Genomic DNA, 225,087 nt, shown 5'->3' on the forward strand with positions numbered 1-225,087 from the left:
GGGCACCATCGGGCCGAGCGCGTAGAGCCCGAACGGGGCGTCGCGGCCGGCGACGGAGTCGAGGTCCGGACGACGGGTGATCGCGCCGCCGAACGCGCGCAGCTCGGCCATGATCAGCGGCGTCTCCACCCCGGGGCCGGCGACCGCGAGCAGGGCCTCCAGGGCCGTGTCGGGCAGGTCGGTCAGCAGCGCCGAGGAGTCCCACACCGGCATCGGGTCGGTAGGGTCGGCGTGCACCGCGTCGATCGCGGCGAACGGCATCTCCCCGACCATGTCGGCGATCGGCTCGACGTCATATCCCCCGTCGCTCCGCTCGCCCCTGCCCAGAGCACGCATCGGTGCGATCAGCGCCTCGCCCTCCTCGGTCGAACCCGTCGTCGTGAAGCGCAGGTGCACGACGAACCGGCCCTGCAGGGGCGGCGGCAGCGACGGGTCCGGGGGCAGCCGGAGCAGCGCGACCGAGCTCGAGGCGTGCTCGGGCAGCGCCGCCACCCAGTCGCGCCAGGCCGGGAGGACCGCGGGCGCGGCCTCGCCGGGCAGGAAGATGCCGCCGCCGTACAGACGGGTCACCGGGTGCAGGTCGACCTCGAGCTCGACGACGATCCCGAACCCGGCCTTGCCGCCGCGCAGGGCGGCGAGGAGGTCGGGGTCGTCGTCGGTGTCGACGAGCTCCCCCGCGCCGGTGACGACGACCGCCCGGCGCAGGTGGTCGGAGCCGACCCCGAACTCCCGCGACAGGGGGCCGTGCCCGCCGCCGAGCAGGAAGCCGGCGACGCCGACGCCCGAGGAGGACCCGCAGATCGGCGCGAGGCCGTGCGGCGTCGCGGCGGCGATGACCTGCGCCCAGGTGGCGCCGCCTCCGACGACGGCGACCCGACGGCCCGCGTCGACGCGGACGTCGTCGAGGTGACGGGTGGAGATCAGCAGCGACCCGGCCAGATCGGAGGCGATGCCGTGGCCGGTCGCCTGCACGGTCACCGCGAGGCCCTCGGCGCGGGCGCGGCGGACGCCGGCGACGACGTCGTCCGGACTGCGGGCCTCCAGGACCAGGTCGGGGCGTGGCCGGTGGGCGGTGTTGAAGGTGGCGACCGCGGCGTCGTAGCCGGGGTCATGCGAACGGATCGCGAGGGAGGCGGTCGAGGTGGCGGGGGCGGCGGTCATGGTTCTTCTCCTTCGACGAGGTGGTGCTGCGGGTACGGACGACGGGAGCTCCCGGGCGGGGCTCCCGCACGAGAGCGGGGGTCACGGGTGCGGTCGGACGGTGCGGCTCAACGGCCGGCGGTGGCGTCGATCTCGACGCACATGCCGGGCACGGCCAGACGGGCGACCTCGAGGAGCGTCGCCGGCGGCGTGGCGTCCAGGGCGGCGAGCCGCTCGACGAGCGCGCCGTAGGACACGAGCGCGGCGTCCATGTCGGTCACGTACACGACGAGGCGGGTGACGTCGCGCAGGTCCATGCCGCCCTCGGCGAGCAGGGACTCCACGTTCGCGACGGCGAGCGCCATCTGGGCGCCCATGTCGTCGGCGTGCAGCAACGCGCCGTGCTCGTCGATGGAGCCCTGCCCGGCGACGGTGAGTAACCGGGCTGGTGCGGGCCGGAGCTGCGCCTGGTCGTAGTGGAAGCCGAGGTTCCAGCTGGTCGGGTTGATCCGGATCGTGGCGTCGAGCTCGGTGTTCGTCATGCCGAGAAGACTGCCGACCCGCCGTCGGGACGCCCATCCCAGCAACCTGGGCTCTGCTGGTCCCAGAATTCTGGGGTACCTCGGATGCCCGAGTCCGAGTTACGGTGCGTCACATGACTGCGGTGAGCCCGGAGCGCGTGCGTGGCCAGATCGACCAGCTCGCCGTCGCCGGCCTGGACTGGCAGACGTTCGGCCGGACGGCGACCGACCTGCTGAACCGCGCGATGCCGTTCGCCGCGAGCTGCTTCGCCTCGGTCGATCCGGCCACCCACATCGTCACGGCCAACGTCAAGAGCGGGTGCCTCGACGACGACCACGACATCGAGTGGTCGTACCACGAGTACGAGGTCGAGGACCTGTACGACTTCCGCTCCCTCTCCTCCGCCGGCGGCGGCGTGGTCACGCTGCACTCCTCGAGCGGCGGCGACCTCGAGCGCTCCCGCCGGCACGCGGAGCTGTTCGCGCCCGTCTGGGACTTCTCCGACGAGCTCCGGGTGACGTTGCGCGTCGACGGCGTGACCTGGGGCGCGCTCGCCCTCTTCCACGGCGACGGCCGCACGTTCACCACCGCCGAGCAGGCGTTCGTCGCCTCGGTCTCCGAAGGCCTCGCGCGGGGCGTGCGCAGCGGCCTGGTCGCCGCGGCCGTCGGCGACGACGGGCGCCCGGCACCGTCCGGTCCGGCGGTGCTCGTCGTGGACGCCTCCGGCGAGGTCGCGCAGGCCAACCTGGGTGCCACCGAGCGTCTCGCCGACCTCGGCTGCGCCGACCTCGAAGCCTCGGAGCTCCCCCAGATCGTCAAGGCGCTGGTGGCCGCGGCTCGCCGCATGAGCACGACGCCGGGCGCCTCGACCCCACGGGCGCGGATGCGGACCGACGGCGGGCACTGGATCGTCGCGCACGCCTCGCCGTTGATCAGCCGTGACGGTGGCCGACCCGACGTCGTGGTCACCATCGACGACGCCCGCCCGCCGGAGATCGTCCCGCTGGTCGTGGCGTCCTACGGGCTCACGGGTCGGGAGCGGGACGTGGTCGCGCTGGTCCTGCAGGGGATCGACACCGGGGACATCGCGCAGCGCCTGCACCTGTCGGCGTACACGGTGCAGGACCACCTGAAGAAGGTCTTCGCCAAGGTCGGGGTCCGCAGCCGCCGTGAGCTGATCGCCCAGGTGTTCAACGACCACTACGTGCCGCAGATGGCGGCCGGGGCCGGTCTCGCGCCGTCGGGGTGGTTCGCGGGGTCCTGACGCCGGGGCGTCCGTGGCCGATCCGTGTCACGGGATGCGTCGGAGGAGCCATCGACGCCCAGCGCCGCGACGGACCGGACCTCGACGCCGGAACCGGGTCACGGTGACTCGGTTCCGGCGTGGTGGTCCGTGCTCAGCGGCGGGGCATGACCTCGGTGCGGGGCTCGCGGTCGTCCTGGCGGACCTGGGGGCCGGTGCGGCGGCCGCGGCCGGCCGCATAGGCGCCGCCACCGGCCAGGACGAGGACCCCGGCGCCGCCGAGGACCCAGGGCAGCACGTCGGAGCCGGCGTCGGGGACCGTGGCGAGGTCGGTGCTGCTGGCGACGGTGTCGGTGTCGGTGCTGGTGGTGTTCTCGGTGCCGGAGTGGTGTCCCGAGGTGTGGGTGCCGGTGGTGCCGGTGCTGCTGTGGTGGGCGGGGACCGGGGGCGGAACGGTGCCGGGAACGGTGAGCTTCGCGGTGACCGTGCCGGCCGAGGAGGACGCGGTGACGGTGTAGCTGCCGGCCTTGAGGTTGGAGGCGATGGTGGCCGAGCCGGAGAACGCCTCGGGGTTGGTGCGCGTGAGCGTGGCCGGGCCGGTGAAGGCGGGTGAGGTGACGGTGATCGGGCCGGTGGCGGTGGAGGCGGCGGGCTCGGCGAAGGTGCCGGAGAAGGTGATCTGGCTGCCGGGCTTGACCGTGCTGGAGGACAGCGTGAGCACTCCCGGCTCCGCGACGGCCGCGGAGACCGTGGAGCTGGTGGCGGTGACGGGGGTGACGGTGTCGGCCAGGGCGATGCCGGTGCCGGCGAAGGTGAGCGAGCCGGCGACGAGGGTGGCGGCGGCGATCCGGGTGAGGCGCATGACGTGCTCCCGAGGGGGTGAGGGAGGTGGTGCGGGGAGCGTCCGGGTGGGGCGATCTCCGTGGCTGATGAGGAGAACTCTGCCGCCGCGGCCAGGCCCGTTCCGTCCCCCGAGCGACCGGTCCCGGGGACGACAGGACCGTCCCCCGACGAGGGGACAGGAGCCCGTGGGCGCCCGTTCGCCGAACAACGCGGCGGGGTCGGCGGGACCCGTCGGATGCGGACCCTGGTGAGAATCACCAGGGTCCGGGCGTCCTGGCGTGCGCAGAGTGGACGAGGGCTGACCGCCGTCACCGAGGCGACCCGGCCCTCCACCGAGGAGCGTCTCCGTGAACCTGTCCAACCCGGCGGCCTGGGGTCCGGCCTTCATCCCCGTCATCGCCCTGATCGGCGCGCTGGTCCACATCGCCCGGTCCTCCGACCGATCCTCGCGCCGACGCCTCGAGATCGCCCTGCTGTGGGGCCTCGTGGTCGCCCTGGGCGTGGGCGAGGTCGTCACGGCCGGCTCGCACTTCTTCGCCCCGGCCGCCACCGCCGCGCAGATCGGCTTCCCCGCCGGCAACCCGTTCCAGTGGGAGGTCGCCTGCGCGAACCTGACCTTCGCCGTCCTCGGGATCGCCTGCTACTGGCAGCGCGGCGCGTTCTGGACGGCGACGGTGGCCGGTTACCTCGTCTACTTCTGGGGCTGCGGGGTCGGGCACATCGTCCAGTACGTGCAGAACGACAACACGGCGCCCTACAACTGGGGCCCGCTCGTGCCCGTGGTCTTCATCGTGCCCGCGGTGCTCGCCGTTCTCCTGGTTGCTCTGCACCGGTCCGAGCGCGCGCCGGCCCATCACCCCGAACACGCCGCCACACCGGCGTGATCACCTCGATCGGCGGTGGCGCGCCGCTGCGCGGGAGGGCCGCAGAGACGATCCGCCACACGGTCGTCAGGAGAACGACCGACCGCGCAGTTGGCGGCGCGAGGTGAGCCCGAGCTTCGCGTAGACGTTGCCGAGGTGGTAGTCGACCGCCTTCGGCGTCACCCACAGCACCTCGGCGGCCTCACGACTCGTCATGCCCCGGGCGACCAGTCCCGCCACCTGTCGCTCCCGGGGCGTGAGGCCGCGGGCGCCGTCATCGTGTGATGGTGCCGGATCGCCGGCGCGCAGTGAGTCGAGCCAGGGGGTCGCGGCGAGTCGTTCGAAGACCAGACGTGCCACCGCGTTCTGCTCGTCCGCGTCGTGGACGTCGGGGAGACCGGCGAGCAGGGCCCGGAGCTCCGCCAGCTCCACCGGGCACACGTCGTCGGCCTCCGCGCCGTGGGCGTCCGCGAGGGCGATCCCGGAGCGGAGCGCGGCCGCGGCGCCCACCGGGTCGCCGCCGCCGAGCGCGATGCGGGCCTGGACCTGGTGGCGGGCCAGCCGGAACCACAGCGGAGCGCCGGCGCGCGGCCAGGAGCGGACGGCGCGGCGGGCCCCGACGAGGTCGCCGGTCGCGACGAGCGCCTCGGCGTGCAGCGGTCGCCACGGGGCGAACGGGGCCGAGGACATGCCGCCGCGGGCGGCGACGGCGGGCACGTCACGCAGCGCCCGCTCCATCCCGGCGCCGTCGCCGAGGGCCCGGGCGAGGATGGCTTCGGCGAGGGCGATCGCGTGGACGCCCTGCGGGTTGAAGGTCCGCGCGAGGGATGCTCGGGCCGCCGCGAGGTGGGCGGTCGCGCGCTCCTGCTGGCAGCGGGCCGCCGGGACCATCGCGGCCACGGCGTGCGCGACCGACTCGGCCCACGGGAGATCGCCGTCGGCGAACCAGTCGAGAGCGACGTCGGCCTCGGCCTCGGCGAGGTCCCACCGCCCGGATCGGTAGAGCACCTCGACGAGATGGCAGTGCGCGCGATGGGTGCTCGTCGATGCAGCGCCCCGACGGACCCGGGACAGACCCTCCTCGAGGCGACGCCGAGCCTCGGGGACGCGACCGGCGGCCAGCAGCAGCGTGCCGGCGGTGATCGCCGGGTCGGCGCCGAGGGCACCGTCGACGTGCCCGTCGAGCCGCTCCAGCCCGGCGTCGGGACCGGCGTGCTGGGCCCGGCCGACCGCCTCCAGGATGTGGGCCTGCTCGGCCCGCAGCGGACGACGGGTGAGGACCGGGACGCGTGCGGCGGCCTCGGTCGCCGCCGCGCCCCGCCCACGGAAGACGTGCTCGAGCGCGAGCCGTACCCCGGCCAGCGCTCTGGTCTCCGGATCCCCGTCGGGGGCGTCGAGAGCGGACTGCAGGAGCAGTGCGGCGTGCGGGTCCTGGCCCTGGCTGGCGAGGAACCCCAGGACGACGTCGCGCCCGGGGCTCGGCTCCGCCTCCCGGATGGACGGGGCGAGCGCCGACAGCCGCTGGGCGTCCTGCCCGTCGACCAGCAGCAGCCCGGCGGCGAGGGTCCGGCGGGCAGCCTCGTCACCGGTGGCGCTGAGGTCGGCCGCCGCGAGCAGGCGCGCGGTGGCGGCACGGACGTCGCCGGGGTCGGCGACGGCCGCGGACTCGAGCTCGTCGGCGAGCTCGGGATCGGGGCGACCCCGGGCGGCCGCGACCCGGTGCATCAGTGCCGCCGCACCACCGACCGCGCGGGCGGCGTCGAGGTGCAGCCGGGCCCGCTCCTTGTCCTCGAGGGCGGCCTCCACGGCGTTGCGGACCAGGGGGTGGTGGATGCGCAGGCGGTCGGCGTCGCCGAGCGACGGGGCGTCGACCAGACCCGCCTCGACGAGCTCCCGCGCGGCGTCCTCCAGGGCGACGTCGGCGAGCGCGTCGACGCGGGCGAGCACCGTCCGGTGCGCGGGCCGGTCGAGGACCGCCAGGCACGCCAGCAGGCGACGGGCACCGTCGGACAGGCGCGATGCCGCGTCCGTGACCTCCTGCGCCAGCTCGCGGGGTGCGGGCAGCGGGGAACCGCCGAGGAGGACCTCGTCGGGCAGCTCGCGCAAGAGCCGGGTGAGGTGCAGCGGGTGACCGCCGGTGTCGCGGTGCAGGAGCGCGATCACGCTCCTGCTCCACCGTCCCGGCCGCAACGCGGCCACCAGGTCGCGCACCCCGTCCTCGTCGAGCCCCTCGAGCGACAAGGTCCCGGCGTCGGGACCGTCGGCGAAGAACCGCGACCAGTGCTGGCCGAGGCCCTCGGGCCGGGCGGTCGCGAGGAGCAGCACGCGGTCGTGGACGAGACGGCGGAAGACCCGCTCGATCGCCCTGCTCGACGGCTCGTCGGCGTCGTGGACGTCGTGGACCACCACGACGACGGGGCCGCGGTCCTGCTGCTCGCCGAGGATGGCGAGCAGGACCGCGGCGGCCTCGTCGGCGCCGAGTGCGCGCGTGCACGGGGCACCGAGCGCGGCGAGGAGATCCCCGAGCAGCGCCCCGGGCGGGGCGGCGGGGACCGCGTGCACCCGCACGACGACGGCGTCCGGGACGAGCGCGACCGCCGCCTCCACCAGGACGGTCTTGCCGATCCCGCCCGGCCCGAGGACGAGCGCCCGGCCCGCCCGCCCCGCCAGCGCGCGCCGGGAGAACCCTGTGATCCAGGCCAGCTCCGCCGCGCGTCCCAGAACCGGCGGGGCCGCCCCCGCAGGCGCGGTCGCGAGTGCCCGCGGACCGATCTCGCGCGCCACGCCGCCGCCCTCCCGGAGCTCCACGAACAGTCGGCCATCCGGAGGGATTGCCTCCCATCCAATTGGAGCAGACCGTACGCGACGGATCACGGGCGCGCGTGGCGAGATCTCGTTGGGCACCCCCGACCCGACCGCGCGGGAGTGAGCCGGCGGCCGGCTGTCAGCCGGCAGCGGATCGCGCCGGCACCACCAGGGTGCTGCCCGGGCTCAACCGCGTGTTGGCCACCGGACGTCCGTCTCGGCTCACCTGCACCACGATCGCGACGGGGGCGAGGTCGAGCACCCGCAGCGCCCGCCTCGTCGTGGGGACGACCCGCAGGGAGAGCCTCCCGCCGGGGCCGGAGGAGACGACCACGGCGTCTCCTGGTGCAGCTGCCACCCGGGCGACCGGCCCGCCGGTGGCCGGGCCGACGGAGACGATGAAGGGGACGGTCAGCGGGCGGGGTGTCGCGGTGGCGGCGCCGGCCGCCAGGAGGAGCAGGACGGCCGACAGGCCGAGGATCCAGCGGGCCCGGCGGGCGGAGGTGATCACCTCGTCAGCACATCGTCTCCGCCCGCCCGGGGCCCTGGGAGTTCTCACCAGGATCCGGCGGCTACGAGCCCAGTGGGATGAGCACGATCCTGCCGTCGCGGCTGTGCGACGAGACTCCGATGCTGGTGTCGGTCGCGCGCGGGTCGAACATCGAGGTGCCGGCGCCACCTCCGCCGCCACCACCGGCCGTGCCCCACCCGCCTCCTTGGCCGCCGTGATGCCCGCCGCCGCCACCACCGCCACCGCCCGAGGCGATGATCGAGTCGACGCTGTCACCCCAGTCGCCCCACTCCGGGTGCTGGGCGTTGTCCCCGGCAGCACCACCCAGGCCACCGCCACCGCCACCGCCATCGCCACCGTTCCCGGCGCCACTGACGTCCCATCCGTAGCCGGCGTTCCCGCCGTGTCCGCCCTTGCTCACCTTCGAGCCGTTCAGGATGGAAACGGAGCCGCCGCCGGGTCCGCCTCCGCCCCCCGCGACCAGCAGGGGTTGTTCGACCGCGCTCTTGATGAACAGGGTCGAGCCGCCGCCCCCGCCTCCTCCGTTGTCCGCGCCGGACGGCGCGGTGCCTCCACCGCCGCTGAGCCCGGCGCCCGGACTCCAGTCGTGGCCGTACCCCTCACAGCCGGGCTCCACGTCGAACACCTCGCCCGGCGAGACGGTGACGGTCCCGACGACGATGGCGCCTGCCCCTGGTCCGTCGGTCTCGTCCGTGTGGGTGGGGAGACCGCCGCTGCCCCCGACGAGCACGGCGACCATCCGGCCGGCGGGAGGCATGAAGTTCTGGTTGGGGTTGGTGCAGAGCACCGTGGTGGCGTTCCCGGCCGGGAAGAAGGTCACCGACCCGTCGCCGTTGCCGTTGCCGTCGCCGGCGTTCGCGGTGCCCTGCGCGAGCTCGGTGCCCTGGGGGAGGACGTAGCTCTGTCCGCCACCACCACCGCCGCCACCGCCGAACAGGATGGGATCCGTCGGATTGGGCACGGCCGAGCCACCGCCGCCGCCACCGAGCGGCCAGCCACCGCCACCACCACCCCCGGGTGCCTGCGAGTCGATCTGACCTCCGGTACCACCGGTGGGTCCCTTGGCGCGATCACCGTGCCCCGGGAAGTCGTCGCACTGCGAACCGTTGGCGCACCCGCCACTGCCGGGGTAGGTGTGCTCCTTGTTGGCGCCGTCGTAGGGGCCTGTGCCCTCCTGACCTGCGAAGGCGGGGTTCCCGGCGTCGCCCCCGGTTCCGCCCCGGGCGGTGCTCTGGTTGAACCTGGTGCTACCACCGGCGCCGCCCCCGCCCCCGGCCACGACCGACGGTGCGAACCCGCCGGCCGTCGGCGTGTTCCCGGCGCCTACCGCGACCGCGCTCGCCCCGCCGCCTCCACCGCTGTCGTCCTGCCCCGTGCTGGACCGTCCCTGTCCGCCGTTGCCCGGACCGTCGAGCCCGAGGCCGGGCGTGGCGCTGTTGCCGGCACTGCCGAGGAACGCCGTCAGTGGCTGGCCGGGCACGGTGGGGATGATCGCGACGACGAAGCCTCCACGGCCTCCGGTGGCGCCCGAGTCCCCGTCGGCGCCCCGCGCCCCACGGACGATGACGCCGACCGACGTCATGCCCGCCGGCACCGTGAGCGGGTAGGTCGCCGGTTGCCCCTTGGGACTGGTCAGGGTGCACCCGACGGTCACGACCGTGGTGGAGCAGGACCCGGCAGTCGGGACGGCGGCCGGGACGGCCGCCGAGGCAGGGGTGGCGAGCGCGACGATGAGCCCGCTCGCGAGCAGGGCGGACACCGCCAGACGGCGCGGCCGGCGCGAAGGAGTTGGCACCCGGCGATCATCGGAGGGTCGGCCCCCGACAAGCCCTGGTAGATCTCACCAGGGTGGACGCTCCGTCCGGGTCCGGGCCCATTGGACACCGCGCCGCCTCCGCGAATCCTGGTGAGAGTCCCTAGGGTCTGTCCGCCCGAGCGACCTCAGGGTGACCGACGTGCGCAACAACGTGGCAGTGGGCTTCGCGCCCTGGATCGTGTTCTGGGTGATCTCGGCGCCGAGCACCTGGAAGTGGGCCTCGCTCGCGGCCCTGATCGTCGCGCTCGGGATCGCCCTGCCCGGGTTCGTCCCGGACCGGGCGGGCCGACGGGCGGGGATCTCCGCGCTCGACGGCGCGAGCCTGGCCTTCTTCGCGGTCGTCTCGGTGCTCGCGCTGGTCCTGCAACGCAACACGCTCGCCGTCCTGGAGCTCTACGCCCAGACACTGTCGATGGCCCTGCTGGCGGTGGTCGCGATCGTCGGAGCCGTCGTCGGCCGACCCTTCACCGCGTTCTACGCCCGCCAGGGGGTTCCCGAGCAGTACTGGGGGACGCCGGAGTTCCTGCGCGTCAACCGGGTGATCAGCCTCGTCTGGGGGGCAGCCTTCGTCGTCATCGCCGTGGCGGGGTTCGTCGCCGTCCGCTACGCGGTGGCGCTCGATCTGCTGCAGTGGGTCGTGCCGGTGGTCGCGCTCGTCGCGGCCGCCCGCTTCACCCAGGCCTACACCGCCGACGACCGCACCGACCGGACCGGACCGACGCCGGAGCGTGCCGCGTGACCTCCCTGCCCGCCGGGCCGCACCCGGTGCCCGTCGACGTCACTCTCGTGCCCGAGCTGAACGGGTTGTTCGCGCCGACCTCGACCGAACACGACCTGGGCGACCTCGAGGTCGTCGGGGAGCTCCCCGCCGAGCTCGACGGCGTGTACCTGCGCAACGGTCCGAACCCGCGGTTCGGCCCGCTCGGCTCCTACTCCTACCCGCTCGACGGGGACGGGATGGTGCACGCCGTCCGGCTCGGCGGTGGACGGGCGCAGTACGCGAACCGCTTCGTCGAGACCCCGGCGCTGCGGGCCGAGGAGCGCGCCGGGCATGCCCTGTGGTCCGGGCTGATGACGATGTACATGCCCGACGCCACCGAGGTCTCCCCCGAGCTCGCCGGCACCAGGAAGGACCTCCCGGACATCAACGTCGTGCGCCACGCGGGACGCACGCTCGCACTGGCCGAGTCCGGGACGCCGTTCGTCCTCTCCGACGACCTCTCGACCATCGGCCGGGAGACCTTCGGCGGCTCCCTGCCGGCGGGCATCACCGCGCACCCCAAGATCGACCCGCGCACCGGCGAGATGCTCGTCTTCTGCTACGGGTTCCGGGAGCCGTTCCTGACGTGGTCGGTCGTCGGACCCGACGGCGCCGTCCGTCGGACGCCCACCCCCGTCGCCGGCGTCGAACGCCCCACCATGATCCACGACATGGCGATCACCGACCGGTTCGTCGTGCTGATCGTCGCGCCCTACTACTTCGACATCGGTGCCGCCATGAGCGGCGGGAGCCTGCTCTCGTGGCGCCCGGACGAGGGGACCCGCATCGCCCTGATCCCCCGGGACGGGTCCGGGCCGCGCTGGTTCACCACCGAGACCTTCTGGTGCTGGCACCTCGCCAATGCCTACGACGACGAGGACGGCTCCGTGGTCGTCGACCACGTCGCCTACGACGCCCCCGACACCCAGGACGGGACAGAGCACGAGGGCGACGACCCGCCCCGGCTCGCCCGGCTGCGGCTCGATCCCCGGACCGGCGCCGTCCGCACCGACCGGTCCTCGGAGTGGCGGGTCGAGTTCCCCCGCATCGACGACCGGGTCCTCGGCCGTCGTCATGACCGCATCGCCACGGTCGCCGCACGGACCGAGGGCGCCGACTGGGCCGACACGCTCGTCGTGACCGACCCGGGCAGTGGCCGCGAGGCGCACTGGAGCGCGCCGGAGCTCGCGATCGGCGAGCCCGTGTTCCTCGGCGACCCCACCGATCCCGACCCCGACCACGGCTGGTGGGGCAGCCTCGCCGTCGACCGCACCGCGGACCTGAGCTGGTTCCTCCTCCTGCCCGCCGCCGATCCGGCCGGCGGACCGGTCGCACGGATCCGGATCCCCGTCCGGGTCCCGCTCGGCCTCCACGGGGCCTGGCTCCCGACCGGACCCTGATCCGGTCCCGGGCCCGCCGGCCCCACCCGGAGCCGGGTCCCGCCCGCTTCCTCGTCGATCGTCGGACCGACCGAAAGGCCTCCGCATGGACATGGCGACCCTGCCCGACCTCGAGGACCCGGAGTTCCTCGTCGGCGACCGGAGCGCGGGCTACCGGGCGTTGCGGGACGACGCGCCCGTGCTCGCCCTCGGCGACACCTGGTTGGTGTCCCGGCACGCCGACGTCCAGGCGGTGCTGCGCACCCCGACCGGACGGATGCAGCCCCCGGGACAGGACGCACCGGCGTGGATGCGCCCCGGTCCCGCGCTGCGGCGCCTGCGGGCGAACATGGTGCAGACCGACCGGCCGGTGCACGACCGGCTCCGCCACGTCGTCGCCCCGCTGTTCACCGCGCACCACGTCGAGGCCTGGCGGGCCGCCGCGTCCGACGAGGTCGCCGCCGACCTCGACGGGATCGGCGCCGAGCCCCTCGACGCGGTCCGTGAACTGGCCGCGAACGTCCCGCGCGGTGTCCTGCGGACGCTCCTCGGGATGCCCGACGAGGACTGGTCGATGCTGGTCGACATCCAGCACGACTTCCTCATGATCTTCTCGCCGTTCCCATTGCCCCCCGAGCAGCAGGACCGGCTCGACGAGGTCGCCGGGTTCTTCCTCGACTACTTCGACGCCCTGCTGGGCCGCACCGCGGAGCCGACGGACCTCGTCCGCCGGCTGCTCGACGCGGAGGGCCGCGGCGACCTGTCGCACGACGAGGTGCTCTCGATCATGCACACCGTCCTCGACGCCGGGTTCGAGACGACGCGGACCTCGATCTCCAACCTGCTCGAGTTCTTTGCGACGGCTCCCGGTCTGTTCGATCGTCTCCGCCGCGACGAGACGCTGATCCCCACGACGGTGGAGGAGTCGCTGCGGCTGCGCGCCCCGTTGCACACCATGCCGCGGATCCTCGGCGAGGACCGGACGATGTCGGACGGGACCGTGGTGCCGGCGGGCGCGACCACGCTGTGCCTGATCGGGGCGGCCAACCTCGACGAGCGGGTGTTCCCCGATCCCGACCGGCTCGACCCGCAGCGGGACGAGGCCGGGCGGCACCAGTCGTTCGGTGGCGGCCTGCACCACTGCCTCGGCGCGCCGCTCGCCCGACTCCAGCTCCACGAGACCGTCCACGGACTCGTCCGCCGGTTCTCCCGGGTCGAACTCGTCGGGGAACCGACGCGCTACGCCTCGCTGATGTTCCCCTCGCTCTCGACGCTCCCGCTGCGGCTCGGTCGCTGAACGGACGCCGTCTCGGGACCCGCGGCCACGACGACGTCAGGTCACGAGCGTCGCCGTGTGCACCGTGTGGGTCGCGACGACCGCCTCGTCGAGCGTCCCGTGCTCCGGTGCGGTCGCGGTGTGGAGATTGCGGCTGCGGCGCGGGAAGGACGAGCCCGCGATCTGCACGCGGAGCCGGTGGCCCGCGCGGAACACGTGTGCGGTGTCGTGCAGCTCCACCGTGACCGCCACCCGCTCGTCCGGCGCCACGAGCCGCCCCAGGGACACCCGCAGCCGCACTGCGCCCTCCGCGACCGGGACCGCGTAGCCGTCCGGCTCGACGTCGACCAGCGTCACGCACACGTCCGCGTCCACCGCCGTCGTCGAGAACTCCAGCTCGAGGCACGGGCGGCCGACCACCGTCATCGGCTCGGGCAGGGGCTCCGTCGCCAGCGCCAGGACGTCGTCGCGCCCGTCGAGCACGCGCTGGTCCTGGATGCCGTCCGGGCCGAGCGGGGGCGCGGACATGGCCCCACCCGTCGTCGGGACCGGGTTGCGGGGATCGGCGCGGAAGGCCGCCGGCTCCCGCAGGAGCTCCACCCGGACGCCGGACGACGGGGGCGGCCAGCTCGCCGCGCTCGCCCACCGGTTCTCGCCACCGACGTAGTAGTGCACGGGGTCGTCGGTGAGGAAGCGGTGGCGGCCCTCGCCACCGCGCAGGTGGCGGTCGAACCAGGCGGCGATCAGCGGACCCCACGCGCCGACGCCGCCGGCGGTGTCCGGCAGCACCCGCGCCCCGGTGTGCCCGGTGTAGACCCCGCCGTGCGCCCACGGGCCGGCGACGAACCGGTGCGGGTCCCCCAGCGCGGAGGCGAGTCGGAACATCGGCGGCGACAGGAAGTCCCGGTAGGCCGCGACCTGCAGCAGCGGGACCTGGACCAGCGACGGGTCGCGGTGGACGTTCGGGTGCCGGTGCCACCAGGGGTCGCCGGGTCCGTGGGCGAGCCGGTCGTGCCAGGCCGGCGCGATCGTCGGGTCCTCGAGCACCGGCACGGCGGTCAGCGGCAGCGTGGACACCGTGCCGAGCGGGTCGGTCGCCGCACGCTGCACGTCCGCGAGCCGGTCGAGCCGACCGGTGCGCCGCAGCGTGTCGACGGTCTGACCGAGCGAATAGAGCGCGAGGAAGCCCAGCTCGAACGTGCCGCCCGGCCACGAGGTGGCCTCCATGTCCGCGCCGCCGATCATCGCGAGCGCCGCCCGCAGGTGCGGAGGCCGGGCCGCGACGGCGTTGAGCGCCGCGATCGCGTGGTACGACGAGCCGTAGATGCCGACGTCGCCCGTGCTCCACGGCTGCGCGGCCGCCCACTCGACGGCGTCGTACCCGTCGTCGACCTCCTGCACCGCGAAGTCGGTCTCGCCGCCGGAGGCGAACCGCCCGCGCACGTCCTGCACCACGACGGCGAAGCCCTGCCGCGCCAGCCACAGCGGGTCGGCGACGATCGCGCTCACGAGCGTGGGGTCGGCGCGGTCGTAGGGCGTGCGGTGCAGCAACGTCGGCCAGGCGCCCTCGGCGTCGGGCCGGTAGACGTCGGCGACGAGCACGACGCCGTCGCGGGTGGTCATCTCGACGCCGCTGTCGATCACGGGGCTCACGGCGCGAGCGTAGGGCCCTCAGGCGCTCGCGCCTGCCTCGACCGGGCCGAGATAGGTACCCGGCCGCGTCGCCCCGTCCTGGCGCAGGACCCCGCCGCCCGGCCAGTCGAGCACCGCCGAGTGCGTCTCGTCCGGCGGGGTGATCACGAGCTTCGTCGGGGTCCAGTCCCCGGGCAGCCAGGTGACCACGGTGTGCGCCTTCTCCCCCGGTGCCAGCCGCACGGTCTGTGGCGCCACCGAGGAGCGGGGCAACGAGTACGTGGGGCCGTAGGTCGGGTTCGGCGGCCCGTCGAGGTCGACCCCGCCGAACCCGAACATCGTGCACGTCGCGCCGGAGACGTTCGTCCAGGTCACCGTGGTGTGCCGTTGCCCGGCCTCCCCGGTGGTGAGCGTGACCTGCGGCCGGACGTCGGTGAGCGCGCACTTTCCCTTCACCGGCGCAGCGCTGCTGGTCGGGCTCTCCGTCACCGGGGCCGCGGCGGTCGCGGACGGCGGCGCCGTCACGGTCACGGTGGCGGGCGGTGTCGCCGGCGGCGTGCCGGTCGAGCAGCCCGCGAGCACCGCGACCGTCAGGGCTACTGGTATGAACCACTGGACGCGCATGGCACCACTGTGGCCCGCTGCTCCGTTCGGCGCATCACGACGCGCGGGACGCCGTCCCGTCGGGCACCAGGACCACGAACCCCGCGCCGCCCGCCCGCGCCGCGAGGTCGAGCGCGCCCGTGGGGTCGTCGAGACCCACGGTGCTGACCGGCAGGGACGCCAGGTCGAGCACGCCCGCCGCGGCCTGCCGCCAGACGCGCAGCAGGGTCTCCCGACGGGACATCCACGAGCCGATCAACCGCAGGCGGCGGCGCATCAGCAGGCCGTACGGGATCACGAGGTCCTCCCGCACGCCGCCGACCAGCACCATCGCGCCGCCCGGGCGCACCGCGTCCAGGCCCGCGAGCGTCGGCTCCGCACTCGGCACCGGGCCGAGCGCGTCGAGGACCACGTCCACCTCGCCGATCGCCGCGGTGGTCCCGGCGCGGTCCACCAGCGGGACCGCCTGCACCCGCGGGTCCACACCGACGAGGCGTTCCAGCAGGTCGACGTTCCGTCCCACTGCCACCACCCGCGAGGCGCCCGCCGCGAGCGCCAGGTGCGCCCCCGCCGTCCCGAGCTGCCCGGTCGCGCCGAGCACCGCCACCTCGTGCCCCGCCCGCAGGTCCGCCCGGTCGAGCGCCTCGGCCGCGATCGCGAACCAGCCGAGCAGCGCCTCGTGCGGCGCCCCGGTCGCCCCCGGCAGCCGGATGAGCGCGGAGGCGCGGGCGAGGGTGCGCTCGGCGAAGGTCCCGTCGCGCCACCGGTCCTGCATCGCCGCGATCGTCGGGGTCCGCTCCCCGCGGCCGCCGATCCCGGTCCAGCCCGTGAGGAACTCCTCCGGCGCGACCACGTCGTCCGAGCCGAGCAGGCCGACGTGCGCCACCACGTCGCCGACCCCGAACCCGAACACGTCCTCCCCGACCGCCAGCACCCGCCCGATCCCGCCGACCCCCATCACCAGCGGGGTCGGCACCCCGCCGCGCGGGCCGGCCTGGGTCACGACGTCGGTGTAGGCCGGGACGTGGACGGCGAGCACCTCGAGCAGCACCCCGTCCGGTCGGAGGTCCGGCTCCGGCACGTCGGCCAGGCGGAGGGCGGCCCCGGGTTCGTCGAGCATCCATGCGCGCATGGCCACGACCCTGCGCTCTGCCTAGCCTGGTATCCATCCGCCGTTCATCCTGGTACCGGAGGTACTCGTGACCACTGTCTCCGACGGTCGAGCTCCGCTGCGCTCCGTCTCCGGGGAGCTGGGCGCCTTCCTGCGGCACCGCCGGGAACACCGCTCCCCCGACGACGTCGGGCTCCCCGCCGGTGGGCGGCGGCGGACGCCGGGCCTGCGGCGGGAGGAGGTCGCCCTGGTCTCCGGGGTGAGCACCAGCTGGTACACCTTCCTCGAGCAGGGGCGGCCGGTCCGCCCGTCCGCGCAGGTGCTGGGGGCGATCTCGGGCACGCTCGGCCTCACCGACGACGAGCGCGACCACCTCTTCCGTCTCGCCGGCCTCGTGCCCGACGCCCCGGCCGCCGGGCCGGAGCGGGTCGACCCGGCCCTCGCCGACGTCGTCGACGCGCTCGACCCGCGCCCGGCCTACGTCACCGCCGCGAGCTTCGACGTGCTCGCCGCCAACGACGCGGCCCGCGCCCTCTTCCGCGGCATCACGCCCAACGTCGCGCTGTGGGTGTTCACCGACCCGACGGCGGGCGAGGTGCTCGTCGACCGCGAGGAGGTCGCCCTCGGCGTCCTCGCCCGCCTGCGGTCGGCCCGGGCGCGCCATCCCGACGACGGGCGGGTCGCCGAGGTCGTGGCGCGGCTGCGGGAGAGCTCCGACGAGGCCGCGCGCTGGTGGGACCGGCAGGACGTGCGCGACGACCGGTCGGGCCGCAAGCGCGTCCGGCGTCCGGACGGCACCGTCGTCACGCTGACCCACACCGCCCTGCACCCCGCGGAGCGGCCCGACCTGACGCTGGTGGTCTACGGCCCGTCGGACGCCGCGTAGGCCGAGCAGGCCGAGTAGGCCGAGTAGGCCGAGTAGGCCGAGTGGTCAGATACCGAGGAGCAGCATCGCCGCCATGGCGACGCCCATCCCGGCCTGACCGACGAGCTGGACCCGGCCGTGCGCGAGGAGCCGGACCGGGCGGGTCGCCACCGCGACGGAGCCGCCGACGATCGGCTCCGGCTCGTGGCACGGCGCCCGCCGCGTGACCACCACGGCCGTCGCGACCGCGTGGCCCACCAGGTAGAGCGCGAGCAGCCCGGCGACGACCTGCAGCGGCGTGAACGCGGCCGCCGGCGCCTCCGGCATGACCATCCCCGGCATCTCCGCCCCGGCCGGCATCGCGTGCGCGTGTCCGCCGCCCGGCGCCATCGCCACGTACATCGCGACCATCGCCGCGTTCACCAGCAGCAGGTGCACCGGGTGTCCCGTGCAGCGGTCGCGCCCGATGATCGAGCCGAGCGGCTCGCCGAGCAGCCGCGAGGTCAGCAGCACGCCCAGCCAGCCGGCCGCGGCGACCCCGAACACCAGCACCCCGACCCCGGGCACCACGAGGTCCGCCGTCGCCGGCGCCGCCATGAGGATCATCCCGACGCCCATGACGACGTGGTTGGCCTCCGCCGCGGCGAGCCGGCGGCTGCGCTGCGCGCCGTGGGCGGCGAGCGAGAGGCCGCACAGGGCCGTCGTCAGGACGAAGAGCGTCGCGATCGCGACGCCCAGGAATCCGTCCACCACGGCGGTCCTCCCAGCGGTTGTCTCCCCATGACCGTACGAGGCGTTCAGCTGTTCTCAGGTTCGCGGCGGTCGGGCCGCGCTGTGCAGCCTAGGCCGCTGGTGGACACTGTGTATTACAGGCTGTCGTACGAGGAGGTCGCCGGTCGTGGCGCGTCGGTTCCTGACGTCGGGCGTGGGGCTCGTCCTCGCCGTCGTCGCGGTGGTGCTCACCGTGCAGGGCGTCGGGGAGACGCCGTTCCGCGCCCTCGGCGTCTCGACGCCGGACGAGGGCCTGCGGATCGCGACCCCGCTGGTGCGGATGGCCGTCGCGCTCGCGGCCGGGTTCACCCTCGGCGGGCTGGTCGCCGCCGTGGGCGTACTGCCCGGCCGGGGCCCCGGCGAGAAGGGTGACGGACGGCTCTCCGCCCACGCCTTCGTCGCGGTCCGGCGGGCCGGGCTGGCCGCCGCGGTGTGGGCGGTCGCCGCATCGGTGCTGGTCCCGCTCACCGTGATCGTGGGCACCGGGGGCAGCTCTCGCGTGCTGTCGATGCCCGACGCCTTCCTCGCCTCGACGGGCGCCCTCGAGGAGCCGGCCGGCTTCCTGGTGAGCGCGGTCGCCGCGGCCGTCGTCGCCGTGATGTGCCGCGCGACGTTCTCCTGGCGCACGGCGGTGGGCGCGCTGCTCCCCGCGGCGCTCGCGGTGGTCGCCCCCGTGGCCACGGGGGTCGTGGCGAGCGTCGGTGCCGGCCACGACATCGCGACCGACTCCGCCGTCCTCGCCGCCCTCGCCCTCGCCGTCTGGCTCGGCGTGACGGCCACGGCGAGCGCGCACCTGGCCGCCGGCCGCCCGTACGCCGAGGTCGTCCGCCGTCGGGCCCGTCGCGTCGGCCTGGTCTGCGGGCCGGTCGCCCTCGCGGGGCTCGCGATCGTCGCGGTCTACCTCGTCCGCGACGGCTGGGCCACCCTCTACGGCGCCCTCGCGGCGGTCCAGCTCGCCCTGGTGCTCGCCGCCCTCGTCCTCCACCTCCGCGGCGCCTTCTTCCCGACGGCCGGTCTGGTCGCCGCGGCGACGGCCGTCACCGGCCTGCTCGCCGCCGGGCTCCCGCCCGGCCTGCTGCGTTCCGCGAGCGCGCAGGAGACGCTGATCGGGTTCGAACTGCCCGGGCCGCCGACCGTGCTGACCCTGCTCGCGCCGGGCCGGTTCAGCGTGCTGCTCGACGTCCTGGCGCTCACGCTGGCCGGGCTCTACGTCGCGGGGGTCGTGCGGCTGCGGCGCCGCGGCGACGCGTGGCCCCCCGGCCGCACCGCGGCGTGGGTCGGCGGCTGCGCGCTGCTGGTGTGGACCACCACGAGCGGCTTCGGCGAGTACGCGATGGCCATGTTCAGCGTGCACATGGGCAGCCACATGCTGCTCTCGATGCTCGTGCCGATCCTGCTGGTGCTCGGCGGGCCGGTGACGCTGTCGCTGCGGGCCCTGCCGTCGGGCGAGGACCCCAGCGGTCCCCGCGACTGGCTGCTCTCGCTCATCGCCTCGCCGGTGTCGCGGTTCCTCACGCACCCCGTGGTGTCGCTCGTGGTGTTCGTCGGCTCGTTCTACGCGCTGTACTTCTCGCCGATCTACGAGGCCGCGCTGCCGTACCACTGGGCCCACCAGCTGATGTACCTGCACTTCATGGCCACCGGCTACCTGTTCTTCTGGCCGATCATCGGGGTCGACCGCTCCCCGCGGCCGCTGCCGCACGTCGCCCGGCTCGCGCTGCTGCTCGCCTCCATGCCGTTCCACGCCTTCTTCGGGGTGGCGCTGCTCGGCGCCGACACCGTCATCGGCGCGCGGTTCTTCGGCGACCTCGCCCTGCCGTGGGTGCCGGACCTGCTGCGCGACCAGTCGCTCGGCGGCGGGATCGCGTGGGCCGCGGGCGAGGTGCCGCTGCTGGTCGTCGTCATCGCGCTGCTGGTCCAGTGGTCACGCCACGACCGCGTCGAGGGCGAGCGGCACGACCGGCGCGCCGACCGCGACGGCGACGCCGAGCTCACCGCCTACAACGCGATGCTCGCCGACCTCGCCCGCAGCCGCCGCTGACCGCAGCGACCCGACCGCGCGTCGGACCCGTCGTCGGGAAGCCTCCGGTGTTCCCGACGACGGGTCGTTGTCGCGCGTATGAGCGAGCGCGCGGGGGTCGAGGAGCGGCGGCGGAGGTCGCGGGTGCCGATGGTGGTCGGGATCGTCGTCGTGGCGGTGCTGGCCGTGGTGATCGGCGGCGTCATGCTGACGCAGCGCTCCGCGTCGACCGGCACGGCCGACCCGACGACGCCGGCCGGCTCGATCCCGATCTCGCGCGCGGGCACGCCGTTCCCCGTCGTGGTGGACGATGGCGTGGTCGTCGCCGGGCGGTCCGCGCCGCACACGCTCGACGTGTACGAGGACGCGCTGTGCCCGGCCTGCCAGTCCTTCGAGGCCCGGGGCGGCGCGCGGATCGCCAAGGTCGTGGCCGAGGGGAAGCTGCGCGTCCGCTACCACCTGGTCAACATGCTCGACCAGCGCTCCGAGCCCGCCGGGTACTCCACGCTCGGCGGCAACGCCATGCTCTGCGGCGCCGAGAACGGGATCTTCCCCGACCTGCACGTCAGCCTCTACACCGCGCAGCCCGAGGAGAACGGCACCGGCTACACCGCCGACCAGCTCGTCGACCTCGGGAAGCGGCTCGGCGCCGGACCGGGCTACGCCGACTGCGTCCGCAGCGGCAAGCACGACCAGGCGATCGCGGCCAACTTCGCGGCGGCCTCGAAGGACCCGGACCTGCACCACCAGCAGACCGGCGCCTTCGGCACCCCCGCCCTGGTCTTCGACGGGAAGATGCTTCAGCCCGGGGACGCGCGCCTGGACGCGGTCGCCCCGCCCTTGTAGGTGCTCCGCAGGTGAGCACTAAGTGGGGCTATAGCCCCACTTAGTGCTCACGAGCGAACCGCCGGAGCCGCAGGCTGTTCCCGACGACGAAGATGCTCGACAGGCCCATCGCCGCTCCGGCGATCATCGGGTTGAGCAGGCCGAACACCGCGAGCGGCAGGGCCGCGACGTTGTAGGCGAAGGCCCAGAAGAGGTTGCCGCGGATCGTCGCGAGCGTGCGGCGGGCCAGGCGCAGGGCGTCGGTGACCGAGCGGAGGTCGTCGCCGACCAGCGTCAGGTCGCCCGCGTCGACGGCGAGCGCGGAGCCCGTGCCCATCGCCAGACCGAGGTCCGCCCGGGCGAGGGCGGCCGCGTCGTTCACCCCGTCGCCGACCATCGCGACCGTGTGCCCCTCGGCGCGCAGCCGGTCCACCACGTCCGCCTTGTCGGTGGGCAGCACCTCGGCGATCACGTCCTCCGGCGCGATGCCGACCTCGTGGGCCACGGCGTGCGCGGCGGCCGGGTTGTCGCCGGTGAGCAGCATCGGGCGGAGCTTCATCGCCCGCATCCGGGCCACGGCCTCGGCCGACGTCTCCCGCACGGTGTCCCCGACGGCGAGGACCGCGCGCGGGACCGGCTCCCCGTCGGGGGTGTCGGCCCACGCGAGGACGACGGCGGTGGCGCCGGTCGCCTCGGCCTCGACGAACGCGGCGTCCAGGTCGGCCGGGAGGTCCCCCACGAGACGTCGGCGGCCGATCACGGCGGGGGCGCCGTCGACGATCCCGCGCACCCCGAGGCCGTCGAGCACCTCGATGACGGTCGCCTCCGTCGACGATGTGGCGTTCCTGCCCCTGGACGACAGCAACGACGCGTCGCTGCCACCGGTGTCGCTGTCACCGGTCGAGAGGGCGGCCTCGACGAGGGCCCGGGCGACGGGGTGGTCGACCTCCGCCTCGAGCGCGGCGACCCGGCGCCGGACGTCGGACTCGGCCACACCCGTCGTCAGGAAGGAGGAGCGGAGCGACATGCGGCCGGTGGTGACGGTGCCGGTCTTGTCGAGGACGACGGTGTCGATCTTCCGTGAGGTCTCGAGGACCTGCGGTCCGCGCAGCAGGATGCCGAGCTGGCGGCCGCGGCCGGAGGCGACGGCGAGGGCGGTCGGGGTGGCGAGGCCGAGCGCGCAGGGGCAGGCCACGACGAGGACGGCCATCGCGGCGGCCACGGCGAAGGCCGGGTCGGCGTCGGCGAACCACCAGAAGCCGAGCGTGTAGAGCGCCAGGACCATGACGACGGGCACGAAGCGGCCGGCGATCGTGTCGGCGAGCCGCTGGACCGACGCCTTGCCGAGCTGCGCGTCCTGCACCCGGCGGGTGAGGCGCGCCCATTGGGTGTCCTCGCCGACGCCGGTGGCGCGCACCGCGACCCGGCCGGTGGTGACGACCGTGCCCGCGAGCACCCGCGTGCCCGGGCCGGCGTCGACCGGCACCGACTCGCCGGTCATCGCAGCGACGTCGAGGGTGGCCGTGCCGTGCTCGACGACGCCGTCGACCGGCACCGTCTCGCCGGGGAGCACCGCGACGTGGTCTCCGGCCGCGACGTTGCCGACCGGTACCCGCAGTGCCCGCTCCCCCACCAGCAGCCGCGCGTCGGGGGTGGCGTGCTCGTCGGCACCCGCACCCCCGTCGGCCAGGGCCTTCCGACGACCGCGCAGCTCGATCCAGCGCCCGACGAGCACGGCGGTGACGATCGCGACCGCGGTCTCCAGGTAGATCGTGCGCGTCCCGCCGAAGGGGTCCGGGCCGGGGATGATCGAGATGCGGTGCCGCACCCCGCCGAGCCCGGCGTCGCCGAGGAAGAGCGTGTAGACCGACCAGCCGAACGCCGCGAGCACACCGACCGACACGAGCGTGTCCATCGTCAGGGACCCGTGGCGCAGGTGCTTCGCGGCCGCCCGGTGGAAGCGCCAGCCGCCCCAGAACACGACCGGCGCGGCCAGGACCAGCGAGAACCACTGCCAGTACCGGAACTGCCAGGCGTAGTTCATGGCGATCGCGATGACCGGCACCGACAGGGCCAGGCACACGAGCGCGCGCTGCTTGAGGTCGGACAGCTCGGGGTCGTCGGCGGGCCGGTCGCCCGTCGGTGCCTGATGTTCCTCCGCGTGAGGGGACCCCTCGAGCGCTTCTAGCGCTCGAATCGTCCCCTCGTGTTCGGTCGCCGGCCCGCTCGACCGTTCGCCAGGGGAGGATTCGAGCGCTCCTGTGGCGTGAGGGTTCCCCTCACGCCGGGGGGCAGGAGGGGCGGCGGCCACCACGGATGCGCCGAACCCCAGCTTCTCCACCGTCCGCACGAGCACGTCGACGTCGCCGGGGTGCGTCACCCGGGCCCGGCCGGTGGCGAGGTTGACCTGCGCGTCGACGCCGGGGAGCTTGCCCAGCCGGCGCTCGATCCGCGCCACACAGGCGCCGCAGGTCATGCCGGTGACGGCGAGCTCGGTGGTGACGGGGGCGTCGGTGACGGTCACGCCGGAAAGCTAGACAGGCCCGTCGTCGGGAGGGCCGGTCCCTGAGTCACCCCCGGGGCGCGGGCCGACCACCGGCGCGGGCCCGACGACGAGCGGTCTCCTGGCTGCTCCGGTCGGACCAGCGACTCTCAGGCGAGGCCCACCATGGCGCCGAAGTAGGCCGGGAAGCTCGCCACGATCGCCACGACGATCACGAGGTACCAGGCCGCGAGACCCCACCCGTGCCGCCGGACGATGGCCGGACCGCCCGGCTCACCGCCGAGGTTCCCCTCGCGCAGGTTGTGCATGGTCGTGAACCAGAAGATCGCGAGCACGGCGACCCAGGCCACCATGCAGTACGGGCACAGCGCGTGGATCACGATCAGCGACTGGGCGATCAGCCAGTGCACGAACGCGACGCCCGCGAACGCCCCGACCTGCAGCGCCTGCCAGTACCAGCGCGGCAGCTCGACCCGCGCCAGCACGAGGGCGCCGGAGACGACCACGAGCGGGAACGTCACGAGCCCGATCACCGGGTTCGGGAAGCCGAGCAGGGACGCCTGCCAGGTCTTCATGATCGTCCCGCACGAGAGGACGGGGTCGATCGAGCAGCTGGGGACGTAGTCGGGGTTCGCGAGCAGGTCGAGCTTCTCGACGAGCAGCACGAGCGACACGACCAGGCCGACCAGCCCACCGACCAGCAGCACCCACCCGACGCCGCGGACCGACCCGGCGCCGTCGTCGACCTCGACGTCCGCCACCGGCTCCGGGGCCGGCGGCATCGCGCTCGCCATCGGCGCGGTCGGGGCCGCTGGACCCGGCTCCGCCGTCGCGACGCTCCCGCGGTGCCTGCCGTGCTCGGCCATGCTCGTCTCCTCCACGTCACACGATGCCGTCGACTCCTCCGGTCGTCCGGCGGGTCGTGCGAGTTCCCATCCTCATCCTGACGTGTCCGACTCCGGTGAACGCGCCCACCTCCCGCCACGACGGTGGCCGTGATCGCGAGGGTGACATCAGGCAGCTCCGAGCGCTCCGGACCGTGCCTGGTGTGCGTTTCGCGGCCGGGAGGCTCGCGCCCTGCCGCGCGAGAGTCACTTCAGGCAGGCCGGACGGCCCGGCGGCCTGCCTGGTGTGCGTCTCGCGGCGGGGTCAGGCGCCGAGCGCTTCGAGCAGGCGCTCCACTGCGTCGTCGAGCTCGCCCCCGACCTCGCTGATCGCCGCGTTCCCGTAGCTGGAGAAGTAGCTGCTCGGCCGGTCGACGACGAGGTGCGTCGCGCCCTGCGGGTCGTCGTGGATCAGCATGCGCAGGGGTGCGTGCAGCATGACCTGGGGGTCGTGGCGCGCCATCCGCTCCGCGGTCACGTGGTTGCCCACCAGGTAGGCCACGGCCCGGCCGGAGAACGCCGACCCGGCCGTCCCCGCGCCCACGTCGACCCGCCAGTAGACGAGGAAGCCCTGCGGCGCCCCGTTCGTGAGGGCCACCGCCTGATCCCACGTCTCCGCGGATTCGAGCGCGGCGACGTCGATCGGCGGCACGAGTCGCTCGAAGGCGGCGACGACGTCGTCGAAGGCCCCGGGGAGGACGACGTCCTGGCGCTCGACCTCGTGGGTGGTGACGGAACGGGACACGGGATGCCTCCGGGAGTCGGGTGGTCAGGCGACGGGGGTGGCCGGGTCGCGGCGGGCCAGCGCGAGGTCGGCCTGCTGGCCCACCGCGACGCGGGCGGCGGACGGCCGGTGCCCGGCAGCGGAGACGAGCACGATCACGTGGTCCGCCACGCCCTCGAGGAGGGCCCGGAAGCGGCCCCCGTCCTCGGTCGCGGCGCGGGCGAGCTGCGCCCCGGAGGCGTCGATGACGGTGATGACGGCTCCGCGCACGGCCCGGCCGTCCGCGTCCCGCACGCTCCCGTGCACGACCGGACCACGCCCGTCGTCGGGACGGGAGGCCTCCGGCGCGGCCACGGTCGCCGGTTCCGGCGACGACACCGATACCGGCGCGGGCGTCCGCTGCCGCGTGACCACCGCGAGGACGAGCCCGCACAGCACCGCCACCCCGGCCGCCGCGACGAGCAGCCACCACCCGGCCCGGACCGAGCCGAACTCCGACGGCCGGCCGGTCGTCTGCACGCCGATCACGGACACGAGCAGCGCGACCCCGAGCACCGACCCGACCTGACGCGCCGTGTTGATCAGCGACGACCCGGAGCCCCATTGCGCGGCGGGCAGCGCGGAGCCGACCACGGAGGACAGCGTCGGCAGGATCAGCCCGACGCCCAGCCCGGTCAGCAGCTGGCCGGGGAGCATCCCGGCGGCGTAGTCGGGGGTCAGGCCGAGGTGCGTGAGCCACCACAGCGGGCCGGCCCCGAAGGCCAGTGCCCCGAGCGTGGCCGTCGCGCCGATCCCGATCCGCGCCGACAGGTGCCCGGCCAGCCGCGAGACCACCACCACGACGGCGGGTCCGGGGCTCAGCGCGATCCCCGCGAGCGGGGCCGACCAGCCCCAGGTCCCGGTCAGGTAGAGGACGTTGACCACGAGCATCCCGGCGAAGGCCGTGGTGAACGCGAACATTGTCAGCGCCGCGAACCCGACGGCGGGGACGCGGACGACGGCGAGGTCGAGCGCGGGGACGGCGTGGCGGCGGGAGCGCACCACGACCGCGACGAGCCCGAGCACGGCGACGACGAACCCGACGACGACGGGCGTCGACGACCAGCCGCTCTCGGGCGCCCGGACCAGGGCATAGGCCAGGGAGCCGACCCCGACGATGAGGGCGAGCGCCCCGAGCAGGTCCGGCGTGCCCGTGCGGGCGCCGTCGGACTCGCGCAGCACCCGCATCCCGGCGACCAGCGCGACCAGTCCCACCGGCACGTTGACGAGGAACACCCAGTGCCACGACGCCTCGACCAGCAGCCCGCCGAGGGGCGGCCCGAGCGCCGCGGCGACCGCGCCGATCGAGGCCCAGGCGCCCACCGCGTGGCTGCGCCGCTCCGCCGGGTACGCGGCGAGCAGCAGCGACAGCGACGTCGGCATGACGAAGGCCGCGCCCACCGCCTGCACCGCCCGGGCGGCGACGATGAACCACACCGTCGGGGCGACGGCGCAGGCGGCCGACGCGACGGTGAACACGGCGAGGCCGACGAGGAAGATCCGCTTGTGCCCGTACCGGTCGGCCAGCCGCCCGGCCAGCGCGAGGAACGCCGCGAACACCACGGTGTAGCCGTTCAGGATCCACGACATCTGGCCGAGGTCCGTGCCGGGGAAGTCGGCGCGGATGTCGGGGAACGCGATGTTCACGATGAACAGGTCGAGGCTGGACAGGAACGCCGCGGCCGAGGCGATGAGCAGGACGAGGCCGGGTCTCGGGGGCATCGCGGACCTCTTCACGGGGTGCTCGACGGGATCCGGACCGATCGGTCCGGAGGGATGTGCGTGCGCGGGGCGGGTCATCGGAACCGAGGCTCCGGCTCAGGCTTCGGCGACGAGCCGGCGGGCGAGCTCGACGGCGGCGACCGCGCCGCGGCGTCGCTCGTCGCGGTCCCGGTAAGCGCCCTGGACGTACAGCCCGTCCACCAGCAGCCAGAGCTGCTCGGCGAGGTCGGCCGGGTCGGCCACCCCCAGCCGGTCGACCAGCCGTTCGATCGTCGCGCGGCTCTCCGCCAGCTGCGCCCGGGCGACCGCCGTGGGCGCCGGCGCCTCGTCGTCGGGGAACTCGGCGAGGAAGTTGCGGAAGGCGCACCCGCGGAAGTCCGGGCGGTCGGCGATCCGGGCGACGTCGGCGACGACCGCGACCAGCTGGTCGCGCGGGTCCTCCCCCGCCTCGTCGAGCGCCCGCCGTGCGGACTCCGCGCGCCAGGTGCGGGTGCGCTCGAGGTAGGCCGCGACGAGGTCGTCCTTGGTGGGGAAGTGCGCGTAGAGCAGGTTCTTGCCGGTCCCGGCCTCGGTGATGATGCGGTTCATCCCGACGCCGCGGACGCCGTGGGCGTAGAAGAGCCGCGAGGCGGTGCCCAGGATGCGTTCCCGGGTGCCCGGCGTGGGCGGACGAGGCATGCCGCCACGTTAGCGGACCGATCGGTCCGCGTCACCCTGCACCTATCGACGGTTCCGATCACGACGTGACCGTGGTCACGATGGGTCACGGTCGACGAGAGGATCCGAGATGACGGAACTGACGGTCCCCGGGTACGCGCGCTGGGCGGCGGTGCGTGAGCGGGCGCGCGCGGCGGCGCCGGAGGCGTTCGCCGACGACGGGCCGGCGAACCTGATCGACGGCGAGTGGCGGGCGGTCGGCACCGCCTCGACGCAGACGACGCCGGTCGACGGCACCACCCTCGGCACGATGCTCAAGGTCGATCCCGGGACCGCGCAGGACGCGGTCCGCCGGTCGGCGCGCGCCCACCGCGAGTGGGGGGCGGTCGACCTCGACGAGCGGCGTCGGCGGGTGAGCGCCGCGATCGACGGGATGGAGGCGGTGCGCGACGACCTCGCGCTGCTGCTGTCGTGGGAGATCGGCAAGCCGTGGAAGGCCGCGGGCGCCGACGTCGACCGGTGCCTGGAGGGCGGGCGCTGGTACGTCGAGCAGATCGAGGGGATGCTCGCCCGCGACGTCGACGGGCGGCCGGCGAGCCGGGTCCCGCTCGAGGGGCCGGTCAGCAACATCGCGAGCTGGAACTACCCGATGAGCGTGCTCGTGCACGCCGAGCTGGTGCAGCTGCTGGCGGGTAACGCCGTCATCGCGAAGACGCCCACCCAGGGCGGCGCGGTCTGCCTGACGGTGGCCCACGCGATCATGGTCCGCGAGGGACTGCCGGTCACCCTGCTCTCCGGCGACGGCTCCTCGCTGTCCGACGCCCTGATCCGCTCACCCGAGATCGGTGCGCTCGCGTTCGTCGGCGGCCGCTCCAACGGCGGCAAGGTGGCGGCCCAGCTGGCCGACACCGGCAAGCGCCACATGCTCGAGCAGGAGGGTCTGAACACCTTCGGCGTCTGGGAGTTCTCCGACTGGGAGACGCTCGGCGGACTGATCAAGAAGGGCTTCGAGTACGCCAAGCAGCGCTGCACCGCCTACCCGCGGTTCGTGGTGCAACGTGAGCTCGTCGACGCCTTCCTCGCCACCTACCTGCCCGTCGTGCAGGGGATCCGGTACGGGCACCCGCTCGCCTCGTCCGACGACGAGCTGCCCGCCCTGGACTTCGGCCCGCTCATCTCCGCCGCGAAGGCCAAGGAGCTCGACGACTCGGTCAACGAGGCCCTGCGCCACGGTGCGATCCCGCTCTACCGGGGCGGCCTCGAGGGCGGGGAGTTCCTGCCCGACCAGGACACCTCCGCCTACCACGGCCCGGTGACCCTGCTGGCCCCGCCGGGCGCCTCCCGCCTCATGCACGAGGAGCCGTTCGGGCCGATCGACTCGATCACCGTGGTCGACACCGAGGCCGAGCTCCTCGCGCAGATGAACGCCTCGAACGGGGCGCTCGTGGCCTCCATCGCCTGCGACGACACCGACGCCGCCGCACGCATGGCGGAGCAGGTGCAGGCGTTCAAGGTCGGGATCAACGCGCTGCGCTCCCGGGGCGACAAGGACGAGCCCTTCGGCGGACGCGGTGCGTCGTGGAAGGGCGCGTTCGTCGGCGGGGAACTGCTCGTCCACGCCGTGACGGTCGGGCCGGAGGGCGAGTCGCTGTACGGCAACTTCCCCGGCTACAACCGCTACCCGGAGGTCTGAGGCGCCGCTGCTCCGGCAGCCGGGCCCGGCTGCCGGGGTCGGTAGGCGTGGCGGCGGGCGACCACGGCCGCGACCGCGGTGAGGAGCCCGGGGGCGTCCCGGTCGGGCAGGACGGCCTGGATCACGCAGGGCCGGTGCGGGTCGTCCCGGGCCTTGTCCAGCGCCGCGACCAGGGCGGGCGCGGTCTCCGCGCGCTCGACCAGCGCGTCGCGGAGTCCCAGCGCGGCGGGCAGTTCCTGCCAGTCCTACGCCGTCACGTCGTGGTAGGCCGCCTCCGGGTGGTGGATGGCGCGCTCGACGGTGTAGCCGCGGTTGTCCATCACGACGATCACGGGGGCGAGCCCCCGGCGGGCGAACGTGCCGACGGACACCCGTGACGTCCGGGGTCTCGACCTGCGGGGCAGAAACAGTCAGGATGGACCGGAAGGACCCGTCGCCAGGAGAGGAAGCGCGCATGCCCGTCACGCTCACCGAGGAGCAGACCGCGTTCGCCGGCGCGATCGCCGAGTTCGCCCGGCGCGAGGTGCCGGACAAGGCCGCGCTGGACCGCCTCACCGTCGAGGGCCCGCACTCCGACGAGGTCTACCGCAAGATCGCCGACCTGGGCTGGCTCGGGATCTCGCTGCCCGAGGAGTACGGCGGCGCGGACGGCTCCATGACCGACCTGCTCGTCTTCCTCGAGGAGACCAGCTACCACCGCCTGCCGATCGGCGGCTTCGGCACCACGATCATCACCGCGGCCGCGATCCAGAAGTTCGGCTCCGAGGAGCAGAAGCGGACGCTGCTCGGCGGCACCTCGCGCGGTGACGTGCTGGCGATCTCGATGTCCGAGCCGGGTGCGGGCTCGGACGTCGGCGGCCTGACCTGCAAGGCCACGAAGACCGAGGACGGCTGGCTGATCGAGGGCCAGAAGACCTGGTGCTCGAACGCGCACATCGCCTCGCACATCCTGCTGGTGGCCCGCACCTCCACCGAGGGCGGCAAGCACGACGGCCTGACGATGTTCGTGGTGCCGACCGACGTCGCCGGCCTCGAGATCCGCGGCATCGAGACGATGGGCGGCAAGGAGGTCAACGACCTCTACTTCACGAACTGCCACCTGCCCGCGGACGCGGTCGTCGGCACCGAGGGCCAGGGCTGGCGCCAGCTCATGGCCGGCCTGAACCTGGAGCGGATGATCCTCGCCGGGCTCATGCTCGGGCTCGCGCGGCGCGCGTTCGACGACACGCTGGCCTACGTCAAGGAGCGACAGCAGTTCGGGCGGCCGGTCGGCAGCTTCCAGGCGATGCGGCACCGGATCGCCGACAACGCCACCGAGCTGGCGGCGACGAAGCTCCTGGTGCACGACACCGCGGCGACGATCGACGCCAACCCGACGGCGCTCTTCCCGCAGGAGGCGTCGATGGCGAAGCTCAAGGCCACCGAGCTCGCCAAGCACCTCTCGCTGGAGGGCATGCAGATGCTCGGCGGTTACGGCTACGCCACCGAGTACGGGATGGAGCGGCTGCTCCGGCTCTCCGTGGTCTCCACCGTGTACGGCGGGACGAGCGAGATCCAGCGCGACATCATCGGGAAGACCCTCGGGCTCTGACCGCCCCGAGGTCGACCACGGCGGCCACGGTGCCGGCCTGCTCGCGCAGGTCCGCGCCGTGGCGCCGCAGGGACGCCACCGCCGCGACGTTGTCCGGCGTCGTGTCCGCCACGAGCCGGGCCGCCCCGGCGGCCGCCGCCCGCTCCACGAGCAGGCCGAGCACGACCGTCCCGATCCCGCGGCCACGGGCCGGACGGGCGAGCCACACCCCGGTCTCGACCCCCGCCGGGTCGTGCCGCAGCCGGGCCACCCCGACCACCGCGGTGCCCTCGACGACCAGGTAGGACGACTCCTCCGCCGGCCGGGCCCGCAGGAACCGGGCGTAGGCGCGCTCCCGGGCGAGGGTCCAGTCGTCGGGGTGCGGGGCGTCGTCGGGCGGCATCACCTCGCGCGGCCGGGCACCGGACACCGCGGCGGCGACGACCGCGGCGGTCTCGGCGCCGTCGGCGGGGTCGAACGCCCGCAGCGTGACGGTGGGGGCCACGACGTCGGTCATCGGTGGAGCGTGCGCCCGCGTCGCCCGCGACCGCCATCCCTTTCCAACCCAGAGGTCCCACTGCCAGTACGGACCGTGACAGTGCATCGCTCTGTGTAGATAACGTGCCGAGGTCGCGCGTGTGATCCAGGACTCACCGAGATGGCGCTCCTGTCCGCCGTGACCTCTCGACTCCGCGTACCGACCGAGGCGACGCCGACCGGCCAGTCGGTTCGTCGCCTCACCCACTTCAGCGTGCCGACTCACGAAGCGTGGCCGGTCGGCGCCGTGTCCTGATCGTGACCTGCACCCTGAGGGGTGGGTCGGTACCGCCGGTCCCCCCTACCCTCCGTCCCCAGAACGTCAGGGAGCCGAACGATGTCGGGGTCGGTCGGTACACCTGGCGGGACCGAGGACGACCAGACCGAGGAGATTCCGCCGTGGACGACCACGCGCCCGACCGCCTCCGCGACTCCGTGTCCACCGTGCAGGACCTCGTGGCCGACGTGCTCGCCGACCAGGAGGCCATCGAGGACCGCCTGGACGCGTGCGACGCCTACGTCGTCATCGTCGCCGACCCGTCGACCGGGGCGCTCGACTCCTACGGCCCCTTCGACGGGCCGGCCGCGATGCTCGACGCCGACCGCCGCCGTCGGGACCTCGACGCCGGCGACCTCGGCGACGTGAACGTCGCCGTCGTGCGGCACCACCTGCCCGATCCGCCCGCCGGACGTCACGCCGTCGTGTCCTGACCGGCGCGATTGCCCCGCCCGCGGCGGGGAACCCGTCCCCGGGGAGGTGGGGGATGTCCCGACGACGGGTCGCGGTGCCGGGGTACCCGCCCCTCGCGGTGCTCGGCGTCGGCGCCGCGGTCCTCACCGAGGTCGTCGCCGAGGTGGTCGCCACCTACGGCCGTCGCCGCGCCCGCCTCGTCGGACTGGTCCTCAACCTGCTGCTGGCGGTGGGCTGGATCGCCTGGTCGCACTGGCACCCCTCCCGGCCCGAGGTGTTCGCGGCCGCCCACGTCGGGGTGCTCGTGGTGGTCTGGATGATGGCCGACGTCGTCAACACCAACCAGCTCGGCGCCGACGGCGAGGAGGTCCAGGCGCTCCTCGACGCCGGCCACGGCGTCGCCCGCATCCTCGCCGTGCGGAACCTGGCGCTGGCGGCGGTGATCGTCCCGGTCGCCCTCGGGGTGACCTTCGCGGCGCAGCTGCTCGCCACCCGCGCGCCCGACCTGGGGCGGGCCTCGCTCGCCGACGTGGGCGCGGTGTTCTGCTGGCTCGGCGTCGGGTCGGTCCTGTCGGTCCTGCTGCCCTACCGGCCGCTGCCGTGGCGCTCGCGGCTCGCCCTGCCGCGCACCTGGCTGCGCTGGACCGCCTGCGTCGCCGCCCCGTGGGTCGCCGTGCTCGGCCTCGAACCGGCGCTGCGTGTCGCCGACCGGGCGATGGGGCTGCTCGGCGGCGCCGGGCCCCTCGTCGTCGGGATGGCGTGCTGGGTGCTCGGGCTCGCCGGGGCCGCGGGGCTCGCCCGCCGCCACGGGCGGACCCTGCGGCACCGCCTGCGCCTGACGGAGTGACCGCCGCTCAGGTCTGCCGGGCCGCGTCCACGGCGTCCGTCATCGCCTCGAGGTAGCGGCGCACGGTCGCCAGCTCGGCGTCGTCGAAGGTGTCCATGACGGCGTCGGACAACCTCCCGATCGGCGCGAAGAACTCGGCCGCGACCGCCCGCGCCTCGGGGGCGTGGAAGAGCAACACCCGGCGCCGGTCGGCCGCGTCCCGCCGGCGCTCCACGTGGCCGGAGGCGACCAGCCGGTCGACGACGCCGGTGACCGAGCCTGACGTCAGGGACAGCGCCTCGCCGAGGGCACCCGCCGTCAGCGGCGTGCCCTCGGTCTCGGCCTGCATCACGTGCAGCAGCGCCTCGAGGTCGGTGGGGTGCAGCCCCTGGCGCGCGGCGAAGGTGTCGGCCAGGTGCTGCGACGAGGCCGTGAGCCGCTGCAGGGCCCGCACGATCGCGGCGCGCTCTTCGGTGGGTGGCACCCCTACATGGTGTCGTGCCCGTACATCCGACCCAGCGGGTCGTGGATGAACTCGATGCGGGCCCCGTCGGGGTCGAAGGTGTAGATCGAGGTGCCCGACTCGAGCATGTACTCGATCCCGCGCTCGTCGAGGCGGCCCTTGATCTCGTGCCAGTGCTCCTCGGAGACCGACAGACACAGGTGGTGCAGCCCGCCCAGGACCTCCTGGTACGGCCCCGGCTCGACGCCGGGCAGGTCGAAGAACGCCAGGTGGTTGCCGTTCCCGACGTCGAAGAAGAAGTGCGTGGAGCCCGCGAGGTCGCGGTTCTCGAAGAGCACGGTCACGGGGAAGCCCGCGACGTTCTGGTACCACTCGGTGGTGGTGCGCACGTCGCGGCAGATCAGCGCGACGTGGTGGACGCCCTGGCCGTAGCTCTTCGGCCGCTTCTCCTTCGAGAAGAGGAACTCGGCGCGGACCCGGTCACGGATCTGCTCGAGCTCGCGGCGCTGCTCCTCGGAGATCAGGGTCGCCTTGTCCTGCCGGTCGTACTCGTCGCGCGTCGGTTCGGGCGTCTGCGACTCGGTCGTGGTCATCGGTCCGGGTCTCCCATCAGGTCGGTCGCCATCGCCCAGGCCAGGACCTCGGCGTCGGTGTGCGTGCGGACTACGGTCGCCGTGGGCCCGGCGAGACGGGCGGTGTCGCCGGGGTGCAGGACGGCCTCCCCGAGGCCGACCTCCCCCCGCGCGACGAAGACGTGCAGGAAGGGCGCGGGCGGCAGCTCCAGGTCGGCGCCCGCGGACGGGCGGGCGACGTGCAGGACGGCGTCGGCGATGCCCAGACCGGCCCCGACGGAGCGATCCGCGGGGCCCGCCACCGGCACCCACCCGCCGTCGTGCAGGGCCGCGGAGACGTCGACGACCTCGTGGACCGGGTCGACGCCGGCCTCGTCGGGGAGCAGCCACATCTGCACGAGGTGCAGCTCGTCGTCGGCGGCGTTGCGCTCGCGGTGCACCACCCCGCTCCCCGCCGAGAGCCGCTGGACCGACCCCGCCGTCACGTGCGCGGTGCGCCCGGCGTCGTCGGCGTGCTCCAGCGTGCCCGCGAGCACCCAGGTCACGATCTCGGTGTCGCGGTGCGGGTGGTCGTCGTACCCGGCGCCGGGCGCGATCCGGTCCTCGTGGTGGGCGAGCAGCACGCCGTGGTGGGTGTTGCCCGGCTCGAGGTGGGCGCCGAAGGAGAACGAGTGGCGGGAGTCGACCCCGGGGACACCGGGCAGCACGCCGCGATCGGCGGCGCGGCGCACCTCGACCGTCCCGACCATGTCACCCCGTTCGTTGAACGGACAACGTAGCGCCTGGGCCGCCGGGCTGCCATGCCTGAGCGGGTCAGACGAAGACGTCGTCGACGTGCACGGTGACGTCGACCGGCTCCAGCCCGGTCGCCTCCCGGACCCCGCGGGCCACCGCCACGCGGATGCGCTCCCCCAGGGCCTGCAGGTCCTGCCCGTAGGCCGCGGCCAGCGTGATCCGCACGGCCGTCGAGCCGCCCGTGACCCCCGCCTCGACGTCGGGGACCAGCTCGCCGGCGTCGCGGTGGCCGTCGGCGACCAGCCCGCCCAGGGCCACCTCCACCCCGGGGACCCCGGCCGCGAGGTGGCGGGCGAGCGCGACCACGACCCGCGCCGCGACGCGGGTGTGCCCCTGCGGGGACTCGATGCGGCCGTACTCCTCCTGGCCGTCGGGCCCCCGGAGGGACCGCAGGGCCGCCTCGACCAGGGACGGCGGCGCCGTGGGGCGGTCGGCCGCGACGGCCGCGACGGGCGCCCAGAGCCGGGTGTACTCCGCGAGCGCCGCGCGGCAGTGGGGGCACGTCCGCTGGTGCTCGTCGAGCACGTCGCCCCGACCCTCCGCCACCTGCTCGACGAGGGCGGCGGTGGGGCGACCGCACGGCAGGGTCGGCGGTGTCCCCGGGATCTCGGTCATGACCAGCTCCTCATCTCGGCGAGCAGGGTGGTGCGGGCACGGGCGAGTCGGCCGCGCACGGTCGCCTCGGAGGTCTTGGTGATCGCGGCCGCCTGCGCGTAGGACAGGCCCTCGATCTGGCAGAGCACGAGCGGCACGCGCTGGTTCTCGGGCAGGCGTGCGATCGCCGCGAGCCCGGCCCGCACCTCCTCGCCCGCGACCACCGACCGTTCGGGGCCGGCGACGGGCGCGAGGTCGGTCTCCCGGGGCTCCGGCCCGGTCCGGTCGCGGCGCCGGTGGTCGAGGCTGCGGTTGACCACGACGCGGTAGAGCCACGTGGTGAACGCCGAGGTCCCGGCGAACCCGGCGAGGGCCGTCCAGAGCTGGATGACGACCTCCTGGGTCACGTCGTCCGCGTCCGCGGGCTCGCCGGTGATGCGCAGGGCGATCCGGTAGATGCGGTCGCGGTGCCGACGGATCAGCTCCTCGTAGGCCGCGGGGTCGCCCTCCCGAGCCTTCCGGACGAGCCACCGGTCGATCTGCGCGCCGCGGTCGCGCTCGTCGTCGGTCGCCATCCCCTGCCACTACCCGCGACGTGCCAGTGGCATCCCCGTCGGCGTCCTGTCACCGTCGGTCGGGTGACCGCCTCCGAGACGCGGCTCGGCTTCCCCCACCGACCGAGCCCGCACCCGACCCCCGCCCCGCAGCGTGCGGAGCTGCTCGCCGACCCGGGGTTCGGCCGGGTGTTCACCGACCACGTGGCGACGGCGACCTGGACGGTGGACCGGGGCTGGCACGACGCCGGGGTGCGCGCGGCGGAGCCGCTGTCGCTGCACCCGGCGGCCGCGGTGCTGCACTACGCCCAGGAGATCTTCGAGGGCCTGAAGGCCTACCGGCAGCCCGACGGCTCGGTGGCGCTGTTCCGGCCCGCGCTCAACGCGGCCCGCTTCGCGCACTCCGCCCGACGGCTGGCCCTGCCGGCGCTGCCCGAGGCCGCGTTCGTCGACGCCGTCACCGCGCTCGTCCGGGCCGACCAGGCGTGGGTGCCCGAACCGCCCGCGTCGCTCTACCTGCGGCCGTTCACCGTCGCCACCGAGGCGTTCCTCGGGGTGCGGGCCGCCGAGGAGGCACGCTTCCTCGTCACGGCGTCCCCGGCGGGCCCGCTGTTCGCCGGCCGCGACGCCGGTCTGACCCTGTGGATCTCCGACGAGCTCTCCCGCGCGGCCCCCGGCGGGACGGGCGACGCGAAGTGCGGCGGCAACTACGCCGCCGGGCTCGCCGCCCAGGCGGTGGCCCGGGCGCACGCGTGCGACCAGGTGCTGTTCCTCGACGCCCGCGAGCACCGGTGGCTCGAGGAGTCCGGGACGATGAACGTCCTGCTCGTCACCGCCGACGGGGAGCTCCTGACGCCGCCGCTGGGGACGATCCTCGACGGCGTCACCCGCCGCAGCGTCCTCGAGCTCGCCACCGACCACGGCCTGGTCCCCGTGGAGCGCCCGGTGTCGGTGGACGAGCTCCGCGCGGGGTGCCTCGACGGCTCGATCACCGAGGTCTTCGCGACGGGGACGGCGGCCGTCATCAGCCCGATCGTCACCTTCCGCTCCGCGGCCGGGGAGTTCGCGGTCGGCGCGGGCACGGCGGGTCCGCGCACGCTCGCCCTGCGCGCAGAGCTGCTCGACATCCAGTTCGGGCGGGTCCCCGACACCCGGGGGTGGATGGTTCCGTTGCGCTGAACAGCCGATCGAGTGACGTCACTTGACGTAACGATCAGCGTCCATTCGGCGACATACGGTCACGATCCCCGAGCAGCGGAGGCCGACCGTGACGATCGCCCCCGACACCGTGTCCGACCGTCCGGGCACCCGTCACCACGCCTGCCTCGAGGCGGGCGGCGCGCACTACCTGACGGGCACGCCGGACGGGCTGCGCGCAGCCGACGTCGACGCCCTGCGTCGCGGTCTGGACGCGGCGGCCGCGCGGGGGCCGCACTCCCCCGTCGTCGTGACCGCCGGTCTGGCCCTGACGATCGCCGTGGCGGCGGGGACCGACCTCTCCGTCCCCGCCGTCGTGGTGGCGCTGTTCGTCACGGCCGTGGCCGCCCTGGGCGCCCGACGTCTCGACCGCGCGCGGCGCACCGTCCTCGCGACCCACGAGGTGCCCGACACCGACCGGCTCGTGCGTCACGAGCAGCTGGTCGCCGTGTGGGACCGGCTGCGCTGCGCCGCGACCTCGTGGGAGCCCGCCGTCTGGGAGGTCGCCGCGCACGGCGGTCACGCCCCGGTGGTCCGACGCTGCGACGGTCCGCGCCACCTGCGCGCCGACCTGCCCGTCCCGACGTTCTCCGGCGCACACCACGAGATCGCCTTCCTGCCCGACCGCGTCGTGCTGCGCGACGGCCGGTTCCACGCGGTCGTCGGCTACGGCGCCCTCGAGGTCGACACGGAGGTGCGGGAGCGCGCCGAGGGCGGTCGGGTCGGCCGGCTCACGGTCCGGGCGGCCGGGATCACGAGCGTCTTCGACCTCGCCTCGGTCGACGCCGCCTGCGCCACGGCGGCGGCGCTGCGCGGCATGACCGACGCGCACCACCGGCGCGCTCCGGAGGCCGACCGGCCGGCGCGGGCCGCGGCCGTCGCCGCGACGCGGGCGCGGTCGGTCGAGAGCGCCCGGGCGCGACTGGGCGCGGACGCGCAGCGCAGCGGCGCCGGACCATCGACGGGCGTCCCCGGTCCGCGTCAGGCCAGCGAGGACACCGGCAGCTCGTGGGCCTCGCCCACGGCGGCGCTGTAGAGCTCCCCCGCGTGGGTCGCGAGACCCGCGGCGAGCCCGGCGTCGTCGGCGACGGCCTGCCGCCAGCCCTGGTCGGCCAGCGCGAGCACGAACGGCGTCGTGGCGTGGGTCAGGGCGTGGGTCGAGGTGTTGGGTACCGCCCCGGGCATGTTCGCCACGCAGTAGAAGAGCGTGTCGTGCACCGCGAACGTCGGGTCGGAGTGCGTGGTGGGGTGCGAGTCCTCGAAGCAGCCGCCCTGGTCGATCGCGATGTCGACGAGGACCGCGCCCGCCTTCATCCGCCGGACCAGGTCGTTGCCGACGAGCTTCGGCGCCTTCGCGCCGGGGACCAGCACCGCGCCGATCACGAGGTCGGCGTCGAGGACCGCGCGCTCGAGGTTGTCGGTGTTGGAGTACAGCGTCTGCACGCGACCCGCGTAGCGGGCGTCGAGGGCCCGCAGCGTGTCCAGGTTCTTGTCGAGCACCGTGACCCGGGCGTGCATGCCCACCGCCATCTGGATCGCGGCGGCACCGGAGACCCCGCCGCCGATCACGACGACATGCGCCGCCGGCGCACCCGGGACCCCGCCGAGCAGCAGGCCGCGGCCGCCGTGCGAGCGCATCAGGTGGTAGGCGCCGGCCTGCGGGGCGAGCCGGCCGGCGACCTCGCTCATCGGGGCGAGCAGCGGCAGCGCGCCGTGCCGGGTGACGGTCTCGTAGGCGATCGCGGTGGTGCCCGCGTCGAGGAGTGCCTGCGTGCACTCGCGGGACGCGGCGAGGTGGAGGTAGGTGAAGAGCGTCAGGTCGTCGCGCAGCCGGTGGTACTCCGAGGCCACGGGCTCCTTGACCTTGACGACCAGCTCGGCCCCGCCCCAGACGGTGTCGGGGTCGGCGACGATGCGGGCGCCGGCCTCCTTGTACTCGTCGTCCCCGAAGGCCGAGCCCGTACCCGCGCCCTCCTGCACGACGACGTCGTGGCCGTGGGCGACCAGTTCCCGGACGCCCCCGGGCGTCAGGGCCACCCGGAACTCGTTGTCCTTGACCTCGGTGGGTACCGCGACCTTCACGCTCGTCCTCCGCTCCTCGTCCGCTCTCACCTCCATTCTGAACGTCCTGCCGTTTCATGGCCAGAATCCTGAAGAAGGTTCTGTATCCTGGCGTCGTGGATGAACTTTCCGACGATCCTCTGGTCCGGTCGGAGCCGTTGCCGAACGATCTGCGGTCGATCGACCCGATCGATCGCGCCCTCCTGGGCCATCTCGTCGCCGACGCCCGCATCACGAACGCCGCGCTGGCCGAGCGGGCGGGCATCGCAGCGTCGACGTGCCTGGCGCGGGTGCGGTCCCTGCGCGAACGCGGCGTGATCCGCGGGTACCACGCCGACGTCGATCCGGACGCCGTCGGCCTGCCCCTGCAGGCGATGATCTCGGTGCGCCTGCAGAGCGACGCCCGTGACCGGCTCGGCGAGTTCACCGCCCTCGTGCGCCGGCTGCCCGCCGTGCGCGACGTGTACTTCGTCGCCGGGGCCGACGACTACCTGCTCCACGTCGCGACGGCGGGGACCGGCGCCCTGCGCGACCTCGTCGCCACGCTCAACGGTCACCGCGACGTCGCGGGCACCGTCACGAGCCTGATCTTCGACCACATCCGCACCGCGCACGGGGTCTGAGCGCTCAGGACAGCACCAGCGACGTCGCCGCGGAGGTCGCCGACCACGCGTCGCTCCCGGCGGCCTGCCCCGGGTCGTCCATCATCTCCGCCACCCGGACCTGGTTCTCCAGGGCGAGCCGCTGGTCGGCCTCCGCCACCGGGCGCATCCGTTCCTCGTAGGCCGCGAAGGCCTCCGCGACCGGCCGGGTGTCCAGCTCCTGCGCCAGGAGGTACGCCCCGACCAGGGCCAGCGTCGTGCCCTGCCCCGAGAGCGGGGTGGTGCACCAGGCGGCGTCACCCAGCAGGACCGTGCGCCCGCTCGACCAGCGCGGCGCGACCACCTGGGTCATCGGCGCGAGGTAGAAGTCGTCGGCGCCGGCGAGGCCCTCGAGCATGCGCGGCACCCACCAGCCGTGGTCCGCGAACACCTCGGTGAGCAGGGCCTTCTGGGCCGCGACGTCCCGGTGGTCGTCATCGGCCGCCCCCTCGAACCCGAGGTTGACGCGCACCTCCCGGTTGTCGCGGGCGGTGTAGAGCCCGACCATTCCGCGCGGCGAGCGGCAGAACACCTGCCAGCGGTCGAGCCCGAACACGTTCGGCATCGTGTAGACCGCGAGGTGGCTGCCGAGCGGACGCAGCGCCCCGTCGTCGACCAGCCCCACGAGCCGGCCGACGCCGGAGTGCAGGCCGTCGGCGCCGACCACGACGTCGGGCTCGAGCACGCGCCCGCTCGCGAGCTCCACGTGGTCGGCCCCGATCGCAACGATCCGGTCGCCGAAGCACCACTCGGCCCCCGTCGCCGCGTCCGCGAGCATCCCGGCGAGGTCGTCGCGCAGGATCTCGACGTCGGGCGAGTCGAGCGGGCCGCCGGTCAGGGTCGTGGTGGTCGACCGCATCAGCTCGGTGCCGTCGGCCGCGACGACCGACATGCCGCGCATGTCGGTCCGGGCGGCACGGAGCCGGTCGCCGAGCCCCATCCGGTCCATCACGTCGAGGGCGGGACCACGGACGTCGACGGCCTGTCCCCCGGGACGCGGCCGCGGGGCGACCTCGACGACGGTGACGCGGTGGCCACGGGCGAGCAGCAGGTGAGCGAGGGCCGAGCCGGCGATCCCGGCTCCGGAGACGAGGACGTGCATGACGAGCTCCTCCTGGACGGTGTACGAACAGCAGGGACCGTGCTCGTCCGACGGCGAGGAGCGCCACCGTGTCGCAGGACAGCGATCTCCCCTCCCGCCGCGTCGCGGACGCGCTGCGGGCCCGGATCGAGGACCTCGCTCCCGGCGACCGGTTGCCGTCGGTGCGCGCGCTCGTCGCCGAGCACGGCGTCGCGTCCGCGACGGCGTCGCGCGCCCTCGCCCTGCTGCGCGAGGAGGGGCTCGTCGAGTCGGTCCCCCGGGTCGGCACGGTGGTCGCGGCCCGCTCGGCGTCCCGACGGCGGGTGCGGCCACGGGGCGCGGGGCCGGACCGGGAGGACGTCGTCGCGCTCGCGGTCGAGCTCGCCGACGCCGACGGCCTGGCCGCCGTGTCGATGCGTCGACTCGCTGCCGAGCTGGGGGTGCCGACGATGACCGTGCACGGCCTCGTCCGCGGCAAGGACGAGCTGGTCATGGCCATGCTCGACGACGTCTTCGCCGCCGAGCCCTGGCCGACGCCGGCCCCGGAGGCGGGGTGGCGGGCGCGCCTGGAGATGTCCGCGCGACGGCAGTGGGCGGTGTACTCGCGCCATCCGTGGGCGGCCCGGGCGATCTCGCTGCACCGCCCCCAGCCGGTGCCCGCGCTGCTCGCGATCGCGGAGTGGGACCTGACGACGCTCGAGGGCGTGGTCGCCGGGTCCGAGCGCCGCTTCGACCTCTACATGGTGCTCGCGGGCTACGTGCGCGGCATGGCGATGACCCTCGCCGCCGAGCGGGACGCGGAGACCGACACCGGGGTCGGCGCCGACCACTGGATCGACCACGACCCGGCGACGGTGCGGGGCATGCAACGCCTGGCGGGTCCCGCGATCCGGCGGGCCGGGCCGTACGCCTTCGACCTCGACCGCGTGTTCCGGACCGGCCTGGACGCCCTGCTCGACGGGATCGTCTGACCTAGGACAGGATCACCGCCCGTGGACGTCCTGACGCGGATCGGTCTGGTCGAGCTGGCCTTCGGGGCGGTGCTCGGCTGGGCGGTGGCCGCCACCATGATCACGCCGCAGCTCGTCGAGCGGGCCGGGGTGCGCAAGCCGCGCCGGATCCTCCAGGCGCACCTGGACTACGTGATCATGGGGATCATCCTGATCGCGGTCGGACTGGCGGTGCCGGGCCTGCCGACGTGGCTCGCCGCCGCCATCGTGGTCGGCACGTGGTTGAACCCGACCCTGTTCCTGCCGCTGGCCTGGTCCCCGCGCGCGGCGACCCGCACGTGGTTCCAGGTGCTCAGCGTCGTCTCGTTCACGCTCACCAGCGGCGGGCTGGTCGGTGCCGCCGTCGTCGGTCTGGTGCGCTGACCTCGCCCTGATCATCGGGTGCCCGGTGCCCGGTGCCCTGGCCCGACTCCGCGCACAGCACCGAGCACCCAGGTCAGAGCGTGACCGGCCCGCCGGGCGTCGTGAGCTCGGCGCGCGACGCCACCGGCCCCGGCGTCACGGTGACGCGGTTCCCCAAGTGGCCCACGAGCCCGGCGTCGACCAGGCGGGAGCGCAGGGCATCGGCCGACGGCGTCGAGAGCACCAGCCGGGACAGGGCGAGCCCGCCGTCGGCGAGCCCCGTCGAGGGGTGCCCGCCGTCCCAGGCGATCAGCGACGGCCACACGCCCGACCCGTCGACCGGGAACGACCCGTCGTCGGGAACCGTCAGCGACCAGGCGAGGTCGTCCCGGGAGAGGCGCAGCACGGGGTCGGACGCCGAGGAGAGCGACGGCAGCCGGAGGACCCAGTGCACGAGGCGCGGCGGCCCGGAGAACCGGTCGAGCGCGAACCAGCGCGGCCGGCCCGGGGCGGGCGCCTCCGGGTCGATCGCGATGAGCTCGAGGTAGGTGCCGTCGTCGAGGTTCCAGAGCGCGTTGTGGGTGCCGAAACGCGCGTGGCGGGCGCGGCCCGCGGGCTCCACCCCGAGCCGGTCGGCCAGCCACTCCGACGCCGGCTCGAGCGACGTGCAGGCGACGACCAGGTGGTCGACGCCCGGCGTCCGCGCCCCCGGAGTCACGACGCGGCGGCCTTCTTCGCCGCCCGCTGCCGGCGCTCCTCGGCCTTCTCCAGCCCGTCCGACCAGCTGGCGCGGTTCAGGATGAGCCGGCGGTACTGCATGACCTCGGCGCGCTTGTCGACGGCGAGCGCACCCACCAACCGGTCGCCGCTGCGGTAGAGCGCGACGAAGGCGCCGTCCTCCTCGGAGCCCATGACGACCTCCGTCTCGACCTCCGGGTGGCCGTCGTCGGCGCGCGAGACGCCGACGAACTGGATGCGGCTCTCGTACCAGTCCGACCAGAAGTACGGCACCGTCTCGTAGGGCTTCGCCGAGGTCGGGTCGACGGCGTTGCGCGCGGCGAGGGCGCCCTGCTCGGAGGCCGACGTCCAGTGCTCGAGGCGCATCGGGGTGCTCAGCACGTCGTCGAAGAGCGCGTTCGGCCAGCGCGCGACGTCGCCCGCGGCGTACACCCCGGGGGCGGCGGCCAGCGTCTCGTCGGCGAGCACCCCGTTGTCGACGGTCAGCGACGAGGACTCCAGCCAAGCGGTGTTCGGCGTCGCGCCGATGCCGACGACGAGCACGTCGGTCCCGATCTCCGTGCCGTCCGCGAGCACGACCGACTCGACGTGCGAGCTCCCGGTGACCTTCTCCACCGAGGCGCCGGTCAGCACGGTCGTGCCGTGCCGCTCGTGGATCGCGGTGAGCGCCCGGCCCATCCGCTCGCCGACGCCGCGCACCAGCGGCACGGGCAGCGCCTCGACGATCGTCACCTCGAGTCCGCGCTTCCGCGCGACCGCGGCGATCTCGGAGCCGATGAACCCGGCGCCCACGACCGTCACCCGCGGGGTGCCGTCGCGCAGCAGATCCCGCAGGTGCAGGGAGTCGTCCAGGGTCCGCAGCGTCACCACGCCCGCGAGGTCCGGCGCGCACACCGAGGCGGGCAGCGGGCGGGCGTCGGCACCGGTCGCGATGACCAGCCCGGAGTAGGCGAGGTCGCGGCCGCCCACGGTCACGGTCCGGTTCTCGACGTCGAGCGCCTCGGCCGGCGCCCCCAGCACCAGCTCGACGTCGAGCTCGTCGAGCTTCTCCCGCTCGCGGTACGTGGGGTCGCGCGGGTCGTCGTCGCCGAGGTGCTCCTTCGACAGCGGCGGGCGGTCGTAGGGCAGGTGCTCCTCGGAGCCGACCAGCGTGATCGACCCCGCGAACCCGTCGTTGCGCACGGCCTCGACCGCCCGCAGTCCCGCCAGCGACGCCCCAACCACCACCAGATCGGCCACACCACGACCCTAGCGACCGTAACCCGCTCTACGGCACCCTCTCTCGGCCCGCTGCGGTCATCCCTTCGGGGTAGTGCGCTAACACGACCGGCCCATCGAAGCGATCCCCCTTGCACAACGGTTCGAGCGAGGTCGGGGGGTCGCGATGCGGATGACCAGGGTCGGGATGGCCGGGTCGGCGGTCGTCGTGCTGGGCGCCATCGGCGTCTCCACGGGGCTGGGGCTGACCGACGTCGGGACCGCGCGCCCCGCGGCCGTCGCCGCGGCGGCCGCTCCGGTCGCCGCCCCGCCGCTCACGGTGTCCCCCGTGACCGCCGGCGTCACCACGCTGCCGTCGACGACCTCGTCGAAGCCGGCCGCCCGCACCACCACCCGGGCCGCCACGGCCCGGACCACGACCACCCGGAGCACCTCCCGCCCGTCGTCGGGAATGCCCTGCTCGATCAGCGGCGACGGCGCCTGCGTGTCGCTCTCGGCGAAGCGGGTGTGGCTGGTGCAGGACGGGGAGGTCGTGCGCAGCGCGCCGATCACGAGCGGCCGCCCCGGAGAGCGCACCCCGACCGGCACCTTCCACGTCACGTGGAAGGACGCGGACCACCGCTCGAGCGAGTTCAACGACGCGCCGATGCCCTGGTCGGTGTTCTTCAACGGCGGGATCGCCTTCCACACCGGGAGCCTGTCGCGGCAGTCGGCGGGCTGCATCCACCTGTCCGACGCCGTGGCCCGGCAGTTCTTCCGCACGCTCGCGGTCGGTGACACCGTCGTCGTCGTGACGTAGTGCGGGCCGAGGTGACCCGGCGCCTCGTGGGGCGAGGCGCCGGGTCTCCTCGTGGGAACCGATCGGGGCGGTTCCCGACGAGTGCGACGCGGGCCAGCTGGGGAACGAAACGCCACGCCGTGCTCGTCAACCTCCGCTTCGGAGGCTGTCCTGCCCAACGGTGGTCGGTGCCGGTCGTGACGCCCTTCGGTCACGATGCACCCGGTGGAGTGGAACCTCCCGGATCAGGTGTGAAGCGACGACGTGCTCCGTCGTTACAGTGCCCCGGGTGAGTCCCCAGCGTCCGCTCGCCCTGGTCACGGGCGCCTCGCGCGGCATCGGTGCGGCCGTCGCGGCGGCCCTGGCCCCCACCCACGACCTCCTCCTCGGCGGGCGGGACGCCGCGGCGCTCGCCGACGTCGCGGCCCGGCTGGGTGATCGTGCGCTCCCGTGGCCGGTCGACCTCACCGACCCCGAGGCCCTCGCGGGCGCCACCGAGCGGATCGACGAGCTGGACGTGCTGGTGCACTCGGCGGGGGTCGGGATGCTCGGGACGGTCGCCGAGCTGGACGTCGCGACCTGGCGCCGGCAGTTCGAGGTGAACGTGGTCGCCGTGGCCGAGCTGACCCGGCTGCTGCTCCCGGCGCTGCGCGCGTCCCGCGGCAGCGTGGTGTGCGTGAACTCGGGGGCGGGCCTCGCCGCGCGGCCCGGCTGGGGCTCGTACGCGGCCTCGAAGTTCGCGCTCAAGGCCTTCGCCGACGCGCTGCGGGGCGAGGAGCCCGCCCTGCGCGTGTGCTCGGTGCACCCCGGCCGTGTCGACACCGACATGCAGCGCGCGGTCGTCGCCCACGAGGGCGGTACCTACGACGGGTCGCGCTACCTGCGCCCGGAGTCCGTCGCGGCGACGGTCCTGGCGGCGGTCACGGCCTCGCGCGACGCGCATCTCACCGATCTGGTCGTGCGGCCGTCGGAGTCGTAGCGCGGCGGAGCTCGAGCACGCGGACCGGCTGACGGCAGGTGAGAATGCCCCGGACACCGTCGTTCCCCAGGAGGCCCCCGCCGTGGACCCGTCCGACTTCGCCGACGTCCTGACCTCCGTCCGCGAGTTCGTCCGCGAACAGGTCGTCCCGCGCGAGGACGAGATCGAGGAGACCGACCAGGTCCCCGCCGAGCTCCGCGAGGCCTGCAAGGCGATGGGGCTCTACGGCTTCGCGATCCCCGAGGAGCACGGTGGCATCGGCCTGTCGATGGCCGAGGAGGTCGAGCTCGCGATGGAGCTCGGCTGGACGACGCCGTCGCTGCGCTCCCTGTTCGGCACCAACAACGGCATCGCCGGCCAGGTCCTGCTCACCGGCGGGTCGCCCGAGCAGCAGGCCGAGTGGCTGCCGCGGCTCGCGTCCGGCGAGGTGGTGGCGAGCTTCGCGCTGACCGAGCCCGACGCCGGGTCCGACCCGTCCTCGCTCACGACGAAGGCGGTGCGCGACGGGGACTCGTGGGTGCTCAGCGGCGCGAAGCGCTGGATCACCAACGCGCCGTTCGCCGACGTGCTCATGGTGTTCGCCCGCACCGACCCCGACGCCGCGCCCGCCCGCGGCATCTCGACCTTCCTCGTCCCGACCTCGTCGGCCGGGGTCTCCTTCTCCGAGCACGACGCGAAGATGGGCCAGCGTGGCTCCTGGACCTGCGAGGTCTACCTCGACGACGTCCGGGTGCCCGCCGAGAACCTCGTCGGCGGCGAGGAGGGCCTGCACCGCGGGTACGTCACCGCGCTCAAGTGCCTCGCGCACGGCCGACTGCACATCGCCGCCCTCTGCATGGGCATGGCCGCCCGCCTGGTCCACGAGACGGTCGAGTTCGCCACCCAGCGCGAGCAGGGCGGGCACGCGATCGCCACCTACCAGCTGGTCCAGGGCCTCGTCGCCGACTCCGTCACCGACTGGCACGCGGGCCGCGCCCTGGTCCGCGAGGCGGCGAAGGCCTACGACGACGGGTCCGACAAGGTCACCGGCCCCTCCACCGCGAAGTACTTCTGCTCGGAGGCCGTCGGGCGGATCGCCGACCGCGCGGTCCAGGTCCACGGCGGCTCGGGCTACATGCGCGGCGTGCCGGTCGAGCGCATCTACCGGGACGTGCGCCTCTTCCGCATCTACGAGGGCACGAGCCAGATCCAGCAGGTGATCATCGCCCGGGGCGCGCTGGGCAAGGCCGCGCGTTCCTGACGGCGGGTGCGCGCACCCGCCGTCGGGAACGTGGCTCTCCTGCCACTGGACGACAGCAACGACGCTCCGCTGCCACGGGTGACCGAGCTCAGCGCAGGGCCAGGCGCTCCCGGAGCGTGCCGCCGACCGGGGCCGAGGGCATGCGGCCACGGCGGCGGAGTTCCGGCACGACGTGGTGGGCGACCTGCTCGAAGCTCCCGGGGACGACGGCGTAGGCCAGGTTGAACCCGTCGGCCCCGGTCTCGTCGACCCAGGTCTCCATCTGGTCGGCCACCTCGGCGCCCGAGCCGACCGCCACCGGCCCTCGGCCGCCGACCGCGAGGTGCCGGGCGACCTCGCCGACGGTCCACTCGCGGTCCGGGTCGTCGGTGGTGAACGAGGCGAGGGCGGAGCGGCCGGCGTCGGACTCGACGTAGCGCAGGGGCTGGTCGGGGTCGATGCCGGTGAGGTCGAGCCCGGTCCAGCCGGCGAACAGGGCCAACGCACCCTCGAGGGAGAACGACTCGAGGTACTCCGCGTAGAGGTCGGCCGCCTCCGACGAGGAGGCCGCGGCCACCGGGGCGAGCTGGCAGAACACGGTCACGGACGCCGGGTCGCGGCCGGCGTCGGACACCGCGGAACGCAACCGGTCGACCTGGCCGGCGAGCACCGTCGTCGAGGGCCCGGAGATGAACACCGCCTCGGCGTGCCGGCCGGCGAACGCGAGCCCGCGCGGGGAGGCGCCCGCCTGGAAGATCACCGGCGAGCGCTGCGGGGAGGGCTCGCACAGGAACGGGCCGGGCACGTCGTACCAGCGGCCGTGGAAGTCGATGTCGTGGACCTTGGCCGGGTCGGTGTACACCCCGTCGGCGGAGCGGACGACCGCGTCGTCCTCCCAGGACTCCCGCCACAGCCGCCGGCACACCTCGAGGTACTCGTCGGCCTGCTCGTACCGCTGGTCGTGCGCCAGCTGCTCCCCCAGCCCGAGGTTCGCGGCCGCGCTCGCCAGGTAGCCGGTCACGACGTTCCAGCCGACCCGACCCTTCGTCAGGTGGTCGAGCGTGGTGAACCGGCGGGCGAGGGCGTACGGGTGCTCGTAGGACGTCGACACCGTGACGCCGAAGCCCAACGACGACGTCGCCGCCGCCATCGCCGAGACCGGCATCATCGGGTCGCCGAGCGGGATCTGGATGCCGGCGCGCACGGCGGCGTCGCGGGAGCCGCCGGCCACGTCGTAGACCCCGAGGACGTCGGCGAGGAACAGCGCGTCGAACCCGGCGTCGTCGAGCAGCCGGGCGTGCGAGGTCCAGTGGTCGAGGTCGGTGTAGCGGAACCCCTGGTCGGCGGGGTGCCGCCACAGCCCGGGCGACTGGTGGCCCGCGCACATCATGGCGAAGGCGTTGAGGTGGATCCGGGGGCGCACGAGAGGCATCAGAAGTACGCGCGCGTGACCCACTCGGCGATGCACGCGGGCTTCTCGGAGCCCTCGATCTCGACGGTGACCTTCGAGACCACCTGCACCCCGTCGCCGGGCAGGTCCTCGGCGTCGGTGATCGTCACGGTCGCCCGCACGCGGCTGCCGACCTTCACCGGGGCGGGGAACCGCACCTTGTTGAGCCCGTAGTTCACGCCCATCGTCACGCCGTCGAGGCGGCGCGCGGAGTTCGCGAGGTGCGGCAGCAGCGAGAGCGTGAGGAAGCCGTGGGCGATGGTGCCGCCGAACGGGCTCGACGCGGCCCTCTCCGGGTCGACGTGGATCCACTGGTGGTCCTCGGTGTCGTCGGCGAAGCCGTCCACCCGCGACTGGTCGACGGTGAACCAGTCCCCCGGGCCCAGCTCGCGACCGACGGCCGCCCGCACGCCGTCCACTCCGGACAGGATCTCCACGTGTGCCTCCTCGGACTCGTGGGGCGACCCTATCGCCGCAGCGCCACCCGGGCGTCCGGCTCGTCGCGCGCCGCCGCCGCGAGCAGGCCCAGCGAGACCATGCTCACGATCACCGAGGTCCCGCCGGCGGAGATGAGCGGCAGGGTGATCCCGGTGACGGGCAGCAGGCCCAGCACGTAGCCGATGTTGATGACGGCCTGCGCCACCAGCCACACCGTCAGGGTCGCGACCACCACGCGGTTCCACGGGTCGACCGTCCGCGCCGCGATCCGCAGCCCGACCCACGCCAGCAGCGCGAACAGCCCGAGCACCGCGCACGCGCCGACGAGACCGAGCTCCTCACCGAGGATCGCGAACACGAAGTCGTTGGAGGCGTTCGGCAGGTAGCTCCACTGCGCGGCGCCCTGCCCGAGCCCGTCACCGAGCAGCCCGCCGTCGGCCAGCGAGTACAGCGCCTGCTGGGACTGGTAGCCCGCGCCGAGGGTGTCGTCGCCGCTGCCCAGGAACGACGTCAGGCGCGCCAGGCGGTAGCTCGCGGTCACCGCGAGCACCGCCACCGCGGCCAGCGCCCCACCGCCGAGCAGCCCGAGCAGCCGTCCCGGCACGCCCGCGAACCACAGCAGGGCGAACAGCACGACGACGATGCCCAGCGCGGAGCCGAGGTCGGGCTCCACGACCACCAGACCCGCCGTCAGGACCCCGACCGGGACCACCGGCAGCAGCCGCCGCACCCCCGTCACGCCGCGCTGCGCCACCAACACATGAGCGCCCCACAGCACGAGCGCGAGCTTCGCCGGCTCGCTCGGCTGCAGGGACAGGCCCCCGACGACGAACCACTTCTGCGCGCCCGCCACCGAGGAGCCCAGGCCCGGGACCATCACCGCGCACAGCGCGAGCAGGCTCGCGCCGAGCAGCCACGGGCTCGCCACGCGCCAGCGCCGGACCGGGACCCGGCCGGTCAGCCAGAAGGCGACCCCGCCGACCGCGCAGTAGACGAGCTGGTGGGCGAAGACGCCGTAGGGGTTGCCGGTGCGCGCGAGCGAGTCGATCGACGACGCCGAGAGCACCATGACCAGCCCGAGCCCGGCGAGCACCACGGTCAGGCCGACCACGAGGTAGTAGGACGCCAGCGGCCGCTGCAGGGTCGCCGCCACCGTGCGCCGGAGCTCGACGACGTGCGGGGCGATCGGGCTGCGCCGGCGGCGGCCGGGGGCGGCGGTCACGCCGGTCAGCCTCACCGACGGCCCGTCCCGACGGCGGGACGTGGCCCGACCTGCGTGCCGCGGCAGCATCCGGACGCGCGGGACGTCCGGGGCGATGTCACCGGCCGGGCTGCTCCCACCACAGGCCCGAGCCGCGCTCCCCCGCCGCCTCCTGCTCGTCGAGCTCGGCGTCGATCCGCCGGGCCTCCCGGGCGTCCGCCGCGGCGAAGCGGGCCGCGATCGCGCCGAGGAAGGGCAGCCCGGCGAGGTCGCCGCCGATCCACCACACCCCCGCGCCGATCGCCTGGTCGTCGCGGGGGCTCGGGCCCCAGGACCGGTCGACCGCCGTGTAGTGCGCGACCGCGAGCAGCGGGCCGAGCCAGAGCACCAGGCCGAGGACGCCGTCGGTGACCACCTCGGCGATCGCGATGCCGAGCGTCAGCCCGTGGTGGGTGGTGCGCGGCACGGGGTCGATCTGCAGGCGGCTGATCGCGTAGAGCAGGCCCGCGGCCAGCAGCCCGACCGAGACGACGCCGCTCACCGTCGCGCTGCGCAGCTCCAGCGGGTAGAGCCCGGTGAGGTAGAGGACGAACGGCGGTGCCACGAGCGCGAGGGTCGCCGCCCCGGGAGCGGTGAGGGCCCGCGCGACCCCGGAGCGCCGCCACCGGCCCAGGGTCACGACGACGGGTCCCGGGAGCGTTCCGCGGGCGAGGGTCAGGGGCGCTCCCGCCGCGAGCAGCATCGGGGCCACGACGAGCAGGACGACGCCCTGGAGGGCGCGGGTCCAGAAGAGGGTGTCGTCGTAGACGGCGATCGCGCTGCACCCGATCACCGCCAGCAGGACGACGCCGGCCCCGAACGCGACCGTGCGGCGCACCGGCCACGGGCCGGCGAGGCGGCGCACCCCGAGGCCGTAGCCGCCCCCGAGCAGCGCCATCCCACCGAGGACCCCCGGGGCGGCGGTCCAGGCGGTGAACAGGCGCGCGGCGGTCAGCGGGGGCAGGCCCGCGCCCGGGACGATCACGGCCGCAGCACACGCCCGCCGGTGTACGTCGGGCGTGAAGCCCGGTCCCCGGGCCCTACGTCGGCCGCCGCAGGTGGCCGTACACGGTGGTGCGGGGGACGTCGAGCTTCTCGGCGATCTCGGTGACCGACCGGCCCTCGTCGTAGAGCCGCTGCGCCTCGGCGGCGGCGTCCGCGCCCAGCCGCGGGGGGCGGCCGCCGCGGCGTCCCCGGGCCCGCGCGGCGTCGAGACCGGCGCGCGTGCTCGCGGAGACGAGGGTGCGCTGCAGCCCGGCCAGCAGTTCGAGGGTGGGCAGCATCCCGGCGCCGGCGTCGGTGGTCGTGTCGAGGCCCTCCTCGAGCGACCGCAGGTCGGCGCCGACCGCGAGCAGACGCTGCCCGACCTGGACGAGGTGCAGGACCGAGGAGGCCAGCCGGTCGAGGCGGGTGACCACGAGGACGTCGCCCCGGACCAGGTCGCCGAGGACTGCCTCCAGCTCCGGGCGCGCACCGCGGGTGCCCAGCGAGGTGTCGACGCGGATCCGGTCCGCGGGCACGCCCTCGGCGCGCAACCGCTCGACCTGGTCCGAGGCGTCGTCGCTCGCCGACGTCACCCGTGCATAGCCCCGCAGCACTCCGGCCCTCCGATCGACGCGATACGGAGGGGGCATCGCCGCAGAGCCACGTTCCGTAACGCCTCGGACGGTCCCCGTGATCACGGTCGCGCCCTCTTGACCACTGCTCCGGGCACCCCGGAACCGCTTCCGGACGGGGCACCCGGGAGCGATCGTCGCAGGTGGCACGCCTCGGACGGGTGACGAAAAGTCGGCACACTCCGTCACCGAATCGCTCGTGCGCGAGGGGATCGCAGTCTCCTGTTCACGATTTCGTGATGCAACCGTGACCTCGTCCGGACCTCCCGGAGGACCCTCGCGCGTCCGAAACGGTGGAGCCTCCCGGGACGATCCGCTCAGCGGAGCGGACGTCGAGGTACCGCCGAACAGAGCAGGGCCTCTCCGGGCCCGTAGGAGGAGTGGGTGCACGTGCGCAAGACCGTCGCCATCGCCGTGGCCGTCGTGGTCGCCGTACTGGCGGTGGTCGCCGCCGGGGCGCTCACCAGCGCCGTGGCCTGGGCGACCGCCGCCGTCCTCGTGGTCGTCGCCGCCGCGGTGATCGCGACGGTCTCCCTGCCCCCGGGCCTGCAGAACGTCGTCGTCGGTCTCGGGGCCCTGCTCGGCCTGGCGGGGATCGCGGTCGCCGTCGCGGAGTTCGGTGTGCGCGGCTTCCGTACCGACTCGACCGCGACCTTGCTCGGCCTCACCGCCGGCCTCGCGGGCCTGCTCGTGGTGGTCGGCGTGGTCGCGGCCCGCTCGCTGCCCGCTCCCGCGCTGTGGGGCGGCGCCGGCCTGCTCGCCGCGATCGCGCTCGTCGCCGGCCTCGTCGTCGCCGCGACCGTGCCGTGGCTGCCGCTCTCGCGGGCCGTCGGCTACACCACCGCGGACGCCGCGACGCAGGTGACGCTCTCGACCCCGGCAGGGGTGGAGGAGGGCGACGTCCTCGTCGCGCAGATCTACCGCTCCGGCGCCGGGACGGTCACCGCGCCGGCCGGCTGGAACACCCTGCGGACGACGGCGCTGCCGAACAACGCGGGCTCGGTCTCGCTGTTCACCGCGACCGCGCAGGCGGAGAACGGCCCCATCACGTTCACCTCCGACGCCCCGGCCACCCTCCTCGGCGGGATCGGCGCCTGGTCGAACATCACCGGGGTCACCGCGCCCGGCGAGAGCACCGGCACCGGCGGGGCCGTCACGGCCTCCCCCGCGCCGGAGGGCAGCTCCACCCAGGTCCTCTACTTCGTCGCCGGCACCGGGGTCGCCGACATCGTCCCGCCGGAGCCGCTGGCCGACGCCTGGACGGTCAAGGCCGACGACGTCGTCAAGGCGACCACCGCGCTCGTCACCCGCCCCGCGCTGTCGACCGACGCCGCCGCCCCCGTCTCCCTCACCTCGTCGGCGCCCCTCGGGGCGTGGGCGGTGCAGACGGTGGTGCTCGCCGCCCGGTAGCGGTCGCGGAGCCCGGCCCGCTCGGGCACCGTGGGAACGGTGCGGGGCGAGCCGGGCGAGACCTACTGGGAGCGGTACGAGTCGCTGATCGACGAGCAGATCCGCCGTGCGACCGCGGAGGGCGCGTTCGACGACCTCCCGGGCGCGGGCAGGCCGCTCGACCTCCCGGCCCGCGACGACGAGAACTGGTGGGTCCGCTCGAAGATGCGGGCGGAGGGCGTGCCCACCGACGCGCTGCTGCCGCCGTCGTTACGGCTGCGCAAGGACATCGAACGACTCGACGACGACGTGCGCGGCCTCGCCGACGAGGCGGCCGTGCGCGCCGTCGTCGCCGACCTCGACCGGCGCATCGTCGCGTTCCTGCGCTTCCCCGACGGCCCCCGGGTGCCGATCCGCCGCCCCTCGGCCGACGCCGTCGTCGAACGGTGGCGGGCCGCCCGCGCGGCCGCCGCCACCCCGGAGCCGCCGCCCACAGCCCCCGCCCGGCGGCGCTGGTGGCGCCGCCGGGACTGAGCTGCGGACCCCACCCCGAACGAGGATCAGCCGAGCAGGGCGTCCCGGGCGCGAGAGTGCGCCCCACACACGGCACCCGCGGCGCGGGAACCGGACGCCGGACCCACACCAGCAGCACAGGGACCACACACGGCACCGCCAGCGCACCACCGCAGGCTGCTGATCATGACCACACCGAACTCCCCCGCCTGGTACGACGGCTCCCCCGCGGCCGACACCGACACCGTCCGCACCCACGCCGTGTACGGCGCCCCCGCCGACGCGGCACCCGCACCCGTCGTCGGGAAGCCCGCCCGGACCGTCTCCGCGCGGGTCGCCGCCGCGATCGGGGTGGTGGCGTTCCTGCTCGGCGCCGGCCTGTCGATGCTGACCGGGCCACTGCTCGGCGGGGGGCCCGGCGGCCCCGGCGACGGCCAGGGCGGCCCGCCCGGGACCAGCCAGCAGTCGACCCAGCAGGGCACGACGGGAACGGGCACGGCCTCGTCGTAGATCACCTCTGGCGCTCGGGGCCCCGGGCGGGCCAGACTCCTGACCCGCCCGGAGACCGGAGACGACGAGGAGCCAGCCGCATGAGCGAGCCCACCCGCATCGACCTGCCGTCCGCGGGCGGTCACACGCTCGCCACCTTCCGGTGGCTCCCGAAGGGCGAGGCGCGCGGTGTCGTGCAGCTCACGCACGGGATGGGCGAGCACGTGCGCCGCTACCAGCACCTCGCCGACCGGCTCACCGCGCTCGGCTTCCTCGTGCAGGGGCAGGACCACCGCGGGCACGGCGCGACGGTGGAGGCCAACGGCACCGAGCCCGGCGTCCTGGGCGAGGGCGGGTGGGCGGAGCTCGTCGCCGACATCGGCCGGCTGCTCGAGCGGGGCCGCGAGGACGCCCCGGGGGTGCCGGTCGTGCTCCTCGGCCACAGCATGGGCTCGTTCGCCGCACAGCAGTGGCTGCTCGACCACTCCGCGGAGGTCGACGCCGCGGTGCTCACCGGGACCTCGCTGCTCGACCAGCTCGAGGCCGCCATCGACACGAGCGGCCCGATCGACCTCTCCGCCTTCAACGCGCCGTTCGCCCCGGCGCGCACCGACTACGACTGGCTCTCGCGCGACGAGGTCCAGGTCGATGCCTACGTGGCCGACCCGTGGTGCGGCTTCGGCCTCGACCCGGCCGGGGGCGCGGGGATGTTCGTCGGGGGCCGCGACGTCGCCGACCCGCAGCGCCTCGACGCCATGCAGAAGGACCTGCCGGTCTACGTCGCGGTCGGCGAGCACGACCCGGTGGGCGGGCCGGTCGTCCTGGCCCAGGCACTCGTCGACCGCTACCGCAACGCGGGGCTGACCGACGTGACGTTCCGGGTCTGGTCGAACGACCGCCACGAGATCCTCAACGAGGTCGACCGCGACGACGTCGAGAACGAGCTCGTCGACTGGATCACGCGCGCGATCAAGCGCTGAGGACCGGGCGGGTCACCAGAGCGGGCGGACCCGGGAGAGCACGACGCCGACCACCGGCGGCACGACGACCGGGGAGAAGGCGGTGCCGATCGCGCCGAGCGTGAGGAGCACCGCCGCCTGCGTCTGGATGCCGACGGTGAGCGGGATGAGCCCGAGCAGCACCGTCGCGACGAACCCGAGTAGCGTCATGATCTGGCCGCTGCGCAGCCGGCGGGGCTCGGACACCCGCCGGGCGAAGCGCGGGTCGGCCGCGCGCAGCGTCCCCACGAGGGCGGCGAAGGCCCGGTCCACCGGGGTGCGCCCACCGTCGGCGTGGGCGGACTCGGGACGCTGATCGTCCTCATCGGACGGTCGGTCAGGCGGCTGCACGCCTCCAGAGTGACCCGGGACCGTCCATGAGCACACCGTGGGGTCGGACACGCGCGGTCATCGACACTGCTCCGAACGTTCCGGCACGCCCAGGCGGGCGAGCGTCGTCCGCCAGTCCCGGCTCAGCGGACTCGACCGCCAGCCGGCGATCGCCCGCAGGTAGATGCCGTCGCCGAGGGCGGCGATGAGATCCGCCGTCAGCTCGTCCCCGGTCTCCTCGGCGAGCACCTCCTGCCAGGCCGCCATCGAGGCGCGGGCCGTGACCGCCGCCGCCTCCTCGGTCGCCGCGACCTTCAGCACGGCGACCATCGCGCGGAAGAAGTCGCTGTCGCGCGCCGGGTCGTCCGCGGACGTGCGCAGGTAGTAGTGCGCCACCGTCTCGGTGCCCGCCGCCGCCCCGGCCCGGGCGGTCGCGATGTCGGCGTCGGTGAGGGCGCGCACCCGCTCGAGCATCCCCTCGAGCAGGGCCTCCTTGGACCCGAAGTGGTAGAGCAGGCCGCCCTTGGACACCCCCGCGCGGGCCGCGACGGCGTCGAGGGTGACGGTCTCGGGTCCCTCGCTCACCACGTGGTCGACGTAGGCGTCGACGATCCGGTCCCGCTGGGACGGTCGGGGCATGCGCGGGACCGTACACCGTCCAGCTGGTACAGTTTCGTAACTGTACCGTCCGGACTGTCGAGAAACAGGAGTCGCGTCCATGTCCAGGCGAGCCCTCGCCCTGGGGGTCCTCACCGCCCCGGTCCTGCTCATCACGCTCGACATGACCGTCCTCGGCGCCGCCCTGCCCGCGATCTCGGAGGACCTGCGGCCCGGCGCGGCGACCCAGCTGTGGATCGTCGACGTCTACTCGTTCGTGCTCGCGGGCCTGCTCGTGGTCGCGGGCTCGCTGGGCGACCGCATCGGGCGCCGTCGCCTGCTGCTGATCGGCACCGCCGCGTTCGGCGTCGCCTCGGTCGTCGCGGCGTTCGCCCCGACCGCCGGCGCCCTGGTCGCCGCGCGCGCCCTGCTCGGGCTCGGGGGCGCGACCCTCATGCCCTCGACGCTGTCGCTGATCAAGACGGTCTTCCCCGAGCCGGACTCCCGTCGTCGGGCGATCGGCGTGTGGGCCGCGATGTTCTCCGGCGGAGCGGCCGCGGGCCCGGTGATCGGCGGCTGGCTGCTCGAGCACTTCTGGTGGGGCTCGGTCTTCCTGGTCAACGTGCCGGTCTGCCTCGCCCTGCTCGCCGTCGGCCCGGTCCTGCTGCCCGAGAGCCGCGACCCGCACCCGGGCCGCTTCGACCTGCTCTCGGCGGGTCTCGCGCTCGCGACGATGCTGCCGGTGGTCTACGCGGTGAAGTCCGTCGCCACCGACGGGATCACGACGACGGGGGCGCTCGCCGCCGTCGTCGGGCTCGCCTCCGGCGCGCTGTTCGTGCACCGGCAGAGGACCCTGCCCGACCCGCTGATCGACCTCACGCTGTTCTCCCACCGGGCCTTCTCGGTGTCGGTCGCGACGAACACCCTGTGCGTGTTCGCCCTGGTCGGCCTGCTCGTGCTGGTGCCCCAGTACCTGCAGCTGGTGGTGGGCATGTCCCCGCTGACCGCCGCGCTGTGGCTGCTGCCCGGCAGCCTCGCGGGCATGGCGGGCGCCCTCGTCGCGGCGCGCCTGGCCCGGCGGTTCGCGGTGCGCCGCCTCGTCGTCGGCGGCCTGACCGTGGCCGCGGTCGGCTGGTCGGCGATCGCCCTGCTGGCCGTCGGGGCCGGACCGGTCGTGGTCGTCGTCGGGATGACGGTGGCGGGCCTCGCCGTCGCGATGGTCGAGACCCTGACCACCGACCTCGTCCTCACCTCCGCACCCACCGACCGCGCCGGCGCCGCCTCGGCCATCTCCGAGACCGGCTTCGAGCTCGGCGGCGCCCTCGGCATCGCCGTGCTCGGCAGCGTGACGGCGGCCGTCTACCGGGCGGGCCTGCCGGACGGTGTGCCGGGCGAGACCCTCGGCGGCTCGCTCGCGGCCGGGGTCGACCCGACGGTGGCCGGCCCGGCGTTCACCGTCGCCCTCGCCGTGGCGGGCGCCGTCGCGGCCGTGGCGATCGCCTACGCCGCGTGGCAGGCCCGTCTGCTGCGGCCGGTCGAGGCCACGGGCGCCCGGGAGTCGGCCGTGGCCCGTTCCTGACGTCGGGGGTGATCACGCCCCGAAGTCCGCCTTGCGGATGAGGGCGTGCACGCCGGTGGTGCGGTCGACGACCTGGGAGACCTGGAAGTCCGCCGCCGCCGAGAGGTAGGCGTAGGCGACCGGGGCCGCCATCCCCCGGTCGCCCACCAGGAAGGCGAGGGCCCGGCGGACCGCGTCGCGCATCGCGAGGTCGAGCGACGTCTGGTTCCCCCCGCCCTCCGGGCCGTCCGGGTCGGACAGGCCGATGGGCACCCAGTGGGTCGGGGTCTCGCCGAACGGGAAGGTGAACGCCGCCCGGGGCGCCGGGCCGCCCGGCGGGATCGAGGTCAGTCGCAGCGTCGCGCGCAGCGATCCCTCCATCGCGGTGAGCGCCACCTCCCCGTCGCCCTGGGCCATGTGCGGGTCGCCGGTGAAGAAGAGGGCGCCGGGCACGCGCACGGGCAGGTAGAGCCGCGAGCCGACGACGAGGTCGTTGACGTCGAGGTTGCCGCCGGCGTCGGTGGGCGGGACCGAGTCGACGAGCGCGTCGGTGTCCCGGGCGACGCCCATGACGCCGAGGAACGGGGCCAGCGGGAACGTGGCCGGGCCGAGGCTGCCCACGAGCCCGGTGGGGCCGGCCGAGGCGGGGGTGAAGACGCTGACCTCGCCGCCGGCGTTGAACCAGCGCGAAAACTCCGGGCGGCCGTCCCACTGTTCTGGGAGCTCCCCGGGCAGCGCGCCCTTGCCGTGGCGGTTCGAGACGACGCCGTAGGGCACGCGCAGGGCGAGGTCGAGCACGTCGACGGCGAGCGTGTGACCGGGTTCGGCACCCCGGACCGCGATCGGGCCGGTGATCACGTGGGGCCCGGGTCCGTCGTGCGGCGTCTGCCGGGCCACGGCGGCGGCATCGGTCAGCACGTCCCCCGCGGCGACCCCCTGCCCCGTGAAGTACGCGACCGGGTCCTTCCCCTGGTCCTCCAGGACGCCCTCGTGGGAGATCGTGTCGACGACGACCGTGGCCCCGTTGTCCACCGTCGTCACCGGACGGCTGCCCCGGGTGGGCAGCCGACCCCAGAGGACGTTCGTCGGGGTGGCGGGCACGTAGTTCGGCGGCGCCGACCCGGCGAGCGGCTGCAGGACGGGGATTCCGGCCGGAGCCGCCACGGGCGCCGCGGTCGAGCAGGCGGCCGTCCCGAGCGCCGCCACCCCCGCCGCCGCGAGGAGGAAGCCGCGGCGCCCGAGGGCCCCCGTCAGCGTGCTCGACCACTGTTCGCCCACCGAGTCCGACATGGCGGACACCTGACCAGCCCGACGTCTCCCCGGTGTTGCGCGCGGATGACGTCGGGCGCGCGTCCGGGGTCAGCCGTGGCCCACCGCTGACACCCGACGTCAGGAACGGGACACGACCGGCGGGACGGCACCGGCGAACCCCGTGGCCGCCTCGTGGGCGAGCGCGACCTCGAGCACGCGGCGGTCGCCGCCGGGCGGGCCGATCAGCTGCACCCCGACCGGCAACCCGCCCGGCGTGAACCCGGCGGGCATGCCCATGACCGGCACCCCGGCCATCGACCACGGCGCCACCGTCTCCATCCAGCGGTGGTAGGTGTCCATCGTCCGGCCGGCGATCTCCCGCGGCCAGGTGACCTCCACCGGGAACGGGTGCACCTGGGTGGCCGGGGCGACGAGCACGTCGAACCGGTCGAACATCCCGACGACCGCGCGGAACCACTCCGCCCGCACCGCCGCGGCCCGGTGGACCCGCAGGGCGGTCAGCGTCAGGCCCTGCTCGATCTCCCACACCAGTTCCGGCTTGAGGTCGGCGCGGTGGTGCTCCAGCAGCGGCGCCATCTCGCAGGCGTTCCACCAGCGCCAGACCAGGAACGCCTCCCACAGGGCGTCCAGGTCGAACGGCGGGACGACCTCCTCGACCGTCGCGCCCAGCCCGGCGAACACGTCCACGGAGCCCCGGCGCGCGAGGTCGAGCAGCCCGTCCTCGCAGGCCAGACGACCGCCCAGGTCGCCGAGCCAGCCCACGCGCAGCGACGTCGGGTCGGCGGCCGTCAGCGACGACAGGTCCAGCGGATCGGAGTGGTCGAGCGGACCGACGGGCCCGCCCGTCGTCATGACCGAGAGCAGAGCCGCGAGGTCGGCGACCGAGCGGGCCATCGGTCCGGCCTCGCCCAGCTGGGCGACGAAGCCCGGCACCCCGGGGACGCGACCGCGCGAGGGGCGCAGGCCGTACGCCGAGGACCAGGCGGCGGGGTTGCGCAGGGAGCCCATGTAGTCGCTGCCGTCGGCGGCGGGCAGCAGCCGGCAGGCGAGCGCGGCGGCCGCGCCCCCGCTGGAGCCGCCGACGGTGCGCGTGAGGTCCCACGGGTTGCGGGTGGCCCCGTACACCGGGTTGTAGGTCTGCGACCCGAACCCCATCTCCGGGGTGTTGGTGCGCCCGACGAACAGCGCCCCGGCCGCCCGCATCCGCGCGACGTGCGGGGCGTCGACGACCCCGACCCGGTCGCGGAACACCGGGGACCCGGCCGCGAACGGCTGTCCCGCCACCTCGGCGAGGTCCTTCACGGCCTGCGGCACCCCGTGGAGCACCCCGCGCCACCGCCCGGCCGCCGCCTCGGCGTCGCGGGCGGCGGCCTCGGCCAGCACGGCGTCGGGATCGCGGCGCGCGACCACCGCGTTCACCGCCGGGTTCAGGTCGTCCAGACGCGCGAGCGTCGCCGTCGCGACCTCGACGCACGAGACGTCGCGACGGCGCAGCGCGGCGGCGAGCTCGACGAGGCCGAGCTCGTGCAGAGCGGTCGACACCGGGCTAGCGGGGCTTCACCTCGCCCATCTCGCCCCAGCCGTCCTGGTCGACGCCCTGCACGCTGACGATCTTCGGCGTCTCGGCGACGTAGTCCGGGGCCTCGGAGACGAACTTCTTGAAGTGGTCGGAGTTGACGTGCGCCTCGGCGGCACCGTCCTGGAAGGCCTCGACCAGCTGGTAGGTGTTCTCCTCCTCGAGGGACTTGCTCCACTCGAAGAAGATGTTGCCCGGCTCCTGGCGGCAGGCCTCGGTGAACTCCCGCGCGAGCTCCGGGAAGCGGTCCGCGTACTCCGGCTTGATCGTCCACTTGACGGCGATGAAGATCATGGGTGGATCCTGCCCGAGAGTGGCGCGCGGCACACCCCCTCGGGGCCACACTCTGCGGATGGACGGGTTCGTCACACGCCACGTGTACGACGTCCGCGACGCCGCGCCCGGCATCCACCGGGCGCTGCCCTCGCCGTTCCTCACGTTCGTCGTCCCCGTCGGCGCGCCGCTGCGGATGGTCCTTCCCGACGGCGGGGGTGCGGACTTCCGCGCCTGCCTCGCCGGTCTGCACGACGTGCCGGGGACGATCGTGCACCCCGGCCGTCAGGCCGGCATCCACGTCACCGTGCACCCGCTCGCGGCGCGCCCCCTGTTCGGCCTGCCCGCCGCCGTGCTCGCCGGGCACTCGCTGGAGGCGGGCGAGGTGGTCGGCCGGGTCGCCGCGGAGCTCTGCGAGCGGGTCGACGCCGGGTCCACGTGGGAGGTCCGCCTCGCCGCGCTCGACGACGTCCTCGCCCGGCTGCTCCGCACGCACGACGACGGGCCGGCGGCCGCCGCCGAGGTCCGCCACGCCTGGGCCCGGATGCAGGCCGGCGGGTCGGTGCGGGACGTGGCGCGCGAGGTCGGCTGGAGCACCGACCACCTGTCCCGGCGGTTCACCGGCGAGTTCGGCGTCCGGCCCTCGGTGGCCGCCCGGATGGGCCGGTTCCACCGGGTGCGACACGCGATCGCCCGACGCGCCGGGAGCGGGACCCTGGACCTCGCGGGCGTCGCGGCCGACCACGGCTACGCCGACCAGGCCCACCTCGCCCGCGAGTTCCGGGCGCTCGCGGGCTGCACCGCGACCCGGTGGGTGACCGAGGAGGTGCACGGCGGGCTGGTCGGATCCGTCCAAGACGCCCAGGACGCCGACCCGCGATCCTCGTCGGCATGAGCACCGCACCGGCACCCCAGGTCTGGCCCACCCTGCGCGCCCGCGACGCGCGCGCCCTCATCGACTTCTACGTCTCGGCCTTCGGCTTCACCGAGAGCGTCGTGTACGCGGGCGACGACGGCGTGATCCACCACGCCGAGCTCGGCTGGCCGCCCGGCGGCGGGATCATGCTCGGCCAGGAGCGCGAGGACACCTCGGGGCGGGCCTGGTCCCTCGCACCGGGCACGTTCGGCGGGTACGCCGTGACCCGCGACGCCGCGCACACCGACGAGGTCTTCGCCCGGGCGGTGGCCGCCGGGGCGACGCCGCTCGCGGAGCCGTACGACACCGAGTACGGCTCGCACGACGCCGCGGTGCTCGACCCCGAGGGCAACCACTGGCAGTTCGGGACCTACCCGGGTCACCCCGTCACAGGCTGAGCCGCGCCGCCGGCGGGAGCGCGGACGGGTCGCCGGTGGGCCAGCGGGCCGGGTCGCCGTGGACGGCGAGCTGGGCGACCTGCTCGACGCACCACGGCGAGAGCTCCGGCCACGACCCCTGCCGGGCCCCGTCGTGCAGCGTCGCCCACGGCACGGCCCGCACGTCGTCGACCTCGGCCGGGTCCGGCTCCGGGGCCCCGGTGGCGGTGGCGACGAAGACCGGGCACATCTCGTGCTCGACGACGCCGTCCTGCTCGGCGCGGTAGCGGAAGCCGGGCAGCACGAGCCGCACCGACCCGACGTCGAGACCGAGCTCCTGGCGACCGCGGCGGACGACGGCCTCGTCGAGCGCCTCCCCCGGCGCGGGGTGCCCGCAGAAGCTGTTGGTCCAGACGCCGGGGAAGGTGCGCTTGTGCGCGGCCCGTCGGGTCATCAGCAGTCGCCCGTCGTCGTCGACGACGTAGCAGGAGAACGCGAGGTGCAGCGGGGTCTCCGCGTGGTGCACCTCGGACTTGGCGGCGGTGCCGATGGCGGAACCGTGGGGGTCCAGCAGGACGACGAGCTCGGTCACGGACCTAGAAGACCTTGTACGGCAGGAACTTGCCACTCCAGACGAGCTTGACCCGGTCCCCCTTCGGGTCCTCCTCCCGGTCGAAGGACAGCTCGAAGTCGATGGCCGACATGATCCCGTCGCCGAACTCCTCGCGGATCAGCTCGTGCAGGGCGCTGCCGTAGACCTGCAGCGCCTCGTGCAGGCGGTAGGTCACCGGCTCGGTGGGGTCGATCGCGGCCTCGCCCCGCACGGGCGGCAGCGACAGCGCGGCGACCGCGTCGTCGTCGAGGCCGAGCAGACCGCCGACCTTCTGCGCCTGCTCGGCGTCGAGGGGCTGCTGTCCGAGCAGCGCGGAGGTCGTCCAGACGAGGGAGCGCTCGAGGGCGTCGGCGAGCTGCTGCCAGCTCAGGCCCTTCGCCTCCTTCGCGAACACGACCTCGCGGCCGGCGGAGAGGCGGTCGTGGATGGGGCTCATGGGGTAGCTCCTCGAGATGGGAGGGATCAGGCCTGTGCCACGGGGCGGGCGGCATCGTCGGACGCCCCGGCGGTCCCCGCGTCGTCGCGGGGAGCGTCGTCGGTGTGCGCGCGGCCGAGGTAGCCGTAGGCCGCGCCGATGACCGCCCCGCCGATGAGGTTACCCAGCCCGACCCACAGCAGGTTCCAGGCGAAGGACGCGACGGTGACGGCCGGGACGCCCGCGAGCAGCCCCAGGGTCATGATCGTCATGTTCGCGACGACGTGGTCGAAACCGGTCGCGATGAACGCGAGGAGCACCCACAGCAGGAGCAGGAGCTTGGCGGCGTCCGAGCGGGTGCGGGCCGCCATCCAGACGCCGAGCGTCACCAGCATGTTGCAGAGGATGCCGCGCAGCAGCATGGTGTCGACGCCCTCGGTGACCTTCTTCGTGGCCACCGACTCCAGCATCGCGGCCCCCGGGGGCGGCGAGCCCGGCGCGGAGACCAGCTCGAGGACGCCGCTGCCGTGGACCAGTAGCGAGAAGACGATCGCGCCGACGAGGTTGCCGACGAAGGACACCGCGATGATCGCGGCGACCCCGCCGATGCCGGGCCCGCGCAGCCGGTCGAACAGGCCCATGACCGACACCATCATGTTGCCGGTGGAGAGCTCGGCGCCGGCGAACACCACGAGGGTCAGCGCGATGCCGAAGAGCAGGCCCTGCGCGAGCTTGCTGAACGGGGACTGGGCGGCCTCGAGCGGCCCGGCCGCGGCGAACATGAGCACCACCGCGACGCCGACGTAGGCGCCGCCGAACAGCGTGTTGATGCCGTAGGCCAGCGGCATCCGCAGCTCGTCGGTCTTCTTCTCGCCCGCGATGGCCTGCTCTCGCACGGCGTCGGGCACGGAGATCGGCATGGCTTCCCCCTCCGGGCCGGGGGCCGGCCGCGTCGGGGATCCAGTGCCTCCCGGCGCATCGTGAAAAACCGATTCCGTGTGAACAGCACGAAACGTCCGATACCGCTCAGAGCAGACAGGGCCCGGCCGTCGTCGTCAGCGTCGCGCTCCACGGCCCCGTCCAGGCGCCCGCGGTCGCCCGCACGCGCAGGTACACCGTGGTGCGCCCGACCGCCCGCACGGTGACCGGGGACGACAGCGCGCTCGTGGTGCCGGCCGCGACCGGCGCGGCGAAGTCGGCGGTGGTGGCGGCCTGGAACTGGTAGGCGCCCGCCGTCGCGACCGCCGTCCACCGCAGCGTCGTGGCGGCCGCGCCCAGGCCGGTCACCACCCCGGAGGTCGACGTCGTCGGCGGGGCGGTGGTCGTCGTCGTGGCGGTGGTCGGGGCGACGACGGTGGTGGTCGCGGCCGTCGTGACCGGCGCCGGTGGCGTCGTCGTGGGGACCACCGTCGTCGTGGGCGCCGCGGTCGTGGTGGTCGCGGCGCGCGGCGAGACGGTGGGCGTGGGCGTCGTCGTGACCACCTGCTCCGGGAAGGACTCCACGCCACCCCCGGAGGCGGTGAACCGGCCGAGCAGCGCGCTGCACGCCCAGGCGTCCGCGGTCGCGGTGGTGGCTCCGAGCGCCCCTGCCCGGGCGGTCGCGTTGCCGGGGCCGCTGCTCGACCACGCGGCGACCGCGACCCCGCACCCGGTCAGCAGCCCGAGCGCGGTCAGCAGGGCGACGACGGCGCGGCTCACGGCGCGCTCACCACCGTCACCGTGACCGGGACCGCGAAGGTGGCGCCCTGGCAGCCGGTCTCCGAGGCGGTCGACATCGCGACGGCGCCGGGCAGCACGAGGGTGGTGCTCGCCGCGGGGACGAGGACGATGCCGGCCGGGTTCTGCGGGACGAAGCCGACCCCGGTGGTGACGCAGGTGCCGATCCCGCCGGCCGCGGTGGCCGCCCCGGCCGCGGCGATGGACGCGACCCGCACCCGGTAGGGGTTGGGGTTGGTCACGGTGAGCGCCGCGGTCCCCGTGGCGCCGGGGGTGAGCAGGCCGGACGTGACGGCGCTGCCCGCCACGGCGGTCGTGGTCGGGGCGAGCGCGGTGCCCCCGGAGAGCGCGGGCGACCCCGATCCGGACGCGAGCCAGGCCGCGACCGCGACCCCGGCCGCCCCCAGCGCCGCCGCGATCAGCACCAGCACGAGGACCACCGTGGTGCGGCGACGTCGCCCACCGAGCCGCCTGCGCCACCCGCGTCGGCCGGCGCGGCCGGGCGTCGGATCCGTCCGCTGCGGCGGGGTGTCGGACACGGGCGCCTCCGGGGCGGCGACGCGACGGACCGGGGAGGGCCGGTCGTCGGGACGGCGGGGTGGGGCCGGGCGGGCGTCGCGCTCCCGCGGCAGGACCGGGCCGATCCCGATGCCGGTGGCCGGGGTCGGTCGCGGCTCCCGCGAGCGGGGCACGGCCGCGCGGCCGCGCCCGTCGTCGGGACCCTCCGGCGTCGGCACCGGGAAGGCGCCGGAGGGCACGGCGAAGGCCGCTCCGGGCCTCGTCGGGACGGCCCGGAACGGCTCGGTGACCGCCTCCGGATCCACCGGGCGGCCGCGCGCGGTGCCCGCGAGGTGACGGGGGCGCCTGCCCGGCAGCGGGATCGGGCCCGTCCGCTCGACCGGGCCGCGCCCCTCCCGCTGGAGCAGCGAGTCGACCTTCACCCCGCCGCGGACGCGAGGTCCGCCCGCAGGGGCATGGAGAACGTCTGGCCCTGGCAGGTGTTGTCGGGGTCGGCGACCATCGTGGCCGTCAGTGTGTAGGTGCCGGAGGCGCCGGGCGCGATGGTCCCGGTCGGGTTCGCCACGGCGGGGCTGGTCACCGTGCCGGCCGGGCAGGTGCCGACCTTGTCCGAGGTGCTCGCACCGATCCCGACCACCTTCACGGGGTACGGGTTCGGGTTGTTGATCGTGACCGTGTACGGGGTCGACGACCCGGGGTAGAGCGGCGTGCCCTTCGAGGCGGAGGCGATCGTCGAGTTCACGGCGACGCTCGAGGTCGTCGCGCCGGAGCCCTCACCGGTGGAGAGGTACGCCGCGAACGCGACGCCCGCGCCCGCGAGGACGAGCAGGACCCCGCCCAGGACGGCGAGACGCTTGCGGTTGTTCGTCATGTCCCGTCGACCCGGCCGACGCCGTCCCGTGACGCAGGGTCACCGCATGGTGTGGTGAACGTTTCAGTCGAGGTAGTCGCCCATCCGGCGGAAGTAGTCCCCGGCGACGTGGTCGACCCCGTCCTCGTCGCGCACCCGCTGCAGCACCAGACCGTGCTGGTCGCCGTGCCAGGCCTCGGGACCGGCCACGACGATCACCCCGGTGCCCTCCCGGGCGAAGACCCGACCGTTCGTCCCACCGCACCGGTTGCGCGACACGCTCGCCTCGAGCACCCGCAGCCGCCGGCCCTCGTGCAGGCACCAGGCGTTGGGATAGGGCCCGGTCTGGGCGCGGACGAGGTTGACCAGGTCCCTGGCCGGCCGGTCCCACGGGATCCGGTTGTCCCGGTCGGCGCGCCGGTGGAAGAAGCTCGCGTGCTCCGGGTCCTGACGCAGCCAGTCGTGCGGGCCGTGCTCGACGCGGTCGAGGGCGTCGAGCGTCAGCGGCCCGAAGAGCTCGACGGTGCGCTGGAACAGGTCCTCGGTGGTGTCGGTGGGGGTCACCGGCACGGTCCGCTGCGTGATGATGTCGCCGCGGTCGAGGTCCGCGTCCATCCAGTGCGCCGTGATCCCCACCTGCGACTCGCCGTTGATCAGCGCCCAGTTCAGCGGCGAGAACCCGGCGTACTTGGGCAGCAGGGCGTCGTGGGTGTTGACGGTGCCGCGGGTGGGGGCCGAGAACACCTTCGGCGAGATCCAGGTGCGCCAGTTGCAGGCGACGCCGATCTCCGCGCCGCTGTCGGTGATCGCGGCGACCAGCTCGTCGTCCACGGCCTTCTGCCGGTAGAGCACCGGGATGTCGTGCTCGCGGGCGAGGTCGGCCACCGGTTCCTGGAAGATCGCCGGCTCGTGCGCCGAGTCCTCCTCGGGGTGGCTCACGAGGAGGACCACCTCGTGGCGGCTCTCGAGCAGGCTCGCGAGCAACCTCGTTCCCCACTTCTGGTAGCCGAACAACACCACGCGCACGGTCGCCTCCTCGCCCCCGTCGGTCAGGTGAGGCTCACCTAAGCAGAGATCGAGACGCCCCGGGTCCGGATGCGACCTTGTTCTCCCACCTCGTTCTCCCGAACCGCCCCCACCGCGCACCGACGTCCGTCATCGTCAGCACGCGTGGCGGGCAGGCGGGAGCTCATCGAGTCCGAGGACTTCCAGCGCCGCCGGGGCGTGGCCGCCCTGGTGCGCGGGGACGACCTCGCGGTGGCCGACGTCGCCCGGCGCCCGAACGCCGCGCTGCTCACCGGCCTCGTCGTCGTGGTGCTCGTGGCCGCGCTGTCCGCCGCCTCGGCGTTCCTCACCGACCGCCCTCCCGACGGCTGGCGCGACGAGGGCACCGTCGTCCTCGACCGCGACACCGGCGCCCGCTACCTCGCCACCGACGGCCTGCTCCGGCCCGCACCCACGCTCACCGCCGCGCTGCTCGCCGGGGGCCGACGCGGCGAGCCGGTGCTCGTCCCGCACGCGCGCGTCCTCACCGTGCCCGTCGGCACCGCCCTTCCCGACGACGGGTCGCCGCAGCTCCCGCCGGCGCTCGCGGCTCCCGTGCCGCTCACCGCGTGCGTCACCGGACCCGACCGCGACGCCCCCGACCAGGTCGCCGTGTACGCCGGGCCCGTCGTCGGACCGTCGACGGCGGCCACCGGGTTCCTCGCGCGCGCCTCGGGGACGGGCGAGGCCGTGCTCGTCGCGGGGGGACGGACCCACCTCGTCGCCCCGCAGGCCCTGCCGCTGCTCGGCTGGTCCCCGGGGCAGGTCCGGGAGGTGCCGGGGCCGTGGCTGGGACTGCTCCCCCGCGGTGGCGAACTCTCCCTGCGGGAGGCGCCCGGGCCGGTCGTGGCCACCACCGACGGGACCCGGTACGTTCTCGACCGGGGCCGGGCGCGGCTCGTCGCCGACGAGACCACGGCACGTCTGCTGCCCGCGCCGGTGCGCACCGTCGTCCCGGACGAGGTCCTGCGGCTCCCGGCCGGACCCGTCGTCGGGATCGCGGACGTCCCGAGCATCCCGCCGACGGTGCCCGACCGGGAGGACGCCGCGGTCCCCTGCGTCGTCCGCGGCGGGGACGGCCCGACGCTGGCGGTGTTCGGCGCCGTCGCGGCGCCGGGGCTGCCGGCCGGCCCGGAACGGCTGCTCGCGGGCGGGGAGCGTGCGGTGCGGGTGACCTGGCACGTGCCCCCGGGCGGCGGGGCCCTGCTCGCGCCGCCGGAGTTCGACGCCGACGCGCGGCCGGCCGGGCGCACCGTCGACGAGGGCATGGTGCTGGTGGACGCCGGGCTCGGGTTCGGGGTGCGCGACGACGAGGCCCTGCGCGCCCTCGGCTACACCCGAGGCCAGGTCCTGCCGATCGGCCGACCGTGGTTCGCGCTGCTCGCCGGGGGCCCGCAGCTCGCCGTGCCGGACTGACTTTCCCGAAACCGCACCCACGGCGACGACGGGTCGGTCACCGTGAGGGTCGACCGCGGAACCCGACCCGGGAGGGGGCCCTGATGGCGGGGCAGTACGACGTCTCGACCGCGACGATGGCGCAGACGCAGTCGCGCATGGTCGCAGGAGTGGCCGACATCCGCTCGGAGCTCACCGCGTTGCGGGGGAAGCTCGAGGCCGTCCAGGGCCAGTGGCAGGGCGACGGCAGCACCGCGTTCGCCGGGGCGGGGGCCCGGTACGAGGCCGCGAACCAGAAGCTCAACCAGGCCCTCGACACGATCTCGACCCTCGTCCGGCGCGCGCAGGCGGGCTACGAGACCAGCGACGCCGACGCGTCGGGCCGGATCGACCGCTCGGGCGCCGGCATGGACGTCGCCGTCCCCGGATTCTGAGGAGGACCACGATGGCCGACCGGATCAAGGTCTCCTTCGGCGCGCTGGACACGGCGGTCGCCGACGTGCAGGGCGGGGCCCAGGCGATGGAGCAGCGCATGCAGCAGCTGCGCTCCGACCTCGCCCCGATGCTCGCGACGTGGGACGGCGCCGCGCGGGAGTCGTACGCGAACGCGCAGGCCCAGTGGGACGCGGGCTGGCAGGAACTGCAGGCGGCGCTCGGCGAGCTCGGCCGCACGACGGCGGGCGCCAACCAGGGCTACGCCGACGCCGAGCGCGCCACGATGCAGTCCTTCCAGGTCTGACGGGCCGGGTCGGGCTGAGCGTCCGGCCCGGCACCCCGTCGGCTGCGCTAGGACGCCGTCGGGAGTTCGAGGGCTCGTGGCGGCCCGGAGAGGGACCGCTTGGCCACCACCGCGAGCCCGTCGAGGATCTCGATCTCGCCCGCCTCGAGTCCGTCGAGGGCGATCCGGACCAGGTCGGCCGGCTCGGTCATGGCCTCGGCGCCGAGGTCGAGCCCGGCATCGCGCGCGAACTCCTTCATCGTCGTGGTGGCGACCAACCCCGGCACGAGCGCGGCGACGAGCGTGCCCTGGCCCGCCAGCTCCACCCGGACCCCGTTGGTCAGTCCCCACTGGGCGGACTTGGCCGCGGCGTAGGCGGTATTGCCGTCGACCGTCTGCCAGGCCACGCCCGAGAGCACGTTGAGCACGGCCCCGCCACCGTTCCGGGCGAGGATCGGCGCGAAGGCCCGGATCATGGCCAGCGTGCCGTAGTAGTTCGAGTCCATCGTGGTCCGGATCGCGTCCAGGTCCCCGGTCACGAGGTTCCCGCCCGCGGTGGACGCGGCGTTGTTGACCAGGAGGTCGACGTCGCCGGCGGCCTCGGCCGCCGCGGCGACCGAGGCCGGATCGGTGATGTCGAGCCGCAGCACGTCGGCCCCGGGGACGTCCACCAGCTCCGGTCGGCGGGCCGTGGCGTAGACCCGTGCTCCGCGGGCGAGCAGCTCGAGGGCGAAGTGCCGGCCGATGCCGCGGTTCGTCCCGGTGACGAGGGCGGTGGCCCCGCGCAGCTCCATCGTGATCTCCTGTCGTCAACATGACCGAGCGGTCATGTTCGTGAAGGGACGCTAGGCCAACCTGACCGCAGGGTCAACTTCGGTAGGGTCGTGCGGGTGACGACCCGGGACCGGCCGCAGCGCGCCGACGCCACACGCAACCGTGCCGCGCTGCTCGCCGCGGCGGAGGCGGAGTTCGCGGAGCGGGGTCTCGACGCGTCCATGGCCGACATCGCTCGGCGGGCGGACGTCGCCAAGGGGACGGTGTTCCGCCACTTCGCGACCAAGGAGGAGCTGATCGCGGCCATCGTCGGCGGGCATTTCCAGGCCCTCACCGAGGTCGCCCGCGCCCTCGGCGACGCCCCCGACGCCGGCGCGGCACTGGTGGAGTTCCTGACCATGGCCGCCGGAGGGCAGGCGCACCACGACCTGTCGTTCCTGCAGACCGTGACCGAGGGCGACTCGACGGTCGCCGCGCTGCGCGACGAGCTCCACGCCGAGGTCGAGCACCTCGTCGCCCGGGCCCGGGACGCCGGCGCCGTGCGCCACGACCTGACCGGGACCGACGTCTGGGTGCTCATCTGCGCGCCCGTCCACGCGACCGGGTTCGTCCGGGATCCGGGACCGGACCTGTGGCGCCGGTACCTCGCGATCATCGTCGACGGGCTGCGCCCGGCGGGGGCGCAGCCGCTGCCCGGGCCGGCGCCGACCTGGCCCTGAGCGGGCCCGCCCTCCCCTCAGTCGGCCTCCGGCACCCACCCGAGCTGCACGAGCTCCGGGTCCGCCCGGCGGGTGACGTACTGCGCCCGCCCCGGTGGCAGGTCCTTCGCGCGCACGCCGTGCAGCAGGGCGCCCTCCTCGCGCGGGCCCGAGAGCAGCAGTCCCGGGGTGCCGAGCTCGCGCAGCCGCCGCAGCACCGGCGCCATCATCGCCGCCGAGGCCCCGGCCGCCGACCGGGCGAGCACCACGTGCAGCCCGACGTCCCGGCCCTGCGGCAGCAGGTCGAGCAGCGCCGTGAGCGGGTCCCCGCCCGGCGTCGCGACCAGGTCGTGGTCGTCGACGACCACGAGCATGTGCGGGCCGTCCCACCAGTCGCGAGCCCGTAGCCGCGCCGGGGTCACCTCCGGCCCCGGCAGCCGGGCCGTCATCCTCTCCGCCGCCGCGGGCAGGGTGCGGGCCGCCGCGGGGGCGGAGCCGAGGTACACCGACAGGTGCTCGGGCGGCACCGCGTCGAGCAGCGTGCGCCGGTAGTCGACCACCACCACCCGCAGGTCCTCCGGCGGGTGCGCGGCGCACAGCGCGGTCACCACCGCCCGCAGCGCGGCCGTCCGACCGGACCCGGCGTCCCCGAGGACCAGCAGGTGCGGGTCGCGACCGCCGAGCAGGTCGAGCGTGAGCGGGCCGAGGTCGCTCTCCCGCCGTCCGACCGCCCCGGGTGGCAGGTCGGCCAGCTCCACCTGCGGGGGCAGCATCCGGATCGGCGGCGCGACCGGTCCCGACCAGGCGGCCGCGACCCGCGCCGCGGTGGTCGCCGCATCTTCGGTGCAGCCCGACCCGTCGGTGATCACCGGAAGCGCGAGCTGCGCCCGGGACCCTGCCCCGACCAGGGCGCGCCCCGGCGTCGGCGGCACCGTCCGCGCGGCGCGGCGGTCGATCAGGGAGTCCGCCGGATCGCCCAGCCGGAGCTCGATGCGGGTCCCGAGGGCGTCGCGCAGCGCCGGCCGCAGGTCCCACCACCGACCGGCCGTCACCACGAGGTGCAGCCCGTGGCCGAGCCCGCGGGTGGCGAGGGCCGTCAGCCGCGGCTCGAGGTCCTCGAACTCCGCACGCAGGACGCCCCAGTCGTCGACCAGGAGCAGCACGTCGGGCTCGGGCTCCGGGACGGCGACCGCGGTCGAGGGGCGCTCCCCCGGCCCGGCTCCCCGCGCGGCGGAGGAGCGCTCGCGATCGGCCACCAGCGTCTCGAGCTGGGCGACCAGCCGCCGCACCACCTCCGGGCGCTGCCGGCCCGCCACCCCGCCGACGTGCGGCCAGCCCGCCAGCGCCGCCAACGACCCGCCGCCGAGGTCGATCGCGTAGACGACGAGCTCGGCCGGGGTGTGGGTGAGCGCGGCGGAGGTGACGAGCGTGCGCAGGGCGGTGCTGCGGCCCGTGCGGGGTGCGCCGACGACGCCGAGGTGTCCGCCGGTGCCGGACAGGTCGACGACCAGGGGCTCCTGGGCCTGCCGGTCGGGCCGGTCGACGACGCCGAGACCGACGGCCAGGAGTCCGGGCCGCGGCGCGAGCAGGCCGCTCCCCGCCGTGAGGGCGGGCCGGGGCAGCACCGCGGTCAGCGGCAGGGCCGCCGGCAACGGCGGGAGCCACACCTGGTGCACCGGGTCGGCGGCCGCCCGCAGGCGGTCGACGACGACGTCGAGGGTGGACCGCTGCTCGGGGTCGGAGAGGGCGGGCCCGAGGGCCGGCAGCACGTCGGCGGCGTCGCCCCGACCGTCGAAGGCCCGGAACACCCGACACCGCGGGTGCCGCACGACCCCGCGCACCGGCTCGACGTACGGCGCGGACACCGTCGAGACGCGCAACCGCCGGTACACGCTGGTGTCGACCTTGAGGTAGGCCGAGCCCGGTACCGGGGGCAGGTCGAACGCGTCGGTGTTGCCGATGACGGTGCGGCTCTCGGCGGCGGAGAACGTGCGCAGGGCCAGCCGGTAGGACAGGTGCGAGTCCAGCCCGCGCAGCCGTCCCTCCTCGAGGCGCTGCGTCGCGAGCAGCAGGTGCACGCCGAGCGAGCGGCCGACGCGGCCGATCTGCACGAACAGGTCGATGAAGTCCGGCTGCGCGGTGAGCAGCTCGGAGAACTCGTCGACGACCACGAGCAGGTGCGGCATCACCGGGACCGCTCCACCGCGCGCGACCCGCAGCCGCCGGTGCTCGCGGATGCCGGTGAGGTGACCCGCGTCCCGGAGCACCTCCTCACGGCGGCGCAGCTCGGAGCGCAGCGCGTCGCCGAATCGCTCGACGGTCTCCGGGTCGTCCTCCAGGTCGGTGATCGACCCCGCGACGTGCGGCAGCGTGGCCATCCCCGCGAACGTCGCCCCGCCCTTGTAGTCGACGAGCACGAGGGCCAGGTCGTCCGGCGGGTGCGTGGCGGCGAGCCCGGTCACGAGGGTGCGGAGCAGTTCCGACTTGCCCGACCCGGTCGCCCCGACGACGAGCCCGTGGGGCCCCATCCCGGACAGCGCCGCCTCCTTGAGGTCGAGCACCACCGGCGCCCCGTCCCCGTCGACGCCGAGCGGCACCCGCAGCAGCTCGGCCTCCGACCGGGGCCGCCACGTGTCGGCGGGGTCGAGCGCGGCGACGTCGTCCACGCCGAGGAGGTCGGCCAGCCCGCCGACCTCGGCCAGGGCCCCGCGCCCGGCCCGCCGGGACAGCCGCATCGGGGCGAGGCGCCGCGCCAGCGTCTCCGCCTCGGCGAGGCCGAGGACGTCCGGGACGAGCTCCGTCACGACGGCGAGCCCGGCCAGCTCCGGCGGCGGGGTCCCGTCCCGCCCGCGGCGGACCTCCAGACCGGGCGGGCCGTCCACGTGCACGGTGACCTCGGCCGCCCCGGGGCGGTCCAGCGGGTCGGCGAGGACGTGCAGCACGCCGACCCCGAGCCCCGGCAGGTCCCCGAGCGGGTCGGGCACCGGCAGCGCGCCGTCGACGAGGACGACGAGCGCGGGCCCGGCAGGCCCCGGCGTCCGGAACGGGGAGAGGGACGGGGACGGACGTGCGGCGCGCCGGCGCTCGAGCTCCGCGCCGAGCAGGAGACGGAGCCCGTCCGCGTCCTCGGCGACGAGCAGGCCGGTGCCGTCGACGCCGCCGCCGGCGGGGTGCCGGGCGTGCGGCAGCCACTTGACCCAGTCCCAGGCCGCGCGGGCGGCCTCCGCGTCCGGGCCGTCCGGGCAGCAGACCGCGACCCGGACGTCGTCGGGCGCGTGCAGGCCCACGAGCTGGGCGAGCACCGCGCGGGCGAGGGCGCGCCCGCGGACGGGGTCGCCGACCACCGCCACGGCACCGTGCAGCGGGACGGCGACCGGGACGTCCGGCACCGGCCCGAGCCGGTCGACGAGACGCCGGGCGGCGGCCTCGGTGCCGGGGTCGCGCGGCCGGGTGGGGTCGGCGTCGGCGAGGACCGGGGCGGCGAGCCCGGGGACCCGGGCCCGACCGACGCGCAGCACGAGGAAGTCGGGATCGTCGGGCCGGCGCTCCCAGAGCCGCTCGGCGCGTTCCGGGAGGCCGACGAGCAGCGGCGGGTCGGGGTGCTGCTCCTCGGCGACGCGGCGCTGGTCGTCCGCGGCGGCCCGCAGCTCGGCCCGGACCGCGGCGAGGTGCGCGACGTAGCGCAGCCGCGCGTCGGTGCCCTCCTCGCGCGACCGACCCCGCGTCGTCAGGATCATCAGCAGGCCCATGCCGAGGGCGCCGAGCACGAAGATGCCGCCGGCGAGGAAGGAGACCGGATTCCGGTTGACGATCGCGAACACCAGGATCCCGCCGCCGCCGAGCAGCGGGAACAGCGCGTACGTCCACGGCGTGGGCGGTCCGCCGCCGCTCGACGCGGGCGGATCGACGAGGCGGACGGGTCCGGGAGTTGGTCGAACCGGCCCACCGCGGGGTGGTCGGTGCACGAGGATGTCGTTCATGGCCATGGCCCGTCAGCCCTCCCCGCCCGCGACCGGCGGCCGGGAGGCCTCCGGGGGCGCCTGGTGCACGGTGCGGGTCCGCGGGCCGGAGGGCGCCGTGGACGCGGCGCTCCCGGCGGACGCGACGGTGGCCGAGGTCGTCGACGAGCTCGCGGCCCGGCTGCTCCCCGGCGCACCGTTGGTCCGGGGCGCGGACGGACGGCCCTGGTACCTGCACCCCACCGGAGCCGGCCCGCTCCCGCCCGGCGTCTCGCTCGAGTCCGCGGGAGTGCGCGACGGCGACGTGCTGCACCTCGGGCCGTGGCCGATGCCGCGCCCCGCGCAGCCGGTCGACGACGGACTCGTCGCCCTCGCCGCGGGCGCGAGCCGGGCGCCGCGCTGGACCGTGCGCCGCGTCGGGGTGCTGGTGACGACGCTGCTGGTCGCGGTGTCGGCGGTCGGGGCGGCCGTGTCGCTCGCGGTCCCGGGCGGGCCGCTCGTGCCGCTGGCGCTCGCGGCGCTGCTGCTCGGGCTGGCGGCGCTGCAGCGCCGCGCCCGCCCGACCACGCCGCTCGACGCGGCACCGGCCGCCGACCTCCCGACGCTCGGGGCCGGGCTGGCCTCGCTGCCGGCGTGGGTCGCGGCCGGGGTGGCCGTGGGTCTCGCGGTGCGTGGCGGCCTGTCACCCGTGCTGACGCTCGCGGGGTCGGCGCTCGCGGTGGGAGCCGGGGCGGCCTGGCTGGTGTTGGGCGAACGCGGGCCCTGGTGGGCCGCCGCGGGGACGCTCGGGGTCGGGGTCTCGCTGCCCTCGGCCCTGGTGGCCGGCGGGGTGCTGCCCGCCCCGCGGGCGATCGCCGTGGCACTCACGCTCTGGTTGGTGCTGCTCGTGGCGCTGCCCTGGCTCGTCACCCGCAGCCGCACCTGGATCGAGCCGCGCGCGGACGCCGAGCATCTCGTCGACCACGCCGCCGCGACCCGGCACACCCTCGACGCGGCGGTGTCGGCGGGCAGCGCGGCGGCGGCCGTGGGGCTGTGGGTGCTGGCGACCTCGTCGGGCGGCGGCATCGTCCTCGGCTTCTGTCTGGCCGTGTCGGCCACGGCGGCCCTGCGGGCCCGGCGGTCGCTGTTCGTGGGCGAGTCGGCGTCGGTGGTCGGGGCCGGGGTGGTCGGGCTCGGGGGCGTCGGGTGGGCCCTGGTGCTGACCGGCGGCCCCGGCGTCCGCGGGGTCGTCGCGGTGGTGGCCGTCGCCGCGGTCGGAGCGCTGGTCGGGCTGGGTGGGGCGCTGCGCACGGCGGAGGTGACCGACGACGGGGTGGCGGCCTGGTGGCGCCGCCCCCGCACGCAGCGCCTCCTGGGGTGGTGCGAGACCGGGGTGGCCGTCGCGGTGCTGCCGCTGCTGGCCGGGGTCCTGGGCATCTACGCCGCCGCCGCGGACGCCGGGGCGCGGTTCTAGCGGCCCGCCGCCGCGTCCGACGTGCCCGCGATCGTCCCGTCGATCGCCGTGCCGGCGCCGCCGTCGACCGTCTCGTAGGTGCCGGCGGCGGTGACCACGTTGCCGGCGGCAGCCGCCGCGGCGTTCGCCAGCTCCTGCGTCCGGCTCTGCAGCTCCGCCCCGAGTGCGGCGAGGGCGCCCGCGAGCCCGCCGCCGTTCACCCCGCCGCCGGCCGAACCCGCCGCCCCCGCGGCCTGCGCACCCGCCGTCGAGAACCCGCCCCCGGCCGTGGTGAGCTCCCCCGCCCCCGCGCGCATCGCGGCGGTGTCGGCGTCGAACGGCTGGGACATGGGTTGCTCCTGACCCCTCGGTGGTGATCGACGTCCTCACGGTAGGAGGGCGTCCCGCGCCGTGGGTGCCGTTTCGCAGAAGTCGACCGAGCAGGAAATCGGTGGGGCGCCGGGCCCGTCCGACCTACCGTCCTGCGACGTGGAACGCATCAACGAACGCCTCGTGAACTGGGCGTCCATCCTCGATGCCGGCACGCGGGAGCAGGCCGAGACCGCGTCGCGGCTGCCCTTCGTCCACCCGCACATCGCCCTGATGCCAGACGCGCACCTCGGCCGCGGCGCTACCGTCGGCTCGGTCATCCCGACCGAGCGCGCCATCGTCCCCGCCGCCGTCGGCGTCGACATCGGCTGCGGGATGGCCGCCGTGCGGACGCAGTTCACCCGCGACCGCTTCGCCGGCGACCTCGCGCCGCTGCGGCGGGCGATCGAGCGGGCGATCCCGCTCAACGCCGGCCAGCAGAACCGGACGGTCGTGGCGACGGCCGAGCCGCGCGTCGAGGAGCTGACGGAGCGGGCCGAGCGGGCCGGCTTCGACCCGGCCCGGGACAAGAAGGACTGGGCGCTGCAGCTCGGCAGCCTCGGCTCCGGCAACCACTTCATCGAGGTGACCGTCGACGAGCGGGACCGCGTCTGGCTGTTCCTGCACTCCGGGTCCCGCGGTGTGGGCAACAAGATCGCGCAGCGGCACATGAAGGTCGCGCAGGACGCCATGACCCGCTGGTGGATCGAGCTGCCGCACCGCGACCTCGCCTACCTCGTGGAGGGCACCCGGGAGTTCTGGGCCTACATCCGCGAGCTGCGGTGGGCCCAGCACTTCGCGCTGCTCAACCGCGAGGAGATGATGGACCGGGTGGTGCGGCAGACCGCGGAATTCGTCGGTGAGCCGGTGATCGAGCAGGAGCGGATCAACTGCCATCACAACTACACCGAGCAGGAGACGCACTTCGGCAAGCAGGTGTGGGTCTCCCGCAAGGGCGCCATCAACGCCGAGCCGGGTCGTCCCGGACTGATCCCGGGCTCGATGGGGACGGCGTCCTACGTGGTGACGGGTCGGGGCGACGCGATGAGCCTGAACAGCTCGCCGCACGGCGCGGGCCGGGCCTACTCGCGGACGAAGGCGCGGAGGACGTTCACCATCGAGCAGCTCCGCGAGGCGATGGCGGGGATCGAGTACCGGGACACCGACGCGTTCCTGGACGAGATCCCGGCGGCGTACAAGGACGTCGACGTCGTGATGGCGGACGCGGCCGACCTCGTGGAGGTCCGCCACACGCTCCGCCAGATCGTCAACGTGAAGGGCCACTAGGTCCGCCCCGACGGCGGGTCGTCCCCGGCCCGCGCGGTCCGCTCGCGAGGTTCACGTCAGGCACCCCGACCGGCCCCGGGACCTGCCTCATGTGAACCTCGCCTGGTTCGTCCGGATCGGTCTCCCCCTCGACACCGGACGCTCGCCCGGACGTCGCAGCGAGGCCATCCGCACGGCCCCACGGCCGGGCGACCATGCAGCGGTGTCCCCCACCACCACACGGCGGGCCGTCCTGCTCGGGGGCGCCGCCGCGCTCGCCGCCGCGGCCACCAGCAGCCTCACCGTCCCGCGCGCGCTCGCCGCCCCGGCGACCGGCGAGGTGTTCACCCTCGGCGTCGCCTCGGGCGACCCGACCCCCGACGGCGTCGTGCTCTGGACCCGACTGGCGCGCGACCCGGAGCGGCCCGACGGCGGGATGACCGAGGGCGCGGTCGAGGTCGACTGGCAGGTCGCCGACGACGAGCGCTTCACCCGCGTCCGGGCGTCCGGCCGCGCCCGGACCGGGCCGCAGGACGGCTACGCGGTGCACGTCGAACCGCAGGGACTCCCGGCCGGCGGGACCTTCTTCTACCGCTTCGGCGCGCAGGGCCGGATCTCGCCGGTCGGCGTCACGCGGACGGCCCCCGTACACGGGCTGCAGCCGCTGACCATCGCGTTCGCCTCCTGCGCGATGTACGAGCACGGGTACTTCACGGCCTACCGGCACCTGGCGCAGGAGCAGCCCGACGTCGTCCTCTTCCTCGGCGACTACATCTACGAGGAGGCGGCCGGGACCTACCGGGCCCCGAGCGGCAACCCCCGCAGCTACGACACCCCGGAGCCGCGCGACCTCGCGGGCTACCGCACCCGGTACGCCTACCACCACGCCGACGCCGACCTGCAGGCCGCGCACGCGGCGGCACCCTGGATCAGCGTGTTCGACGATCACGAGGTCGCGAACAACTGGGCCGGCGACGTCCCCGAGAAGCCCGACCCGGGGTTCCTGCAGCGCCGGGCCGCCGCGTTCCGGGCCTGGTACGAGAACATGCCGGTGCGCGCGGCGCAGCGGCCGCAGGGCTCGTCGATCCGGTGCTACCGCCGCCTGCACTGGGGCGACACCGCCACGTTCCACATGCTCGACACCCGGCAGTACCGCGACGACCAGGCCTGCGGCGACACCTACCCGAGCGACTGCGCGGAGCTGACCGACCCGCGGCGCACGCTGACCGGGGGCGAGCAGGAGCGGTGGCTCGTCGACGGCTTCCGCCGCTCGCGGGCGCGCTGGGACGTCCTCGGCCAGCAGGTGTTCTTCTCCGCGCTCGACCTCGTGCCCGGCCCGCCGCGCGGCTTCAACCCCGACGCCTGGGACGGCTACGCCGTGGAGCGCGACCGGATCGTCGACGCGTGGCAGCGGTCCCGGGTCCGCAACGCGGTCGTGCTCTCCGGCGACATCCACACCCAGTACGTGGCCGACGTGAGGGCGCGGTCCGGGGACGCGAGCTCGCCCGTCGTGGGCACGGAGCTGGTGTCGAGCTCGATCACGTCGGGCGGCGACGGCGCGGACCGGCCGGCGAAGGTCGTCGAGGCGCTCACGGAGAACCCGCACATCCGTTACGGCACCGACCGGCGCGGCTACCTCACGGCGCGGTTCGAGGCGGACGTGATGCGCACGGCCGTCCGGGTCGTCGACCGCGTCTCGACGCCGGGTGCCCCGGTGCGGACGGCGGCGGCGTTCACGGTCGCGGACCGCTCGCCGGGCCTGCGTCCGGGCTGAGGGTTACGATGACGAGGACGGCGCCGGGCTCGTCCCTCGAGCCCGGCGCCCTCCTCTTGCGCAGCCACCTCGGGCGCCACCACAACACCCTCGCGGCCGGTCTGCGGGCGGATCGTCAGTGCTGTCGATCTCGCTGAGGTGAGCCTAGCCTAACTCGGTCGCCGCGCAACACCCCGGGCCGAGGAATCTGCGGCGCGGGCGCAGCGCTCGCCCATCCCCCGTAGCGCGACGCCGAGTTCGGCGGGCTCCTCGACCTCGAACTCCAGCCCCAGGGCGGCCAGCGTGATCGCCACGCCCTGCACGTCGTCGCCGGCGAGACGCACGCGGCAGGTGCCGTCGCCGAGGTCGTCGAGCCCCACCTGGTCGGTCCAGATCCGCGCCCGCACCTCGTCGACCCCGGCGTGCACCCGGGCCCGGCACCGCACCGGTCGGACGTCGCGGACCTTGGAGGCGACGTACTCCGCCGGGTCCCCGCCCGGGACATCGCGCGGGGTGAACCGCGGTCCGGTGGCGAGGCCGTCCGGTGCCACCCGCGGCACGATCCGGTCGAGGCGCAGCGTGCGCCAGTCGTCGCGGCCGAGGTCGTAGGCGAGCAGGTACCAGCGCCGACCCCAGGCGACCAGGTGGTGCGGCTCGACCCGCCGCCTCGACCCCGCGCCGTCGTGGGCGGTGTAGTCGAGCTCGAGCACCCGACGGTCCCGGCAGGCGCCGCCCACCGCGACGAGCGTCGCCGGTTCGACCGACGGCAGTGCCCGCAGCGGCGCGACCGTGGACACCCCGATCGCCGACACCCGCCGTCGCAACCGCTCCGGCAGGATCCGCTCCAGCTTCACGAGGGCCCCGACCGCGGTCTCGGAGAGACCGGCGATCCCGGCCCCGCCCGCCGTCTGCAGGCTCACCGCGACCGCGACGGCCTCCTCGTCGTCGAGCAGCAACGGCGGCAGCGCGGCTCCCGCGCCGAGGCGGTAGCCGCCGGTCGGACCGAGGTCCACCTCGACCGGGTAGTCGAGGGAGCGCAGCTTCTCCACGTCCCGGCGCACGGTGCGCACCGAGATGCCCAGCCGGGCCGCCAGCTCGGGCCCGGACCACTCGGGGCGGGTCTGGAGCAACGAGAGCAGGCGCAGCAGCCGGGCGGAGGTCTCGAGCACGGACGGATCGTGCCGCACGAGGCGGCCAGGTCACGTCCTCCTCACGAGCCCGGGGTGTGGCGGGAGTGACTGCGTGTCGACCGAGGGAGAACCGTCCGTCCCCGTACGATCAGTGCTGATGGCCAGGCCCGTGAAGACCCCGCCCACGCCCCGCTACCGCTTCGAGCGGGAGGCGCGCTACCTCGTCACGGTGATCGCCGAGGACGGCGAGCGGCTCGACCACCGGCTCGACGCCTACCAGGGCTGGCTCGCGGGCCCCGAGGGGATCCGGCACCGCTTCGGGATCGGTCGTCGTACCCGGACCGAGATCGCCGATCACCGCATCGCCGCGATGGTCGGCCCGCTCGCGGGCTGACCGCACGCGGTTCGCGGGAGCACGCCCGAACCCTGCCCGGTCGGGCGTGCCCCTGCGCTCGCGGGCGAGTCCCCGCGACGTCCGTGTCCGCTGCGATCCACGGGGCCCTGCTGCGATGCCGCCGCCTCCGACTCGGCGGTTCGCGGTCCCCGATCGCCCGGACGTCCGGCCGGACTCAGCTGACGAGCCCGCAGCGGAAACCCTGCGCCACGGCCTGCGCCCGGTCCGAGGCGGACAGCTTGCGGAACAGCCGACGCGCGTGCGTCTTCACGGTGTCCTCGGACAGGTACAGCTCGCGCCCGATCTGACCGTTGCTCTTGCCCTGGCTCATCCCGCGGAGCACCTGCATCTCGCGCTCGGTGAGGTTCACGCCCGCACCCGGCTCCGCCGACTGGCGCTGGGCCGGGAAGACGTCACCCATCGTGGTCGACGCGAGGGCGGCGACCAGCTCGGGCCGCGAGGCGTCCCAGCGCAGGTAGCCCCGGGCGCCGCCCGCGATCGCGGAGGCGATGCTGCCGGCGTCGTCGGGCGCACCGAAGACGATGACGTTGGCCTGGTGGTGCGCCGTGACGAGCCGGCGGGTCGCCTCCGCGCCCGCGCTGACCGCACGCTGCGTCCCGATGAACACGACGTCGACCGGCTGCCGGGCGTACCGGGCGAGCAGGTCCTCCGGGGTGGCGACACAGTCGATGCGCTGCACGCCGGGCACCGCCGACATGACGCGGGTCAGGCCCTCACGCACACTGCGCCGGTCGTCGCAGATCAGAACCGTCCTCATACAGACTCCGTCTCGGTGTTCGCCTCATCGCGGCGGACCGCCCTCGGTGGGCGCTTTCCTCATATCGGCGTCCCCGCCCGGGACCTTGACCCTCGAATCACACCGCTGTTGTTATCCCAGCGTGATCGTCTGGAGCGGCCATGTCGCAGAATCGTGAACCACAGCCCCCGCGTCGGGTACTTCTCCTGCACGGGCCCAATCTCAACCTGCTCGGGCGACGCGAGCCGGAGATCTACGGCTCGGAGACCCTGGCCGACGTCGACGACCGGGCCCGCGCGCTCGGCACCGAGCTCGGGCTGACGGTGGACGCCCGCCAGAGCAACCACGAGGGCGTGCTGGTCGACGCGATCCACGAGGCGATGACCGACTTCGCCGCCGTCGTCATCAACCCCGGCGCGTACACGCACACCTCGGTCGCCATCCGGGACGCGCTCGCCGCGATCCCCGGGCCGATCGTCGAGGTGCACATCTCGAACGTGCACACCCGCGAGCCGTTCCGGCACCACTCCTACGTCTCGCCCGTGGCGACCGCGGTGATCGCCGGGGCGGGCACGCTCGGCTACGACCTGGCGCTGCGGTTCGTCGCGACCCGGATCTAGCGGGCGCGCAGGGCGTCCAGCTCCGCCGCGAGCACGTCCGGGAACTGCAGCGGCACGAAGTGCGTGCCGGGCACCCGGACCAGCCGTGCCCCCGGTACGGCGTCGGCGAGGGCGACCATGTCCTCGACCGGCGCCATCGTGTCGAACTCACCGGCCACCACCGTGGTCGGTACGCGCACGGCGTCGACCGGGATCGGCGGTTCCTTCCCGGCCGCGAGCACCATCTGCGAGAACCAGGTCCAGTCGTGGTGCGAGAACTCCCGCGCCACCTCGGCGAGGGTCTGCAGCGGCGGCGGGGCGAGCGCCGCCAGCGCGTTCGCATCCATGCTGCGGGGCAGCAGCGAGATCAGGCCCGCCACCGGCGGCCCGACCAGGCGCAGCGACCAGGCGCTCGCCGTCGAGATCCCGCGGGAGAGGAACTCCGGCGCCCACGAGGGCCCGCTGCGGAAGCCGCCGCCCGCGACCCCGCCGAGCACGAGCAGCGAGGAGATCCGCTCCGGCGCCCGGCGTGCCGCCTCGAACGCGACGGCCACGCCCACCGACCAGCCGATGACCGCCGCCGACTCGATCCCCGCCGCGTCCATCACGGCGAACATGTCGTCGACGTGGTCGCCGATCGTGATCCGCGCCGGGTCGGCGGGCCGCTCCGACCCACCGAGCCCGCGGTGGTGCCACGTCACCGTCCGCGGCGCCGTCGCCGAGGGCTGTCCGTCGCCCCCCAGCCACGGCCACGCCGCCGGCGAGGCGCCGAGGCCGTTCGAGATGACGACATCGGGCCCGGGGCGCCCCACGCACCCGTTGTCCCACCACCGGATCCGGGTGCCGTCGGGGGCGACGACGTCGTCGAGGTGGGGCATCGGACGGGCGTGGGGCCGGCGGTCGCTCAGGACGCCCGCGCGCGGATCTCGTCGCGCGACAGGTAGGACGTGGTGCCCTCGAACTCGTCGACGGTGGCCTTGCGGTCGGCGAGGAACCCGATGCGGATGAAGTCGTCCCCGCCGAACAGGTGGAGGATCCAGTTGGCCACCACCCGGGCCCGCGTCCGCATGAGCGGCAGCGCGAACAGGTGGTAGCCCCGGGTCACGACCTGCGCGGGGGCACCCTTGAGTTCGAGGTTCAGCGGGTGCGCCACGGCCTGCGACCCGCCGAGGTCCACCACGAGGCCGAGGTCGTGGTGCTTGTACTGCGTGAGCGCGTCGCCGCGCAGCGAGGCCACCACGTTGTCCGCCGCCGTCGTCGCCATCCGCGTCGCGTGCTGCGCGGTCGGCGGGCAGATGGCCTCGGGGTCGTCCTGTGTGAGGTCCGGCACGGCGGCCGAGTCGCCCAGCGCGAACACCCCGGGGTGCCCCTCGACCTGGAGGTCGGCGCCCACCTTGAGGCGGCCGCGGACCAGGTCCACGCCGAGGTTCTTCACCAGCGGGCTGGACGTGACGCCCGCGGTCCACACCAGCGTGCGGCACGGGACCACCTCGCCGTCGGAGAACGTCACCGACTCGTCGGTGACCTCCGAGACGCCGGTCTCGAGCTTGATCTCCACCCCCCGCCGCCGCAGGATGTCCAGCGCCTGCTCGCCGAGCCGCTTGCCGAGCTCGGGCATCAGGCGGGGCGCGATGTCGATCAGCGTCCAGCGCACCATGCCGGGGTCGATGCGGGGGAAGCGCTTGAGGGCGGCCTCGCAGAGCAGCTGCAGGCACGCCGCGGTCTCGGTGCCGGCGTAGCCGCCGCCCACCACCACGAAGCGGCAGCGCGCCGCGCGCTCGGCGTCGTCGGTGGCCGCGTTGGCCAGTTCGAGCTGGGCCAGCACGTGGTCCCGCAGGTAGGCGGCCTGGGCCAGGTTCTTCATCCCGAGGGCGTGCTCCTCCAGGCCCGGGATGTCGAACTGGCGGGTGACGCTGCCCGGGGCGAGCACGAGACGGTCGTAGGGCAGGTCGATCTCCTCGCCGGAGATCTTGCGGACGACGCAGCACTTCTGCTCGAGGTCGACCCCGACGACGGTGCCGGGCAGCCGGTGGGCCCGCTTGACCGCGCGCGGCAGCGGCACGGTGACCGACTGCGCGGTGATCACACCGGCCGCCACCTGCGGCAGCAGCGGGAGGTAGAGCATGTAGTCGTTGGGCGCGACCAGGACGACCTCGACCGAGCCGTCCTCCAGCTGCGGGCGCAGCACCTTCTCGAGGCGCTTCACCGTCTCCAGCCCGGCGAACCCCGCTCCCACCACCACGACACGCTCTGCCATCACGAACCTCTCGACGTCGGTCCCACCGCGCGGCCACGCCGGCAGCGGTGCGCGACGTCCCTTCCGCTGCGGAGATGCCCCCCGAGAGCCCGGATGACACCCTGTGCCGTGATTCATCGGTCCGGTACGTGAGGTACCGGGTACCGACCGACGTCCTGGAGGCCCTGCCGTGAGTGCCGTGCTGTTCACCGGGTTCCCCGGCTTCCTCGGATCGGCGCTGCTGCCCCGCACCCTGCGCCGCGACCCGGACGCCCGGGCGGTCGCCCTCGTGCAGGAGCGCTGGCTGGGCCGGGCCCGCGAGGCGCTCGCGGAGATCGAGCGGGCCGAGCCCGCGCTCGCGGGCCGGACCGACCTCGTCGTCGGGGACATCACGACGGCGGGTCTCGGGCTCGACCCGGCGGTGACCGAGCGGCTGCTGGGCGAGCCGCTGGAGATCTTCCACCTCGCGGCGGTGTACGACCTGTCGGTCGCACCGCGGATCGCGTGGACGGTGAACGTCGACGGCACCCGACACGTCGTGGACCTCGCGTGGCGGGCCGCCGCCGGCGCCGGCCTGCGCCGCCTGCAGTACGTGTCGACCTGCTACGTCTCGGGCCGCTACGACGGGCTGTTCTACGAGGACGACCTCGAGCTCGGCCAGCCGTTCGCCAACCACTACGAGCACACCAAGCACGAGGCGGAGCGCGTCGTCGCGAAGGCCCGGGACGCGGGCCTGCCGGTGACGATCTACCGCCCGTCGGTGGTGGTCGGCGACTCCACCACCGGCCACACGCAGAAGTTCGACGGGCCCTACTACGTGCTCCAGCTGCTGCTCCGCCAGGGCTCCACCGCCCTGATGCCGCTGCCGACGGGGGCGGACCGGGTGGCGTTCAACCTCGTGCCGTCGGACTTCGTGGTCGACGGCATCGCCGCGCTCGCGGGGCACGACGCCGCCGTCGGGCGCACGGTCGCCCTGGCGCAGCCGCACCCGCCGTCGGTCACCGAGATGTGCGAGACGTTCGCGGACCGCGGCGGGCGGAAGCTGCGCGTGGTCCCGATGCCGACGTCCCTGGCCGCCTTCTCGATCGACCACGTGCCCGGGGTCGGGCGGCTGTTCAAGGTGCCGTCCTCGACGCTGGACTACCTGACCCACCCCACGTTCTACGACACCGCGGCGACCACCGCGCTGCTCGCCGAGGTCGGCGTCTCGTGCCCGTCCTTCGCCGACCACGTCGGTCCGATGGTCGAATTCTTCCGCTCCCACCCGGAGGTCGGCAGCGCCGCGATGGTCTGAGGACGGGGGCGGTAGCGTGGCTGTGTGGCCGGGTCGAGCTCCCCTCCGCTTCGTCTCCCACCCATGCGCATCGCGCTCATCGACTCAGGTCTCGGCATGCTCCCGACGGCGGGCTGGCTGCGCCACCTGCGTCCGGACGCCCACCTCGACCTGCTGATGGACCCGGCGGGGATGCCGTGGGGCTCCCGGCCGGGCGGGTGGATCGTCGACCGTGTCCTGTCCGCCGCGCGGCTCGCCGTCGAGCGGGGGGCCGACGCGGTGGTGGTGCCGTGCAACACCGCGAGCGTGAACGCCCTGGTCCCGCTGCGCGCCGAGCTGGAGCCGCACCGACCCGTCGTCGGGACCGTGCCCGCGATCAAGCCGGCGGCCGCGACCGGCGAGCCGTTCGGCGTATGGGCCACGGAGGCGACGAGCGCGAGCGACTACCAGGCCGATCTCGTCACGCTGTTCGCCGCGCCCGGCCAGGCGACCGCCGTGCCGTGCCCGGGGCTCGCACGGGCCGTGGAGAGCGCGGACGGCCGGGCGATCGGCGACGCGGTGGCCGCCGGGGCGGCCCGCACCCCGGCCGGGGTGCGGAGCGTGGTGCTGGGCTGCACCCACTACCCGCTCGTGTCGGATGCGATCGCCGCGGCCCTGCCCGGGGTGCGGCTCTTCGACAGCGCGGGGGCCGTCGCCGGCCAGACGCTGCGGCGCCTCGGGCTCGACCCGCGGCCGGACGCGACGCCCGCCGGGGTGTCCGTGCTGCTCTCCGGCGAGGAGGGTCCGCTGCCCGCCGCCGCCCGTGCCTACCCGGTGGGCGCCGCGCTGGCCGCGGGCGGTCCGGTCGACCTCGCCCTGCTCCCGCCGGCGGTCCGCGAGGCCGCCCCTGTGAGCCACGCGTCGATCTCTGGTGCACAACCGGTCCCCGGTCGTTGAATACCGGAATGGTTGAGGCCTCCACCGCCCGGGACGACCACGCGCTGCTCGTCGAGACCGAGGAGCGGCTCGTCGCCCGCTGGGGCGCGGAGGGCATCGCCCCGGACACGGTGCGCGGTGCGGTCGCGGAGGCCGTCGACCGGCTCGCCGGCGCCCGCGTCCGGTCGTTCCTGCCGATCCTGGTGGAGCGCTCGGTGCGACAGCGTCTCGTCGGCGCCTCCTGACGCGACCGGGGCATCACCCGCGCGCCCGTAGGCTGAGATCGTGATCCTCCGCCGGAACCTCGCGTGGCCCGGCGTCGGGATCCTCCTCGCCCTGGCGGTGCTGGCCGGCTGCGCCGGTCCCGCGTCCTCGGGCGGCCGCGGCCCGTCGTCGGGACCGACCGGCGCCGGCGTGGTGTGGCGCTCGGGCACCGGCGCGGACACGGTCCTCGACTCGTACCGCGTGACGCCCTGGAACACCGACGACGCCGACGACCCCCGCGCGGTGTCCTCGCCGGACGCGCCGGGTCGCACCGCCGTCGAGTACACCGTGCCGGGCGGGGGCACCCGTTCCGAGCTCGAGCCCGCGTACCGCAGCTTCCGCCCCGGGGACGACTACTGGTTCGGCTTCGCGGTGTACCTGCCACGGGACTTCCCGGTGGACACCTCCGACTGGCAGGTCATCGCCCAGTGGAAGAACTCGGGTGACGGCAGCCCGCCGCTGTCGATCCAGGTCCGCGGCGGCCGCTTCGTGCTCGACGGCGGGGAGGGCATCGGGGAGCACTGGTCCCGGGACATCGGTCCCGCCCGGGCCGGGGCCCGCACCGACCTGGTGCTGAACGTGCACTTCTCCGACGACCCGGGCGAGGGCCGGGTCGACGTGTTCCAGGACGGCCGCGAGGTGGTCTCGGACTACCGGCCCCGCGGCGGGACCCTCTACCCGGACGAGGTGTCCTACCTCAAGACCGGCCTCTACCGGTCGTCGGACATCGACGACGAGGGCTCGGTGTACTTCGACGACGTCGTCATCGCGACCAGCCGCGAGGCGGCCTCCACGCTCGCCTCGGACTCCTGAGTTCCCGGACTCCGGCGGCAGGTCACCGCGTCAGGAACGCCTCGACGGCGAGCCACACGCCGAAGACGAAGAACAGCACCGCCGCGCCGATCCTGATGGCCTTCTCCGGGAGCTTCTTGCCCAGCATCCGGCCGACCACGATCGCGAGGCCGTCGGCGATCACCATGCCGACCGTCGAGCCCAGCCACACGCCGACCACGCCGCCCCAGCCCTGGTACTGGGTGGCGAGGGTGATGGTGGCGAGCATCGTCTTGTCGCCCAGCTCGGCGAGGAAGAACGCCACCGAGGCGGCGAGCACCGCCGACCCGCTGGACCGGGCCGCCTTGTCCTCCTCGTCGGCGGTGAGCTCGTCGCCGCGCAGGGTCCAGAGGCCGAACCCGACGAAGGCGACCGCGGCCACGAGGTTGATCCAGAACGTGGGCAGGGCGGCGCCGAGCAGGTAGCCGACGCCCACGGAGACGGCGTGCACCACCGCCGTGGCGGCCGTGATGCCGATGAGCACCGGGAGCGCCCGGTAGCGGGTGGCGAAGGTCAGCGCCATCAGCTGGGACTTGTCGCCGAGCTCCGCCACGAAGATGACGGCGAAGCTGACGGCCGTGGCGGCCAGGAAGGTGGCCACGATGGGGTCCACGAGGGTCCTCTCGTCCTGAGCGGATCAGGCCGAGGAACACGTCTCCGGCCCGACCCGTGGATGCAACGGGATCGGAACCGAAGGTCTCGCCCGCCACCGTGGAGCCGGTGGCCGCCGCGACCGGATGCACGTGCCGGGCGACCGGCACGGCGATCAGTGTGTCGACCGCGGTGTTGGGAGCTACTCCCCCTCGTTCGATCCCGACATTAGCAGGTCGACCGGGAGCTACCGGTCGACGCGACGTGTCTCACGGGCGCGAGCCTCTCGTCGGCGGGCGACGGCGTGTCGCCGTGCGGACGCGCCGTCACCCGCTCGGGCGCACGTCATCCGGACGCCGGTCACCGAGCGACCACGATCGGGGCGCCGGTCGCGCTGGAAACCGCGTCACGGGCGGGCCATGATCGACGTCACAGTCCCGGACGGAGCAACGGCGCGGTGTCGACCGCCGAACGGGGCACTCGGCGACATCGCATGGGTGCGGTGAGGAGGCGTGATGACCGTCGACATCGACGTGCGGACCCGGCTGTTCACCTGGTTCACCGACCGCGCCGGGGTCATCGCCATCAGCCGGATGACCGCGGAGGACCTCGCCCGCGCCCGCACCCGGCGGCTCTCGCACAACGTCGTCACGTCGCGGGTGTTCGGCCCGATGCCCGCCGACGTCTCGCTGACCGACCTGCGGGTCGACCTCGCCGTCGCGACCGGGCACGACTCCGGCCCGACCACCCTGCGCGTCTACCGCCCGCACGGCCCGCTGCCGGGCGGCCGGCGGCGCGAGGACGGCCTGCCGATCGTGCTGAACTACCACGGCGGCGGTGGGTCGCTGGGCAACCTCGACCAGTCCGACTGGCTGTGTGCCCAGGTCGCGGCCCGCGTCGGCGCCCTCGTGGTGTCGGTGGACTACCGGCTCGCCCCCGAGTACCCCTACCCCGCCGGTCGCGACGACGGGTACGCGGCGCTGGTCTGGGCCGTGCGCCACGCCGACGCCCTCGGCGGGCGGACCGACCAGGTCGCGGTGATGGGCGACAGCGCGGGCGGCAACCTCGCGGCGGTCGTCGCGATGCTGGCCCGCGAGGCCGGGCCGGCGATCGACGCCCAGATCCTCATCTACCCCGTCGTCGACCTGACGCTGGACGCCCCGTCGACCACGACCTACGAGTGCGGCCCGCTGCTGACGAAGGCGGACATGGACGTGTTCCGGGCCAACTACCTCGGCCCCGACGGCGACCCCACGGACCCGCTCTGCTCCCCGCTGCTCGCCCCCGACCACCGCGGGCTGCCGCGGGCCCTGGTCATCACCGCGCAGGTCGACCCACTGCACGACGACGGGGTCGCGTACGCGGACCGGCTACGCGCGGCCGGGGTGCCGACCCGGCACTCCGACCACGCCCGCGCGATCCACGGCTTCATCACCTTCCCCGGCGTGTGCCGGGCGGCCGCCGCCGCGCTCGACGAGATCTGCGACGAGCTGGCGGCGACCTTCGGGACGGCTCAGGAGGACATGAAGAGCCCGCCGTTGACCGAGTAGACCTGGCCGGTGATGTAGCCCGAGTCGGGGTCGGCGAGGAACTCGACGACGCGCGCCACCTCGTCGGGCTGGCCGAGCCGGCCGACGGGCACCTGGGCCACGATCTTCTCCAGGGCCGACTCCGGGACGCCCGCGACCATGTCGGTCTCGATGTAGCCCGGGGCCACGCAGTTCGCGGTGACGCCCTTCTTCGCGCCCTCCGAGGCCAGCGACATGGTGAGGCCGAACAGGCCCGACTTCGTCGCGGCGTAGTTCGCCTGACCCGCGTTACCCCGCTCGCCGATGACCGACGAGATCGAGACGATCCGGCCGCTCCCGCGCTCGCGCATGTGCTGGAAGGCCAGGTGCGACATGTAGAACGTGCCGGACAGGTTGACCTGCACGACCTTGTCCCAGTCCTCCACGGTCATCTTGTGCAGCATCTTGTCGGCGGTGATGCCCGCGTTGTTGACCAGGATGTCGATGCGCCCGTGCTGGTCGTAGACCTCCTGCACCACGCGCTCGCAGTCCTCGCGGTTGCCGATGTTGCCCTGGTGGATGGTCATGCCGGGGTACTTCTCGGCCAGCTCGGCCGCAGCGTCCCGCCCGTTGGAGTAGCCCACCGCCACCTTGCAGCCGCGGTTCGCGAGCCGTTCCGAGATCGCCTTGCCGATCCCGCGTGCGCCACCGGTCACCACGGCGACCTGTCCGGTCATGTCCGCCATCACGACACCCTTCGCTCGTCGTCGTCCGCATCTGGTGCGGCTCCCACCGAGCGGTGACGTGCCCGCTGGTGTCGGCGGTCACACGTATCTATGCGTTCCGCGACACACCCGTGACGGGGACCCCCCGAACGTCGCAGCGCACGCGTCCGCGTGCCGCCGAGCGAGTGTTTGCGAACTATGCCTAGCGGACTTACGGTCCACCGAGCAGCCCGGTGCCGTCGCCTGTCGCCGGCTGCCCGAGGAGGAATCCCGCCATGACCGTGACCAGTGACCGCCGCGCCGTGACCGACGGCGCCACCGAGGCCCCCGACGCGCCGGCCATCGACCCGGTCGACCCCGCGGCCTACCTGCGGACCTTCCGCGGCGAGACGCTGCGCAAGGCGACCACCGCCCTCGTCGAGGGTGGCGCGTACGTCACCACCCGCGCCCTCGCCCAGGCCGCGACCCCGCACCGGACAGTGTACGACGCCGTCCGCTGGTGGGGCCACGTGCTCGGCCGTCGCCGCCCGTCGTGGTCCACCGAGCACCGGATCGTGTGGGAGACGCCGATCGCCCGGCTGCGTGACTTCACCGACGGCGCGACCGACGACGTGGTCCCGACGCTGGTGCTCCCGCCGCAGGCCGGGCACGACTCGTGCATCGTCGACTTCCAGCCGACCCAGTCGCAGATGCAGGTCATCCGCAAGGCCGGCCTGACCCGCGCGTTCACCCTCGACTGGGTCGGCGCCACGCAGGCCACGAAGAACACGACGATCGAGGACTACGTCGCGGTCGTCGACCGTGCCGTGGACACCGCCCTCGAGGGCACCGGGCACACGACGGTGAACCTCGTCGGCGACTGCCAGGGCGGCTGGCTCTCGACGATCTACGCCTGCGTGCACCCCGAGCGCGTCAACACCCTGACCCTCGCGGGCGCCCCGATCGACTTCCACGCCGGCGACACCGCCATCGGCGCCTCGTCGCGGGTGACGAGCCGGCGCTACGGCACGCTGCCCTACCAGGCGATGGTCGCGATGGGCCGCGGGAACATGCCCGGCCAGTTCGTGCTCAACGGCTTCATCGCGATGAGCCCGGACGCCGAGATCGCCAAGCACGTCGACCTGCTGCGCCACCTCGACGATCCGGCCGCGATCGCGCGCTACCAGGCCTTCGAGGACTGGTTCAAGCACACGCAGGACGTGCCCGGCACGTTCTACCTCTGGCTCGTCGAGCACCTGTTCTCCGGCAACGAGCTGATCGAGGGCCGCCTGGAGGTCGGCGGGAAGCGCCTGTCCATGGCCGACCTGTCCTGCCCGCTGTTCCTGCTCGGCGGGGCGACCGACCACATCACCCCGCCGGTCCAGGTGTTCCGGGCCGCCGACGCGGTGTCCACGCCCGCGGACCAGGTCTGGAAGCGCACCGCCCCGGGCGGCCACCTCGGCCTGTTCATGGGCAACCAGGCGCTGCGCGAGGAGTGGCCGCCCCTCATGACCGAGGTCGCGCGCTACTCGGGAGTCACCTCGTCGGCCAAGCGCAAGGGCGCCAAGAAGAGCTCCGACTGAACCGATTCCCGTGAGCGGTCCTGCACCTTGGACGCATGCCAGGCCCTGGGGTGTGGGCACCGACACGGGTAGGTTCGAGGACTCCGGCGGTCGTCGAGGTCCTCGCCCGACGTCGTGCACGCAGACTTCCCGACTACCTCCAGGAGGACGTCCATGCCCGGCTCCGTCATCGTCTCCGGCGCCCGCACGCCCATCGGCAAGCTCTCCGGGGCCTACGCCGACCTGACCGCGCAGCAGCTCGGCACCACCGCGATCCAGAAGGCCCTCGAGCAGGCCGGCATCTCCGGGGACCAGGTCGAGTACCTCATCATGGGTCAGGTCATCCAGGCCGGCGCGGGCCAGAACCCGGCCCGCAAGGCCGGGACCGACGCCGGCATCCCGATGTCGGTGCCGTCGTTCACCCTGAACAAGGTCTGTCTCTCGGGTCTCGACGCGATCGCGATCGCCGACCAGATGATCCAGGCCGGCGACTACGACGTCGTCGTGGCCGGTGGCATGGAGTCCATGACCGCCGCGCCGTACCTGCTGCCGAAGGCCCGCCGCGGCTACAAGTACGGCGGCGGGAAGATCATCGACGCCACCGAGTTCGACGCGCTGACCGACGTCTACGACCAGGAGTCGATGGGCGCCTCGACCGAGAAGTTCTCGAAGGCGATCGGCCTCACCCGCGAGGCGATGGACGAGTACGCCGCGTCCTCGCACCAGCGTGCCGCCGACGCGGCCAAGAACGGCCGCTTCGACGCCGAGTACGCGCCGGTGTCGGTCCCGCAGCGCAAGGGCGACCCGGTGGTCGTCTCCGAGGACGAGGGCGTGCGTGGCGACACCACGGCCGAGGGCCTGGGCAAGCTGCGCCCGGCGTTCTCCAAGGACGGCATCATCACCGCCGGCACCTCCTCGCAGATCTCCGACGGTGCCGCGGCCGCGGTGATCATGTCGGAGAAGAAGGCGAAGGAGCTGGGCCTCGAGGTCCTGGCGCGCATCGGCCACCACGGCTGGGTCGCCGGCCCCGACAACTCGCTGCTCTCGCAGCCGTCGCGGGCGATCTTCAAGGCCCTGGAGCGGGAGGGCCTCGAGCCCAAGCAGCTCGAGATGCTGGAGCTCAACGAGGCGTTCGCCGCCGTCGCCCTCCAGTCCACCGCCGAGCTCGGTGTCGACCCGGAGCGGGTCAACCCCGACGGCGGGGCCATCTCGCTGGGCCACCCGGTCGGCATGTCCGGTGCCCGGATCGCGATCCACCTCGCGCACGAGCTCAAGCGTCGCGGTGGCGGCATCGGTGCCGCGGGCCTCTGCGGCGGCGGCGGCCAGGGCTCCGGCCTGATCCTGCACGTCTGATCGACCCGATCGACCCGCCACGGGCGGTCACCCCGGCACGGGGTGACCGCCCGTCGGCGTTTCCACCGGCGCGAAGGGTTGCGTAGTAACCGGCGTCACGTGGAACCCTGCACGAGCACGCATGAGCGCATGAGCCGACCCGTTGGAGGGCGAAGAATGCCGCAGGAGGTCCGGGGAGTCGTATCCCGGGAGAAGGGCAAGCCGGTCACCGTCGAGACGATCGTGATCCCCGATCCGGGTCCGGGTGAGGCCGTGGTCGCGATCCAGGCGTGCGGGGTCTGCCACACCGACCTGCACTACCGCGAGGGCAACATCGAGGACGCCTACCCGTTCCTGCTCGGCCACGAGGCCGCGGGCACGGTCGAGGCGCTCGGGGAGGGCGTCACCGGCCTCGAGGTCGGCGACTACGTCATCCTCAACTGGCGCGCGGTCTGCGGCGTGTGTCGCGCCTGCCGCAAGGGCAAGCACCACCTCTGCTTCGACACCCACAACGCCGCGCAGGCGATGACGCTCAAGGACACCGGCGAGGAGCTCAAGCCGGCCCTGGGCATCGGGGCGTTCGCGGAGAAGACGCTGGTCCACTCCGGGCAGTGCACCAAGGTCAACCCCGACATCGATCCGGCCGAGGCCGGACTGATCGGCTGCGGGATCATGGCCGGCGCCGGCGCGGCCATCAACACCGGTGAGGTCAAGCGCGGCGAGACCGTCGCGGTCATCGGCTGCGGCGGGGTCGGCGACGCGGCGATCGCGGGCGCGGCGCTGGCCGGGGCCACCACGATCATCGCGGTGGACACCGAGGACCGGAAGCTGGAGTGGGCGAAGGGCTTCGGCGCCACCCACACGATCAACGCCAAGAACACCGACCCGGTGCAGGGGATCCGCGACCTCACCGACGGCTTCGGCGCCGACGTCGTCATCGACGCCGTGGGCATCCCCGCCACCTGGAAGCAGGCCTTCGAGGCCCGCGACCTCGCAGGCCGGCTGGTCCTGGTCGGCGTGCCGTCGCCGGACATGAAGCTGGAGGCGGACTTCCAGCCGTTCTTCTCCCACGGCGGGTCGCTGCGCTCGTCCTGGTACGGCGACTGCCTGCCCAGCCGGGACTTCCCGATGCTGGTCGACCTGGCCCTGCAGGGCCGGTTCCCGCTCGACAAGTTCGTCACCGAGCGCGTCTCGCTCGACGACGTGGAGTCGTCCTTCGAGAAGATGCACCACGGCGACGTGCTCCGTTCGGTGGTGATCCTCTGATGGTCGGCTACGGGGACACGGTCGGCACCGGCGTCAACGACGGCGGGCCGATCGGCAACGTCGTCACCTCGGGCACGTTCGAGCTCGACGGCGGGTCGTGGGACGTCGACAACAACGTCTGGATCCTGGGCGACTCCAGCGAGGTCGTCGTCATCGACGCGGCCCACGACGCCCAGGCGATCCGCAAGGCCGTGGGTGACCGCAACGTCACCGCGATCCTCTGCACGCACTCGCACAACGACCACGTCAACGCCGCCCCGGCGCTGTCGAAGGCGCTCGACGCGCCGATCCTGCTCAACCCCGAGGACCGGGTGGTCTGGGACCTCACCCACCCCGACCTCGAGCCGGACGGCCAGTTCGAGGACGGCGAGACGTTCACGATCGCCGGGATCGACCTGAAGATGATCCACACACCGGGCCACTCCCCGGGGTCGACGTGCTTCTACGCGCCCGACCTCGGCGTCGTCTTCACCGGCGACACCCTGTTCCAGGGCGGCCCCGGGGCCACCGGCCGGTCGTACTCCGACTACGGCGTGATCCTCGAGTCGATCGAGCGCAAGCTGTTCTCGCTGCCCGGCGAGACGATCGTGCGCACCGGGCACGGGGACCACACGAAGATCGGCGACGAGTCGCCGCACCTGGAGGAGTGGAAGGCGGCCAAGGAATAGCCGCCCTCCCGGACACCGAGTACCCGGCCGACCCCTACCCGGGGGTCGCGCCGGGTTTCTCGTTCCTGCACGTCGACGCGCTGACCCACGAGCTCCGTCCCGACGACGGGTGCCGCGGTGGGTGGCGCGTCGGCGCCGCCGCGATCGACGACCTGCTCGACGTCCCGCTGGCGGGCCGCGTGCCGGTCCTGGCCTACGGCTCGAACTCCTGCCCGTCGAAGATCACCTGGCTCCGGGAGCACCTCGGCCTGCCCGGCCCCGTGGTCGCGCTGCGCGTGACGGTCCACGGGGTCGCCGCGGTGTGGGCGGCCGGCCTCCGTGTCCGCGACGACGCCCGCCCGGCCACGCTGGCGGTCACCTCCGGTGACAGCCCTCCCCCACGTGCCGACCCTCCCCCACGTGGCAGGAAAGCGTCGTTGCTGTCACCTGGTGACAGCAACGACGCTTTCCTGCCACGGGACGGGGACCCGGAGACCCACCACGTCTGGCTGGCGACGCCGGAGCAGGTCGCCGTGCTCGACCGGTGCGAGGGACGCGGCAACCGCTACGACCTGGCCCGGCTGCACGCGGCGACCGTGCACGACGAGCAGGGCGTGCGGCTGGACCCGGTCCTGGGGTACTGGCCGGCCCTGCGCCGCCCCGGCGAGGAGCCGCGGACCGACCGGTCGCCCCTGCTCGTCGACGGCGCGCCCGTACGGGTCCGCGACGTGGCGCAGGCGGCCGCCCGCGACCTCGAGGGCACGCCGGGGCCGGTGCCGGACGACGCGGCGGAGGTCGTCGACGGCTGCCCCGACCCGCGGGCGTGGCCGGACCGGGTGTTCGTCTACGGCACGCTGCAGCCGGGCGCGTCCGCGTGGTGGCGGCTCGCGCCGGCCGCCCGAGGGAGCGCACCCGCCGTCGGGACCGGGCAGGTGTACGACACCGGCCGCGGCTATCCGGCCCTCGTGGCCGGCCCGGGGACGGCGCGCGGGCACGTCGTCACCCTGGCCGATCCGGCGCGGGACCTGCCGGCGCTCGACGCCTACGAGGGGCCGGACTACCGGCGCGAGCGCGTCGTCGTGTACCGCGAGGCGAACGCCGCGGACCGGGCGTCCGACGGGTCCGCCACGGCGTCCTCCACCGCGCCCTCCCCCGTGTCCGAGCCGGTCATCGCGTGGGCCTGGGTGTGGGACACCGCTCCCCCGGCGACCTGGCCGACCGTGACCGGCTCCTGGTCGGACGCCTGATCGGTCACCGGCTCGTCCCCGTCCCCGTCCCCGGCCTCGACCTCGTCGTCCCGCGCGTGCCGGGGCGGGGTGACGGCCAGCGGCACGGACACGGTGAGCCGGCCCGCCGTCGGGACGAGGGCGATGTAGTCCGGGCCCGGACGGGGCTCGGTCACCGACTCGTCGGCGGGCGGCTGGTCGTCGCGCGCCTCCGGCACCGCCCCGGCGTCGGGAATGCCCGAGCGCCGCAGCAGCACCGCCGCGCGGGCCAGCAGCGCGAGCCCGGCGAGCAGCGCGAGCCCCGCGACGCCGAACGCGACGAGGGCGAGCACCGGCGAGTGCAGCCGCGGTGCCTGGGTGATCGCGAGCGGGGCGGCCGCGGCGAGGAGCGCGACGGTCACGACGAGCACGACGAGCAGCCGCACCACCCACCCCCGACCCACGAGAACCCCGCGCCATGCTGCTCGATCGCGGGGCGATCACTCCAGCACCCGGCCGGGTCCGACCCGATCACGATCGGGTGGAGCGTCCCGGAGTGGACGCCCGTCGGACGACCAGGGACAGTGATCGCGTGCTGGAGATCGACGGCGTCTCGAAGCGGTACGGCACGATCCGGGCGTTGCGCGACATGACGTTCTCGGTGCGGCCGGGCGAGCTGTTCGGGTTCGTCGGCGCGAACGGCGCGGGCAAGACGACGACGATGCGCATCGTCCTCGGGGTGCTCGCCGCCGACGCCGGTGAGGTCCGTCTGGAGGGCCGGCCGATCGACGCCGCCCGTCGCCGCCGCATCGGCTACATGCCCGAGGAGCGCGGGCTGTACCCGAAGATGGCCGTCGGGGAGCAGCTGCGCTACCTCGCCGAGCTGCACGGCCGCAGCGCCGCCGAGGCGAAGGCCGCGGCCGCGCGCTGGACCACCCGCCTCGGGATCGCGGAGCGCGTCGGCGAGGAGGTGCAGAAGCTCAGCCTCGGCAACCAGCAGCGCGTCCAGCTCGCCGCGGCCCTGGTGCACGAACCCGATGTCCTCGTGCTCGACGAGCCGTTCTCCGGGCTCGACCCGGTGGCCGTGGACGTGATGAGCGCGGTCCTCCGCGAGCGCTGCGAGGCGGGCGCCCCGGTCGTGTTCTCCTCCCACCAGCTCGAGCTCGTCGAGCGGCTCTGCGACCGGGTCGGGATCGTCCGCGACGGCACGATGATCGCGCAGGGCCGCGTCGACGAGCTGCGCGCCGGCGACGGCGCGGGGGCGACCGTGGTGGTCCACGCCCCCGACGCCCTGCCCGGCTGGGCCGATGCGGTCCCCGGCGTGACGGCGAGCCGGGTCGAGCACGACCGGACCGTCGTGACCCTCCGTGCCGCCGCCGACGATCAGGCCCTGCTGCAGGCCGCGCTCGCCACCGGGCCGGTGCGCGAGTTCACCCACCGCCGCCCGTCGCTCACCGAGCTGTTCCGGGAGACGATGGGCGAGCGGACCGAGGCGGGAGCCGCGTGAGGACCGTCCTGCTCATCACCCGCCGGGAGTTCCTCGCGCGGGTCCGCGGCCGGGCGTTCGTCGTCTCGACCCTGATCATCCTCGTCATCCTCGTCGGCTACTCGCTCTTCATCGGCTCGATCGGCGCGGCCACCGACGGCGGGTCGACGACGGTCGCGGTGGCCCCGGAGACCGAGGCCATCACCCCGGCGCTGCGCACCGCCGCCGACGACCAGGGCCGCATCGTGCGGGTGGTGCCGGTCGCCGACGCCGCGGCCGGGCGGGCCCTCGTGGCCTCCGGCGACGCCGACGCGGCACTGTCCGGGCCGCCGACCCGCCCGCGCGTCGACGTCGAGACCTCGCTCGGCAGCGCGGCCGGCTCCGTCGTCACCGTCGCGACGACCCTGGTCGCGCAGCAGCAGCTCCTGCCCGACCCGGCGGCCGCCGACGCCGCGGTCGCCGCCGCGGAGCCCGTCGTCGTCGCGGCCCGGCCGGAGGACCCGGCCCAGGGCCTGCGCATCGGACTGGGCGCGTTCGGGGCGTTCCTGCTGTTCTTCTCCATCCAGACCTACGGCGCGATGGTCGCCCAGGGAGTGGTCGAGGAGAAGTCGAGCCGGGTCGTGGAGATCGTGCTGGCCACCGTGCGGCCGTGGCAGTTGCTGCTGGGCAAGGTGCTCGGGCTGGGCGCCGTCGGGCTGCTGCAGCTGGTGATCCTCGGCGGCGCCGGGCTGGCCGTGGCGGGGACCGCCGGCCTGCTCGTCGCCGGGGCGGGGCTCGGCGGGACGCTGGTGTCGGTGCTCGTCTGGTACCTCATCGGCTTCGCGCTCTACGCGACCGTCTACGCCGCCCTCGGCTCCCTCGTCTCACGCCAGGAGGACACCCAGAGCGTCCTGACCCCGGTGTCGATCGTGGTGCTCGTCGGGTTCGCCGTCGGCTTCAACCTCGTGATCTCGGCCCCGACGTCGACGGCCCTGACCGTGATGTCGCTGATCCCGCCGTGGACCCCGCTGATCATGCCCGCCCGCATGGCGCTGGGCGGGGTGCCGGTCTGGCAGGTGGTGGCGGCCTTCGTCCTGACGCTGGCGTTCACGGCCGGCGTGCTCGCCCTCGGCGGGCGGATCTACGCCCGCTCGGTGCTGCGCACCGGTGCACGGGTCTCGTGGCGGGAGGCGCTGCGCAGCCGGTAGGAGGCCGCCGGGCTACAGGGCGTTGAACCGGTTGAGCGCCTCCACGCGCTCGGCCTTGTGGTCCACCATCGGCTCCGGGTATCCCGACGGCGGGTCGGGCAGCTTCCAGGGCTGGTGGACCTTCTTGCCCTCGACGTCGGCGAGCTCCGGCACCCAGCGCCGCACGTAGTCGCCCTGCGGGTCGAACCGCTCCCCCTGGGTCACCGGGTTGAACACGCGGAAGTACGGCGCCGCGTCGGTGCCGGTCCCCGCCGCCCACTGCCAGCCGTGCTGGTTCGACGCGAGGTCGCCGTCGACGAGCAGCTCCATGAAGTGCTTCGCGCCCCACCACCACGGCAGGTGCAGGTCCTTGACCAGGAACGAGGCCACGGCCATCCGCATCCGGTTGTGCATCCACGCCTCGCCCTGCAGCTGGCGCATCGCGGCGTCGATCGCGGGGAAGCCGGTGCGGCCCTCCTGCCACTGGCGGAACTTCTGCTCGGCCGCCTTCCCCGTGTCCAGCTCGATCTTCTCGAACTTCGGGTCGAAGTTCTCGCGCGCACTCCGGGGGAACCACCAGAGCACGTGCCCGTAGAAGTCCCGGAAGCACAGCTCGTTGCGGTAGGACGTCGCGCCCTTCCCGTTGCCGCGGGCGCCGGCGAGCAGGGTCCGTGGGTGCACCGTGCCGTACTTCAGGTGCACGCTCATCCGGCTCGTGCCCGGCTTGTCGGGGCGGTCGCGGGTGTCGTCGTAGTCGGTGAGGTGCTCGTCGACGAACGCCTCCCACTGCTCGTGGGCGGCCTGCTCCCCCGCCTCGGGCAGCTCGGCGTCGACCTTCGGGTCGTCGGGCACCTTCACCGCCCGCGGGCCGCCGTCCTTGTCGGACGGGTCCATCCACGTCAGGGTCTTCGCGTCGGTGTCGGCGGGCTCCGCGTCCTGGATGCGCTTCGTCCACTCCCGGGAGAAGGGCGTGAACACCTTGTACGGGTCGCCGTCGGACTTCGTGATCGTGCCGGGCTCGGTGAGGTACGGGGAGCCCGACCGCACCAGCTCGACCCCGTCACCGGTCGAGCCGAGCGCCTTCTCCACCGCCTCGTCGCGCTGCCGGCCGTAGGGCCCGAAGTCGGCGGCGACGTGGACCGAGTCCGCGCCGACGGCCTGGGCGATCCGCGGGACCACGTCCTCCGGGTCGCCCTTGACCACGAGCAGCTTCCCGCCGAGGTCCTCGTCCAGGGCGCGCAGGCAGCGGAAGAGGAACGCGGTCCGCCGGGGGCCGGCCGGTTCCAGGAGCGTCGGGTCCAGCACGAACAACGCCAGCGCGCGGTCGGCGCGCTCCTTCGCCGCGAGGAACGTCGGTTGGTCGCGGACCCGCAGGTCGCGTCGGAACCAGACGACGGCGGTCGTGTCAGCCGAACCCATGCGGGCCAGGTACCCGCACCCGGCGTCGGGAAGCCCCGGTGGACGAGCGAAGGGCCCCGTCGGTCGAGGAGATCGACCGACGGGGCCCTTCGCCCGGTGCGGGCCGCGGATGGCGAGGGGCGCCCCTGGCCGACCTATGCGACCGGAGGTGCCCTTCGCTCGGATCGGGACTAGCGCTGGTCCAGCGACACGAACTCGCGCTCGGTCGGGCCGGTGTAGACCTGACGCGGGCGGCCGATGCGGGTGTCCGGGTCCTCGATCATCTCGCGCCAGTGGGCGATCCAGCCGGGCAGGCGCCCGATGGCGAACAGGACGGTGAACATCTCCGTCGGGAAGCCCATCGCCTGGTAGATCAGGCCGGTGTAGAAGTCGACGTTCGGGTAGAGCTTGCGCTCGACGAAGTAGTCGTCGTTGAGCGCGTAGTCCTCGAGCTTCATCGCGATGTCGAGCAGCTCGTCGCCGCCGCCGAGCTTCTCGATGATGCCGCGGGCGGTGTCGCGGACGATCGCGGCGCGGGGGTCGTAGTTCTTGTAGACCCGGTGCCCGAAGCCCATGAGGCGGACGCCGGGCTCCTTGTTCTTGACCTTCGCGACGAAGTCGTCGGTGTTGCCGTGGTTGTCCCGGATGTTCTCGAGCATCGTCAGGACGGCCGCGTTGGCGCCGCCGTGCAGCGGGCCGAACAGGGCGTTGATGCCCGCCGAGATCGAGGCGAACAGGTTGGCCTGCGACGAGCCCACCAGGCGCACCGTCGACGTGGAGCAGTTCTGCTCGTGGTCGGCGTGCAGGATGAACAGCATGTCGAGGGCCTTGGCGACCTCGGGGTCGATCTCGTAGTCCTCGGCCGGCAGGCCGAAGGTCATGCGCAGGAAGTTCTCCACCAGGGACAGGTTGTTGTCCGGGTAGAGGAACGGCTGGCCGATCGAGTTCTTGTAGGCGTAGGCCGCGAGCGTCGGGACCTTCGCCAGCAGGCGGACCGTCGAGAGCTCGACGTTCGGCTCGTCGAACGGGTCCAGCGAGCGCTGGTAGAAGGTCGACAGCGCGGAGACCGCGGACGACAGCACCGGCATCGGGTGCGCGTCGGCGGGGAAGCCGTCGAAGAACTTCTTCAGGTCCTCGTGCAGCATCGTGTGCCGCTGGATCTGGTCGGTGAAGTTCTCGAGCTGGGTCTTGTTCGGCAGCTCGTCGTGGATCAGCAGGTAGCTGGTCTCGACGAACGTGGAGTTCTTGGCCAGCTGCTCGATCGGGTAGCCGCGGTAGCGCAGGATCCCGGCGTCACCGTCGATGTAGGTGATGTCGGACCGGCACGATCCGGTGTTCACGAAGCCCGGGTCGAGGGTGATCAGACCGGTCTCGCCGAGGAGCTTGCCCAGCTGGATCCCGGACGAGCCCTCGCTGGCCTCGACGATCTCCATCGTGTGCTCCCCGCCCGGATAGGTCAGGGTCGCGGTGCGCTTCTCGCCGTCGTCGGCCATCGAATGCATCCCTCTCACGCTTCTTCGTGCGGGAGGGAGGGTCGGCACCGGTCGTCGGAGCGGGGACGGTCGGTCCCCGCGCCGGCTCCGGCGTCAGCCCGAGGCGAACTCCCGCGGGTGTTGGGGCGTCGTACGCTGGGCGAACCGTAGCGCTCACGCAGCGATCACCGCAGCACGGGAAACGGTGTCGAGCCCCGTGGCCCCGGTCACTGTTCCGCTGGGTGAGCCAACTCCGCGCGGGTCGGCGGCTCCGCGCCCGCGCGGGAGCAGGTCCACCCGGCGACACGCGCGGCGAACTCCAGCGCGGCGCGCCAGTCGTCGCCGGTCATGGCGGTGACGGCCGCCCGTCCGAGCCGGTCGTGGTCGTGCAGGTGGGCCAGCAGCGCCGCGTGGACCGAGTCCCCCGCGCCGATCGTGTCCACCACCGGGCGGGAGGTGTCCGCGGGCACCTCGACCACACCCGTCGTCGTGAACGCGCGGAGTCCCTCGGCCCCGCGGGTGACCACGACCGCCCCGGCGCCCGCCGCGAGCAGATCCTCCGGCTCGCGACCCCACCAGGCGGCGTCCTCGTCGGAGAGCTTGACCAGGCCCGCGACGGCGGCGATCGCGTCCAGCCGGTCCCGGACGGCCGCCGCGTCGCCGACGAGGGCGGGGCGGATGTTCGGGTCGAGGCTGACGAACGTCCCCGCCGCCGCGGCGCGCCGGGCGAGGCCGGTGTACATCGAGGCGCCCGGCTCCAGCAGCAGGGAGAGGGTCCCGACGGCGAGCGCGGCCATCGGGGGCTCGCCGGGGTCGGCCACCAGCCGGTCGGCGGTGCCCTCGACGTGGAACGAGTAGCGGGCGTGCCCGGCCTCGTCGAGGGTCACGACGGCGAGCGTGGTCGGCTCCTCGCCGCGCTGCACGAGGTCGGTGTGCACGTGGGAGTCGGCGAGCCGCTCGAGCAGGGCGTCGCCGAACGCGTCGGTCGACAGGCGCGTGAGCATCGCCGTCGGGACCTCGAGGCGCCCGAGCCCGACCGCGACGTTGTACGGCCCGCCGCCCAGCCGCGGCGCGAGCGGGGTCAACGCACCCCCCGTCGCTCCGCTCGTCCCGGCGGGCCGCTGCTCGACCGGCACGAGGTCCACGAGGGCCTCGCCGGCCGAGACGATGGTCGAGCTCCGCTCCGCTCCGTCTCCCGGGACGGTCATCGCACTGCCTCCAGGCCCCAGCGGACGGTCCAGGTCGCCCCGGGCTGCAGGACGACGAGGTCGGTGCCGGAGTTGAGCGCGTCCGGCGGGCACGTCATCGGTTCCACGGCGACAGCCTTGCCCTCGCGGCCGAACGGGCTCCCGGGGGTGAAGGCCTGGACCCAGGCGACGTTGCGGTCGCCCCAGAGCCGGGTGCCGGTGCCGTCGGGCGCGACGAGCTCGGCGAGCACGCCCGCGACGCCGGGGCGGACGCCGAAGCAGGTGTCGAGCTCGAGGTCGGCGACCCGGCGGGGCTGTCGCAGGTTCTCGTCGTCGGTGACCGGCCGGGCCGCGCCCACGGGGATCTGCCGCTCGTCGACGTCGAGCACCGTGGTGGTGGGGACCTGGAGGGTGCAGTCGCCGCTGGGGTGGTCGCCGACGCGCAGGTAGGGGTGGGTGCCCACGCCCGCCGGCACGGCGCCGTCCCCGGTGTTGGTGAGGACGTGCGTGACGGTGAGTCCGGTCGGCGCCACCGTGTAGGTCGTCTCCACGTGCAGCGGCTGGGGCCAGCCGTGCGCCTGCTCGTCGTCGCCGCCCGGGACGTCGATCGCCAGGGTGACCGTGTCGTCGGTGTGCTCGACGAGCGTCCAGGGGCGCTTGCGGACGAGGCCGTGGATGGCGTTGCCGTTCGCCGGCTCGGTGACCTCGAGCTCGTGGGGCGTCCCCGCCCAGTCGAAGCGGGCGCCCGCAGTGCGGTTCGGCCACGGGATCAGCACGCAGCCCGCCCCCATCGGCGGGTCACCCTCGTAGGTCTCCACGTGGTGCGCGCCGTCGACGGTGAACGCGCGCAGCCCGGCCCCGACGCCGGTCACCACCGCGTGCGCACCGCCCGCGCGGATCTCGAACTCGCTCGGCGCCATGGCGGCACCGTAGTGGGTCACCGGGCGAGTCGGGACGATCCACGCAACCGGTTGCCGTGCGAGCCCCGGGATGTCAGCGGTGGCCCACGGCTGACATCCGGTGTCCGCCGTGGGCCACCGCTGACGTCCGGCTGCGCGCGGGAAGTCGGTGGACCCGTCGTCCCCGGAGGCCCTAGCCTGCGCCCCGTGATCTGAGCGCCCGCCGTCGTGTCCGTCCGGTCCCCGGGAGTGCTTCTTGTCATCGATCACGTACGTCCTCGTCCACGGCGCGTTCTCGACCGCCGCCGCCTGGGGCCCCGTCGCCCGCGACCTCGCCCTGCGCGGGCACCGGGTGGTCGCCGTCGACCTGCCCGGGCACGGGCTCGACGCCCGCGACACCGGCATGGTCGGCGTCTCGACCGCCGACGACGTCGCCGCGGTCACGGCCGTCGTGCGCGCGGTGGACGGCCCGGTGGTGCTCGTCGGGCACAGCCGGGGCGGGCTGACCGTCACCGCAGTGGCCAACGCCGTGCCGGAGCGGCTCGCCCACGTCGTGTACGTGTCCGCGTGGTGCTGCGTCGTCGGCGGGCCGTCGGTCTACGCCTCGGTGGCCCCGTCGGCGCTCGACCGGCTGGCGCCGCGGCTGCTGACCGCCGACCCCGCGGAGGTCGCCGAGCTCCGGGTGGACTTCCGGACCACCGACCCCGAGGCGCTCGACGCGCTCCAGGACGCCCTGCTCGCCGACGGTTCGCGCACCGAACTGCTCGCGATGCTGGCGACGATGGACGGGCGGGAGTCGCTCGCGGTCGACGAGGCGATGGTGACGGTGGACCCGGACCGCTGGGGCCGCGTGCCGCGCACCTACGTCCGGCTCGGTGGCGACCGCGCGCTGATGCCGGCGCTGCAGGACCGGTTCGTCGCGGACTCGGAGGCCGTCGGCCTCCCGTTCCGCGTGGTCGACCTCGCGAGCAGTCACCTCGGGGTGCAGCTACGGCCCGGTCCCCTCGTGGACGTGCTGACCGGGCTCCCGTCCTGACGACGGGCCGCCGGGGCGTCGATGGCTCCTCCGACGCGTCCGGTGCGACGGAGGAGCCACCGACCCGACTCGGGAGGACCCGCCGTCGGGACGCCGTGCGGGCTCACGCCGCCGTGAGTTCGGCGTACCGACCGTGCTCGGACACGAGGTCGGTGTGGGTGCCGGACTCGACGACCCGGCCGTGGTCGAGGACCGCGATCCGGTCGGCGTCCTGGACCGTGGAGAGGCGGTGGGCGATCGTCAGGGTCGTCCGGCCGACGGCGAGGGCGTCGAAGGCGTCCTGCACGGCGCGTTCCGTGGCGTTGTCGAGGGCGGACGTGGCCTCGTCGAGCACCAGGATGCGCGGGTTGCGCAGCAGGGTGCGGGCGATGGCCAGGCGCTGGCGCTCGCCGCCGGAGAAGCGGTGTCCGCGCGGCCCGACGACGGTGTCGTACCCCTCGGACAGCCCCTCGATGACGTGGTGGACCTGGGCGGCACGGGTCGCCGCCTCGATCTCCGCGTCGGTGGCGTCCGGCTTCGCGTAGCGCAGGTTCTCCCGCACGGTGGCGTGCAGCAGGTAGGTCTCCTGGCTCACGACGCCGACGATCGCGGCGAGGTCGTCCAGGCGCAGGTCGCGCAGGTCGACGCCGTCGATCGTGATGCGGCCGGTGTCCGGGTCGTGCAGGCGGGCCACGAGCGACCCGAGCGTCGACTTGCCGGAGCCGGTCTCCCCCACCAGCGCGAGGGTCGTCCCGGCCGGGACGTCGAGGGACACGTCGTCGAGCGCCGGCCGGTCGGCACCGGGGTAGGTGAAGGTCACGTGCTCGAGGCGCAGCTCGCCGCGCGGGTGCCCGAGGTCCACCGGGTGCTCCGGCTCCTCGACCTCGATCACGGTGTCCTGGTACTCGAAGATGCGGGCGAACAGCGCCAGCGAGGCCGACACCGAGACCCCGACGTCGAGCAGCGAGGACAGCGGCCGGAACACGCCGGCCTGCAGCGAGGTGAAGGCGACCAGCGTGCCGATCGACAGCGCGCCGGCGGTCCAGGGCAGTCCGGCGCCCAGGTAGATCAGGGCCGGGATCGCGGCGAAGACGATCGACATCGTCGCCATCACCCAGCGGCCCGCGAGCTGGCTGCGCAGCTCCAGGTCGGTGAGGCGCAGCGAGGAGTCGGTGAACCGGGAGACGAGCGCGTCGCCGGTGCCGAGCGTGCGCGAGAGGCGGACGCCGTCGATCGACAGGCCCTCCTCGATGGTGACGTTGAGGTCGGCGAGCTCGCGCTGGCGCTGCGCGGTGATGGTGCGCCGCAGCCGGGCGACGCGCCGCGAGAGCAGCACGGCCGGGGGCAGCACCAGCAGCGTCACGAGCGAGAGCTGCCAGGACAGGGCGACCATCGCGACGGACGAGGCGATCACCGTCGTCAGGTTGGCCGCGATGGAGGTGGCGGTGGAGGTGACGACGGACTGCATGCCGCCGATGTCGTTGGTGATCCGCGACTGCACCTCTCCGGTGCGGGTGCGCGTGAAGAAGCCGAGCGACAGGCGCTGCAGGTGGGAGAAGACGTCGGTGCGCAGCGTGTGCATCACGCGCTGACCGATCTTCGTCGAGATCCAGGTCTGCACGACGCCGAAGGCCGCGGTCACGGCGGCGACGACGACCATCCCGACGACGAGCCACACCAGCAGCGTGACGTCGCGCTGCGGCAGCGCGACGTCGATGACCTCGCGCAGCAGGAAGGGCTGGGCCAGCCCGACGATCGACGACGCGACGATCACGGCGACGACGACGGCCAGGGACCAGCGGTACGGGGCGAACAGCCGGGCGATGCGGCGCAGCGAGACCTGCTTGGCCTGCTCGCGGTCGAGCCGGCGCTGTTCGGCGGAGACTTCGGAAGGGCGGGGCAAGAAGCGCCTCCTGGGTTCGGTGAGGATTTACTGAGGTTACCTCATGATGAGGCTACAACAGCGTCCCGCGCTAGGGTGTTCCCGTGGAGCACGACGAACCCACGTCGGTCAGCGACCTGTTCTGGGCCGTCGCGCGCCGCCTGCGCCACACCTCCCGGGAGACGCTCGCACCCTGGGACGTGAACCCCTCGCAGCTGCGCGCCCTCGGCGTGCTCATGCGCCACGGCTCGGCCCGGCCGGGGGCGCTCGCGAAACACCTCGGGATCGCGCCGCGGTCGGCCACCGAGGTGGTCGACGCCCTGGAGGAGCGCGGGCTCGTGCACCGGGAGACCGACCCCGACGACCGCCGCGCCACCCTCGTCGTCGTGACCGAGCAGGGACGGGAGCTGGGCCGCGCCGTGCGCCAGGCCCGCGCGGCCGAGGCCGACCGGGTGTTCGCGGGGCTGGGCGAGCACGACCGCGCGGAGCTGGAGCGGCTCCTCCGCGAGGTGCTCGGACGCCTCGACGCCTGATCAGCCGACCTGGTCCCGCCAGGTGGCGACCAGCGGGAGGATGCCGTCGACGAGCTCCGCCGGCGCCTCGTCCGCGAGCCCGAGGCAGCAGACGACCTGGAGCCACCGGGCCGACTCGCACAGCGCCAGCAGCTCCCGGTCGGTCGGACGGCCGCCGCGCAGGACGGTCGCCTGGTCGTAGTCGGCGGCGAGACCGGTCAGGGCGAGGTCCCACTCGACCGGCCCGAGGCAGGCGTGCTCGAGGTCGGTGACGACGGGTCCGTCCGTCGTCATCAGGACGTTGTGCGTCGGCGCATCGCCGTGGACCGGTTGGAGCGCCGCGTGCGGGAAGGCCGCGGCGAACCGCTCCGGCGAGCCGAACACCGCGTCGATCCGCGCGTGCTCGCGGCGGGCGACGGCGAGGTCGTCCGGGCCGACGAGCTCCGGGTGTGCGGCGAGGAGGTCGAGCATCTCGGTCATCCAGTCGTCCCAGAAGACCAGGAACGGCAGGTCGACCTCGACGGCGCGGAGGGCCGTGTGGAGGTCGGCGACGTAGCCGGCGGGGTCGTCCAGTTCGACGACCGGGACCGTCTCCAGGTACTCCCACGCCGTCATGACGAGGCCGTCGCGCTCGAAGGGGACCGCGGGCAGCAGCGGTGAGGGACCCGTCGTCGGGAAGTCGAGCTCGCGGAGCGCGAACGACACCGCGAGCTCGGCCCGGCGCTCGGCGAGGGTGCGGGTGGGGTCGGCCTGGCGGGAGGGCGGGAGCACCGTCGGGATCCGCATGACGACGGGCGCGGGTGCGAGGTGCACGACGACGGAGAAGAGGTCGTGCAGGACGACGGGGGTGTCCGCGACGACGCCGTACTCCTCGGCGACCGCCCGCGCGGCCGCCACCGCCCACTCGGTCCGGGCCGCCCGCGCCGTCTCGTCGATCGCCACGCGGGCAGGCTGTCACGCCGGGAGCGGCAGCCGTCCGTCCACGGTGAACTCCGCGTCGTCGCGCTCGGCGAGCACCGAGCCGTCCCGGTCCTCGAAGCGCTCGCCGAGGGGCTCGAAGTCCTCGGGGTCGGGGTCGTCGGTGGCACCGTCGTGGGTGACGACGATCCGGGCCTCCGTGGCCCGCCGGACGACCGAGACCCGGCAGGTCGTGGCCGCCGGGCTGCGGGTCGTGTGCGCGACGGCGACGCGGAGGAGCTCCACGAACGGCGCGGCGATCTCGTCGGGCAGCTCCACGTCCGCGCCGAGCACGGTCAGCTCGACCCCGGCGGTGTCGAGGTCCGACCGCGCCGTGCGCAGCGCGTCGGCCCATCGGTCCGCGGCCGGGTCCGCCGGCTTGTCCGCCTTGCCGCCGTCCGCCTTGCCGCCGTCCGCCTTGCCGCCGTCCGCCGTGCCGCCGTCCGCCGTGCCGCCGTCCGCCACGCCGCTGACCTCCGCGCTGCCGGCCGGCCCATCGCCACCGGCGGCGCTCCCGCCCTCGGCGCTCCCGCCCGCGTCGGTGGCGTCCGATCCGCCGCCGTCAGCCTTGCCGCCGTCAGCGTCGTCGCCGTCCGCCGTGCCGCCCGCCGGCTCCGACCCGACGCCCTGGGGCGTGGCCACCGCCGACGTGGTCTCGACCGGCGTGGTCTCCGTCGACGCGCTCTCCCCCGCTGCGGCCGGCGGCGCGGGCAGGACGGGCGCCGGCCGGGCCGATCCCGTGTACTGCCACCACCGGGTGAGGCCGTGGACGACGAGGCCCGTCACGAGCGTGCTCACCGCCGACGTCACGACCGTGAACAGCGGCGCACCCGCCACCAGGCCCGCGAGCACGCCGACCGAGACGACCACCACGGCGAGGCCCGCGAGCCCGACCCGCGGCGGCAGCAGGATCCGCAGGCTCCCGGCGAGGAAGCCCGCGAAGCCGATCCAGCCGACCCCGATCGCGACGATCGGCACGTAGACCAGGCAGGCGAGCGCGAGCAGCGCGACGACCACGCCCTCGCGGGGGTGCACGACCCCCGGCCGGCTGACGTAGCCGACCTGGAGCCCGAGGACGGCGAGGGCGAGCACCAGCCCCAGCAGCGCGCCCGCGAGGTTGAGCGTCGGCGCGACGGCGGCGTAGGCGAGCAGGGCGTACCCGGCCAGGACGGTGACGACGAGCGGGGTGACGGAGCGGTCGGTCGGGGTCGTCACCCGCCGGAGGGTACGGCCCCCGCGTCTACGCCTGGCTCGCCGGCGCGTCCTCGGGGGCACCGGCGACGGGCGCGCGGTAGCGCCAGAACGCCGGGAAGGCGAGGACCACGGCAAGCATCCCGACGACGACGGCGGCGCCACCCAGCGCGGTGGCCGCGCCGGTGCCGATCGCGTCGGCGGCCCAGCCGTGCCACAGGTCGGCGACCCGCGGCCCGCCGGCCACGACCACCACGAAGACGCCCTGCATCCGGCCGCGCATCTCGTCGGTCGCCACGGTCTGCAGCATCGTCGAGCGGAAGACCGAGCTGACGAGGTCGGCAGCGCCCGCAGCCGCGAGCAGGAGCACGGCGAGCCACAGGATCGAGGTGAGGCCGGCCAGCGCCACGCCGACGCCCCACAGGGACACCGCGATCGTCACCGCCACGCCCTGCCGGGCGATCCCGTGCAGCCGCCCGGAGAGCAGCCCGCCCAGGGCGGCGCCGCCCGCGATCGAGGCGGAGAGCAACCCGTAGGCGGGTCCGCCGCCAAAGGTCTCGACGGCCGCCTCCGGGAACACCGCGCGCGGCATCCCGAAGCCCATCGCCACGAGGTCGGCGAGGAAGCTGACGAGCAGCACCTTCGACATCGCGGCGTAGCGGAAGCCGTCGACCACCGACCGGAGCCCGGCGCTGGTGCGGATCGCGTGCAGCACGCCGCGCAGACCCGTCTCCGCGCCGTCGGCCACGGGCAGCCGTGGGAGCCGGTACGCCGCCCAGATCGAGACGGTCAGGCAGACGGTGTCGACGAGGTAGAGCACCCCGACGTCGATGAACGCCAGCGCCACCCCGCCCACCAGCGGGCCGGCAAAGGCGCCGAGCTGCTGCACCGTGAACCACAACGTGTTGGCCGCCGGGAGCTGGTCGAGCGGCAGGATCCGGGGCAGGACCGCGGACCGGGTCGGTTGGTTCACCGCGAGACACGCGGTCTGCACGGCGAAGATCACGAGGACCGTCCACGGCCCACCGAAGTGCGTCAGGGCGCTCACGCCGAGCAGCGCCGAGCTCACGGCGATGCCGACGCCGGAGACGACGAGCAGCATCCGGCGGTCCACGGCGTCGGCGATCGCCCCGCCCCAGAGCCCGAACACCACCAGCGGCACGAGCCCGAACAGCCCGGTCAGCCCCACCCAGGCCGACGACCCGGTCATCTCGTAGAGCTGGAACGGCACCGCGACGACGGTCAGCTGGGCACCGACGACGGTGACCACGCCCGCCGTCCAGAGCCGACGGAAGGCAGGCGTCTTCAGCGGGGTCGTGTCGGCGAGCAGGCCGCGCCGTGGTCGTTCGCTCACCGAACGATCGTAAGCACCGATCTCACATGGTCACGGTGCGAGCCCCGCCACGATGCGCGAATCCGACGTCCGGCCCGTCCCGGCTGCGCGATCCCGTCGGTCCGGGACCGCGCGCGAAGCGTGAGCGGCGGTCGTCGGCACCCTCCCTCCCGCGGCGCGCCGCTCCGGGCGATCCACGTCGCGCTGCTCCCGGAGGACCGATCGCCGTCCCGGGACGACGTCGACACCGGGCCGGACGAGTCGGACCGTCAGCCGGTCCGCGCGACACCCGATCACCGGCGTCGGCCGGCCCGGGCGCCGCCGGACCCGATGCGTCCCGCGGACCGCACGACCGCCGGGGCCGCGCCGCCGACGGACGCGACCCGCTCGGCGAGCAGCCGGGCCCTCGCGCCGCGCGTCGGGCAGGTCCACCCCGGCGACGAGTCCGAACCGACGACGCACGGGAGAGCCGTCGACCACGCACCTCGTCGCTGTCGCCGGTGCCGGGGCGGCGCGGGACGACCTCCGGCTTGTCGAACTCGCCGGGATCCATCTCGGCGTCGTCCGCGGACTGCGGTCGGAACTCGGGGGCGTCCGGCTCGGCGTCGCCGGGGAGGCCGAGCGCCTCGCCGAGGACCTCGGCCGGCCGGTCGAGGAGTCGGCGGACCTGCTGGGACGTCGCGCCCGTGACCACGAGCCGCACCTCCACCGGCGCGGGCGCCTCGGCGGCGGCGTCCAGCTCGGCCGCCAGCCACGGCTCCTCGCACAGCGCGCTCCACGCCGCGGGCGACAGCACCTGCGCCGCCAGGTCGTAGGCCACGTCCACGAGGTCCTGCGTCGAGGCGGTCCGCGCGACGTGCACCAGCAGGCGCTCGACCTCGGCCGTCGCTCGGCCGTCCGCGGCGAACACCCGCAGCATCGACCCGACGATCACCGACCGGGTCTCGTCGAACACCAGTTCGTCCATGCCCCGCAGGCTAACGGCCACCCCCGACAGTCACGGTGGCTGCGCCTGGTGAGCAGAAGAGGTCGCGATAGCGACCTTTTCTGCTCACCTGCGCGAAGCGCACCTACGGCGCCAGGCGCTCGACCACCCAGTCGCCGCGCGCGGGGTTGAAGCGGAAGCGCAGCCGGTCGTGCAGCCGGGAGGTCCGGCCCTGCCAGAACTCGACGTGGGTCGGGAGCAGCCGCCACCCGCCCCAGTGCGGCGGCGGCGGGATCTCCTCGTCGTCGGCGAAGCGCGCCTCGACGGTGGTGAACAGGTCCTCGAGGGCCTCGCGGTCACGCACCGTGGCCGACTGCGGCGAGGCCCAGGCGCCGAGCTGGGAGGTGCGGGGACGGCCGCGCCAGTACTCCGCCGTCTCCTCCTTCCCGAGCAGCTCGACGGCGCCGATGACGGTCGCCTGCCGCTGCATCCCGTACCAGGGGAAGGTCACCGACGCCTGCCGCGTCTGGCGCAGCTGGTGGGACTTCTCCGAGGTGTAGTTGGTGAAGAAGGTGACCCCGCGGGCGTCGATGTCCTTGGCGAGCACCGTCCGGGTGGTCACGCGGTACTCGTCGTCGACGGTGCCGAGCACCATCGCGTTCGGGTCCGGCACGCCGGCCTCACGGGCGGCCTCGAGCCACGCGGCGAGCTGCTCGTGCCAGGTGGCGGCGAGGTCGTCCACCTCGAGTTCACCGGCGCGATAGTCGACACGGAGGTCCGCGATCGGAGCGTTCACCCGGCCACGGTAGGCACGCGGGACGGCCCGCGGGAACCCCGTGAGAGATGGGACAAATCGACGGTGGGGCGCACGCGCACGCCACAGGTGGTGACCCGGGACACAGCAGCGCATCCGGGAGCTTGGGAGGATGGCCGCCGTGACCGCTGAATCAGTGACGATCCCGGCCGAGCTCCTCCCCGCCGACGGCCGCTTCGGGTGCGGCCCCTCGAAGGTGCGCCCCGAGCAGCTGCAGGCCGTGGCCGACGCCGCGCACGTCATGGGCACCTCCCACCGCCAGAAGCCGGTGAAGGACCTGGTCGCCCGCATCCGGAGCGGCCTCGGCAGCCTGTTCGAGCTGCCCGACGGGTACGAGGTCGTGCTGGGCAACGGCGGGTCGACGGCGTTCTGGGACGCGGCGGCGGTCGGACTGATCCGCGAGCGCTCGCTGCACCTCACGTACGGGGAGTTCTCCTCGAAGTTCGCGGGGGTCGCGAAGGGCGCCCCGTTCCTCGCCGACCCGGTGGTCGTCACCAGCGACCCGGGCTCCGCCCCGGAGCCGCGCTCCGACGACTCGGTCGACCTCATCGCCTGGGCGCACAACGAGACCTCGACCGGCGTCGCCGTCCCGGTCGCCCGGCCGGCCGGCAGCGACGGGAAGCTCGTCGCGATCGACGCGACCTCGGGCGCAGGCGGCCTGCCCGTCGAGGTGTCCCAGGCCGACGTCTACTACTTCGCGCCGCAGAAGGGGTTCGCCTCCGACGGCGGGCTGTGGATCGCGCTGATGAGCCCGGACGCCCTGGCGCGGGTGGACGAGATCGCGAGCACCGACCGCTGGATCCCCGAGTTCCTCTCGCTGCCGACCGCCATCGACAACTCGCGCAAGGACCAGACCTACAACACGCCCGCCGTCGCCACGCTGATCATGATGGCCGACCAGATCGAGTGGATGAACTCCTCCGGCGGGATGGCCTGGACCACCGCGCGGACCAGGGACTCCAGCGACCGGCTGTACTCCTGGGCGGAGAAGTCGAGCTACGCGACGCCCTTCGTGACGGAGCCCGCCCACCGCTCCCAGGTCGTCGGCACGATCGACTTCGCCGACGAGGTCGACGCGGCCGCGGTGGCGAGGATCCTCCGCGCGCACGGGGTCGTCGACACCGAGCCCTACCGCAAGCTCGGGCGCAACCAGCTGCGGATCGGGATGTTCCCCGCGGTCGACCCGGAGGACGTGTCGAAGCTGACCGAGTGCATCGACCACGTGGTGGGCGCGCTCAGCGCGTGACGGAGCTCGACCCGGTCGGGGTGGAACGCGCGGCGCGCCTCCCTCGAAGGGGGCAGGCGCTCGCCTAGCGTCGTCGGTGGACTTGCAGGGCTACCGGGGAGGCCGACCATGCGCGAGCTCCGGGTCGTGGGCCTGGGTGACGACACGTCGACGGTGATCCTCGAGGACCCGATCCGCCACGAGCGGTTCACCATCCCCTCCGACGAGCGGCTCCGGGCCGCCGCGCGGGGCGACGTGCGGCGGCTGGGACAGATGGAGATCGAGACGACGTCGCCGCTGCGGCCGCGCGACATCCAGGCGCGGATCCGCAGCGGGGAGTCGGTCGCCGACGTGGCGGCCGGGGCGGGGGTCCCGGCGGCGCACGTCGAGCGGTTCGCCTACCCGGTGCTGCTCGAGCGCGCCCGGGTCGCCGAGATCGCCCGGCGGGGCCACCACGTGCCCGCGGAGGGACCGGCGGATCCGCGGACGCTGGGCGAGACGATCGGCTCGGTGCTCTCCGGCCGCGGCCAGGACGCCTCCGACGCGACGTGGGACGCCTGGAAGGGCGAGGACGGGCGCTGGGTGGTGGCCATGTCGTGGCGCACCGGGCACTCCGACCACCTCGCCCACTGGACCTACACCCCCGGTGCCTCCGGGGGTGCGGTGCAGCCCCGCGACGAGTCGGCGCGGGACGTGATGGGGCTCGACCCGGCGCCCGGGCCGCGCCGCGCGGACGGCAGCGCCGCCCGACCCGCCGTCGGGAACGGCGGCGAGGCGCCGGAGGAGGTCGCCGAGCCCGAGCAGCAGCAGGAGGAGGAGTCGGCGGTCGCCGTCGGCGGTGGACCGGCGCCGCGCCCGAACGCCGCCACGCGGCCGACGGGCGGGACCCGGGCCCGGGGCTCGCGCTCCGTCCCGGACCAGCGGACCCCCGAACGCCCCCGTCAGGCCCGTCCGCGGGAGACCTCGCGGACGGACCCGGGTCGGGACGACGGCGGAGGGGCCGGTGGGACCGGCAAGGGCCGGCCGAAGTCGCACCCGATCGTCCCCTCGTGGGAGGACGTGCTGCTCGGGGTGCGCTCACCCCGCAGTTAGGACCGCGACCACCAGGGGTGGGACCGCGAGCCCCATCCCGGTGAAGGCACCCCACACCGCCCAGCGCCACGTCGGCACCGTGCGGTTGAGCCACAGCGCGGGCACGAGGCCCGCGACGACCACGAGGTCGATCAGCACGCCGAACCACCCCAGCCCGGCGACCAACGGCAGCGCCAGCGCCAGGTTCGCCGCGAGCACGAGGCCCGCCACGATCGCGGCGAGGGTCGTCCCGGTCACCCAGGGAGTGGGCTCGGTGAAGACGGTCGAGACGGTCCCGGGCACGCGGCGGCCCCGACGACGGGTCGGGAGCGGCACCGCGGGCACCCGCGGCGCGGTGGTCACCGCGCGCAGCGGGATGCGCAGCCCGGTCACGGGGTCGCGGTAGTCCACCGGGCGCCGCAGCACCACCGAGACCCGCGCCGCGAGGTGCCGGCCGGTCCGGCTGACCCGGACGCCCTCCGACGACCGGGGGCCGGCCCCGGAGCGCTCCCAGGCGTCGGCCGCCCGGGCCCAGTCGTCGAGCTCGCCCACGAGGCCGGGCGTGAGGTCCGCGCCGGGCGCGTAGTGGCCCCAGCCCTCGTCGACGGCCGCCCCGAGCGGGTGGCCGCCCACCAGGGCACGCCCGCGGCGGGCGCCGACCTCGAGGACGGTCACGCGGTCCCCGCGCTGCCGACGGCGTGGAAGGCGACCGCTCCCGCCGTCGCGACGTTCAGGGAGTCGACGCCCGGCACCATCGGGATGCGCACGTGGACCTCGGCGAGGGCCAGGGCCTCGTCGGACAGCCCCGGGCCCTCGGCACCGAGCAGCAGGGCGACGCGCTCGCGGTCGGCCAGCGCGCCCGGCGCGACGTCCCCCGCGGGCGTGAGGGCCCCGAGGACGAAGCCGTGGGCGCGCAGCGCGGTGGTGAGCTCCGGCCAGGACGCGATCACGAACGGCACGCGCAGGACATGGCCCATCGACACGCGGACGCTGCGCCGGTAGAGCGGGTCCGCGCAGCCCGGGGCCAGCAGCACGGCGTCCACGCCGAGCGCGGCGGCGTTGCGGAACAGCGAGCCGAGGTTCTCGTGGTCGTTGACGCCCTCCAGGACCGCGACGCGGGTCGCGTGCGCGAGCAGGTCGTCGAGGTCCGGGGCGGGGGCGCGGTCGGCGCTCGCGAGCACCCCGCGGTTGAGGTGGAAGCCCACGACCTCGGCCATGGTGTCCGCGTCGGTGACGAAGGCGGGGACGTCGAGCGCGGCGAGCTCGGGCGCGAGTTCGTGGATGCGCCGGGGCACGCCGAGCAGGGCCCGCGGCGGGTACGGCGAGGCGAGCAGCCGGCGCACCACCACCGTGCCCTCGGCCAGCACCAGACCCCGGCCGCCGGGGCGGTCCGGGCGACGGTCCGCCCGGGAGAGGTCGCGGAAGTCGTCCAGCAGGGCGTGCCGGACGGCGGGTGGATCGGGCTCCCCCGCTCCGTCGAGTTCCACGATCCGCGCCACGACCGCATCGTTCCAGACGTGATCTCCTCCGGGCTCGAACCGTGGGGTGTGCCGGCCGGGGGCACGGGGCATGCCGAGGGCACGGGTGCGGCGCGCGGCGCTCGGCCCTGACGGCACGGTCCGCGACTGACAGGATGGGGTCGGCCGGGGAGGCGCAGCGGGGCTCGACCGAGGACCGCAGAGCGTCCCCCGGATACGGGAGGCGAAGACGTGAGCGAGATGCGGGTGGTCGGCGTCCTGGCCGTCGACGACGCGGCACAGCAGACGGCGTCGGACGCCAACCGGCATCCGGTGGTGCTCCTGCAGGAGACGACGGGCAAGCGGTGCCTCCAGATCTGGATCGGCCTGGCGGAGGCCGAGGCGATCGCCCTGGAGCAGCAGGGCCGACTGCCCGAACGCCCCCTGACGCACGTCCTGATCGCCGACGTGGTCACGGCGCTCGGGCGCACCCTGGAGCGGATCGAGATCACCGAGGTGCGCGGCGGCACCTTCTACGCCGACCTGGTCTTCGACCGCGGACTGCGGGTCTCCGCCCGCCCCAGCGACTCGATCGCGATCGCGCTGCACGTCGACGTGCCGATCCACGCCACCGAGGCCGTGCTGGTCGAGGCCGGGGTGCTCGTCGACGACGACGAGTCCTCCGGCGAGGAGGGCGAGGGCGACGGCGCGGCCGACGTGCCCGACGAGGAGGAGGTCGACCGCTTCCGGGCCTTCCTCGACAACGTCTCCCCCGAGGACTTCGGCCGCGGTTCCTGACGGCGGGCTCCCCACACCTGCCGCACGGCCTACTGCGACCACCGCATCTGCATGTGCGCCGAGCGGCGCCCTCCCCGGGAGCATCTCCGCTGAACGGACGCTATGACGAGGCGAACGGTGGTCGCCCCTGGTGTGTGACACACGGCTGTGTCACCGTGATCGGGGTCGTCGGGGGAGAGCACCGCCCGACCTCCGCCCGACACGACGGGCGGGGGTGCGGGCCGAGAGAGGGAGCCGGGCACTGATGGGGCCGACCGCCGTACCGACCGTCCCGGCGCACTCCCACGACCGTCTCGGCAGCCCACCGCCGTGCCGCCCGTCGGCGGGAGGCGGGAACCCCTCCTGATGGGACGGGTCGTCTCACGTACCGCCCTGTCCGACCGCGACGAGTACCGCAGCAAGGTCCACCGCTGCCTCGACGCCCTCCGTCGGATGGTGACCGAGGACCGCTTCGCGGCCGACGAGCTGCGCACCGGCGTCGAGCTCGAGCTCGCGCTGGTCGACGAGGACATGCGTCCTGCGATGCTCAACCACGCGGTGCTCGACCGGTCGGCCTCCGACCTGCTGACCACCGAGCTGGGCCGCTGGAACCTCGAGATCAACCTGCCGCCCCGGACGCTGCCCGGGAACTCGGCGTGCGAGCTCGAGGACGACGTCGTCGCCTCCATCGGGTGTGCGCGGCGCTCCGCGGCCGTCGTCGGGGCCACCCCGGTGACGATCGGCATCCTGCCGACCCTGCGGGCGGAGCACCTCGACTCCGACCAGCTCACCGACGACCCGCGCTACGACCTGCTCAACCGGCAGATGGTCGGCGCCCGCGGGGAGCCCTTCCACCTCGACATCGCCGCGCCCGGCAGCGCCGACCCCGAGCACCTCGTCCTCGACGTCGACTCGATCGCCCCCGAGGCGGCGTGCACGTCGCTGCAGCTCCACCTCCAGCTCACCCCGGAGACGTTCCCGGCGCACTGGAACGCCGCGCAGGCCATCGCCGGCGTGCAGGTGGCCCTGGCCGCGAACTCGCCGTTCCTGCTGGGGCACCGGCTCTGGGCGGAGACCCGGGTGCCGCTGTTCGAGCAGTCGGTCGACGTCCGCCCGGTCGAGCTGCGCAACCAGGGCGTCCGGCCCCGCGTGTGGTTCGGGGACCGCTGGGCCTCGTCGGTCACCGACCTGTTCGAGGAGAACGTCCGCTACTTCCCCGCCCTGCTGCCCCTGGTCGACGACGAGGACCCGCTCGCGGTCCTCGACGACGGGCAGGCGCCACAGCTGCACGAGCTGCGGCTGCACTCCGGCACGGTCTGGCGGTGGAACCGCCCGGTCTACGACGTCGCCGACGGGGTGGCCCACCTGCGCCTGGAGAACCGGGTGCTGCCTGCGGGCCCCACGGCCATCGACGCCGTCGCGAACGCCCTGTTCTTCTACGGCCTCGTCCGCGGGCTCGTGGCGAGCGAGCACCCGCCGTGGACGTCGATGACCTTCGCGGCGGCGCACGAGAACTTCGTGGCCGGGGCCCAGTACGGCCTGGACGCGGAGCTGTACTGGCCGGGGCGCGGGAAGGTGGCCGTCGACCGGCTCGTGCTCGACACGCTGCTGCCGCTCGCCCGGGCGGGCCTCGAGGCCTGGGACGTCGAGCCCGCCGTCGCCGACCGCTACCTCGCCGTCATCGAGGCGCGCTGCCGCACGGGGTGCACGGGTGCCTCGTGGCAGAGCTCGATGGTGCACGCGCTGGAGAAGGACGGCTGCTCGCGCCCGACGGCGATGGAGCGGATGCTCGAGCGCTACGTGACGAACATGGCCGAGAACATCCCGGTGCACGCCTGGCCGGTGACGTAGCGACCGGTCAGGCCGGGGCCGCCGCGGCGGCGCGGGCCCGGCGCGCCTGCCATGTCACGACCCCCGCCGCGACGACGACGGTGGCGACCGTGAGGACGCCGCCGATGACCAACGGGGCGCGGCCGCCCCAGGCGTCGGCCATCCAGCCGAGGACGGGTCCGCCGAGGGGCGTGCCGCCGAGCAGGACCAGGACGTAGAGGCCCATCACCCGCCCACGCATCGACTCCGAGACGCCGAGCTGCACGGCCGAGTTGGCCGCCGTCGTGAAGACGAGCTGGCCGAGGCCGGTGGGCACGAGCAGCAGGGCCGTGAGGGCGTAGGTGGGCATGACGCCGGTGAAGAGCTCCGCGACGCCGAAGAACAGGCCGGCCAGGAGCACGGTGCGCAGGCGCGGGCGCCCCGCCCGGCGGGCGGCCACGAAGGTGCCGAGCAGGCACCCGACGGCGAGCGCCGAGGTCAGCAGGCCGTAGGACTCGGCGCCGCGGTCGAACACGAGCCGCGCGGTGATCGCGAGCGTCATGAAGAAGTTGATGCCGAACGTGGAGACGAAGAAGACCACGGTGAGCAGCAGGACGAGGTCGGGCCGTCCGCGGACCTCGCGCAGCCCGTCGCGGATCGCGCCCTTCGCACGGGCGACGCGCTCGTAGGCGAACATGTCGCCGGGCCGCATGAGGGCCAGGCCGGTGAGCACCGCGGCGAAGGTCGCGAAGTTGACCAGGAACACCCAGCCGGTGCCGACCGCGGCGATCATCAGGCCGGCCACCGCCGGCCCGACGATGCGGGCGGTGTTGAAGGTCATCGAGTTGAGCGCGACGGCGTTCTGCAGCGACCCCGGCCCGACCATCTCCCCGGCGAAGGACTGGCGCACCGGGGCGTCGACGGCCGAGAAGCAGCCGTTGAGGAAGCACAGCAGGTACACGAGGCCGAGCGTGGCGGTGCCGGTGACGTCGAGGACGCCGAGCACGAGGGCGCAGAGGCCCATGCCGACCTGCAGGCCCATGAGCACGCGGCGCTTGTCGTACCGGTCGGCCAGGGCGCCGCCGGCGAGCGAGAGCAGCAGGGTGGGGCCGAACTGCAGCGCCGCGGCCACCCCGAGCGCGACCGGGCTGCCGCCGGAGAGGTTGAGGACCAGCCAGTCCTGGGCGACCCGCTGCATCCAGGTCCCGACGAGCGAGACCACCTGGCCGGAGGCGAAGAGCCGGTAGTTGCGGATCCGCAGCGACGCGAACATCGTCGTCGTCGCCGTCTCCGCCGTCACGACTCTTGAGCCTACCTAACGACTTCGCCCCCAGCCGGTGAGACGGGCTACTTGGTGTCCTCGAGGGCGAAGCCGACCTTGATGGTCACCTGGAAGTGCTGGACCTCGCCGTTCTCGACGTGGCCGCGGATCTCGGAGACCTCGAACCAGCCGATCTCGCGCAGCGTCTGCGACGCACGCTTGAGAGCACCCTTGATCGCGTCGTCGACGCCGATCTCCGAGGTGCCGACGATCTCGGTCTTGGAGTAGATGTTGTCCGCCACGGGGCTCCTTCGTCGGGGGGAATCCGATGCGGTCGCGAGGTTCCGCGCCCGCCTGGTGAACCCGTACCCGTTCTCGCCCGGACACCCACGTGCGCGACGACTCAGGCGCGCACCCGTACGTGGTCGACCGCCGCGGCGAGCGCGAGTTCCAGGACGTGGAGGTCCCGGTGGAGACGGGCCAGCATCAGGCCGCCCTGCAGGGCGGCGAGCACCCCGACGGCCAGCTCGTCCGCGTCCCGGGTCGGGTCGACCCGTCCGGCCCGCTGCCCCCGGGCGAGGAGCGCGGCGATCCGGTCCTGCCACGCGGTGAAGGACGCCGCCTGCCGGGCGCGCCACCGCTCGTCCGTCTCGACCTGCCCCGACAGCACCCCGAGCGGACACGCCAGAGGCTCCCCCTCCGCACGGTGGAACTCCCACACCGAGGCCGCCCAGGCCTGCAGGTCCTCCCCGGCCAGCTCCGGCTGCGCCTCGAGGACCCGCTCGAGCTGGCGGTCGATCACCGCGAGGACGAGGTCGGACTTGTCCGCGAAGTAGTGGTAGAGCTGCGACTTCCCGGTGCCGCTGGCGGCGAGCACGTCCGCGATCCCGGTCGCGGCGATCCCCCGGGCGTACATCAGCCCGGCCGCCGCATCGACGATCGCGTCGCGCGTACGCCGACCCCTGGCCGTGAGTGGCCGTTCCGGCCCCGTCTCGACGACGTCCACCGGTTGAGTGTACCGATCGGTTCAATTCTGGGTAGGGTGCGCGCATGACGACGGAGGACGCGACCGAGCAGGGCGTCGCGGACGAGCCCACCCCGGGCCGGCCCGGTGGGGTCCGCACGGCGGTGGAGCCGGAGTACGGCTTCCCCGCGCCGCTGTTCCGGGCGGCCGCCCGCATCCCGGTACCCCCACCGTTCCACCCGCGGACCTGGCGCAGCCCCCTACGCGGCACGTGGCTGACGTCGGTGTTCGGCGCGCTGCTCCTCGTCGGGCTGCCGATCGTCATCCTCACCGGGCTGATGTCCTACATCGCCTACGGGCCGCAGTTCGGCCAGGCGATCCCCGGTGACGTGGGCGGCCTGCACCTGCCGTTCTTCGACTGGCCCACCAACCCGTCGTGGTTCTACCGGCTCACCCAGGGCCTGCACGTGGTCGGCGGGATGGTGCTCACGCCGATCGTGCTGGCCAAGCTGTGGTCGGTGGTGCCGAAGCTCTTCGCCTGGCCCCCGGTGACGAGCGTCGCGCAGCTGCTCGAGCGCATCTCGCTGCTCGCCCTGGTCGGCGGCATCCTCTTCGAGTTCGTCACCGGCCTGATGAACTCCCAGTACGACTACTCCTGGGGCTTCGGCTTCTACACCGCCCACTACTACGGCGCCTGGGTCTTCATCGCGGGCTTCGTCTCGCACGTGGTCATCAAGCTCCCGACGATGGTCCGGGCGCTGCGGTCGGGCCCGCACGGGACGGGCGCCTTCGCGCGCTGGCTGCACGACTCGCCGGCGGAGACCGAGCCCGAGCCGATGGACGCCCACGGGCTGGCGCCGCTGGACCCGAACCGGCCGACCCTCTCCCGCCGCGGCCTGCTCGGCCTGGTCGGCGGGGGCAGCGTGCTGGTCGGGGTGTTCTCGATCGGGCAGACGTGGGACGCGCTGCGCCCGCTCGCCCTGCTCTCGCCGCGTGGTCAGTCCTACGGCGACGGGCCCAACGACTTCCAGATCAACCGGACGCTCTCCGGGTCGGGGATCGACCCCGTGGCGCTCGGGGACGGGTGGCGGCTGCGCCTGACCGGAGGGTCGAGCGAGGTGTCGCTGTCCCGCGCCGACCTCGCCGCGATGCCGCAGCACACCGCGGTCCTGCCGATCGCGTGCGTGGAGGGCTGGTCGACCACGCGCACCTGGTCCGGGGTCCGGCTCCGGGATCTCGCCGCCCTCGCGGGCGTGCCGGACCCGGACAACGCCTTCGTCCAGTCCGTCGAGACGTCCGGCGCCTTCGCGCGGGCGACGCTGCAGTCGAACCAGGTGCTCGACGAGGACTCGCTGCTGGCCCTGCGGGTCGGGGACGACGACGGCGGACCCATGGCGGACCTCTCGCCCGACCACGGCTACCCGGCGCGCGTGATCGTCCCGGCGCTGCCGGGCGTGCACAACACCAAGTGGGTCGCATCCATCGACTTCCGGAGGCAGGCATGACCCTCTGGCGGCGCCTGTACGGCGCGAACCCGCTGCACCTGCTCGCCGTGCTCGGCTGCCTGGCGCTGTCGGCGTACGTGGTGTCGCTCCTGTGGGAGGACCCGAGCTGGGTGGCGCTGCTGATCTGGTTCGTCGGCGCGGTGATCGGACACGACCTCGTGCTCTACCCGCTCTACGCGCTGGCCGACCAGCCGCTGGTGTTCGCCCGCTGGGCACGGCGACGCTACGGCCGGGAGCGGCCGGTGCTGGTTCCCGCGGTCAACCACGTGCGGGCGCCCGTGCTCGGCTCGGCCGTCCTCGGCCTGATCTACCTGCCGACCATCACCCGGCACGGCGAGGACGCGTTCCGCTTCACCGCCGGGCTGGGCATGGAGGGCATCTTCCAGAACTGGCTGCTGATCACCGCCGTGCTGTTCCTCGGCAGTGCGGTGATCTACGCGGCGAGGTGCGGCTTCGCCGCACGTGAGCAGAAACGGTCGGTATGACGACCTCTTCTGCTCACGCGCGCAGCACCTACGCCTGGGCGGCGAGCGGGCGCTCGGCCAGCTCGGCCTCCTTCTCGCGGATGATCGGCAGGACCTTCTGGCCGAACTGCTCGATCTCCTCCTTGACGTGCAGGAAGCACAGCAGGTTGAGGTCGACGCCGAGCTTCTTGTACTCGATCACCCGGTCGGCGACCTGCTCGGCGGTGCCGATCAGCTGGGTCTTGAACCCGTCGTTGTACTGGACGAGGTCCTCGAAGGAGGACTCCGCCCACATGCCCTTGCCGTCCGCGGCGGACTTGCCGGCCTGCTGGACGGCGTCGCGGAAGCCGTGCACCTGCTCGACGTTCGCCTTGTCGACGATCTCGCGCAGGGTGTCGCGGGCCTCGGACTCGCTGTCCCGGACGATCATGAAGCCGTTGAGGCCGAACTTGACCGAGCGGTCGTGCGCGGCCGCCTCGGCGTTGATGACGTCGAGCTGCGCGGTGACGCCGTCGAAGTCCTTGCCGTTGGAGAAGTACCAGTCGGACACCCGGCCGGCCATCTTCTGCGCGGCGGTGGAGTTGCCGCCCTGGAAGATCTCCGGGTGCGGCCGCTCGGGGGTGTTCAGGGGCTTCGGCTTCAGCGAGTAGTCGTGGAAGCGGTAGAAGTCGCCCCGGAACTCGAAGTTGTCCTGCTCCCAGATGCCCTTGAGGCAGGAGATGAACTCCTCGGTGCGCCGGTAGCGCTCGTCGTGCTCGAGCCACGGCTCGCCGAAGGCGGTGAACTCGCCCTTGAACCAGCCGGAGACGACGTTGGTGGCGAAGCGGCCGTTCGTGAGGTGGTCGGCAGTGGCGCCGAAGTTGGCGAACACGCCGGGGTGCCACATGCCGGGATGCACCGCGGCCATGACCTTCAGCCGCTCGGTGGCCATCATGATCGCGAGCGAGAGCGAGGTCGACTCGTGCTGGTACTCGGCGGAGTAGCTCGCCATGTACCGGACCTGGGAGAGCGCGTACTCGAAGCCGTTGTTCTCGGCCGCGATCGCGGTCTCGCGGTTGTAGTCCCAGTTCCAGTCGGTGCGCTGCTCGATGGTGCTGGTGACCAGGCCACCGGAGACGTTGGGGACCCAGTAGGCGAACTTGAGGGGATCGGTCGGGGTGCCGACGGACACGGGGGCCTCCTCGAGGCAGGGGGGGGCGCCCGACGAACGGGCGGGAGGGACGGAGCGCGCAGGCGGTCAGGAACGACACGCCTGGGTCGCGAGGAGGCCGAAGTCGACGTGGCGCCGCCGCGTCAGTGGCACTCCCGCGTTACCCATCGGACACAACCGTTGCGGCCGATCGTCGCACTGTCAACCGGTGACCGACCGACTCACACCTCAGCCGCCCAGTGCGGCGCTGATCGGGCCGACCGCGAAGTAGGCCACGAAGGCCACCGCGACGACCCACATCAGCGGGTGCAGCGTGCGGGCCCGGCCCGTCGCCGCGTGCAGCACCACCCAGCTGATGAACCCGACGCCGATGCCGTTCGCGATGGAGTACGTGAAGGGCATGACCACGATGGTGAGGAACACCGGGAGCGCGACCCGGAACTCGCCCCACTCGATGTCGCGGACCCCGCCCATCATCAGGGCGCCCACGACGACGAGGGCCGGCGCGGCCGCCTCGACGGGCACCACCTCGTAGAGCGGGGTGAAGAACATGGCGGCGAGGAAGAGGACGCCGGTGACGACGTTCGCGAGCCCGGTGCGGGCGCCGCTGGCGATCCCGGAGGCGGACTCGACGAAGACGGTGTTGGAGCTCGACGACGCGGCGCCGCCGGCGACCGCGCCCGCTCCCTCGACGACGAGGGCCCGCCCGATGTTCGGCAGCTGCCCCTTCTCGTCGAGCAGGCCCGCCTGCCGGCCGAGCCCGGTCATCGTGCCCATGGCGTCGAAGAAGTTCGCCAGGACGAGGGTGAAGACCAGCAGCGTCACCGCGATGATCGGGAGCCGGGTGAACGCGCCGAGGGACACGTCGCCGACCAGCGAGAGGTCGGGGATCCCGACCACCGAGGACGGGAGGCCCGGGTAGCCCAGGTTCCAGCCCTTCGGGTTGGTGCCGTTGGACGGGCCGACCTGCGCGATCGCCTCGACCACGATCGCGAGCACCGTCGTGGCGACGACCCCGATGAGGATGCCGGCCTTCGTGCCGCGGGCGACCAGCACCGAGGTCAGGAGAAGGCCGACGCAGAACACGGCCGTCGGCCAGCTCGCGATAGAGCCCTCGATGCCGAGCCCGACCGGGACGGTGGTGTTGGCGGCGTCGGGCAGGCGGCGCACGAACCCGGCGTCGACCAGGCCGATCAGCGCGATGAAGGCGCCGATGCCCGCGGCGATGGCGATCTTCAGCGCGTCCGGGATCGCGGCGAAGACCGCCGTGCGGAACCCCGTGAGCCCGAGGATCACGATGATGACGCCCTCGACGACGACGAGGCCCATCGCCTCCGGCCACGTCATCTGCGGCGCGATCGTCACCGCCACCAGGGTGTTGATCCCGAGGCCGGTCGCCAGCGCGAACGGGAAGTTCGCGATGAGCCCGAACAGGATCGTCATGACCCCCGCGACCAGGGCCGTCACCGCGGCGACCTGCGGGACCGACAGCGTCGCCCCGAGGACGTCACGCTTGGCGCTCGGCGCGGACGGGTCGAGACTGCCGAGGATCAGCGGGTTGAGGACCACGATGTAGGCCATTGTCACGAAGGTGACGAGGCCGCCGCGGACCTCCGCCCCGACGGTGGATCGGCGCTCGCTCAGGTGGAACAGTCGCTCCAGCACGGCGGCACCCTAGCGCCCCTCCGTCCCCGCCGTAGGGTGCGTGTGTGGTCGAACCCGACTGGCAGCCGCCCGCGCTCCCCCGGCGTCTCACCGACCCGGTCCGGCCGGTGCTCGTCGGTGCGGTGGTGTGGCTGGTCGCGCTGGTCGTGCTCCTCGTCGTCGGCGGCCCGGGGCCGTGGATCTGGGCGTGCGTCGTCGGGGTGGGCCTCGGCGGTGTCGGGCTCTCGGTGCTCGCGCTGCAGCGCCGGGCGAACGCGCGCGGGTCGAAGGGCGCCCAGAAGCTCTGAGGGCCGGTCAGGTCGCGAGCACCCCGGACAGCGGCGTCCGACCGGGGCCGAGCACCGACCCGGGGTCGGCCCCCAGCACCCCCGACAGCACCGTCGCGTAGACGTCGCGGAAGTCGGTCGAGGCCCGCAGGTCCCCGGCGTCGAGGTCGGTCAGGCTCGGCTGCTCGCCGTACAGGCCCCCGACGACGGGGGCTCCGAGCAGGAACACCGGGTTCGCCGTGCCGTGGTCGGTCCCCTGGCTGGCGTTGGCGAGCACCCGGCGGCCGAACTCGGAGTAGACCATCGTCACGACCTGCCGCCCCGCGTCGGTGGTGCCGAGCCGCGCCACGAACGGTGTCAGCGCCGCGTCGAGTTCGGCCAGGAGACGCTGCTGCGTGTCGCGCTCGTCGGCGTGGGTGTCGAAGCCCCCGAGCGAGACCGACCAGACGCGCGTGGGGACGCGCGCCTCGACGAGGGCGGCGATCGTCTGGAGCTGGTCGGCGAGCTGGGAGTGCTTCCCGCCGCCGGCCGGGCTGCCCGCGGCGGCCCCGGCGTCGTTGCCGGACGCCCCCCGATCGCGGGAGGCGGCGAGCGTGGGGCCGAGCACCTGCTCCACCTGGGCCAGGTCGCGCCCGGACCGGGCGACCCGGGCGCGCAGCAGGTCGTCGGACGGGTCGACCCCGGCGAGGGCGCGGAACGCCGCGCCCTGGGCCCCCGTGGGCAGCGTGGACCCGGTGGCGGGCAACGTCGAGGCCGCGGTGGACGCCCCGGTCAGCAGCGGAGGCAGCACCGAGTCCATCGACACCGCCCGCAGCGGGTCCTCCCCCGTCCCGTCGAGCCAGCGCCCCAGCCAGCCGGCACCCGTCGGGCTGGCGGGGGACGCCGTCTGCCAGATCGCCATCGAGCGGAAGTGGCTGTGGTCGGGCTCCGGGTAGCCGACCCCCCGCACGATCGCGACGCGCCCGTCGTCGAACAGCCCCTTGGTGCCCGCGAGGCCGGGATTGAGCCCGAGGCCCTGCCCGACGTCGAGCACCTCGGCCGGTGAGTAGGCGAGTTCGTGGCGTTGCGCCTGGTAGGTGTCGTCGGAGGCGGGGACGACCGTGTTCAGGCCGTCGTTGCCGCCGTAGAGCGTCACGACGACGAGGACGCCCTGCCCGGGCTGCAGGGGGGTGTGGGTCGCCCCGTCGAGCAGCGACGACCACGGCACCTGCGTCGCCCCGGCGGTGAGGCCGACCGCGGCGGCGGCGACGCCGGACCAGGTCAGGAACCGGCGTCGGGTGACCTCGGGGAGGCGGTTGCTCATGCGCTGATCACGTACTCCGGGGTGAGGGCGGCGACGACGAGGACGGCGCGCGGGTCGCCGCCCGCGACGTCCCGCAGGGCGTCGGTGCTGCGCGGGCCGAAGGCGTCCACCCCGAGGGTCCGGCGCGCCCAGTCGATCCGGGCGTTGGCCCCGGACGGTCCGGGCGGGAGGGTGGCGTGGGTGACGACGGCCCGGGCCAGCGCCATCCGGTCGAGCTGCGCGGACGGCGTCAGCCAGGCCGTCCCGGCCGGCCACCCGCCGACGCTCGGCGGGCGGAACGGGACCTGGCCGAGGGCCTCCAGGTGCTGGTGCACGGGGTCGCCCTGCGCGCCGCGACCCTTCCGCACGGTGGTGGTCACGGTGCTCGGCTGTGCGCCGACGGCCCGCATGAGGCCCACGGCCCACTCCACGGGCTGTTTGACGAGCGTGGTCGTGCTGTCGTGGAAGGGCGCCGAGGTCGCGATCGCCCGCAACAGCGCGCGCAGGTCGCGACCCGGTCCGTAGGCGTCGGTCAGGGCGCCGAGCACGGCCGGCGACGGCGGGGTGGTGGAGACGAGCCGCGACCACATCCGGCCGGCGACGAACGCCGCCGACTCGGGCCGGGCGACGACGAGGTCCACGAAGGCGGGGGCGTCGAACGCGGCGGTCCGCCCGAGGATCGTCTTCGGCCCGGTGTCCTGCCGGCGGGGCACGAGCCGGGCGGTCCCGGCGTCGGCGTCGACCGTCCACCCGGTGAGCGCCCGGGCGGCCTCGCGGACGTCGGTCTCGGTGTAGTGCCCGACGCCGAGCGCGAAGAGCTCCATGAACTCCCGCGCGAGGTTCTCGTTCGGGGCCCCCACGCGGTTGGTCCGGCCGTCGAGCCACACCAGCATCGCCGGGTCGACCACCATCGCCCGCGCCAGCGCGTGGAAGTCCCCGAGCCCGAGGCCGCGCAGGGTCTCGTTCTGGGTCAGCAGGGAGGCGGGCTGGTTCACCTTCTGCGCGCTGGTCGCGAAGTGGCCGTGCCAGAACCACGTGAGCCGCTCGACGAGCGGGGCGCCGGTGGACCACATCCGGTCCAGCCACCACCGCGTGAGCGTGTCCTGGCCCGTGCTGCGCTGCTGCTGGGCGGCCTTCCGTTCCGGGCTGCCCGGGGTCCCGCGGTCGGTGATGAGGGGCAGGTCGGGAGCCGGGGCGCCGGGGTCGGCCGGCGGGGCGAGCAGGGTGTCGAGGGTCGCGGCGAAACCACGGCCGACGGCGGCGTCCAGCTCACCGGGACGGGGCCCGAACCCGAAGCGGTCCAGCAGCCGACGGGTGGCGACGGCATCGGCGACAGCGGTCACGACGAGCACCCTCCTCCGGCCGGGCCGGCGGCCCCAGGCATCGGGGCGCCGGCTCAGCCGGTCTTCAGGAAGCGGGGTTCAGTTCGGGGCGGGGGCCGGCGCGGCCGGCGCCGCCGGGGCCGGGCCGCGATCACGGACCCGGAGCGCCTGCAACCCGCTGGGCTCCTTCGCCGCCGCCACGAACACGCGGTCACCGGTCTGCACCTGGGCCGGCGTCGCCACCTGCTTGCCCTTGTGCACCTTCGCCGTCGGCGCGAACGTGTAGGTGGCCGTGAAGCCGTCCTTGCTGCGCACCGTGAAGGTCGTGCCGTTCACTGCGGTCACGGTGCCCCGCTGGTAGTCGACGGTGCGGTGCGCCTTGCCCTTCCCGACGACCTCGCCGTGCTCGCCGGGGTGCTTGCCGTGGTGCCCGGCCGCGACGACGGCGGTGGGCGCCGAGCTCGCCGACGGGTCGGCGAGGGCCACTCCGGCGCCGACGCCGCAGAGGGCGAGGGCACTGACGCCGATGACGACGGGCCTGGTGAGACGGTGCACGGGAACCTCCGGTGGAGTCGGTGTCCGGCGGTCCGCCGGACACCCACGACGGTCGGTCCGGTGGCTGTGCGAGGACTGAGAACCTCGGGACACCACGCGTGCGCTTCAGGAGACGTTCAGGGCAGCGTCAGGACGAACCGCGCTCCGGGGCCGTCGTCCCCGGGCGCGGCGCACACGAGGTCCCCGCCGTGCGCGCGGGCCGCCTCCCGGGCGATCGCGAGCCCGAGCCCGGCACCGGAGCTGCCCCCGCCGCGGGCCTCGTCGAGGCGGACCATCCGCTCGAACACCCGCTCGCGCTCCGCGGCGGGGACGCCAGGGCCCTCGTCGCGCACCTCGACCCGGCCGGGCCGGACCGTGACGCGGACCGGGGAACGGCCGTACCGCCGGGCGTTCACCAGCAGGTTGGACAGGGCCTGCCCGATCAGCTCGACGTCGACCGCGACGGGGAGCGGGCCGGTCGCGTCCAGCACCACGGGGTCGTCGGGGTGGCGGACGGCGTCGCGGTCGGTCTCGGCGCGCACCAGCTCCACGAGGTCGACCTCCTCGCGCTCCGGGGTCAGCCCGGCGTCGTAGCGGGCGAGGGTGAGCAGGTCGTCGACGATGCGGCCGGCCCGCCGGGCGTCGCGCATCATCAGGACGGCGAGCCGTTCCCGGGCCTCGGGGTCGAGATCGGGCGCCGTGCCCGCCTCGGCGGTCGCCGCGATCCCCGCGAGGGGCGTCCGCAGCTCGTGGGCGGCGTCCGCGACGAAGCGGCGGGTGCTGGCCTCGGAGGCGCGGGCCTGCGCCTCCGCGCCCTCGAGCGCGTCGAGCATCTCGTCGAACGCGGCGGCGGCCCGGCCGAGCTCGGTGTCCCGCCGCACGGGGTCGAGCCGCCGACCGCGGCGCCCGCCCGCGATGGAGCGGGCGAGGGAGGTCATGGCGTCGAGCGGGGCGAGCGCGAGCCTCGTCGTCAGGAGCAGGGCAGCCCCCGCGAAAAGGATCGCGGCGCCCCCGACGACCAGCAGGATCCGGCGCAGCCGGCCCTCCGCGGCGCCCTCGAGCGAGGGGTCCGCGGCGAGGGTGACCGAGGAGCCGTCCGGCAGCCGGCGGGTGACCGCCCGGCGGGTCCCGCCCGGGAGCTCGCGCCCGGCGAGCACCTGGCCGGTCGCGCTGCGGACCACCACGGCCACGCCGCCGCCCACCTCCGAACGGCGCACGATCTGCTCCGGCGACAGGCCCTGGGAGGCGAGCTGCTGGGCCTGCAGGGCCCGCCCGTTGAGCGTGGTCTGCGCCTCGGAGCGGGACTGCGCCGCGAACAGGACGTCGGAGACCACGGCGACGACCACGACGACGGCCGCGACCACGGCCACCGAGGTGAGCGTGACGCGGCGGCGCAGCGACCCGGGTCTCACCCCCCGGCCCCGTCGTCCCGGGCCCCGTCGTCGCGCACCACGTACCCCTGCCCCCGCACCGTGTGGATCAGGCGGGGCTCGCCGAGCTTGCGGCGCAGGGCGCTGACGTGGACCTCGACGACGTTGAGGTCGTACTCCTCCCATCCCCACACCGCGCCGAGCAGCTGCGACTTCGACCGCACGCGTCCCCGGTGGGCGACGAGGTCGTGCAGCAGGCGGAGCTCGGTCGCCGTCACCGGGACCTCCGCGCCCCCGCGGGTCACGAGTCCGGCGTCGGGGTCGACGACGAGGTCGGCGACGGTCGCCGCGTCCCCGACCCCGCCGCTGCGGCGCAGCAGCGCCTCGACCCGCGCGAGGAGCTCGGCGAGCGCGAACGGCTTGACGAGGTAGTCGTCGGCGCCCGCGCGCAGGCCGCGGACCCGCTCGGCCACGCCGCTGCGGGCGGTCAGCAGGATGACCGCGGCGCTCGTCGCCCGGACCGCGGGCAGCAGGGCGTAGCCGTCGCGGCCGGGCAGCATGACGTCGAGCACGACGACGTCGGGGACGAACTCCCCGAGGTCGCTCTCGAGCCGGCCGCCGTCGGCGCGGGCGAGCACCTCGTGCCCCACGCCGGTCAGCGCCGCCGTCACCGAGGCCAGGATGGGTTCGGAGTCCTCGACGACGAGGACCCGCGCGGCGCGCTCCACGCCGGTGATTCTGGCGCGACCGCCTGTGGGACCGCTGTGGATCACGCGAGCAGCGCCCGCACCGGGTCGTCGGTGTGCACCGTCCCGTCGACCACCCAGACGTCCGGGAAGATCTCGCGGGTGGCGCCGCCGATCGTGACGGCGACGCGGAGCCGCTCGTGCACGACGACCTCGCCCTCCGGCAGCTCCCGGCCCGCGGCGGCCGCCCACACCGCGGCGCCCGCGAGCCCGGACCAGGGGGTGGCACGGCCGGGCGAGCGGACCTCGCCGTGGACGGTCTCCGAGGCGAGCGGGAGGTCCAGGAGCTCGGCGAGCGCGACCGCGAACCGGGCCCCGACGGGCACCACACAGCTCGGGTCGAACGCGGGCAGCAGCCACGGCCGGTCCAGGACGACCGGCACCGGGTCGCGGTCCGGGTCCGCCGTCACCACCCCGCCCCCGACCGTGCGCACCCGGTCCGGCGGGTCGACGTCGGCGACGTCCAGCCGCCGGGCCTCCAGGGCCGCGCCGAGCGCGTCGTGGGCGGCCAGGGCCACCCCGGCCGGCACGGTGCGGGCGGGGTCGGCGAGCCGGGCGAGCAGGTCGTCGGCCTCGGCGGGTCCGGCGACCCACAGGTCGGTCCGCACCCCGATCGCCGTCAGGAACCCGGCGTCGAGCTCGACGGGCGCCGGGTCGTACAGCGCCGCGATCCGCTCCCCCAGCGGCCCGGGCAGCCGCCAGGCCACCGGGCGGCGCCCGGCGATCCGGCCGTGCCGGGCGAGCCACCACGCGGTGTAGGGCACGGGCTCCCCGGGGAGCCGGACGAGCGCGGCGCGGACCTCCCGGTCAGCGGCCAGCAGCGGCCACGCGGCGGCCCAGTCGACGACCAGGTCGAGATCGCGGACCGCGACCATGCTGCTGGGCGGGGACGGCGGCTCCGGCTCGGGGCCGCCCCGCCCGGGCTCGGGGTCGACCTCCTCGGCCCACCACGTCTCCTCGTCGTCGAGCTCGTGGTCGGGCCCGACCGGCGCCTCGTCCCGGAGCACCGCGAACCCGTCGAGCACCCCGGCGGCGAGCAGCGCGTCCCGGCGGTGCGCGCCGAGTGCGCGGTCGGCCAGGACCCCGAGCGGCGGGTCGTCGCCGAGCACCGCGCGCAGCGCGCCGTCGGGCAGGACGAGCTCGTCCGCGCGCCGGTGTCCGCCGTCGTGATCGGGCAGCGCGAGCGCCCCGAACCCGACCGCACCCGGCGTCAGGAACGCGAGGACCAGCCGGGCCAGCGGGTCGACGTCGAGCCCGGCGTCGGCGTCGTCGACGGACCGTTCGACCGCCTCCCGCAGCTCCGGCTCGTCGAGCAGCGCCGGGCCGTCGGCGCGGCGGGCGCCGAGCACCTCGAGCAGGGGGTGCACGGCGTCGGGGTGGACGAGGCGCAGGTCCAGGCCCCCCGGCTCGAGCTCCGCGACGTCCTTCCCGGGCAGGAGGCACCCGCGCGCCCCGAGCACGAGCCGGCCGTCGAGCAGCGGGACCGGCAGCGCGGCCAGCTCGGTGCGGTCGAGGCCCTCGAGCCCGGCGAGGCCTGAGTAGACGGCGTGCCACCACGACGGCGGGCGGCGCAGCCCGGCCAGGCCGTCGACGAGCGCGGCGGGGTCGAGCCGGACGACGCCGAGGTCGCCCAACCGCGCGGTCCACGCCGGGGTGACCAGGCCGTCGAGCGCGTCGGCGAGCGCCGCGAGGAGATCCGGGGTCGGCTCGGTGAGGGCGAGCGCGCGGGTGGGCACGACGTCGGGTCCGGTCGCGCCGGGCAGCCAGGCGGCCCGGCGCAGGGCGGCGAGCACGCCCTCGCGGAGCGCGGCGTCCACCTCGGAGGCGGGCAGGCCGGGAGCCGGCACGAGCGCGGTGCGGAGCTCGGGGGCGACCCGGCGGGCCAGGTCGGGGTAGCGGGCGGCCGCCGCGCCCAGGACGTGGTCGGTGACCCGGCCGCGGCGCACCCGGCGCCGGTCGGCGTCGAGCGGGACGGTGACGACGAGGCGGGCGGGGAGCGTGGTCGGCTCCGCGGTGGCGGTGGGCGCGTGGAGGATGTCGGGCACCGCGCCCGGGAACGCCCAGCGGCCCTCCCACGCGGTGCGGGCACGGTCCTCGACGGCGAGGGCGGCGCGCCCGTCGTCGTCGTGGAGGACCTCCGTTGGCAGCTCCCCACCGATCGGCAGCACGGTCCACGTCCGGTCGGCGATCCGCACGCGGCCGTCGCCCTCGTCGGCCCGCTCGACGGTCTCCCCCGCCACCTCCACCGCGGCGAGCCACGGCAGGGCGAGCAGCAGGTCGGGGGCCTGCTCGCGGGCCTGGGCCAGCACGTCGACCCGGGGGTCGCGCAGCGGGAGCCGCACCTCGGTGGCGTATCCCGGAGCGGGGTCCTCCTCGACCGGCCACGGCAGGCGCAGCACCGGGACGCCGTCGGGCCCCCGACGCCGGGCCTCGTCCGCGGCGGGTCCGCCGGTCGCCGTGACGGCGTCGAGGGTGCGGGCCCGGTCGAACGCCACCCCGACGCCGTCCGCGGTGAGCACCCGCGGGGCGTCGGTCAGGTCGAGGACGGCGCTGAACCCCACGCCGAAGCGGCCGACGGTGGCGGCGTCCCGCTTCGCCGACGCGCGCAGCGAGGCGAGCGCGGCGACCCCGCCGGCGTCGAGCGGGGCTCCGGTGTTGGCGACCCGCAGCTCGCCGTCGTGCAGCACGACCCGCAGGCGTGCCGGTACTCCGGCCGCCGCGCCGGCGTCGGCCGCGTTCTGCGCCAGTTCGGTGAACCAGCGCCCGCGGTAGCCACCGCGGACGAGGTCCTCCTCGGCGTTCGCATCCTCACGGAGGCGGGCGGCCGAGGCGGTCCAGGTGTCGAGGACCGCGCGCCGCAGCGTCTCCGTGCCGAACGGGTCCCCCGACACCGTCGACCGACGTCAGTCGTTCACGGGCACGGGGTCCATCTCGACCCCGTCGTCGTAGACGAGCTCGGCGACCATGACGACCGAGCCGGTGTCGACCTGCATCTCGGAGTGCCCGCCGCAGCCGTACTCGGCGTGCACCACGTGCCCGTCGGCCGGGACGTTGCCGTTGCCGCAGACGCCGAACGCGCCGCGCAGCGACCCGCCGAGCGTGAGGTAGAAGCCGCAGGTCCCGCAGTGCGCGGAGGCCGCGCGGGCCATCTCCGCAGCGGGGCCGAAGTCGCCGCCGGTCCAGCGCTCGGCGGCGTCGAAGCGACCCGCCGGGCTCATCACGCGGGGGCGCCCGAAGCCGAGCTCGTCGGCGACCGCGCGGATCTCCTCGGCACCGGGCTCGTCGTCGTCCAGTGCCGCGTGGGCCGGGACGAGGCGCTCGTCGTCCTCGTCGACCGGGAGCAGGTCGCCCGGGGCGAGGTCCTCGGCGCGCACCCGCTCGTTCCACGGCACCCACTCCGGCGCCACGACCGCCTCGGCGCCGGGCAGCAGGGCGACCTCGCCGAGGGTGACCTCGTCGACGCCCATCACGGTGACCGCCCACGTCCAGCCGCGGTAGCCGGGCTTGGCGGCGGCGAAGTAGTGGGTGGCGGCCGTGTCGTCCTCGCGGACGACCTCGAGGTGCTCGCCGACCTGCTCGGACTCGCCCTCGGCGGCGTCCACCGCCGCGGTGCGCGCGAGATCGACGGCGGCGGCGAGCACGGCGGTGGGCACAGTGCTGTCTACGAGGTCCTGCACCCGTCCGATTGTGCCTGACTCCGACCGGCGGCCCGGCGTGGGAGTCTGCCCGCGTGCGGTGGCTCCTCGCGTTGGTCCTCGTCCCGGTCGTCTCGCTCGTCGCGACCGGCTGCTCCTCGACCCCGGCCCCCGCCGACCCGTCCGTCACCCGGATGACGGTGCAGGTGCTCGGGACGATGCCGCACGACCCGGCGGCCTTCACCCAGGGCTTCGAGATCGCCGGGAACAGCCTGTGGGAGGGGACCGGGCTCGAGGGGCAGTCGCAGCTCCGGGAGACCGACCCGACGACGGGCGCCGTCCGCCGGGCCGTCGACGTGTCCGCCGACCAGTTCGGCGAGGGCATCACCGTGACGCCGACCGGGATCTGGCAGCTCACGTGGAAGGACGGGGTGGCCTACCGGCGCGACCCGGCCACGCTCGCCGTCGTGGCGACCGTCCCGCTCGACCGGGAGGGCTGGGGCATCTGCCACACGGCGACCGACCTGGTCACCTCGGACGGCTCGTCGACCCTGGTCTTCCGCGACCCGCTGACCTTCGCCCCGCGGCGCACGGTGGACACCGGGGTGTCGCAGCTGAACGAGCTGGAGTGCGTCGGGGACACGATCTGGGCGAACGTGTGGCAGACCGACCGGATCGTCGGCGTCGACCCGTCGTCGGGACGGGTGACGGCGGTGGTGGACGCGTCCGCGCTGCGACCCGCGCAGACCCGCAGCGACCCCGACGCCGTGCTCAACGGGATCGCGGCGATCCCCGGCACCGACCAGTTCCTGCTGACCGGCAAGCGCTGGCCGGTGACCTACCGGGTCGTGTTCACGCCCGCGTAGGGCACGGCCACCTCGTCGAGCAGCTCGAGGACGTGCCGGTAGGTCTGCCCGGTCGCCCGTGAGATGCCCATCTCGCAGGTGCGGTTGCAGCTCGCGTAGAGCTCCGTCGGGTGGGCGCGGACCTCGGCGGCCTGCTCCGCGGTGGCGGCCTCGGTGAGCTCGGGGTGCAGCATCCCGCGGTCGCCCGCGTAGCCGCAGCAGCCCCAGGCCTTCGGCACCACCACCTCGTCGGCCACCGCCTCGGCGAGCAGGCGCAGGTCGTCGCCGATACCGAGGTGGGTGGTCGAGCAGGTGGGGTGCAGCGTCAGCGACGAGGCCCTCGTCCCGACGGCGAGCTTGGGCAGGATCTCCTGCGCGGTGAAGCTGACGGCGTCGACGAATCGCAGCGCCGGGACACGCCCGTCGTCGGGAAGGAGCTTCGCCAGGCCCTCCAGGCCGTGGGTGCACGAGGAGGCGTCGACGACGACCGGCAACCGTCCCTGCTGGGTCGAGCCCCACAGCCCGTCGACGACGCCGGCCGCCATCGCCCGGCTGCCGTCGGTGAAGCCCTTGGACTCCCACGGCACCCCGCAGCACATCTGCCCGATGCCCTCGGGGACGGCGACGACGAGGCCCACCCGCTCCGCGAGGCGCAGGAACGCGTGCGCGGACCCGTCGCCGGACTCCGGGGCGAAGACCTGGTGCAGGCAGGTCGGGAAGAAGACGACGTCGGGGTTCGCCGGGTAGGTCGGGTCGGGCCGCGTGTCGCCGCCGGGCGGGACCTCGCGCGAGTACAGCGGGACGAGGTCGGTGGGCAGCACCTTCCGGGCGGCCGCCGACGCGGCGGCCGTCAGCCCGGGCACCGTCGCCGCGAGCTTCAGGGCGACCCGGGCGGTGCCGGAGACGCCCTGCCAGTGCTCGGCGACGACCCTGCCCGCCTGCTGCGCCCGGTCGGAGTGCCGCTCGGAGCGCAGCCGCTTCATGAGGTCGCCGGTGTTGATCCGCACCGGGCACGCGGTGGCGCACATGCCGTCGGCGGCGCAGGTGTCGACGGCCTCGTAGGCGTAGTCGCGCTCGATCTCCGCGGCCAGCGCCGGGTCCTTCGCCGCGGCCCGGCGCAGCACGATCCGCTGGCGCGGCGTCGTGGTCACCCGCCGCGACGGGCAGACCGGCTCGCAGTAGCCGCACTCGACACACGCGTCGACCTCGGGGTCCACCGTCGGGACCGTCTTGAGATCGGTGAGGTGGGCGTCGGCGCGGTCGGACAGGATGATGCCCGGGTTGAGCAGGCCGGTCGGGTCGGCGAGGCGCTTGACCTCCTGCATCACGCCGTAGAGCTCGTCGCCGTACTGGCGGCGGACGAACGGCGTCATGATCCGGCCGGTGCCGTGCTCGGCCTTGAGCGTCCCGTCCTGGGCGAGGACGAGGTCGACCATCTCGTCGGTGAAGACGCGGTAGCGCTCGAGCTCGCGAGGGTCGTCGAAGCGCTCGTTGACCAGGAAGTGGACGTTGCCGTCCTTCGCGTGCCCGAAGATCACCGAGCCCTCGTAGCCGTGCCGGTCGAACAGCTCCGTCAGCCCGTCACAGGTCGAGGGCAGCGTGCGGACGGGCACCGAGATGTCCTCGAGCAACGCCGTCGTCCCGCTCGGGCGCGCGGCGGCCACCGCGGTGTAGAGCCCCTTGCGCAGCGCCCACAGCGAGGCGCGGGCGGTCGGCTCGCGGGTGAGGCCCGCGTCGCGGGTGAGCGGCAGCTGCGCGAGGACCGGTTCGGCGTCGGCCTGGACCCCGTCGAGTTCCTCGGCGGTGGCGGTCTGGAACTCGACGAGGAGGCCGGCATGCCCGTCGACGGCAAGGTCCTTCACCGTCGACGGCGCCCGCGGGTCGGACTGCGCGACGACGAGCGCGCGGGCGTCGAGCAGCTCGAGCGTCTTCGCCCCGGCGTCGAGCAGGGCCGGCAGCGCGTCGGTGGCGTCGCTCGTGTTCGCGAAGACGAGCATCGAGGTCGCCGCGTGCGGGAGGACCGGCAGCGTCTCGAGCACCACGTCCGCGACGAAGCCGAGGGTCCCCTCGGAGCCGACGAGCAGGTGGGCGAGGACGTCGATCGGCCGGGTGAAGTCGAGGAAGCTGTTCAGGCCGTAGCCCATCGTGTTCTTCATCGAGAACAGGTGGCGCAGGCGCTCGACGGAGTGCGCGTTCCCCGTCACCCGGCGCCGGAGCCGGTCGAGCCCCTCGTACAGCTCCGGCTCGCGGTGGCGCAGCTCGTCGTCGGCGTCCGGTCGCCCGGTGTCGATGACGGTGCCGGAGGCCAACACGAACGTCAGCGAGCGCAGCGTCGAGTACGTGTTGAACTCGGTGCCGCAGCTCATGCCCGACGAGTTGTTCGCGACGACGCCGCCGATGGTGCAGGCGGCGCTCGACGCCGGGTCCGGCCCGATCTTGCGGCCGTACGGCGCGAGCCGGGCGTTCACCTCGTTGACGATGAGGCCCGGCTGCAGCCGCACCGCGCGCCCGTCGTCCAGCACCTCGAAGCCACGGAAGAACCGGCGCGTGTCCACGAGGACGCCGTCGGAGACGCCCTGGCCGGACAACGACGTGCCGCCCGAGCGGAACGTGAGGTGCAGCCGGTCCCGGACCCCGAGCTGCAGCAGCGCCGCGATCTCCGCCGTGCTGTCCGGTACCACCACGGCCTGCGGCTGCAGCAGGTAGTGGGACGCGTCGTTCGCGTGCGCCGCGAGGTCGATCGGGCGGTGCCTGACCTCCCCGACCACCTGCCGCAGGGACTCGATGAGCGTGGTGGTGGCCGTCACGTCCTCCACGATCGCACGCCCGGGACGAGCGAACGGCCCGCTCGCGCACATGGATGCGTCGAGCGGGCCGTTCGCTCCCGACCAGGAATCAGCCGTCGCGGCCGTCGACGCCGTTGCTCCCGCGGGGGCCGTCGCCGCGCGTGCCGCCCGCCCCGCCCTCGCCCCCGGGGCTGCCCCCGTCGCCGCCGGCGCCGCCCGAGGAGATGCCGTCGTCCTCGGTGGTCGTGATCGCGCCCGAGTCGCCGCCGTCGCCGCCGTCGCCGCCCCGCCCGGTCGACCCCGTCTCGGTGGTGGTGCCGCCGCCGGTGGTGGTGGTGCGGGTACCGCCCTCGCCGCCGTCCCCGCCGTCCCCGGCGTTGCCGCCGCGGGAGACCGGGTAGGGACTGGTCGATCCCCCGCCGAACCCGCCGTTCCCGCCGTCCCCGCCCGCGCCGCCGCCGGTCGAGGTCCCCGCGCCGCCGGTGGCCGTGGCGCTGCCACCGCTGCCGCCCCGACCACCGTTGCCACCGGGCCCGCCGGCACTGCTGGTGGAGGTGGTGTCGTTCGGGTCGTCGACGACCCCGGTGGTGGCTCCGCCGTCGCCCCCGGCACCGCCGGCGCCACCCCGTCCGGCCGTGGCGGTCGCAGGCGCGCCGGCGCCGGCCGCCGCGGTCGCCGACCCGCCCTGGCCACCGGCCCCGCCCGCGGCCCCGCTCCCGCCGTCGATGAGAGGACCGGACGTGGCGGTACCGCCGTCGCCCCCGGCACCGCCGGTTCCTCCATTGCCGCCGGTGGCGCTCGCCGCGCCACCGGTCCCCGTGGCGCCGGAGGGCGCCGCCGCCCCGTCGACCGTGCCCGTGCCCCCGGCACCGCCCGCGCCGCCGGTGGCCCGGGCGTCCTGACCGGCGCCGCCCGCGGCCCCGAGACTGCCGGTCCCCCCGGTCACGTCGCGCCCGGAGGCCGGCGCCCCCGTGGTGCCGGCCGCCCCGTTCGTCCCGTCGGCGCCCTGCGCGGTGGCGCCTCCCCCGGCACCCCCGGCCCCCGGGTTCGCCGACGCGTTCCCGTCCCGCGGCGCTCCGGCCCCCGAGCCGCCCCGGCCACGGGTGGCCGTGGCGTTCCCGCCGGCTCCGCCGTCGCCGCCGGTGGCGACCACGGTGTTCGTCGCGGGGTCGTAGGTCCCCGTCGGGTCGGTGAAGCCCGCGCCGCCGGTGCCACCGGTCGCGGTGGCGTCGCCGCCCTGTCCGCCCGCGCCGCGCCCGAGGCCCCGGCCGGTGAGCACGAGCCCGCCGTCACCGCCGCGGCCGCCCGTCGCGGTCGCGCTCTCCCCGGCCGTCCCGTCCGGGTCCGCGGCCGTGCCGGCCGTCCCGTCCGCGCCGGTCGCGGTGGCGTTCCCGCCCCGACCGCCGGTGGCCAGGTCCTGGCAGTGGCCGTGGCAGACCGCGGTGCCGCCGGCGCCGCCGTTGCCGCCGGTCGCATTCGTCCCCGTGGCGTCCCCGCCCCGGCCGCCGCTCGCGACGTTGGTGCACACCCCGAGGCAGTAGGCCGTGCCGCCACGACCGCCGTTCTGCCCGGCGCCGCCGTTCGCGCCCGTGGCGACGTTGGTGCAGGTCCCGACGCAGTACGCGGTGCCGCCCTGCCCGCCGTTCACCCCGGGCTCGCCGACGGCGACGTCGGTGCAGGTGCCGAAGCAGAACTCGGTGTTCCCGGTCGTCGAGGAGTACTTCACGAAGCCGTCGCCGCGGGTCACCGTGTAGCCCGACCACGACGTCGGGGCCCACCCCTTCGGGGCCTGCTTCTCGGGCGACCTGGGCGAGCCGGTGCGCGTCAGCGTCGCCACCGGTCCGGTGCCCTGGTCCTTCGCCGCGGCGTGCACCGCTCCGGTGCGGTCCACCGCGACCACCGTCGGGGCGAACCCGACCGGTACTGATCCGCCCGAGGTCCATCCACCGGACCCGGTGGGCACGATCGCCGAGACGGTGCCCGAGCCCTTGTCCGCCGTGAGGACCCGCTTCGACACCGCGTCCCAGACCACGGCCACCGGCGTCGCCCCGACACCGACGGCGGCGGCCTGGCGCAGCCCGCCGCGGCCGTCCGGGACGAACACCCGCACCACCGAGGCGACCGGGTCGGCCTGGAACACGGTGCCCGACGACGGGTCCACCGCCACCCCGTGCGTCGACCCCACGGCCGGGGCCGAGGACCCACCCGACCGGACGACCTGCGGTCCGACCGTCCCCGACGACGGCAGCGCCGAGGACAGGGCCACCGGAACGCTCACCTCCGGCGGCGACGGGGCGAAGCCCAGCGCCAGGGCGAGCGCGGCCGGCACGCCGACCGATGCCACCGCCATCCGACGTCGAGAACCCTTGCGATGACGACCCGCCACGACCGTTACCCCTCGTGAGACCCCCGCGACAGGACCCGGTCCCCCGACCACCCCGTCGCACGCGTGATCAAGACTGTGGTCACGTCAAGGGATCGACAAACGACCTGAGTCCCGTTGCGTAGGTCCGAATGAGTGACTATCGCGTCAGATGGCGTACCACCGCCAGGACGCGGCGGTGGTCGTCGGCGTGGTCGGCGAGGCCCAGCGCCTCGTAGATCCCGGAGACGTGCGCGACGACCGCCTTCTCGGTGATGCCGAGCCGGCGGGCGATCGCGGCGTTGCTGCGGCCCTCCGCGATCAGCCCGAGCACCTCCCGGCGCCGAGCCGAGAGCCGCTGGACCCCGTCGTCCTGCCGGGCGAGCATCGCGGTCACCACCTCCGGGTCGAGTGCGACGTCCCCGGCGGCGACCCGGCGCAGGTCGCGTACGAAGTTGCCGACGTCGGCGACCCGCTGCTTGAGCAGGTAGCCCACCCCGCGCGGACGGGACCCGAGCAGTTCGACGGCGTACTGCCCGTGCACGTGCTGGGAGAGGACGACGACGCCGATGTCGGGGCGCACGGCCCGGACGCGGATCGCCGCCCGGAGCCCGTCGTCGGTGCGGTCGGGCGGCATGCGGATGTCGGTGAGCAGGAGGTCGGGCCCGAGGCGCAGCGCCGTCTCGACGACGGCCGGGGCATCTCCGACAGCCGCCACGACGTCGAAGCCCTCGCGGCGCAGCAGGAGGGTCAGTCCCTCCCGCAGCAGGGCCTCGTCCTCCCCGATCACCACGCGCACGGCAGCTCCACGGCCAGGGTCGTGCCCTGCCCCTCCGGGCTGGTCACGGTGAACCGTCCGCCGAGCGCCTCGACCCGGTCGCGCAGCCCGCGCAGGCCGGTCCCGCCCGCCGCGACCGCGCCGCCGCACCCGTCGTCGCGCACGGAGAGCTGCAGCAGCCCGGCCCGGCGGTGCAACCGGACCTCCAGCGAGGTCGCCCCCGCGTACTTGACGGTGTTGGTGATGGCCTCGGCCACCACGTGGAACCCGGTGCCCTCCACCGACGGGGGCAGGCGCGCGCCGTCGGCGTCGTCGGAGCGCTCCAGCGAGGTCCGTAGCGGCGTCCGGGCGAGCATCTCCTCCACGGCCGCCGTCAGCCCTCGCTCGATGAGCAGCGCGGGCATCACGCCCGCGACGATGAGGCGGACCTCCGCGGCCACCTCGTCGACGTCGCGCCGGAACGCCTCGAGGTCGGCCTCCTCCGCCCGGGCCGTACCGGCCCGCAGCGCCAGCAGGACCAGCCGGCCCTGGAGGCGGTCGTGCAGGTCGCTCGCGAGGCGGCGCCGTTCCCGGTCGCCCGCCTCGACCAGGCGCAGCCGGGACTCGCGCAGCTGCTCCTGCTCGGCGAGCAGCCGGGCGGTTAGCCGCTCCCGGTCGACCGCGATCGCCACCACCCGGCCGGCCGCGCGGACCGTCTCCGGGTCGGGCTGCAGCAGCGGGTCGTGCACGATCGCGCCCACGGGTCGCCCGGCCAGCTCGACCGGGACCAGCTCCCGGCCCGCGGGCACCGCCACGGGGTGCCCCTCCCCGTCGACCCAGCCCCCGTCGTCGTCCGGGAAGGCCAGTCTCAACGACGGATCCCCGAGGGTCCGGGCGAGCGCCGGACCGACCTCGCCGCGCCGACGCTCGGTGCTGCCGAGCCACTCACCGAGTTCCTCGAGGGCCGCGGTCCGGGCGAAGCCCCCCAGCAGCACCCCCGCGGCGAACGCGACCGGCGCCCCGGCCAGCACGGCGACCTGGAGCCAGTCGATCACCGCCGGGTCCACCCGAGCCACCCGGTACAGGTTGCCCAGCACGACCACCGCGACGAGGGACGCGCCGCCGTAGAGGAACAACGGCGCGAGCACCGGCCGGTCGGCGGGCGGGGCGGCACCGAGCCGGCGGACCAGCACCCAGGCGGTCGCGAGGATGACCACGAACGCGAGGGTGGAGTTGATCCCGCGGCCGACGAGCAGCAGGTCCGGGCGGTCGGCGACGAGGAAGGGGGACGCGGGGTTCCACAGCCACACCGGCGCCTGGAGCACCGTCGTCGTGACGTACCCGAGGGCGACGAGGAGGCGCGAGGGTCCGTCACGGAGACGCCCGGACGGGAACGCCAGCAGCACGTGCAGCAGGATCGCGACCGGGATCGTCGCGACGACGATCCCCAGCCCCACCAGCACCGGCACCGTGGTGGAGGCCAGTCCGCAGAGCAGCCACACGGAACCGCCGGCCGCGAGGAGGGGCCCGACCCGGCTCGCCGGCCGGCGCGACCAGGCCGCGAGCCCGGCACCGAGGTAGACCCACGCCGTGGCCGTGTAGGGCAGCCCGGCCGCGGCCGCAGCGGGCGGTCCCTGCAGGATCAGGGCGGCCTCGACGACCCCGAACGCCGCGCCGAGCGCGCCGAGCTGCCACAGGGCCGTCGTCGGTGCGCCGGTTGCTGGTCTCCGCACCGCCGAAGGGTGGCAGAGCAGGGGCCGGGTGGCCACGTCGACGGGACCTGGGTCCCTGGTGGGCGGCCGGGTCCCGGGCCTACCGTCCGTCGTCCATGACCATCCGGTCCGCGCCCCGCGGAGACGTGCTGTTCACACCGGAGACCGCGCCCTGGCGTGTCCCGGCCCCGCGGCGCCCGCAGGGTCCCGACGAGGGTCCGGTGCGGGTCGGGCCCGGCGGCCGCGACGCCGCCGAGATCCGCGACCTGTTCTCCGCCGTGTACGCCGGGGCCCCCTGGCCGGCGCGGCCCTGGCAGTTGCTCGCCCACGCCGACGACCACGGGGTCGACCTCGTCACCCGCGCCGCGCTCCGCGCCCTCCCGTCACGGGTCTACACCGGCCCCGACGACGTCTCGACCGCGCTCGCCGCGCTGCCCCCGGTCCACCGGCCCCGCCGGGTGGGCACCCCGGTCTGACCCGCCCACACGGGACGCCCACGCCCGACCGGGCATGATTCACCCGTGCGTGTCGCTCCCCTGCTGACCACCGTCGCGCTCGCGGCCGTCGTCCTCACCGCCTGCTCCTCGGCCCCCGCCCCGACGTCCTCGGGCCCGTCCCCGTCGTCGCCGGGGTCGAGCGCCGCCGAGGCCCCGGCCACCGGCGCGCTGCGCGTGGAACGGGTCGCCGAGGGCCTGGACAAGCCCTGGGACGTCACCTGGGTCCGCGACCGGATGCTCGTCACCCAGCGCGAGGGCACCCTGGCCACGATCACCGACGGACGCGAGACGCCGGTCCGGGCCGACCTCGCGAGCGTCTACGCCCGCGGCGAGGGCGGGCTCATGGGCATGGCCGCGTACCCGGACGACTCCGGCCGCTTCGTCACCTGCCAGACCCACCAGGAGGGCGGCCGCCCCGTCGACGTCCGGGTCGTCGCCTGGCAGCTCTCCGCCGACGGCGCGAGCGCCACCCGCACGAAGGACCCGCTGGTCGGCGGCCTGCCGATCAACCCCTCGGGGCGCCACTCCGGCTGCCGCCCGACCTTCGGCCCCGACGGTGCCCTCTGGATCGGCACCGGCGACACCGCCCGCGCCACGATCCCGCAGGACCGCACGGCGCTCGGCGGCAAGGTGCTGCGCGTCGACCCCGAGACCGGCGGCCCGGCGGCCGGCAACCCCTTCGCCTCGTCGGGCAGCGCGGCGGAGCGCCTCGTCTCCGGCTACGGGCACCGCAACGTCCAGGCCGTCGCCTTCCAGCCCGGCACCGGGACCGGCTGGAGCGTCGAGCACGGTCCGGACGTCGACGACGAGGTCAACGTCGTCATCCCCGGCCGCAACTACGGCTGGGACCCGGCCCGGGGCGGCGAGTCGCCGGGCGGGTACGACGAGGGCGTGCCGATGACCGACCTCCAGCGCTACCCCGACGCGGTGCCGGCCGCGTGGAGCTCGGGCGACCCCACGATCGCCACGAGCGGCGGCGCCTTCGTCTCCGGCCCGGCGTGGGGCGATCTCGACGGGGCCCTCGCCGTGACCGCGCAGAAGGGTGAGAAGCTGCTGTTCATGCGTCCCGGAACCGGTGCCGACGCCCAGCGGATCGTGTCGGTGTCGACCCCGCCGGAGCTCGACGGCGAGTTCGGTCGTCTGCGCGGCGCGCGGGTCGGCCCCGACGGCGCGCTCTACCTCACCACCGACAACGGGAACGACGACGTGATCCTGCGCGTCACCCGAGGGTGACCCGACCCGCCTGGTGGGAGCAGGGACCGGGGCCCGACGGCGGCCGCGGTCGCGGGGCCTCCCCACCGCCGGGCGGTCGTCCCCCTCGTCCCGACGCCGGGTCCCCCCGGCCCGGACCGCCGCGCGGCGGTCCGGCGCCCCGCCCGGCCCCCACGGCCCGCTACGACGGCCCGCCCGGGTGGCACGTGCCCCCGGGTCCCCCGCCCGCGCCACCGCGGGGCGGTCCGCCCCCGGCGCCCCCGCGCCGACGCCGTCCGTCGCGCTGGCGGGTGCCCGGCGCCCCCTCGATCGTCGGCGCGGTGGTGCTCGCCGGCATCGTCGGGGTGGTGCTCTTCCCGGAGGCGCTCGGCCTCGACGAGCGCTCGCCGTTCGTGCAGGTCGTCGCGTTCCGCCCGCAGCTGGCGACGGTCGCGCTCGTCCTCGCGGCGCTGGCCGCCTTCGGCGCCTGGCGGCGGGCGGCCGCCGGCACCTTGGTGGTCGCCCTCGCGGTCGGCCTGGTGAGCGGGATCGGGGTCGCCGACGTCGCGGGCCGGACCGTCGGCTCCGCCACGGTGACCGGGACCTCGGGCGGGCTCGTCGTGCTGGCGCTCAACACCTACACCGGAGACGCGGACGCCGACGACCTCGCGGCGCTGATCCAGGCCCGGAACCCCGACCTCGTGTCGCTGCCCGAGGCCCGCGGCGACCTGCGTCGCCGCCTCGACTCGCGGCTCGACGAGGGCCAGGGCGGCACCGGGTACCGCTCCTACTCGGCCGACGACGCCGACGACGCGTCGGGCATGACCGTGTTCGTCCGCTCCTCGCTGGGCCGACCCACCGTCACCCAGGACCGCGACGGCACCTACCCGGCCATCGTGGTGGACCTGCCGCGCTCGGCGCCGGGGGTGGCGTCCGGCCTGCGGTTCGTGGCCGACCACCCGCGCTCGCCGAAGCCGGGCGACACCTTCGGCTGGGTCCGCGACGTCGGCCGCCTCGCGCGGTGGTGCGACGCCGACCGGCCCACGATCATCGCCGGGGACATGAACGCCACCGCGGACCACGCGCTCTTCCGGTCCGCCACGGCGGACTGCACGGACGCGGGGTCGGCGACCGGGGACGGCGTCACCGGCACCTGGCCCTCGTGGGTCCCGGCGTTCCTCGGCGCGCAGATCGACCACGTGCTCGTCACCGGTGGACCACGGCCGCTCGGGTTCGAGATCGCCCCGGTCGGGGGGACCGACCACCGGGCGGTGCTGGCCCGCATCGGGCCGGGCTGACCCGTCGTCGGGACCTAGCGGCGGACGCGCTCCGAGAGCGGCGACGTCGCGGGTCGGACGGAGCCGAGCGCACCCGGGTCGCGCGGGGCGGGGACCAGCGGCGTGGCAGCGGGCCGCGGGGCACGGTGCAGCTCGGGCTGGAGCTCGGGCTCGCGCAGGCGGCGGGCGCTCTCCCGGACGGCGTCGCGCGCTCCCGCCCGCGTGTGCGCGAGGAGCTCGTGCATCGCGGCGGCCATCGGGCGCGGCAGGCGCGGCGAGGCGGCGACCCGCGCGAGCGGCTCGAGGCCGGGCGCGGCGTCGCGGAGCAGGAGGGCGACCTGGGCCTCGTCGGTGGGCGGCGTCGCGACGATCCGGTGGCCGAGCGAGGTCTGCCACGCCCGGACCCGCTCGCTGAACGCGGCCGAGAGACGCTCGAGCAGCCGCGCCTCGACGTAGGTGCCCATGCGGCCGTCGATGGGTGGGAGGGACTCCAGCCCGCCGTCGTCACCGCGACGGAAGCCGTCGATCCACGCCACCCAGTTCGCATATCCGTTCCGCGGGTCGGTACTGGCCCTGCCCGTTCGTCCGGCGTTCATGCCGATCTCCTCGTGCCGGGGTGTCCGGCAGTCGCACGATGTCTCCCCGGGGGACCGGGTACGTTCTCGTGTCCCGATCGTCGTCGGGTCCGCCGTGTCCGTTTCTCTACGGACGGGTAATCACGCCGATATCCCCTGTTCGGCGCACCTGATCACCCACCAGCGCCCCGTCCGTGCAGCGCACGCGGGCGACGGAGTGGACACGTCGCCCGCGGGCGCTCCCCTCAGGCCTTCACGACCAGGGTGTGCGCGGCCATGTCGCCGAGGCGCTGCTTGCGCTGCGACGTCGACATGATGATCAGCCCGACGATGCCGGCGAAGGCCCCGTCGACGATGAGGAGCACCCACCGCAGGGCGCACTCGCCCAGCGTCGGGACGCCCCCGTCGGCCTCGCGCACGATCTTCAGCCCGAGCCAGCCCATCGCCGGCGTCTGCCCGCCGTGGGTCGAGGGCCACCAGGCGTAGATGCCGAACGACCCGCCGACGGCGATCACCCAGACGACCAGGTTCACGAGCAGGCTGAGGAAGCCCACCCCGCCGTCGACCATCGCCCCGAGGAACCCGCCGACGACGCCGACGAGGATCAGCGGCACGACCAGGCACACCGCGTCGAGCAGGTACTGGCCCACGCGGAGGCCGACGACCTCGACCGAGCCCGGTGCGCCCGGCGCCGGCGCCCCGTACCCCGCCTGCCCGTACCCGGGCTGCGCGTACCCGTTCTGCCCGTAGGCGGTCTGCCCGTAGGCGGTCTGCCCGTACGCGGCCTGCCCGTAGCCGGGCGGCTGGGTGTAGCCCGGCTGCCCGTATCCCGCCCCGGGAGCACCCTGACCGGGAGCGGGCGCGCCGTACCCCTGCTGGGGCGCGCCGTAGCCCGACTGGGCGTATCCACCCGTTGACGGCGCTCCGTAGGCGGGCTGGCCGCCGGTGCCCGGACCGGCCGCCGACGCCGACTGCGCCGAGTAGTCACCCGGCGGCCCGTAGCCCGCCGCTCCGCTCTGTCCATCCGTCGGCCGTGGGCCGTACGGGCTGCTGTCTCCACTCATGCGCTCAGATGGTGCCAGCGGAGCGTGACGACAGGGAGTGCTTCCTCCGGATCGTCTCCGGACCGCCACCCGTTCGGCCGTATGTGGTGATGACTGAAGGGGTCAGTGGTGAGGTCCACTCCGTTGCCACGCTCAGCTCCCCCGAGCGGAGCATGACATCACCCCCCGGTCGGGCGTTGAGTGGTCGATGGATGGACACCCCTCGGGCCTGGCCGTCAGACTGCGCCCCGGCACCCGGAACGCGGAGGGAGGCACGCCCGTGCACCCGTCCGTGTCCCGCGCGCACCCGGTCGTGGCCCACCCCGCCTCGCGCGTCCCCGTGGCGCTCCCCCACCCCCGCGGCTCCGCCGGGCCCGACGACGCGGACGCCGACGCCGGGCCGGGTGGTCCGGGCTGCATCGGACCCGCATGGATCGTCCGGGAGGTCACCCACGTCCCCGGCATCCTCCGGCTCGCGCACGGCCGCCTGAGCTTCCTGTCCAGCCGGGGCGTCGTGTTCGACGAGGCCCTGGACACCCCGGAGCTCGAGGTCGGCCTGCCCTGGCGGGGCCGGGGCGGGATCCGGGTGACCGTCGGCGGGGAGTGCCTCCGGGTGCACGTGGTGCGTCCGCCGGGAGCGGTGGAGCCGGGCGCGGCGTTCGTCGACGCGGTCGCGGACGCCTCCGGGCTCCCCGTCACCCGCGGGGACCTCGAGGCCGCCGCGGTGTGGCGGGCCCTGCTCGTCAGGGCGCGGGATCCCGAGGAGGCGCGGGTTCCCCGCCGTCGGGCGCCGGGACGACGCGCAGCCCGAGTTCGGCGAGCACCCGGAGCGCCCACGCCGTCGTCATGACGGCGTCCGCGACCTCGGCCGCCTGTTCCTGACCGGCCAGGCCCGCCGTCCAGGCCACGTGCCGCGCGGCGTCGGCCAGGGTCGCGGTCAGGTCGGCGACGACGGCGAGCGCGCAGTGCGGATCGACGGGGAGCGGTCCGCGCCCCGCAGCGCCCACGGCCGTGACCAGGACCTCCAGGCCCCGGACGAGCTCCGCGACGGCAGCGGGGTCGAGCGTCACCGCATCCGGGGCGGCGGTCCGGTCGAGGGAGGCGCAGCGGGCCCCGGCGAGCGCCTCGAGCGCGCGGCCCGGCAGGACACGCCAGGCCGGGACCCGTGGTCCGGCGGTACGCCCGTCCATGCTCGACGCTCCCTGCTCGTCCCGGCCGCAGCGGATTCCGCGGACCTCGGGGACGTCCCGGTCATCGCCGGAGCACCGCCGGATGTTGCACGGTGTGGCCGGACCGTTGTCCGACCCCGGCACGTGTCACCCGGACGGACGAACGAGCTGCGTCAGGACCGCTCGGGGACCAGGTCGTCGGCGCTGCTGCGCCGGGCCGGGGCCTCGGCCTCCTGGGGCGCCCGCTGCTGCGGGGCGGACGGCGCCACCGGCATCGGCGCGGGGCCGACCACCGGGCCACCAGGGACCGGGCCACCAGGGACCGGGCCGGGCCCGGGACCGCGGACCTGTCCGCCGGGGTGGCCGGGACCGGGACCGGGCCCCTGCGGGTGGAACATCGCCGGCGGGCCCGGCCGGGGCGGGACCGGACGGACGGGGGGCGGCGGGGCGAGGAGGTCGAGGACGACCCGCAGCGACTCGTCGATCGCGCGGGCCGCCACCTCGTGCGCCTCCGGGCCTCCCGACACGGGGTCCGGCACCGCGTCCTCCTCCGCCGACACCGCGGGCACGGTGCCCCGGGCGCCCCGCGCGAGGGCGACGAGGGCGTGCGCCCGGCGGACCGGGTGGCGCGGGAGCGCGGCGACGTCCGCCGGATCGGCGGCGCGGAGGAGCCGCGCGAACTCGCGCAGCGTGAAGGTCGTCGGCAGGGCCTTCGGGACGTCCCCGAGCACGGTCGACCGGTGCTCCCGGGTCATCGTCAGCACGAGGTCGGCGAGCAGGACGTCGCGGTCGGGCAGCTGGCGGGCGGCGAAGGCGGCGACGTCGGGGTGGTCGCGGCGGCTGGTCAGCTGCGCCCGCGAGTCGTCGTGCATACCGTGCCCGCGCACCGCCGAGGTGCCGGCGCTGTGCACCGCGAAGGCCCGCGCCCAGGGACCGAGCCGAGCGCCCAGCAGGAAACGGGTGTGGAACTGCGCGAACGGCGACCGGCAGATGTTGCCGGTGCAGACGAACAGCACCCGGAAGACCTCCGGCGACCCGTCCGTGCCCGCGCTCATGCGGCGATCGTCCCAGGACGGTGACCCGAACGCGAGTCCTGCGGGCCAGGTCACGCCCGGTCCGGGCGTCGTCGCCCCCGGCCTCACCGCCGGGCGCGCTCGAACAGCTCGAGGTCCGCGACCACGACCACCACCTGCAGCGTCGTCGTCAGCGGCGCGATGGCGGCGGCCGGACCGGGCCGCTCCTCGGTGTCGAGGCGCGCGAGCAGCTTCGCGGTGCGCTCCTGCAGACCGCGCGCGGCGTCCGAGGTGGCGCGGAGGACCTCGACGTCGATCCCGTGCTCGGCCGACCAACCGGCGTCGGGGACACCGTCCGCCACGAGCTGGGCGATCCGGCAGAGCACGCGGTGGGCCGGCTCGTCCTCTCCCGCGGCCTCGACCGCTTCGAGGGCGGTCGTGAGGTCGTCGACCTCGGCGAGCAGTTCGGCGGAGGGGGCGTCCTCGGACGACGCCATCGCGGGCGGCGCAACGACGCCCGCGGCGCTGCGCGGGGCGGGCACCGAGACGGTCGGCGGCTCGAGTCGGGCGCGGGCCTCCCGCACGGGGGCGGCGAGGTCGACGCCGGACGCCTCGGTGTCAGGCTCTCGGGTGGCCACGGTGGTGGTCACGACGACGCTCCTCGGTCGGCGATGGTGGTGGGCGGCGGAGGGGCCGCGGACGACCGCACGGTCACGTCGACGTGCCCGGCGAGCCGGTCCGACCGAGAGTAACCGCCGTCGTGCGCGCTGCCATCGACTCCGGAGAGCAACAGCTTGCGCCGCTCGGCGCAGTAGAACCGCCGCCGACGGCTCCCGGCGGTCGGTCTCAGCGACGGACGGGGCTCCGGACCCCGGTCGGCGGGGACATCGGGGCGGGACGGGGCACGGCCGGTCGCGGCGGCGGGGTGCCGCCACGGGCGGCGGGCACGAGGCCCTCGGGGGCCGCCGGGCCACCACCCTGGGCCGGCACGGCTCCGACCGGGGCGTGCGGCGGCTCGGGCACGGGGCCGGCCGTCGGCGCGACGACGGGGCGGGCGGCGGGGCCGCGCTCCGCACGGGCCCGCCGCGCACGACGGGACTCGGAGACGGTGCCCGCGCCGGTGCGGTTGATGAGGGCCCGACGGGTCTGCGCGGTCGTCGGGCCGCGGAGCCGGCTGGCCACCATCGCGACCACGAAGGCGAGTCCGTTGACGGTGCCGAGGGTCAGCATGCCGACCTCGAGCACCTGCTCGGAGGAGACCTCGTCACCCGGGTCCATCTTCCCGAGCTGACCGCCGTAGGGCTGCGGCGTCGGCGACGTGTCCTGCGCGGCCGCCACCCCGGCGAACCCCAGACCCGCCAGCACGATCATGACCGCGCCCAGGAGCGCCCGGCGCACCCAGATACGACCCGTCATCGATGTCCACCCTCTCCCCGAGACCGTTCTGCCCGGGGATCGTCGGGAGGTGTGGCCGCCGTTACCTCTTCACGACCTTTTCGCACTCTCGGACGCCGGATCGAGACCATTCCGTGACCAAAACCGGACACGAAGGACAGAACGACGGTAGGACGGAACGACGAAGGCACCGCCGGCCCTCGGGGGCCGACGGTGCCTCGGTACGACGTTCGCGCGCGGAGCGCGGCGGTCAGGCGCGCTGCGCCAGGTACGAGTCCACGGTGTCGCGGTACTCGTCGTCGCCGACCTGACGGCCGAGGATCCGGCCGGCGAGGTCGCGCGACAGACGCGCGATGTCGGGCTGGAGGTCGGTCCGGAGGCGCGAGCGCTCCTCGTCGAGCTCGCCCCGCCCGCTCGCCACGAGCTGTGCGGCCTCGTCGCGGGCCTCGGCGAGGACCTCCTCGGAGTGCCGACGGCCCTCCTCGCGGGCGGCGTCGCGGATGCGCGCGGCCTCCTCGCGGGCCGCGGCGACGCGGGTGCGGTACTCCTGGTCGGCGCGGCGCGCCTCGGCGCGGGCCTGCTCGGCGCGCTCGAGGGTGCCGTCGATCCGGTCGTGCCGCTCCGAGTAGACGGCGTCGAGCTTCGGCAGCAGCACCCTGCTGAGCACGAAGTACAGCACCGCGAACACCACGACACCCACGACGATCTCGTGGGGGATGGCAGTGAGCACGAAGTAGCTGCCGCTCGCCAGCACCATGGGACCCCTCGTCAGTCATCGGTCATCGTCCGGTCGGCGGTACCAGCCCGTCCGGGTCGTCACAGTCTGTCGGATCCTCGACCGGGTGGCGAGCCCGGGGTGTCGCGATCACTCGATCCCGCCGGGTCACTAGGGTGACGCCGCCGACCACGGCGACCACTGCGACTCGGGCGAGGGCTGGCGGACATGGGTGACTACAAGGTCGTGACCGTCGGGACGGACGGCTCGTCGTCCGCACGCAAGGCCGTCGTGCGCGCCGCCGAGGTGGCCGCCGACTCCGGCGCCCGCCTGATGATCATCTGCGCCTACGAGACGCGGGACGCCACGGCGAACCGGAGCCAGGCCGAGGCCGAGCGGGCCCTGGGCGACGAGGCCTACAAGATCATCGGGGCGAGCCCCGCCGAGGAGACGCTGCGCAGCGCCCGGGACGAGGCCATCCGGGCGGGCGCCCACAACGTCGACACCGTCGCGGTGCACGGCGACCCGACCGAGGCCATCGTCGAGAAGTCCGAGCTCTACAAGGCCGACCTGGTGGTGGTCGGCAACAAGGGCCTCGCGAGCTTCGCCGGCCGCTTCCTCGGGTCGGTGCCGCAGGCGGTGTCCCGGAAGTCGCGCACGGACGTCCTCATCGTCCACACGGTCTGACCGCGGGGGGTGCCGCTCAGCGCGTGAGCGGCACCGCGCAGGCCGGGGCGTCCGGGTGCACGTGGATCAGCCGCGCCAGGGGCACCGACGTCAGCTCGCAGGCCAGGGCGTGCTCGAGGCAACGGCGGACCGCACGGTCCCGGGGCCGGGCCCGCGCCTCCGCGAGCCGCCGGGCGAGGCGCTCGGACCCGGTGAGCAACGGCGTGACGTCGAGGCGCGCGCGACCGAGGTCGGTGCGGCAGCGGCCCGCGACCGAGTCCCCCTCGCCGACGACGCGGACGTCGCAGTCCAGCTCGCCCCCCGGGTCGGTGCCCACCGCGGCCCGGAACACCGCGTTGGTGACGCGGTCGGACGGCGCCGCGACCAGCTGCTCGAGCAGCGCCCGCCCACCCCGCTCCCCGAGGGCCTCGTCGAGGTGCCGCACGTCGAAGGTCAGGCGGCGGAGCCGGAAGTCACCGGGCGCGGCCACGGCGAGGAGCTCCTCGACGGTGTCCGGGCACGGCGCGCCGGAACGGGCCGTGAGGTGCACCGACGCGGCCGCAGGCCGGCGGTCGTTGCGCGGGTCGATGCCGCGCACGGACACCTCGGGGGCGTGGTCCTCGCCCTCGCCGGAGCAGCCGTGCTGCAGGAACTCGACGCCCGCCAGGACGTCCGGCGCGGGGACCCTCCGGGGCGCGGGCACCCGCGGGTGGGGGTCACGGACGGAGCCGGCCGTGTCGGTCCTGGCGCCCGCGCCGAACCGGCGGGGGGCGAGGACGGCGAGAGGGTTGCGCATGTTCACCGGACCCTTGACGTGAGCAGGATCACCCCAGCATGCCAGAGTGATGCTGCTCATGTGGATCGGTCACGCGACGGGACCACGCGGGCCACTCATCCGGTGGCGGGAGTGACCACCACACCGCCCAGCAGCCCGGACCCGGACCCCACGCCGAGGTAGGCGTTCACGACGACGGGCGCAGCCCCGGGTGCGGGGTTCCGGTCCCGGCCGGTGCGCGCGTCGACCACGACCGGGCCGTTCACCGTCGTGCCGTACACGGCGCCGTGCCAGGCGGTCGTGACGGCCGGGGCGACGCGGCCGGCGGCGGGCAGCGACCACAGGAGCGCGCCGGTCGGGGCGTCGAGCGCGAAGGTCCGGTTCGACCCCGAGCACACCGCCGTCGCCGCCTCGTCCCAGGTGCACTCCGGGGGCGCGGTGGCGGTCCCGAGGTCGACGGCGTTGCGACTCCCGCCCGCGGCGTCGTACACGGTGAGGAACGCCCGCGCGGAGGTCGGGCGGCGGCCGGCGACGGTGACCGTCCCCGGTCCGGCCCGGTGCACCGAGAGCGCCGTGGACCCGTCGTCGGAGGCCCAGCGCCGGGCGCCGCTCGACACGTCGAGCCCGACCACCGACGACGGCGAGTAGCCCGTCCCCCCGCCCGACGGCACGGCCGCCCCCACGACGACGGGTGCCTCGACCGGGGCGCCCGCGGTGGGGGCCCCGTCCGGGTCACGCCCGTCGAGGACCGCCCCGGCGAGGACCCCGTCGGCCACCCACAGCACGCGGCGGGCGTCCAGGGCGACCGCCACCGTGCTGCGGTGCGTACCGGTCGAGGCGGTCAGCACCGCGACCCGGCGCCCGGCCCCCACCGCGGCGACCCCGACGACCGCCGTCCGCACCGAACGCGGCGCCTCGCTCCACGGCAGCGGTGCGGCGACCGACCACGCGAGCGTCGGGTCGGGGTCGCCGGCCTGGCTGCGGGCGACGGCGAGGAGCTCGAGGGCCAGGCCGGGCGGGGTCGTCCCCGAGCCGGGCACGACCGACGCCGCGCCGGCCACCACGAGACCGGCCGACGGCACGGGACGGGGCGCCCCGCTCACCCAGCGGTCCGGTGGCAGGGGCACCGCGACGGCGGCCCCCGTGGAGTCGGCGCGCGAGAACCCGCCGGAGTCGGCGAACCAGACGGTGGTGCCGTCGAGCGCGACCGGCAGCTCGGGGCGCCCCCCGTAGGAGCCGGTGAGGCTCCCGGAGGTCCCGCGCAGGAGGGTTCCCGACGACGGGCCGAACGCGGTCGGCGGGTCGTATGCGGGCGGGGGCGCGGACGCCGGGTTGCCCGTACAGGCGGCCACCAGCAGCGTCAGCACCCCGACGAGCAGGATCCCGACCCGGCGCACGCGCCCAGCCTGGCACTCCGCGTCCGGTCCCGGACGAGGAGGGTCAGCCCTCGACGATCTCCGAGCGGCGGGCCGGCTGCCGGTCCATCGCGGGACGCGGCTCGATCACCGGCAGCGGGCCGGTGGCCTGCGCGAGGCGACGCTGGGCGCGCTGGATGCGGGCGGCGAGCTCGGCGTCCTCGCGGGCGCGGGCCCGGAGTTCCTTGCGCTCCCGGCGGGACAACCGGAGGACCTTCTCGTTCTTGCTTCCCCACAGCCCCATCGCGGCCTGCCTCTCACCCGTCGGACCTCACCAGGCCCGCCCCCCGCAGCACGGCCGACGAACATCTTCCGCCCGCCCCGCCGTGATGGCGCCGGGAACCACACCATCGTGTCGCAACCGTGACGTGACCTGGACGTTGCCGGACGTCGACCTCGACGAGATCCGGACGAACGACGCGAAACCGCAGGGCGGCGACTCAGCGGGCGCGCATCAGCGCCGCGGCGCGCTCCCCGAGCATCAGGGCGGTGGCCGCCGGACCGCGGCGTGGCACGACCGGCAGCACCGAGGTGTCGACCACCCGCAGGCCCTCGATCCCGTGCACCCGGAACGCCGGGTCGACCACGGCGGCCGGGTCGTCCGCGACGCCCGTCGCGGCGCTGCCGCACAGGTGCGAGGAGGTGGTGAGCGAGGCCGCGATCCACGCGTCGAGCTCGGCGTCGGACGCCCCGGGGTGCGCCGCCGGCGCGAGGCCGCTCGACGTCAGCAGCCGACCTGCGAAGCGCACGACGGCCCGCATCCGGGCGCGGTCGAGCGCGGTGGCCAGGTAGTGGTGCTCGAGACGGGGGGACACCGACGGGTCGGCGCCGGACAGCACCGACGTCCCGCGGCTCTCCGGCTGCTGCAGGGCGCACATGAGGTGGCGGGCGCCGCCGGGTGCGAACGGCCGGCAGAACAGCAGCACCTCGAGGTCGCCGGCCGGGTCGGACGGCAGGGTCGGGTCGAGCGTCGCGGCGTCGAGGTGCACCAGGGCCTGGGTCGACACCGCCGCGGGGTGCAGCGGCCCGTCGTCGATGAACCCGAGGAACACCGACGGGTGGTCGCTCCAGCCGTGCCCGACACCGGGGCGGTCGAGGAGGACCTCGACCCCCACCGCACGCAGCTCGTCGGCCGGGCCGATCCCGGAGAGCGCGAGCAGCTGGGGCGACTTGACCGCGCCGGCGCAGAGCACCACCTCGGCGGCCTCGATGCGGTCCCCGTCGACGGTCAGCACGCCGACCGCGCGGGTGCCGTCGAGGAGCACCCGGGCGACCGGGGTGTCGCCGCGGACCGTGAGGTTCTCCCGGTCGAGCGCCGGCAGCACGTAGGCCATCGCCGCGTTGACCCGCACGCCCCGCACGGCGTTCGCCGGGACGAGCCCGACACCGGGCGGACCACCCGCGTTCTTGTCGGGCTCCGCCGGGACCCCCAGGGCCCGCGCGCCGCGCACGACGCGCTCGGTCAGCCCGGCGAGCAGCTCCCCGGCGGGCCGCTCCACGGGCACGGGCCCGTCGTGACCGTGCTCCGGGCCGTCGAAGTCGTGGTCGTCCTCGCCGCGGACGTAGGCGGCCCGGGCGTCCGCCCAGGTCCAGCCGTACCAGCCGTCGACGTCGGCCGGCGTCGCGCGGACGTGGTTGGCGCCGTTGATCGCCGAGGACCCGCCCAGCACCCGGCCCCGTGCCGTGGTCGCCCGGCGTCCCGCGGCGAGCTCCGTGGCGAACGCCCAGTTCAACGCGTGCCCGTCCGCGGCGCCGCCGAGGGAGGCGACGTCACGGACCTCGGCCGGGTACGACCCGGCGTCGGGATAGGCCGGTCCGGCCTCGAGCAGCAGGACCCGGCGGTGGGGATCCTCGGAGAGCCGCCCGGCCAGCGCGCAGCCGGCCGAGCCGCCCCCGACGATCAGCGTGTCGACGGAGACGGAGCGCAGCGGAACTCGACCGTCGATGCTGCCCACCGACTCATCGTGGGGTGTCGGAGAGCCGCTCGCTCGGTCGCGCGGCCGCCCACGGGCCGACCTGGTCGTTGTTCACCGCGAACCAGAGGTCGTCGCCCGCCTGCCGGTCGAGGTAGACCACCGACTGGGAGCCCTCCATGCCCGTGCCGGTGGTCGGCACGGTGAGGAACTCGATGTTCGAGGCCCGCAGGTCGCGGAGCCCGAACACCAGCTCGGCGAGCCCGGTGTTGGTCAGCGAGTCGTCGACGCCGACGTGCTGGGTCACCGAGTTCACGAGGTCGTAGGCCCGGGTGGGGCTCGAGAGCGTGCCGGCCGAGAGCGACTGCGAGACCAGCGCGCGCAGGGCGTTCTGCTGCCGGCGCACGCGGTCGAAGTCGCCGCCCGGCAGTTCCTTGCGCTGCCGGACGTAGGCCAGGGCCTGGGCCCCGTTCAGATGCTGCCGCCCGGCGGGCACGGTGATCCCGCCGAAGTCGGTGGTCTGCCCGACGTTGACGTCGATGCCGCCGGCGGCGTCGGTCATCTGCTGGAACCCGGCGAAGTCGATGACCGCGAAGTGGTCGATGCGCACGCGGGTCAGCTGCTCGATCGTCCGGATCATCAACGGCGGACCGCCGAACGAGTAGGCCGCGTTGACCTTGTTCATGCCGTACCCGGGGACGTCCACCCAGGAGTCGCGGGGGATGGAGACGACGCTCGCGCTCTTCCCGTCGTCCGCGACCGTCGCCACCATGATCACGTCGCTGCGCTGGGCGCCGAAGACGAAGTCGGGGGCGGTCGCGTCGCGGCCGGTGGTGGGATCCGAGGAGCGGGAGTCGGTCCCGACCAGCAGGAACGTCTGGCCCCCCTTGCCGGCGGGCCGCGACGAGGGGTCGATGCCGGCGAAGACCGAGGGGTAGCGACCCACCTGGTCGCCGAGCTGGTTCGTGAGCAGCACGACGCCGGCGACGGCGAGCAGGACGAGGATCAGTACCCCGATGAGGACGTAGACCAGGGCCCGCAGCCCGCGCCGGCGGCGCGTCCCCGGGTCCTCCGGCGGGTCCCCGCCCCCGGAACGGAGCAGTGCATCGACGCTCATGTCATCCCTCGTGTCCTCGTCCCCCGACCGGTCCGGCAGCACCGGGGCCGTGTGAACCCTGTCGGGCGCCCGGCGGTCGGCGTTACCCCACCTGCCTCATTCGGACCAGTGCGGCTCGTACGCAGCGTGGCCGTCACCCGGTCGGGGACATTCGTCGACGTCGGTCGACCGTCGGCCGCCGACGTCGTCGTCCGCACCGCCCCGAGCCCGTAGCGTGCGGGCCGTGAGCGCACCCGAGCGGCCCGACCTCCCGGACCTCGACGTGCTGTCGCGGGTGCTCGACGGCCTGCGGTCCCTGCCGGAGCAGACCCGCCGTCGGGCCGAGGGGACTCCCGGTCGGCCCGTCGACGACGGGCCGTCCGACGCGACCGCGGTCCCGCTCCCCCGCCGCCGCTGATCCCGACGGGGCGACCGGAGCCCGCCTGGCGCCCGACCGTCCCCGCGGGGACAGTGGGACCCGGTGAGAGGAGGGCGAGATGACCGTCCCCGACCCGTCCCGCCCGACGTCGGGCATGGACCCGATGCCGGCCCGCCGACCACGGCCCCCGTTCCCGGGTGACCTGCCGCCGTACGAGCTGCCGGACGACATCCCCGACCCCACGGCCCCCGGCCGCCCGGACGACCCGGCCCGGCGTCGGGAGCGGGCGTTCGTCGCGGTGGGCACGGACGACCGCCGCCGCCACGTCGTCGACGTGACCCTCGGCGAGGCGGGCGACCCGACGGGGCTGCGGGCGCGCTGCGGCGCACCGGTCGAACAGGTGGTGCCGGGGCTGAGCGCGGATCAGGCGGACTGCCCCGAGTGCCGGCTCACGGCTTCGGTGCCTTCGCCGTACTGACCCGCTTCACGAACAGCAGGCGGTCGCCCCGCTCGAGGGCGTCCACGTCGGGCGAGTCGATCTGGTGGACCTCGTCCCCGCGCACGACGCCGAGCACGATGTCGCGCAGGTGCCGGGGCGAGCCGCCGACCTCGGACGGTTCGACGTCGCGCTCGGAGAGGCTCATCCCGGCGTCCGGGGTGAGGAGGTCCTCGACGACCGCGACGACGTTCGGGCTCGTCGTGGCGACCCCGAGCAGGCGGCCGGCCGTCTCGGCGGACACCACCACCGAGTCGGCGCCGGACTGCCGCAGCAGGTGGACGTTCTCCGTCTCCCGGACGGCGGCGGTGATGACGATGCGCGGGGCGAGCTCGCGGGCGGTGAGCGTGACGAGGACCGCGGTGTCGTCGCGGTTGGTGGCGACGATCAGCGAGGCGGCGTGCGGGAGCCCCGCGGTCCGCAGCACCGAGGACTGGGTGGCGTCCCCGCGCACCGTGACCAGCCCCATCGCCGACGCGGCGTCGAGGCGGCCCCGGTCGGTGTCCACGACCACGATCCGCTCGGGACGGGCGTCGTCGCCGAGCAGCGTGTCGACCGCCGCCTTGCCCTTGGTGCCGAAACCGACGACGACGACGTGGTCGCGCACGCGGGACCTCCAACGACGGATGCGGAACGCCTGGCGGGAGCGCTCGGTGAGCAGCTCCACGGTGGTGCCGACCAGGACGATGAGGAACAGGACGCGCAGCGGCGTGATCGCGAGGATCGTCCACAGCCGCGCGGTGTCGGTCACCGGGGCGATGTCGCCGTAGCCGGTGGTCGAGAGCGAGACCGTCGCGTAGTAGAAGGCGTCGATCAGGCCGATGGGGCCGTCGGTGTTGTTGTCGACGTAGCCGTCGCGCTGCAGGTAGACGATGAGGGCGGCCGCCGCGAGCGCGCCGACGGCGAGCGCGAGGCGCCGGACGAGCGCGACGAGCGGGCCGACGCCGCGGTCGGGCATGACCACCACGACGGCCGTGCCGCCGTCCCGGGCGGCCGGGCCCCGCCGCACCGTCCGGGCGCCCTGGCTCCGATCCACGCGCGCAGCGTAGTCACGGTCATGGTGATCGACGATCCGACCGTCCCGCTACCACGATCGAGTGAATCGGGCCCGAGTCCTGTCAGGAACCCTGCCGGTCCGGGTCACTCCTGGTGACGAGGCCAGGAAAGGAACTCTTCCGAGTTGCGGAGAGTCAGCCATCCAGTCACTGGCCGTAGCACAGAAGGAGCTGGACGTGATGGGCGACCGGTTCGCCAGCCACCCCTGCACCGACCTCGAGCGATCGCTGCGCCCGGCCGGTGGGGAGGAGACCGCCGCGGGGGCCGAGGGGCCCGACTGGATCGAGGCGCTCGCCGCCCTCGACGACTGCGACGGGTACGTGGTGCTCGTGATCGACCCGCAGACCGCCGAGGTCGACGCGCACGGTCCCTACGGCGGGCCGGACGCCGCCGTGGCCGCGGACTCCCTGCGGTCCTCGCTCGACGCCGAGGGACTCCGCGACGTCGTGGTCCGGATCGTGCGGCTCCACCTACCCGGCCGCGCCGCCTGATCGGGGCACGACACGCCGCGCGTCCGGGTGAGACACCCGGTCCCGCGCCGCCGGGCGAAACGTTCCGGGCCCCGCCGACGACGTGCGGGGCATGGTTGGTGACCACGACTCCTTCCGGCTCCCGGTCCAGGTGGGCCGGGACACCGCGGGCGAGCAGCGGCTGGAGGCCGCCGCCCGCGTCCGCCACCTCGTCGCCGCGCTCGTGCCGACGCCGCGTCCGACGCCGATGGATCTCCCCCGCGCGCGGTAACCCCGGTCGGGCTCCTCGCCCCGGTGAGATCGCCCATGTCGACCGACCGGCGGAACTCGCCCGGCCACGCCGCCGCGAGGCTTCCCCGCCGCCCCGAAGCCCGGTAGAACACCGATTCGTCGACGACCCGTGTGGGTGTCGACCTCGGCGGACGACGGGCGGAGGCCGGCTGCGATGACCACGACGGGACGGTGGCGCGTGCGGTCGGATCCGCGCGCCGGCCGACCCGACGGTCCCGACGCCGGGTCGCTCCCCCGCCTGCGCGAGCTCGACCTCCGCGACCTGGGGGTGCACGACCCCGTCCCCGTCCCGCCCGTCGAGCGGGACGCCGACCACCGCATCGAGGCCGCGGTCGGCGGGGACGACCCCGTCGTCGTGGTGGCCGCCCCGCGGCTCTCCGGGGGCACGCTCGCCCTCGCCCGGGCCGCGCGACTGCTCCTGTCCGACCACCACGTCGTGCGCCCCGACCCGGCGGCGCTCGGCGGGTCCGCCCCGCTGTCCGGGCCCGCCGACCCGGCACTCGTCGACGCGTTGCGCCGCCGTCCCGCCGACGGCCTGGTGATCTGGCTCGACGGGATCGGCCCGGCCCTGCTGGCCGCCCTGCTCGTCGCGCGCCCCCCGGAGGGCGCACGGGTGTTCGCCACCGTCGACGAGGCCCTGCTCCACCCCGACGTCACGCGGGTCGCGCCCGGACCCGGCGTCACGCTGATCCGGCTCGGCCCGGAGCTCAGCCGCGCGGAGGCCGCCCGGGCGGGGACCCGGTCGCTCGGCGGTGCCGTCGACCTCGCGCCCGCGCGCGCCCTGCTGCTCGGCCGCCCCGGCCCCGCCGGCCGCCTCGCCCGGCCGTCCCGCCGGGCCTCCCGCCCGTCCCTCGCCCCGGCGCGCGCCGCCGTGCTGCGGGCGGCCGTCGACTGGGCCCGGCTCGGCGTGCCGCACGCCCTCCCGACGCCGCTGCTCGCCCGGCTCGCCCTCGCCTACGCCCGCGAGATGCCCGACGACCCGCCGGCCGTGGACGACCTGACCCGCGCCGTCGAGGACCTGGTCGGCACGTCGTCGGGCGGCCGCGGCGTCACCCGGCCGCTGCGCCGCCTGCGGCTGCCGGACGGGGTGCACCACGTCCCCGACCCACTGCTCACCGTGGCCGCCGATCGCCTCGGGCGGGACGGCTGGACCCCTCCGGAGCGCCTGGGCGAGGTCGTCGGCGATTTGCTCGGTACGGCGGCGGACCGCGCGGACCGCCGCACGGTCGGGGTCCTCGCCGTCGTCCGGGGCTTCGACGACCTCGCCGCCGCCCTGCTGCGACCGCCCCCGACCCCGGACGGGCCGACCGACCTGGCCCCGACCGAGGACTACCGGCTCGGGGTCTCGTCCCTGCAGGCCGGACGCGCCGCCGAGGCACGACGCTGGTTCGCGGCCGTGCTCACCGCCACTCCCGACGACGGGTCGTGGCGCGAGCTGCGGGCGCGCGCCGCCTTCTGGCTGGGCCTCGACCGCGACGCCGACCCGGCGGACCGCCGGGGACACCTGGAGCTCGTGGTGCGCGACGGGCCGCCCCGGGACGCCTCCGACGCGGCCCTGCTGCTCGCGGGCCTGGAGCGCGACGCCGGCCGGTTCGACGCGCAGCGCGGGTGCCTGCGCGCGGCGGTCACCGCCGCCCGGGCGGCCGCCGACGCCGGCCGCGAGGCCGAGGCCACGCTCGATCTCGCCCACCTCGACCGCCGCAGCGGGCGGGCCGACGACGCGCGCACCGGCTACGACCGGGTCCTCACGCTGGTGGGGCCGGACGAACCCGCGGGGCTGGCCGCCGGTCGGGCGCTGGCCGAGCTGGACGACGCGGAGCCCGAGGACGGACCGGAGGCCTTCGTCCCCGCGCCGCTGCCCGAGCAGCGCGGGGGCCCCACGGGGCCGCCGCTGCCCCGCAGCGGCGCCGGCCCGTCCACCCCCGGCGGCTCCGAGGACCGGCCGACGGTGCCCCCGCCGGCGCGTCCCCTCCCCTGACGTCCCGCAGCGGACGACCGGGCCGTCCGTCACGGACGATCGTGACGAACGGCCCGTCCGAACGGCGTGGGCGGTGTCCTCAGGCGGTCCGGATCACCGGGGCGACGACCGCGGGCGCCGTCCGCGGCGCGGGCACCACGGCGAGGCCGGCGACACCGGGCAGGGCCGGCAGCGGGGCGAAGACCGAGCCGCCGAACAGTCCCTGGCCGGTCCCGGCCGTGGCGAGCAGCGTGTCCTGGGTGTGCCGCGGCAGCGCGCTGACGTCCGCGCCGTCCGCCGCCATCTCGTCGAGCACGCGCTGCGGCCAGGACCGCGCGGAGCCGCCGCGGACCGGGACCCCGCCGCGGTCGCCGAGGCACCGGGCGCGCAGCGCGGTGAAGGCGTCGGCGGAGAGCGTCGCGCGGGCGGTGTCGAGGAAGGCCGACCCGAGGTGGTCGTGCAGGACGGCCACGTTGTGCGCGGTGGCCGGGAAGCCCGCCCGGGCGAGCAGCGTGGGCGCGTAGCCCGGCGAGAGCCGCGGCGCGAGCTGCTCGACGCCCGCCCCGGCCCGCAGCACCACCGCGAACCCGACCAGCACGACGACGGCGACGACACCGACTGCGACGATTCCCATGACCTACCCCCTCGGCCGACCGGTCTCCCCCGGCACCGCCACTCCCTGTGACGGAAGCTTCGTCGCTCGAGACCGTGTCGTTACGAGATCGCGATCGCAATCGCCCGTTCGGCGCACCACGTCACCCCAGCTCGAGGGATCTCCGCGGCGTCGCCGTGATCTGATCGTGATGCGACGCGCCGCAACCCCACTCGCTCTCACTCGATCGGGCTAGTGAAGTGCGTGTGTGAACCCTTATCTTGTTCCCCACACCGGACGTGGCCCCAGCGCGATCCCGGCCGACCGACGCTCCCCCCAGCCGAGGAGTCCCCGATGTCCTTCGCCAGCAACGCGCTCCTCGCGGCCGGCTCGTCCGTCGCCGCCTGGCTGACCGCGCCCCTCGTGAGCGCCGCGGTCCACGGCACCACCGACCAGCGGACGCTGGCCTCGTGGAAGGACGAGACCGGCCCGATCCCGCTGCCGCGCCTCGACGACCACCGCGACGGCGGGTTCGACGCCGCCGCGCGGCACGCCTGACCGGAGCGCCCTCACCCGTCCGCACGCCGCCACCCACCCGGGTCGTCCCGGGCGAGCGACGAGCGTGACCGAAGGTGACACCGAACGGCGGAACCAGCTCGGCCGGGTCACGGGCGATATCTGGAGTGAGCCTCGTGAGGCCCTCCCCGCCGGTCCCCGACCCCAGGACGTGATCGCTCTATGTCCCGCCACAGCGGTCGTCACCACCACGCCACCCTGCAGCGCGAGCGCGACGAGTCGCGGCTCCGCCGGGAACGGGTCGAGCGCGCCCACCGGCGCGCCGAGCAGGTCGGCGCCACCACCCCGGTCGAGGGCACGCCGGCGCAGCGCAGCGGCGCGCCCACGAAGGTCGTCATCGACAACGCCGTCGCCCGGCGCGACCCGCAGACGCGGCCGTTCCCGGCCGCGCCGGGCCTGCCCGACGCCCGCCGGTCGCCCTCCGCACCGTTGCCGGCCCACCGTCGTCGTCCCGAGGCGGTCCTCGGCGCCCGGTGATCCCGGTCGTCCCGGCGGGTAGTCCAGGGCGGTGACCGATCCCCGTACCGACGCCGACGCCCCGACCGACCGCGCGGACGACACGCCGGCCGACCCGCCGCATCCCGGGCCGGACGACGACGCCGAGCCCGCCTTCGACATCGATCTGGACCCCGAGGACCAGGGGACGGCGGAGGCCGCCGCCGACTCGACCGACTGAGCCCGCGGGCGCTCCCCGACCGGCCGACGACGGGGCCGGCCGGTCGAGGGGCGTCAGCTGCGGCTCTCCCGCCAGGCCCGCTCGAAGGGCAGGCGCCAGGCGTTGGGCGCGATCAGCTGGTGGATCGCGTTCGGGCCCCAGGAGTCCGGCGGGTAGGGCTTGACCGGCGGCGGGTCGGCCAGCAGGGGCTGCGAGCGGTCCCACAGCGACTCGATGCCGTCCGCGGTGGTGAACAGCGTGTGGTCGCCCCGCATGGCGTCGAGGATGAGGCGCTCGTAGGCCTCGAGGACGTCGGAGGCCTCCTCGGTCTCCTGGGTGGAGAACTGCATCGAGAGCTTCTGCAGCCGCATCCCCGGCCCGGGGCGCTTGCCGTAGAAGGAGAGCGACACCCGCGAGGAGTCCGCGAGGTCGAACGTGAGGTGGTCCGGGCCCTGCGTCCCGACCCCCGAGCCCTGCGGGAACATCGTCCGCGGGGCCTCCTTGAACGCGATCGAGACGATGCGCTGCCCCTCGGCCAGGCGTTTGCCCGTGCGCAGGTAGAACGGCACGCCGGCCCAGCGCCAGTTGTCCAGCCCGACCCGCAGCGCGATGAAGGTCTCCGTGTCGGAGTCGCGCGCGACCCCCGGTTCCTCGCGGTAGCCGCCGTACTGCCCGCGGACCACGTCGCCGGGGTGGATCGGCAGGAGCGACCGGAAGACCTTGTTCTTCTCCTCGCTGATCGCGCGGGGTTCGAGCGCGGTGGGCGGCTCCATCGCCACGAAGGCCATCACCTGCATGAGGTGGGTGACCACCATGTCCTTGAACGCCCCGGTCGCCTCGTAGAAGCTCGCCCGCTGGTCGAGGCCGAGGGCCTCCGGGATGTCGATCTGCACGTGGTCGATGAAGTTGCGGTTCCAGATCGGCTCGAACAGCCCGTTCGCGAACCGGAACGCCAGGACGTTCTGCGCCGCCTCCTTGCCCAGGAAGTGGTCGATGCGGAACACCTGGGCCTCGTCGAAGACCTGGTGGACGAAGTCGTTGAGCTGGATCGCCGACGGCAGGTCGTAGCCGAACGGCTTCTCCATGATCACGCGGGCGTCGGCGACGAGATCGGCGTCGCGCAGCATCCCGACGACGGGTTGCGCCGCCTTCGGCGGCACCGAGAGGTAGTGCAGCAGCCGCACGCGGTCGCCCAGCTGCGTGCGGGCCTCCTTGACCGCCGACGCGAGCGCCTCGGGCCCCTCGTGCTGGCCGACGTAGGTCAGCTTGGTGGCGAAGTCGTCCCAGTCGGACTCCGCGAGCCGGTGCATCCCGAAGTTCTGCACCGCGTCGTGCGCGAGGTCGCGGAACTGCTCGGTGGTGAGGTCCTCCATCGCGGTGCCGACGATGCGGATGTCGGGGGCGAGCTCGGACTCGGCGAGGTAGGCCAGCCCGGGCAGCAGCTTGCGCTTGGCCAGGTCCCCGGTGCAGCCGAACAGGACGATGACGTGCGGGACGATCGGGTCCAGGTCCCGGCGGAAGGGGCGTGACCCGGGCCCCGGGTAGGCGATGTCGGAGTTGCGTTCGGGCAACGGAGCCTCCCGCTAATCGAGTGCCAGGACCGTAGCCCTCCGGTGTGGCGGGCGTGTGTCGTCACAGGGGGATTGAACGTGATCACCGCGGGAACGCCTGCTCGGTGGAGGACGACGGAACCTTGGTCAATCGGGTGCGGCGCGACGGGACGGCCGGGCTCGACCGCGGATCGAGCCAGACCCACGGGGCCGGGGACCCCAGCGGGGTCGACGTGGAGCCGGACATCCCGCCGCTGCGCTTCGGCGACGACCTCGCCGACCACGACGGCGACGAGCCCCCGCCGTCGACCACCTCGGCCTGAAGGCCGGATGACGGCCGGGGTCAGCGGATCCAGGCCGGGTGCACCCGGGGCACGAGGGCGACCGCGTCGTACTCGCGGACCGGCACCAGCGGGATGCGCTCCTTGAGCTGACCGGAGTCGACCACGCTGCCGATCCGGCGCGTCGTCGTGGGGCTCGCGGCCCAGTCGGCGAGCCCGCCGCGGGCTCCGCGCAGGTCGACGAGCCGGTCCTCGCTCCCGCCGAGCGCCCGGTGCAGGTCGGCCTCGGCGGTCCCGCCCAGGGCGGGCAGCCGGTGCGAGGAGGGCCGGGGACGCAGCGGCCGGAGGAGGCGGCGGCGCACCGCGGACGCACTGCCCTCGGCGAACCAGCCGCCGACCACGTAGTAGGCGTCGCCGAGCGCGGCGCGCAGGTGCCGGCCCGCCGTCGTCGGGTCGGAGACGCGCACCAGGTCGTCGTGGCCCCAGAACACGGCCGCCGGGGCGCCGTCGGCGGACCCCGCCGCGCGGGTGACGGCCTCGGCGATCAGCCGGGCCCGGAGCACCGGCGCGCTGGTGTCGTCCAGCAGCTCGGCCTCCTCCGCCGTCGGGAAGGCCCGGCCCCGGGGCGCGGCCGCGACCTCCGCCGCGCGGGCGAGGATCCACGCGTGGTCGAGGGCCTCGGCGTACCGGCTCGGCGAGGTCTCGGCCGTCAGCCGACCCTCCGCCGCGGCCAGTTCACCGTGCAGCCCGACCACCATGTCCCGGAACGGGGCCTTCAGCGGCCGCTCGTCGGGCTCCCGGTCGAGCAGCTCGGCCAGCCCGTCCCGCGCGGGGGGCAGCAGCTCGGGCGCCGCCTCGCGCAGGTAGGCCCCGAGCACCTTCACCGAGCGCGCGGGGCGGACCGGGTCGGCGCCGACCACCCGGACCCGGTCGGCCGGGTCCACCATCTCGTTGCGGTCCCGCAGCCACGAGACGAGCCCGACCATCTCGCGCGTGTCGTACTCCCACCCGCCGAGGGCGGCGACCGCGTCGCTCGGCGAGCCGATCCCCCGCGCCGCGGCGTCGAGACCGGTGGCGCCGGCCTCGCTCGCGCCGAGCACCAGCAGGCGCACGCCCAGCTCGTCGACGGCGTACTCGACGATGCGCCGCCCCATCTCGAGCAGCTCGCGCGTGCCGTACGCGGCCTGGCCCACCCCGAGCACCCGGACCCCGCGCAGGGACGGGCGCCAGGCGGCGAGCCCGAAGGTGTCGACGGGCACCGCCCGGGCGGCGACCTCGTCGGCGACCTCGTCGTCCATGCCCGCGCACCCTACGGAGCCCGCCGGACCCGTCGTCGTGGGGTCGCCCGCCCAGGTCTCATCACACTCTCGGGTGACATGACGCCGAGTGGCCTAACGGTCATCCTCCGTGGCGCGACATGTGGGTGACTCCGTGAACGCGGAGGAGCACCTGGAGGTATGCACCATGACGTCGAAGCCCGCCACCGGAGCCGCCGCCGCAGCCGCCGCGCTGGGAGCCTGGCTCGCCGTTCCCATGGTCACCATGCGCCGCAAGGGGACCCTCGACGAACAGCAGATCGCCGCGATCCGCGGCGAGACCCGGTTCGAGCCCACCGACGACGAGGCCCGGCACCGCGCCGCCCTCCGCCGGGCGCGGGTGCGCGAGGCGCAGGTCCGCGCCGCCATGGCCGCGATCCCGGAGCCGCGCTCCTCCGACCTGCCGCAGCGCTCGCCGCTGACCTGGTGAGCGGCGGTCCCCGGAGGTCGTCGGTCACCCGATAGCCTCCGGGCCCGATGGCCGCCACCGCTCTGCCACCACGACGCCTGGTGATCTGCTGTGACGGCACCTGGGACACCCCGTCCGACCGGACGAACGTCTCCCTGCTCGCGGACGCCCTGCGGACCGACGAGACGCAGCTCGTGCAGTACTTCCCCGGGGTCGGCGCCGACGGCGACCCGGTGTCGCGGGTCCTCGAGGGCGCCCTCGGACTCGGCCTGAACCGCCGGGTCCGCGAGGCGTACTCCTGGCTCGCCGAGACCTGGCGGCCCGGCGACGAGGTCGTCCTGCTCGGCTTCAGCCGCGGCGCGTTCACCGTGCGCAGCCTCGCCGGCATGCTCGCCGCGACCGGGCTCGTCGCGTTCGCCCCGGATACCTCCCGCCGCGAGCGCAATCGGGTCGTCCGGCGGCTCTTCCTCGACGGCTACCAGCGCGGCGAGCGCCTTGCCGGGCTCACCTACGCGCCCGGCTTCTCCCCCGACGACGACGCCCCGATCGCCTTCCTCGGGGTCTTCGACACCGTCGGCGCACTCGGGGTACCCCGCACGTTCGGGCTGCTCTCCACCCTCGTCTCCCGCCGGGTGCAGGGCTTCCACGACCTCACCCTCGCCCCCGACGTCCGCCACGCCCGCCAGGCGCTCGCCCTCGACGAGCGCCGCGGCCCGTTCGTGCCCGCGGTGTGGGCCGACCCGGCGCCCGGTGAGCACCGGTCGTTCGCCCAGCAGTGGTTCGTCGGCACCCACGGCGACGTCGGCGGGTCGCACGACCGACCGCGCGCCCTCTCCGACATCACGCTGCGCTGGATGGCCGACGAGGCCACCGCCGCCGTCGGGCTCACCTGGGACTCCCCCGTCACGACGACGGGTGACCCGCTCGGCCCCCTCGACCCCGGGCCCCGGGGCCTCTGGTCGGTGCTCTCCCCGCAGCCCCGCTCGGTGCCGCGCGTCGTCGAGGGCGCCCCCGACGTGCACCCGTCGGCGGTCGCCCGGCGCGCCGCGACGACCTACCGGCCCGGACGCCTCGTCCCGGCCGGGTCCGCGGTCTCCGCGGTCGTGCCCGCCGACGAGCCGTGGGCCGAGTGCGGGCTCTACCTGGAGGCGGGGCGCTGGACGTTCGCCGCGAGCGGGTCCTGGACCGACCACGGTGGGTCGACCCCGCCGGACGGGTTCCGGCGCTGGCCGCTGCGCGCCTGGCCGGACTACGCCGCGGGCGCCGTCCTCGACGGCTACCGGCGCCTCGTCCGCCGGCTCACCACGCGCCTGGCCGAGGCGCCCGGCGCGCCCCGCGACGGCGACGCGCGGCGCATGGGGATGGTCGCCGCGGTCGCGAACGCCCGGCTCGACCCGGACGGGGCCCTGACCCGCGGCACCACCGCGGTCGTCGGGACGGGCGCGGTGGACCTGCCGCGTCCGGGCTACCTCTACGCGTACGCGAACGACTCGTGGCTCGGGTACCGCGGCAACTCCGGTGCCGCGACGCTCGTGGTGGGACGCGGGTGACGGAGCGCAGCGGGGTCCGCCCCCTCGAGGCCGAGGTCGAGGCCACGACCGGGCCGATCGCCGTTCCCCGGTGGCGACGGCTCCCCCGGGCCTCCCGGGTGGTGGCGGGGCTCGTCGTGGTCGCGGCGATCGCGGTGCTGCTCGTCCCGGACCGGCTGGGGCTCGACCAGACCCTGCCGTTCGTCGGCTTCGTGCTGGTCCGGGCGCCCGCGACGCTCGCGGTGATCGTGCTCGGGCTGCTCGCGCTCGCCGTCCGCGCCCGCTGGTGGCCCACCGTCGTGCCGGTCCTGGCGATCGGCTGCGTGTCCGCCGTCGCCCTGGTTCCCCGGCTGGTCCCCGACGGGCCCGGTGTCGACCAGGGACCCGATCTCGTCGTGCTGGTGCAGAACGTCGACCGGGGCAGCGCGGACGTGCCGGCGCTCGCCGGGGTCCTGCGCGAGCGCCGACCCGACGTGCTCGTCCTCCCCGAGGCGGGCGAGCCCTTCCGCGAGCGCCTGGCCGCGGCGATCCCGGAGCTGGGCTACCGGTCGTGGTCCTCGGTGCCGCGCAGCGATCCCGACGCCCTCGGCACCACCGTCTTCGCGGGCCCGTCGCTCGGGGACGTGCGGGCGACCCCGGTCCCCGCGCGCTTCCCCTGGCTGGAGCTCACCGGCGGGGCGCTCGGGCCCACGCGACTGGTCGGGGCGCACCTCGCGTCCCCGGTGCCGGGCCTCATCGACGTCTGGCCGGGCGAGCTCGCCTCCCTCGCACGCTGGTGCGCGCCGGGGACCGGACCCGCCGTCGTCCTCGGGGACCTCAACGCGACCGCCGACCTGCGGGCCTTCCGGTCCGGGACCGCGGGCTGCACCGACGCGGGCGACGCCGCGGGCAAGGGCCTGCTCGCGACGTGGCCCGCCGGGCTGCCCCGCTGGCTCGGGGCGCAGCTCGACCACGTGCTCGTCGGCGGGGGCGCCGGAGTGGACGGGTTCGACGTGATCGAGGTACCCGGGACCGACCACCGCGGGGTGCTCGTGACGGTCCACGTGCAGGCTTAACCCGCCGGCAGGAGCCCGCTGAGGTCGGCGACCTGGTCGGCCGGCGGCGGCACCACCTCGGGCGCGCCGCCGACCTCGGTGAAGGTCAGGCCCGTGGTGGTCGTGCTCGGGGCGCCCGTGCCCTGCGCCGGGACCGTGACGGTCTGCGCGACCTTGATCAGCCGCCCGTCGGCGACCCACAGGTCCACCGGGAGCGTCGAGCTGCGCAGCTGGGACTTCAGCAGGTCGACCGCCGGCTTCGTGGACGGGTCCTGCGCCCCGGGCACCCGGTCGAGGTCGACGACACCCGCGTAGTGCGTGGCGTCGCGCCCGGCGACCTGCTCCGGGCCCACCTCGCGCACGTCGTCCCGGATGGCATCGAGCCACGCCAGCTGGCGGGCCGGGTTCTGCGACGTCCCCACGCCCAGCGCCCCCAGCGGCGCGCCGTAGCTCGAGCGCGCCAGACGGTCGACGTCCACCGACACCCACGGCTTCCCGCCCGCGACGAGCCCGATCAGCCCGGACGCGGCCGGCGGCAGCTGCGCGTCGAGCCGACCGCCCGCGAACACCACGCGCACGGCGCCGAGGGACGGCACCTGCAGGGTGAGGTCCGCCGCCTGGGCCCGCGGGTCGACCACCCCACTGCCCTGCAACGGGATCTCCTGTCCCGCCACGGCCGTCCGGCCCTCGACGGTCACCCGCGACGGTCCCGCGGCGGCGGTCGCGACGATCGCCGCCCGCACCACGGTCGCCGGGCTGACCGGGAGCGACGTCCCGCACCCGGCCAGCAGGGCGACGAGCAGCAGAACGGGGAGCACGCGGCGGGTCACGGGGCCCATCGTGGCCGGTGCGGGTCGTCCGATCGTGAGGGGCCCCGTCGCGCCCTGTACGTCAGCGGTGGCACACGGCTGACACGGGACGTCAGCAGCGCGCCACGCTCGCGGGCCGTGGGGGGTGGCCCCGACGCGTCGATGGCTCCTCCGACGCATCCGGTGCCACCGATGGGCCATTCATGTCGCCGGCTCGGTCAGCGCCAGCGGTGAGTGCGCCGACCCTTGACGGTGGTCGCGAGCTGCCGCTGCCACAGGGCCCAGGTCTCCGGGTCGAGCGTGTGGTTGCCCGTGTCGCTCATTCCCGACGACGGGGCGGTGCGGGTCGAGCCCGTCCGCGGCGTCGAGCCGGTCGCGGGACCGCCCGAGGAACCCGAGCGGGTGGACGACGTCGTCCGCGACGACGTGGTCCGCGACGACGCCGCCACCGGGATCGGGCCGGAGCCGGTCGACGGGTGCGAGCCGGTCGACGGGCCGGCCACCGGGATCGGGCCGGAACCGGTCCGCGGGTGCGAGCCCGTCGTCGGGTGCGAGCCGGTGGACGGGCCGGCCACGGGGAGGGGGCCGGAGGGGTGCTGCCGCGGGATCGGGGCCGACGGGTGGCCGACCGGCATCGGGGGCGGCGGCACGACGTGCGGGCGCTCCTGCGCCGGCGCCGCCGGACGGGCCGGTGCCGCGGCGGCCGGCGGCCGTGCGGCCGACGGGACCCGACCCGACGTCGGGACGGGGCGGGCGACGCGCAGCGTGCCCTCGGCGGACCCCTCGGCCACGACGAACCAGCCGACGACCGGCGTCCACGGCCAGTAGCGGTGCGCAGAGCGGGTCTTGACGAAGCCCAGCCCCATGATCAACCCGAAGATGAGGTGGCCGATCAGCGAGAGCGTGATCGTCACGGGCGTGAGCGGGAACATCATCGTCTGGCCGCGCGGGGCGAGCCACACCGTCCCGATCAGCCCTGCCCACACCGGGAACACCGCGAAGGCGACCGAGGCCGCGACGACGACCGGCGCGGGACGTCGGTGGAGGCCGAGGAACGCGGCGAGGACGAAGAACGTCACGCCGATGCCGCCGCCGTCACCGAGGTAGCGCCAGAGGTAGCCGACCCACGCCCCGGACTCCTTCGAGGCGCCGTCACCGACGATCCAGGTACCCATCGTCGGGATGAAGTCCGCCCACCAGCCGAGCATGTAGACGGTGTCCAGCCGGAACACGTCGTACAGCGCGCAGGCGATGATCCCCCAGACGAAGCCGTGGAGGATGACGCGGTCCTCGGGGTGCGGGTCGAAGATCGACAGCGCGAGGATCGTCGTGGCCAGCGGGATGACCAGCAGGGCGGCCGACCAGTTCATGGTGATCAGGCCGAACACGTGCGCCGAGATCGCCAGCAGCGGCAGCGCGGCGAGCAGCACGTGCAGTCCGACCCGCAGCAGACCCTGTCGGGTCACCGGGGCCAGGGGGAGCGCGGCACCGTCCGTCGTCGTCACGGAGCGGAAAGGTAGGGGGCACCGTGACCTGTTCGTGGCCAACCTGAGAGCGGACGGAGATCGTGGCGACCACGGGCGCTCGTCGCGCGCCCGCCGGTCGGTGTCCTCCGCCGTCCGGCCCAACCACTCCCCCGACGAGGTGCTCCCGGGGGTCCGGGGCCTCTCAGGATGCGGCGTCGTGATCGGTGAGCGGTCGCTCCGGCTCGGTCAGACCGCTCCCTGGCGCTCCCGGATCTCCTCGATCCACAGCGCCGTCTTCGTGCGGTGCCCGCGTGCGACCTCGATGCGGTGGTCGGCGAGGAACCGGGCGAGGGCGACCGCGGCGCGCGGCGCGTCCGCGGGGCGGCACTTGACCGACAGCTCGCGCAGCTCCAGCCCGCTGGGATAGCGGCAGTGCTCCAGGAACGCCCGGCCGACGCCGAAGCGGGCGCGGGGCACGCGGTAGCGGCGGGTGGTCAGCGGTCCGTGCAGGACCAACTCGTCCAGCACCGTCTCGGGCGTGCCCTCGGGCAGCAGGGTGCGCAGCCAGCGGCGTTGGGAGTCCGAGAGGAGACGGACCGGCGGGGCGGCGTCGTCGAGGCACGCGACCGCGGTGTCGGGGTCGACGGTGCGCCGGAGCTCGGTGGTGCGCAGCAGGTTCCCGGGCAGGACGTCGAGCTCCACCCGCGCGTCCTGCGGACCCCGCCGGCCGGTGACCCGGTCGCGGTCGCGGACCCGGACGACGAGGTCGAAGCGCCGCGGGCCGCGCCGCCGGACCCGCACGTGCACCCCGACCCCGCACAGGTCGAGCTCGGGGGTGTCGAGGAGGTAGACCCGGCGGGCGTAGCGACGCCGACCGGTCTCGGTGGGGACCGGGGCGCCGTCGAGCGCGAGCAGCATCTTCAGCTCCACGGAGTCCGCGTCGCTGCCGACCACGCCGTGCCAGTCGATGCCGTCGGGAAGGGGGAACACCTCGGCCGCCGCACGTCGATCGCCCACCGTGTCGCTCCCCCTCTCTGCCGAGAGACCAGCATTACCCATTCGCGCCGCCTCTTCATCACTTTCCGGACACCGGACTCGCCACACGGTCACCGGACGCCACCCACCTAGGCTCGACCGCGATGTCCACGACCGCGCGACCGCCGTCCGCCGGTCCGGACGCGGCGGGTCCCGCCTGGCGGTCCCGGCCCGCGGACGCCCCGTGGCACCGGCTGCCGCGGCCGTCCGGCCGGCGGTCCCGGCGGCGCCTGCTCGGCGCGGTGGTGGCGACCGCCCTCGCGGTCGTCGTGCTCCTGCCCGATGAGTTCGGACTCGACCGCGTCCTGCCCTTCGCGGTGTTCGCGGCCCTGCGGCTGCCGCTCGCCGTCGGGACGTGGGTGCTCGGGGTGGGGCTGCTGGCGCTGCGGCCGCGGTGGTGGCCCCTGCTCGCCCCGGTGCTGGCGGTGGCCGTGCTCGCGGTGGCCCTGGTGGTCCCGCGCGCGATCCCGTCGACCGGACCGCCCCCGGGCGGCACGGAGCTCACCGTCCTGGAGCTGAACTCGTTCGAGGGGCACGCCGACCCGCGGGCGATCGCGGCCACGGCCCTGCGCGCGGGGGCCGACCTCGTCGTGCTGCCCGAGGCCGGGGACCGGATGCGGCGGTCGCTGGCCGGGCTGCTGCCGGGCTGGCGGACCTGGACGAACGTGCCGCCCTCGGCCGCCGAGGTGCGCGGCATCGTCGTGGCCGGCTCGCCGCGGGCCGGGGACGTGTCGGCGCGGCGCCTCGACGGCGACACCCGCTACCCCTGGGCGGAGGTCAGCGGCGGCATCCTCGGCCCGACCCGCCTCGTGGCGGTGCACCTGGTGTCCGTGGTGCCGCAGTGGATCGGCTACTGGCCCGGGGAGCTGGAGATGCTGCAGCGCTGGTGTGCGGCCCCGGGGCCGGCCGTGGTCGTGGGCGATCTCAACGCCTCGCCGGACCACTCCGCGTTCCGGGCCGGGACGGCGGGCTGCACGGACGCGGGGACCGCGACCGGCGGTTCGCTCATCGGCACCTGGAACAGCGGGGTACCCCGGTGGCTGGGGACCCAGATCGACCACGTGCTGACGCGGACTGCGCCGGACGGTTCAGGGCCGCGTCCGCGGTCGCTCGAGGTCCTCGACCTCCCCGGCAGTGACCACCGCGGGCTGCTCGTGCGTCTGCGGCTGTAGCGCCCGTCGCTCCCGGGTCACCGGGGGTACACACGACGTCCGTAGGCTGATCCGCCGTGGCACGACCGTCGTGGATGCACGTCCCCCGCTGGCTGCGTCCGCGCGCCGGGAACCCCGACGGCACGATGACGCTCCTCGAGCACATCCACGAGCTGCGACGCCGGCTCATGATCGGCGTCATCGCCGTCCTGCTCGGCACGATCGTCGGGGTGCTCTGGTACCAGTTCCACATCTTCGGGCTCCCGTCGCTCGGCGAGCTGCTCACCGAGCCCTACTGCGCCCTGCCCCCCGGCGCCCGGTTGACCCTCGGCGACCCGAACCGCTGCCAGCTCGTCGCCTTCGCCCCCTTCGAACAGCTCACGCTGCTCATCAAGGTCGGCGTGGCCGCCGGGGTGGTGCTCTCCAGCCCGATCTGGCTCTCCCAGCTCTGGGGCTTCATCACGCCGGGGCTGCACGCCCACGAGCGGAAGTTCGCCCGCGTCTTCATCGGCACCGGGACGATCCTGTTCGTCGGCGGGGCCGTGATGGCCTACCTGGTGCTGACCAAGGCGCTGTACTTCCTGGTGACCGTCGGTGGCGGCATCCAGATCACCGCGCTGCGCGGCGACGACTACTTCAGCCTGCTCATCACCCTGCTGGTGATCTTCGGCGTGAGCTTCGAGCTGCCGCTGCTGATGATCATGCTGAACCGGGTCGGCATCTTCCCGTACGCCACGATCAAGGCCTGGCGCCGCGGGCTGATCTTCGCGATCTTCGTGTTCGCGGCCGTCGTCACGCCCGGCCAGGACCCGTTCTCGATGCTCGCCCTCGGGTGCTCGCTGACGGTGCTGTTCGAGATCGCCGCGCAGGTGTGCCGGGTCCACGACAGGCGGGCCGCGAAGGCCTCGCCGTGGCAGGGGCTGGCCGACGACGAGGCCGGACCCTCGCCGATGGCGGGGACGGCCGCGGCGGCGAGCACCGTCACCGCGTCCGCGCCGGTGGGCGCCTCCGCGTTGGAGACCGGGAGCCGCACGACGCTCCCGGCGCCCGCCCCCACCCGCACCGACCCGCCGTCGGGAAGCGACTACGACGACGTGACGTGAGGTGCGCTGCGCGCAGCTGAGCAGAAAGTGGGGCTACAGGCCCCCTGAGTGCTCACCTGCCGGAAGGCACATGCGCGTGTCGCGGACGGACGAGCCGGCCCCGCAGGTCCCGGTGCCCGCCGGCCAGGCCGCACCACGTGCAGTCCTCGGAGGGCACGTCGACGACCGCCGGCCGCGGGGCGGGGACCAGCAGGTCCAGCCCGGCGTCCGACGACGGGGACGCCTGGCCGCGGTGGCGGCGCCAGGCCCAGCGCACCGCGAGCGTCAGCCCCCACCCGACCAGGGCGACGATCGCCAGCCACTTGAGGAGCAGCACGGCGCAGAGCGCGATCACGACGCCGACGACGGCGCCCGGGACGGGGACGCGGACTCGACCGGGGGACACCCGATCGAGGCTAGATCGCATCGCGGGTCTCCTCGTGCAGGCGCGCCGGGAACGACGATGGCCCCGGTGAGCCGCGAGGTCGGGGGTCCCGCGGCCCGCCGGGGCCACCTGTCAGTTCGTCCGCCGGGGCTCCGGCGTTACCCGGCCGCCGAGAATTTCTCGGCGACCTCGTCGGTCCAGGGCACGGAGCGCGTGACGACCTCGACGCCGCCCTCGGGCCGACCCCCCGCCAGCTCGGCCGCGCGCACGCAGCAGTGCACCCAGAGCTGGTACTGCAGGTTCTTCGCCAGGCGGAGGCGGCTGTAGAACAGGTCGGCCACGACGTCCCCCGCGCGGGCCCAGGTGGTGATCGTGAACTGGAGGGTGCGGTCGCCGCCCTCCTCGTCGCCGGCGCCCTCCGCCGCGAACTCGATCTGGCCGGCCTCCACGTGCCCCTGGAGGGTGGCGAGCCGGAACGACGAGCGGCGGGTCTCGTCGTTGCGGTCGACCACCCGCACCGGTCCGTCCCACGGCCCGGGGATCCGGACGACGTACTCGTCCCCGACGGTCAGGGCGTGGTCGGACCCGGTGACGCGGTCGAAGCGGGCGGCCCCGGGGATCATCGCGGCGTTGATGTCCGCGACCAGCACGGCGACGAGCTCGCGCGGCCCGAGCTGCGCGTCCGGGACGTGGACGGTGAAGACGCGGTGCAGCATCGGCCCGTGCCCGTCGAACAGCGTCTGGTCGCGCGGGCCGGGGGACGGCAGCGGTGGCGGGGCGTCCGTCTCCGGGTCACCCGGCTCCTCGCGGTGGTTGACCCGCACCCCGGGCAGCGCCCAGATGCGACCGAGCGCGAGCAGGCCACGGGGCGCGGACGTGAGCATCCGTGCTTCGCGGACGACCTGACGGGGACCGGGGACCAGCTGCACCCGCGCGGGGTACCCGGTTCAGGCGCGCGGACGTGCCTCGCTCGCCACACCCACCGGGGTGGGCGCACCCTCGCCCGTCCACCGTCGATCCGCTCGCCCCTGCCCGGCCTCGCACCGCCGACGCAGCCCCTCGAGCAGGTCCCCGAGGTGGGCCGACGACGTCGATGCCGTCATCGCGCCGAGCATCGAGCCCATCCACCCGGAGCGGTCGAGGTCGGCCACCACGTCGGTGCCGCGGCCCTGGGCCGAGCGCCCGAGCCGGACCCGGAACGACGACGCCGAGCCGAGGCCGGTCCCGTGCCAGGTGAACCCGCGGTGGGGCCGGAGCTCGGTGACGCGCCAGTCCCGGTCGGGCAGGTGGCGCTGGCGCACCCGCACCCCGCCACCGACCACCAGGGGCCCGCCGTCGAAGGGCTCCACCGCGCGCAGCGAGGGCGACCAGTCCGGCCACCGGGCGACGTCGGTCAGCACGGCCCAGACGTAGTCCGGGCAGGCGCCGATCCGCACCTCGAGGTGCTGGTGCACGCGGGGCCTCCTCGTCGTGGTCCGCTCCGGGGCCGAGCGTAGAGACGCCGTCGCCCGATCGGAACGGGGCCCGGTATGGCCCACGACTCGACTTGTCTCGTAAGCAGAGCTAACTTGGTGCCGTGCTCGTCGCCCCCGCCCTGGCCGACCGCCTGCTGCCGGCGATCACGGCGCTGCGCCGGGCGGTGCGCCGGCGGACCCGTGACCGGCTCGGCGTCGAGCACCTGCCGGCGGGCCGGGTCGAGCTGCTGCGTGCCGTCGAGGAGCTGCCCGGCGCCGGCGTCGGGGCGGTGGCCCGACGACTGCGCCTGGCCGAGAACACCGTCTCGACGGCGGTGCGCGCGGCGGTCGCCGACGGTCACCTCGAACGCCGGACCGACCCGGCCGACCGACGGGCCGTCCGACTCGACCTCACCGACGCCGCCCGGACGCGCCTGCGGCAGTGGCGGACGGCGCGGAGCGAGCTTGTCGAGGACGCCCTGCGACGCCTGCCCGACGCCGACCGCGCGGTCCTCGAGGCCGCCGTCCCGGCCCTGGAACGCCTGCTCGACGCGGTGGAGGGAGCCTGAGTGAACCCGGTACTGGTGGAAGATCTGCACTACGCGTTCGGCGACCACGTCGCGGTCGACGGCGTCGACCTGGCGCTCGCGCCCGGCGAGGTGTTCGGCCTTCTCGGGCCGAACGGCGCCGGCAAGACGACGACGCTGCGCGTCATCACCACGCTGCTGCCCGCTCCCCCGGGCACGGTGCGGGTGGAGGGGCTCGACGTCGTCCGTTCCCGACGACGGGTGCGCCGCCTGCTCGGCTACGTCCCCCAGCAGCTGTCGGCCGACGGCTCGTTGACCGGGCGGGAGAACGTGGCCCTGTTCGCCCGCCTCTTCGACGTCCCCCGCCGCGAGCGGGCCGAGGCCGTCGACTCCGTGCTGGACGCCATGGGCCTCGCCGAGTCGGCCGACCGGACCGCGTCGACCTACTCCGGCGGCATGGTCCGTCGACTCGAACTCGCCCAGGCCCTGGTCAGCGCGCCCCGCGTGCTGGTGCTCGACGAACCGACCGTCGGGCTCGACCCGGTCGCGCGCTCCGGGGTGTGGGACCGCATCCACGAGGTGCGCCGCGCGAACGGGATGACCGTCCTCGTCACCACCCACGCGATGGAGGAGGCCGAGCTGCACTGCGACCGCGTCGCCCTGATGCACCGCGGCCGGCTCCGCGCCGAGGGCACGCCCGCCGAGCTCACCGCCGCGATCGGCGGGGAGGCGACCCTCGAGGACGTCTTCCGCCACCACACCGGCGACACCCTCGAACCGTCAGGAGGAATGCGCGATGTCCGTGCTGCCCGCCGCACCGCCCGCCGCGTCGGCTGAGCGGTTCTCGCCGGTCGGCGAGGCCACGCTGCTGCTGCGCCGGGTCGGCGCGATGTGCCTGGTCGAGCTGCAGAAGCTGCGCCACGACCGCACCGAGCTGGTCACCCGCACCGTCCAGCCCGCCCTCTGGCTCGTCGTGTTCGGCACGACGTTCAGCCGCCTGCACGCGATCCCGACCGGCGGCACGCCGTACCTGGACTTCCTCGCGCCCGGGATCCTGGCGCAGTCCGCGCTGTTCATCGCGATCTTCTACGGCATCCAGGTCATCTGGGAACGCGACGCGGGCGTGCTCGCGAAGCTGCTCGTCACCCCGACCCCGCGGGCGGCCCTCGTGACCGCGAAGGCGTTCGCCGCCGGCATCCGCGCCCTGGTGCAGGCGCTCGTCGTCGTGGTGATCGCGCTGCTGCTCGGGGTCGGGCTCACGGCGAACCCGCTGAAGCTCCTCGGGGCCGCCGTGATCGTGGTGCTCGGGTCGGCGTTCTTCTGCTGCCTGTCGATCACGCTCGCCGGGGTCGTGCTCTCCCGCGACCGACTCATGGGCATCGGCCAGGCCATCACGATGCCGCTGTTCTTCGCCTCGAACGCGCTGTACCCGGTCGACGTGATGCCGGGCTGGCTCCAGGTGGTCAACCACGTCAACCCGCTGAGCTACGAGGTGGAGGCCCTGCGCGGCCTGCTCGTCGGCACGCCCGCCCGGCTCGGCCTGTGCTTCGTCGTCCTGCTGGTGGCGGCCGCCGTGATGATCTCGGTGGCCTCGGCGCTGCTGCCGCGACTCGCCAGGTGACTTCGTCCTGTGAGCAGAAAAGGTCGCTATCACGACCCTTTCTGCTCACAGGAGCTTGCTCTCCCGCCCCTCCCAGAACGCGTCGCGGAGGTTCCGCTTGAGGATCTTCCCGGCACCCGACTTCGGCAGCGGGTCGTCGCGCAGCTCCACGGTCCGCGGCACCTTGTAGCCCGCGATCGTCAGCCGGCAGTGGGCGACGAGTTCGTCGGCGCTGACCGCCGTGCGGATCTGGACCGTGGCGTGCACGGCCTCGCCGAACCGGTCGTCGGGAATGCCGAAGACCGCGGCCTCGACGACCGCCGGGTGGGAGTACAGCGCGTTCTCGACCTCGGCGGAGTACACGTTCTCGCCGCCGGAGACGATCATGTCCTTGGCGCGGTCGACGAGGAACAGGTAGCCCGCGTCGTCGAGGTAGCCGAGGTCGCCGGAACGGAACCACCCGCCGTCGAGGACCTTCGCCGTCTCCTCGGGCTTGTTCCAGTAGCCCGGGGTCACGTTGGCGCCGCGGATCGCGACCTCACCGACCTGCCCGACCGGAAGGGCCCCGCGCTCTCCCGGATCTCCGGCCGGGTCCTCGATCCGCACCTCCACCCCGACGGCGGGTCGCCCGCAGGACATCGCGCGGGGCGAGTCGAGCCGGAGCTGCTCGTCGGGGTGCAGCGTGACGATCGGCGAGGTCTCGGTGAGGCCGTAGATGTGCAGCATCGACGCGGCCGGGAACGTGGCGTGCGTGCGGCGGAGCAGCTCGCGCGCGGCGGGTGAGCTGCCGTGGGAGAGCCACCGCAGTGAGGACACGTCGCGCGGGCGCTCGCGCTGCTCGACGGCGAGCGCGTCCATCATCGTCGGGACGACGAGCGTGGCGGTGACCCGCTCGCCCTCGACGACGTCGAGCACCCCGGCCGGGGTGAACGCGGGCACGATCACCTGCGTGCCCGCGGCCCAGATCGTGGCCAGTGCCCCGATCGTGCCCGCGGCGTGGAACATCGGCGCCACGATCATGAAGCGCGTGTCCTCGGTGAACGGCCAGCACGCCATGAAGTGGAAGGCGTTGGCCACGAGGTTGCCGTGGGTCAGCAGCACGCCCTTGGCCGCGCCGGTGGTGCCGCCGGTGTAGAAGATGCCGGCGAGGTCGTGCTCGGCGGGGGCGTCGTCGCCGTCGGGGACCGGCGTCTCGGGGGCGTCGGCGAGGAGCCGGTCGTACTCGAGCCTCTCCCCCGTCGCTCCGCTCGCCCCGTCCTCCAGCCCGATCACCCGCACCCCGGCGTCCACACCGGCCACGTCCCGGTCGGTGATCAGCACCCGCGCGCCGGAGTCGGCGATCGCGTAGACACGCTCGGGATCGGAGTGGCGGGTGTTCAGCGGGACGATCACCAGCCCCGCGGCGGGCACCGCGAGGTAGAGCTCGAGATAGCGGTACCCGTTGGCACCCAGCACCGCGACGCGGTCGCCGCGCTCCAGCCCGAGCGCGGCGAGGGCACCGATCAGGCGTCGCACCCGTGCGCCGAGCTCGGCGTAGGTGAACTCGACCCCGGCGCACACGACGGCCGTCGCACCCGGCGCCACGGCCAGCGCCCGGGCCAGCGGGGCCCCGACCGTGCGGGTGGCGTTGCGGTGGTCGCCGGCCGGGGCGAGCTGCGGCGCGCCCGTCGTGGTCGTCATGGCCTCTCCCGGGGCACGTCGAACGCCGAACGATCGTTCGGTCGGACAGCACGATAGCAGCGGTGGGTGACCGGTGACACCCATCGGTGCGCACAGCGTCGACCACCCCGCCGCGCGGCGCCAGGGTCTCGTAGGGTCGTCGGGATCATGGCCAGTGACGAGCGGGGCGAGCGCGCGGGACGACCCGGCCGCGCCGAGCCGTACACGCTCGCGTCCCTGGTCGAGGTCGCGGCGCAGGCCTTCAACGAGCGCGGCTACGACGCGACCAGCATGGAGGACCTGTCCCGCGCCGCCGGGATCACGAAGTCGTCCTTCTACCACCACGTGTCGGGCAAGGAGGCGCTGCTGCGCGCCGCGCTGGACCGGGCGCTCGACGGGCTGTTCGGCGTCCTCGCCGAGCCCGCCGCCGTGACCGGTGCGCCGGTGGACCGGCTCCGCCACATCGTGCGCCGCCAGGTGGAGGTGCTCGCCACCGAGCTGCCCTACGTGACGCTCCTGCTCCGTCTGCGCGGCAACACCGAGACCGAGCGCTGGGCGCTGGCCCGACGCCGGGAGTTCGACCAGGCGGTGGCGGGGCTCGTCGCCGAGGTCCGCGACGACGTCGACCCCGTCGTCGCCGCCCGGCTCCTCTCCGGCACGGTCAACTCGTTGATCGAGTGGTACCGGCCGGGCCGGATGCCGGTGGCCGACCTCGTCGAGGCGGTGGACCGCCAGGTGTTCGAAGGGCTGCTGAGGTGACCGACCCCGACTCCGACTCCCGCTCCGAGGATCTCGATCTTCCCGACGACGGGTCGGCGCCGGCCCGGGACGACGGCTCCACCCCCTCGCGGGCCGAGCGCTTCCGCGTGGCGGCCGTCCGCGCCGCGGCCCGCGCCCGGGACCTCGACCAGTCGCCGACCCTGCAGCGGGCGGTGCGCCGACTGCGCGACGTCCTGCCCGGCGACTCCCACTTCGGCGACCCCCTCTCGCTCGGCGGCGGCCGCCACACCGAGGCGGCCGGCCGGGCGATCGTCGGCCTCACCGGCGACCGACCCGGGGTGGTGCGCGAGCTCGGGCTCGGCGGGGTGCAGCTGTGGCAGTCGGTGCTCGAGCGCGTCGGCCGCGGCGGCGGTGAGCACGAGGTGGCCCTCGTCTTCACCGACCTCGTCGACTTCTCGCGCTGGTCGCTCGAGGCCGGCGACGACGAGGTGCTGCGCGTCCTGCGCCGCGTCGGCGAGGCGTGGGAGCCGCCGATGACCGAACGGGCGGGCACCGTGGTCAAGCGGCTCGGCGACGGCCTGATGGTGGCCTTCGCCGACCCGCGCGCCGCCCTGGACGCCGTGCTCGAGGCCCGGCGGCGGCTCGAGGAGCTGCACGTCGGTGGCTGGTCCCCGCGGATGCGGGCGGGCCTGCACGTCGGCCGGCCCCGTCGGGTCGGCGGCGACTACCTGGGCGTCGCCGTCAACGTGGCCGCCCGCCTCGGCGACGCCGCCCGGGCCGACGAGATCCTGGTCAGCGGCGAGTTCCTGGGCCGCCTCGACGCGCGGACCGTCTCCACCCGCCGGCGCCGGCGGCTCAACCTCAAGGGCGTGCCGGACGGCCTGGAGGTCTACGCGGTGGAACCGGCACGGAGCTGAGCCGGGTCACCCGCTCATCCGGGCCCCCTTCGTGATCTTGTCGGCCGCGTTCCGCGGGGCGTGCACGGCCACGCCCACCAGGTCCAGTTCCCCCCGTGGCACCGCGGCGACGGCCGCCCGGTTCTCCTCGTCCCCGCCCGTGGCGAAGAGGTCGGCGGTGAACACCGGCACGCGCAGCCCCCGGTCCACGGCCCGCCGGTGGGCGCCCCGGACGGTCTCCGCGTCACCCTCCAGCACCACCACGGGCTGGCGGAACATCGGCGCGTAGGCGGTGCCGTCGGCGTCGGCGTACGGCTCCCCGATGAGCTCCGGCACCGTCGCCGCGATCCCGCTCGCGAGGAACGCGACGACGTTGCTGCGCTGCCAGGAGGCCAGGTCGTCCCGCAGGACGATCACGATCTTGGTGTCGAACCGGCTGCTCATGGCGTCCACGCTCGTCCGTCCCGCCCCCTGGTTCTTGTACGTTCCTGGGGTGGGTCCGGAGCAGGTGCGGGCGTGGAACCCCGGCGTCCGGGGCATCGAGGAGGTCTTCCACGCCCGGTTCGTCGAGCACGCCTACCCGCTGCACACGCACGCCACCTGGACCCTGCTCGTCGTCGACGACGGGGCCGTCCGCTACGACCTCGACCGCGCCGAGCACGGGGCGCTCGGTCGGGCCGTGACGCTGCTGCCGCCGGGCGTGGCGCACGACGGACGCTCGGCGACCTCGGGCGGCTTCCGCAAGCGGGTCCTGTACCTCTCGGAGTTCCCGGAGGCGCTCGTCGGCCGGGCGGTGGACACGCCCGCGGTCGTCGACGACGCCCTGCACGACGCGGTGGACCGGCTGCACCGGGTGCTCGAGCACCCCGGCGACGAGCTCGCCGCGAGCTCGGGCCTCGCCCTCGTCACGGCCCGGCTGGCCGCCCACCTGGCGCGGGGCGTTCCCGACGACGGGCCGGTGCGGGACCCGCGCGCCGCCGGCGGCCTGCGGGACCTGCTCGACGCCCACGTCGTCGAGGGCCTGCCCCTCGACGAGGCGGCCGCACGGCTGCACGTGACGCCGAACCACCTGGTCAAGGCGTTCTCGGCCGAGTTCGGCCTGCCGCCGCACCGCTACCTCGTCGGCCGCCGCGTGGACCTCGCCCGGCGTCTCCTGCTCGCCGGGATGCCCGCCGCGAGGGTCGCGGTCGAGTCCGGCTTCCACGACCAGGCGCACCTGACGCGGCACTTCCGGCGCCTGCTCGGGGTCACGCCGGGGCGCTTCGCAGGTGGCTCCGCCCTGTGAGTACTTCTCCGTGCCGGAGCACGGATTACTGCTCACAGGGCGAAGCCACCCGGTCCAACCACTCCCCCAGCAGCGCGCGCTCGGCCGGGGTGAACCCCTCGAGGTCGCCCGCCGACGCGCGGAGGGCGACCGCGGCGCCGACCGGACCCGCACCCGTCGTCGGGAAGGAGTCCGTGGTGATCGCCGCGACGACGGCCTCGCGCGCGGCGTGGGACAACCCGTCGTCGCGCTTGTCCGGCGGCACCGCGATGAGTGACAGCGCCACCCCGGACCCCGCGGAGTGCACCATCCCGACCGCCCGACCCTCCGGGACACGCAACCGTCCGGCCGCGGCGATGCGGTGGATCAGCGCCGCGAGCTCGCCGAACGCGGACCGGGCCGCCGGCGAGTACCCGGCGGCCTGCGGGCGGGCGTACATCAGGCGGTAGAGCGCGGGGCGTTCGAGGGCGAGCCCGACGTGGAGGTCCCAGCCGGCGCGCAGGTCGGCCACCGGATCGTCGGACGGGGGGCGCACGGTCTTCTCGGCGAGGTAGTCCTCGAACCCCCGCGTCACGACGGCGTCCAGCAGCCCCTGCTTGTCGCCGAACAGCCGGTAGATCGTGGGCGCCTGCACCCCGGCCGCGGCGCTGACCGCGCGCGTCGACACGGCGTCCTCGCCGCCGTCCTCGAGCAGGCGCGCGGCGGCGGCGACGATCCGCTCCCGGGGCTCCACGGTAACGACGATAACAGCTTCTCGTTAGCGCTCAGCTGTTTCCGGTGTTAGCGTTCGATCGGTAGCAGCGATAGGAGCTCGTCATGATCGTCGTCACCGGCGCCACCGGCGTCCTGGGTCGCCTCGTCGTCGACCGCCTGCTCGACCTCGTGCCGGTCGCGGAGGTCGGCGTCAGCGTCCGCGACCCCGCGAAGGCCGGGGACCTGGCCGACCGCGGCGTCCGCGTGCGCCGCGGCGACTTCTCGGCGCCGGACACGCTCGCCGAGGCCTTCGAGGGCGCCGACCAGGTGCTCGTGGTCAGCGCGAACACCCTCGGACCGGAGGCCGTCGCGCAGCACCGCGCGGCGATCGAGGCCGCGGTCGGCGTGGGTGCGGGCCGCGTGCTCTACACCGCCCACCAGGGCGCCCGGCCCGACTCCCCGTTCGCCGCCGCCGCGGACCACGCCGCCACCGAGGAGGTCCTCGCCGGGTGCGGTATCCCGTGGACCTCGCTGCGCAACGGCTTCTACGCGAACTCCGTCCCGTTGTTCCTGGGCGACGCCGCGAGCAGCGGAGAGTTGCGTCTTCCCGACGACGGGCCGGTCGCCTGGACCACGCGCGAGGACCTGGCGGCCGCAACGGCCCGCCTCCTCGTCGACGGCGCCCCCGACGGGCCGACCGCGCCGCTGACCGGCCCCGAGGCGGTGGACTTCGCGCAGGTGGCCTCGATCGTCGGCGGCCTGACCGGGCGGACGGTGCGCCGGGTCGTCGTGGAGCCGGCGGAGTACCGAAAGGTCCTGATCGGCCGGGGCGTCCCGGCGCACGCGGCCGACCTGCTCCTCGGCTTCTTCCCGGCGGCCGCCCGCGGGGACTTCGCGCCGGCCGACCCGACGCTGGCCGACCTCGTCGGACGGCCCGCCACGCCGATCGCCGACGTCCTGCGCGCGGCGCTCGTCCCCACCGCCTCCTGAACGAACGGCACTCTCGCGCACACAGATGCTGCGAGAGTGCCGTTCGTGCTGGTCAGAGGCGGGTCAGGCGGCTACTCCGCGATGTCCCCGTCGCCGCGACGACCGAGGCCGACGGCGGTGAGGCCGGCGCGGCGCAGGGTGGCCGGGTCGACGATGTTGCGGGTGTCGATCACGATCGGACGCTTCACCGCCGACGCGATCACCGACCAGTCCAGGGTGCGGAACATCGGCCACTCGGTGAGCACCAGCACCGCCTCCGCGCCCTGCGCCGCGGACACCGCGTCCGCCGCCAACGGCACCCCGTCGATCTCGGTCGGCGGCGCCGCCCCGTCCTTGCCCTCCACGAACGCCGGGTCGAACCCGACCAGCTCCGCGCCGGCCTGCCGCAGCAACGCCGCGATCGCCAACGCCGGGGAGTCCCGCAGGTCGTCGGTACCGGCCTTGAACGTCAACCCCAGCAGCGCCAGCCGCACCCGCGACAGCGACCCGGTCCGCTTCCCGGTCACCGCCAGACGCACCTTGTCCACGATCCGCTGCCGCTGGCGGGTGTTCGTGTCGATCGTCGCGCGCAGCAACCGGAACTCGAAGTCCGCCGAGTCCGCCACCTGCAACAACGCGTGGGTGTCCTTCGGCAGACACGACCCACCCCACCCCGGGCCCGGCGACAGGAACGCCTGCCCGATCCGCCGGTCGTAACCGATCCCCTCGGTCACATCCGAGATGTCCGCCCCGACCCGCTCGCACAGCTCGGCCATCGCATTCACGTACGACAGCTTCATCGCCAGGAAGCAGTTCGCCGCGTACTTCATCAACTCCGCCGACGCCGCATCGGTCAGCACCGTCGGCGCACCCAGCCGCGCGTACAGAGCGGCCACCCGCTCCGCGGCGTCCTGGTTGTCCGACCCCACCACGATCCGGTCCGGCCCGAGGAAGTCCTTGACCGCCGAACCCTCCCGCAGGAACTCCGGGTTCGACACCACCGCGACGTCGGTGCGCTCGAGCAGCTCCGCGGTCCGCGCCGCCGTGCCCACCGGCACCGTCGACTTGTTCACCACCACGGTGCCCGCCGCCAGCTCCGCGCCGACCTCCTCGATCACCGACTCCACCGCGCGCAGGTCCGCCACCCCACCCGCGCCCATCGGCGTCGGGACACAGAGGAACAGCACCTCCGCCGGCCGACCGTCCTCGAACGAGCCCAGCGCCGCCCCCGCGCCGACCACGAACGACAACCGCCCCGCCGAGGTCTGCTCGGAGACCAGCTCCGCCAGATCCGGCTCCACGATGTCCACCACACCCCGACGCAGCCGCTCCACCTTGGCCGCGTCGATGTCCGCGCACACCACCTCGTGACCCAACGACGCCAGACAGGCCCCCGTCGTCAGCCCGACGTAGCCCGTCCCCACCACCATGACCCGCCGTGCGAACACCCCTGGCACCCTTCCTCGGGATCGGTTCGGACGTCACGGTGCCAGATCACGGTGGGTGAGCGGACGACTGCGGCTCAGTTCACGCCGGTCACGGCGTCGACGTAGTCCTGCCGGGTCGATCCCGACGACGGGTCGTCGAGCACGTCCTCGAAGGCGAGGAAGAACGCGGCGAGGGCACAACCGCGCGCGTAGCCGGGACTGCGTCGGATCTGCTCGGCCTCGGAGTCGGAGTTCGACGTGCCCCCGGTCTGGGCGGCCGGCGGGCCGGGGTTCTCCCCGACGGCGGCGAGTCCGGCGCGGGCGGCCTGGGCGCGGGCGAAGCGCAGGTTCGACCACGACGCGACGTTCGTGGAGGTCTGCACGCTGGTGGTGGCGTCGGTGGTCTGACAGGTGTCCTGCGCCGGAGTCAGCCCGCGGGCGGTGACCGCGGTGGCGTCGTCCACGCCGGTCAGGTCGACCACGACCGGGCCGGCGACGTTGCCGGCGAGCACCGGGAACTGGTCGACGTAGGAGAGGCCGCGGCCCAGCGAGCCGTCGCGGTCGCCGGTGCCGTTGAGCAGCGCGTTCGTCGCGGAGGTCAGGTCGGCGGGCAGCACGCCCTTGCCCGGAGCAGGGACGTGCACGGCGCCGGAGTAGCCCGCGGCGCGCAGCGTGTCGGCCTGCGCCTTGATCGCGTACACCAGCGAGCGCTCGTACCAGAGGAACCAGTTCTGGGCGGCGGCGGCGGTGACGGCCTTGCCGTTCCACGTCTTCGCGCCGGGAATCCAGCCGGGCATCGGCGTCTTCGGGGTGCCGGCGGCGAGGCCGGTTCCCTGCTGGGCGTCGGCGCCGTAGGCCCAGTAGCTCTGCAGGAACCCGGTGCCCGACTCGTTCGGTCCGGGGAAGCCGATCTCCCCGGCGGTGCTGGTGCCCACACGGATGCCGTCGAGCCGGGAGGCGGGGAGCTTCGCGACGATGCGCCGGAGGTAGTCGTTCTGCGCGTTGCGCACGGCGGCGGAGAAGATCGTGTCGACCGCCCCCGTCGTCGGGGTGTTGCCGCGCTGGTCGACCAGGGTGGCGCCGGCGAGCTGCCGCACCCACGACGGCGGGTACTGCGTCCCGGTGCCGACGACCACGCGGATGCCGGCGTCCAGGCAGGCGGTGACGCGGGCCGCGAGGTCGTTCACGTAGTCGGTGCTCTCGGCGGTGGCCGAGGTCGGCAGCCAGCGGTCCCAGTACGCCTCGACCTCCACGAGCCCGATGCCGGCGGCCTGGTTCGCGGCGATGTCGGAGGCCGTGCAGCCCGACGCCATCACGCCCCACGCCGGGTCGGTGGCGGCGTGCGCGGGGCGCAGGCCGAGGAGGGACAGGGCGAGCACCACGAGGACGACGACGAGGGCTCGCGAGTGACGGACGGGGCAGGAGTGACGCAGGAGGAGGGACACGATCCCTGCCATCGCGTCGTCCGGGGTCGGATGGCACACGTCGCCGTCGACGCGCACCGGACGGCGCAGCGGGTCCACGCCATTGGTCCAGCGGAGCCGTACCCACTGCTCCGAGCGGCGGATCGCCTGCTCGGAGCAGCCGTCGACGGGCCACCTGCCCGCCGCGAGGTGCACACCATGCAGGCGCGCGGCCCCGCAAACCTGCCCCACGTCACCCTCGCGGCGGGGGTCGCGGCTCAGCGTCCGATCGCCGCCGCGTAGTCGGCCGGGGTGAGGCCGCTCCGGTCGGTGTACAGGTCGTCCTCGAAGGCGAACAGGAACGCCGACAACCCGCAGCCGCGCGCGTAGGACACGGCGTACCGGAGCTGGTCGGCCTCGCTGTCGGAGTCGGCGGTCCCACCCGTCGTCGGGCCGGGTGGGCCCGGGTTCTCCCCCACCGTCGGCAGACCCGCCCGGGCGGCGGCCGCGGCGGTGACGCGCTGGTTCGGCCAGTCGTCGAGCGACGGCGCCCCGCTCACCAGCGCCTCGGCATCGCCCGGCCGACACCGGTCCTGAGGCGGCGAGAGCCGGCGGGCGCGGACGGCGGTGGCGTCGTCGAGACCGGTGATGTCGACGACCGCGTTCGGCACGGTCCCGGCCAGGGCCGGGAGGTCGGCGACGTAGTCCAGGCCCCGGCGCAGCGCACCGTCGCGCACCGCGGTGTCGAGCACCACCGCCACGGCGGCGTCGAGGGCGGCGGGCAGCACCCCGCGACCGGCGGCCGGGACGTGCACCGGTCCGCGGTAGCCGGCCTCCCGCAACGACCGCGCCCGGTCGGCGACGGCCCGGACGAGCGAGCCGGAGTACCAGCCGAACCACGCCCGGGCGTCGGCCGGCGTCACGGCGCGGCCCTGCCACGTCCGCCGGCCGGGGATCCAGTCGGGCAGCGGCGACGGGATCTGCCCCGGGGCCAGGCCCTGCCCCTGCTGCGGCGCGGGGCCGAACGCCCACCAGCTGTCGAACGCCGCCCCGGACGCCTCGGGGCCGGGATGGCCGAGCTCGCCTGCCGTCGAGGTGCCGACCCGGATGCCGACGAGCCGGTCGGCGGGCACGGCCGCGACCAGGCGCTGCAGGTACCGGTCGGCGGCGGCCGCCACGGCGGCGGAGAAGACGGTGTCGACGGCGCCGTTGGTCGGGGTCCGACCGGCCTGGTCGCGCACCGCGGCGTCGGGCAGCGCCCGGACCCAGCCCGGCGGGTACTGCAGCCCGCTGCCGAGGACCACGCGCACCCCGGCGTCGACGCAGCGCTGCACGCTCGCCCGCAGCCCGTCGGCGTACCCGGCGTCGACCGCGTCCGCCGTGGGCTCGAGCCGGTCCCAGTGCGCCTCGACGACGGCCACGTCCACCCCCGCCGGCCGGGCCGCGAGCCGCTCGGGGGCGCACGTCGAGTCCACGACGCCCCAGGCGGGGTCGGCCCGCGCCGGGGCCGCGGCCGGCGAGAGCGACGGCACGGCGGGGACAGCAGGAGGCACGGCAGCGGGAGGCCGCTCGGCCGGAGCCGCGCCACACGACGCGACGAGCGCGAGCAGCACCGCGAGCACCCGGACCGGCACGCCCGGAACGCCTCGCTTCCCCACGCCGGGAAGCCTGGCCGAGCCGACGCACCCGTCGTCGGGAAGGACCAGGAAACCGCCCGGTCCGGTGACCCTCAGCCGAGGACGGCCCGGCGGTAGTCGTCGCGGGTGACGCCGAAGCGGGGATCGTCCATCGCCCACTCGAACGCGACGAGCAGCGCCGCGAGCCGGCAGCCGCGTGCGTACGCGGGGGATCGGGCGATCTGGTCGGCGAGGGAGTCGGAGTAGGACGTGCCGCCGGTCTGCGCCGCGGGCGGCCCGGGGTTCTCCCCCACGGCCGGCAGGTTCGCGCGGGCGGCCTGGGCGCGGGCGAAGCGCTGGTTGGACCACAGGTCGACCCGTGTCCCGGAGGCGACGCTGGCGGCCGGGTCGCCGTCCTGGCACGCGTCCTGCGGGGGTGACAGGCGCCGCGCGAGGACGGCCGACCCGTCGTCGATGCCGGTCAGGTCGATCACGAGCTTCGAGACGCTCCCGGCGAGGACGCCGAACTCGTCGGGGTAGTTCAGGCCACGTCCGAGCGAGCCGTCGCGGTCGCCCGTGCCGTTCAGCAGTGCGTTCGACGCCGTCGTGAGATCTGCGGGCAGCACCCCCTTGCCGGGGGCGGGCAGGTGCACCTGGCCCGCGTACCGGGCGGCCCGCAGCGCGTCGTGCTGACTCCTGAGGGCCGAGGTCAGGGAGCGGGAGTACCACTGGGACCACGTCCGCGCGCTCGCCGCGGTGACGGCCCGGCCCTGCCACGTGCGCTGGCCCGGTATCCAGCCGGGCATCGGCGTCCGCGACGCCCCGGCGGCGAGACCGGTCCCCTGCTGCGCCGCAGGCGAGAAGGCCCACCAACTCTGGAGGAAGCCGTCGCCGGCCGCGTTCGGGCCGGGATAGCCGACTCCGATCGGGAGTCCTTCCTGACGACAGGGAGACCGAGTGGGCCCCCTGTCGTCACCGTCCGTCGGTGGCCTGCCGGGCGCCGCCGGCCGAGGCGCTCGGCGCCCGCTCGCCCTCGCGCGGGTGCTCGACGGCGGCCTCCACCCGCTCCTCGACGGGCTTCGCCGGTGCCCCCGGGGCCCGCTTCACGAGCGTGCGCATCCACTTCTGGGCGGGCCGCTCCACGAGCACGTAGGCCAGCCAGGCCAGGACGAAGGCCCCGAGCACCAGCAGGACGATCCCCAGGGCACCCCACGCGGGCCCGGGGAAGGTGCGCGGGTTGATCAGCAGCGAGGCCGCGAGAATCCACGGCACGTGCACCAGGAAGAGCGCGACGCTGTACTCGCCGCCGATCATCGACGTCCTGGTGGACAGGGCGTGGTCGAGCAGGCCGCGCCGCTGCGCGAGGGCCGGGACGACGAGGCCGATGAGCGGCAGCGCGAACATCGTCGAGACGCCCAGGTTCGACGCGACCACGATCGCGAGGAACGCGACGAGGGCGAGCGCGCCGGTCATGCGGCCGAGCCACGCGGGGATGCGGGTCGACACGGTGGTCAGCTGGTAGAGCGCGGCGCCGGCGAGAAAGGCACCGAAGGCCCGCGGCAGCGGCATGCCGTAGGTGATCGTCCCGTCGTCGAACCCGATGAACGAGTAGACGACGAGCGGGATCGCGCAGGCCACGAGATAGCCCACGAGGCAGGCCGCGGGCGTCCGCAGCCGCTGAACGAGCGGCAGGAGCAGCGGCAGCACGAGGTAGCAGGCCCACTCCGCGGACAGCGACCACACCGGCCCGTTCCAGGTCAACGAGTGCGCGCCACCCCACCCGGAGGTCAGCGTGATCTGGCGCAGGAGGTCCCACGTCAGGTTGCCGCCGTGCGGGATTTCGCGGCCGACCGCCCGGGAGACGAGGACCGCGGCGACCATCGCGGCGAGGACCGCGAGGTGCACCGGGTAGAAGCGCGACAGGCGGGCCCACAGGAACTTCCCGAACGTCGCGCGCCCGGGCCAGCGCGCGAACGTCCGCGCGTACCCGGAGCTGATCACGAAGCCGGAGAGGACGAAGAACAGGTCCAGCGCCACGTAGCCGTGGTGCCAGACCGGCAGGAAGAAGGCCGCCGTGACGGGGACCATCGCCACCGCGAACGGCGCGAGGTGCACCGCCACGACGACGAGGGAGAGGTAGCCGCGGATGCCGACCAGGCTCGGGATGAGCCCGGTCGGGGCTCCTCCGACGGCGGGGCGTGGTTGCTCGGGCATCGTCGCTCCTAGCCTTGGGGACCGAGACCGATGGGCGCCGAGCCGTCGAGCGGCCGGCTGAAGTCGTAGACCTTGAGATCGCCCGCGGTGCGGCCGTGGGCGAGGAAGACCACCGGGTAGCGCCGGTCGAGCTCGGCGATGGTGGCGGGCGTGAGGTCGGCCAGGCCGAGCTCGGAGAGCTGGGTCGAGACGACGCCGTAGCGGGAGTTCGAGGCACGGGCGTCGTCGATGCTGCGCAGCGGGAACACGCCGTAGCCGGGCATGACGAACTGCGCGGTGTGCTCGCCGAGCGCGATGTGCGTCGCCTTGGGGTCGACGTTCGCGAAGAGCCAGGCCGAGAAGGCGCTGTAGGTGTCGTCGGTCTGCGAGCGGATGTTCCACCAGATCGCACCGGAGCACGCGAGGACCACGACGACGAGCGCCAGGGCGATCGACGCGGCCCACCGGCGGGCGCGGGCGGCCCGCGTCACGAGCAGGCCCGCCACCACCGACAGCGGCACCGCGAGCAGGTAGAACGTCTGCTCCTCGACCTCGCCCAGGCCGAACGTGTAGGTGATCGCCCCGAGCACGCCCGCGATCCAGCAGACGATGACGGCCAGCGCGTGCTCGCCGGGGGCACGGACGCGGCCACCGAGGTCGCGCGGGTCGGCGAAGCGGTCCCCCGGCTCACCGCGCACCCGCAGCGAGCGCCACGAGAGGAGCACGACCCAGGCCGCGAACACCGAGGCGACCCCGATGAGCACGTAGGAGGTGCCGGTCAGGCTCAGGTTGGCCACGATCCGGCTGGAGAACGAGGGCGAGTTCGCCGAGCTGAAGCCGGTCTCCTTGACCAGCCCGACCGCCCGGAGGACCCCGCCGAAGGTCTGCTCCGCCCACCCGAGGAAGCGGCCGGTGACGACGGTCCAGAGCACGTAGCAGAGGTAGAACCCGATCTCGCAGCCGAAGACCGTGGCCGCCTCCCGGCGGCGCAGGCCCCACGAGAACACCAGCATGATCAGCAGCGGGAGGCCCGTGACCAGCCCGGCGTTCGTCTTCGTCGTGATCGCGAGGCCCCACAGCAGCCCGCCCGCCACGAGCAGCACCCACCGCCGCCGTCCGGTGGGCGACTCGGCGGCGAGGAGCAGGCACAGCAACCCGGCGAGGACCCCGAAGAGCATCGGGGACTCGAGCATCAGGCGGCTGTCGAAGCGGATGACGAAGGGGTCGAGCGCGTAGCACGCGCCGGCGACCAGGGCCGCCCAGCGCGGCACGACCCGGCGGGCGCAGGCGACGACGAGCGCGGTGTTCGCCGCCGCGAAGAGCAGGTTCGCCGGGCGCAGCGAGAGCACGAACTCGACGGTCATGCTGGCCTGCGGGGCGCTGATGAAGCGGCTGAAGTACAGGAACGCGAGCGGCGGGTGCAGGAAGAACGGCGCGTCGAACAGCTGCGGCCCGGTGCCCTCGGCGAAGGAGTTCGCCACGTCGGCGTACTGCACCTCGTCCATGAACAGCTCGTAGGCGGAGTGCTGGTGGAAGCCGCGCAGGAACACCGCGACCGCCACGAGCGCGAGGCTCGTGAGGACGAAGACGAGGCCGGGACGCCGTCCGGGCAGTGCGCCGCCGAAGGGGCGCGCGCCGTAGAGCACCCCGGTCAGCGGCGCCCCGGGCTCCCGGGAGAACCGGCGGACGAGGCCCGCCGTCGGGCGGTGGACGAGCAGGACGGTGCCGACGACCGCGAGCAGGTCGCGGACCCGCCACTCGAGGCCGGCGATCCCGCCGGGGCGGGCCCGTTGCGGTCCGGGCGCGGTGACGAGCACCCGGCCGAGCGGGGGCGCGGCGCCGGGCGGCAGCCGCCTGTGCCGGTGCCGGTGCCGGTGCTGACCGGACGGCGGTGTGGTGCGGGCACCCGTGCGGTGTGCGGGGGCGGCCCGGTGCCGCCCCCCGCCGGTCCCGGTACCGAGCGGCCCGGTACCGAGGCTGACCGGCCCGGTGTCGGCGTCGTCCGGCGCCGGGGGCAGCGGCCCCGCACCCGTCGTCGGGACCTCGGCGTGCCGGCCGCCCGGGCGCTCGCCGCCCGCAGCGGGCTCGACCCGGTAGCTCCGCCGCGCCCGGGCTCGGCGCGCCTCGGTGCCGGACCCGTTCCCGGTGCCCGGCCCGCCGGCCGCCTCCGTGCCCGCCGCGCCGCCCGCGTGCCGCGGGGAGCGTGCCCGGTGAGTGGTCGGACCGGCGACCAGGGCCGACGTCCCGGTGGGCGCACCCGTCGGCGGGGTGCGGGCCCACCGGCCGTCGGGGCCCGCGGTCCGGACCCGCGCCGGGTCCCGGCGCAGGCGGACCAGCGGGACGGAGGTGTCGGTCACGCCCCTCCCCGGCCCTCGGCGGCCACCCGTCGGTAGAACGCGTCCTGCGTCGCCGCGAGCGCGTCCCAGTCGTGGATGCGGGCGAGCTCCGGGCCGCGCCGGGCGACGACGGCGCACCGCGGCTCGTCGTGCCAGAGGACGACCAGGGCGTCGGCGTAGGCGCGGGCGTCGAACCCACCCGCCGTCGGGACCAGCAGTCCGCCCTCGGCGGGGACGACCTCACGCAGGCAGTCGATGTCGTAGGCGACGACGGGCGTGCCGACGGCGAGCGCCTCCGCCGCGACGATGCCGAAGGTCTCGAAGCGCGACGGGACGGCGGCGATCCGCGCGGCCGCCACGAGCTCGGACTTGTCGCGGCCGGCGACCCAGCCGAGGAAGCGGACCCGGTCGGCCACGCCCAGCTCGCGGGCCCGCTCGCGCAGCGCCGCCTCGTCCGGTCCGGTGCCCGCGAGCAGGAGGTCGCCCGGGATGCGGTCGGCGGCCGCGGCCCACGCGTCGAGGAGCAGGTCCAGCCCCTTCTGCGCGATCTCGAGCCGACCGACGTAGACGACGTCGCGGCGGGACGCGACCGGCACGGGCGGCACGGTGAAGGCGACCGGGTCGACGCCGTTGCCGATCACCGCCACCTCGGCCTCCGGGCTCAGCGCCTGCGTGGCCGCGCCGACGCCGTGCGAGACCGCCACGATCCGACGGTGGGTGCGCACGGCCCAGCGCTCCACCCAGTGCACCGGCAGGTGGTACTGCGCGGCCTTCTCCTTCGCGTTGAGCCACTGCACCACCCCGACGACGGGTCGCCGGGTCCAGCGCGGGATCGCCATCGACGAGATCGGGGCGAAGAAGTCCTCGACGACGAGGTCGACCGGACCCGGCCCGGCCTCGTCCCCCGGGTGCCGCCGACCGGCCCGGCGGGCGGCGAGGAACGCGGCCGCCATGTAGGGCAGCAGCCGGGTCAGGCGCGTCCGGCCGCGGCCGACGTGCGGGTGCACCCAGCGCACGGTGCCGGGGCCGTGGCGCTCCACCCGGTCCGCGGCGCCCGGGTAGCGCCCGGTGAGGACGGTGACGTGGTGTCCGGCCGCGGCGAGTCGGCGGTCGATCTCGGCGGTGCGCAGCGCGCCGCCCCCGGAACCCGGCATGGCGGGGTCCTCGAACGCGAGGTGCAGCACGTGCAGGGCCCCGTGCTCCCGGTCGGGCGGGGCGAGGCCCGCCTCCGGGCCGGGCGCGACCCGACGGCCCAGCACGGGCAGACCCACCAGCCCGAGGCCGAGGACGACCACGGCGACGAGCCAGAGCCCCACCGACGGGCGGGCCGCGGCGAGCACCACGGTCGCGAGGACCGCGTAGAGCACCCCGACGACGGCGGCGCGGACGAGCCCGGGGCCGGGCGGCACGCGGCGCGGGCGGTGCCCGGCGCCGAGCAGCGCGACGGCGGCGGCGCCGACGACCGCACCGAGCGCCGCCCCGGCGGCCAGGGAGCCGGCCGGGTCGGCGGGCACCCCCGGGAGTCCGACGAGCGTGCCGGCGGCCCCGAGCGCGAGCCCGGCCGCGAAGGCGGCGACCGCGACGGCCAGGGACACCGCGAGCGCGCGCCGGGCACGGACCGCGAGGAGCAGGGTGGCGAGCACCGTCGTCGTGCCGAGGCCGACGCCCATGAGGGCGAGGACCGGCAGGAGGGCGACCGAGGGCAGGTAGCGCTCGGGCAGCACGATCCCGACGAGGACGGTCGGCACGGTGGCGACGACCGCGGCGGCCGGGACGACGAGCGTGACGAAGGAGCCGAGGGCCTCGCGCAGCCGCAGTTCGCGGTCGCGGCCGTGGGCGACGCGCAGCACGGGGAAGCTAACCAGCGCCGTGCCGACGGCGACGTAGACCGGCGCCTTGGCGAGGGTGGAGACCGCCTGGTAGCCCGCGGCGGCCGTGGTGTCGGTGACGACGAGCGCGACGACGACGGCGTCGGCCGCGGCGAGGGCGGACAGGACGGCCTGGGTCGCGGCGACCCCGCCGGTCTCGGCCCACCGCGCCCGGTCGCGCAGTGCGCGCAGGACCGTCGACGGCGAGAGCCCGCGGAACGGTCCGGCGGCCGGGGTCAGCGACACGGCGAGCACGGCGACCGCACCGACGGCGAACCCGCCGACCGCACCCCACGCCCCGGCGCCCACGACCACGGCGACGACGCTCGCGACGAGACGCACGGCGACCTCGCCGACCGTCAGCGCGGCGTAGCGCACGAAGCGGGACTCGCCCTGCAGGTGGCCCCACACCGGCGCGATCGCGAAGAGGGCCAGCCCGGAGACGGCGGCGGCGAGGGCGGTGGGGACGTCGGAGACCGGGCCGACGACGAGCGCGAGCACGATCGCGGCGACGAGTCCGACCAGCACCGACACCCCGACGGCGAAGGCCGTGGCGGCCCGCCGCTGCGGGGCGTGGGCCGGGTACGCCCGGACCACGTGGGCCAGCGGGAACGGGATCAGCGCCGCCGACGCGACGCCCGCCGTGCCGACCACGGCGACGGCCGCGGCGAACGCGGTGTAGGCGGGCGCGTCGAGCAGGTGCGCCATCACCAGGGTCACCGCGTAGCTGAGCAGCCCGACGAGCCCGCCGGAGGCGGAGAGCAGCGTCGCCGTGCCGCCCGTGGCGCGGTCGTCCGGGGTGTGGCCGGCCTGCGCGGTCCCGGCCGGGGCGGCGCCGACGGGGGCACCGCCCCCCGGTGGCAGCAACGCGTCGTTGCTGCCACCCGGTGACAGCAACGACGCGTTGCTGCCACCCGAGGGCGCGCTCATCGGCCCGGGACGACGTCCGAGGGCAGGGTCTCGCCGCGGGCGATGCCCACGATGGCGGGACCGCCCAGGAGCTCCGGCCGGCTCGCGAGCCGGACGTAGGGCTCCTCGGCCCCGAGCCGGGAGATCACGCCGAGCGCGTCGACCTCGTCGCAGCCGCGCAGGAGCGCGAGGACCCGGTTGCGCCCGAGGCAGATCGACACCTCGTCGCTCAGGCGCAGGGCGGCCGCGGCCTCGGCGGGCTCCGGGTGGCTGAACCGCGCCAGCACCGTCATGTCCGAGCGGGCCCGACGACGGGTCGCCGCGCGGTGCAGCGCCGACCGGTCGGCCGGGGGCAGGTCGGACTCGGCCTGCGTGCGGTGGAAGGCGCGCATCTCGGAGAGCACCGACCCGGCGAGCAGCTCGGCCGAGCGCTCCCAGGAGAAGCAGCCCGCCCAGGTGCGGCACGCCTCGGCCACCTCGTCGGCCCGCGTCGGGTCGGCGAGCTCGGCCATGGTGCGCGGCAGGATCGCGGCGAAGTCGTCGATGCCGTCGACGAGCCAGCCCGTGACGCCGTCGAGGACCGAGTCGCGGATACCCGTCGTCCGGATGGCGAGGCAGGGGACGCCGGCGGCGGCGCCCTCGAGCACGACCAGCCCCCAGCCCTCGCCGTCGGAGGTCGAGGTGGTCAGCCACGCCGACTCCATGAGGGCGTCGCGCTCGGCGTCGCCCAGCCGGCCGTGGAAGCGCACGGTCCGACCGAGCCCCAGCTCGACGGCGGTGCGGCGCAGGGTGGTGAGGTCGGGGCCGTCGCCGATGATCTCGACCTGGAGGTCGGGGATGTCCGGCAGCGCCGCCGAGACCGCGTGCAGCAGCAGGTCGACGCGCTTGTGCGGGACGAGGCGGCTGGTCAGCACGATCGTGGGCTTCTCCGCCCGCCGACGCGTGCCGGAGGAGATCGCCGTGTTCATGCCGTTGGGCACGACGTCGATGGGGCCGTCGAACTTCAGCCGGCGTCGGAGCTCCTGCCGGGTCGACGCGGACACCGCGACCGTGCGACGTCGCTGGTAGACCCGCTTGGCCACCCGGCCCTCGAGCAGCCGCCCGACGAGGGAGCCGGCGGGCCCGAACCGCGTCGAGAACTGGTCCTGGTGGACGTGGTGGACGACCTGGACGATCGGCACGGAGTTGCGGGTGAACACCGGCGAGAAGAACGGGATGCCGTTCTGGCAGTCGACCACCGCGTCGAAGCGCTGGCGCAGGCTGCCGCGCAGCAGGCGCGCCGCGGTCCGGACGTAGACGCCCATCGTGCCGCCGGCCCGCAGGATCTCGATGCCGTCGATCTCGTCGCGGGCGCTCTGCCCGGCGTCGCGGGCGGTCAGCCAGGTGACGTGCACGCCCGCCTCCACCCAGCGCTTCGAGATCTGGTGGGCGTAGGCCTCGGCGCCGCCGGCCTGCGAGTGCCGGATGTCGCGCCAGTTCAGGACGAGCACGCGGCAGCCCGCGAGCTGGGCCGTCGCACGGCCGAGGACCGGGATGAGCCGGACCGGCGGCAGGGTCTCCTCGGGGGTGGGCAGGGTCGTGGTCACGGAGCGCTCCCGAGGGCGGTGGTGGTGGGGGCGGACGCGGCGGGGACCCGTCGTCCGGGCAGGGCCGGGCCGCTGCCGCGGTTCAGCTCGCGGTGCAGCTTGGCCACCGCCCCGAAGGCGGCGAGGCCGTCGCGGACCGGGCGCAGCGTCGAGCCGGCGGTGTCGGTCCAGGTCACGGGGACCTCGGCGATGCGGCCACCGTCGTCGCGGACGTGGCGCAGGAGCTCGATGTCGAAGGCGAAGCCGGTGGAGCGGCACTTCCACAGCGCGCTCTGGACGGCCTCGCGACGGAAGAACTTGAAGCCGCACTGGGTGTCGTGGATGCCGGGCACCAGGGGCCGGGACAGCATGCGGAAGGCGGTTCCGCCGATCCGCCGGCCGAGCGGCTGCTTGGTGGCGATCGACGCGCCCGGCGCGTGCCGGGAGGCGATCGCGGCCGCGGCCCCGTCCTCGAGGGCGGCCATCACGGGCAGGAAGGTCTCGAGCGGGGTGGAGAGATCGGCGTCGGTGAACCCGACGACCCGCGAGCGGCTGGTCCGGAGCCCGCGGATCACCGCGGCGCCCTTGCCCGCCTGCGAGCAGCCGATCGCGACGGCCTCCACGCACCAGCCGGTGGCGACGTTGCAGGCGCGCCCGGTCACGTTCAGCACCCCGGCGGCGGTGTCGTCCACGCTGCCGTTGTCGACCACGACGATGCGGGAGGTCCACGGCTGCTCGGAGAGGAACGCGACCATCGCCGCGAGGGTGGCCGGGAGCCGCCCGGACTCGTTGTAGGCCGGGATGACGATCTCGAGGTCGACCGGGGAGCGGGCCCCGGCCTCCTCGGACGCGGGCGGGCGTTCGGCGAGCTCGTGGGTCGCGCGCGAGACCTCGCGCGCGACCGCGGCGACGACGGCGTCGTCCACCACGTCGACCAGTTCGGTGCTGCGCACCTCCTCCACGAGGTCGACGGGTCGGAGCTCCCCGGGCCCCCGGAGCGCCGGGTGCGGGGACAGGGCGTCCTCGAGGCGGTCCGTCACGTTCTGCACGTCACAACAATCGACCGTTCAGCCCAGCGATTAACCCCTTCGTCTGCGAACCATTCGGTGCGCTCTGTCGTATTTCCGCTGGTCGGGCGACGTCCGACCACCGCATCGAGGCCCGGAAAGCCGCCGCGATTTTCACACCGTCGAGTGACCTGATCGGCGGCGTGTCGGAGCGGGCGTGGCACGGGGTCGCCCGTTCGGCCGGACGGACGAGCCGGACCCGCGCGGGAGGGTCCCGGACGGCCGCCTCCTACACTCCTGGAACGGTGGGTCCGGCGCAGGACCCCGTCGCGGCGGCGCGAGGAGGCCGTCCGGCACCGAAGACCCCCCGGCGATGCCCCGGCGGTCCGCGAGCAGGAGGCCCCATGAGCCGGTCGGCGGCGCCCCCACCGCGTCATGCGGGACCGCCCGGGCCCACGGCGTCCGGCGGCGGGGCACCCACGGGCGGCCACCGCCCGGAGCCCGGGACGCCCGCCGCCGGCACGCCGGTGACCGGCGCGCCCGCACCGCGCCCGTCCGACGGGCCGCGCCCGCCCGCTCCGGTCCCCGCCCCGTCGTCGGGACCGATCCGACCGCCCGACGGGTCGACCGGCCTGCCGACCTACACCCTCGCGAACCGCCTCGCCGACTGGCGCCGCGCCCGCGCGGACGGCCGCGCGGGGCTGCCGAGCGGGTCGTCCGGCACGCCGACGCTCGAGGAGCTCGCGCAGGACTTCCTGGCGCGCAGCCACCGCGAGCGGCTCCGGCTCGACGTCGAGCTCGCGCCGCTGCTCGAGACCGAGGCCGCGCTCGGCGTCCGGATCACCGAGACCGCCGAGGCCTGGCGGCGCGCCGAGGAGCGGGTCGCGTCCTGGCCGGCCCTGCTCGAGTCCGACCAGCTCGGCCTGCGCCGCGGCGGGGAGTCGCTGACCGCCGACGACGTGGTGCGGGCGCGCCGGGCCCGGGAGTACGAGGCGCTGCGCCGGCCGATGGTCGAGGAGGTCACGCGCCTGCAGCGCGCCGGGGCGGCCGCCCGGGAGGAGCTCGCCCGGGTGCGGGCCGCGATCCGCGCCCGCGAGGTGGTCGGCGCGACGCGGGTCCGCCGGATCCACGCCCAGGCGATGGCCCGCATCTCGGCCTACGAGCGCCACCTCGTCCGCCACCACCCCCGCCGTGACGCCATCGGGCCCTGGCTCGTGGCCCAGCACCCCCGCATCCCGGGATGGGTGTTCGACGCCGAGACCGGGGGCTCCCCCTCCTCCGGGTCACCCGAGGAGTCCTGATGTTCCAGTGGTTGCGCCGGCGGCGGTCCGATGACGGCGGGGCCGCCCCGGCCCACCGGGTGACGGGCGCCCCGGACACCCCCGCCCGTCCCGGTCTGCGCGCCCCCGGCACACCGGAGGAGAAGCGCTTCTCCCAGGTCTACGCCGAGGACCGGGTGGGGCCGATGCCCTACCCGAACCAGGCCTCACCGGACGTCGCGGCGGCCCGCGGCCGGGTGCGCGCCCTGGTCAACGACCTCCTGCCGAACGCGGTCGACGAGGGGACCGGCGCCGCGCTCGACCCGCTGATCGCGTCCTGGTCCTCGGGCTGGCTCGCGCGCATCGACTCCGAGCACGCCGACCACCACGCCGTCATCGACCGCCTCGTCGGCGGCGCCCGTCAGCAGCTCGCGGACGCCGAGGCGAACCACGAGCGCGACCGGCGCGCCCTGGAGATCGCCCGCCTCGACTACGCCGACGCCCGCGACCGGCTGATGGAGTCCCCCCGGACCCCCGCCGTGCGGCCGGGCGTGGCGGAGGACGACGAGACCGTCGCCGACGACCCGCGGCGCGGCGCCTCCCGCGGTCCCCGCGCCGCGCGCCAGGCCCTCGCGGTCCGCCGTCCACCCCCCGGCGACGAGGCCCTCACCGGCCCGCTGCGGGTGCGCACCGGCCCGGGCCGCTCCGCCGCCGGCGGCCCCGCCCCCGACCCCGCGGCCGACAGCACCGTCACCGAGCAGGAGACCCGATGAGCACGACCCCCTCCGCGGGTTCCCGCCTGCCCTGGCGCCGGGGTCCCCGGCCCGGCACGGTCGGGTCGTACCGCGACTCGACGATGCTGATCAACCGGTCGCGGGAGGACTACCTCGCGCTCGGCATCATCGTGCTCGCGATCGGCGGCGACATCGCCGCGTTCTACGTCGTGCTCGCGCGGGTGTTCCGCGGCTCGACCTTCCTCATCGTCATCGGCACGATCGGGTTCGCGGCCGCGTCGGTCGGCCTCGCCCACCTCGTCGGGCAGGGGCTCGCGCGGCGGCGCTGCGGCGACCCGCGCGCCTCGGTGCTGCTCACGGTCGCCGCGTTCGTCGTGTGGCTCGTGCTGGGCGTGGCCTCGTTCGTCACCCGGCTGCTGACCCCGTCGTCGACGTCGTCGAACCCGTTCGGCTCGTCGTCGGGATCGGGCTTCGGGTCCGGCGGCTCCGGGTTCGGCTCCGGCGGCGGCTTCGGATCAGGGGGCGGCTTCGGGTCGGGCGGCGGGTTCGGCTCGAGCTCGTCGACCGCGCTCGACGCCTCCGCCGTCCTGCCCGCGACGCTCTTCGGCGCGCTGTTCCTCGCGAGCGGGGTCGCCGCCATGGTGGCGACGTTCGTGTCGTTCAACCCGGTCGCCGGCGCGCTGCGCCGCGCGGAGCGCCGCCTCGAGGAGGCCACCGCCGCGGAACGCGCCAGCCGCGCCGAGCTGGAACGGTCCCGCGAGGCGCTGCGCCAGCAGCAGAACGAGCGCGACCGGGAGGAGCAGCGCTGGGTCGCCGCCCGCCAGCAGGTGGCCGCGGAGATGCTCGAGCTGCAGAACTACGCGCGGAACCTCATGGCCTCGAAGATGCAGAACCCCTCCATCACCGACGGGCTGACCAACTCCGCGCCGTACCCGCTGTTCACCCCGGCCCGCGCCCTCGAGCCCGGCCGCGAGGCCCGGCCGCCCGTGCGCCGCGACCCGCCGCCGCACCGCGCCCCCGCGCCCACCCCCGCCGTCGTGAACGGGCGGCGGAACGGCACCCACGGCACGAACGGCACGAACGGCCACCACCGCGCGACCCCGAACGGAGACCCTTCGTGACCCTGCGGCGTTCCCCCGGGTCGAGCTCCGCTCCGCTGCGTCTCCGGGCCTCCGGGTCGAGCTCCGCTCCGCTGCGTCTCCGGACGTCCGCACTCGCCCTCGCCACGGTCGCCGCGCTCGCGCTCGGCGCGTGCTCCTCCTCCGACGACTCGTCGGGCGGCTTCGGCTCCGGCGGCGGCGGGGGCGCGCCGCTGTCGTGCCCGGTGCCGGTCGGACCGATGGCCATCGCCCTCGGCGGGCGCGCCAACGAGCCCGAGCCCAGCCTGCCCGGGCCGGTGCAGCAGGCCGCGATCTCGGTGGTGTCCGGGGCGTCCGACCAGAAGGTGCAGCCGAAGTTCACCGTCGTGAACGTCGACGGTCGACCGACCGTCGCGGGCAGCGACACCTACCGCACCGACGCCGGCAACGCGATCGCCGCGCAGGACGACCAGAACGCCTTCCTCTCCGGACTGGGCCAGGCGATCCCGACGCTGCGGGCGCAGACCCCGGAGGCCGACACCCTGGGCGCGCTGACCCTCGCCGGCCGGTCCGTGCAGGGTTCCCGGCCCGGCACGGTCGCGCTGATCGACTCCGGGCTCTCCACCGTCGCGCCGCTCGACTTCCGCACCGCCGGGCTGCTCGACGCACCGGTCGCCGACGTCGTCTCCTCGCTGCGCGACGCGAAGGCGCTGCCGGCCCTCAACGGCGCCACGGTGATCCTGGCCGGGATCGGGGACGTCGCGGCGCCCCAGGGTCCGCTGGACACCTCGCAGCGCGCCTCGTTGGTGGCGCTGTGGAAGGGCATCGCCGAGGCGGGCGGCGCGTCCTGCGTCGCGGTCGTCGACGAGCCCCGATCGGGGGACGCCCCGTCGGACGTCCCGCCGGTCTCCGTGGTCGACCTGCCGCCGCCGCCCACCATCACCCCTGGGAAGGCCACCGCCCTTCCCGACGACGGGTCGGTGGGCTTCCAGCCCGACACCGCCACCTTCCGCGACGAGAACGCCGCGCGGGGCGTGCTGGCGCCGTTCGCGGACTTCCTCAAGCAGGCCCCGGCCCGGCGGATCGCCCTGACCGGCACCACGGCCCGGGCCGGGAGCCCGGCGTCGCAGACCGACCTGTCGACGCGCCGCGCCGAGGCGGTCAAGGGCCTGCTGGTCTCCCTGGGCGCGTCCGCCGACCAGATCACCACGAAGGGTGTGGGGAGCCAGTTCCCCGGCTATGTCGACGACGTGGGGCCGGGCGGCAAGCAGCTCCCCGGTCCGGCCGCGACGAACCGGAAGGTCATCGTCGAGCCGTCGGCGTGAAGCACATCACGTGCCCGATCGGCCTGCTCGAGTAACGTGATCGGTATCTCTTCACGTCATGGCAACCTGGCCGTTGCACGCCGGACGGCCCGTCCCAACAGGGCTGATCGGCCCAGCAGCGGGCATTCCTGACCGGTTCACTAAATCGCTTCAGACACGGAGTGTGATCGTGGACTGTGTCCATCGTGGTCGAACCGCTCTAGCGTCTCCTCTCCGGAAGCCCCGTTGGAAGCGAGCCGAGCACGACGTCCGGAGGACCACCACATGACCACAGCCGCAGACCGGAGCCCCGACACCGCGGCTGGCCTCGAGGAGTACACCGAGGCCGAGGTGCACCAGGAGTTCGGTGAGAACCCGAACGAAGTGCGCGACACGAACCACTACAAGGACGAGTACATCAAGGGATTCGTCGACAAGTGGGACGACTACATCGGCTGGGAGGGACGCGCCGCGAGCGAGGGCACGTTCTTCATCGACCAGCTCCGCGCGCGGGGCGTCGAGAAGGTCCTCGATGTCGCCACCGGCACCGGCTTCAACTCGGTGCAGCTCCTGGAGGCGGGGTTCGAGACGGTCTCGGCGGACGGCAGCGCCGAGATGCTCGCCAAGGCGTTCGCGAACGGACGCGACCGCGGGCACGTGCTGCGGGTGGTCCAGGCCGACTGGCGCTGGCTCAACCGCGACGTGCACGGCGAGTACGACGCGATCATCTGCCTCGGCAACTCGTTCACGCACCTGTTCTCCGAGCGTGACCGCCGCAAGGCCCTCGCCGAGTTCTACGCGATGCTCTCGCACGACGGCGTGCTGATCCTCGACCAGCGCAACTACGACGCCATCCTCGACGAGGGCTTCTCCTCGAAGCACAAGTACTACTACAGCGGCGACACCGTGACCGCGGAGCCGGAGTACCTGGACGAGGGCCTGGCCCGCTTCCGGTACACGTTCTCCGACGACGGGTCGGTCTACCACCTCAACATGTTCCCGTTGCGCAAGGAGTACGTGCGCCGGCTCATGAAGGAGGTCGGGTTCCAGAAGGTCGACACCTACGGCGACTTCCAGGACACCTACGGCCAGGACACCCCGGACTTCTGGATCCACGTGGCGGAGAAGATGTATCGCACCGACGACGAACTGTCCGGCGACTACTCGACCGCGGTGAACACCGCGCGCGACTACTACAACTCCGAGGACGCCGACACCTTCTACCACGAGGTGTGGGGCGGCGAGGACATCCACGTCGGGCTCTACGCGACCCCCGACGAGGCCATCGCCCCCGCCTCCGCGCGCACCGTGGAGCGGATGGCCGAGACGGCCGGGATCACCGCCGAGACCCGGGTCCTCGACATGGGCGCCGGCTACGGCGGCGCGGCCCGGCACCTCGCGAAGGTCTACGGCTGCCGGGTGACCTGCCTGAACCTGTCCGAGGTCGAGAACGAGCGGAACCGGGAGAAGACCCGCGAGCAGGGTCTCGACCACCTCGTCGACGTCGTCGACGGTTCGTTCGAGAACATGCCGATCCAGGACAACGCCTACGACCTCGTGTGGTCCCAGGACGCGTTCCTGCACTCCGGTGAGCGCTCGACGGTGGTCTCCGAGATCGCGCGCGTGCTCGTGCCCAGCGGGCAGGTCGTGTTCACCGACCCGATGGCCGCCGACGGCGCGGACGTCTCCGCCCTGACGCCGATCCTCGCGCGCCTGCACCTGGACTCCCTGGGCTCGCCCGGGTTCTACCGGGACGAGTTCGCGAAGCACGGGCTGAGCGACTGCACCTTCGAGGACCACACCGACCAGCTCACGACCCACTACGGCCGGGTCCTGGCGGAGCTCGAGAAGGCGGAGCAGGCGTTCGCCGGGAAGATCTCCGACGAGTACATCTCGAACATGAAGACCGGCCTGCGCAACTGGGTCAACGGGGGGAAGTCCGGCCAGCTCGCCTGGGGCATCTTCCGCATCAAGCGGTAGCCCCCGCCCTTCGTGGCAGGAAAGCGTCGTTGCTGTCATCCAGTGGCAGTTCCGCCGCTTCCTGACGACGGGGGACGCCTCGGCTCGGAGACGGCGGACGGACCGACACTGGTCCGTCCGCCGTCGTCGTCCGTCCCCACCGGCACCGGACCCCCCGGTCATCCACGGGCTCCGGCGGGCGTGATCGACGGCCCGCCGACCCCGGCGCCACCGTGACGGGCATGCGCCGCAACCCGAACACCGACGACCTCACCTACCTCCGCACCTTCGCCGACGACGATGTCATCGCGGTCGTCGAACTCGTCCGGCTCGGTGTCCCCGAGACGACGGTCTACCGACGATGTCGACCCGGCGGGCCGTGGCGCCTGCTCGCACCCGGCGTCGTCCTGCTGACCACGGGTGTCCCCACGCGCTCGCAACGCCTCCGGGCCGCCCTCCTCCACGGAGGCCCCGAGCACCACTTCATGACGCCGGATCAGGTCATCGAGACCGAGCGTCAGCACCGGGCCTACCGGTCGGCCGGCCTCCACGTCATCGGCATCCGCCCGAACCGGCTCCGCCTCGATCCGGACGGCCTGTACCGGGACGTCCTCGATGCCCGCCGGGTTGCCGCGGCACTGCCGCCGGCCGAGGTCACGTGGCGGCCGGACCTGCCGTCGGCCGGCTGAACCGCGGTCGAGGATGCGGCGTTCCTGCCACTGGATGACAGCAACGACGCTTTCCTGCCACGGGGCTGGGGCTATGAGCGCAGCGACGACAACCGGCGGCCGACGAGGCCCTTCGCCTTGCGCCAGCCCTTCTCGGCGACGCTGGCGAGGTCGGTCGTGGGCGTGACGACGACGCGGCGCATCTCGTAGGGCGAGTCGCCGCCGGAGGCGAGGCCGGCCGTCGTCGTGATGGCGCACCGGTAGCCGAGGTCCCGGGCCACGCGGGTGGTGACCTCCGAGTAGTCGGCCGACGAGCCGTTCGGGAACGCCAGGGTGTCGACGGTGATCCCGAGGCCCGACTCCAGGGCCGCGCGCGACTCCCCCAGCTCGATCCGCTGCCCCGGCTCGGTCTCCCGCTCCAGGATCGCGTGCGAGACGGTGTGCGACCCGATCTCGTGGCCGGCCGCGAGCAGCGACTTCGCACCCGACCAGTCCATGAACAGCCCCTCGCCGACCGACGAGGGAGCCGGCGAGAGCAGCTCCGACACCCGCGCCACCTCGGCCACCCGCGAGGCGTGGTCCAGCGTCTTGAGCGACGCCCGTACGGCCGCGTGCGCGGTCTCCCGCTCGGCCGGGCTCCCCAGCGGGTACACCGTGCCGCCGAACTCCAGCGTCGTGGCCCGGGCGCGGTCGAAGGCGGCGGACAGGTCCTCCCACCAGGCGCCGACGGTCCCGGAGAGGAAGCCCGGCACGAGGAAGAAGGTCGCCGGGAGGCCGTGGCGCTCCAGCATCGGGATCCCGAGCTCGAGGTTGTCGCGGTACCCGTCGTCGAAGGTCAGCACCACGGCGCGCGACGGCAGCGGCTCCCCCGCCTCGATCAGACCGAGCGCGGTCTGCAGCGGCAGCACGTTCGCGAACCGCGAGAGCATCCGGAGCTGCTTGGCGAAGCCGAGGCGGCCCACGCCGGGCGGGTCGGGGAACCCGGGCGTCGGGTCGATGTTGTGCCAGCCGAGCACGAGGAGCCGGTTGCCCATGGCGACCCACCCTAGGTGGCCGACCGCACCGCCCCGCCCACGGCCTCCGCCGCGGCTTCCCGACGACGGGCCGAGCGCCGGACCGAGCGCGAGAGCTCCACGTGCACGAACACCGTGCCGTGGCGGGCCGCGTCGCGGCCCTGCACGTTCCGGGTGCCGGAGAGGTCCTCGCAGCCGGGCTCACCGCCGCGCCGCACCCGTTCCCCGGCCGCGGTCATCCGCGTGATCGTCTCCTCCAGCACCACCGACCCGCCCGCCGCGCCGGGCGAGACGACGGCGTCGACCCCCTCCCGGTCGGCGAACCCGTGCAGTTGCACCTGCGGCAGCCCGCGGCGCGCGACGAGGCCGGCGGCGATCCGGGCGAACACCGAGTCGGGTCGGTGCGCGACGTCGGCGGGACAGTCGGCCCGACGGCGGGCGTCCGCAGGCGCGCCCGCGTGCCGGTGCGCGCCCGCCTGGAGGTAGAGCGCGTCGTCGACCCGCTCGACGATCCCCACGCCGATCTGCTCGGTCCGCAGGTCCGCCGCCGGGTGCGGGACCTCGACGATCAGCGCCGGCACGGCCCGCGGCAGCACGATCAGGCCCCACGCCCGGGGGCTGCGGGCGTTCGCCACGAGCGCGACCCGACCGGCCACACCCGTCGTCGTGAAGCCGAGGGCGGCGGCGTGCGGTCCGACGTCGTGGCCGTCCGCGATCGCCCGGGCGAGCGCGTCGGCCGCGGCCCGCTCGGCCTCGTCGGGGGCGCGGTAGGGGCCGCTCGACCGCAGGGTGGCCGTGAACCGGTCGACCAGACCCGCGAGGGAGGTCACCCCACGATCATGCAGGACCGACCGGCGGGATCAGGCTCCGGCCGGGTACGCCGGGCCCCACTGCGGAGCGGCGCCCACGGCCGGCCGGTACGCGCCGCCGGGCGGGTTGCCGAACGGCGGCGTCCCGAACGGCGCCACGTAGAAGGCCAGCGGACGCCGGGGGGCGTTGAGGAAGGCGGCCGCCTCCGGGTCGGGCTCGAACGGGAGGTCCACGCCGAAGGGGACCAGCCCCTCGACCTCGTCCGACACGTCCGGGGACTCCGCACAGGTCGACGACGGCGTCCACGCCCCCGTGGCGACGCCCGGCTCGGCCCACGCGGGCACGGGCTCGGACGGCCGACGGGTGGTCGGACGCAGGGCGACCACCCGGCGCACCCCCGAGGACCCCGTCACCGGGCCGCCGTCCTCGGATGCACCGCGGTCATGGGTCGTACCGCAGGAACCTCGCTCCGCCATGTGAACCATCATCGGAAGCCGTTCCGAGCAATCTCGGTCGGGGGACACGGGTCCCCACCCCTCGTACGCCCTCCGGCCGCAGGGAGCACCGGGACCGCGACCGGTTGCCGACCGAGGGCCACCTCCGTTCAGGGCAGCCGCGCCCGGGACGGGCGGAACGTCCGACTTCGGACGTCCCCGGAGTGACGCAGCGTACAACTCGCGCCCCACCCGTCCCCGCGTCACCGACGGTCCGACCGCCCGTTCACCGAGTGCAGGGCCGGCTCGGAGCCGCATCCTCCCGATGAATTCCGGATGATTCGGACAGAAAGGCCGTACGGTCTCTCCACCCCGGTGCCGCCCGCGATGGTCCGGTAGCGGACGATGACGTCCGCCGACCGAACCCCGAACACCCTTCGTAGCCGACGCCGCGGTCCGCTGCCCGCGACCTGGAGGTGCTCCCCGTGGAGAGACCCGCCCCCGACTTCACCCGGTCGACCGCGCTGGCGGACCGCCTGCACGCGATGGTCCCCGGCGGGGCGCACACCTACGCGCGGGGCGACGACCAGTACCCCGAGGGCATGGCCCCGATCATCGAGCGGGGCCGCGGCGCGCGGGTGTGGGACGCCGACGGCAACGAGTTCGTCGAGTACGGCATGGGGCTGCGGGCGGTCACGCTCGGACACGCGTACGCCCCGGTCGTCGACGCCGTCCGCAACGTCCTCGAGCGCGGCGTGAGCTTCACCCGGCCGTCCACCCTCGAGGTCGACGCGGCGGAGGACTTCCTCGCGACCGTCACCGGCGCGGACATGGTCAAGTTCGCGAAGAACGGGTCGGACGCCACGACGGCGGCGCTGAAGCTCGCGCGGGCCGCCACGGGGCGGGACCTGGTCGCGGTCGCCGACCAGCCGTTCTTCTCCACCGACGACTGGTTCATCGGCACCACCGGCATGCACGCAGGGATCCCGGCCGCCACGCGGGACGCCACCCTGCGCTTCACGTTCAACGACATCGACTCCGTGCGCGCCCTGTTCGCCGCGCACCCGGGCCGCATCGCCGCCGTGTTCACCGAGGCCGCGACCGGCATGGTCGCCCCCGAGCCGGGCTTCCTCCAGGCGCTGCGCGACCTGTGCACCGCCGAGGGCGCGGTCCTCGTCTTCGACGAGATGATCACCGGCTTCCGCTGGGCGGCGGGCGGGGCGCAGGAGGTCCACGGGGTCGTGCCCGACCTGTCCACGTGGGGCAAGGCGATGGGCAACGGCTTCCCGATCGCCGCCCTCGCCGGGAAGCGCGAGCTCATGGAGCTCGGCGGCCTCGCGACCGACGAGGGCCGGGTGTTCCTGCTCTCCACCACCAACGGCCCCGAGACGGTCGGCCTCACGGCGTTCCGGGCGGTGGTCCGGGCCTACCGCACCGAGGACCCGGTGGCCGCGATGCGCCACGCCGGGGAGCGTCTCGCCGCGGGCGCCAACCAGGCCATCGAGGCCGAGGGCCTGCAGGACCACCTGCTCGTCGCCGGCCACCCGAACTGCCTGGTGTTCCTCACGCGCGGGCCGGACGGCCTGCCCTCGCAGGAGTTCCGCACGCTCTTCCTCGCCGAGCTGCTGCGCGGCGGGGTGCTCGGCCAGTCGTTCGTGGTCTCGGCCGCACACACCGACGCCGACGTCGACCGGACGGTCCAGGCCGTCGCCGACGCGATCCCGACCTACCGCAAGGCGATCGAGCACGGGTCGACCGACGGCCTGCTCGTCGGCCGTCCGGTCGCCCCCGCGCTGCGCACGTACGCCGCCCCCCGGCGGCGCTGAGCGCCGGGCAGGACGACGGGTGGGGCGTCAGACCCCGACGACCGCCCGCCCGTCGTACTGCGCGGCGAGCTCCTCCGGCATCGGCGCGAGGTCGGTGCAGCGCCGGAAGTCCCGGAGCGAGGTGCCGGAGCACTCCGAGTCCACGTTGCGCGACCCGCGGTGCGCCTCGACGTCGTCGATGTCCACCACGCGGAAGTCGATGGAGAACCGGGTGCGCCCGGAGGTGTTCGGCACCGAGGAGTGCAGCTGGTTGCCGGAGAACACCATCATCCCGCCGACCTCGGGCACGACCCGGACCTGCGGGTCGAGCTGCACCGGCTCCTCCGGCGTGGGCTGGTCGCGGGTGTCCTTGCCGATCTGGGTGGCGGCCGAGAACCGGCTGGTGCGGTTCCACTCGTCGTAGTCGTACCGGCGTGAGCCGTTGCGCACCCCGTGGGTCATGTACTGCGGGTGGAACGCCATGACATTGTCGGCGGTCACCGGGTAGACCGGCATCCACCAGTTCGTCTGGCACATCGGCGCCGAGTACCAGGTGTCGCGGTGCGGGTGGAACGCGAACGCGATGCCCGTCGTCAGGTAGTCGTCCGAGGTCGAGGTGCGCAGGCGCGGCACGTCGAAGTAGGTGCGCTCCAGGTCGCAGCCCCGCTCCTCGAGGATGGCCGGCAGCAGTTCCTTGCACCGCGGGTGGTGGATGAACCGGGGCTTGAGGTCCGCGAGCAGCGCCGCGAAGTCCCGGACCTCCATCTCGTACTGCGCGACCTGCGGGTCCCGCCCGTCGAACGCCTCCTCCACCAGCTCCCGGGTGAACTGGACGAGGGCGAGCGTCGCCGGCGTCGCGCCGTAGACCATCACGTCGCCGTTGTAGAGGTGTTCGCGTCGCGTCGCGTCGTCGAACGACGGATTCGAGAGAACGTTCGTCACGTCGGCCCCCTTCGCGCCCGGTTCTCCCCACATCAGGAGAACCTCCTGGCTACCGAGACGTCGCACGGTAGTCACAGGTTGTCCGACCGGGCGCACCGAGGGGTCCGAAGAATTACGATCATCACGACGACGGGATCGTTCGATCACTGAACGTCTTCTCGCCGTGGTTCATTCGGGAAGGAATACGACACATGGCACACATCGCGTCGCTGTCGCAGCTGCAGACGCCGCCGTGGGCCTCGGTCGACGGGCAGCTCGTGCCGTACGACGGGGTCAGGATCCACATCTCCGCCGAGGCGCTCACCCGGGCGCTCTCGGTGTTCGAGGGCGTGAAGGGCTACTGGGACCCGGCGAGCGAGACCTTCTCCCTGCGCACCCCGCGCGAGCACTACGAGCGGCTGCTCCGATCGGCGAAGCTCTTCCACATCCCGGTGGACTTCGACTACCCGGAGTTCCTGCGCCGCCTCGAGCAGCTCGCCGCCGAGCTCCTGGTGCGCGAGCGCGACCTCTGGTTCCGCCCCACCCTCTACGTCACCGAGGGCCACTGGGGTGAGGGGACACGCGCCACGCTGGTCATCACCGCCTTCACCCAGCAGAAGGAGTCCGGCGAGCCGATGCGCCTCGGCGTCTCCACCTGGCGCCGGGGCACGGACGTCGACCTCCCCACCCGCGTCAAGAGCAGCGCCAACTACGTCGTCGCGCGGCTCGCGCGGATCGAGGCCCGCCGGCTCGGCTACGACGACGCGATCCTGCTCAACCGCGAGGGCCGCGTCGCCGAGGCCACCGGAGCCTGTGTGGTCGCGCTGCTCGACGACGAGGTGGTGGTCCCGCCGTCGTCGGAGGGCGCACTGGACAGCCTCACGGTCCGCATCCTCGAGCGGATCTGCCACCGCGACGGGCTCCGTCTCGTGCGGCGCCCGATCGACCGCACCGAGCTCCTCGCCGCGCAGGAGGTGGCGATCGCGGGCACGATCTCGGAGCTCACGCTCGTCTCCGAGATCGACGGGTTCACGTTCCCCGTCGACGGCGTACTCGCCCGGCTCCGTGCCTCCTACCTGCAGGTCATGCGGGGGACGGAGCACCTCGAGGGCGTCGAGATGGTCGCCACGGACGCCGGCCGCGCGCTCGTCACGTCCTAGACCCCTTCCCGACGACGGGTCGCGCCGCGACCTGTCGTCGGGAACGGGCTAGAGGACGCCGCGGACGATGTCGGCGAGCTCGCGCGCCATGTGTGCGGAAGTGAAGCGGGTCTCGACGTCCTTGCGCCCCTCGGCGCCCATGGCGGCCGCGCGCTCGGGGTCGGAGAGCAGCTCGGCGATCGCTCCCGCCATCGCCGCCGGGTCCCCCGGGGGCACCAGGATCCCGGTGCGGCCGTGGTCGACGTAGTGGTCCATGCCCGGGTTGTCGGTGGCGACGACGGGGCGCCCGCTGGCCAGCCCCTCCAGCGCCACCGTGAGCCCCGCGCCGACCGGGTTGGACCGCAGCGCGATCGCGACCACCGTCGAGCGCCGGTAGAGGCCGCGCATGGCGGCGTTCATCCGGCGGGCGTGCACCACGCCGGCGTCCGGGGCGAGCGTCACGGGGATCGTCGTCGCGAGCTCCAGCCACGCCGGCACGCCGCCCGCGCGGACCTGCTCGACGGCGGCCACCAGCGTGTCGTGGTCGCGGTTGCGGTCGTCGCCGACGCTCGTGATGGTCACGCCGCCGGGGTCGCGCTCGTCCCACGGCTGCTCGGGGTAGAACTCGGGGTCGATCCCCAGGGTCACGCCGTGGACCCGGCCGGGATCGACGTCCCAGTGCTCGCGCAGGATCGGGACGACGCCCGGGGACTGGCTGAACATCCCGGCCGCCCGCCGGAGCGCCCGCGTCGTGGCGATGCGCTCGGACCGGCCGAGCAGGTCGGGCCGCTCCAGCCAGCCGATGCCGGTGACCACCGGACGGCGCGGCGAGGTGAACAGCGCCGGCACGCCGGTGCGCTCGTCCATGCAGAGCACCGCGTCCGCGCCGCGGCGCTGCACGGCGCCGGTCACGGCCGTGACGGCCTCGTAGCCGTCGAGCCGGTTGCGCACCTTGCGCGACGCGTAGGCCACCGCACCGTGCGCCGGGCGCCGGAAGGTCACGACGTCGCCGTCGTCGCCGATGTGGTGCAGACCGTAGGGGGTGTGGTCCGGGATCTCGCCGCGGGCGTTCCGGAGCCGGTACTCCTCCACGTCGAGCTCCTCGGGCAGCTCCACGTGTACGTGCATGTGCTCGATCTCCCCCTGCGCTGCGTCCGTGACCCGTTCGGGCTACGGCGACGCTACCGATGTCCGGTGTCGGCCCGATCGCCGGATGTCGGGTCGCCGCGGCGGGCTGCCCACCCGCCCCGGGACCCACGCCATCGTCGCACCCGACGTCACACCGGGGAGCCGCGCGTCACCGCAACCCGCGGGCCCGCCGTGCGTCTTCCCCTCTGGTGCTGCGTGCGGTACCGGGCACCCGACGGGGTCCCGACACCGCCTCGCTACCGTGGTCCGAGCCCGAACGGGTTCCCGATCGGGCCGGCCCTGGCCCCCGACAGGACGGAAGACGAGATCTTGCCCGGAAGAGCACTCATCCTCGTCGAGAACCTCTCGGTGCCGTTCGACCGTCGCGTCTGGCAGGAGGCCACGACGCTGCGCGACCACGGCTGGGACGTCGAGGTGATCTGCCCGAGGGGCACCGCGCGCGACACCGAGCGCGAGGCGACCGTCGACGGCGTCCGCATCCACCGCTACCCGCTGCAGGCGGCATCCGGCGGCCCGCAGGGCTACCTCAAGGAGTACTCGGCTGCCCTGTTCCACTCGGTGCGGCTGGCCCGGGCGGTCCATCGGCGCGCCCCGGTCGACGTCGTGCACCTGTGCAACCCGCCGGACCTGCTGTTCGTGGTCGCGCTCGTGCTCAAGGTGCTGAGCGGCGGCCGCACGAAGGTCGTCTTCGACCAGCACGACCTCGTGCCCGAGCTCTACCTCTCCCGCTTCCGCCCGAAGCGCGACGCGCTCTACTGGGCCCTGCGGCTCACCGAGTTCCTCACCTACCGCACCGCCGACGTGGTGATCTCCACCAACGAGAGCTACCGCTCCAAGGCCGTCGGCCGCGGGCGGGTGCGGGGCGACCGGGCGTTCACGGTGCGCAGCGCGCCCGCGCTCGACCGGTTCAAGCAGGTCCCGCCGGAGCCCGAGCTCGCCCGCGGCAAGGAGCACCTGCTGGTCTACCTCGGCGTGATGGGCCCGCAGGACGGCGTGGACTACGCGGTCCGCGCCCTCGCCCGCCTCGGGGAGCGCCGGGACGACTGGCACGCCGCGTTCCTCGGCGGCGGTGACGCCTTCGACGACGTCGTCGACCTCGCCCACCGCCTCGGGCTCGACGACCGGGTCACCTTCACCGGCATGGCCGACACCCCCGACGTGCAGCGCTACCTCTCGACCGCGTGCCTCGGCCTCGCCCCGGACCCGCTCAACCCGCTCAGCGACCTGTCCACCATGAACAAGATCATGGAGTACATGGCGATGGGCCTGCCCATGGTGTCGTTCGACCTCACCGAGGGCCGCGTCTCCGCCGGCGACGCCGCGCTCTACGCCCGTCCGAACGACGTGGACGAGTACGCGTCGCTGGTCTCCGACCTGCTCGACGACCCCGTCCGTCGCAAGCAGATGGGCGAGGTCGGCCGCGCACGCGTCGCCGGCGCGCTCTCCTGGTCGCACTCCCAGTCCTCCCTGCTCGCCGCGTACGCGACGGTGGACCCGGCCCGCCGGTGACGGCGCCGGTGCCTTCCCGACGACGGGTCGCGGGTCCGCTCCGCGGCGGGCGCGGCCGGTCCGGCTCCGCTCCGCTCCGCGTCCTGGTCGTCGGCCAGGCCGAGGGGACCCCCGGCGGGATCTCCTCGGTCCAGCGGCTGCACGTGCGCTTCCTCGACGCCCGCGAGGACGTCGCGGTCCGGGTGGTCACCACCTACGACGAGGTCGGTGCCGCACGGCGGCTGTGGCTGATGACGACCGGGATCGCGCGCGCCGTCGCCCTCGTCCTGGGCGGCCGCGTCGACGTGGTGCACCTGCACGTCGCCAAGGGACTCTCGGCGCTGCGCAAGGGTCTGATCGTCACGGTGGCGCGCCTGCGCGGCGTCCCGACGGTGCTGCACACCCACGCCGGCGCCTTCGCGGAGTGGTTCGACGGCCTGCCCGCGCCGCTGCGCCCCGTCGTCGCGTGGCTGCTGCGCGCCGACCGCGTGATCGTCCTCGCCGACGGTGCCCGCGAGACCTACACGAGCCGCCTCGGGCTCGCGGCCGAGCGCGTCCCCGTCGTCGCGAACCCGGTGGAGTGGCCGGCGGAGCTCCCGCCGCGCGACCCGCACGCGAGCCGCGTGCGCGGGGTCTTCCTGGGGCGCCTGATCGACCGCAAGGGCGTCTTCGACCTCATCGACGCGATCGCCTCGCTGCACGCCGAGCACCGCGCTCGCCTGCACGTGACCCTCGCCGGGCACGGCGACGTCGACGCGGTGCACGCGGCCGTGGCCGCGGCCGGGCTCGCGGGCAGCGTCGACGTCCGCAGCTGGATCGGACCCGAGGAGCGCGACGCGCTGCTGCGCGAGGCCGAGCTCCTCCTGCTCCCCAGCTGGTGGGAGGGCCTGCCGATGTCGGTCCTCGAGGGGATGGCGTGGGGGCTGTGCCCCGTCGTCACCCCGGTCGGTGGCCTCGCCACCCTCGTTCGCGACGGCGACAACGGTGTCGTCGTCCCGGTGCACGACCCCGCGGCGCTCGGCGCCGCCCTGGACAAGCTGCTCTCCGACGACGACGTCCGGGTCCAGCTGGGGGCCCGGGCCCGCGAGAGCGTCGCACCGTTCGGCGCCGACGCCTGGGCGGACCGCCTCGTGGCCCTGTACCGCGAGCTCCTCGTCCCCGATCAGCTCCCCGACCGGCACGGAAGGAAGTCCCACCATGGCTGACCGCAGCGAGCACGGCACCGTGCTCACCTACGACCCGATCGAGTTCCCGTTCTCGACCGTCGTCGCCAAGATCCTGGACACGCCCGACCTGGAGAAGATCCACGAGCTGGGCCGCCGGGCGGACGTGGACAACCACGACCAGGACTCCGACGACCACTCGATCTTCTACCGCGAGTACGACCAGGTGCGGGACCTCTACGACCGCTTCCTCGTCGAGTGGATCCTGCCGCAGTACGGCGAGGACCTCGCCGTACAGCGCGTGCCCACCTTCCGGGTGCACCGCCCGGGCAGCGTGGCGGTGTCCGAGTTCCACAAGGACTCCGACTACAACCACCAGCCGGCCACCCTGAACTACTGGCTGCCGCTGACCCGCGCCTACGGCACCAACTCGATGTGGATCGAGGACGCCCCGGGCAGCGACACCTACTCCCCCGCCGTCGTCGAGCCCGGCGAGGTGTTCCGGTTCGACGCCGTGAACAACCGCCACGGCAACTACGCGAACGACACCGACACCTCGCGCGTGAGCTTCGACTTCCGCGCGATCCCGCTGCGGCTGTTCGTCGACGAGGGCAAGTCCACGGTGAACGCCAAGCGCCGCATGGACCTCACGGGCTACTACCGCAAGCTCAGCGCCGACGGGACGCTGGGCGAGTAGGTGGCCTTCGGCCAGGTGAGCACTAAGTGGGGCTATAGCACCCCTTAGTGCTCACCTGCGCGGAGCGCACATCTCCGAGATCCCCCGCGTCGCCCGCCACCCCAGCACCGTCGCGATGCGGGACGCGTCCGCCACCACGCGGGCCGGGTCGCCCGGCCGACGCCCGACGATCTCGTAGGGCACCGCCCGCCCGCGTGCCGCCGACACCGCGGTGATCACCTCGAGCACGCTCGTGCCCTCGTTGCGACCCACGTTGAGCGCCCCGGGCGACCGGCCCTCGAGCAGCGCCTCCGCGGCCGCGACGTGGGCCTCGGCGAGGTCGGAGACGTGCACGTAGTCGCGCAGGCAGGTGCCGTCCGGCGTGGGCCAGTCGTCGCCGAACACCTTCACCGGCTCCCCCGTGGCGGCCGCCCGCTCCACCAGCGGCAGCAGGTTGGTCGCGCCCCGGTCGGCCAGCGTCGCGGACGCCGTGCCCGCCACGTTGAAGTAGCGCAGCGCGGTCCACCCCAGGCCCTCGGCCTCGGCGTGCCGGCGCACCGCCCACTCCCCCGCGAGCTTCGTCTCGCCGTAGGGGCTCGTCGGCAGGGTGGGGTGCTCCTCGGTGACGGGCTCGGCCGAGGTCTCGCCGTACACCGCCGCGCTCGAGGAGTACAGGAACCGCCCGATCCCCGCGGCCGTCGCGGCGCGCAGGATCGCCACCGTGCCGCCGACGTTGTGCTCGTAGTAGGTGAGCGGGACCGCGACCGACTCCGGCACCGACTTCTTCGCCGCGAGGTGCACCACCCCGGCCACGTCCCGACGACGGGTGAGGTCGGCCAGGACCTCCCCCAGCCCGGGGTCGAGCAGGTCGTGGCGCAGCAGCTCGACGTCGTCGGGCAGGCGCTCGACCAGCCCCGTCGACAGGTCGTCGAGCACCACCGCGTCGTGCCCCGCGGCCCGCAGGGCCCGCAGCACGTGGGACCCGATGTAGCCGGCACCGCCGGTCAGCAGCCAGGTCGAGTTCCGGACGTCCATCGGGAGGTCACCCTAGTCAGCGACGGGCGCCGTCCCCGCCGAGGGGACCGCCGCCCGGGGGCGGTCCGGAGGCCCACGAGTAGCATTCGGACCGATGAGCACCCGGTCCACGGCGATCGCCCGAGGCGTCGCGATCCAGGTGCTCGCCAAGTTCTCGGCGCTGCCGCTGTCGATGGTCACCCTCGGCATCGCCACCCGCTACCTCGGCGAGGGCGGGTACGGCGTCCTCGCCGCGGCGGTCGTCTTCGCGCAGACCTTCGAGGCCTTCACCGAGCTCGGCCTGGGCACCATCATCGTGCGCCGCGTGGCGGGCCTCGGCGGGAACCTCGAGCGCCTCGTCGGGATGAACATCTCCTTCTCGACGGTGTACGCGCTCCCGTTGGCGATCATCGCCGCGATCGCGGGCATCGGCGTCTACTGGGGCGACTACGAGCAGCAGGCCGCGGTCTGCGTCCTGGCCGTCGGACTGATCTTCACGACGGTCTCGTCCTGCTACGAACCGGTCTTCGACGTCAAGGTCCGGTACTCCTCCGCCGCGTCGGCGGAGTTCTTCTCCCGGGTGCTGACCCTCTCGGCGGCCGCCTCCGTCGCCTACTTCGACTGGGGTCTGCTCGCCATGTGCGCGGTGCAGATCATCCCCCAGGCGCTGCGTCTGGTGATCCAGTGGTGGGGCGCGCGCCGGCTGACCCAGCTGAGCTGGGTGGTCGACTGGCCCGAGATGTGGAAGCTGCTCAAGGAGGCCTTCCCGCTCACCGTCATCTCGATCATCGCGGTGCTCTACTGGCGCGCGGACGGCCTGCTGCTGTCGATCCTCGGCACGTCCGAACAGATCGGTGGGTACTACGCCGCCCTGCAGATCGCGTTCACGCTCACGCTGATCTCGCAGGTGTTCGAGCGCTCCGTGCTCTCGACGATCAACGAGACCTACAACTCCGATCGGGCCCGCTTCGCCCGCGCCGTCGACCAGGGCTACCGGTTCCTGCTGCTCATGGGTTTCCCGATCGCGGTGATCGGGTGGCCGCTGGCGCAGCGGATGGCCGACCTCGTGGGCGGCTCGAACGGCGTCGGCGCGTTCGCCGGTCCGCCCCTGCAGTTCTTCTTCATCGCCGTGGCCATGACGTTCCTGTCGGCGATCGTCTCCGACGGGCTCATCGCCGCCCACGAGCAGCGCTACCTGACGACGATGTCGACGATCAACCTGGTCATCAACATCGTCGGCAACATCATCCTCATCCCGCACCTCGGCGCCGTGGCGTGCGGGATCATGCTGATCGTCACCGAGACGATCGGGGTGCTCGCCTCGCAGTGGCGGCTGCGCCGCCACGGCGTGCACCCGCTGCCGTTCGCCTACCTGGCCCGGCTCGTCCCCGCCGGCCTGCTCGCCCTCGGCGCGATCTATCTGACCTACGACCTGCCGCTGCTCATCCCGCTCGCGGCGGGCGGCATCGCCTACTTCGGCGGCGCGCTGCTCGTCGGGGCGATCCCGCCCGCGATGCGCAACGCCCTGCTCGGCGCGCTGCGCCCGAAGAGCCTCGACCGCATGGAGGCCGAGGCCGCGGCGGAGAACGCCGACGACGGCATCGGCGCCGCGCCCTCCGCGCCGACGGTCGAGCCGCGGATCGACCCGGCCGGCGTGGGCCTGGACGCGGCGACCACCGTGCTGCCCGGCATGTCGCGGGTGCCCGAGGGTCGCAGCGCCCTCGACGCCGAGACCGCCCAGATGCGCCCGACGGTCGCCGCCGGCACCCGCAGCGTCCCCCGCCGGGACCTCGCCGACATCACCGACGTGCCCACCATGGAGCTCGACATGGCGGCGCTGCAGACGATCCGCATGCGTCAGCAGGGCAAGTTCGTCGAGATGCGCGTCATCCGGAAGGGCTGACCGGGGCGGGGGCGGGGTCACTCCCGGTGTCGTGCCACGATCGCCGTGTCCGGTTCGGGGAGTGGACGGCGAAGGAGTCATCGGGTCGTGTCGGGTCGTGAGCTGGCGGTCCTGATCGTGTCGTACCGGCGGGCCGACCTGCTGGACCGGGCGCTGCGCAGCGTCGAGAAGCACCTCCCGGACGCGCCGGTGTACGTGTGGGACAACGCGTCGTCGGGCTCGGACGAGGTCCGCGCGCTGGCGGGGACCTGGCCGCAGGTGCACTGGACCTTCTCGGCGTCCAACCTCGGCTACATCGCGGCGATGAACCGGCTCGCGGCGCAGTGCCCGGACGCCGACATGCTGCACCTCAATCCCGACGCCGAGCTCATCGGTCCGCTGACCGCGGCCCGGGCGGCCCTCGCGGAGCCGCGCGTCGCCGCCGTCTCCCCGACCGTGCTCGACCCCGAGGGCCGCGAGCGCCCCTGGGATGTCGCGCACCGCGAGCAGAGCGTGCTGCGGAACCTGCTCAACGCCGCCGGCTACGCGAAGCGGCTCCGGGAGCACCCGCGCCTGGCCGGGCTCTCGGACCTCTACCCCGAGACGCCGCACGACGTCGACGGCTACATGGCGGGCTGCTGCCTGCTCCTGTCCCGCGACGCGTGGAACGCCCTGGGACCCTTCGACGAGCGCTTCTTCGTCTACGGCGAGGACGCCACCTGGCAGCCCGCGGCCCGCCGCGCGGGATGGACGCTCAAGCTGGTCGACGACGACGGGCCGCAGGTGCGGCACGCCGCGGCGGGCACCCAGACCGGCGACCCGCTCGCCTCGCAGCGTGGGGTCGACCTGCTGCGGGCCGCCCAGGTGATGGCGCTCGGCAACGCGGGCAACCGCGGGCCGGGCACGGTCTTCTCGCTGGGCACCGCGGTGCTCGACCGCGTGCAGCGCTCCAAGCGCACCGACCGCCGTCGTCGCCGGATCGCCCTGACCGAGCGCGCGGCCGGGCGGCCCGGCGTCGTGGTGACGACGAACGACCTCGACCTCGGCGGGGCCGAGCGGCAGCGGGTGCTGCTGGCCAACGCGCTCGCGGCACGCGGCCACCCGGTGACGATGGTGTGCCTGCAGGGCCTCGGGCTCTACACCGCCGAGCTCGACCCGCGGGTGCGGCTCGCGTTCGTCCCGTGGTGGCAGCCGACGGTGGAGGTCGCGGGCGACGAGGCCGTCGTCGTCGGCGGGGTCACCAACACCGAGGTCGCCTTCGCCCGGGCATGGCGGGCGCTCGGGCGCGTGTCCGGGCAGGAGCGGCGCTGGATGCCCGCGACGCACGACCCGGCGCGGCTCGACCGGGCCACCTACTCCGACACGCTCGCGAGCAGCCTGCGCACCGCCGACGGGCTGCTGGTGCTCTCCGCGCAGCACCACGTCGACCTGACCCGACACCAGGCGCTCACCGACGTCGTCATGGCCGCCCCGAACGGCATCCCGACCGCCGACCCGCTGCCGTTCCGCGCGACCGGCACCGCGCCGGTCCGGTTCGCCATGCTGACCCGGGTCGTCGAGTACAAGAACCCGCTGCTGCTCATCGAGGCGCTCGCCGCCACCGGGCGTGACGACTGGACGCTCGACGTCTTCGGCGACGGCCCGGACAAGGCCCGGCTCGAGGCGCGGACGCCCGCGGCGCTGCGCGACCGGGTGCGCTGGCGCGGGGCGGTGTCCGGCCCGGACGCGGCGTTCGCCGAGACCGACGTGCTCTGCGTCCCCAGCGACTTCGAGGCGTTCCCGCTGGTGATGGTGGAGGCGATGACCCGGGGCGTGCCGGTGATGGCCTCGGCCAGCGGCACGGTGCCGGAGATGCTCGACGACGGCGCCGCCGGAGTCGTGGTCGCCCCGGCGACCGTCCAGGCCTGGACCGCGGCGCTGATGACCGCGCTGGCGGACCGCGACCGGCTCGCCGCCCTCGGCGCGGCCGGGCGGGAGCGGGCGCTCGCGCGCTACACCGACGCCGCGATGGCCGACGCCTACCAGCGGGCGTTCGCCCGGCTGTTCGGCCGGCCGGTCCCCGGTGGCCCGACCGAGCCGGCGGAGCTGCTGTGAAGGTCCTCTGGCTGTCCCCCTGGCTGCGCACGCTCACGCGCGTGCAGGTCGACGCCCTCACCACGGCCGGGCACGAGTGCCTGGTGGTGACCACCGACCAGCACTACGAGAAGGTCGCCGCGCGGTCCGACGAGCGGGTCCTCGACCCGGCGATCAAGGACCCGCGCACGCTCCCCGCCCTCGCGCGGGTGACGGCGGAGGCCCGCCGGTTCGGGCCCGACGTCGTGGTCTCCGAGCTCATGCACGACCCCCGGTGGCTGCCGATGACCCGGCTCGCGCCGCTGGTGCAGGTGGTCCACGACGACCGCCCCCACGACGCGACCGAGGAACGGCCCTGGCACCAGCGCGCGGTGCTCGACCACCAGACCCGCTCGGCGGCGGCCGTCGTCGCGCCGAGCGCGCACGTGGCGGCGGTGCTGTCGGCGCGGTTCGGGCGCCGGATCGACGTGGTGCCGGTGACCTCCGACGTCCCCGAGGCGGCGCTGCCCCCCGTGCCCGTGCCTGCCTCGGAGCGGCGGGACTTCGTGCTGCTCGGTCGGATGTCCCCGTACAAGAACGTCGAGGTGGCGCTGCGGGCGTGGGCGGCGCACACCGCGTCCCCGGCCCACCGGGGCGACCGGCTGCTGCTGCTCGGGAACGGTCCGCTGTCCGAGCTCGACCTGCCGGAGCACGTCGAATGGCGGCGTGAGCACTTCTCCTACGCCGACGTCCTGCCCGACCTGGCGCGCGCCAAGGGGTCCCTCGCGCACTACCGGCTCGCGACCCAGAGCGGCGTCCAGGTGCTCTCGATGCAACTGGGCGTCCCGACGATCGTCTCCGACTCCGGAGGCCTCCCCGAGTTCGCCCCGCCGTCGCTGCCGCCGCTGCCGATCGACGACGTCGCCGGTCTGACCGCCGTGTTCGGTCGCCTCGCCGACCCCGCCGTGGCCGCCGAGGTCGGCGCGGCCGCCCGCGCCCACTACCTGGCGCACTTCTCCGCCGACCGTGCCGCCGAGGGGTGGGCGACCGTGTTCGCCCGGGTGTCGGCGGCCGCCGGTTCCGAGCGAAGGGCCCCCTCGGTCGGGTAGG

At 74.9% G+C, this 225,087-nt stretch carries 219 protein-coding genes (1 of these 219 running past the window's edge); 98 read left to right on the forward strand and 121 right to left on the reverse strand.

Annotated elements, in window-relative coordinates; genetic code table 11:
- Window positions 1-1,161, reverse strand: the 5' portion of a protein-coding gene (locus tag BJ983_RS16245; protein WP_179794733.1) for an FAD-binding oxidoreductase. The gene continues 216 nt to the left of window position 1, outside the view; only the first 1,161 of its 1,377 coding nucleotides appear in the window; the start codon lies at window positions 1,159-1,161; its stop codon lies off the left edge, out of view.
- A 107-nt stretch (window positions 1,162-1,268) separates the two neighbouring features.
- Window positions 1,269-1,682, reverse strand: a complete 414-nt coding sequence (locus BJ983_RS16250; RefSeq protein WP_179794734.1) for a RidA family protein — start codon at window positions 1,680-1,682, stop codon at window positions 1,269-1,271.
- Window positions 1,683-1,795: 113 nt separating this feature from the next.
- Between BJ983_RS16250 and BJ983_RS16255 the strand changes: the two genes are divergently transcribed.
- A complete protein-coding gene (locus BJ983_RS16255; RefSeq protein ID WP_179794735.1) occupies window positions 1,796-2,926 on the forward strand; it encodes a helix-turn-helix transcriptional regulator in 1,131 nt (376 codons plus the stop codon).
- A 133-nt stretch (window positions 2,927-3,059) separates the two neighbouring features.
- Here BJ983_RS16255 and BJ983_RS16260 read toward each other — a convergent pair whose 3' ends face one another.
- Window positions 3,060-3,767: a hypothetical protein gene (locus BJ983_RS16260; RefSeq protein WP_179794736.1), complete on the reverse strand. Its 708-nt coding sequence runs from the start codon at window positions 3,765-3,767 to the stop codon at window positions 3,060-3,062.
- A 328-nt stretch (window positions 3,768-4,095) separates the two neighbouring features.
- On the opposite strand from BJ983_RS16260, the gene BJ983_RS16265 reads away from it, so the two are divergent.
- Entirely contained in the window at window positions 4,096-4,632 is a 537-nt protein-coding gene (locus tag BJ983_RS16265; protein ID WP_179794737.1) for a DUF6790 family protein, read from the forward strand.
- Between the two features lie 66 nt (window positions 4,633-4,698).
- Here BJ983_RS16265 and BJ983_RS32340 read toward each other — a convergent pair whose 3' ends face one another.
- From BJ983_RS32340 to BJ983_RS31695, 3 genes are all read right to left on the reverse strand, one after another.
- A complete protein-coding gene (locus BJ983_RS32340) occupies window positions 4,699-7,419 on the reverse strand; it encodes a LuxR C-terminal-related transcriptional regulator (protein WP_179794738.1) in 2,721 nt (906 codons plus the stop codon).
- A gap of 136 nt (window positions 7,420-7,555) precedes the next feature.
- Window positions 7,556-7,927 (reverse strand): hypothetical protein, encoded by a 372-nt coding sequence (locus BJ983_RS16275; protein ID WP_179794739.1) that lies wholly within the window; start codon window positions 7,925-7,927, stop codon window positions 7,556-7,558.
- A 61-nt stretch (window positions 7,928-7,988) separates the two neighbouring features.
- Window positions 7,989-9,743: a hypothetical protein gene (locus BJ983_RS31695; RefSeq protein ID WP_179794740.1), complete on the reverse strand. Its 1,755-nt coding sequence runs from the start codon at window positions 9,741-9,743 to the stop codon at window positions 7,989-7,991.
- Between the two features lie 160 nt (window positions 9,744-9,903).
- Between BJ983_RS31695 and BJ983_RS16285 the strand changes: the two genes are divergently transcribed.
- From BJ983_RS16285 to BJ983_RS31700, 3 genes are all read left to right on the forward strand, one after another.
- Window positions 9,904-10,503, forward strand: coding sequence for a hypothetical protein (locus BJ983_RS16285; RefSeq protein ID WP_179794741.1), 600 nt, complete (start codon window positions 9,904-9,906; stop codon window positions 10,501-10,503).
- Complete coding sequence (locus BJ983_RS16290; protein ID WP_179794742.1) at window positions 10,500-11,924, forward strand: carotenoid oxygenase family protein; 1,425 nt, start codon at window positions 10,500-10,502, stop codon at window positions 11,922-11,924. The genes BJ983_RS16285 and BJ983_RS16290 overlap by 4 nt, the downstream gene beginning before the upstream one ends.
- Before the next feature lie 85 nt (window positions 11,925-12,009).
- The gene (locus tag BJ983_RS31700) at window positions 12,010-13,200 is read left to right on the forward strand and encodes a cytochrome P450 (protein ID WP_179794743.1); all 1,191 of its coding nucleotides are present in this window, start codon (window positions 12,010-12,012) and stop codon (window positions 13,198-13,200) included.
- A 36-nt stretch (window positions 13,201-13,236) separates the two neighbouring features.
- Here the strand turns inward: BJ983_RS31700 and BJ983_RS16300 are convergent, their stop codons facing one another.
- Genes BJ983_RS16300 through BJ983_RS16310 form a run of 3 tightly spaced genes read right to left on the reverse strand, consistent with a single transcriptional unit; the run spans window position 13,237 to window position 16,546 of the window.
- A complete protein-coding gene (locus tag BJ983_RS16300) occupies window positions 13,237-14,832 on the reverse strand; it encodes a CocE/NonD family hydrolase (protein ID WP_179794744.1) in 1,596 nt (531 codons plus the stop codon).
- 18 nt (window positions 14,833-14,850) lie between these two features.
- A complete protein-coding gene (locus tag BJ983_RS16305) occupies window positions 14,851-15,435 on the reverse strand; it encodes a DUF4232 domain-containing protein (protein WP_179794745.1) in 585 nt (194 codons plus the stop codon).
- Between the two features lie 34 nt (window positions 15,436-15,469).
- Window positions 15,470-16,546: a zinc-binding dehydrogenase gene (locus BJ983_RS16310; RefSeq protein WP_179794746.1), complete on the reverse strand. Its 1,077-nt coding sequence runs from the start codon at window positions 16,544-16,546 to the stop codon at window positions 15,470-15,472.
- 67 nt (window positions 16,547-16,613) lie between these two features.
- On the opposite strand from BJ983_RS16310, the gene BJ983_RS16315 reads away from it, so the two are divergent.
- Complete coding sequence (locus tag BJ983_RS16315; RefSeq protein WP_343054219.1) at window positions 16,614-17,411, forward strand: helix-turn-helix transcriptional regulator; 798 nt, start codon at window positions 16,614-16,616, stop codon at window positions 17,409-17,411.
- A gap of 45 nt (window positions 17,412-17,456) precedes the next feature.
- Here the strand turns inward: BJ983_RS16315 and BJ983_RS16320 are convergent, their stop codons facing one another.
- Window positions 17,457-18,143 carry a DUF5134 domain-containing protein gene (locus BJ983_RS16320; protein ID WP_179794747.1) on the reverse strand — a complete coding sequence of 229 codons (687 nt, stop codon included), beginning with the start codon at window positions 18,141-18,143 and terminating at the stop codon, window positions 17,457-17,459.
- 145 nt (window positions 18,144-18,288) lie between these two features.
- On the opposite strand from BJ983_RS16320, the gene BJ983_RS16325 reads away from it, so the two are divergent.
- Both BJ983_RS16325 and BJ983_RS16330 read left to right on the forward strand, forming a co-directional pair.
- Window positions 18,289-20,202: a cytochrome c oxidase assembly protein gene (locus tag BJ983_RS16325; RefSeq protein ID WP_179794748.1), complete on the forward strand. Its 1,914-nt coding sequence runs from the start codon at window positions 18,289-18,291 to the stop codon at window positions 20,200-20,202.
- 78 nt (window positions 20,203-20,280) lie between these two features.
- Complete coding sequence (locus BJ983_RS16330; protein ID WP_179794749.1) at window positions 20,281-21,027, forward strand: DsbA family protein; 747 nt, start codon at window positions 20,281-20,283, stop codon at window positions 21,025-21,027.
- Between the two features lie 40 nt (window positions 21,028-21,067).
- Here the strand turns inward: BJ983_RS16330 and BJ983_RS16335 are convergent, their stop codons facing one another.
- The 5 genes from BJ983_RS16335 to BJ983_RS16355 form a co-directional block, all read right to left on the reverse strand.
- Window positions 21,068-23,530 (reverse strand): heavy metal translocating P-type ATPase, encoded by a 2,463-nt coding sequence (locus BJ983_RS16335; RefSeq protein WP_179794750.1) that lies wholly within the window; start codon window positions 23,528-23,530, stop codon window positions 21,068-21,070.
- A 128-nt stretch (window positions 23,531-23,658) separates the two neighbouring features.
- Window positions 23,659-24,375 (reverse strand): vitamin K epoxide reductase family protein, encoded by a 717-nt coding sequence (locus BJ983_RS16340; RefSeq protein WP_179794751.1) that lies wholly within the window; start codon window positions 24,373-24,375, stop codon window positions 23,659-23,661.
- 283 nt (window positions 24,376-24,658) lie between these two features.
- The gene (locus BJ983_RS32345; RefSeq protein ID WP_179794752.1) at window positions 24,659-25,138 is read right to left on the reverse strand and encodes a DUF302 domain-containing protein; all 480 of its coding nucleotides are present in this window, start codon (window positions 25,136-25,138) and stop codon (window positions 24,659-24,661) included.
- A gap of 24 nt (window positions 25,139-25,162) precedes the next feature.
- Window positions 25,163-26,878: an MFS transporter gene (locus tag BJ983_RS16350; RefSeq protein ID WP_179794753.1), complete on the reverse strand. Its 1,716-nt coding sequence runs from the start codon at window positions 26,876-26,878 to the stop codon at window positions 25,163-25,165.
- Window positions 26,879-26,974: 96 nt separating this feature from the next.
- Window positions 26,975-27,556, reverse strand: coding sequence for a TetR/AcrR family transcriptional regulator (locus BJ983_RS16355; RefSeq protein WP_179794754.1), 582 nt, complete (start codon window positions 27,554-27,556; stop codon window positions 26,975-26,977).
- Window positions 27,557-27,665: 109 nt separating this feature from the next.
- Here BJ983_RS16355 and BJ983_RS16360 point away from each other — a divergent pair, with 109 nt between their 5' ends.
- Window positions 27,666-29,228 carry an aldehyde dehydrogenase family protein gene (locus BJ983_RS16360; RefSeq protein ID WP_179794755.1) on the forward strand — a complete coding sequence of 521 codons (1,563 nt, stop codon included), beginning with the start codon at window positions 27,666-27,668 and terminating at the stop codon, window positions 29,226-29,228.
- Here the strand turns inward: BJ983_RS16360 and BJ983_RS16365 are convergent.
- Window positions 29,213-29,353, reverse strand: a complete 141-nt coding sequence (locus BJ983_RS16365; protein ID WP_179794756.1) for a hypothetical protein — start codon at window positions 29,351-29,353, stop codon at window positions 29,213-29,215. The two genes, BJ983_RS16360 and BJ983_RS16365, sit on opposite strands and share 16 nt — an antisense overlap.
- Window positions 29,354-29,473: 120 nt before the next feature.
- Window positions 29,474-29,599 (reverse strand): thiamine pyrophosphate-dependent enzyme, encoded by a 126-nt coding sequence (locus BJ983_RS31710; protein ID WP_281376280.1) that lies wholly within the window; start codon window positions 29,597-29,599, stop codon window positions 29,474-29,476.
- Between the two features lie 83 nt (window positions 29,600-29,682).
- Here BJ983_RS31710 and BJ983_RS16370 point away from each other — a divergent pair, with 83 nt between their 5' ends.
- Entirely contained in the window at window positions 29,683-30,819 is a 1,137-nt protein-coding gene (locus BJ983_RS16370) for an acyl-CoA dehydrogenase family protein (protein WP_179794757.1), read from the forward strand.
- Here BJ983_RS16370 and BJ983_RS16375 read toward each other — a convergent pair.
- Window positions 30,794-31,315 carry a GNAT family N-acetyltransferase gene (locus BJ983_RS16375; protein WP_179794758.1) on the reverse strand — a complete coding sequence of 174 codons (522 nt, stop codon included), beginning with the start codon at window positions 31,313-31,315 and terminating at the stop codon, window positions 30,794-30,796. The two genes, BJ983_RS16370 and BJ983_RS16375, sit on opposite strands and share 26 nt — an antisense overlap.
- A 419-nt stretch (window positions 31,316-31,734) precedes the next feature.
- Between BJ983_RS16375 and BJ983_RS16380 the strand changes: the two genes are divergently transcribed.
- The gene (locus tag BJ983_RS16380) at window positions 31,735-32,046 is read left to right on the forward strand and encodes a hypothetical protein (protein WP_343054222.1); all 312 of its coding nucleotides are present in this window, start codon (window positions 31,735-31,737) and stop codon (window positions 32,044-32,046) included.
- Between the two features lie 53 nt (window positions 32,047-32,099).
- Entirely contained in the window at window positions 32,100-32,873 is a 774-nt protein-coding gene (locus tag BJ983_RS16385; protein WP_179794759.1) for a hypothetical protein, read from the forward strand.
- A 7-nt stretch (window positions 32,874-32,880) separates the two neighbouring features.
- Here BJ983_RS16385 and BJ983_RS16390 read toward each other — a convergent pair whose 3' ends face one another.
- The 5 genes from BJ983_RS16390 to BJ983_RS16410 form a co-directional block, all read right to left on the reverse strand.
- Entirely contained in the window at window positions 32,881-33,336 is a 456-nt protein-coding gene (locus BJ983_RS16390; RefSeq protein WP_179794760.1) for a MarR family transcriptional regulator, read from the reverse strand.
- 2 nt (window positions 33,337-33,338) lie between these two features.
- Window positions 33,339-33,908 (reverse strand): VOC family protein, encoded by a 570-nt coding sequence (locus BJ983_RS16395; protein WP_179794761.1) that lies wholly within the window; start codon window positions 33,906-33,908, stop codon window positions 33,339-33,341.
- On the reverse strand, window positions 33,905-34,636 hold the full coding sequence (locus BJ983_RS16400) for a pirin family protein (RefSeq protein WP_179794762.1): 732 nt from the start codon (window positions 34,634-34,636) through the stop codon (window positions 33,905-33,907). Before BJ983_RS16400 ends, BJ983_RS16395 begins: the two co-directional genes overlap by 4 nt.
- 64 nt (window positions 34,637-34,700) lie before the next feature.
- A complete protein-coding gene (locus BJ983_RS16405; RefSeq protein WP_179794763.1) occupies window positions 34,701-35,297 on the reverse strand; it encodes an Asp23/Gls24 family envelope stress response protein in 597 nt (198 codons plus the stop codon).
- Window positions 35,294-35,851, reverse strand: a complete 558-nt coding sequence (locus BJ983_RS16410; RefSeq protein ID WP_179794764.1) for an RNA polymerase sigma factor — start codon at window positions 35,849-35,851, stop codon at window positions 35,294-35,296. Before BJ983_RS16410 ends, BJ983_RS16405 begins: the two co-directional genes overlap by 4 nt.
- Window positions 35,852-35,914: 63 nt before the next feature.
- On the opposite strand from BJ983_RS16410, the gene BJ983_RS16415 reads away from it, so the two are divergent.
- Entirely contained in the window at window positions 35,915-37,009 is a 1,095-nt protein-coding gene (locus BJ983_RS16415) for a branched-chain amino acid aminotransferase (protein ID WP_179794765.1), read from the forward strand.
- Between the two features lie 88 nt (window positions 37,010-37,097).
- Window positions 37,098-38,063, forward strand: coding sequence for a hypothetical protein (locus BJ983_RS16420; RefSeq protein ID WP_179794766.1), 966 nt, complete (start codon window positions 37,098-37,100; stop codon window positions 38,061-38,063).
- Here BJ983_RS16420 and ald read toward each other — a convergent pair.
- The gene (gene ald, locus BJ983_RS16425) at window positions 38,009-39,109 is read right to left on the reverse strand and encodes an alanine dehydrogenase (protein ID WP_179797897.1); all 1,101 of its coding nucleotides are present in this window, start codon (window positions 39,107-39,109) and stop codon (window positions 38,009-38,011) included. The genes BJ983_RS16420 and ald overlap by 55 nt on opposite strands.
- Window positions 39,110-39,204: 95 nt before the next feature.
- Here ald and BJ983_RS16430 point away from each other — a divergent pair, with 95 nt between their 5' ends.
- Window positions 39,205-39,711 carry a winged helix-turn-helix transcriptional regulator gene (locus BJ983_RS16430; RefSeq protein WP_179794767.1) on the forward strand — a complete coding sequence of 169 codons (507 nt, stop codon included), beginning with the start codon at window positions 39,205-39,207 and terminating at the stop codon, window positions 39,709-39,711.
- Window positions 39,712-39,715: 4 nt separating this feature from the next.
- On the opposite strand, the gene BJ983_RS16435 is transcribed toward BJ983_RS16430, so the two are convergent.
- Entirely contained in the window at window positions 39,716-40,831 is a 1,116-nt protein-coding gene (locus BJ983_RS16435) for an FAD-dependent monooxygenase (RefSeq protein WP_179794768.1), read from the reverse strand.
- A 68-nt stretch (window positions 40,832-40,899) separates the two neighbouring features.
- Here BJ983_RS16435 and BJ983_RS32350 point away from each other — a divergent pair, with 68 nt between their 5' ends.
- Both BJ983_RS32350 and BJ983_RS16445 read left to right on the forward strand, forming a co-directional pair.
- Entirely contained in the window at window positions 40,900-41,781 is an 882-nt protein-coding gene (locus BJ983_RS32350; RefSeq protein WP_179794769.1) for a GntR family transcriptional regulator, read from the forward strand.
- 21 nt (window positions 41,782-41,802) lie between these two features.
- Window positions 41,803-42,183 (forward strand): hypothetical protein, encoded by a 381-nt coding sequence (locus BJ983_RS16445; protein ID WP_179794770.1) that lies wholly within the window; start codon window positions 41,803-41,805, stop codon window positions 42,181-42,183.
- Between the two features lie 73 nt (window positions 42,184-42,256).
- Here the strand turns inward: BJ983_RS16445 and BJ983_RS16450 are convergent, their stop codons facing one another.
- A complete protein-coding gene (locus BJ983_RS16450) occupies window positions 42,257-42,880 on the reverse strand; it encodes a VOC family protein (RefSeq protein ID WP_179794771.1) in 624 nt (207 codons plus the stop codon).
- Window positions 42,877-44,139 (reverse strand): FAD-dependent oxidoreductase, encoded by a 1,263-nt coding sequence (locus BJ983_RS16455; protein WP_179794772.1) that lies wholly within the window; start codon window positions 44,137-44,139, stop codon window positions 42,877-42,879. The genes BJ983_RS16450 and BJ983_RS16455 overlap by 4 nt, the downstream gene beginning before the upstream one ends.
- Before the next feature lie 151 nt (window positions 44,140-44,290).
- Here BJ983_RS16455 and BJ983_RS16460 point away from each other — a divergent pair, with 151 nt between their 5' ends.
- The 3 genes from BJ983_RS16460 to BJ983_RS16470 all read left to right on the forward strand — a co-directional run bounded on the left by BJ983_RS16460 (window position 44,291) and on the right by BJ983_RS16470 (window position 47,115).
- Complete coding sequence (locus BJ983_RS16460; RefSeq protein ID WP_246325606.1) at window positions 44,291-44,917, forward strand: L,D-transpeptidase; 627 nt, start codon at window positions 44,291-44,293, stop codon at window positions 44,915-44,917.
- Between the two features lie 268 nt (window positions 44,918-45,185).
- Window positions 45,186-45,875: an SDR family oxidoreductase gene (locus BJ983_RS16465; RefSeq protein ID WP_179794774.1), complete on the forward strand. Its 690-nt coding sequence runs from the start codon at window positions 45,186-45,188 to the stop codon at window positions 45,873-45,875.
- 82 nt (window positions 45,876-45,957) lie between these two features.
- Entirely contained in the window at window positions 45,958-47,115 is a 1,158-nt protein-coding gene (locus BJ983_RS16470) for an acyl-CoA dehydrogenase family protein (RefSeq protein WP_179794775.1), read from the forward strand.
- An 88-nt stretch (window positions 47,116-47,203) separates the two neighbouring features.
- Here BJ983_RS16470 and BJ983_RS16475 read toward each other — a convergent pair whose 3' ends face one another.
- The 5 genes from BJ983_RS16475 to BJ983_RS16495 form a co-directional block, all read right to left on the reverse strand.
- Window positions 47,204-48,517, reverse strand: coding sequence for an LLM class flavin-dependent oxidoreductase (locus BJ983_RS16475; RefSeq protein WP_425484767.1), 1,314 nt, complete (start codon window positions 48,515-48,517; stop codon window positions 47,204-47,206).
- 8 nt (window positions 48,518-48,525) lie between these two features.
- Complete coding sequence (locus tag BJ983_RS16480; RefSeq protein ID WP_179794777.1) at window positions 48,526-48,981, reverse strand: MaoC/PaaZ C-terminal domain-containing protein; 456 nt, start codon at window positions 48,979-48,981, stop codon at window positions 48,526-48,528.
- A 29-nt stretch (window positions 48,982-49,010) separates the two neighbouring features.
- A complete protein-coding gene (gene ftsW / locus BJ983_RS16485) occupies window positions 49,011-50,204 on the reverse strand; it encodes a putative lipid II flippase FtsW (protein WP_179794778.1) in 1,194 nt (397 codons plus the stop codon).
- A gap of 97 nt (window positions 50,205-50,301) precedes the next feature.
- The gene (locus BJ983_RS16490) at window positions 50,302-51,207 is read right to left on the reverse strand and encodes a cytochrome c oxidase assembly protein (RefSeq protein WP_343054223.1); all 906 of its coding nucleotides are present in this window, start codon (window positions 51,205-51,207) and stop codon (window positions 50,302-50,304) included.
- Between the two features lie 55 nt (window positions 51,208-51,262).
- Window positions 51,263-51,799, reverse strand: coding sequence for a recombinase family protein (locus BJ983_RS16495; protein ID WP_218890304.1), 537 nt, complete (start codon window positions 51,797-51,799; stop codon window positions 51,263-51,265).
- 429 nt (window positions 51,800-52,228) lie between these two features.
- Between BJ983_RS16495 and BJ983_RS16500 the strand changes: the two genes are divergently transcribed.
- From BJ983_RS16500 to BJ983_RS16515, 4 genes are all read left to right on the forward strand, one after another.
- Window positions 52,229-53,248: a hypothetical protein gene (locus BJ983_RS16500; RefSeq protein ID WP_179794780.1), complete on the forward strand. Its 1,020-nt coding sequence runs from the start codon at window positions 52,229-52,231 to the stop codon at window positions 53,246-53,248.
- Window positions 53,249-53,287: 39 nt separating this feature from the next.
- The gene (locus tag BJ983_RS16505; protein ID WP_179794781.1) at window positions 53,288-53,761 is read left to right on the forward strand and encodes a DnaJ family domain-containing protein; all 474 of its coding nucleotides are present in this window, start codon (window positions 53,288-53,290) and stop codon (window positions 53,759-53,761) included.
- Between the two features lie 165 nt (window positions 53,762-53,926).
- Window positions 53,927-54,250 (forward strand): hypothetical protein, encoded by a 324-nt coding sequence (locus BJ983_RS16510; protein WP_179794782.1) that lies wholly within the window; start codon window positions 53,927-53,929, stop codon window positions 54,248-54,250.
- Window positions 54,251-54,330: 80 nt separating this feature from the next.
- Complete coding sequence (locus tag BJ983_RS16515) at window positions 54,331-55,209, forward strand: alpha/beta fold hydrolase (RefSeq protein ID WP_179794783.1); 879 nt, start codon at window positions 54,331-54,333, stop codon at window positions 55,207-55,209.
- Between the two features lie 12 nt (window positions 55,210-55,221).
- Here BJ983_RS16515 and BJ983_RS16520 read toward each other — a convergent pair whose 3' ends face one another.
- Both BJ983_RS16520 and BJ983_RS16525 read right to left on the reverse strand, forming a co-directional pair.
- Window positions 55,222-55,578: a DUF3040 domain-containing protein gene (locus tag BJ983_RS16520; RefSeq protein WP_179794784.1), complete on the reverse strand. Its 357-nt coding sequence runs from the start codon at window positions 55,576-55,578 to the stop codon at window positions 55,222-55,224.
- A 57-nt stretch (window positions 55,579-55,635) separates the two neighbouring features.
- Complete coding sequence (locus BJ983_RS16525) at window positions 55,636-56,196, reverse strand: TetR/AcrR family transcriptional regulator (protein WP_179794785.1); 561 nt, start codon at window positions 56,194-56,196, stop codon at window positions 55,636-55,638.
- Window positions 56,197-56,275: 79 nt separating this feature from the next.
- Here BJ983_RS16525 and BJ983_RS16530 point away from each other — a divergent pair, with 79 nt between their 5' ends.
- On the forward strand, window positions 56,276-57,733 hold the full coding sequence (locus BJ983_RS16530) for an MFS transporter (protein ID WP_179794786.1): 1,458 nt from the start codon (window positions 56,276-56,278) through the stop codon (window positions 57,731-57,733).
- A gap of 12 nt (window positions 57,734-57,745) precedes the next feature.
- Here BJ983_RS16530 and BJ983_RS16535 read toward each other — a convergent pair whose 3' ends face one another.
- From BJ983_RS16535 to BJ983_RS16545, 3 genes are all read right to left on the reverse strand, one after another.
- Window positions 57,746-59,002, reverse strand: a complete 1,257-nt coding sequence (locus BJ983_RS16535; protein ID WP_218890305.1) for an acetamidase/formamidase family protein — start codon at window positions 59,000-59,002, stop codon at window positions 57,746-57,748.
- A 99-nt stretch (window positions 59,003-59,101) separates the two neighbouring features.
- On the reverse strand, window positions 59,102-60,526 hold the full coding sequence (locus BJ983_RS16540; RefSeq protein ID WP_179794788.1) for an amidase: 1,425 nt from the start codon (window positions 60,524-60,526) through the stop codon (window positions 59,102-59,104).
- 4 nt (window positions 60,527-60,530) lie between these two features.
- A complete protein-coding gene (locus BJ983_RS16545) occupies window positions 60,531-60,854 on the reverse strand; it encodes a putative quinol monooxygenase (RefSeq protein WP_179794789.1) in 324 nt (107 codons plus the stop codon).
- A gap of 58 nt (window positions 60,855-60,912) precedes the next feature.
- Between BJ983_RS16545 and BJ983_RS16550 the strand changes: the two genes are divergently transcribed.
- Both BJ983_RS16550 and BJ983_RS16555 read left to right on the forward strand, forming a co-directional pair.
- Window positions 60,913-61,728: a helix-turn-helix domain-containing protein gene (locus tag BJ983_RS16550; protein ID WP_179794790.1), complete on the forward strand. Its 816-nt coding sequence runs from the start codon at window positions 60,913-60,915 to the stop codon at window positions 61,726-61,728.
- Window positions 61,725-62,147: a VOC family protein gene (locus tag BJ983_RS16555; protein ID WP_179794791.1), complete on the forward strand. Its 423-nt coding sequence runs from the start codon at window positions 61,725-61,727 to the stop codon at window positions 62,145-62,147. The genes BJ983_RS16550 and BJ983_RS16555 overlap by 4 nt, the downstream gene beginning before the upstream one ends.
- Here BJ983_RS16555 and idi read toward each other — a convergent pair.
- The 7 genes from idi to BJ983_RS16590 form a co-directional block, all read right to left on the reverse strand.
- Entirely contained in the window at window positions 62,137-62,718 is a 582-nt protein-coding gene (idi, locus tag BJ983_RS16560) for an isopentenyl-diphosphate Delta-isomerase (RefSeq protein WP_179794792.1), read from the reverse strand. The genes BJ983_RS16555 and idi overlap by 11 nt on opposite strands.
- Before the next feature lie 4 nt (window positions 62,719-62,722).
- On the reverse strand, window positions 62,723-63,175 hold the full coding sequence (gene cynS / locus BJ983_RS16565) for a cyanase (RefSeq protein WP_179794793.1): 453 nt from the start codon (window positions 63,173-63,175) through the stop codon (window positions 62,723-62,725).
- A 26-nt stretch (window positions 63,176-63,201) separates the two neighbouring features.
- Complete coding sequence (locus BJ983_RS16570; protein ID WP_179794794.1) at window positions 63,202-64,074, reverse strand: formate/nitrite transporter family protein; 873 nt, start codon at window positions 64,072-64,074, stop codon at window positions 63,202-63,204.
- Between the two features lie 106 nt (window positions 64,075-64,180).
- Entirely contained in the window at window positions 64,181-64,852 is a 672-nt protein-coding gene (locus BJ983_RS16575; protein WP_179794795.1) for a hypothetical protein, read from the reverse strand.
- Window positions 64,849-65,811, reverse strand: coding sequence for a hypothetical protein (locus BJ983_RS16580; protein ID WP_179794796.1), 963 nt, complete (start codon window positions 65,809-65,811; stop codon window positions 64,849-64,851). The genes BJ983_RS16575 and BJ983_RS16580 overlap by 4 nt, the downstream gene beginning before the upstream one ends.
- The gene (locus BJ983_RS16585; RefSeq protein ID WP_179794797.1) at window positions 65,808-66,260 is read right to left on the reverse strand and encodes a hypothetical protein; all 453 of its coding nucleotides are present in this window, start codon (window positions 66,258-66,260) and stop codon (window positions 65,808-65,810) included. The genes BJ983_RS16580 and BJ983_RS16585 overlap by 4 nt, the downstream gene beginning before the upstream one ends.
- A 63-nt stretch (window positions 66,261-66,323) precedes the next feature.
- Window positions 66,324-67,265: a formyltransferase family protein gene (locus BJ983_RS16590; RefSeq protein WP_179794798.1), complete on the reverse strand. Its 942-nt coding sequence runs from the start codon at window positions 67,263-67,265 to the stop codon at window positions 66,324-66,326.
- A gap of 144 nt (window positions 67,266-67,409) precedes the next feature.
- On the opposite strand from BJ983_RS16590, the gene BJ983_RS16595 reads away from it, so the two are divergent.
- The 3 genes from BJ983_RS16595 to BJ983_RS16605 all read left to right on the forward strand — a co-directional run bounded on the left by BJ983_RS16595 (window position 67,410) and on the right by BJ983_RS16605 (window position 69,417).
- Complete coding sequence (locus BJ983_RS16595; RefSeq protein WP_179794799.1) at window positions 67,410-68,699, forward strand: type VII secretion protein EccB; 1,290 nt, start codon at window positions 67,410-67,412, stop codon at window positions 68,697-68,699.
- 83 nt (window positions 68,700-68,782) lie between these two features.
- A complete protein-coding gene (locus tag BJ983_RS16600; protein ID WP_179794800.1) occupies window positions 68,783-69,112 on the forward strand; it encodes a WXG100 family type VII secretion target in 330 nt (109 codons plus the stop codon).
- Window positions 69,113-69,123: 11 nt separating this feature from the next.
- Window positions 69,124-69,417: a WXG100 family type VII secretion target gene (locus tag BJ983_RS16605; RefSeq protein ID WP_179794801.1), complete on the forward strand. Its 294-nt coding sequence runs from the start codon at window positions 69,124-69,126 to the stop codon at window positions 69,415-69,417.
- Between the two features lie 47 nt (window positions 69,418-69,464).
- On the opposite strand, the gene BJ983_RS16610 is transcribed toward BJ983_RS16605, so the two are convergent.
- The gene (locus tag BJ983_RS16610) at window positions 69,465-70,190 is read right to left on the reverse strand and encodes an SDR family NAD(P)-dependent oxidoreductase (protein WP_179794802.1); all 726 of its coding nucleotides are present in this window, start codon (window positions 70,188-70,190) and stop codon (window positions 69,465-69,467) included.
- Between the two features lie 96 nt (window positions 70,191-70,286).
- On the opposite strand from BJ983_RS16610, the gene BJ983_RS16615 reads away from it, so the two are divergent.
- Complete coding sequence (locus tag BJ983_RS16615) at window positions 70,287-70,889, forward strand: TetR family transcriptional regulator (protein ID WP_179794803.1); 603 nt, start codon at window positions 70,287-70,289, stop codon at window positions 70,887-70,889.
- A gap of 17 nt (window positions 70,890-70,906) precedes the next feature.
- On the opposite strand, the gene eccCb is transcribed toward BJ983_RS16615, so the two are convergent.
- On the reverse strand, window positions 70,907-74,854 hold the full coding sequence (gene eccCb / locus BJ983_RS16620; protein ID WP_179794804.1) for a type VII secretion protein EccCb: 3,948 nt from the start codon (window positions 74,852-74,854) through the stop codon (window positions 70,907-70,909).
- On the opposite strand from eccCb, the gene BJ983_RS16625 reads away from it, so the two are divergent.
- Complete coding sequence (locus tag BJ983_RS16625; RefSeq protein ID WP_179794805.1) at window positions 74,847-76,280, forward strand: EsaB/YukD family protein; 1,434 nt, start codon at window positions 74,847-74,849, stop codon at window positions 76,278-76,280. The genes eccCb and BJ983_RS16625 overlap by 8 nt on opposite strands.
- On the opposite strand, the gene BJ983_RS16630 is transcribed toward BJ983_RS16625, so the two are convergent.
- A complete protein-coding gene (locus BJ983_RS16630; RefSeq protein WP_179794806.1) occupies window positions 76,277-76,609 on the reverse strand; it encodes a type VII secretion target in 333 nt (110 codons plus the stop codon). The genes BJ983_RS16625 and BJ983_RS16630 overlap by 4 nt on opposite strands.
- Before the next feature lie 139 nt (window positions 76,610-76,748).
- Here BJ983_RS16630 and BJ983_RS16635 point away from each other — a divergent pair, with 139 nt between their 5' ends.
- Both BJ983_RS16635 and BJ983_RS16640 read left to right on the forward strand, forming a co-directional pair.
- Window positions 76,749-77,915 carry an RtcB family protein gene (locus BJ983_RS16635; RefSeq protein ID WP_179794807.1) on the forward strand — a complete coding sequence of 389 codons (1,167 nt, stop codon included), beginning with the start codon at window positions 76,749-76,751 and terminating at the stop codon, window positions 77,913-77,915.
- Between the two features lie 202 nt (window positions 77,916-78,117).
- Window positions 78,118-79,668: an alkaline phosphatase D family protein gene (locus tag BJ983_RS16640; RefSeq protein ID WP_179794808.1), complete on the forward strand. Its 1,551-nt coding sequence runs from the start codon at window positions 78,118-78,120 to the stop codon at window positions 79,666-79,668.
- A gap of 149 nt (window positions 79,669-79,817) precedes the next feature.
- Here BJ983_RS16640 and BJ983_RS16645 read toward each other — a convergent pair whose 3' ends face one another.
- Window positions 79,818-80,816 (reverse strand): WYL domain-containing protein, encoded by a 999-nt coding sequence (locus BJ983_RS16645; protein ID WP_179794809.1) that lies wholly within the window; start codon window positions 80,814-80,816, stop codon window positions 79,818-79,820.
- Between the two features lie 118 nt (window positions 80,817-80,934).
- Between BJ983_RS16645 and BJ983_RS16650 the strand changes: the two genes are divergently transcribed.
- On the forward strand, window positions 80,935-81,171 hold the full coding sequence (locus BJ983_RS16650; RefSeq protein WP_179794810.1) for a hypothetical protein: 237 nt from the start codon (window positions 80,935-80,937) through the stop codon (window positions 81,169-81,171).
- A 175-nt stretch (window positions 81,172-81,346) separates the two neighbouring features.
- Here the strand turns inward: BJ983_RS16650 and BJ983_RS16655 are convergent, their stop codons facing one another.
- A complete protein-coding gene (locus BJ983_RS16655) occupies window positions 81,347-81,949 on the reverse strand; it encodes a response regulator transcription factor (protein ID WP_179794811.1) in 603 nt (200 codons plus the stop codon).
- A gap of 140 nt (window positions 81,950-82,089) precedes the next feature.
- Between BJ983_RS16655 and aroQ the strand changes: the two genes are divergently transcribed.
- Window positions 82,090-82,548, forward strand: coding sequence for a type II 3-dehydroquinate dehydratase (aroQ, locus tag BJ983_RS16660; RefSeq protein WP_179794812.1), 459 nt, complete (start codon window positions 82,090-82,092; stop codon window positions 82,546-82,548).
- On the opposite strand, the gene BJ983_RS16665 is transcribed toward aroQ, so the two are convergent.
- Together BJ983_RS16665 and BJ983_RS16670 are read right to left on the reverse strand one after the other, a co-directional pair.
- Window positions 82,545-83,405, reverse strand: a complete 861-nt coding sequence (locus tag BJ983_RS16665) for an alpha/beta fold hydrolase (RefSeq protein ID WP_179794813.1) — start codon at window positions 83,403-83,405, stop codon at window positions 82,545-82,547. The genes aroQ and BJ983_RS16665 overlap by 4 nt on opposite strands.
- A 26-nt stretch (window positions 83,406-83,431) precedes the next feature.
- On the reverse strand, window positions 83,432-84,784 hold the full coding sequence (locus tag BJ983_RS16670) for an NAD(P)/FAD-dependent oxidoreductase (protein ID WP_179794814.1): 1,353 nt from the start codon (window positions 84,782-84,784) through the stop codon (window positions 83,432-83,434).
- Window positions 84,785-84,953: 169 nt separating this feature from the next.
- Between BJ983_RS16670 and BJ983_RS16675 the strand changes: the two genes are divergently transcribed.
- The 4 genes from BJ983_RS16675 (at window position 84,954) to BJ983_RS16690 (ending at window position 88,028) form a co-directional block, all read left to right on the forward strand.
- Window positions 84,954-86,057 (forward strand): SDR family oxidoreductase, encoded by a 1,104-nt coding sequence (locus tag BJ983_RS16675; RefSeq protein ID WP_179794815.1) that lies wholly within the window; start codon window positions 84,954-84,956, stop codon window positions 86,055-86,057.
- 63 nt (window positions 86,058-86,120) lie between these two features.
- Window positions 86,121-86,972 (forward strand): glutamate racemase, encoded by an 852-nt coding sequence (locus tag BJ983_RS16680; protein ID WP_179794816.1) that lies wholly within the window; start codon window positions 86,121-86,123, stop codon window positions 86,970-86,972.
- Between the two features lie 8 nt (window positions 86,973-86,980).
- Complete coding sequence (locus BJ983_RS16685) at window positions 86,981-87,196, forward strand: three-helix bundle dimerization domain-containing protein (protein WP_179794817.1); 216 nt, start codon at window positions 86,981-86,983, stop codon at window positions 87,194-87,196.
- Between the two features lie 40 nt (window positions 87,197-87,236).
- Window positions 87,237-88,028 (forward strand): heparin lyase I family protein, encoded by a 792-nt coding sequence (locus tag BJ983_RS16690; protein WP_179794818.1) that lies wholly within the window; start codon window positions 87,237-87,239, stop codon window positions 88,026-88,028.
- A gap of 22 nt (window positions 88,029-88,050) precedes the next feature.
- Here the strand turns inward: BJ983_RS16690 and BJ983_RS16695 are convergent, their stop codons facing one another.
- Complete coding sequence (locus BJ983_RS16695; protein ID WP_343054224.1) at window positions 88,051-88,659, reverse strand: TMEM165/GDT1 family protein; 609 nt, start codon at window positions 88,657-88,659, stop codon at window positions 88,051-88,053.
- Window positions 88,660-89,152: 493 nt separating this feature from the next.
- Between BJ983_RS16695 and BJ983_RS16700 the strand changes: the two genes are divergently transcribed.
- Window positions 89,153-90,187, forward strand: coding sequence for an alpha/beta hydrolase (locus BJ983_RS16700; protein WP_179794819.1), 1,035 nt, complete (start codon window positions 89,153-89,155; stop codon window positions 90,185-90,187).
- On the opposite strand, the gene BJ983_RS16705 is transcribed toward BJ983_RS16700, so the two are convergent.
- Window positions 90,151-90,891: a beta-ketoacyl-ACP reductase gene (locus tag BJ983_RS16705; RefSeq protein WP_179794820.1), complete on the reverse strand. Its 741-nt coding sequence runs from the start codon at window positions 90,889-90,891 to the stop codon at window positions 90,151-90,153. The genes BJ983_RS16700 and BJ983_RS16705 overlap by 37 nt on opposite strands.
- A gap of 254 nt (window positions 90,892-91,145) precedes the next feature.
- Here BJ983_RS16705 and BJ983_RS16710 point away from each other — a divergent pair, with 254 nt between their 5' ends.
- From BJ983_RS16710 to BJ983_RS16740, 7 genes are all read left to right on the forward strand, one after another.
- Window positions 91,146-92,432, forward strand: a complete 1,287-nt coding sequence (locus BJ983_RS16710; protein ID WP_179794821.1) for an alpha/beta fold hydrolase — start codon at window positions 91,146-91,148, stop codon at window positions 92,430-92,432.
- A gap of 153 nt (window positions 92,433-92,585) precedes the next feature.
- Window positions 92,586-93,764, forward strand: a complete 1,179-nt coding sequence (locus tag BJ983_RS16715; RefSeq protein ID WP_179794822.1) for an acetyl-CoA C-acetyltransferase — start codon at window positions 92,586-92,588, stop codon at window positions 93,762-93,764.
- 156 nt (window positions 93,765-93,920) lie between these two features.
- Window positions 93,921-95,009 (forward strand): S-(hydroxymethyl)mycothiol dehydrogenase, encoded by a 1,089-nt coding sequence (locus BJ983_RS16720; protein WP_179794823.1) that lies wholly within the window; start codon window positions 93,921-93,923, stop codon window positions 95,007-95,009.
- A complete protein-coding gene (locus BJ983_RS16725; protein WP_179794824.1) occupies window positions 95,009-95,677 on the forward strand; it encodes an MBL fold metallo-hydrolase in 669 nt (222 codons plus the stop codon). The genes BJ983_RS16720 and BJ983_RS16725 overlap by 1 nt, the downstream gene beginning before the upstream one ends.
- Window positions 95,656-96,903, forward strand: a complete 1,248-nt coding sequence (locus BJ983_RS32355; RefSeq protein ID WP_179794825.1) for a gamma-glutamylcyclotransferase — start codon at window positions 95,656-95,658, stop codon at window positions 96,901-96,903. Before BJ983_RS16725 ends, BJ983_RS32355 begins: the two co-directional genes overlap by 22 nt.
- A gap of 550 nt (window positions 96,904-97,453) precedes the next feature.
- Window positions 97,454-98,368 carry an ATP-binding cassette domain-containing protein gene (locus BJ983_RS16735; protein ID WP_179794826.1) on the forward strand — a complete coding sequence of 305 codons (915 nt, stop codon included), beginning with the start codon at window positions 97,454-97,456 and terminating at the stop codon, window positions 98,366-98,368.
- Window positions 98,365-99,534: an ABC transporter permease gene (locus tag BJ983_RS16740; RefSeq protein ID WP_179794827.1), complete on the forward strand. Its 1,170-nt coding sequence runs from the start codon at window positions 98,365-98,367 to the stop codon at window positions 99,532-99,534. The genes BJ983_RS16735 and BJ983_RS16740 overlap by 4 nt, the downstream gene beginning before the upstream one ends.
- Before the next feature lie 12 nt (window positions 99,535-99,546).
- Here the strand turns inward: BJ983_RS16740 and BJ983_RS16745 are convergent, their stop codons facing one another.
- The 4 genes from BJ983_RS16745 to BJ983_RS16760 form a co-directional block, all read right to left on the reverse strand.
- Window positions 99,547-100,932: a cryptochrome/photolyase family protein gene (locus tag BJ983_RS16745; protein WP_179794828.1), complete on the reverse strand. Its 1,386-nt coding sequence runs from the start codon at window positions 100,930-100,932 to the stop codon at window positions 99,547-99,549.
- A gap of 170 nt (window positions 100,933-101,102) precedes the next feature.
- On the reverse strand, window positions 101,103-102,404 hold the full coding sequence (locus BJ983_RS16750; RefSeq protein WP_179794829.1) for a citrate synthase: 1,302 nt from the start codon (window positions 102,402-102,404) through the stop codon (window positions 101,103-101,105).
- A gap of 206 nt (window positions 102,405-102,610) precedes the next feature.
- On the reverse strand, window positions 102,611-103,591 hold the full coding sequence (locus tag BJ983_RS16755; protein ID WP_179794830.1) for a carbohydrate kinase family protein: 981 nt from the start codon (window positions 103,589-103,591) through the stop codon (window positions 102,611-102,613).
- A complete protein-coding gene (locus tag BJ983_RS16760) occupies window positions 103,588-104,490 on the reverse strand; it encodes an aldose 1-epimerase family protein (protein ID WP_179794831.1) in 903 nt (300 codons plus the stop codon). Before BJ983_RS16760 ends, BJ983_RS16755 begins: the two co-directional genes overlap by 4 nt.
- A 235-nt stretch (window positions 104,491-104,725) precedes the next feature.
- On the opposite strand from BJ983_RS16760, the gene BJ983_RS16765 reads away from it, so the two are divergent.
- Window positions 104,726-105,505, forward strand: a complete 780-nt coding sequence (locus tag BJ983_RS16765) for an alpha/beta hydrolase (protein ID WP_179794832.1) — start codon at window positions 104,726-104,728, stop codon at window positions 105,503-105,505.
- Window positions 105,506-105,608: 103 nt separating this feature from the next.
- Here BJ983_RS16765 and BJ983_RS16770 read toward each other — a convergent pair whose 3' ends face one another.
- Window positions 105,609-107,387: an ABC transporter ATP-binding protein gene (locus tag BJ983_RS16770; RefSeq protein ID WP_179794833.1), complete on the reverse strand. Its 1,779-nt coding sequence runs from the start codon at window positions 107,385-107,387 to the stop codon at window positions 105,609-105,611.
- 83 nt (window positions 107,388-107,470) lie between these two features.
- Between BJ983_RS16770 and BJ983_RS16775 the strand changes: the two genes are divergently transcribed.
- The gene (locus BJ983_RS16775) at window positions 107,471-107,899 is read left to right on the forward strand and encodes a MarR family transcriptional regulator (protein WP_179794834.1); all 429 of its coding nucleotides are present in this window, start codon (window positions 107,471-107,473) and stop codon (window positions 107,897-107,899) included.
- Here the strand turns inward: BJ983_RS16775 and BJ983_RS16780 are convergent, their stop codons facing one another.
- The 5 genes from BJ983_RS16780 to pdxH all read right to left on the reverse strand — a co-directional run bounded on the left by BJ983_RS16780 (window position 107,900) and on the right by pdxH (window position 113,080).
- Entirely contained in the window at window positions 107,900-108,820 is a 921-nt protein-coding gene (locus BJ983_RS16780; protein ID WP_179794835.1) for a phosphotransferase, read from the reverse strand.
- Between the two features lie 12 nt (window positions 108,821-108,832).
- A complete protein-coding gene (locus BJ983_RS16785) occupies window positions 108,833-110,050 on the reverse strand; it encodes a hypothetical protein (RefSeq protein ID WP_179794836.1) in 1,218 nt (405 codons plus the stop codon).
- Between the two features lie 25 nt (window positions 110,051-110,075).
- Window positions 110,076-111,380 carry an MFS transporter gene (locus BJ983_RS16790; protein WP_179794837.1) on the reverse strand — a complete coding sequence of 435 codons (1,305 nt, stop codon included), beginning with the start codon at window positions 111,378-111,380 and terminating at the stop codon, window positions 110,076-110,078.
- Between the two features lie 22 nt (window positions 111,381-111,402).
- Window positions 111,403-112,326: a hypothetical protein gene (locus BJ983_RS16795; protein ID WP_179794838.1), complete on the reverse strand. Its 924-nt coding sequence runs from the start codon at window positions 112,324-112,326 to the stop codon at window positions 111,403-111,405.
- Window positions 112,327-112,429: 103 nt separating this feature from the next.
- Complete coding sequence (pdxH, locus tag BJ983_RS16800; RefSeq protein WP_179794839.1) at window positions 112,430-113,080, reverse strand: pyridoxamine 5'-phosphate oxidase; 651 nt, start codon at window positions 113,078-113,080, stop codon at window positions 112,430-112,432.
- A gap of 139 nt (window positions 113,081-113,219) precedes the next feature.
- Here pdxH and serC point away from each other — a divergent pair, with 139 nt between their 5' ends.
- Together serC and sepH are read left to right on the forward strand one after the other, a co-directional pair.
- Window positions 113,220-114,344 carry a phosphoserine transaminase gene (gene serC / locus BJ983_RS16805; protein ID WP_425484768.1) on the forward strand — a complete coding sequence of 375 codons (1,125 nt, stop codon included), beginning with the start codon at window positions 113,220-113,222 and terminating at the stop codon, window positions 114,342-114,344.
- 108 nt (window positions 114,345-114,452) lie between these two features.
- Window positions 114,453-115,415, forward strand: a complete 963-nt coding sequence (gene sepH / locus BJ983_RS16810; protein WP_179794841.1) for a septation protein SepH — start codon at window positions 114,453-114,455, stop codon at window positions 115,413-115,415.
- Here the strand turns inward: sepH and BJ983_RS32360 are convergent.
- Both BJ983_RS32360 and BJ983_RS16820 read right to left on the reverse strand, forming a co-directional pair.
- Window positions 115,401-116,069: a DUF2537 domain-containing protein gene (locus BJ983_RS32360; RefSeq protein WP_179794842.1), complete on the reverse strand. Its 669-nt coding sequence runs from the start codon at window positions 116,067-116,069 to the stop codon at window positions 115,401-115,403. The two genes, sepH and BJ983_RS32360, sit on opposite strands and share 15 nt — an antisense overlap.
- The gene (locus BJ983_RS16820) at window positions 116,066-116,893 is read right to left on the reverse strand and encodes a TrmH family RNA methyltransferase (RefSeq protein WP_425484769.1); all 828 of its coding nucleotides are present in this window, start codon (window positions 116,891-116,893) and stop codon (window positions 116,066-116,068) included. Before BJ983_RS16820 ends, BJ983_RS32360 begins: the two co-directional genes overlap by 4 nt.
- 210 nt (window positions 116,894-117,103) lie before the next feature.
- Between BJ983_RS16820 and BJ983_RS16825 the strand changes: the two genes are divergently transcribed.
- Together BJ983_RS16825 and BJ983_RS16830 are read left to right on the forward strand one after the other, a co-directional pair.
- Complete coding sequence (locus BJ983_RS16825) at window positions 117,104-117,649, forward strand: bifunctional nuclease domain-containing protein (RefSeq protein WP_179794843.1); 546 nt, start codon at window positions 117,104-117,106, stop codon at window positions 117,647-117,649.
- 345 nt (window positions 117,650-117,994) lie between these two features.
- A complete protein-coding gene (locus BJ983_RS16830) occupies window positions 117,995-119,479 on the forward strand; it encodes a glutamate-cysteine ligase family protein (protein WP_179794844.1) in 1,485 nt (494 codons plus the stop codon).
- Window positions 119,480-119,486: 7 nt separating this feature from the next.
- Here the strand turns inward: BJ983_RS16830 and BJ983_RS16835 are convergent, their stop codons facing one another.
- The 3 genes from BJ983_RS16835 to BJ983_RS32365 form a co-directional block, all read right to left on the reverse strand.
- On the reverse strand, window positions 119,487-120,737 hold the full coding sequence (locus BJ983_RS16835) for an MFS transporter (protein WP_179794845.1): 1,251 nt from the start codon (window positions 120,735-120,737) through the stop codon (window positions 119,487-119,489).
- Window positions 120,738-120,784: 47 nt separating this feature from the next.
- Complete coding sequence (locus tag BJ983_RS16840) at window positions 120,785-121,000, reverse strand: dodecin (protein ID WP_179794846.1); 216 nt, start codon at window positions 120,998-121,000, stop codon at window positions 120,785-120,787.
- A gap of 101 nt (window positions 121,001-121,101) precedes the next feature.
- Complete coding sequence (locus BJ983_RS32365) at window positions 121,102-121,704, reverse strand: LmrA/YxaF family transcription factor (protein WP_179794847.1); 603 nt, start codon at window positions 121,702-121,704, stop codon at window positions 121,102-121,104.
- Window positions 121,705-121,748: 44 nt separating this feature from the next.
- Between BJ983_RS32365 and BJ983_RS16850 the strand changes: the two genes are divergently transcribed.
- Both BJ983_RS16850 and BJ983_RS16855 read left to right on the forward strand, forming a co-directional pair.
- A complete protein-coding gene (locus tag BJ983_RS16850) occupies window positions 121,749-123,167 on the forward strand; it encodes a molybdopterin-dependent oxidoreductase (RefSeq protein WP_246325609.1) in 1,419 nt (472 codons plus the stop codon).
- Window positions 123,164-123,652 (forward strand): hypothetical protein, encoded by a 489-nt coding sequence (locus tag BJ983_RS16855; protein WP_179794848.1) that lies wholly within the window; start codon window positions 123,164-123,166, stop codon window positions 123,650-123,652. Before BJ983_RS16850 ends, BJ983_RS16855 begins: the two co-directional genes overlap by 4 nt.
- 28 nt (window positions 123,653-123,680) lie before the next feature.
- On the opposite strand, the gene sfnG is transcribed toward BJ983_RS16855, so the two are convergent.
- Window positions 123,681-124,802 carry a dimethylsulfone monooxygenase SfnG gene (gene sfnG, locus BJ983_RS16860; RefSeq protein ID WP_179794849.1) on the reverse strand — a complete coding sequence of 374 codons (1,122 nt, stop codon included), beginning with the start codon at window positions 124,800-124,802 and terminating at the stop codon, window positions 123,681-123,683.
- Window positions 124,803-125,009: 207 nt separating this feature from the next.
- Entirely contained in the window at window positions 125,010-126,446 is a 1,437-nt protein-coding gene (locus BJ983_RS16865) for a solute carrier family 23 protein (RefSeq protein WP_179794850.1), read from the reverse strand.
- Between the two features lie 44 nt (window positions 126,447-126,490).
- On the opposite strand from BJ983_RS16865, the gene BJ983_RS16870 reads away from it, so the two are divergent.
- On the forward strand, window positions 126,491-126,733 hold the full coding sequence (locus BJ983_RS16870) for a DUF2530 domain-containing protein (protein ID WP_179794851.1): 243 nt from the start codon (window positions 126,491-126,493) through the stop codon (window positions 126,731-126,733).
- A 7-nt stretch (window positions 126,734-126,740) separates the two neighbouring features.
- On the opposite strand, the gene BJ983_RS16875 is transcribed toward BJ983_RS16870, so the two are convergent.
- The 7 genes from BJ983_RS16875 to BJ983_RS16905 form a co-directional block, all read right to left on the reverse strand.
- Window positions 126,741-128,015 (reverse strand): DUF1501 domain-containing protein, encoded by a 1,275-nt coding sequence (locus tag BJ983_RS16875; protein ID WP_179794852.1) that lies wholly within the window; start codon window positions 128,013-128,015, stop codon window positions 126,741-126,743.
- Window positions 128,012-129,337, reverse strand: a complete 1,326-nt coding sequence (locus tag BJ983_RS16880; protein WP_179794853.1) for a DUF1800 family protein — start codon at window positions 129,335-129,337, stop codon at window positions 128,012-128,014. The genes BJ983_RS16875 and BJ983_RS16880 overlap by 4 nt, the downstream gene beginning before the upstream one ends.
- A gap of 78 nt (window positions 129,338-129,415) precedes the next feature.
- Entirely contained in the window at window positions 129,416-129,871 is a 456-nt protein-coding gene (locus tag BJ983_RS16885) for a hypothetical protein (RefSeq protein ID WP_179794854.1), read from the reverse strand.
- A 116-nt stretch (window positions 129,872-129,987) separates the two neighbouring features.
- Complete coding sequence (locus tag BJ983_RS16890; RefSeq protein WP_179794855.1) at window positions 129,988-131,262, reverse strand: ATP-binding protein; 1,275 nt, start codon at window positions 131,260-131,262, stop codon at window positions 129,988-129,990.
- Window positions 131,259-131,948 (reverse strand): winged helix-turn-helix domain-containing protein, encoded by a 690-nt coding sequence (locus tag BJ983_RS16895; protein ID WP_179794856.1) that lies wholly within the window; start codon window positions 131,946-131,948, stop codon window positions 131,259-131,261. Before BJ983_RS16895 ends, BJ983_RS16890 begins: the two co-directional genes overlap by 4 nt.
- Window positions 131,949-131,989: 41 nt before the next feature.
- Window positions 131,990-134,857 carry a sacsin N-terminal ATP-binding-like domain-containing protein gene (locus BJ983_RS16900; RefSeq protein ID WP_179794857.1) on the reverse strand — a complete coding sequence of 956 codons (2,868 nt, stop codon included), beginning with the start codon at window positions 134,855-134,857 and terminating at the stop codon, window positions 131,990-131,992.
- A gap of 12 nt (window positions 134,858-134,869) precedes the next feature.
- Window positions 134,870-135,643 carry a DUF3027 domain-containing protein gene (locus BJ983_RS16905; protein ID WP_179794858.1) on the reverse strand — a complete coding sequence of 258 codons (774 nt, stop codon included), beginning with the start codon at window positions 135,641-135,643 and terminating at the stop codon, window positions 134,870-134,872.
- 53 nt (window positions 135,644-135,696) lie between these two features.
- On the opposite strand from BJ983_RS16905, the gene BJ983_RS16910 reads away from it, so the two are divergent.
- The gene (locus BJ983_RS16910) at window positions 135,697-136,467 is read left to right on the forward strand and encodes a glutaminyl-peptide cyclotransferase (protein ID WP_179794859.1); all 771 of its coding nucleotides are present in this window, start codon (window positions 135,697-135,699) and stop codon (window positions 136,465-136,467) included.
- Here BJ983_RS16910 and BJ983_RS16915 read toward each other — a convergent pair.
- The 4 genes from BJ983_RS16915 to BJ983_RS32370 form a co-directional block, all read right to left on the reverse strand.
- The gene (locus BJ983_RS16915; RefSeq protein ID WP_343054225.1) at window positions 136,440-139,253 is read right to left on the reverse strand and encodes an FAD-binding and (Fe-S)-binding domain-containing protein; all 2,814 of its coding nucleotides are present in this window, start codon (window positions 139,251-139,253) and stop codon (window positions 136,440-136,442) included. The two genes, BJ983_RS16910 and BJ983_RS16915, sit on opposite strands and share 28 nt — an antisense overlap.
- An 88-nt stretch (window positions 139,254-139,341) precedes the next feature.
- On the reverse strand, window positions 139,342-141,582 hold the full coding sequence (locus BJ983_RS16920) for a YncE family protein (protein ID WP_179794861.1): 2,241 nt from the start codon (window positions 141,580-141,582) through the stop codon (window positions 139,342-139,344).
- A 172-nt stretch (window positions 141,583-141,754) separates the two neighbouring features.
- Window positions 141,755-142,393 (reverse strand): response regulator, encoded by a 639-nt coding sequence (locus tag BJ983_RS16925; protein WP_179794862.1) that lies wholly within the window; start codon window positions 142,391-142,393, stop codon window positions 141,755-141,757.
- Entirely contained in the window at window positions 142,381-144,084 is a 1,704-nt protein-coding gene (locus BJ983_RS32370) for an ATP-binding protein (protein ID WP_179794863.1), read from the reverse strand. The genes BJ983_RS16925 and BJ983_RS32370 overlap by 13 nt, the downstream gene beginning before the upstream one ends.
- A gap of 95 nt (window positions 144,085-144,179) precedes the next feature.
- Between BJ983_RS32370 and BJ983_RS16935 the strand changes: the two genes are divergently transcribed.
- The 3 genes from BJ983_RS16935 (at window position 144,180) to BJ983_RS16945 (ending at window position 147,049) form a co-directional block, all read left to right on the forward strand.
- Window positions 144,180-144,539: a DUF2795 domain-containing protein gene (locus BJ983_RS16935; RefSeq protein WP_179794864.1), complete on the forward strand. Its 360-nt coding sequence runs from the start codon at window positions 144,180-144,182 to the stop codon at window positions 144,537-144,539.
- Window positions 144,540-144,584: 45 nt separating this feature from the next.
- The gene (locus BJ983_RS16940) at window positions 144,585-145,793 is read left to right on the forward strand and encodes a PQQ-dependent sugar dehydrogenase (protein ID WP_179794865.1); all 1,209 of its coding nucleotides are present in this window, start codon (window positions 144,585-144,587) and stop codon (window positions 145,791-145,793) included.
- 269 nt (window positions 145,794-146,062) lie between these two features.
- Window positions 146,063-147,049 carry an endonuclease/exonuclease/phosphatase family protein gene (locus tag BJ983_RS16945; protein ID WP_179794866.1) on the forward strand — a complete coding sequence of 329 codons (987 nt, stop codon included), beginning with the start codon at window positions 146,063-146,065 and terminating at the stop codon, window positions 147,047-147,049.
- Between the two features lie 14 nt (window positions 147,050-147,063).
- On the opposite strand, the gene BJ983_RS16950 is transcribed toward BJ983_RS16945, so the two are convergent.
- Both BJ983_RS16950 and BJ983_RS16955 read right to left on the reverse strand, forming a co-directional pair.
- Window positions 147,064-147,624, reverse strand: coding sequence for a hypothetical protein (locus BJ983_RS16950; protein WP_179794867.1), 561 nt, complete (start codon window positions 147,622-147,624; stop codon window positions 147,064-147,066).
- A gap of 224 nt (window positions 147,625-147,848) precedes the next feature.
- A complete protein-coding gene (locus BJ983_RS16955; RefSeq protein WP_179794868.1) occupies window positions 147,849-148,667 on the reverse strand; it encodes an RDD family protein in 819 nt (272 codons plus the stop codon).
- A 259-nt stretch (window positions 148,668-148,926) separates the two neighbouring features.
- Between BJ983_RS16955 and BJ983_RS16960 the strand changes: the two genes are divergently transcribed.
- Window positions 148,927-149,496, forward strand: coding sequence for a hypothetical protein (locus BJ983_RS16960; protein WP_179794869.1), 570 nt, complete (start codon window positions 148,927-148,929; stop codon window positions 149,494-149,496).
- On the opposite strand, the gene BJ983_RS16965 is transcribed toward BJ983_RS16960, so the two are convergent.
- The 5 genes from BJ983_RS16965 to atpF all read right to left on the reverse strand — a co-directional run bounded on the left by BJ983_RS16965 (window position 149,390) and on the right by atpF (window position 152,980).
- A complete protein-coding gene (locus BJ983_RS16965; protein ID WP_179794870.1) occupies window positions 149,390-149,836 on the reverse strand; it encodes a hypothetical protein in 447 nt (148 codons plus the stop codon). The genes BJ983_RS16960 and BJ983_RS16965 overlap by 107 nt on opposite strands.
- 152 nt (window positions 149,837-149,988) lie before the next feature.
- Window positions 149,989-150,870: an arsenate reductase/protein-tyrosine-phosphatase family protein gene (locus BJ983_RS31730; protein ID WP_179794871.1), complete on the reverse strand. Its 882-nt coding sequence runs from the start codon at window positions 150,868-150,870 to the stop codon at window positions 149,989-149,991.
- Between the two features lie 83 nt (window positions 150,871-150,953).
- Complete coding sequence (locus BJ983_RS16975) at window positions 150,954-151,478, reverse strand: hypothetical protein (protein ID WP_179794872.1); 525 nt, start codon at window positions 151,476-151,478, stop codon at window positions 150,954-150,956.
- A 196-nt stretch (window positions 151,479-151,674) separates the two neighbouring features.
- Window positions 151,675-152,244, reverse strand: coding sequence for a hypothetical protein (locus tag BJ983_RS16980; protein WP_179794873.1), 570 nt, complete (start codon window positions 152,242-152,244; stop codon window positions 151,675-151,677).
- A gap of 229 nt (window positions 152,245-152,473) precedes the next feature.
- Entirely contained in the window at window positions 152,474-152,980 is a 507-nt protein-coding gene (gene atpF, locus BJ983_RS16985) for a F0F1 ATP synthase subunit B (protein ID WP_179794874.1), read from the reverse strand.
- Window positions 152,981-153,166: 186 nt separating this feature from the next.
- On the opposite strand from atpF, the gene BJ983_RS16990 reads away from it, so the two are divergent.
- On the forward strand, window positions 153,167-153,625 hold the full coding sequence (locus BJ983_RS16990) for a universal stress protein (protein WP_179794875.1): 459 nt from the start codon (window positions 153,167-153,169) through the stop codon (window positions 153,623-153,625).
- Between the two features lie 16 nt (window positions 153,626-153,641).
- On the opposite strand, the gene BJ983_RS16995 is transcribed toward BJ983_RS16990, so the two are convergent.
- The 5 genes from BJ983_RS16995 to BJ983_RS17015 all read right to left on the reverse strand — a co-directional run bounded on the left by BJ983_RS16995 (window position 153,642) and on the right by BJ983_RS17015 (window position 158,824).
- A complete protein-coding gene (locus BJ983_RS16995) occupies window positions 153,642-154,400 on the reverse strand; it encodes a hypothetical protein (RefSeq protein WP_179794876.1) in 759 nt (252 codons plus the stop codon).
- A gap of 95 nt (window positions 154,401-154,495) precedes the next feature.
- Complete coding sequence (locus BJ983_RS17000) at window positions 154,496-155,776, reverse strand: PQQ-binding-like beta-propeller repeat protein (RefSeq protein ID WP_179794877.1); 1,281 nt, start codon at window positions 155,774-155,776, stop codon at window positions 154,496-154,498.
- Between the two features lie 43 nt (window positions 155,777-155,819).
- Window positions 155,820-156,038, reverse strand: coding sequence for a hypothetical protein (locus BJ983_RS17005; protein WP_179794878.1), 219 nt, complete (start codon window positions 156,036-156,038; stop codon window positions 155,820-155,822).
- 196 nt (window positions 156,039-156,234) lie between these two features.
- A complete protein-coding gene (mftG, locus tag BJ983_RS17010) occupies window positions 156,235-157,749 on the reverse strand; it encodes a mycofactocin dehydrogenase MftG (RefSeq protein WP_343054226.1) in 1,515 nt (504 codons plus the stop codon).
- 4 nt (window positions 157,750-157,753) lie between these two features.
- A complete protein-coding gene (locus tag BJ983_RS17015) occupies window positions 157,754-158,824 on the reverse strand; it encodes an LCP family protein (RefSeq protein WP_179794879.1) in 1,071 nt (356 codons plus the stop codon).
- Window positions 158,825-159,047: 223 nt separating this feature from the next.
- Here BJ983_RS17015 and BJ983_RS17020 point away from each other — a divergent pair, with 223 nt between their 5' ends.
- Together BJ983_RS17020 and BJ983_RS17025 are read left to right on the forward strand one after the other, a co-directional pair.
- A complete protein-coding gene (locus BJ983_RS17020) occupies window positions 159,048-159,221 on the forward strand; it encodes a hypothetical protein (RefSeq protein WP_179794880.1) in 174 nt (57 codons plus the stop codon).
- A 79-nt stretch (window positions 159,222-159,300) separates the two neighbouring features.
- Entirely contained in the window at window positions 159,301-159,660 is a 360-nt protein-coding gene (locus BJ983_RS17025) for a hypothetical protein (RefSeq protein ID WP_179794881.1), read from the forward strand.
- Here BJ983_RS17025 and BJ983_RS17030 read toward each other — a convergent pair.
- Window positions 159,632-160,714 carry a potassium channel family protein gene (locus tag BJ983_RS17030; RefSeq protein WP_179794882.1) on the reverse strand — a complete coding sequence of 361 codons (1,083 nt, stop codon included), beginning with the start codon at window positions 160,712-160,714 and terminating at the stop codon, window positions 159,632-159,634. The genes BJ983_RS17025 and BJ983_RS17030 overlap by 29 nt on opposite strands.
- A 199-nt stretch (window positions 160,715-160,913) precedes the next feature.
- Between BJ983_RS17030 and BJ983_RS17035 the strand changes: the two genes are divergently transcribed.
- The 3 genes from BJ983_RS17035 (at window position 160,914) to BJ983_RS17045 (ending at window position 163,473) form a co-directional block, all read left to right on the forward strand.
- Window positions 160,914-161,225: a hypothetical protein gene (locus tag BJ983_RS17035; protein WP_246326284.1), complete on the forward strand. Its 312-nt coding sequence runs from the start codon at window positions 160,914-160,916 to the stop codon at window positions 161,223-161,225.
- Window positions 161,226-161,316: 91 nt separating this feature from the next.
- The gene (locus BJ983_RS17040) at window positions 161,317-161,475 is read left to right on the forward strand and encodes a hypothetical protein (protein ID WP_179794883.1); all 159 of its coding nucleotides are present in this window, start codon (window positions 161,317-161,319) and stop codon (window positions 161,473-161,475) included.
- A gap of 174 nt (window positions 161,476-161,649) precedes the next feature.
- A complete protein-coding gene (locus BJ983_RS17045) occupies window positions 161,650-163,473 on the forward strand; it encodes a hypothetical protein (RefSeq protein WP_179794884.1) in 1,824 nt (607 codons plus the stop codon).
- Between the two features lie 79 nt (window positions 163,474-163,552).
- Here the strand turns inward: BJ983_RS17045 and BJ983_RS17050 are convergent, their stop codons facing one another.
- Complete coding sequence (locus BJ983_RS17050; protein ID WP_179794885.1) at window positions 163,553-164,086, reverse strand: hypothetical protein; 534 nt, start codon at window positions 164,084-164,086, stop codon at window positions 163,553-163,555.
- A 312-nt stretch (window positions 164,087-164,398) separates the two neighbouring features.
- Between BJ983_RS17050 and BJ983_RS17055 the strand changes: the two genes are divergently transcribed.
- From BJ983_RS17055 to BJ983_RS17065, 3 genes are all read left to right on the forward strand, one after another.
- Entirely contained in the window at window positions 164,399-164,602 is a 204-nt protein-coding gene (locus BJ983_RS17055) for a hypothetical protein (protein WP_179794886.1), read from the forward strand.
- A 180-nt stretch (window positions 164,603-164,782) separates the two neighbouring features.
- Window positions 164,783-165,097 carry a hypothetical protein gene (locus BJ983_RS17060; RefSeq protein ID WP_179794887.1) on the forward strand — a complete coding sequence of 105 codons (315 nt, stop codon included), beginning with the start codon at window positions 164,783-164,785 and terminating at the stop codon, window positions 165,095-165,097.
- Between the two features lie 31 nt (window positions 165,098-165,128).
- Entirely contained in the window at window positions 165,129-165,296 is a 168-nt protein-coding gene (locus tag BJ983_RS17065) for a hypothetical protein (RefSeq protein WP_179794888.1), read from the forward strand.
- Between the two features lie 53 nt (window positions 165,297-165,349).
- On the opposite strand, the gene zwf is transcribed toward BJ983_RS17065, so the two are convergent.
- Window positions 165,350-166,846 carry a glucose-6-phosphate dehydrogenase gene (gene zwf / locus BJ983_RS17070; RefSeq protein WP_179794889.1) on the reverse strand — a complete coding sequence of 499 codons (1,497 nt, stop codon included), beginning with the start codon at window positions 166,844-166,846 and terminating at the stop codon, window positions 165,350-165,352.
- A 122-nt stretch (window positions 166,847-166,968) separates the two neighbouring features.
- Between zwf and BJ983_RS17075 the strand changes: the two genes are divergently transcribed.
- On the forward strand, window positions 166,969-167,148 hold the full coding sequence (locus BJ983_RS17075) for a hypothetical protein (protein WP_179794890.1): 180 nt from the start codon (window positions 166,969-166,971) through the stop codon (window positions 167,146-167,148).
- 20 nt (window positions 167,149-167,168) lie between these two features.
- Here the strand turns inward: BJ983_RS17075 and BJ983_RS17080 are convergent, their stop codons facing one another.
- A complete protein-coding gene (locus BJ983_RS17080) occupies window positions 167,169-168,404 on the reverse strand; it encodes an erythromycin esterase family protein (RefSeq protein ID WP_179794891.1) in 1,236 nt (411 codons plus the stop codon).
- 166 nt (window positions 168,405-168,570) lie between these two features.
- On the opposite strand from BJ983_RS17080, the gene BJ983_RS17085 reads away from it, so the two are divergent.
- From BJ983_RS17085 to BJ983_RS17095, 3 genes are read left to right on the forward strand one after another with little or no spacing between them, the layout of a single operon-like run.
- Entirely contained in the window at window positions 168,571-168,852 is a 282-nt protein-coding gene (locus tag BJ983_RS17085) for a hypothetical protein (protein ID WP_179794892.1), read from the forward strand.
- Window positions 168,853-168,899: 47 nt separating this feature from the next.
- The gene (locus BJ983_RS17090; RefSeq protein WP_179794893.1) at window positions 168,900-170,381 is read left to right on the forward strand and encodes a DUF2235 domain-containing protein; all 1,482 of its coding nucleotides are present in this window, start codon (window positions 168,900-168,902) and stop codon (window positions 170,379-170,381) included.
- Entirely contained in the window at window positions 170,378-171,415 is a 1,038-nt protein-coding gene (locus tag BJ983_RS17095) for an endonuclease/exonuclease/phosphatase family protein (RefSeq protein ID WP_179794894.1), read from the forward strand. Before BJ983_RS17090 ends, BJ983_RS17095 begins: the two co-directional genes overlap by 4 nt.
- Here BJ983_RS17095 and BJ983_RS17100 read toward each other — a convergent pair.
- The 3 genes from BJ983_RS17100 to BJ983_RS17110 all read right to left on the reverse strand — a co-directional run bounded on the left by BJ983_RS17100 (window position 171,412) and on the right by BJ983_RS17110 (window position 174,686).
- Window positions 171,412-172,224 (reverse strand): SCO4651 family lipoprotein, encoded by an 813-nt coding sequence (locus BJ983_RS17100; protein ID WP_179794895.1) that lies wholly within the window; start codon window positions 172,222-172,224, stop codon window positions 171,412-171,414. The two genes, BJ983_RS17095 and BJ983_RS17100, sit on opposite strands and share 4 nt — an antisense overlap.
- Window positions 172,225-172,421: 197 nt before the next feature.
- Complete coding sequence (locus BJ983_RS17105) at window positions 172,422-173,708, reverse strand: hypothetical protein (protein WP_179794896.1); 1,287 nt, start codon at window positions 173,706-173,708, stop codon at window positions 172,422-172,424.
- A gap of 207 nt (window positions 173,709-173,915) precedes the next feature.
- Complete coding sequence (locus tag BJ983_RS17110; protein WP_179794897.1) at window positions 173,916-174,686, reverse strand: hypothetical protein; 771 nt, start codon at window positions 174,684-174,686, stop codon at window positions 173,916-173,918.
- Window positions 174,687-174,808: 122 nt separating this feature from the next.
- On the opposite strand from BJ983_RS17110, the gene BJ983_RS17115 reads away from it, so the two are divergent.
- Window positions 174,809-175,876 (forward strand): endonuclease/exonuclease/phosphatase family protein, encoded by a 1,068-nt coding sequence (locus BJ983_RS17115; RefSeq protein ID WP_179794898.1) that lies wholly within the window; start codon window positions 174,809-174,811, stop codon window positions 175,874-175,876.
- A 74-nt stretch (window positions 175,877-175,950) separates the two neighbouring features.
- Window positions 175,951-176,958: a twin-arginine translocase subunit TatC gene (gene tatC, locus BJ983_RS17120; protein ID WP_179797911.1), complete on the forward strand. Its 1,008-nt coding sequence runs from the start codon at window positions 175,951-175,953 to the stop codon at window positions 176,956-176,958.
- A 52-nt stretch (window positions 176,959-177,010) separates the two neighbouring features.
- Here tatC and BJ983_RS17125 read toward each other — a convergent pair whose 3' ends face one another.
- From BJ983_RS17125 to BJ983_RS17135, 3 genes are all read right to left on the reverse strand, one after another.
- Complete coding sequence (locus BJ983_RS17125; protein WP_179794899.1) at window positions 177,011-177,343, reverse strand: hypothetical protein; 333 nt, start codon at window positions 177,341-177,343, stop codon at window positions 177,011-177,013.
- Window positions 177,344-177,480: 137 nt separating this feature from the next.
- Window positions 177,481-178,206: a DUF1990 family protein gene (locus BJ983_RS17130; protein WP_218890311.1), complete on the reverse strand. Its 726-nt coding sequence runs from the start codon at window positions 178,204-178,206 to the stop codon at window positions 177,481-177,483.
- A gap of 63 nt (window positions 178,207-178,269) precedes the next feature.
- A complete protein-coding gene (locus tag BJ983_RS17135; protein ID WP_179794901.1) occupies window positions 178,270-178,776 on the reverse strand; it encodes an SRPBCC family protein in 507 nt (168 codons plus the stop codon).
- Between the two features lie 122 nt (window positions 178,777-178,898).
- Between BJ983_RS17135 and BJ983_RS17140 the strand changes: the two genes are divergently transcribed.
- The 3 genes from BJ983_RS17140 to BJ983_RS17150 are packed head-to-tail and all read left to right on the forward strand — an operon-like array spanning window position 178,899 to window position 180,924.
- Entirely contained in the window at window positions 178,899-179,345 is a 447-nt protein-coding gene (locus BJ983_RS17140; RefSeq protein WP_179794902.1) for a MarR family transcriptional regulator, read from the forward strand.
- Window positions 179,346-180,140 (forward strand): ATP-binding cassette domain-containing protein, encoded by a 795-nt coding sequence (locus tag BJ983_RS17145; RefSeq protein ID WP_179794903.1) that lies wholly within the window; start codon window positions 179,346-179,348, stop codon window positions 180,138-180,140. It begins immediately after the preceding gene.
- Window positions 180,100-180,924 carry an ABC transporter permease gene (locus tag BJ983_RS17150; RefSeq protein ID WP_179794904.1) on the forward strand — a complete coding sequence of 275 codons (825 nt, stop codon included), beginning with the start codon at window positions 180,100-180,102 and terminating at the stop codon, window positions 180,922-180,924. Before BJ983_RS17145 ends, BJ983_RS17150 begins: the two co-directional genes overlap by 41 nt.
- Before the next feature lie 45 nt (window positions 180,925-180,969).
- Here BJ983_RS17150 and BJ983_RS17155 read toward each other — a convergent pair whose 3' ends face one another.
- Window positions 180,970-182,583 (reverse strand): AMP-binding protein, encoded by a 1,614-nt coding sequence (locus tag BJ983_RS17155; protein ID WP_179794905.1) that lies wholly within the window; start codon window positions 182,581-182,583, stop codon window positions 180,970-180,972.
- 147 nt (window positions 182,584-182,730) lie between these two features.
- On the opposite strand from BJ983_RS17155, the gene BJ983_RS17160 reads away from it, so the two are divergent.
- Window positions 182,731-183,321, forward strand: a complete 591-nt coding sequence (locus BJ983_RS17160) for a TetR/AcrR family transcriptional regulator (protein WP_179794906.1) — start codon at window positions 182,731-182,733, stop codon at window positions 183,319-183,321.
- Window positions 183,318-184,199 (forward strand): adenylate/guanylate cyclase domain-containing protein, encoded by an 882-nt coding sequence (locus BJ983_RS32375; protein WP_179794907.1) that lies wholly within the window; start codon window positions 183,318-183,320, stop codon window positions 184,197-184,199. The genes BJ983_RS17160 and BJ983_RS32375 overlap by 4 nt, the downstream gene beginning before the upstream one ends.
- Window positions 184,200-184,205: 6 nt before the next feature.
- Here BJ983_RS32375 and BJ983_RS17170 read toward each other — a convergent pair whose 3' ends face one another.
- A complete protein-coding gene (locus BJ983_RS17170) occupies window positions 184,206-184,622 on the reverse strand; it encodes a DUF2000 domain-containing protein (RefSeq protein WP_179794908.1) in 417 nt (138 codons plus the stop codon).
- Between the two features lie 49 nt (window positions 184,623-184,671).
- Here BJ983_RS17170 and BJ983_RS17175 point away from each other — a divergent pair, with 49 nt between their 5' ends.
- Window positions 184,672-185,463: a helix-turn-helix transcriptional regulator gene (locus tag BJ983_RS17175; protein WP_343054228.1), complete on the forward strand. Its 792-nt coding sequence runs from the start codon at window positions 184,672-184,674 to the stop codon at window positions 185,461-185,463.
- A 25-nt stretch (window positions 185,464-185,488) separates the two neighbouring features.
- Here the strand turns inward: BJ983_RS17175 and BJ983_RS17180 are convergent, their stop codons facing one another.
- Window positions 185,489-186,175 carry a TetR family transcriptional regulator gene (locus tag BJ983_RS17180; RefSeq protein WP_179794909.1) on the reverse strand — a complete coding sequence of 229 codons (687 nt, stop codon included), beginning with the start codon at window positions 186,173-186,175 and terminating at the stop codon, window positions 185,489-185,491.
- A gap of 83 nt (window positions 186,176-186,258) precedes the next feature.
- Between BJ983_RS17180 and BJ983_RS17185 the strand changes: the two genes are divergently transcribed.
- Window positions 186,259-187,125, forward strand: a complete 867-nt coding sequence (locus BJ983_RS17185) for an NAD(P)H-binding protein (RefSeq protein WP_179794910.1) — start codon at window positions 186,259-186,261, stop codon at window positions 187,123-187,125.
- Between the two features lie 71 nt (window positions 187,126-187,196).
- On the opposite strand, the gene BJ983_RS17190 is transcribed toward BJ983_RS17185, so the two are convergent.
- The 9 genes from BJ983_RS17190 to BJ983_RS17230 form a co-directional block, all read right to left on the reverse strand.
- Complete coding sequence (locus BJ983_RS17190) at window positions 187,197-188,552, reverse strand: nucleotide sugar dehydrogenase (RefSeq protein WP_179794911.1); 1,356 nt, start codon at window positions 188,550-188,552, stop codon at window positions 187,197-187,199.
- Between the two features lie 74 nt (window positions 188,553-188,626).
- A complete protein-coding gene (locus BJ983_RS17195) occupies window positions 188,627-190,150 on the reverse strand; it encodes a hypothetical protein (RefSeq protein ID WP_343054229.1) in 1,524 nt (507 codons plus the stop codon).
- 62 nt (window positions 190,151-190,212) lie between these two features.
- On the reverse strand, window positions 190,213-191,592 hold the full coding sequence (locus tag BJ983_RS17200; protein ID WP_179794912.1) for an alpha-amylase family protein: 1,380 nt from the start codon (window positions 191,590-191,592) through the stop codon (window positions 190,213-190,215).
- A 71-nt stretch (window positions 191,593-191,663) separates the two neighbouring features.
- Window positions 191,664-192,356: a hypothetical protein gene (locus BJ983_RS17205; RefSeq protein ID WP_179794913.1), complete on the reverse strand. Its 693-nt coding sequence runs from the start codon at window positions 192,354-192,356 to the stop codon at window positions 191,664-191,666.
- Between the two features lie 166 nt (window positions 192,357-192,522).
- A complete protein-coding gene (locus tag BJ983_RS17210) occupies window positions 192,523-193,764 on the reverse strand; it encodes an acyltransferase family protein (protein ID WP_179794914.1) in 1,242 nt (413 codons plus the stop codon).
- An 8-nt stretch (window positions 193,765-193,772) separates the two neighbouring features.
- Window positions 193,773-196,100 (reverse strand): phospholipid carrier-dependent glycosyltransferase, encoded by a 2,328-nt coding sequence (locus BJ983_RS32380; RefSeq protein ID WP_179794915.1) that lies wholly within the window; start codon window positions 196,098-196,100, stop codon window positions 193,773-193,775.
- Window positions 196,097-198,877: a glycosyltransferase family 4 protein gene (locus BJ983_RS17220; protein ID WP_179794916.1), complete on the reverse strand. Its 2,781-nt coding sequence runs from the start codon at window positions 198,875-198,877 to the stop codon at window positions 196,097-196,099. Before BJ983_RS17220 ends, BJ983_RS32380 begins: the two co-directional genes overlap by 4 nt.
- A complete protein-coding gene (locus BJ983_RS17225; RefSeq protein WP_179794917.1) occupies window positions 198,874-200,442 on the reverse strand; it encodes a glycosyltransferase in 1,569 nt (522 codons plus the stop codon). Before BJ983_RS17225 ends, BJ983_RS17220 begins: the two co-directional genes overlap by 4 nt.
- Entirely contained in the window at window positions 200,439-201,470 is a 1,032-nt protein-coding gene (locus BJ983_RS17230; protein WP_343054230.1) for a glycosyltransferase, read from the reverse strand. Before BJ983_RS17230 ends, BJ983_RS17225 begins: the two co-directional genes overlap by 4 nt.
- A 362-nt stretch (window positions 201,471-201,832) precedes the next feature.
- Here BJ983_RS17230 and BJ983_RS17235 point away from each other — a divergent pair, with 362 nt between their 5' ends.
- From BJ983_RS17235 to BJ983_RS32385, 6 genes are all read left to right on the forward strand, one after another.
- Window positions 201,833-202,729 carry a hypothetical protein gene (locus BJ983_RS17235; protein ID WP_179794918.1) on the forward strand — a complete coding sequence of 299 codons (897 nt, stop codon included), beginning with the start codon at window positions 201,833-201,835 and terminating at the stop codon, window positions 202,727-202,729.
- Entirely contained in the window at window positions 202,729-203,460 is a 732-nt protein-coding gene (locus BJ983_RS17240; RefSeq protein ID WP_179794919.1) for a hypothetical protein, read from the forward strand. Before BJ983_RS17235 ends, BJ983_RS17240 begins: the two co-directional genes overlap by 1 nt.
- On the forward strand, window positions 203,457-204,542 hold the full coding sequence (locus tag BJ983_RS17245) for a hypothetical protein (protein WP_179794920.1): 1,086 nt from the start codon (window positions 203,457-203,459) through the stop codon (window positions 204,540-204,542). Before BJ983_RS17240 ends, BJ983_RS17245 begins: the two co-directional genes overlap by 4 nt.
- Window positions 204,539-205,825: an OmpA family protein gene (locus BJ983_RS17250; RefSeq protein WP_179794921.1), complete on the forward strand. Its 1,287-nt coding sequence runs from the start codon at window positions 204,539-204,541 to the stop codon at window positions 205,823-205,825. Before BJ983_RS17245 ends, BJ983_RS17250 begins: the two co-directional genes overlap by 4 nt.
- Before the next feature lie 264 nt (window positions 205,826-206,089).
- Window positions 206,090-207,784 (forward strand): glycine/sarcosine N-methyltransferase, encoded by a 1,695-nt coding sequence (locus BJ983_RS17255; protein ID WP_179794922.1) that lies wholly within the window; start codon window positions 206,090-206,092, stop codon window positions 207,782-207,784.
- A gap of 221 nt (window positions 207,785-208,005) precedes the next feature.
- The gene (locus tag BJ983_RS32385) at window positions 208,006-208,452 is read left to right on the forward strand and encodes a hypothetical protein (RefSeq protein ID WP_179794923.1); all 447 of its coding nucleotides are present in this window, start codon (window positions 208,006-208,008) and stop codon (window positions 208,450-208,452) included.
- A 71-nt stretch (window positions 208,453-208,523) separates the two neighbouring features.
- On the opposite strand, the gene BJ983_RS17265 is transcribed toward BJ983_RS32385, so the two are convergent.
- From BJ983_RS17265 to BJ983_RS17275, 3 genes are read right to left on the reverse strand one after another with little or no spacing between them, the layout of a single operon-like run.
- Window positions 208,524-209,465 carry a polysaccharide deacetylase family protein gene (locus BJ983_RS17265; protein WP_179794924.1) on the reverse strand — a complete coding sequence of 314 codons (942 nt, stop codon included), beginning with the start codon at window positions 209,463-209,465 and terminating at the stop codon, window positions 208,524-208,526.
- An 11-nt stretch (window positions 209,466-209,476) separates the two neighbouring features.
- Window positions 209,477-210,274, reverse strand: a complete 798-nt coding sequence (locus tag BJ983_RS17270; protein ID WP_179794925.1) for a hypothetical protein — start codon at window positions 210,272-210,274, stop codon at window positions 209,477-209,479.
- 30 nt (window positions 210,275-210,304) lie between these two features.
- The gene (locus BJ983_RS17275; protein ID WP_179794926.1) at window positions 210,305-210,667 is read right to left on the reverse strand and encodes a hypothetical protein; all 363 of its coding nucleotides are present in this window, start codon (window positions 210,665-210,667) and stop codon (window positions 210,305-210,307) included.
- Window positions 210,668-211,164: 497 nt separating this feature from the next.
- Here BJ983_RS17275 and BJ983_RS17280 point away from each other — a divergent pair, with 497 nt between their 5' ends.
- Complete coding sequence (locus BJ983_RS17280) at window positions 211,165-212,514, forward strand: glutamate-1-semialdehyde 2,1-aminomutase (protein WP_179794927.1); 1,350 nt, start codon at window positions 211,165-211,167, stop codon at window positions 212,512-212,514.
- A gap of 27 nt (window positions 212,515-212,541) precedes the next feature.
- On the opposite strand, the gene BJ983_RS17285 is transcribed toward BJ983_RS17280, so the two are convergent.
- On the reverse strand, window positions 212,542-213,435 hold the full coding sequence (locus BJ983_RS17285) for a phytanoyl-CoA dioxygenase family protein (RefSeq protein ID WP_179794928.1): 894 nt from the start codon (window positions 213,433-213,435) through the stop codon (window positions 212,542-212,544).
- A gap of 191 nt (window positions 213,436-213,626) precedes the next feature.
- Between BJ983_RS17285 and BJ983_RS17290 the strand changes: the two genes are divergently transcribed.
- The gene (locus BJ983_RS17290; RefSeq protein ID WP_179794929.1) at window positions 213,627-214,574 is read left to right on the forward strand and encodes an aminotransferase class IV; all 948 of its coding nucleotides are present in this window, start codon (window positions 213,627-213,629) and stop codon (window positions 214,572-214,574) included.
- A 48-nt stretch (window positions 214,575-214,622) separates the two neighbouring features.
- Here the strand turns inward: BJ983_RS17290 and BJ983_RS17295 are convergent, their stop codons facing one another.
- Window positions 214,623-215,681: a glycosyltransferase family 4 protein gene (locus BJ983_RS17295; RefSeq protein WP_179794930.1), complete on the reverse strand. Its 1,059-nt coding sequence runs from the start codon at window positions 215,679-215,681 to the stop codon at window positions 214,623-214,625.
- 330 nt (window positions 215,682-216,011) lie between these two features.
- Here BJ983_RS17295 and BJ983_RS17300 point away from each other — a divergent pair, with 330 nt between their 5' ends.
- The 3 genes from BJ983_RS17300 to BJ983_RS17310 are packed head-to-tail and all read left to right on the forward strand — an operon-like array spanning window position 216,012 to window position 219,050.
- Window positions 216,012-217,211, forward strand: a complete 1,200-nt coding sequence (locus BJ983_RS17300; RefSeq protein WP_179794931.1) for a glycosyltransferase family 4 protein — start codon at window positions 216,012-216,014, stop codon at window positions 217,209-217,211.
- The gene (locus BJ983_RS17305; RefSeq protein WP_179794932.1) at window positions 217,208-218,395 is read left to right on the forward strand and encodes a glycosyltransferase; all 1,188 of its coding nucleotides are present in this window, start codon (window positions 217,208-217,210) and stop codon (window positions 218,393-218,395) included. The genes BJ983_RS17300 and BJ983_RS17305 overlap by 4 nt, the downstream gene beginning before the upstream one ends.
- A complete protein-coding gene (locus BJ983_RS17310) occupies window positions 218,388-219,050 on the forward strand; it encodes a streptomycin biosynthesis protein StrG (RefSeq protein WP_179794933.1) in 663 nt (220 codons plus the stop codon). The genes BJ983_RS17305 and BJ983_RS17310 overlap by 8 nt, the downstream gene beginning before the upstream one ends.
- Window positions 219,051-219,101: 51 nt before the next feature.
- Here the strand turns inward: BJ983_RS17310 and galE are convergent, their stop codons facing one another.
- Window positions 219,102-220,064 (reverse strand): UDP-glucose 4-epimerase GalE, encoded by a 963-nt coding sequence (gene galE / locus BJ983_RS17315; protein WP_179794934.1) that lies wholly within the window; start codon window positions 220,062-220,064, stop codon window positions 219,102-219,104.
- Between the two features lie 94 nt (window positions 220,065-220,158).
- Here galE and BJ983_RS17320 point away from each other — a divergent pair, with 94 nt between their 5' ends.
- The 3 genes from BJ983_RS17320 to BJ983_RS17330 all read left to right on the forward strand — a co-directional run bounded on the left by BJ983_RS17320 (window position 220,159) and on the right by BJ983_RS17330 (window position 225,086).
- Window positions 220,159-221,946, forward strand: coding sequence for a flippase (locus BJ983_RS17320; RefSeq protein ID WP_179794935.1), 1,788 nt, complete (start codon window positions 220,159-220,161; stop codon window positions 221,944-221,946).
- Between the two features lie 87 nt (window positions 221,947-222,033).
- Window positions 222,034-224,019 carry a glycosyltransferase gene (locus BJ983_RS17325; protein WP_343054231.1) on the forward strand — a complete coding sequence of 662 codons (1,986 nt, stop codon included), beginning with the start codon at window positions 222,034-222,036 and terminating at the stop codon, window positions 224,017-224,019.
- Entirely contained in the window at window positions 224,016-225,086 is a 1,071-nt protein-coding gene (locus tag BJ983_RS17330; RefSeq protein ID WP_179794936.1) for a glycosyltransferase, read from the forward strand. Before BJ983_RS17325 ends, BJ983_RS17330 begins: the two co-directional genes overlap by 4 nt.
- Window position 225,087: the final 1 nt, after the last annotated feature.

This window comes from Actinomycetospora corticicola, from assembly GCF_013409505.1.
Classification (GTDB): Bacteria; Actinomycetota; Actinomycetes; order Mycobacteriales; family Pseudonocardiaceae; genus Actinomycetospora; species Actinomycetospora corticicola.

What these genes read in the sequence shown, in the direction of transcription:
- BJ983_RS16250 (WP_179794734.1), bottom strand. Translation starts at nt 1,682, where the DNA reads ATGACGAACACCGAGCTCGACGCCACGATCCGGATCAACCCGACCAGC.
- BJ983_RS16255 (WP_179794735.1), top strand. Translation starts at nt 1,796, where the DNA reads ATGACTGCGGTGAGCCCGGAGCGCGTGCGTGGCCAGATCGACCAGCTC.
- BJ983_RS16260 (WP_179794736.1), bottom strand. Translation starts at nt 3,767, where the DNA reads ATGCGCCTCACCCGGATCGCCGCCGCCACCCTCGTCGCCGGCTCGCTC.
- BJ983_RS31700 (WP_179794743.1), top strand. Translation starts at nt 12,010, where the DNA reads ATGGACATGGCGACCCTGCCCGACCTCGAGGACCCGGAGTTCCTCGTC.
- BJ983_RS16305 (WP_179794745.1), bottom strand. Translation starts at nt 15,435, where the DNA reads ATGCGCGTCCAGTGGTTCATACCAGTAGCCCTGACGGTCGCGGTGCTC.
- BJ983_RS16310 (WP_179794746.1), bottom strand. Translation starts at nt 16,546, where the DNA reads ATGCGCGCATGGATGCTCGACGAACCCGGGGCCGCCCTCCGCCTGGCC.
- BJ983_RS16330 (WP_179794749.1), top strand. Translation starts at nt 20,281, where the DNA reads ATGAGCGAGCGCGCGGGGGTCGAGGAGCGGCGGCGGAGGTCGCGGGTG.
- BJ983_RS16340 (WP_179794751.1), bottom strand. Translation starts at nt 24,375, where the DNA reads ATGGCCGAGCACGGCAGGCACCGCGGGAGCGTCGCGACGGCGGAGCCG.
- BJ983_RS16350 (WP_179794753.1), bottom strand. Translation starts at nt 26,878, where the DNA reads ATGCCCCCGAGACCCGGCCTCGTCCTGCTCATCGCCTCGGCCGCGGCG.
- BJ983_RS16355 (WP_179794754.1), bottom strand. Translation starts at nt 27,556, where the DNA reads ATGCCTCGTCCGCCCACGCCGGGCACCCGGGAACGCATCCTGGGCACC.
- BJ983_RS16360 (WP_179794755.1), top strand. Translation starts at nt 27,666, where the DNA reads ATGACGGAACTGACGGTCCCCGGGTACGCGCGCTGGGCGGCGGTGCGT.
- BJ983_RS16370 (WP_179794757.1), top strand. Translation starts at nt 29,683, where the DNA reads ATGCCCGTCACGCTCACCGAGGAGCAGACCGCGTTCGCCGGCGCGATC.
- BJ983_RS16375 (WP_179794758.1), bottom strand. Translation starts at nt 31,315, where the DNA reads ATGACCGACGTCGTGGCCCCCACCGTCACGCTGCGGGCGTTCGACCCC.
- BJ983_RS16385 (WP_179794759.1), top strand. Translation starts at nt 32,100, where the DNA reads ATGTCCCGACGACGGGTCGCGGTGCCGGGGTACCCGCCCCTCGCGGTG.
- BJ983_RS16395 (WP_179794761.1), bottom strand. Translation starts at nt 33,908, where the DNA reads ATGACCACGACCGAGTCGCAGACGCCCGAACCGACGCGCGACGAGTAC.
- BJ983_RS16400 (WP_179794762.1), bottom strand. Translation starts at nt 34,636, where the DNA reads ATGGTCGGGACGGTCGAGGTGCGCCGCGCCGCCGATCGCGGCGTGCTG.
- BJ983_RS16405 (WP_179794763.1), bottom strand. Translation starts at nt 35,297, where the DNA reads ATGACCGAGATCCCGGGGACACCGCCGACCCTGCCGTGCGGTCGCCCC.
- BJ983_RS16410 (WP_179794764.1), bottom strand. Translation starts at nt 35,851, where the DNA reads ATGGCGACCGACGACGAGCGCGACCGCGGCGCGCAGATCGACCGGTGG.
- BJ983_RS16435 (WP_179794768.1), bottom strand. Translation starts at nt 40,831, where the DNA reads ATGCACGTCCTCGTCTCCGGAGCCGGGATCGCCGGCTCGGCCCTCGCT.
- BJ983_RS16460 (WP_246325606.1), top strand. Translation starts at nt 44,291, where the DNA reads ATGACCAGGGTCGGGATGGCCGGGTCGGCGGTCGTCGTGCTGGGCGCC.
- BJ983_RS16510 (WP_179794782.1), top strand. Translation starts at nt 53,927, where the DNA reads ATGACCACACCGAACTCCCCCGCCTGGTACGACGGCTCCCCCGCGGCC.
- BJ983_RS16515 (WP_179794783.1), top strand. Translation starts at nt 54,331, where the DNA reads ATGAGCGAGCCCACCCGCATCGACCTGCCGTCCGCGGGCGGTCACACG.
- BJ983_RS16525 (WP_179794785.1), bottom strand. Translation starts at nt 56,196, where the DNA reads ATGCCCCGACCGTCCCAGCGGGACCGGATCGTCGACGCCTACGTCGAC.
- BJ983_RS16530 (WP_179794786.1), top strand. Translation starts at nt 56,276, where the DNA reads ATGTCCAGGCGAGCCCTCGCCCTGGGGGTCCTCACCGCCCCGGTCCTG.
- BJ983_RS16535 (WP_218890305.1), bottom strand. Translation starts at nt 59,002, where the DNA reads ATGTCGGACTCGGTGGGCGAACAGTGGTCGAGCACGCTGACGGGGGCC.
- BJ983_RS16545 (WP_179794789.1), bottom strand. Translation starts at nt 60,854, where the DNA reads ATGATCTTCATCGCCGTCAAGTGGACGATCAAGCCGGAGTACGCGGAC.
- BJ983_RS16550 (WP_179794790.1), top strand. Translation starts at nt 60,913, where the DNA reads ATGGACGGGTTCGTCACACGCCACGTGTACGACGTCCGCGACGCCGCG.
- BJ983_RS16555 (WP_179794791.1), top strand. Translation starts at nt 61,725, where the DNA reads ATGAGCACCGCACCGGCACCCCAGGTCTGGCCCACCCTGCGCGCCCGC.
- cynS (WP_179794793.1), bottom strand. Translation starts at nt 63,175, where the DNA reads ATGAGCCCCATCCACGACCGCCTCTCCGCCGGCCGCGAGGTCGTGTTC.
- BJ983_RS16570 (WP_179794794.1), bottom strand. Translation starts at nt 64,074, where the DNA reads ATGCCGATCTCCGTGCCCGACGCCGTGCGAGAGCAGGCCATCGCGGGC.
- BJ983_RS16585 (WP_179794797.1), bottom strand. Translation starts at nt 66,260, where the DNA reads ATGACGAACAACCGCAAGCGTCTCGCCGTCCTGGGCGGGGTCCTGCTC.
- BJ983_RS16600 (WP_179794800.1), top strand. Translation starts at nt 68,783, where the DNA reads ATGGCGGGGCAGTACGACGTCTCGACCGCGACGATGGCGCAGACGCAG.
- BJ983_RS16605 (WP_179794801.1), top strand. Translation starts at nt 69,124, where the DNA reads ATGGCCGACCGGATCAAGGTCTCCTTCGGCGCGCTGGACACGGCGGTC.
- BJ983_RS16610 (WP_179794802.1), bottom strand. Translation starts at nt 70,190, where the DNA reads ATGGAGCTGCGCGGGGCCACCGCCCTCGTCACCGGGACGAACCGCGGC.
- BJ983_RS16625 (WP_179794805.1), top strand. Translation starts at nt 74,847, where the DNA reads ATGGCCATGGCCCGTCAGCCCTCCCCGCCCGCGACCGGCGGCCGGGAG.
- eccCb (WP_179794804.1), bottom strand. Translation starts at nt 74,854, where the DNA reads ATGGCCATGAACGACATCCTCGTGCACCGACCACCCCGCGGTGGGCCG.
- BJ983_RS16630 (WP_179794806.1), bottom strand. Translation starts at nt 76,609, where the DNA reads ATGTCCCAGCCGTTCGACGCCGACACCGCCGCGATGCGCGCGGGGGCG.
- BJ983_RS16650 (WP_179794810.1), top strand. Translation starts at nt 80,935, where the DNA reads ATGGCCAGGCCCGTGAAGACCCCGCCCACGCCCCGCTACCGCTTCGAG.
- BJ983_RS16655 (WP_179794811.1), bottom strand. Translation starts at nt 81,949, where the DNA reads ATGAGGACGGTTCTGATCTGCGACGACCGGCGCAGTGTGCGTGAGGGC.
- aroQ (WP_179794812.1), top strand. Translation starts at nt 82,090, where the DNA reads ATGTCGCAGAATCGTGAACCACAGCCCCCGCGTCGGGTACTTCTCCTG.
- BJ983_RS16665 (WP_179794813.1), bottom strand. Translation starts at nt 83,405, where the DNA reads ATGCCCCACCTCGACGACGTCGTCGCCCCCGACGGCACCCGGATCCGG.
- BJ983_RS16670 (WP_179794814.1), bottom strand. Translation starts at nt 84,784, where the DNA reads ATGGCAGAGCGTGTCGTGGTGGTGGGAGCGGGGTTCGCCGGGCTGGAG.
- BJ983_RS16680 (WP_179794816.1), top strand. Translation starts at nt 86,121, where the DNA reads ATGCGCATCGCGCTCATCGACTCAGGTCTCGGCATGCTCCCGACGGCG.
- BJ983_RS16685 (WP_179794817.1), top strand. Translation starts at nt 86,981, where the DNA reads ATGGTTGAGGCCTCCACCGCCCGGGACGACCACGCGCTGCTCGTCGAG.
- BJ983_RS16700 (WP_179794819.1), top strand. Translation starts at nt 89,153, where the DNA reads ATGACCGTCGACATCGACGTGCGGACCCGGCTGTTCACCTGGTTCACC.
- BJ983_RS16705 (WP_179794820.1), bottom strand. Translation starts at nt 90,891, where the DNA reads ATGGCGGACATGACCGGACAGGTCGCCGTGGTGACCGGTGGCGCACGC.
- BJ983_RS16710 (WP_179794821.1), top strand. Translation starts at nt 91,146, where the DNA reads ATGACCGTGACCAGTGACCGCCGCGCCGTGACCGACGGCGCCACCGAG.
- BJ983_RS16715 (WP_179794822.1), top strand. Translation starts at nt 92,586, where the DNA reads ATGCCCGGCTCCGTCATCGTCTCCGGCGCCCGCACGCCCATCGGCAAG.
- BJ983_RS16720 (WP_179794823.1), top strand. Translation starts at nt 93,921, where the DNA reads ATGCCGCAGGAGGTCCGGGGAGTCGTATCCCGGGAGAAGGGCAAGCCG.
- BJ983_RS16725 (WP_179794824.1), top strand. Translation starts at nt 95,009, where the DNA reads ATGGTCGGCTACGGGGACACGGTCGGCACCGGCGTCAACGACGGCGGG.
- BJ983_RS16745 (WP_179794828.1), bottom strand. Translation starts at nt 100,932, where the DNA reads ATGGGTTCGGCTGACACGACCGCCGTCGTCTGGTTCCGACGCGACCTG.
- BJ983_RS16750 (WP_179794829.1), bottom strand. Translation starts at nt 102,404, where the DNA reads ATGGCCGACGACGGCGAGAAGCGCACCGCGACCCTGACCTATCCGGGC.
- BJ983_RS16755 (WP_179794830.1), bottom strand. Translation starts at nt 103,591, where the DNA reads ATGACCGTCCCGGGAGACGGAGCGGAGCGGAGCTCGACCATCGTCTCG.
- BJ983_RS16760 (WP_179794831.1), bottom strand. Translation starts at nt 104,490, where the DNA reads ATGGCGCCGAGCGAGTTCGAGATCCGCGCGGGCGGTGCGCACGCGGTG.
- BJ983_RS16795 (WP_179794838.1), bottom strand. Translation starts at nt 112,326, where the DNA reads ATGGACGAACTGGTGTTCGACGAGACCCGGTCGGTGATCGTCGGGTCG.
- sepH (WP_179794841.1), top strand. Translation starts at nt 114,453, where the DNA reads ATGCGCGAGCTCCGGGTCGTGGGCCTGGGTGACGACACGTCGACGGTG.
- BJ983_RS16830 (WP_179794844.1), top strand. Translation starts at nt 117,995, where the DNA reads ATGGGACGGGTCGTCTCACGTACCGCCCTGTCCGACCGCGACGAGTAC.
- BJ983_RS16850 (WP_246325609.1), top strand. Translation starts at nt 121,749, where the DNA reads ATGACGACGGAGGACGCGACCGAGCAGGGCGTCGCGGACGAGCCCACC.
- BJ983_RS16855 (WP_179794848.1), top strand. Translation starts at nt 123,164, where the DNA reads ATGACCCTCTGGCGGCGCCTGTACGGCGCGAACCCGCTGCACCTGCTC.
- BJ983_RS16875 (WP_179794852.1), bottom strand. Translation starts at nt 128,015, where the DNA reads ATGAGCAACCGCCTCCCCGAGGTCACCCGACGCCGGTTCCTGACCTGG.
- BJ983_RS16920 (WP_179794861.1), bottom strand. Translation starts at nt 141,582, where the DNA reads ATGGCGGTGGCATCGGTCGGCGTGCCGGCCGCGCTCGCCCTGGCGCTG.
- BJ983_RS16935 (WP_179794864.1), top strand. Translation starts at nt 144,180, where the DNA reads ATGACCATCCGGTCCGCGCCCCGCGGAGACGTGCTGTTCACACCGGAG.
- BJ983_RS16950 (WP_179794867.1), bottom strand. Translation starts at nt 147,624, where the DNA reads ATGAACGCCGGACGAACGGGCAGGGCCAGTACCGACCCGCGGAACGGA.
- BJ983_RS16955 (WP_179794868.1), bottom strand. Translation starts at nt 148,667, where the DNA reads ATGAGTGGAGACAGCAGCCCGTACGGCCCACGGCCGACGGATGGACAG.
- BJ983_RS16965 (WP_179794870.1), bottom strand. Translation starts at nt 149,836, where the DNA reads ATGGACGGGCGTACCGCCGGACCACGGGTCCCGGCCTGGCGTGTCCTG.
- BJ983_RS31730 (WP_179794871.1), bottom strand. Translation starts at nt 150,870, where the DNA reads ATGAGCGCGGGCACGGACGGGTCGCCGGAGGTCTTCCGGGTGCTGTTC.
- BJ983_RS16980 (WP_179794873.1), bottom strand. Translation starts at nt 152,244, where the DNA reads ATGACGGGTCGTATCTGGGTGCGCCGGGCGCTCCTGGGCGCGGTCATG.
- atpF (WP_179794874.1), bottom strand. Translation starts at nt 152,980, where the DNA reads ATGGTGCTGGCGAGCGGCAGCTACTTCGTGCTCACTGCCATCCCCCAC.
- BJ983_RS16990 (WP_179794875.1), top strand. Translation starts at nt 153,167, where the DNA reads ATGGGTGACTACAAGGTCGTGACCGTCGGGACGGACGGCTCGTCGTCC.
- BJ983_RS16995 (WP_179794876.1), bottom strand. Translation starts at nt 154,400, where the DNA reads ATGCGCAACCCTCTCGCCGTCCTCGCCCCCCGCCGGTTCGGCGCGGGC.
- BJ983_RS17005 (WP_179794878.1), bottom strand. Translation starts at nt 156,038, where the DNA reads ATGGGGCTGTGGGGAAGCAAGAACGAGAAGGTCCTCCGGTTGTCCCGC.
- BJ983_RS17015 (WP_179794879.1), bottom strand. Translation starts at nt 158,824, where the DNA reads ATGAGCGTCGATGCACTGCTCCGTTCCGGGGGCGGGGACCCGCCGGAG.
- BJ983_RS17025 (WP_179794881.1), top strand. Translation starts at nt 159,301, where the DNA reads ATGACCGTCCCCGACCCGTCCCGCCCGACGTCGGGCATGGACCCGATG.
- BJ983_RS17035 (WP_246326284.1), top strand. Translation starts at nt 160,914, where the DNA reads ATGGGCGACCGGTTCGCCAGCCACCCCTGCACCGACCTCGAGCGATCG.
- BJ983_RS17040 (WP_179794883.1), top strand. Translation starts at nt 161,317, where the DNA reads ATGGTTGGTGACCACGACTCCTTCCGGCTCCCGGTCCAGGTGGGCCGG.
- BJ983_RS17045 (WP_179794884.1), top strand. Translation starts at nt 161,650, where the DNA reads ATGACCACGACGGGACGGTGGCGCGTGCGGTCGGATCCGCGCGCCGGC.
- BJ983_RS17050 (WP_179794885.1), bottom strand. Translation starts at nt 164,086, where the DNA reads ATGGGAATCGTCGCAGTCGGTGTCGTCGCCGTCGTCGTGCTGGTCGGG.
- BJ983_RS17055 (WP_179794886.1), top strand. Translation starts at nt 164,399, where the DNA reads ATGTCCTTCGCCAGCAACGCGCTCCTCGCGGCCGGCTCGTCCGTCGCC.
- BJ983_RS17060 (WP_179794887.1), top strand. Translation starts at nt 164,783, where the DNA reads ATGTCCCGCCACAGCGGTCGTCACCACCACGCCACCCTGCAGCGCGAG.
- BJ983_RS17080 (WP_179794891.1), bottom strand. Translation starts at nt 168,404, where the DNA reads ATGGACGACGAGGTCGCCGACGAGGTCGCCGCCCGGGCGGTGCCCGTC.
- BJ983_RS17085 (WP_179794892.1), top strand. Translation starts at nt 168,571, where the DNA reads ATGACGTCGAAGCCCGCCACCGGAGCCGCCGCCGCAGCCGCCGCGCTG.
- BJ983_RS17090 (WP_179794893.1), top strand. Translation starts at nt 168,900, where the DNA reads ATGGCCGCCACCGCTCTGCCACCACGACGCCTGGTGATCTGCTGTGAC.
- BJ983_RS17115 (WP_179794898.1), top strand. Translation starts at nt 174,809, where the DNA reads ATGTCCACGACCGCGCGACCGCCGTCCGCCGGTCCGGACGCGGCGGGT.
- tatC (WP_179797911.1), top strand. Translation starts at nt 175,951, where the DNA reads ATGCACGTCCCCCGCTGGCTGCGTCCGCGCGCCGGGAACCCCGACGGC.
- BJ983_RS17130 (WP_218890311.1), bottom strand. Translation starts at nt 178,206, where the DNA reads ATGCTCACGTCCGCGCCCCGTGGCCTGCTCGCGCTCGGTCGCATCTGG.
- BJ983_RS17150 (WP_179794904.1), top strand. Translation starts at nt 180,100, where the DNA reads ATGTCCGTGCTGCCCGCCGCACCGCCCGCCGCGTCGGCTGAGCGGTTC.
- BJ983_RS17155 (WP_179794905.1), bottom strand. Translation starts at nt 182,583, where the DNA reads ATGACGACCACGACGGGCGCGCCGCAGCTCGCCCCGGCCGGCGACCAC.
- BJ983_RS17160 (WP_179794906.1), top strand. Translation starts at nt 182,731, where the DNA reads ATGGCCAGTGACGAGCGGGGCGAGCGCGCGGGACGACCCGGCCGCGCC.
- BJ983_RS17170 (WP_179794908.1), bottom strand. Translation starts at nt 184,622, where the DNA reads ATGAGCAGCCGGTTCGACACCAAGATCGTGATCGTCCTGCGGGACGAC.
- BJ983_RS17185 (WP_179794910.1), top strand. Translation starts at nt 186,259, where the DNA reads ATGATCGTCGTCACCGGCGCCACCGGCGTCCTGGGTCGCCTCGTCGTC.
- BJ983_RS17205 (WP_179794913.1), bottom strand. Translation starts at nt 192,356, where the DNA reads ATGCCCGGCTGGATACCGGGCCAGCGCACGTGGCAGGGCCGGGCCGTC.
- BJ983_RS17210 (WP_179794914.1), bottom strand. Translation starts at nt 193,764, where the DNA reads ATGCCCGAGCAACCACGCCCCGCCGTCGGAGGAGCCCCGACCGGGCTC.
- BJ983_RS17220 (WP_179794916.1), bottom strand. Translation starts at nt 198,877, where the DNA reads ATGAGCGCGCCCTCGGGTGGCAGCAACGCGTCGTTGCTGTCACCGGGT.
- BJ983_RS17235 (WP_179794918.1), top strand. Translation starts at nt 201,833, where the DNA reads ATGAGCCGGTCGGCGGCGCCCCCACCGCGTCATGCGGGACCGCCCGGG.
- BJ983_RS17240 (WP_179794919.1), top strand. Translation starts at nt 202,729, where the DNA reads ATGTTCCAGTGGTTGCGCCGGCGGCGGTCCGATGACGGCGGGGCCGCC.
- BJ983_RS17245 (WP_179794920.1), top strand. Translation starts at nt 203,457, where the DNA reads ATGAGCACGACCCCCTCCGCGGGTTCCCGCCTGCCCTGGCGCCGGGGT.
- BJ983_RS17255 (WP_179794922.1), top strand. Translation starts at nt 206,090, where the DNA reads ATGACCACAGCCGCAGACCGGAGCCCCGACACCGCGGCTGGCCTCGAG.
- BJ983_RS32385 (WP_179794923.1), top strand. Translation starts at nt 208,006, where the DNA reads ATGCGCCGCAACCCGAACACCGACGACCTCACCTACCTCCGCACCTTC.
- BJ983_RS17265 (WP_179794924.1), bottom strand. Translation starts at nt 209,465, where the DNA reads ATGGGCAACCGGCTCCTCGTGCTCGGCTGGCACAACATCGACCCGACG.
- BJ983_RS17290 (WP_179794929.1), top strand. Translation starts at nt 213,627, where the DNA reads ATGGCACACATCGCGTCGCTGTCGCAGCTGCAGACGCCGCCGTGGGCC.
- BJ983_RS17295 (WP_179794930.1), bottom strand. Translation starts at nt 215,681, where the DNA reads ATGCACGTACACGTGGAGCTGCCCGAGGAGCTCGACGTGGAGGAGTAC.
- BJ983_RS17310 (WP_179794933.1), top strand. Translation starts at nt 218,388, where the DNA reads ATGGCTGACCGCAGCGAGCACGGCACCGTGCTCACCTACGACCCGATC.
- galE (WP_179794934.1), bottom strand. Translation starts at nt 220,064, where the DNA reads ATGGACGTCCGGAACTCGACCTGGCTGCTGACCGGCGGTGCCGGCTAC.
- BJ983_RS17320 (WP_179794935.1), top strand. Translation starts at nt 220,159, where the DNA reads ATGAGCACCCGGTCCACGGCGATCGCCCGAGGCGTCGCGATCCAGGTG.